Origin of the sequence: Vibrio gigantis, assembly GCF_024347515.1 — a bacterium.
GTDB lineage: Bacteria > Pseudomonadota > Gammaproteobacteria > Enterobacterales > Vibrionaceae > Vibrio > Vibrio gigantis.
Genome location: NZ_AP025493.1, coordinates 1,441,783 through 1,672,468, shown reverse-complemented (window position 1 = coordinate 1,672,468; position 230,686 = coordinate 1,441,783). Strand labels below are relative to the sequence as shown.

192 protein-coding genes (1 of these 192 cut by a window edge) are annotated in these 230,686 nt (G+C 44.3%); 96 read left to right on the top strand and 96 right to left on the bottom strand.

Features of this window, described 5'->3' with window-relative positions; all coding sequences use genetic code 11:
* Positions 1-1,152, top strand: the 3' end of a protein-coding gene (gene luxN, locus OCV56_RS23435) for a quorum-sensing autoinducer 1 sensor kinase/phosphatase LuxN (RefSeq protein ID WP_086712799.1). The gene continues 1,461 nt to the left of window position 1, outside the view; only the last 1,152 of its 2,613 coding nucleotides appear in the window; its start codon lies off the left edge, out of view; its stop codon occupies positions 1,150-1,152.
* A gap of 88 nt (positions 1,153-1,240) precedes the next feature.
* On the opposite strand, the gene OCV56_RS23430 is transcribed toward luxN, so the two are convergent.
* A complete protein-coding gene (locus OCV56_RS23430) occupies positions 1,241-2,542 on the bottom strand; it encodes a serine hydrolase domain-containing protein (RefSeq protein ID WP_086712798.1) in 1,302 nt (433 codons plus the stop codon).
* 104 nt (positions 2,543-2,646) lie between these two features.
* Between OCV56_RS23430 and OCV56_RS23425 the strand changes: the two genes are divergently transcribed.
* The 8 genes from OCV56_RS23425 to OCV56_RS23390 all read left to right on the top strand — a co-directional run bounded on the left by OCV56_RS23425 (position 2,647) and on the right by OCV56_RS23390 (position 10,353).
* Positions 2,647-3,555, top strand: coding sequence for a LysR family transcriptional regulator (locus tag OCV56_RS23425; RefSeq protein ID WP_086712797.1), 909 nt, complete (start codon positions 2,647-2,649; stop codon positions 3,553-3,555).
* Between the two features lie 257 nt (positions 3,556-3,812).
* Positions 3,813-5,144 (top strand): MFS transporter, encoded by a 1,332-nt coding sequence (locus OCV56_RS23420; protein ID WP_086712796.1) that lies wholly within the window; start codon positions 3,813-3,815, stop codon positions 5,142-5,144.
* A gap of 123 nt (positions 5,145-5,267) precedes the next feature.
* The gene (locus OCV56_RS23415) at positions 5,268-6,149 is read left to right on the top strand and encodes a DMT family transporter (protein WP_086712795.1); all 882 of its coding nucleotides are present in this window, start codon (positions 5,268-5,270) and stop codon (positions 6,147-6,149) included.
* Positions 6,150-6,364: 215 nt separating this feature from the next.
* Positions 6,365-6,610: a hypothetical protein gene (locus tag OCV56_RS23410; protein WP_086712794.1), complete on the top strand. Its 246-nt coding sequence runs from the start codon at positions 6,365-6,367 to the stop codon at positions 6,608-6,610.
* Between the two features lie 261 nt (positions 6,611-6,871).
* Positions 6,872-7,180: a DUF3302 domain-containing protein gene (locus OCV56_RS23405; protein ID WP_086712793.1), complete on the top strand. Its 309-nt coding sequence runs from the start codon at positions 6,872-6,874 to the stop codon at positions 7,178-7,180.
* Positions 7,180-8,298 (top strand): HlyD family secretion protein, encoded by a 1,119-nt coding sequence (locus OCV56_RS23400; protein WP_086712792.1) that lies wholly within the window; start codon positions 7,180-7,182, stop codon positions 8,296-8,298. Before OCV56_RS23405 ends, OCV56_RS23400 begins: the two co-directional genes overlap by 1 nt.
* Positions 8,299-8,554: 256 nt before the next feature.
* Positions 8,555-9,343 carry a phytanoyl-CoA dioxygenase family protein gene (locus tag OCV56_RS23395; protein ID WP_086712791.1) on the top strand — a complete coding sequence of 263 codons (789 nt, stop codon included), beginning with the start codon at positions 8,555-8,557 and terminating at the stop codon, positions 9,341-9,343.
* A 20-nt stretch (positions 9,344-9,363) separates the two neighbouring features.
* Positions 9,364-10,353, top strand: a complete 990-nt coding sequence (locus tag OCV56_RS23390; protein ID WP_086712790.1) for a zinc-dependent alcohol dehydrogenase family protein — start codon at positions 9,364-9,366, stop codon at positions 10,351-10,353.
* 315 nt (positions 10,354-10,668) lie between these two features.
* Here the strand turns inward: OCV56_RS23390 and OCV56_RS23385 are convergent, their stop codons facing one another.
* Entirely contained in the window at positions 10,669-12,285 is a 1,617-nt protein-coding gene (locus tag OCV56_RS23385; RefSeq protein ID WP_086712789.1) for an endonuclease, read from the bottom strand.
* A 478-nt stretch (positions 12,286-12,763) separates the two neighbouring features.
* Here OCV56_RS23385 and OCV56_RS23380 point away from each other — a divergent pair, with 478 nt between their 5' ends.
* From OCV56_RS23380 to OCV56_RS23365, 4 genes are all read left to right on the top strand, one after another.
* Positions 12,764-13,474 carry an ABC transporter ATP-binding protein gene (locus tag OCV56_RS23380; protein WP_086712788.1) on the top strand — a complete coding sequence of 237 codons (711 nt, stop codon included), beginning with the start codon at positions 12,764-12,766 and terminating at the stop codon, positions 13,472-13,474.
* Positions 13,461-15,971 carry an ABC transporter permease gene (locus OCV56_RS23375; protein ID WP_086712787.1) on the top strand — a complete coding sequence of 837 codons (2,511 nt, stop codon included), beginning with the start codon at positions 13,461-13,463 and terminating at the stop codon, positions 15,969-15,971. Before OCV56_RS23380 ends, OCV56_RS23375 begins: the two co-directional genes overlap by 14 nt.
* Complete coding sequence (locus OCV56_RS23370) at positions 15,971-17,116, top strand: lipocalin-like domain-containing protein (RefSeq protein WP_086712786.1); 1,146 nt, start codon at positions 15,971-15,973, stop codon at positions 17,114-17,116. Before OCV56_RS23375 ends, OCV56_RS23370 begins: the two co-directional genes overlap by 1 nt.
* A gap of 176 nt (positions 17,117-17,292) precedes the next feature.
* The gene (locus OCV56_RS23365; RefSeq protein ID WP_086712785.1) at positions 17,293-17,502 is read left to right on the top strand and encodes a hypothetical protein; all 210 of its coding nucleotides are present in this window, start codon (positions 17,293-17,295) and stop codon (positions 17,500-17,502) included.
* A 279-nt stretch (positions 17,503-17,781) separates the two neighbouring features.
* Here the strand turns inward: OCV56_RS23365 and OCV56_RS23360 are convergent, their stop codons facing one another.
* Positions 17,782-18,570 carry an AraC family transcriptional regulator gene (locus OCV56_RS23360; RefSeq protein WP_086712783.1) on the bottom strand — a complete coding sequence of 263 codons (789 nt, stop codon included), beginning with the start codon at positions 18,568-18,570 and terminating at the stop codon, positions 17,782-17,784.
* A 98-nt stretch (positions 18,571-18,668) separates the two neighbouring features.
* Between OCV56_RS23360 and OCV56_RS23355 the strand changes: the two genes are divergently transcribed.
* The 4 genes from OCV56_RS23355 to OCV56_RS23340 all read left to right on the top strand — a co-directional run bounded on the left by OCV56_RS23355 (position 18,669) and on the right by OCV56_RS23340 (position 22,775).
* A complete protein-coding gene (locus tag OCV56_RS23355) occupies positions 18,669-19,562 on the top strand; it encodes a DMT family transporter (RefSeq protein ID WP_086712782.1) in 894 nt (297 codons plus the stop codon).
* A 185-nt stretch (positions 19,563-19,747) separates the two neighbouring features.
* Positions 19,748-21,370 carry a peptide ABC transporter substrate-binding protein gene (locus tag OCV56_RS23350; protein WP_086712781.1) on the top strand — a complete coding sequence of 541 codons (1,623 nt, stop codon included), beginning with the start codon at positions 19,748-19,750 and terminating at the stop codon, positions 21,368-21,370.
* 398 nt (positions 21,371-21,768) lie between these two features.
* The gene (locus OCV56_RS23345; protein ID WP_004737700.1) at positions 21,769-22,272 is read left to right on the top strand and encodes an acyl-CoA thioesterase; all 504 of its coding nucleotides are present in this window, start codon (positions 21,769-21,771) and stop codon (positions 22,270-22,272) included.
* Between the two features lie 230 nt (positions 22,273-22,502).
* Complete coding sequence (locus tag OCV56_RS23340) at positions 22,503-22,775, top strand: hypothetical protein (RefSeq protein WP_373960268.1); 273 nt, start codon at positions 22,503-22,505, stop codon at positions 22,773-22,775.
* 586 nt (positions 22,776-23,361) lie between these two features.
* On the opposite strand, the gene malG is transcribed toward OCV56_RS23340, so the two are convergent.
* The 3 genes from malG to malE all read right to left on the bottom strand — a co-directional run bounded on the left by malG (position 23,362) and on the right by malE (position 27,099).
* Positions 23,362-24,252, bottom strand: a complete 891-nt coding sequence (gene malG / locus OCV56_RS23335; protein WP_017633186.1) for a maltose ABC transporter permease MalG — start codon at positions 24,250-24,252, stop codon at positions 23,362-23,364.
* An 11-nt stretch (positions 24,253-24,263) separates the two neighbouring features.
* The gene (gene malF / locus OCV56_RS23330) at positions 24,264-25,835 is read right to left on the bottom strand and encodes a maltose ABC transporter permease MalF (RefSeq protein ID WP_086712780.1); all 1,572 of its coding nucleotides are present in this window, start codon (positions 25,833-25,835) and stop codon (positions 24,264-24,266) included.
* Between the two features lie 79 nt (positions 25,836-25,914).
* Positions 25,915-27,099: a maltose/maltodextrin ABC transporter substrate-binding protein MalE gene (malE, locus tag OCV56_RS23325; protein WP_086712779.1), complete on the bottom strand. Its 1,185-nt coding sequence runs from the start codon at positions 27,097-27,099 to the stop codon at positions 25,915-25,917.
* 664 nt (positions 27,100-27,763) lie between these two features.
* Here malE and malK point away from each other — a divergent pair.
* The gene (gene malK, locus OCV56_RS23320) at positions 27,764-28,876 is read left to right on the top strand and encodes a maltose/maltodextrin ABC transporter ATP-binding protein MalK (RefSeq protein WP_086712778.1); all 1,113 of its coding nucleotides are present in this window, start codon (positions 27,764-27,766) and stop codon (positions 28,874-28,876) included.
* A gap of 195 nt (positions 28,877-29,071) precedes the next feature.
* On the opposite strand, the gene OCV56_RS23315 is transcribed toward malK, so the two are convergent.
* Together OCV56_RS23315 and OCV56_RS23310 are read right to left on the bottom strand one after the other, a co-directional pair.
* Positions 29,072-29,272, bottom strand: a complete 201-nt coding sequence (locus tag OCV56_RS23315; RefSeq protein WP_086712777.1) for a chromosome partitioning protein ParA — start codon at positions 29,270-29,272, stop codon at positions 29,072-29,074.
* Between the two features lie 208 nt (positions 29,273-29,480).
* Entirely contained in the window at positions 29,481-31,397 is a 1,917-nt protein-coding gene (locus OCV56_RS23310) for a methyl-accepting chemotaxis protein (RefSeq protein ID WP_086712776.1), read from the bottom strand.
* A 439-nt stretch (positions 31,398-31,836) separates the two neighbouring features.
* Between OCV56_RS23310 and OCV56_RS23305 the strand changes: the two genes are divergently transcribed.
* The 6 genes from OCV56_RS23305 to OCV56_RS23280 are packed head-to-tail and all read left to right on the top strand — an operon-like array spanning position 31,837 to position 38,890.
* Entirely contained in the window at positions 31,837-32,793 is a 957-nt protein-coding gene (locus OCV56_RS23305) for an AAA family ATPase (RefSeq protein WP_017633181.1), read from the top strand.
* Between the two features lie 10 nt (positions 32,794-32,803).
* Positions 32,804-33,730 carry a DUF58 domain-containing protein gene (locus tag OCV56_RS23300; RefSeq protein WP_086712775.1) on the top strand — a complete coding sequence of 309 codons (927 nt, stop codon included), beginning with the start codon at positions 32,804-32,806 and terminating at the stop codon, positions 33,728-33,730.
* A complete protein-coding gene (locus OCV56_RS23295) occupies positions 33,727-34,212 on the top strand; it encodes a DUF4381 domain-containing protein (protein WP_086712774.1) in 486 nt (161 codons plus the stop codon). Before OCV56_RS23300 ends, OCV56_RS23295 begins: the two co-directional genes overlap by 4 nt.
* Positions 34,205-35,197: a vWA domain-containing protein gene (locus tag OCV56_RS23290; RefSeq protein ID WP_086712773.1), complete on the top strand. Its 993-nt coding sequence runs from the start codon at positions 34,205-34,207 to the stop codon at positions 35,195-35,197. The genes OCV56_RS23295 and OCV56_RS23290 overlap by 8 nt, the downstream gene beginning before the upstream one ends.
* Positions 35,190-37,208 (top strand): vWA domain-containing protein, encoded by a 2,019-nt coding sequence (locus OCV56_RS23285; RefSeq protein WP_150330726.1) that lies wholly within the window; start codon positions 35,190-35,192, stop codon positions 37,206-37,208. The genes OCV56_RS23290 and OCV56_RS23285 overlap by 8 nt, the downstream gene beginning before the upstream one ends.
* A 2-nt stretch (positions 37,209-37,210) precedes the next feature.
* A complete protein-coding gene (locus OCV56_RS23280; RefSeq protein ID WP_086714886.1) occupies positions 37,211-38,890 on the top strand; it encodes a BatD family protein in 1,680 nt (559 codons plus the stop codon).
* Between the two features lie 69 nt (positions 38,891-38,959).
* On the opposite strand, the gene OCV56_RS23275 is transcribed toward OCV56_RS23280, so the two are convergent.
* From OCV56_RS23275 to OCV56_RS23255, 5 genes are all read right to left on the bottom strand, one after another.
* Positions 38,960-41,104 carry a sensor domain-containing diguanylate cyclase gene (locus OCV56_RS23275; protein ID WP_086714885.1) on the bottom strand — a complete coding sequence of 715 codons (2,145 nt, stop codon included), beginning with the start codon at positions 41,102-41,104 and terminating at the stop codon, positions 38,960-38,962.
* Between the two features lie 335 nt (positions 41,105-41,439).
* Complete coding sequence (pstB, locus tag OCV56_RS23270) at positions 41,440-42,189, bottom strand: phosphate ABC transporter ATP-binding protein PstB (protein WP_065111481.1); 750 nt, start codon at positions 42,187-42,189, stop codon at positions 41,440-41,442.
* Positions 42,190-42,279: 90 nt separating this feature from the next.
* Entirely contained in the window at positions 42,280-43,143 is an 864-nt protein-coding gene (gene pstA / locus OCV56_RS23265) for a phosphate ABC transporter permease PstA (RefSeq protein WP_086714884.1), read from the bottom strand.
* Positions 43,144-43,158: 15 nt separating this feature from the next.
* Positions 43,159-44,088: a phosphate ABC transporter permease subunit PstC gene (gene pstC / locus OCV56_RS23260; RefSeq protein WP_086714883.1), complete on the bottom strand. Its 930-nt coding sequence runs from the start codon at positions 44,086-44,088 to the stop codon at positions 43,159-43,161.
* Between the two features lie 111 nt (positions 44,089-44,199).
* On the bottom strand, positions 44,200-45,021 hold the full coding sequence (locus OCV56_RS23255) for a phosphate ABC transporter substrate-binding protein (protein ID WP_086714882.1): 822 nt from the start codon (positions 45,019-45,021) through the stop codon (positions 44,200-44,202).
* Between the two features lie 461 nt (positions 45,022-45,482).
* Here OCV56_RS23255 and OCV56_RS23250 point away from each other — a divergent pair, with 461 nt between their 5' ends.
* Positions 45,483-47,126, top strand: coding sequence for a methyl-accepting chemotaxis protein (locus tag OCV56_RS23250; RefSeq protein WP_086714881.1), 1,644 nt, complete (start codon positions 45,483-45,485; stop codon positions 47,124-47,126).
* 82 nt (positions 47,127-47,208) lie between these two features.
* On the opposite strand, the gene OCV56_RS23245 is transcribed toward OCV56_RS23250, so the two are convergent.
* The 7 genes from OCV56_RS23245 to OCV56_RS23215 form a co-directional block, all read right to left on the bottom strand.
* The gene (locus OCV56_RS23245; protein ID WP_086714880.1) at positions 47,209-47,766 is read right to left on the bottom strand and encodes an Lcl C-terminal domain-containing protein; all 558 of its coding nucleotides are present in this window, start codon (positions 47,764-47,766) and stop codon (positions 47,209-47,211) included.
* Between the two features lie 2 nt (positions 47,767-47,768).
* Complete coding sequence (locus OCV56_RS23240) at positions 47,769-49,241, bottom strand: Lcl domain-containing protein (protein WP_086714879.1); 1,473 nt, start codon at positions 49,239-49,241, stop codon at positions 47,769-47,771.
* Between the two features lie 4 nt (positions 49,242-49,245).
* Complete coding sequence (locus tag OCV56_RS23235; RefSeq protein WP_086714878.1) at positions 49,246-51,615, bottom strand: proprotein convertase P-domain-containing protein; 2,370 nt, start codon at positions 51,613-51,615, stop codon at positions 49,246-49,248.
* A 9-nt stretch (positions 51,616-51,624) separates the two neighbouring features.
* On the bottom strand, positions 51,625-53,766 hold the full coding sequence (locus OCV56_RS23230; protein WP_086714877.1) for a TonB-dependent hemoglobin/transferrin/lactoferrin family receptor: 2,142 nt from the start codon (positions 53,764-53,766) through the stop codon (positions 51,625-51,627).
* The gene (locus OCV56_RS23225) at positions 53,767-55,788 is read right to left on the bottom strand and encodes a prolyl oligopeptidase family serine peptidase (protein WP_086714876.1); all 2,022 of its coding nucleotides are present in this window, start codon (positions 55,786-55,788) and stop codon (positions 53,767-53,769) included. It abuts the gene before it with no gap.
* A 257-nt stretch (positions 55,789-56,045) separates the two neighbouring features.
* Positions 56,046-56,939 (bottom strand): lipase secretion chaperone, encoded by an 894-nt coding sequence (locus tag OCV56_RS23220; RefSeq protein WP_086714875.1) that lies wholly within the window; start codon positions 56,937-56,939, stop codon positions 56,046-56,048.
* 38 nt (positions 56,940-56,977) lie between these two features.
* Positions 56,978-57,919, bottom strand: coding sequence for a lipase family alpha/beta hydrolase (locus OCV56_RS23215; protein ID WP_086714874.1), 942 nt, complete (start codon positions 57,917-57,919; stop codon positions 56,978-56,980).
* Positions 57,920-58,402: 483 nt separating this feature from the next.
* Between OCV56_RS23215 and OCV56_RS23210 the strand changes: the two genes are divergently transcribed.
* The gene (locus tag OCV56_RS23210; protein WP_086714873.1) at positions 58,403-59,650 is read left to right on the top strand and encodes an SGNH/GDSL hydrolase family protein; all 1,248 of its coding nucleotides are present in this window, start codon (positions 58,403-58,405) and stop codon (positions 59,648-59,650) included.
* A 151-nt stretch (positions 59,651-59,801) separates the two neighbouring features.
* Here OCV56_RS23210 and OCV56_RS23205 read toward each other — a convergent pair whose 3' ends face one another.
* On the bottom strand, positions 59,802-61,133 hold the full coding sequence (locus OCV56_RS23205) for a DEAD/DEAH box helicase (RefSeq protein ID WP_086714872.1): 1,332 nt from the start codon (positions 61,131-61,133) through the stop codon (positions 59,802-59,804).
* A gap of 361 nt (positions 61,134-61,494) precedes the next feature.
* Between OCV56_RS23205 and OCV56_RS23200 the strand changes: the two genes are divergently transcribed.
* A complete protein-coding gene (locus tag OCV56_RS23200; protein WP_086714871.1) occupies positions 61,495-61,761 on the top strand; it encodes an Lpp/OprI family alanine-zipper lipoprotein in 267 nt (88 codons plus the stop codon).
* Between the two features lie 156 nt (positions 61,762-61,917).
* Here OCV56_RS23200 and OCV56_RS23195 read toward each other — a convergent pair whose 3' ends face one another.
* Positions 61,918-62,892: a L,D-transpeptidase family protein gene (locus OCV56_RS23195; RefSeq protein ID WP_086714870.1), complete on the bottom strand. Its 975-nt coding sequence runs from the start codon at positions 62,890-62,892 to the stop codon at positions 61,918-61,920.
* A gap of 347 nt (positions 62,893-63,239) precedes the next feature.
* Here OCV56_RS23195 and deoD point away from each other — a divergent pair, with 347 nt between their 5' ends.
* The 4 genes from deoD to OCV56_RS23175 all read left to right on the top strand — a co-directional run bounded on the left by deoD (position 63,240) and on the right by OCV56_RS23175 (position 68,738).
* A complete protein-coding gene (gene deoD / locus OCV56_RS23190; RefSeq protein WP_048661021.1) occupies positions 63,240-63,950 on the top strand; it encodes a purine-nucleoside phosphorylase in 711 nt (236 codons plus the stop codon).
* 82 nt (positions 63,951-64,032) lie between these two features.
* The gene (locus OCV56_RS23185) at positions 64,033-65,502 is read left to right on the top strand and encodes a lactate dehydrogenase (protein ID WP_086714869.1); all 1,470 of its coding nucleotides are present in this window, start codon (positions 64,033-64,035) and stop codon (positions 65,500-65,502) included.
* A gap of 186 nt (positions 65,503-65,688) precedes the next feature.
* Positions 65,689-67,158, top strand: a complete 1,470-nt coding sequence (locus OCV56_RS23180) for a hypothetical protein (protein WP_086714868.1) — start codon at positions 65,689-65,691, stop codon at positions 67,156-67,158.
* The gene (locus tag OCV56_RS23175; protein WP_086714867.1) at positions 67,158-68,738 is read left to right on the top strand and encodes a GGDEF domain-containing protein; all 1,581 of its coding nucleotides are present in this window, start codon (positions 67,158-67,160) and stop codon (positions 68,736-68,738) included. Before OCV56_RS23180 ends, OCV56_RS23175 begins: the two co-directional genes overlap by 1 nt.
* Before the next feature lie 100 nt (positions 68,739-68,838).
* Here OCV56_RS23175 and OCV56_RS23170 read toward each other — a convergent pair whose 3' ends face one another.
* Positions 68,839-69,741: a DMT family transporter gene (locus tag OCV56_RS23170; protein ID WP_086714866.1), complete on the bottom strand. Its 903-nt coding sequence runs from the start codon at positions 69,739-69,741 to the stop codon at positions 68,839-68,841.
* 250 nt (positions 69,742-69,991) lie between these two features.
* Between OCV56_RS23170 and OCV56_RS23165 the strand changes: the two genes are divergently transcribed.
* From OCV56_RS23165 to OCV56_RS23140, 6 genes are all read left to right on the top strand, one after another.
* Positions 69,992-70,387, top strand: a complete 396-nt coding sequence (locus OCV56_RS23165) for a DUF3302 domain-containing protein (RefSeq protein WP_086714865.1) — start codon at positions 69,992-69,994, stop codon at positions 70,385-70,387.
* Positions 70,387-71,517 carry an HlyD family secretion protein gene (locus OCV56_RS23160; RefSeq protein WP_086714864.1) on the top strand — a complete coding sequence of 377 codons (1,131 nt, stop codon included), beginning with the start codon at positions 70,387-70,389 and terminating at the stop codon, positions 71,515-71,517. Before OCV56_RS23165 ends, OCV56_RS23160 begins: the two co-directional genes overlap by 1 nt.
* Positions 71,518-71,818: 301 nt before the next feature.
* Positions 71,819-72,367 (top strand): ECF-type riboflavin transporter substrate-binding protein, encoded by a 549-nt coding sequence (locus tag OCV56_RS23155; protein ID WP_086714863.1) that lies wholly within the window; start codon positions 71,819-71,821, stop codon positions 72,365-72,367.
* A 6-nt stretch (positions 72,368-72,373) separates the two neighbouring features.
* Positions 72,374-74,068, top strand: a complete 1,695-nt coding sequence (locus tag OCV56_RS23150) for an ABC transporter ATP-binding protein (RefSeq protein WP_086714862.1) — start codon at positions 72,374-72,376, stop codon at positions 74,066-74,068.
* Positions 74,065-74,904: an energy-coupling factor transporter transmembrane component T family protein gene (locus OCV56_RS23145; RefSeq protein WP_086714861.1), complete on the top strand. Its 840-nt coding sequence runs from the start codon at positions 74,065-74,067 to the stop codon at positions 74,902-74,904. The genes OCV56_RS23150 and OCV56_RS23145 overlap by 4 nt, the downstream gene beginning before the upstream one ends.
* Before the next feature lie 221 nt (positions 74,905-75,125).
* Positions 75,126-75,596: a hypothetical protein gene (locus OCV56_RS23140; protein WP_086714860.1), complete on the top strand. Its 471-nt coding sequence runs from the start codon at positions 75,126-75,128 to the stop codon at positions 75,594-75,596.
* A gap of 82 nt (positions 75,597-75,678) precedes the next feature.
* Here OCV56_RS23140 and glgB read toward each other — a convergent pair whose 3' ends face one another.
* From glgB to OCV56_RS23125, 3 genes are all read right to left on the bottom strand, one after another.
* Positions 75,679-77,862, bottom strand: a complete 2,184-nt coding sequence (gene glgB, locus OCV56_RS23135) for a 1,4-alpha-glucan branching protein GlgB (protein ID WP_086714859.1) — start codon at positions 77,860-77,862, stop codon at positions 75,679-75,681.
* 175 nt (positions 77,863-78,037) lie between these two features.
* Positions 78,038-80,218: a 4-alpha-glucanotransferase gene (gene malQ / locus OCV56_RS23130; protein WP_086714858.1), complete on the bottom strand. Its 2,181-nt coding sequence runs from the start codon at positions 80,216-80,218 to the stop codon at positions 78,038-78,040.
* Positions 80,219-80,395: 177 nt separating this feature from the next.
* Positions 80,396-82,849: a glycogen/starch/alpha-glucan phosphorylase gene (locus OCV56_RS23125; RefSeq protein ID WP_086714857.1), complete on the bottom strand. Its 2,454-nt coding sequence runs from the start codon at positions 82,847-82,849 to the stop codon at positions 80,396-80,398.
* A 567-nt stretch (positions 82,850-83,416) separates the two neighbouring features.
* Between OCV56_RS23125 and malT the strand changes: the two genes are divergently transcribed.
* The 7 genes from malT (at position 83,417) to sstT (ending at position 92,564) form a co-directional block, all read left to right on the top strand.
* Positions 83,417-86,125, top strand: a complete 2,709-nt coding sequence (gene malT / locus OCV56_RS23120) for an HTH-type transcriptional regulator MalT (RefSeq protein WP_086714856.1) — start codon at positions 83,417-83,419, stop codon at positions 86,123-86,125.
* A gap of 549 nt (positions 86,126-86,674) precedes the next feature.
* Complete coding sequence (locus tag OCV56_RS23115; RefSeq protein ID WP_017630202.1) at positions 86,675-87,595, top strand: DUF368 domain-containing protein; 921 nt, start codon at positions 86,675-86,677, stop codon at positions 87,593-87,595.
* A 197-nt stretch (positions 87,596-87,792) separates the two neighbouring features.
* The gene (locus OCV56_RS23110; RefSeq protein WP_086714855.1) at positions 87,793-88,233 is read left to right on the top strand and encodes a hypothetical protein; all 441 of its coding nucleotides are present in this window, start codon (positions 87,793-87,795) and stop codon (positions 88,231-88,233) included.
* Positions 88,230-88,826, top strand: coding sequence for an SCO family protein (locus OCV56_RS23105; protein WP_086714854.1), 597 nt, complete (start codon positions 88,230-88,232; stop codon positions 88,824-88,826). Before OCV56_RS23110 ends, OCV56_RS23105 begins: the two co-directional genes overlap by 4 nt.
* An 86-nt stretch (positions 88,827-88,912) precedes the next feature.
* On the top strand, positions 88,913-89,371 hold the full coding sequence (locus OCV56_RS23100; RefSeq protein WP_086714853.1) for a copper chaperone PCu(A)C: 459 nt from the start codon (positions 88,913-88,915) through the stop codon (positions 89,369-89,371).
* A gap of 521 nt (positions 89,372-89,892) precedes the next feature.
* A complete protein-coding gene (gene rsgA / locus OCV56_RS23095) occupies positions 89,893-90,957 on the top strand; it encodes a ribosome small subunit-dependent GTPase A (protein ID WP_086714852.1) in 1,065 nt (354 codons plus the stop codon).
* A 389-nt stretch (positions 90,958-91,346) separates the two neighbouring features.
* Entirely contained in the window at positions 91,347-92,564 is a 1,218-nt protein-coding gene (gene sstT / locus OCV56_RS23090; RefSeq protein ID WP_086714851.1) for a serine/threonine transporter SstT, read from the top strand.
* 156 nt (positions 92,565-92,720) lie between these two features.
* Here sstT and OCV56_RS23085 read toward each other — a convergent pair whose 3' ends face one another.
* From OCV56_RS23085 to OCV56_RS23075, 3 genes are all read right to left on the bottom strand, one after another.
* The gene (locus tag OCV56_RS23085; RefSeq protein ID WP_086714850.1) at positions 92,721-93,932 is read right to left on the bottom strand and encodes a tetratricopeptide repeat protein; all 1,212 of its coding nucleotides are present in this window, start codon (positions 93,930-93,932) and stop codon (positions 92,721-92,723) included.
* 303 nt (positions 93,933-94,235) lie between these two features.
* Positions 94,236-94,838 carry a response regulator transcription factor gene (locus tag OCV56_RS23080; protein ID WP_086714849.1) on the bottom strand — a complete coding sequence of 201 codons (603 nt, stop codon included), beginning with the start codon at positions 94,836-94,838 and terminating at the stop codon, positions 94,236-94,238.
* A gap of 11 nt (positions 94,839-94,849) precedes the next feature.
* Entirely contained in the window at positions 94,850-96,715 is a 1,866-nt protein-coding gene (locus OCV56_RS23075; RefSeq protein WP_086714848.1) for a sensor histidine kinase, read from the bottom strand.
* A 209-nt stretch (positions 96,716-96,924) separates the two neighbouring features.
* On the opposite strand from OCV56_RS23075, the gene dsrO reads away from it, so the two are divergent.
* The 5 genes from dsrO (at position 96,925) to OCV56_RS23050 (ending at position 103,904) form a co-directional block, all read left to right on the top strand.
* Positions 96,925-97,731: a sulfate reduction electron transfer complex DsrMKJOP subunit DsrO gene (gene dsrO / locus OCV56_RS23070; RefSeq protein WP_086714847.1), complete on the top strand. Its 807-nt coding sequence runs from the start codon at positions 96,925-96,927 to the stop codon at positions 97,729-97,731.
* Positions 97,728-98,822, top strand: coding sequence for an NrfD/PsrC family molybdoenzyme membrane anchor subunit (gene nrfD / locus OCV56_RS23065; protein ID WP_086714846.1), 1,095 nt, complete (start codon positions 97,728-97,730; stop codon positions 98,820-98,822). Before dsrO ends, nrfD begins: the two co-directional genes overlap by 4 nt.
* A 14-nt stretch (positions 98,823-98,836) precedes the next feature.
* Positions 98,837-101,929: a tetrathionate reductase subunit A gene (locus OCV56_RS23060; protein WP_086714845.1), complete on the top strand. Its 3,093-nt coding sequence runs from the start codon at positions 98,837-98,839 to the stop codon at positions 101,927-101,929.
* A gap of 262 nt (positions 101,930-102,191) precedes the next feature.
* On the top strand, positions 102,192-102,833 hold the full coding sequence (locus OCV56_RS23055; RefSeq protein ID WP_086714844.1) for a c-type cytochrome: 642 nt from the start codon (positions 102,192-102,194) through the stop codon (positions 102,831-102,833).
* Positions 102,834-102,842: 9 nt separating this feature from the next.
* A complete protein-coding gene (locus OCV56_RS23050; protein ID WP_086714843.1) occupies positions 102,843-103,904 on the top strand; it encodes a c-type cytochrome in 1,062 nt (353 codons plus the stop codon).
* A gap of 156 nt (positions 103,905-104,060) precedes the next feature.
* Here OCV56_RS23050 and OCV56_RS23045 read toward each other — a convergent pair whose 3' ends face one another.
* Positions 104,061-104,990, bottom strand: a complete 930-nt coding sequence (locus OCV56_RS23045) for a LysR family transcriptional regulator (protein ID WP_086714842.1) — start codon at positions 104,988-104,990, stop codon at positions 104,061-104,063.
* 26 nt (positions 104,991-105,016) lie between these two features.
* Positions 105,017-105,457: an Lrp/AsnC family transcriptional regulator gene (locus tag OCV56_RS23040; protein WP_060980634.1), complete on the bottom strand. Its 441-nt coding sequence runs from the start codon at positions 105,455-105,457 to the stop codon at positions 105,017-105,019.
* Positions 105,458-105,598: 141 nt separating this feature from the next.
* Between OCV56_RS23040 and OCV56_RS23035 the strand changes: the two genes are divergently transcribed.
* Positions 105,599-106,183 carry a LysE family translocator gene (locus tag OCV56_RS23035; RefSeq protein WP_086714841.1) on the top strand — a complete coding sequence of 195 codons (585 nt, stop codon included), beginning with the start codon at positions 105,599-105,601 and terminating at the stop codon, positions 106,181-106,183.
* Positions 106,184-106,238: 55 nt separating this feature from the next.
* Here the strand turns inward: OCV56_RS23035 and OCV56_RS23030 are convergent, their stop codons facing one another.
* Positions 106,239-106,628, bottom strand: a complete 390-nt coding sequence (locus OCV56_RS23030; RefSeq protein WP_086714840.1) for a DUF1294 domain-containing protein — start codon at positions 106,626-106,628, stop codon at positions 106,239-106,241.
* Positions 106,629-107,167: 539 nt separating this feature from the next.
* Between OCV56_RS23030 and pulA the strand changes: the two genes are divergently transcribed.
* Positions 107,168-110,809, top strand: a complete 3,642-nt coding sequence (pulA, locus tag OCV56_RS23025) for a pullulanase-type alpha-1,6-glucosidase (protein WP_086714902.1) — start codon at positions 107,168-107,170, stop codon at positions 110,807-110,809.
* A gap of 566 nt (positions 110,810-111,375) precedes the next feature.
* On the opposite strand, the gene OCV56_RS23020 is transcribed toward pulA, so the two are convergent.
* Together OCV56_RS23020 and lamB are read right to left on the bottom strand one after the other, a co-directional pair.
* Entirely contained in the window at positions 111,376-112,206 is an 831-nt protein-coding gene (locus OCV56_RS23020; protein ID WP_086714839.1) for a MalM family protein, read from the bottom strand.
* A 165-nt stretch (positions 112,207-112,371) separates the two neighbouring features.
* A complete protein-coding gene (gene lamB, locus OCV56_RS23015) occupies positions 112,372-113,562 on the bottom strand; it encodes a maltoporin LamB (protein ID WP_086714838.1) in 1,191 nt (396 codons plus the stop codon).
* 434 nt (positions 113,563-113,996) lie between these two features.
* Here lamB and glgX point away from each other — a divergent pair, with 434 nt between their 5' ends.
* From glgX to OCV56_RS23000, 3 genes are all read left to right on the top strand, one after another.
* The gene (gene glgX, locus OCV56_RS23010; protein WP_086714837.1) at positions 113,997-115,973 is read left to right on the top strand and encodes a glycogen debranching protein GlgX; all 1,977 of its coding nucleotides are present in this window, start codon (positions 113,997-113,999) and stop codon (positions 115,971-115,973) included.
* 245 nt (positions 115,974-116,218) lie between these two features.
* Entirely contained in the window at positions 116,219-117,961 is a 1,743-nt protein-coding gene (locus OCV56_RS23005) for a sensor domain-containing diguanylate cyclase (protein WP_086714836.1), read from the top strand.
* Positions 117,962-118,100: 139 nt separating this feature from the next.
* Positions 118,101-118,823: a tRNA (adenine(22)-N(1))-methyltransferase gene (locus OCV56_RS23000; RefSeq protein ID WP_086714901.1), complete on the top strand. Its 723-nt coding sequence runs from the start codon at positions 118,101-118,103 to the stop codon at positions 118,821-118,823.
* A 154-nt stretch (positions 118,824-118,977) separates the two neighbouring features.
* Here OCV56_RS23000 and OCV56_RS22995 read toward each other — a convergent pair whose 3' ends face one another.
* A complete protein-coding gene (locus OCV56_RS22995; protein WP_086714835.1) occupies positions 118,978-119,904 on the bottom strand; it encodes an acyltransferase in 927 nt (308 codons plus the stop codon).
* A gap of 336 nt (positions 119,905-120,240) precedes the next feature.
* On the opposite strand from OCV56_RS22995, the gene OCV56_RS22990 reads away from it, so the two are divergent.
* The 3 genes from OCV56_RS22990 (at position 120,241) to OCV56_RS22980 (ending at position 122,663) form a co-directional block, all read left to right on the top strand.
* Entirely contained in the window at positions 120,241-121,044 is an 804-nt protein-coding gene (locus OCV56_RS22990) for a ferredoxin--NADP reductase (RefSeq protein ID WP_086714834.1), read from the top strand.
* Between the two features lie 68 nt (positions 121,045-121,112).
* Positions 121,113-121,445 carry a DUF1971 domain-containing protein gene (locus tag OCV56_RS22985; RefSeq protein ID WP_004740404.1) on the top strand — a complete coding sequence of 111 codons (333 nt, stop codon included), beginning with the start codon at positions 121,113-121,115 and terminating at the stop codon, positions 121,443-121,445.
* A 225-nt stretch (positions 121,446-121,670) separates the two neighbouring features.
* Positions 121,671-122,663 (top strand): 2-hydroxyacid dehydrogenase, encoded by a 993-nt coding sequence (locus tag OCV56_RS22980; protein WP_086714833.1) that lies wholly within the window; start codon positions 121,671-121,673, stop codon positions 122,661-122,663.
* Positions 122,664-122,762: 99 nt separating this feature from the next.
* Here OCV56_RS22980 and OCV56_RS22975 read toward each other — a convergent pair whose 3' ends face one another.
* The 8 genes from OCV56_RS22975 to ltnD all read right to left on the bottom strand — a co-directional run bounded on the left by OCV56_RS22975 (position 122,763) and on the right by ltnD (position 132,067).
* On the bottom strand, positions 122,763-123,635 hold the full coding sequence (locus OCV56_RS22975) for a patatin-like phospholipase family protein (protein WP_086714832.1): 873 nt from the start codon (positions 123,633-123,635) through the stop codon (positions 122,763-122,765).
* A gap of 259 nt (positions 123,636-123,894) precedes the next feature.
* Complete coding sequence (locus tag OCV56_RS22970; RefSeq protein WP_086714831.1) at positions 123,895-125,346, bottom strand: catalase; 1,452 nt, start codon at positions 125,344-125,346, stop codon at positions 123,895-123,897.
* Between the two features lie 199 nt (positions 125,347-125,545).
* Complete coding sequence (locus tag OCV56_RS22965; RefSeq protein ID WP_086714830.1) at positions 125,546-126,730, bottom strand: glycerate kinase; 1,185 nt, start codon at positions 126,728-126,730, stop codon at positions 125,546-125,548.
* Positions 126,731-126,843: 113 nt separating this feature from the next.
* Positions 126,844-128,298, bottom strand: coding sequence for a GntP family permease (locus tag OCV56_RS22960; RefSeq protein WP_061016288.1), 1,455 nt, complete (start codon positions 128,296-128,298; stop codon positions 126,844-126,846).
* Positions 128,299-128,458: 160 nt separating this feature from the next.
* Positions 128,459-129,235 carry a 2-oxo-tetronate isomerase gene (gene otnI / locus OCV56_RS22955; RefSeq protein WP_086714829.1) on the bottom strand — a complete coding sequence of 259 codons (777 nt, stop codon included), beginning with the start codon at positions 129,233-129,235 and terminating at the stop codon, positions 128,459-128,461.
* The gene (gene otnC / locus OCV56_RS22950; protein ID WP_190960441.1) at positions 129,235-129,882 is read right to left on the bottom strand and encodes a 3-oxo-tetronate 4-phosphate decarboxylase; all 648 of its coding nucleotides are present in this window, start codon (positions 129,880-129,882) and stop codon (positions 129,235-129,237) included. The genes otnI and otnC overlap by 1 nt, the downstream gene beginning before the upstream one ends.
* A gap of 11 nt (positions 129,883-129,893) precedes the next feature.
* On the bottom strand, positions 129,894-131,150 hold the full coding sequence (gene otnK, locus OCV56_RS22945; RefSeq protein ID WP_086714828.1) for a 3-oxo-tetronate kinase: 1,257 nt from the start codon (positions 131,148-131,150) through the stop codon (positions 129,894-129,896).
* A gap of 2 nt (positions 131,151-131,152) precedes the next feature.
* Positions 131,153-132,067, bottom strand: a complete 915-nt coding sequence (ltnD, locus tag OCV56_RS22940) for an L-threonate dehydrogenase (protein ID WP_086714827.1) — start codon at positions 132,065-132,067, stop codon at positions 131,153-131,155.
* Positions 132,068-132,347: 280 nt separating this feature from the next.
* Here ltnD and OCV56_RS22935 point away from each other — a divergent pair, with 280 nt between their 5' ends.
* Both OCV56_RS22935 and OCV56_RS22930 read left to right on the top strand, forming a co-directional pair.
* Positions 132,348-133,106 carry a DeoR/GlpR family DNA-binding transcription regulator gene (locus OCV56_RS22935; RefSeq protein WP_086714826.1) on the top strand — a complete coding sequence of 253 codons (759 nt, stop codon included), beginning with the start codon at positions 132,348-132,350 and terminating at the stop codon, positions 133,104-133,106.
* A 180-nt stretch (positions 133,107-133,286) separates the two neighbouring features.
* Entirely contained in the window at positions 133,287-133,748 is a 462-nt protein-coding gene (locus OCV56_RS22930; protein ID WP_086714825.1) for a hypothetical protein, read from the top strand.
* A gap of 43 nt (positions 133,749-133,791) precedes the next feature.
* On the opposite strand, the gene OCV56_RS22925 is transcribed toward OCV56_RS22930, so the two are convergent.
* Entirely contained in the window at positions 133,792-136,023 is a 2,232-nt protein-coding gene (locus tag OCV56_RS22925; protein WP_086714824.1) for a hypothetical protein, read from the bottom strand.
* A gap of 499 nt (positions 136,024-136,522) precedes the next feature.
* On the opposite strand from OCV56_RS22925, the gene OCV56_RS22920 reads away from it, so the two are divergent.
* Entirely contained in the window at positions 136,523-137,422 is a 900-nt protein-coding gene (locus OCV56_RS22920) for an AraC family transcriptional regulator (protein WP_086714823.1), read from the top strand.
* Positions 137,423-137,508: 86 nt separating this feature from the next.
* Here OCV56_RS22920 and OCV56_RS22915 read toward each other — a convergent pair whose 3' ends face one another.
* The 3 genes from OCV56_RS22915 to OCV56_RS22905 form a co-directional block, all read right to left on the bottom strand.
* Positions 137,509-137,847: a Fis family transcriptional regulator gene (locus OCV56_RS22915; protein WP_086714822.1), complete on the bottom strand. Its 339-nt coding sequence runs from the start codon at positions 137,845-137,847 to the stop codon at positions 137,509-137,511.
* Positions 137,848-138,045: 198 nt separating this feature from the next.
* Complete coding sequence (locus OCV56_RS22910) at positions 138,046-139,020, bottom strand: Gfo/Idh/MocA family protein (protein ID WP_086714821.1); 975 nt, start codon at positions 139,018-139,020, stop codon at positions 138,046-138,048.
* Between the two features lie 3 nt (positions 139,021-139,023).
* A complete protein-coding gene (locus OCV56_RS22905) occupies positions 139,024-139,347 on the bottom strand; it encodes a putative quinol monooxygenase (RefSeq protein WP_086714820.1) in 324 nt (107 codons plus the stop codon).
* 106 nt (positions 139,348-139,453) lie between these two features.
* Here OCV56_RS22905 and OCV56_RS22900 point away from each other — a divergent pair, with 106 nt between their 5' ends.
* A complete protein-coding gene (locus OCV56_RS22900) occupies positions 139,454-140,392 on the top strand; it encodes a LysR substrate-binding domain-containing protein (protein ID WP_086714819.1) in 939 nt (312 codons plus the stop codon).
* Between the two features lie 63 nt (positions 140,393-140,455).
* On the opposite strand, the gene OCV56_RS22895 is transcribed toward OCV56_RS22900, so the two are convergent.
* Together OCV56_RS22895 and OCV56_RS22890 are read right to left on the bottom strand one after the other, a co-directional pair.
* Positions 140,456-141,655 (bottom strand): winged helix-turn-helix domain-containing protein, encoded by a 1,200-nt coding sequence (locus tag OCV56_RS22895; RefSeq protein ID WP_086714818.1) that lies wholly within the window; start codon positions 141,653-141,655, stop codon positions 140,456-140,458.
* Positions 141,656-141,689: 34 nt separating this feature from the next.
* Complete coding sequence (locus OCV56_RS22890; RefSeq protein WP_086714817.1) at positions 141,690-142,337, bottom strand: DsbA family oxidoreductase; 648 nt, start codon at positions 142,335-142,337, stop codon at positions 141,690-141,692.
* Between the two features lie 190 nt (positions 142,338-142,527).
* On the opposite strand from OCV56_RS22890, the gene OCV56_RS22885 reads away from it, so the two are divergent.
* A complete protein-coding gene (locus tag OCV56_RS22885; RefSeq protein WP_086714816.1) occupies positions 142,528-143,727 on the top strand; it encodes an MFS transporter in 1,200 nt (399 codons plus the stop codon).
* Between the two features lie 90 nt (positions 143,728-143,817).
* Here OCV56_RS22885 and OCV56_RS22880 read toward each other — a convergent pair whose 3' ends face one another.
* Positions 143,818-144,615, bottom strand: a complete 798-nt coding sequence (locus tag OCV56_RS22880) for a Cof-type HAD-IIB family hydrolase (RefSeq protein WP_086714815.1) — start codon at positions 144,613-144,615, stop codon at positions 143,818-143,820.
* 293 nt (positions 144,616-144,908) lie between these two features.
* On the opposite strand from OCV56_RS22880, the gene OCV56_RS22875 reads away from it, so the two are divergent.
* From OCV56_RS22875 to OCV56_RS22865, 3 genes are read left to right on the top strand one after another with little or no spacing between them, the layout of a single operon-like run.
* A complete protein-coding gene (locus OCV56_RS22875) occupies positions 144,909-146,315 on the top strand; it encodes a CHASE2 domain-containing protein (protein ID WP_086714814.1) in 1,407 nt (468 codons plus the stop codon).
* A 31-nt stretch (positions 146,316-146,346) separates the two neighbouring features.
* Positions 146,347-146,724 carry a hypothetical protein gene (locus OCV56_RS22870; protein ID WP_086714813.1) on the top strand — a complete coding sequence of 126 codons (378 nt, stop codon included), beginning with the start codon at positions 146,347-146,349 and terminating at the stop codon, positions 146,722-146,724.
* Positions 146,724-148,337, top strand: coding sequence for a M48 family metallopeptidase (locus OCV56_RS22865; protein WP_086714812.1), 1,614 nt, complete (start codon positions 146,724-146,726; stop codon positions 148,335-148,337). The genes OCV56_RS22870 and OCV56_RS22865 overlap by 1 nt, the downstream gene beginning before the upstream one ends.
* 47 nt (positions 148,338-148,384) lie before the next feature.
* Here the strand turns inward: OCV56_RS22865 and OCV56_RS22860 are convergent, their stop codons facing one another.
* Entirely contained in the window at positions 148,385-148,930 is a 546-nt protein-coding gene (locus tag OCV56_RS22860) for a TetR/AcrR family transcriptional regulator (RefSeq protein ID WP_086714811.1), read from the bottom strand.
* A 128-nt stretch (positions 148,931-149,058) separates the two neighbouring features.
* On the opposite strand from OCV56_RS22860, the gene OCV56_RS22855 reads away from it, so the two are divergent.
* The 3 genes from OCV56_RS22855 (at position 149,059) to arsB (ending at position 151,239) form a co-directional block, all read left to right on the top strand.
* Positions 149,059-149,595 carry an HPP family protein gene (locus OCV56_RS22855; RefSeq protein WP_086714810.1) on the top strand — a complete coding sequence of 179 codons (537 nt, stop codon included), beginning with the start codon at positions 149,059-149,061 and terminating at the stop codon, positions 149,593-149,595.
* A 144-nt stretch (positions 149,596-149,739) separates the two neighbouring features.
* A complete protein-coding gene (locus OCV56_RS22850) occupies positions 149,740-150,075 on the top strand; it encodes an ArsR/SmtB family transcription factor (protein ID WP_086714809.1) in 336 nt (111 codons plus the stop codon).
* 108 nt (positions 150,076-150,183) lie between these two features.
* Positions 150,184-151,239, top strand: a complete 1,056-nt coding sequence (gene arsB / locus OCV56_RS22845; protein ID WP_086714808.1) for an ACR3 family arsenite efflux transporter — start codon at positions 150,184-150,186, stop codon at positions 151,237-151,239.
* 92 nt (positions 151,240-151,331) lie between these two features.
* Here arsB and OCV56_RS22840 read toward each other — a convergent pair whose 3' ends face one another.
* A complete protein-coding gene (locus OCV56_RS22840) occupies positions 151,332-152,219 on the bottom strand; it encodes a LysR family transcriptional regulator (protein WP_086714807.1) in 888 nt (295 codons plus the stop codon).
* 111 nt (positions 152,220-152,330) lie between these two features.
* On the opposite strand from OCV56_RS22840, the gene OCV56_RS22835 reads away from it, so the two are divergent.
* The 5 genes from OCV56_RS22835 (at position 152,331) to glpD (ending at position 158,552) form a co-directional block, all read left to right on the top strand.
* Positions 152,331-152,762 carry a PACE efflux transporter gene (locus OCV56_RS22835; RefSeq protein ID WP_086714806.1) on the top strand — a complete coding sequence of 144 codons (432 nt, stop codon included), beginning with the start codon at positions 152,331-152,333 and terminating at the stop codon, positions 152,760-152,762.
* A gap of 450 nt (positions 152,763-153,212) precedes the next feature.
* Positions 153,213-154,067 carry an MIP/aquaporin family protein gene (locus tag OCV56_RS22830; protein WP_086714805.1) on the top strand — a complete coding sequence of 285 codons (855 nt, stop codon included), beginning with the start codon at positions 153,213-153,215 and terminating at the stop codon, positions 154,065-154,067.
* 58 nt (positions 154,068-154,125) lie between these two features.
* Complete coding sequence (gene glpK / locus OCV56_RS22825) at positions 154,126-155,646, top strand: glycerol kinase GlpK (protein ID WP_017069710.1); 1,521 nt, start codon at positions 154,126-154,128, stop codon at positions 155,644-155,646.
* A gap of 292 nt (positions 155,647-155,938) precedes the next feature.
* On the top strand, positions 155,939-156,724 hold the full coding sequence (locus tag OCV56_RS22820; protein WP_086714804.1) for a DeoR/GlpR family transcriptional regulator: 786 nt from the start codon (positions 155,939-155,941) through the stop codon (positions 156,722-156,724).
* Between the two features lie 268 nt (positions 156,725-156,992).
* The gene (gene glpD, locus OCV56_RS22815) at positions 156,993-158,552 is read left to right on the top strand and encodes a glycerol-3-phosphate dehydrogenase (protein WP_086714803.1); all 1,560 of its coding nucleotides are present in this window, start codon (positions 156,993-156,995) and stop codon (positions 158,550-158,552) included.
* A gap of 205 nt (positions 158,553-158,757) precedes the next feature.
* Here the strand turns inward: glpD and OCV56_RS22810 are convergent, their stop codons facing one another.
* From OCV56_RS22810 to OCV56_RS22760, 11 genes are all read right to left on the bottom strand, one after another.
* Positions 158,758-158,994 carry a YdcH family protein gene (locus tag OCV56_RS22810; protein ID WP_086714802.1) on the bottom strand — a complete coding sequence of 79 codons (237 nt, stop codon included), beginning with the start codon at positions 158,992-158,994 and terminating at the stop codon, positions 158,758-158,760.
* A gap of 567 nt (positions 158,995-159,561) precedes the next feature.
* The gene (locus OCV56_RS22805) at positions 159,562-160,980 is read right to left on the bottom strand and encodes an alginate export family protein (protein WP_086714801.1); all 1,419 of its coding nucleotides are present in this window, start codon (positions 160,978-160,980) and stop codon (positions 159,562-159,564) included.
* A gap of 124 nt (positions 160,981-161,104) precedes the next feature.
* Positions 161,105-162,688, bottom strand: a complete 1,584-nt coding sequence (locus OCV56_RS22800; RefSeq protein ID WP_086714800.1) for a PTS transporter subunit EIIC — start codon at positions 162,686-162,688, stop codon at positions 161,105-161,107.
* 9 nt (positions 162,689-162,697) lie between these two features.
* On the bottom strand, positions 162,698-164,128 hold the full coding sequence (locus tag OCV56_RS22795; RefSeq protein WP_086714799.1) for a Sapep family Mn(2+)-dependent dipeptidase: 1,431 nt from the start codon (positions 164,126-164,128) through the stop codon (positions 162,698-162,700).
* A gap of 58 nt (positions 164,129-164,186) precedes the next feature.
* Positions 164,187-164,891, bottom strand: coding sequence for a ribose-5-phosphate isomerase RpiA (gene rpiA, locus OCV56_RS22790; protein ID WP_086714798.1), 705 nt, complete (start codon positions 164,889-164,891; stop codon positions 164,187-164,189).
* Position 164,892: 1 nt separating this feature from the next.
* The gene (gene tkt, locus OCV56_RS22785) at positions 164,893-166,887 is read right to left on the bottom strand and encodes a transketolase (RefSeq protein WP_086714797.1); all 1,995 of its coding nucleotides are present in this window, start codon (positions 166,885-166,887) and stop codon (positions 164,893-164,895) included.
* Positions 166,888-166,897: 10 nt separating this feature from the next.
* On the bottom strand, positions 166,898-167,851 hold the full coding sequence (gene tal, locus OCV56_RS22780; protein WP_086714796.1) for a transaldolase: 954 nt from the start codon (positions 167,849-167,851) through the stop codon (positions 166,898-166,900).
* Positions 167,844-168,590 (bottom strand): HAD family hydrolase, encoded by a 747-nt coding sequence (locus OCV56_RS22775; RefSeq protein ID WP_086714795.1) that lies wholly within the window; start codon positions 168,588-168,590, stop codon positions 167,844-167,846. The genes tal and OCV56_RS22775 overlap by 8 nt, the downstream gene beginning before the upstream one ends.
* A gap of 48 nt (positions 168,591-168,638) precedes the next feature.
* Entirely contained in the window at positions 168,639-169,796 is a 1,158-nt protein-coding gene (locus tag OCV56_RS22770) for an iron-containing alcohol dehydrogenase (RefSeq protein ID WP_086714794.1), read from the bottom strand.
* A gap of 115 nt (positions 169,797-169,911) precedes the next feature.
* Positions 169,912-170,643 (bottom strand): ribulose-phosphate 3-epimerase, encoded by a 732-nt coding sequence (locus tag OCV56_RS22765; RefSeq protein ID WP_086714793.1) that lies wholly within the window; start codon positions 170,641-170,643, stop codon positions 169,912-169,914.
* Positions 170,644-170,652: 9 nt separating this feature from the next.
* Entirely contained in the window at positions 170,653-171,495 is an 843-nt protein-coding gene (locus OCV56_RS22760; RefSeq protein ID WP_086714792.1) for a Cof-type HAD-IIB family hydrolase, read from the bottom strand.
* 211 nt (positions 171,496-171,706) lie between these two features.
* Here OCV56_RS22760 and ulaR point away from each other — a divergent pair, with 211 nt between their 5' ends.
* Positions 171,707-172,483, top strand: a complete 777-nt coding sequence (ulaR, locus tag OCV56_RS22755; RefSeq protein ID WP_086714791.1) for an HTH-type transcriptional regulator UlaR — start codon at positions 171,707-171,709, stop codon at positions 172,481-172,483.
* Between the two features lie 114 nt (positions 172,484-172,597).
* Here ulaR and OCV56_RS22750 read toward each other — a convergent pair whose 3' ends face one another.
* The 5 genes from OCV56_RS22750 to OCV56_RS22730 form a co-directional block, all read right to left on the bottom strand.
* The gene (locus OCV56_RS22750; RefSeq protein ID WP_086714790.1) at positions 172,598-173,293 is read right to left on the bottom strand and encodes an aspartate/glutamate racemase family protein; all 696 of its coding nucleotides are present in this window, start codon (positions 173,291-173,293) and stop codon (positions 172,598-172,600) included.
* Positions 173,294-173,548: 255 nt separating this feature from the next.
* Positions 173,549-174,817, bottom strand: a complete 1,269-nt coding sequence (locus tag OCV56_RS22745; RefSeq protein WP_086714789.1) for a RidA family protein — start codon at positions 174,815-174,817, stop codon at positions 173,549-173,551.
* A gap of 175 nt (positions 174,818-174,992) precedes the next feature.
* Positions 174,993-176,039: an ornithine carbamoyltransferase gene (argF, locus tag OCV56_RS22740; protein ID WP_086714788.1), complete on the bottom strand. Its 1,047-nt coding sequence runs from the start codon at positions 176,037-176,039 to the stop codon at positions 174,993-174,995.
* A 131-nt stretch (positions 176,040-176,170) separates the two neighbouring features.
* Positions 176,171-177,262, bottom strand: a complete 1,092-nt coding sequence (gene aguA, locus OCV56_RS22735) for an agmatine deiminase (RefSeq protein WP_086714787.1) — start codon at positions 177,260-177,262, stop codon at positions 176,171-176,173.
* A 16-nt stretch (positions 177,263-177,278) separates the two neighbouring features.
* Positions 177,279-178,715 (bottom strand): APC family permease, encoded by a 1,437-nt coding sequence (locus tag OCV56_RS22730; RefSeq protein ID WP_060980676.1) that lies wholly within the window; start codon positions 178,713-178,715, stop codon positions 177,279-177,281.
* Positions 178,716-179,111: 396 nt separating this feature from the next.
* Here OCV56_RS22730 and arcC point away from each other — a divergent pair, with 396 nt between their 5' ends.
* The 3 genes from arcC to nfsA all read left to right on the top strand — a co-directional run bounded on the left by arcC (position 179,112) and on the right by nfsA (position 181,574).
* The gene (gene arcC, locus OCV56_RS22725; protein ID WP_086714786.1) at positions 179,112-180,020 is read left to right on the top strand and encodes a carbamate kinase; all 909 of its coding nucleotides are present in this window, start codon (positions 179,112-179,114) and stop codon (positions 180,018-180,020) included.
* A gap of 122 nt (positions 180,021-180,142) precedes the next feature.
* A complete protein-coding gene (locus tag OCV56_RS22720; protein WP_086714785.1) occupies positions 180,143-180,757 on the top strand; it encodes a TetR/AcrR family transcriptional regulator in 615 nt (204 codons plus the stop codon).
* Between the two features lie 94 nt (positions 180,758-180,851).
* Positions 180,852-181,574: an oxygen-insensitive NADPH nitroreductase gene (gene nfsA / locus OCV56_RS22715; RefSeq protein WP_086714784.1), complete on the top strand. Its 723-nt coding sequence runs from the start codon at positions 180,852-180,854 to the stop codon at positions 181,572-181,574.
* Between the two features lie 121 nt (positions 181,575-181,695).
* Here nfsA and OCV56_RS22710 read toward each other — a convergent pair whose 3' ends face one another.
* Together OCV56_RS22710 and OCV56_RS22705 are read right to left on the bottom strand one after the other, a co-directional pair.
* Positions 181,696-183,225 carry a phospholipase D family protein gene (locus OCV56_RS22710; protein WP_086714783.1) on the bottom strand — a complete coding sequence of 510 codons (1,530 nt, stop codon included), beginning with the start codon at positions 183,223-183,225 and terminating at the stop codon, positions 181,696-181,698.
* Positions 183,226-183,431: 206 nt separating this feature from the next.
* Positions 183,432-184,001, bottom strand: coding sequence for a TetR/AcrR family transcriptional regulator (locus tag OCV56_RS22705; protein ID WP_086714782.1), 570 nt, complete (start codon positions 183,999-184,001; stop codon positions 183,432-183,434).
* A 60-nt stretch (positions 184,002-184,061) separates the two neighbouring features.
* Between OCV56_RS22705 and OCV56_RS22700 the strand changes: the two genes are divergently transcribed.
* From OCV56_RS22700 to OCV56_RS22690, 3 genes are all read left to right on the top strand, one after another.
* The gene (locus OCV56_RS22700; protein ID WP_086714781.1) at positions 184,062-184,628 is read left to right on the top strand and encodes a dihydrofolate reductase family protein; all 567 of its coding nucleotides are present in this window, start codon (positions 184,062-184,064) and stop codon (positions 184,626-184,628) included.
* A 227-nt stretch (positions 184,629-184,855) separates the two neighbouring features.
* Positions 184,856-185,647, top strand: coding sequence for an oxalate:formate antiporter (locus OCV56_RS22695; RefSeq protein WP_086714780.1), 792 nt, complete (start codon positions 184,856-184,858; stop codon positions 185,645-185,647).
* 209 nt (positions 185,648-185,856) lie between these two features.
* The gene (locus OCV56_RS22690) at positions 185,857-186,354 is read left to right on the top strand and encodes a hypothetical protein (RefSeq protein WP_086714779.1); all 498 of its coding nucleotides are present in this window, start codon (positions 185,857-185,859) and stop codon (positions 186,352-186,354) included.
* Positions 186,355-186,396: 42 nt separating this feature from the next.
* Here the strand turns inward: OCV56_RS22690 and OCV56_RS22685 are convergent, their stop codons facing one another.
* The 5 genes from OCV56_RS22685 to OCV56_RS22665 all read right to left on the bottom strand — a co-directional run bounded on the left by OCV56_RS22685 (position 186,397) and on the right by OCV56_RS22665 (position 192,557).
* Positions 186,397-187,680 carry a dicarboxylate/amino acid:cation symporter gene (locus OCV56_RS22685; RefSeq protein ID WP_086714778.1) on the bottom strand — a complete coding sequence of 428 codons (1,284 nt, stop codon included), beginning with the start codon at positions 187,678-187,680 and terminating at the stop codon, positions 186,397-186,399.
* Positions 187,681-187,844: 164 nt separating this feature from the next.
* Positions 187,845-188,993 (bottom strand): S-(hydroxymethyl)glutathione dehydrogenase/class III alcohol dehydrogenase, encoded by a 1,149-nt coding sequence (locus OCV56_RS22680; protein WP_086714777.1) that lies wholly within the window; start codon positions 188,991-188,993, stop codon positions 187,845-187,847.
* Positions 188,994-189,207: 214 nt separating this feature from the next.
* Positions 189,208-189,768 (bottom strand): sugar O-acetyltransferase, encoded by a 561-nt coding sequence (locus OCV56_RS22675; RefSeq protein ID WP_086714776.1) that lies wholly within the window; start codon positions 189,766-189,768, stop codon positions 189,208-189,210.
* Positions 189,769-190,022: 254 nt separating this feature from the next.
* Positions 190,023-191,021, bottom strand: a complete 999-nt coding sequence (locus OCV56_RS22670; RefSeq protein ID WP_086714775.1) for a LacI family DNA-binding transcriptional regulator — start codon at positions 191,019-191,021, stop codon at positions 190,023-190,025.
* Between the two features lie 96 nt (positions 191,022-191,117).
* The gene (locus OCV56_RS22665; RefSeq protein WP_086714774.1) at positions 191,118-192,557 is read right to left on the bottom strand and encodes a 6-phospho-beta-glucosidase; all 1,440 of its coding nucleotides are present in this window, start codon (positions 192,555-192,557) and stop codon (positions 191,118-191,120) included.
* 250 nt (positions 192,558-192,807) lie between these two features.
* Here OCV56_RS22665 and OCV56_RS22660 point away from each other — a divergent pair, with 250 nt between their 5' ends.
* Positions 192,808-193,722 carry a DMT family transporter gene (locus tag OCV56_RS22660; protein WP_086714772.1) on the top strand — a complete coding sequence of 305 codons (915 nt, stop codon included), beginning with the start codon at positions 192,808-192,810 and terminating at the stop codon, positions 193,720-193,722.
* A gap of 106 nt (positions 193,723-193,828) precedes the next feature.
* On the opposite strand, the gene OCV56_RS22655 is transcribed toward OCV56_RS22660, so the two are convergent.
* The 5 genes from OCV56_RS22655 to OCV56_RS22635 form a co-directional block, all read right to left on the bottom strand.
* Positions 193,829-194,095, bottom strand: a complete 267-nt coding sequence (locus OCV56_RS22655; RefSeq protein ID WP_143691580.1) for a hypothetical protein — start codon at positions 194,093-194,095, stop codon at positions 193,829-193,831.
* A gap of 667 nt (positions 194,096-194,762) precedes the next feature.
* On the bottom strand, positions 194,763-195,515 hold the full coding sequence (locus OCV56_RS22650) for an EAL domain-containing protein (protein ID WP_086714770.1): 753 nt from the start codon (positions 195,513-195,515) through the stop codon (positions 194,763-194,765).
* Positions 195,516-195,768: 253 nt separating this feature from the next.
* Positions 195,769-196,314 (bottom strand): EAL domain-containing protein, encoded by a 546-nt coding sequence (locus OCV56_RS22645; protein ID WP_086714769.1) that lies wholly within the window; start codon positions 196,312-196,314, stop codon positions 195,769-195,771.
* Positions 196,315-196,542: 228 nt separating this feature from the next.
* Positions 196,543-197,067: a hypothetical protein gene (locus OCV56_RS22640; RefSeq protein WP_086714768.1), complete on the bottom strand. Its 525-nt coding sequence runs from the start codon at positions 197,065-197,067 to the stop codon at positions 196,543-196,545.
* A 51-nt stretch (positions 197,068-197,118) separates the two neighbouring features.
* Complete coding sequence (locus OCV56_RS22635) at positions 197,119-197,508, bottom strand: VOC family protein (RefSeq protein ID WP_086714767.1); 390 nt, start codon at positions 197,506-197,508, stop codon at positions 197,119-197,121.
* A 196-nt stretch (positions 197,509-197,704) separates the two neighbouring features.
* On the opposite strand from OCV56_RS22635, the gene OCV56_RS22630 reads away from it, so the two are divergent.
* Positions 197,705-198,601: a DMT family transporter gene (locus OCV56_RS22630; RefSeq protein WP_086714766.1), complete on the top strand. Its 897-nt coding sequence runs from the start codon at positions 197,705-197,707 to the stop codon at positions 198,599-198,601.
* A 55-nt stretch (positions 198,602-198,656) separates the two neighbouring features.
* Here OCV56_RS22630 and OCV56_RS22625 read toward each other — a convergent pair whose 3' ends face one another.
* Positions 198,657-199,571: a LysR family transcriptional regulator gene (locus OCV56_RS22625; protein WP_086714765.1), complete on the bottom strand. Its 915-nt coding sequence runs from the start codon at positions 199,569-199,571 to the stop codon at positions 198,657-198,659.
* Between the two features lie 189 nt (positions 199,572-199,760).
* Here OCV56_RS22625 and OCV56_RS22620 point away from each other — a divergent pair, with 189 nt between their 5' ends.
* A complete protein-coding gene (locus OCV56_RS22620) occupies positions 199,761-201,833 on the top strand; it encodes an alkyl/aryl-sulfatase (protein ID WP_086714764.1) in 2,073 nt (690 codons plus the stop codon).
* 268 nt (positions 201,834-202,101) lie between these two features.
* Positions 202,102-202,416: a hypothetical protein gene (locus OCV56_RS22615; RefSeq protein WP_086714763.1), complete on the top strand. Its 315-nt coding sequence runs from the start codon at positions 202,102-202,104 to the stop codon at positions 202,414-202,416.
* A gap of 498 nt (positions 202,417-202,914) precedes the next feature.
* On the opposite strand, the gene OCV56_RS22610 is transcribed toward OCV56_RS22615, so the two are convergent.
* Positions 202,915-203,586 (bottom strand): glutathione S-transferase family protein, encoded by a 672-nt coding sequence (locus tag OCV56_RS22610; protein WP_086714762.1) that lies wholly within the window; start codon positions 203,584-203,586, stop codon positions 202,915-202,917.
* Positions 203,587-203,820: 234 nt separating this feature from the next.
* A complete protein-coding gene (locus OCV56_RS22605) occupies positions 203,821-204,252 on the bottom strand; it encodes a MarR family winged helix-turn-helix transcriptional regulator (protein ID WP_086714761.1) in 432 nt (143 codons plus the stop codon).
* Between the two features lie 179 nt (positions 204,253-204,431).
* Here OCV56_RS22605 and OCV56_RS22600 point away from each other — a divergent pair, with 179 nt between their 5' ends.
* Complete coding sequence (locus OCV56_RS22600) at positions 204,432-205,358, top strand: glutathione S-transferase family protein (protein WP_086714760.1); 927 nt, start codon at positions 204,432-204,434, stop codon at positions 205,356-205,358.
* A gap of 123 nt (positions 205,359-205,481) precedes the next feature.
* Positions 205,482-206,192: a glutathione S-transferase family protein gene (locus tag OCV56_RS22595; RefSeq protein WP_228761161.1), complete on the top strand. Its 711-nt coding sequence runs from the start codon at positions 205,482-205,484 to the stop codon at positions 206,190-206,192.
* Positions 206,193-206,339: 147 nt separating this feature from the next.
* Here OCV56_RS22595 and OCV56_RS22590 read toward each other — a convergent pair whose 3' ends face one another.
* The gene (locus OCV56_RS22590) at positions 206,340-206,741 is read right to left on the bottom strand and encodes a nuclear transport factor 2 family protein (RefSeq protein ID WP_086714758.1); all 402 of its coding nucleotides are present in this window, start codon (positions 206,739-206,741) and stop codon (positions 206,340-206,342) included.
* A gap of 131 nt (positions 206,742-206,872) precedes the next feature.
* Here OCV56_RS22590 and OCV56_RS22585 point away from each other — a divergent pair, with 131 nt between their 5' ends.
* Both OCV56_RS22585 and OCV56_RS22580 read left to right on the top strand, forming a co-directional pair.
* Positions 206,873-207,748 (top strand): LysR family transcriptional regulator, encoded by an 876-nt coding sequence (locus OCV56_RS22585; protein WP_315973290.1) that lies wholly within the window; start codon positions 206,873-206,875, stop codon positions 207,746-207,748.
* A 248-nt stretch (positions 207,749-207,996) separates the two neighbouring features.
* Positions 207,997-208,554, top strand: coding sequence for a cytochrome b (locus OCV56_RS22580; RefSeq protein WP_086714756.1), 558 nt, complete (start codon positions 207,997-207,999; stop codon positions 208,552-208,554).
* Between the two features lie 182 nt (positions 208,555-208,736).
* Here OCV56_RS22580 and OCV56_RS22575 read toward each other — a convergent pair whose 3' ends face one another.
* Both OCV56_RS22575 and OCV56_RS22570 read right to left on the bottom strand, forming a co-directional pair.
* A complete protein-coding gene (locus tag OCV56_RS22575; RefSeq protein WP_086714755.1) occupies positions 208,737-208,928 on the bottom strand; it encodes a carbon storage regulator in 192 nt (63 codons plus the stop codon).
* 9 nt (positions 208,929-208,937) lie between these two features.
* On the bottom strand, positions 208,938-209,624 hold the full coding sequence (locus tag OCV56_RS22570; RefSeq protein ID WP_086714754.1) for a hypothetical protein: 687 nt from the start codon (positions 209,622-209,624) through the stop codon (positions 208,938-208,940).
* An 82-nt stretch (positions 209,625-209,706) separates the two neighbouring features.
* On the opposite strand from OCV56_RS22570, the gene OCV56_RS22565 reads away from it, so the two are divergent.
* On the top strand, positions 209,707-210,039 hold the full coding sequence (locus tag OCV56_RS22565) for a hypothetical protein (RefSeq protein ID WP_086714753.1): 333 nt from the start codon (positions 209,707-209,709) through the stop codon (positions 210,037-210,039).
* 358 nt (positions 210,040-210,397) lie between these two features.
* On the top strand, positions 210,398-211,222 hold the full coding sequence (locus tag OCV56_RS22560) for an SDR family NAD(P)-dependent oxidoreductase (protein WP_086714752.1): 825 nt from the start codon (positions 210,398-210,400) through the stop codon (positions 211,220-211,222).
* A gap of 19 nt (positions 211,223-211,241) precedes the next feature.
* Here OCV56_RS22560 and OCV56_RS22555 read toward each other — a convergent pair whose 3' ends face one another.
* Complete coding sequence (locus OCV56_RS22555; RefSeq protein ID WP_086714751.1) at positions 211,242-211,943, bottom strand: lipoate--protein ligase family protein; 702 nt, start codon at positions 211,941-211,943, stop codon at positions 211,242-211,244.
* A gap of 230 nt (positions 211,944-212,173) precedes the next feature.
* Between OCV56_RS22555 and OCV56_RS22550 the strand changes: the two genes are divergently transcribed.
* From OCV56_RS22550 to OCV56_RS22535, 4 genes are all read left to right on the top strand, one after another.
* A complete protein-coding gene (locus OCV56_RS22550) occupies positions 212,174-213,073 on the top strand; it encodes a homocysteine S-methyltransferase family protein (RefSeq protein WP_086714750.1) in 900 nt (299 codons plus the stop codon).
* Positions 213,074-213,186: 113 nt separating this feature from the next.
* Entirely contained in the window at positions 213,187-214,197 is a 1,011-nt protein-coding gene (locus OCV56_RS22545; RefSeq protein WP_086714749.1) for a Gfo/Idh/MocA family protein, read from the top strand.
* 9 nt (positions 214,198-214,206) lie between these two features.
* Positions 214,207-215,715: an SgrR family transcriptional regulator gene (locus OCV56_RS22540; RefSeq protein ID WP_086714748.1), complete on the top strand. Its 1,509-nt coding sequence runs from the start codon at positions 214,207-214,209 to the stop codon at positions 215,713-215,715.
* 151 nt (positions 215,716-215,866) lie between these two features.
* Complete coding sequence (locus OCV56_RS22535) at positions 215,867-216,265, top strand: DUF1090 domain-containing protein (RefSeq protein WP_086714747.1); 399 nt, start codon at positions 215,867-215,869, stop codon at positions 216,263-216,265.
* A 176-nt stretch (positions 216,266-216,441) separates the two neighbouring features.
* Here OCV56_RS22535 and OCV56_RS22530 read toward each other — a convergent pair whose 3' ends face one another.
* The 4 genes from OCV56_RS22530 to OCV56_RS22515 form a co-directional block, all read right to left on the bottom strand.
* The gene (locus OCV56_RS22530) at positions 216,442-217,554 is read right to left on the bottom strand and encodes an HDOD domain-containing protein (protein ID WP_086714746.1); all 1,113 of its coding nucleotides are present in this window, start codon (positions 217,552-217,554) and stop codon (positions 216,442-216,444) included.
* 233 nt (positions 217,555-217,787) lie between these two features.
* Entirely contained in the window at positions 217,788-218,843 is a 1,056-nt protein-coding gene (locus OCV56_RS22525; RefSeq protein WP_086714745.1) for an alcohol dehydrogenase family protein, read from the bottom strand.
* Positions 218,840-219,358, bottom strand: a complete 519-nt coding sequence (locus tag OCV56_RS22520) for a TetR/AcrR family transcriptional regulator (RefSeq protein WP_086714744.1) — start codon at positions 219,356-219,358, stop codon at positions 218,840-218,842. The genes OCV56_RS22525 and OCV56_RS22520 overlap by 4 nt, the downstream gene beginning before the upstream one ends.
* A gap of 167 nt (positions 219,359-219,525) precedes the next feature.
* On the bottom strand, positions 219,526-220,647 hold the full coding sequence (locus tag OCV56_RS22515) for a multidrug effflux MFS transporter (RefSeq protein ID WP_086714743.1): 1,122 nt from the start codon (positions 220,645-220,647) through the stop codon (positions 219,526-219,528).
* A gap of 96 nt (positions 220,648-220,743) precedes the next feature.
* On the opposite strand from OCV56_RS22515, the gene OCV56_RS22510 reads away from it, so the two are divergent.
* Positions 220,744-221,517, top strand: coding sequence for an AraC family transcriptional regulator (locus tag OCV56_RS22510; RefSeq protein ID WP_086714742.1), 774 nt, complete (start codon positions 220,744-220,746; stop codon positions 221,515-221,517).
* Positions 221,518-221,605: 88 nt separating this feature from the next.
* Here the strand turns inward: OCV56_RS22510 and OCV56_RS22505 are convergent, their stop codons facing one another.
* From OCV56_RS22505 to OCV56_RS22485, 5 genes are all read right to left on the bottom strand, one after another.
* Positions 221,606-223,066 carry a glutathione synthase gene (locus OCV56_RS22505; RefSeq protein ID WP_086714899.1) on the bottom strand — a complete coding sequence of 487 codons (1,461 nt, stop codon included), beginning with the start codon at positions 223,064-223,066 and terminating at the stop codon, positions 221,606-221,608.
* Positions 223,067-223,086: 20 nt separating this feature from the next.
* The gene (locus OCV56_RS22500) at positions 223,087-224,958 is read right to left on the bottom strand and encodes an ABC transporter ATP-binding protein (protein ID WP_190960442.1); all 1,872 of its coding nucleotides are present in this window, start codon (positions 224,956-224,958) and stop codon (positions 223,087-223,089) included.
* Positions 224,951-226,759, bottom strand: coding sequence for an ABC transporter ATP-binding protein (locus tag OCV56_RS22495; protein WP_086714741.1), 1,809 nt, complete (start codon positions 226,757-226,759; stop codon positions 224,951-224,953). Before OCV56_RS22495 ends, OCV56_RS22500 begins: the two co-directional genes overlap by 8 nt.
* Positions 226,760-226,765: 6 nt before the next feature.
* A complete protein-coding gene (gene gshA, locus OCV56_RS22490; RefSeq protein ID WP_086714740.1) occupies positions 226,766-228,382 on the bottom strand; it encodes a glutamate--cysteine ligase in 1,617 nt (538 codons plus the stop codon).
* 151 nt (positions 228,383-228,533) lie between these two features.
* On the bottom strand, positions 228,534-229,469 hold the full coding sequence (locus OCV56_RS22485) for a LysR family transcriptional regulator (protein ID WP_086714739.1): 936 nt from the start codon (positions 229,467-229,469) through the stop codon (positions 228,534-228,536).
* Positions 229,470-229,589: 120 nt separating this feature from the next.
* Between OCV56_RS22485 and add the strand changes: the two genes are divergently transcribed.
* Positions 229,590-230,588 carry an adenosine deaminase gene (gene add / locus OCV56_RS22480; protein ID WP_086714738.1) on the top strand — a complete coding sequence of 333 codons (999 nt, stop codon included), beginning with the start codon at positions 229,590-229,592 and terminating at the stop codon, positions 230,586-230,588.
* The last annotated feature ends 98 nt before the right edge of the window (positions 230,589-230,686 follow it).

Genomic DNA, 230,686 nt, shown 5'->3' with positions numbered 1-230,686 from the left:
AAACAGCACATTGACAATCAAGTACCTGCTAAGCAAATCTTGCTTGAAATTGAAAATGGTCAAGCAGCGATTCAACGCGGACGACAGCTGATTGATATCATTCTGCGCGAAGTCAGTGACAGTACGCCTGAGCATGGTCCAGTTACGATGACCTCTATCCATAAAGCCGTGGATCAAGCCGTAAGCCACTATGGTTTCGAGAATGAAAAGATTATTGAACGCATTCGTTTACCACAACACGCTGATTTTGTAGCAAAGCTGAATGAAACCTTATTCAACTTCGTCATTTTCAACCTGATACGCAATGCAATCTATTACTTTGATTCTTACCCAGAAAGCCAAATTGAGATCAGCTCCAATGCAGGGTCTTACGAGAACGTTCTAATATTCCGAGATACCGGCCCCGGCATAGACGAAGCCATTACGCATAAGATCTTTGATGACTTTTTCTCTTACCAAAAAAGCGGTGGTAGCGGCCTTGGGCTCGGCTATTGCCAACGTGTGATGCGTTCATTTGGCGGCCGAGTAGAATGCCACTCTAAAGTTGGGGAGTTTACCGAGTTCCACCTGTACTTCCCTGTGGTACCAAATGCCCCAAAAGCAGACGCACTTCGTACGCCTTACTTCAATGATTGGAAACACAACCAAACCGCAACTGAAAACAAAACCAACCCAGCAGCTAAGCCAGATAACCAAGCGGAAACACAAAGTTCAGAACCGATAAGTACGCTAGCTCCAGAGAACCACTTGGCTCCAACTGTACTCATCGTCGACGATAAAGAAGTGCAACGTACACTTGTTCAGATGTACTTAAGTCGACTTGGCGTCAATAGCTTACAAGCTAAAAATGGTGAGAATGCTGTCGAGCTGTTCAAAACACACAAGGTCGATTTGATCTTAATGGACGTACAAATGCCGATAATGAACGGTTTTGACGCCAGCCAAATTATCAAAGCACGCTCTCCTAAAACGCCAATCATTGCTCTGTCTGGCGAATCAGGACAACACGAGTTAGATATGATCAGCAAGTTGATGGATGGTCGTCTAGAAAAACCAACCTCTTTGAATGCACTGCAACATGTACTCGATAACTGGCTTGAAAAAGGCTGCGGTACGTCGAACGTTACCAAAGAAGCCGAAAGTGAAGAGTAGATGGCTAATGGCTAACACGTTAATCAACGACTGATAAAAAATCCCCTCAAGAAAGGTTCTTGAGGGGATTTTCATTTAGACCTTATCACTATAACGACTTAGCCAACGACTCAAAAGCTTCCACTCTCACTTTTGATTCTTCTCGCGCTGCATTCGAAGCGCTTTCTGCTGAAGAGAAGGTTGCGATAACGACATTCTTGTCTTGGTTGATATACAAGAACTGACCAAACACCCCACGATATGTCGCAATATTTTTGTCTGAATCGTGCACCCAAAGGAAGTTTTTGTAACCTTCTAAGTGCGAGTCAAAAACTTGAGCCTCAGTATCTTTGTAGATACTGTTCATCATGTGTCGATTTTCTTCTGGCGTAATATTGAAGCTATCTTTGACCCACTTTTCAGAGAAGACTTGTTGCCCGTTGTACTCACCATTGTTGACCATCGCCAACCCAACACGAGCAAAATCTCTTAGCGTAGTATTGAAACCGCCGGTTGCGACTGGGTTATAGTTCATGTCCGTTATGAAGAAGGCATCATGCTCTGTACCCAGTTTGCTCCAGATATTATCTGCAATGAACTGGTCAAGTGTTTGACCTGATACACGAGCGATAACCCACCCTACCACATCAACGTTTGGGCTATGGTACTCAAACTTATCGTTCACCTCTAAGTTGTCGTTATGTTCAAACATCGCTGAGAAGCTCAGTAAATCACGCGGCTTATCTGTCTTTGTTGGATCCAATGCCAGCAAGTCATACGCTGGAATAAACCCTAATCGGCGGAAGTACTCAAAATGCACATCACCCGGAGCCATGTTTACATAGTCTTCGCTGTAATCAATCGCCGAAGTCATGTTCAGTAAAGTTCGTAGAGTCTGCTCACCAAAGTGTGTCCCTTTAAGCTCTTCAATGTATGTGCTGACCTTTTTCTCAACATCAACCTTACCTTGCTCAACCAACAAACCTAAAGCTTGTCCAACCAAAGACTTGGTACTTGAAGCCCACAGGTGGTGATCTCTCGCAGTGAAGTCACCAAAGTACTCTTCATGCAGTATCTTTCCGTCTTGAATAATAATGTATCCATCGGTGTGATCATTAATCATGGCATCACGAAATGTCAGTTCTTCTCCAGCATAAGTAAATTTGTGTTGAGCGACTTCCGCATTCAATGCTTGTGGGATCTCGTTGATTGCACCATTTCTAGGAACCATGGCCGTTGGATGGATTCCCATGTTCTGGAAAGCCCATTTATTAAATGGTGCATGCGTCCAGTTTTCCAGTGTGACTTGCGCATTCGCTTTTGCTGGCACTGTAGACATAGGCTTGATATCCGCCAAAGCGGTTGACGAAAATAGGCCCGCAGTGACCAATGAAATAATCGACTTTCTCATCTGAAATCTCCGTTAACAATCTTGTGTATACGGATGTAGAGTACTTTGCTAAGTTCAAACATATAAATCCAGAATGTACGCTCAAACAGTACAAAGGTAATCAAATGATGATTTCGAATGAACAGGTGGCATGCTTCACCAGTGTCTATGAGCTTCAAAGCTACAGTGCTGCGAGCAAAAGATTGAATAAGGCTCGTTCTACCGTGCGAGAGAGAATCAACGCGTTAGAAGATTTGATGGGAATGGAGCTGTTTTGTATTGAAGGAAAAAAGGCGATTGCTACAGACATCGCTCATCGTTTGTACCCAAGAGCACGGTTACTGGCGAGACAATCATTAGAGTTCGAAAACATAGCCTTATCTGCTTACAAAGGCGAGCTCAACAACATTACCGTTTATCACGACAGCTCGATCCCTTGTCAGCTGTTACTTAGCATTGAGTCTGAGATCAAGTCTCTTCACCCTCACATGCTTATCAACTGGCTGCAAAGAGATAGAAACCACTGTTTACAGCAGATAGAAGACGGAGATGCACTGTTTGCCATTATGCCGGGGATGGGTAACTTACACCCGAATGCGGGTATCGGTAATATCAACCTCGGATCTTTTCAGCTGAGCCTCTTTACTTCCGTACACTCTAGTATTCCCAACCGATCGATTTCGATCGCTGAACTGGCCACCTTTCGTCAATTAATCACAGAGAATGACATTGCTAACGAGCTTAGACACACCAAGATCAGTAGCGAGTTTGAAGTGGTCACATCACAAAGCCTACTCATTGAAAAGTTAAAGCAAGACGGGTGGGTTGTGTGTCCTCGGGAAAACCTAACCCAATACATAAAAAGTGGTGAGGTACGTGAAATCGAGCTCCAAGAAGCGCCAAATATGATTCAGCAAGATTGCATTATGTTTTACAACTTATCGTCTAAAGCGTCCGAACAAGAATCGAAAATCATCGAAGCGGTCGCTAATGTGGTTAAAAACCAAGCACTCCATAAAACGCAATCATTCTAATAGCTGTTCGACAAGCCAAGCTCAAAACGACACGTTGAGCAACTCAGCATTAGAGCACCTCTTTATGATCTCGTTTAACCATTGTTTAAGCAGGTGTCGCCAAGCTTGGTTTGAATTCGAAAAGGAAAATGTTAGACCCCGCGCCAGTTCAATGCACTCTTACTACGTCAGACATTGATCATTTTTCAACAATTTCATGATTTAAAAGGAGAAAAGAGTTATACATAATAATGTGTTATTAAATCGACTAATTCATCATGACGCTCAAAGAAATCCTTAAAATTCCCAATGTCCGCTACTTCCTAATGTTTCGAAGCTGCTACTTTGCGCGTTTTTATTACCCAGTATTCACTCTACTCTACTTAGATTACGGCCTAACCCTTTCGCAATTTGCCATGCTTAACGTAGTGTGGGCAGCAACCATCGTACTTGCCGAAGTCCCATCTGGAGCATTTGCCGACACCTTGGGCCGTAAGAAGCTAGTGGTACTATCTTCCCTTGTGATGTTTGTTGAAATCGCCATGATCGCTTTAGTGCCGACCGAAAACCCGAACTTAGTGTTCATGGTCTTTTTGGTCAACCGGATACTCAGCGGGTTAGCCATGGCATTAGCAAGCGGTGCTGATGAAGCACTGGCATACGATACCTTAAAAGAACAAGGCAATGAGGACCTGTGGCCTCGTGTGTTGCAGATCCAGCTTCGTATCGCCTCAAGCGTCGGCATCTTTGTCACCTTAATTGGTGCTGCAATGTACGACGTAAACTTCATGACAAACATTTTCCATGCGCTAGGGTTAACCGCGCCAGAAAGCACCAAAGACCTGATGCGTATTCCTGTATTCGCCACTTTATTGGTTGCACTACTCGCGATTTATGCTGCGGTAAACATGCGTGAAGAAAAGAAAGTGATGCCAACTGGTCAAACTAAATTAGCCACAACCATGGCCAGCCTTAAGCTCACTGCTGACACAGGTAAGTGGGTACTCGCTACGCCCTACGTGCTTTTCATACTGCTCTACTACAGCCTATTTGAACACACCTCTCGCATGTTCCTCACCATGAACAGCCAATACTATCTTGCCATCGATATTCCGATTATTTACTTCGGTTTTATTGGTGCAGGAATCAGTCTATTAAAAATCATTTTAGCGGGCCAAAGCCGTAGACTGGCAGAAAGTATCGAGCCGAAAACCTTTATTATCGTCATGGGCTTAACAAGTATCGCTACCTATTATTGGATCAGTTTGGGCTGGTCAATCTATGGGGTAATTCCTGCATTGGTACTGATCTTTATCATTATGACGATGAACATTTTCATAAGCTACCACTTAAACAAAAAAACCGAGTCTCACAACCGAGCCACGGTTCTTAGCTTCAAAGGTTTGATGTTTAACCTCGGATATGGGCTGATCGGTATTTTGTATGCTTACTACTACAAATTGGTTTCTAACAATTACTCCGAGCAAGAGATAGAGCAAAACCTCGCTTTCTTGGCGTCGCTATCTTCGTTCTGCTATTACTTCGCCTTTCTGTTCGTATTAATCAGCGGGTGGTTCTACTTCAATAACAAAAAAACACCAATCTTTTAAATTTCAGTGCCATATCAAATCAGGGCAAAGGTGAAGTTCTGTTCATAAAAAGACCGCTTCCACTGCTCAGCAGGTAATTTTTTGTTAACATAATCATTAAATTACCTCACACACGGAAGCGTCATGTCTTTTAGTTGGATCGCCTTTACCCTGCTTGCTGCCTTCAGCCAATCTTGGCGTAATGCCTTTCAAAGCAAATTGAGTGGCACCATGAGCGTGGCTGGTGTGACGCTGGCAAGATTTATCTGGGCAGGTCCGATCGCCCTGCTCTACCTCTACGCTTTGTATCAATGGCAGCCAGTATCCGCGCCGAACTTTTCCGGTGAGTTTGTTTTCTATGTCGTTGCAGCCGCAATCATGCAGATCCTCGCGACCGGCTTGATGGTGATACTATTCAAGCTTGAAAACTACGCCATAGGTGCAGGGCTTGCCAAATGTGAAGCTCCTGTTTCTGCTGTGCTTTCCGTGTTGTTTTTTGGCACAGTGTTGACCGTTACAGGCTGGATCGGCGTATTAATCGGCACATTGGGCGTGCTCATCATGAGTAGCGCTTCGGGCTGGCGAAGCGTCTCTCCTAAAGTGTTTTGCTTGGGCATGGCGTGTAGCACCGCCTTTGCACTAACCTCGCTTTGGGTACGTGAAGCGAGCTTAAGTATTGGACTTCCTTTCCCTCATAGCGCTGCTTGGGTGTTATTTTTGGTCATCAGCCTGCAGACATTAATTATCTGCACTTTTCTCCTGATTAAGGAGCCCGATACATTGCGCCTGATATTCAAAAAATCAAAACTGGTTGTGATGACAAGTTTAGCGAGTGTAATTGGTTCTCTTGGCTGGTTTAGCGCGATGTCTCTTCAAGCCGTGCCATACGTGAAAACATTAGGGCAAGTCGAAGTGGTCTTTATGGTATTAATCTCTTACTTCTGGTTAGGGCAGAGCATTGCGCGCAAAGACATTCTTGCACTGATATTACTTTCCGTCGCTGCAGTCCTAGTTATGTGGCAATAAAGGGGTATGTGGCAATAAAAGGCCATGTAGTAATACCGTGCAACGTGGTAAAAAATAGCAACGTACCAGTAACCAGCTCAGTTACCCTCTCAAAATTTTCACACCGTCTAAAAATTAGACGGTGGCGTAAAATGATAAGAACCACTTCCACATAGTTTCTATAGTGCACGTATCAGCTATTTGTAATCTCCACTTACCCGATAGGATACAGCCAAATGAAAACACTCGCTCAAATCGCACTAACAACAATCGTACTTACAACCTCACTAATGGCATTCGCTGAACCCGCGACGACGAACGAAGCCCAATCAGAAGCGTCGACCATAACAGTGAAGCATAAAGCAATGACCGTGACGCTAACAGATAAGCATTTTACGTCTGCAGACGAAGCTGAAACTGCCGATAATCAAAAGCTCACACAAAATCACGATGCTGACTCAGAATCACAGCCTGCGATATAGCAATAGCACCAGTAGAGACTAATCACGGGTTTGGTCATCATTGACAACGGACATAAGTGGTTTTGCGATGCGTTGATTTCCGCTACCCAACCCCTCATTTAAGCAAAGCCCCCTCTCCAATTAAGCCAAACCTCACTCTCGATTAAGTAATACTTAAATGTCATTTAACCTTTACCCTATCGATTGGGTAAGGGTTAGCTTTTATGCTCTCTGATACTGCTGAAATTAATGGTCGATTTCATCCGTAATAGAGAGAACATTATGAACCTTACTTTAGATTACTTATCTTTGGGTATTCTGATCCTCGTACTACTGATCCTAGTGTACGGACTCATTGTTATTCACGATATTCCTTATGAAATTGCTGTAAAACGCAATCACCCCCATCAAGATGCCATCCACGTAGCCGGCTGGGTCAGCCTCTTTTTCTTACACGTAATGTGGCCACTACTTTGGGTGTGGGCCATGTTGAGTGAGCCTTTGAGAGCAACGACTACAGAACAATCAAAGCTCGATGAGCTAGAAAAACGTATCGATGCGCTGCAAGCAAAAAGCGAGGGGGAACAGTAATGGAAACGTTGATAATTTTAAGCTACGTAGCGCTGTGTGTGATTGTATTTCGTGTATTTAAGCTGCCTAAAAACAAATGGACAATTACAACCGCGACTGTCATCGGGGCTTTCTTAGTAGGTTGGATATTCTTGTACATGGCGATGTATCAGCCAGTAGCAAGAGTCGCTGGTGTATATAGTGTTACCACCCCAATCACATCAGAAGTTTCGGGTGAAGTCACCGATGTTTTTGTGCAAGGCAATGCTGCTTTGAAGAAAGGTACCCCTTTATACCAAATCGATCCGGCCCCATTCCAAGCAAGTGTAGACAGAGCCAAAGCGGAAGTGACCGCGACAAAGGCCGCCATTGATGAACTGCTTCTATCAAAACAAAACATCCGCGAATCAATCAAGAAAACACAAGCTCAACTTGTCTTCAATGAAAAGGAATTGAGTCGTTTTATCGAGCTGTCAAAAAGTGATTTCGCCTCTCAAACAAAAGTAGACAAATTTACTGACTCCATAGCTGAGCTCAAAGCCGTTCAGGCACAAAACCACATTCAATTAAATGTCGCTGACTCAAAGATTGCACAGCAATTGGCCGCAAAAAAGGTTCACCTTGCCGAGCTCGAGAAAGCTCAGTTCAACCTCAATAAAACACTGGTTGTTGCACCGACAGATGGCTATGTCACACAGGTAGCGTTGCACCCAGGTATGAAAAGCCGTGTCGTCCCTTTCCAAGGAAACCTAACCTTTGTGCATGACGAATCTAAAACCATCGTCGCAGCATTCAAACAAAACCCAGCGCGTTATATCAAACCCGGCTACGAAGCAGAAGTGACCTTCAAAACCATTCCCGGCCATGCTTACCGAGCAAAAGTCATCGATGTATTGGACATCTTCAAACAAGGTGCCGTCACACCATCGGGTAATTTAAATGATCCTCTTCAGAGAGTCGGTGGTCGCGTATTAGTGAAAGTGGAGCTTGTTCAGCCTGAACTATTGGACGGCCAACCTATCCCTGCAGGTACAGACGCGCATGTCGCCGTGTATTCACCGAAATGGGAAATGTTCTCTATCGTACGCAAAGTGATTCTACGCATGCAAAGTTGGCAAAACTGGGTTTTTGAAGGTTAACAATTAGCGTCAAAGCAATAACCGCGAATTTAATGCTATTGAATTCAAGCCAGTAAAGATAACTAGAATGAACTCAACGCATATCACAAATACAACCATAAAGAGCGTGCTTGTCGCGCTCGTATTGTTTGATGTAAACATAGAGGTCAGTGTAAAAAGGAAAGCTTAAGTTACTTGGTTGAATGACGACTGTCTGGCATTATGCGCCCAAGAAATCTGTGGTTATTACACGGTAAAGAATGAACGAAGGTAGTCAGTGGTAGAAAACAGCCAACAATTAAGCAGCCAATACGACGAGCATGGTTACTTTGTTATCAGAAATTATTTCGATGAAGCTCAGATTGCATCACTTAGAGAAGTCGTGCTGAAATTCCATGAATCATGGAAAGCAGACAACGAAGAGTTCTATCAAGAAGAGGCATTTAACTCATCTTTGATTACCGGAAGCGAGTATCTACCCGCCGACGATAGAACCGTACTCTTTGACTTCATCAGCTCAAAAAAAGTGATGGAAGTGGTCGATGCGGTAATACCGAACAAACCTGCATTCATGAACACGCAGCTGTTCTTCAACCCTGTGAACCCGCAACAAAAAGACTTCTGGCATCGCGACTGTCAATACGACTATGACATTGATGATCAAATGAAGGTCATCATGGAAACCCAAGTATTGCACCTCCGTGTACCTATCTTTGATGAGCCAGGGATGGAGCTTATCCCCGGAACACACAAACGCTGGGACAACGAAGAAGAATACAATGTTCGCCAAGAAGAGAATGGTAAAGTGAGCAGCGATGATATCTCTGGCGGTAAGCAGATACCGTTAGCTGCAGGCGACTTATTGGTATTTTCAGCAGATATGATCCACCGAGGTCGGTACGGGTTGGATCGTTTAGCATTGGATATTTTGATCTTTGATTCGGCGGCAGACTATGTCGACTACGTTGATGACGACTGCTTGCCAACGCCAACAATGCTAAACAATATCGCTGATCCAAGACTGTTTATGAACACGCTACACTTAAAGTCAATGCAGTGCTCATAAACCACAAAGGTGCCCGAACCATGACTGACACTAAGCAAAATACCCGAATTAGCCAGTTCCGTTTCGGGCAGCCGAAAGAGTCTCTCAAGTTAGAACATGTCGCTTTAGGCGCGCTTGATAAAGATAAGGTGCGAGTACGAGTTGAAGCGACCAACATCAATCCTAGTGACCTATTGTCGATTTACGGTGTTGGGCAATACAAACACAGCCACCAGCCGCCGAGAGTGCCGGGGTTTGAAGCTGTTGGAAGGATTGTAGAGTCTGGCCACTCTGAATTTTCTCTGAACCAGCGAGTGTTAGTGGCAACAAGTGGGACATGGCAGAGCTATGTCGATGTGTCACCAGACAACCTTTTCCACCTTCCCCAACACCTAGAAAATGGCTACGCCTGTCAGTTGTACATTAATGCACTCACCGCTTGGGTGTTGACGACAAAAGTGGCGAAGTTGACCCAAGAAGATGTATTAATCATCAATGCAGGTAGCTCAGCCATTGGTAAGATTTTCTCCCAGTTATCGGCATCTCTCGGGTTCAAAATCATTGTCGTAACATCACAGCCCAAACGATATTCAACCACTTCAAATTGGGTGTTAGATGCTAACAATGATTTGGTATCTCAAATTAAGGCATTAGGCTTACCTCAACCAACTGTCGCCTTTGATGCGATTGGCGGGAAACCTGGAACCGAATTGATTCATACCCTAGGTAACAAAGGGCGCTTTATCAACTACGGAACGCTTTCTCTGGATTTTTACGAGCCACGCTTCTTCGAATACGCAAAAAACCTAGCTATCGATTTCAGTACCTTTTTCTTACGTTATTGGGAAGACGCTGAAGGTAAAGATGTTCGCCGTGAAAAGTTCATGGCCATGCTAGAGCACTTCATCGCAAACGACATACAACTCGACGTCGACCGCTGTCTTCCATTAGATGAATTCCAAACCGCGATTGATCTTATCGAATCGAAAACCACGCCTTTGAATGGGAAGATCATATTGCTTCCGGTGTAGATGAAGGTGAAGGGGTACTTTTATGTCAGAAATGTGGTCGGATAAAGGTTAGGTGTAACGTTTCTGGACATCAATGAGCTACAGCTTCCCCTAGATTAGCAATTCATAGATAACTAAAGGTATGGAAAGTCGCTTAACGTAGCGTCCAGTATTGATGGTGCAGATCACTGACAAGTATACGTGACCTTCATGACAATATGCTTTTTCAAATATTTAAAATCATGCTCTCTAATGCCTCTAAATAAAAAAGCCCAAACAAAGGATTGGGCTCAATTCAATAATCATGAAGCCACTGTCTTAGTGGTTATATTCCGATTAATTTCCCCAGATTTGGCTTACAAACTCTGGATGGTCAATAAACGGATTACGATTCCCTTGAAAATCATGTACCGCCTTATTTCGGTCGATTTCTTTTTGGCTTACTGGATCTTCAGAATGCCAACGCTTTAGCATAGTAAGTAGCCAAGGTTCAAAAACGGTTGTATTGGTTCCATCCAGAATGGCATCAGAGCTTGTAGAGTTCCCTTCCCAATTAGCGATTTCATTTTCATAGCGTGTTGCCATGTAGAAATATGCTCTTGCGAAATCACCTTTAAACTCATCAATTGGCTCAAACACAGTCCCCACATAACCAAGAGAGCTCGCTGCACTGCCTAGTTTTGAACCATTACTTGATGTGTATGTTGCACTGCTCACCTCACCAAATGGCCAATTACTGCGTTTCGAGTTAACGTAGCCGTCGGTGGCAAATAGATGATGGCCGTCAGAGTTCATAGGCTCAACTTTCCCACCAAACCAGCTTTTCGGGAAAGAGTGCTCGCGGTTGTAACAATCACCTTCTTTGCTGTATTGACCACATTGATCGACCACCTTAGTAAATTGGATTGAATCTGAGCCTGAAGGTTTCTCCGAATACATATCGAGAATCGACCCATCAGTATCATAGTATGTGTCTAGGTCAGCCTCAGACACCAACGTCCAAATAGCGGTATAACCCTGACTACTATGGTTATCAATAATTTGATATAAGGCTGTTTTTAACGCAAAGCCCACTTTGCCTTCAGCGTCTTTGTAATACTCACCTAAAACTGGTGGTTCAGTTGGTGGTGTAGTTGAGCCACCAATCGTAAATTCTGTACTCTGACTTGCTTGGAAATCACCACCAGATGCCACAACGGTCCCGTTTACCGACAAACTGTATGAACCATTCCCCACACTGCAGCACATTCCATCTCCATAAGAGTCTGAGACTTCTAGGGTGTAGATACCATCCGCTAAACACATTTCCACTTCATTGATGGTGTTACTTTGATAGTCTGAACCAGAATAAAGAGTTTGAGAAACTGAGTTTTTGAGAGACCAACTGGTTTCAGAACCATAGTTATCCGTCACTAGCGTGAGTGCGGCACTTGTGTCATTGCAGCTTTGTGTTGGTGGAGTCTCCGTAGGCTGAAAGTTATCTAAATACACCACTTCCGAGCCATCAAAACCTGCATCATCATAAAATCGTACGCCCACAACGATATCTTTAGTGCTCGTAGCGCTGTACGAGTGAGTTAATGCTTGCCACTGATTCGTTAAACCATTATTCGAGTAGCCTAAATAGCCATCAACAAAAAGGCGAGCTTTCACGTTACCTTCAGTGTGATAAACATCGACAGAGAAATCATAAGTTTTTCCTTGTTCAACACTTATCGTTTGAAGAAAATCGGTATTACTTTGAGTACTTGTATTCACGGTTACTTGTGCAGAGAAACTGCCGTTATTTACAGGATCGGTAGAGAGCGAAAGTGCAATGCCGGAGTCAATCACACTCCATCCAGATGGTACGTTTCCTTCCCAGTTTTCGAAACTTCCATTTTGCATTTGCGCATGCGCACTCGCTGAACAAAGTAATGCAACTCCACTTAGTGTTATTATTCTATTTATCATATAACCTTCTGTTTAATTAGATAAAAACCAACTAAGCTTAGAAAGTAATCAAAAGATGAATGGAGATATAAATCACATTTATAAATGTAAGCATTATCAGTTTTATTAATATATGTGATGTAAAGCATTTACATACATTATTGAAACTCTAGACATGAGGAAAAGTAAGGCAAGTTGCAGAGTTTGAAACTGAGTTCCATTTCCACACACAAGCCCCTTCAACACCTACCAACTCCTTCTAATCTGGTGCACTTAAACCCGAACACAAACCCTCAAACAGTGATTCAAAGCTCCTGTTAACATCTATATTTTTCCTCTAATTAATCTATTTCCAGCCATTCGAAGTACAAGTTATTAATAATTCGATGTAAATCGCTATCTTTTTGAAATTGTTGTCTAAAGTTCTATAGAGCTTATTGAGACGGTAATTGCCACTAAGCGACACCTTTGATGGTTTGTTTAGTTATAAGGAGAGGGAATGGAAAACCCAATTGTCACACTTAAACAGGCCAGCAAAAGCTTTGTTGATGGTAAAGACACCCATAGCGTGTTGGACAGTGTCGATTTCACTTTAGCGACGGGCGCTAGTGTGGCTTTGACTGGTGCGAGTGGCAGTGGAAAGAGTACTTTGCTCAATCTCATCGCAGGCTTTGATCCACTTTCAGGTGGTGAGTTGTGGCTCGATGGTGACAACACGTCGGTTTGGAAAGACCCACAATGGAACCGCTTCCGCCATCAAAAGCTGGGCGTTATCTTTCAGCAATTTAACTTGCTAACCCCACTCAACGTAAAACAAAACATCGCGTTCCCGTTGCATTTGAATCAACAAAAATGGGGCGACTGGTGTGATTACTTAGTGGAAACATTAGGCATCAGCGACCTGCTCAATAGGCATGTATCAGCGCTCTCTGGTGGGCAACAACAAAGAGTAGCGATCGCTCGAGCATTGGCTCACAAACCTAAACTTCTGCTTGCTGATGAGCCCACAGGAAACCTAGATAATAAAGCAGGGTTGGAGGTGATGAAATTACTTAGTGAAATCACTACACAAGGCAACACCGCTGTATTATTGGTGACACACAGCCTTGAATGCGCTGACTTTATGCAGAGACAACTGGTCTTGGACAATGGAAATCTTAAGCCTGTAGACCAAAATCAAGCCAGTGAGATGACTCATGCCAAAGGCTAATTCTACTAATACGGCTGCTCGCTTAGAGATCACGCACACCAAACTTACGCTGAACCTATTCGCCGCACACTATCGCCAGTCTCCTTTGCAAGCTGCGGCGATCTTGATTGGTATTGTGCTAGCGGTCACCTTGTTTGTCGCTGTACAAGCCATCAACTTGAATGCCAAACGCAGCTATGCAGAATCCACCGAACAACTGAGCGCCCAGGCTCAGAACCTAATCATTCCACCAGCAGGACAAAACTACTTACCTGAATCCCTCTACTTCAAGCTAAGACAAAACGGACTCAGCGCAGTACTACCTGTGATTGAAGGGCGTGTGAGAGACAATCAAGGACGTCGTTGGTCAATCCAAGGCAGTGAGCTGATCGCCGCACTCACCTCAAGAGCTCGCTACTCCGAAGAGAACGAACACAACATATCTCTTTTTGATAATGCACTTCCCCTACCTCAGCTCTTAGCTGGCGACCCCATAGTGATGATGAGTCAGTCGCAACATCAAAGCTTGGGAGAAGTAAACACGCTCACTCTAGATGACATCGTTACCCAAGTGGTCGTGCTGCCTGATGAATGGCAGCTGGGTAGCCGAATGCTGATAGATATTGGATTCGCTCAGCAGTTACTCAACAAACAAGGTCAACTGAGCTACATCGCCGTTTTTGATATCAAGAACCAACCACAATATAACTGGCAGAATCTCATCGCAGAACAAGGTCAATGGATCACCAATAATCAAAGTACCGATCTCGGATCTATTACCGACAGCTTTCACCTCAACCTCACTGCCATGAGCTTACTGGCATTCTTGGTTGGTTTGTTCATCGCTTACAACGGCGTGAAGTACAGCTTGCTCAAACGCAATCGACTGTTAGTGCAAATTCAACAAGCCGGGATTGCGCCAAGCATCGTATTTTCAGCTCTGTTAGTCGAGCTGACTCTTTTAGTCACATTGGGCGCGTCGCTTGGTTTCATTCTCGGCATGCAACTCAGCCATTGGCTGCATCCAACCGTCGCGATAACGCTTGAACAACTTTATGGTGCAACACTGCTTCCCGGCACATGGCAGTGGCAATGGTTAGTGCAGGCACTGCTGCTTACGCTGGCCGCAACGCTTGTCGCGTGTTGGCAGCACTTTAAACAGCGAGTGCGACAACCACTCTCTTCCCATGGCGGTTTCTATCAAGCGCCGGAAACGTCAAACGAAAATCAGCTGTTTGTTATCGGGGCAGTATTAACCACTCTCGCGTTAGCAGGGTTATGGTTAAGCGAACATCACCGCTTCACCATGGCGTGGCTAGGCATTTTAGTCGTGTCGATTCCCTTGTATCTACCCAAAACGCTCAGCGTGTTAGCAAATTGGAGCGAGCAGCGCACCAAGTCGGGATTAATACAGTATCTGTTTGCTGAGCTGCGTGAACTGATCTCCCCTCTCTCCCTTGCCATGATGGCATTACTTCTCGCCGTCACCGCCAATATAGGGATGAATACTTTAGTCGGCAGCTTTGAATCCACGTTAAAGCAATGGCTTGAACAACGATTGCATGCTGATATTTACGTTAGCCCAGCCCAAGGTGAAATCGCGAATGTGGAGCGTGCGTTAGAGCAGTCGGAGAACGTTGAAACCGTCTACAAACAATACTACGTCGATGATAACTTGCAGGGCTTACCGACTTTGCTCGGCACCAAAGACAAAGACACACTTGAGCAAACCATGGTGTTCCAATCCCACGTTGATGAATTCTGGACGCGCTTTTACCAAGGTGAATTAGTGGCGATCAGCGAGCCCACAGCGGTGAAGCTCGGCTTGTCACTAGAAAGCTCACTCAAGCTTGATGGGCTCCAAGACAAAACACTCGTTGTCGGGGCGATTTTTCATGATTACGGTTCACCGAATGGCGAAGTATTGCTTGCACCTAATTTATGGCTCGAAAGCGGCTTTACTGACTTACCCACCAGCTTAGGAATCAAAGTCTCTGGCGATCCACAAGTGGTGCACGAACAACTGCGCCAACAGCTGAATCTTCACCCTAGCCAGCTTTACGATCAAGCACAGATCAAATCCCTCGCTTTAGATATCTTTTCACAAACCTTCGCCATTACACGCGCACTGAATGGTGTCACCTTGATGGTCGCCGTCATCGGGTTGTTCTGTGCGTGCTTCATGTTGCTCGATGCACGCAAAGCCGCCATTGCAAGGTTGTATGCGCTCGGTGTTAGTCAACGAAAGTTGATGACGATGGTGGTCGGGCAGATTGTCGTATTAGTTACCTTTACCTTAATTGTCGCCATACCGCTCGGCGCTATGATCGGTTATGTGTTGACGGACATCGTTACCCTGCGCGCCTTTGGTTGGAGCTTAAACTACCTATGGAGTTGGAGTGATGCACTCAGCATCGCAGCCATCACCATTTTAGTCGCTGTGATCGCAACTCTAATCCCACTCTGGCGCTTAGTCAGTAAACCAGTGGTATCTAGCTTGCAGAGCGAGGTGTTGTGATGAATCGACCAATCAGAGTTTTCTTTCTCACACTTAGCATCTTGTTCCTTTTAGGATGTGAAGAGTCTGGACACGACTCTAAACAACAAACAACTCAAAATATGGGCTCAATACTCGGTACTGAAACACAAACTGACGATGAAACAGCAATCGAGAAAGGGCAGTTTTCACCGGTAGTAAAAGGTGTCGACATCACCTTCCCAATCGATCATCAGGCTCATCCTGATTTTCGTCATGAATGGTGGTACTTAACCGGAAACTTAATTGATGAAGAAGGCAATGCGTTGGGCGTGCAGTGGACACAATTTCGCTTCGCGACTGCTCCACAGGAAAACGGCAATAGCACGAAGGAAACTGCATGGCAAAGTCAGCAAATCTACATGGCACACAGCGCTGTCACGACCAAAGACAAACACTACGCCGATGAAAAGTGGTCTCGCGGCCAAACCGAACTTGCGGGTGTTGGCTCGTCACCATTTCGGGTCTATCTCGATGACTGGCAATGGACATCGACTACCGATGACCTCTTCCCTGCGACATTGAATGCCAATTCAGAACAATTTAGTTACTCACTAATACTCACCAGTAACTCGTCATATCAGAAACAAGGCGAGCAAGGCTACAGCACCAAAAGCAGCGACGGAAAAGTGGCTTCTTATTATTACAGCCAACCATTCATTAATGTATCGGGGGAGGTAGTCATTGATGGCGTAACACATCAGGTTTTCGGTAAAGGATGGATAGACAGAGAATGGAGCTCGCAGTTTTTGCTCGACTCGCAACAAGGGTGGGACTGGTTTGCGCTAAGACTGAGTGGTGAAACCAGCTTGGTGGTGTTTCAACTTCGAAACTCAACAACAGGCAAGGCTAATTATTCCCACGCAAGGTTGATGAATCAAGATGGTTCCGGCATTACGATTAAGCAACAAGACATAAGCTTAACCGCTATCAGGCAAACTAAAATCGATGGCCGTGAGTATCCAACAGAGTGGCAAATTTCAATTCCAACTCAACAAATAGAATTGACCGCCTCAGCACTCAATCCAAGTGCCAAAATGCCACTGTCGGTTCCCTATTGGGAAGGGCCAATAATAATTAGAGGCTCCCATTCCGGCTCTGGCTATATGGAATTAACTGGGTACTAAGTCGGGTCGTAACAATGTAGGCACAGACTGAGCTCTTACAGCATAGAGCCTCCACAACAGAGGCTTTTAGTTATTCACCATGTTCTATTTATCTAAACGCTTGTTATAAAATATCTGATTTAATCAAACATAGAGCTACTCTAAAATGTCAACCAAATGGTTAGAGGAAATAGAACATGATTAGCTCGATACATAATGATGAACTCAATAGATACATCGAGAAGCTAGACTTAAATCTTACAAAAGCTCAGATCCGTGAACTTGGCTGGCAGCAAAGTAATGAAGAGGTAAGAAAAGAGAAAACAATCTTGGGCTCGTGGTTTTTCTTTTCTTTCTTTGGCTTATGTGCGTCGGCATGTCTTGCGATACTGATGTATATCTCATGAAGATAAGCAAAACAATGACCACGCATAACCAGCACGGCACGTTCAATTGGTTCGAGGTCGACGGAGAAACATACATATTGTTCAAGGTAGGTAATACAAGCGCTCTATTGAATAGACACTATGACGATGTCACTGAACAACAGAACACAATATACAGACTATTAGACACGCCCCCATAAGATCATACAGCACGTATTTACTGACGGTATGTCTATTCACTTATGCTCTATCTACTCACTAGCTAGCGAAAACATCCGTTCTTTTGGGAATCCGATCGAATTACAACAAACGGTTCTTATACTGTTCTGGCGTTTGGTTCGCGTAACGTTTGAACATAGTGATAAAAGGGCTTGCTTGGTTATAACCTAATGTAAGAGCGACCTCTTTGACCGATTGACCGTTTCTCAACAAGTCCATTGAATATAGGTAGCGCACTCGCAATCGCCACTCTGTAAAACTCATTCCAAGCTCCGTCTGGCAGTGGCGAGAAAGAGTTCTTTCCGTGGTATGGACACGCTCAGCCCAATCTTTCAACGTCACCTCATCGGTTGGATTTTCTTCAACAGAAGCCAATATTGGTGCTAGGTACTTATTGTCGGTTGAAGGCAAAAAGTGATGCTCAACCTCACGCTGCGCAAGCTGGTCAAGCAGTACCTGAACGAGTCTTTGATCTTGCTCTGTTTCCGCAACATTTATTCCACGCTCGCGAAAGTCATCGATGATCGAAGACACAATAGGCGTGATCTTTATAAGACTGGTTTTTTCTGGCAGGTGCTGCGTCAGATCTGGTGCGATGTTTAGCGAACAGTAATCCAAAGGTTTACGGTTATAACTACAGTGCCTTACTCCAGCAGGCACCCAAATAGCAAGATGTGGCGGCGCCAAAAAGCGAGTTCCCTCAGCCTCCATTTCAAGAATTCCACCACTGATCAATTGAACCTGTCCCCATGGGTGACTATGAACTCGAGTTTCAGTGTTCGAAAGAAACGCTTCGAAATTCATAAATACGTTGGATGGTGCCTTGTCAATTGATAAGGATGGGTGAAGGTTTCTTGAGTGTTTTTTCAAACTTGTCTTCCTATCGCGCCTGATGTCTTTCTAAAGATACTTGTAAGTATAACGACCTGTCAAACTAGCCGCATCAACTCATTTGCGACGGAATTCACATGCATTATCTCTTACCATTTTTTACAGTCTGTATTTGGGGCGCCAATGCAATCGTCAACAAGCTTGCTGCAAGTACCATAGAACCTAGCGCGATGAGTTTTTACCGCTGGTTTTTTGCGATGTTAATTCTCACACCTTTCTGCATTCGTCCAGTGATAAAACAATGGGCTGTCATTAAACCAAACCTATCTAAGTTAGCGTTCCTAGGCTTTTTGGGTATGGTGCTGAACCAATCTCTAGGTTACTACGCAGGCTTAACCACAACCGCTTCCAACATGGCATTGATCACATCTTTGGTCCCGTTGATCAGTGTATTCCTAAGCGTTCCTTTGTTGCACAAGTCAATTTCTAGTTTGAGTATTGTTGGTGGTGTGTTGTCACTATCAGGCTTAGCTCTGATGTTAGGTAAAGGCGATCCTTTGTTCTTCATGCATCAGGAGTTAACTCAAGGCGATGGCTACATGCTAATTGCAGCCTTTGTTTATGCTTCTTACTGTGTGTTATTGAAACGCTGGAAAATGCCAATCAGTAGCTGGGTTGTGATTTACATGCAGGGCCTATTTGCCGTCGCGATGCTCATGCCACTTTGGCTTACTAGCGAACAGCTTTTACCACCTCAACAAGCAATTCCATTGATAGCTTACGCCGCGGTCGCCGCTTCGATATTAGCACCTTGGATGTGGGTGAAAGCGATTGACACCATCGGTGCTGATTCCAGTGCGATGTTCATGAATTTACTTCCGGTTGTTGCGATTGTATTGGCCGCGACATGGCTTGGCGAAGAGATTAACCAGTTCCACATCATTGGTGGTGTGATGGTAATTTCAGGCGTGATCCTTGCACAAATCAAAAGAAAACCAAGGCTGGAAGCGCCGCTACCTCAACAAAGTTAGGTCAGTCCCTACATTAAGCTGCCTACATACAAGTTCCATTTAAGAATGCCTGCGTTACTCCGCAGGCATTTTCGTTTTGTTCACATCGCTTTCAAATTCCGTTAATGCACAATTGCTGTGTTGCAACCTGTGACCGACTCATGTTTAATGCATTAAGTACTGTTTAAGTTGTAAAAGGAATTACAATGACTCAACCAAAGCTACCTCTGCTTATCTCATCGCTGATCGCTATCTCTTCAACTTCAGCGATTGCCGCTTCTGTGCCCTCTGGCACTTCACTCGCTGAAGAACAACATTTTGTGCGTGGCAACGGCGCAGAGCCCAACACACTAGATCCTAGTTTCGTCAATTCAGGCATGCCCGGAGACATCATCGTCAATGACATGTTTGAAGGCTTCGTGATCGAGAACAGCGATGGACAAATCATTCCAGGACAAGCTGAAAGTTGGACATTCAGCAACGGTGGCAAAACGGTTACATTCGTTTTAAAAGACGGTCTAAAGTGGTCAAATGGTGATCCGATGACAGCAGCAGACTTCGTGTTTGGTTGGCAGCGCGCTGTATCTCCCAAAACGGGCAACAACACCGGATTTGTGTTCTCAACTGCAAATATCGTCAACGCCAGCGAGATTCTTGCTGGGGACAAAGTTCCTTCGGAGCTTGGAATCAAAGCAATCGACGAGCGCACTGTTGAAATTTCACTTTCAAAGCCAACTCCCTACTTCATGAGTTTAATGAGCATCAAAACCTTCTTCCCTCTCCCAACTAAATTGGTTGAAGAAAAAGGGGAACAATGGACTCGCGCGGAAAACATTGCGACCAACGGTGCTTACACTCTAAGTAAATGGGTTCCCAATGAATACGTCGAAGTGAAGAGAAACCCAAACTATTGGGATAACGATTCAACGGTTATCAATAAGGTAACCTACCTAGGTTTATCGTCTCAAAACGCTGAGCTTATTCGTTATCAGTCTGGTGAGATTGATATGACCAATCGCGTACAGCTTGAGTACTACCAAAAACTTGTCAAAGAGAGCCCTGAGCAAATTAAAGCACAAGCTTTGCTAGGTTCGTATGTCTACTCGTTCAACACTCGTCAGGCACCATTTGATGATGTCAGAGTACGTCAAGCACTAAGCATGGCCGTTGACCGTGGGATACTTGTAGATAAGGTAACAGGGCAAGGTGAACCAGAAGCCTACAGCGTGACACCGAATAATATTCCTGACTACACAGCGCCTTTATCCGAATTTAGTGCTTTGGACAGCGCTCAGCGTTTAACAAAAGCCAAAACGCTACTTGAAGATGCAGGGTACAACGAAGATAATCCACTCAAATTTACACTGACATACAACACCAGTGAGAATCATAAAAAAATAGCTATTGCGATTGCCTCGATGTGGAAGCCACTTGGCGTAAAAGTTGAGTTGCAAAACATGGAATGGAAAGCGTATGTCGCAGCGAAAGGAACCGGAGACTATCAACTTGCTCGTTCATGGGCATTCGGCGATTACCCGGAACCCTCTGCTCTTCTAGAAGCATTCACTTGCGATCACACAGCAAACGAAAGCGGTTTCTGTAATCCAGACTACGATGAGCTTTTACAGCAAGCAAGTAAGACGGAAGATCAGACTAATCGCTTTGCTTTATACCAGCATGCTGAGTCTATTTTAAATGAATCTGCAGCAGTTATGCCTATACATCACTACAATCACACTCGATTAGTGCGAAATACTCTCAAAGGCTTCCCAAACAACAATCCGAAAGGAAATATCTACGCGAAGGATCTATACTTCATACAACAGTAAAAGTGAGCTCAGCAATAAAGACTTTTAACTACCACTTTGGTGGTAATAAAGATAGAATCACTTTAACGAGACCAGATAAAACAACGGTTAGTTGGCTAACATTATAAAGGTACCGCGATGAGTACCTAACGGCTTAGAAACACCTAGCACTATGCTAGGTGTTTTTTTTCCAATCGACCTTTCTAGAGACTGTCACAATATTTCGAATCTCTTGCTTGATATAACTTCATTTACTTTGCTATACACCTTTAAACACCAATATTCATCAACTTCTCATTTGTTTGAAAAAAATAATCTTAACCGTGAGATTATCCGCTTTAACTTATGTCATCTTAAGTATATTGTTATTAGCAAGTAACAAGCATGTTATGCAGCAAAATAATAATGAAGGAAGATAGATGAGCAGTAACAATAGCCGACAAGATGGAAAACGAGACGTTACTCTGCGTTTTTTAGCTGAACCTGGGGATGTGAACTTTGGTGGTAAAGTTCATGGTGGTGCAGCAATGAAGTGGATCGATTTAGCAGCCTACGCTTGTTCTGCAGGTTGGAGTGGTAAATACTGTATAACAGCCTATGCTGGTGGAATTCGATTCGTTGCCCCAATTCACGTAGGCAACCTTGTAGAGGTAAGTGCAAAAGTCATCTATACCGGCTCATCTTCAATGCATATAGCTATCGACGTGCAAGCAAGTGACCCTAAAGAGCTCAATAACCGCCTAACAACTCACTGTATCGTTATTATGGTTGCGGTCGATGAAAATGGTAACCCAACGAAAGTGCCAGAGTGGATACCAGAAACTCCAGAAGACATCGAATTGCGAGATTCGGCTATTCGCCTAATGAATATGCGAAAACAGATTGGTGAAGAGATGGAAGCTCACGTGAAGTACCTCAAGTAAGGCCCACCAACGACTGCCCCCTACAAACCTTATTACAATGCCAAGCACCTGCTTGGCATTGATTTATTTGATACCTTAGCGCTCTACACAGCCAAACCAGTTGCCCCATGCGGCAATAAGAGCGTGATACTCAGCCAAAGGTTGAAATGAATCAACACGAGTTCAAAGAATTATTTTGACTGTCATAAAGTCGTCATTTAGCTCTGATTAAATACCGCCAATCATAATGGATGTATTTGAATTTCCCGGAGCCACACTTGAGCGTTACACGCCCCACTCTTAGCGAAGCTACACTGAACAATTTGAAGGCTGTTGAGTATCAATGGGTTAGAACCTTGTACGTCGAGGGCTACGACAGTAATGAAATTAATCACTACATCCAGACGTGCTTCGGTGGTGACTCGACGTTTGCGGACTTGTTTCGTCGCGTGGCACTGGATCAAGAAAGTATCTATGTACTACTGCAACACCTTGGATGTGCTCCTTCAAGTAAAGAGTTCTAACTCAATATTCAACCAAACACTTCACAAAATACATACCCCAGATAACTTATATAAACACAATAAATAACGAGAAAAACTCTAAAATACACAATTGTGTCTATATCCATTTTTTATGCAATTTCAGTAGTTGTTGCATACAAATCATTGAAGTATCACGCAATGGAATATTAGCAATATATCAATAGACCAATAGCCCCTTATACTGAATGTCTGATTTGTAAGACTAGTTCATTTCCTCAAGTAACCGGGATGATGTGGTCGATATTTAGGAGAGAAGTGACTCGAAACTTTGAATGCTCAAGCCGTTATAAACACAAAATTTACGCTGGGCACACTGTTGACGAGTAAAGCTGACACAAAAGTAAGATTAAAAACAGCAGGCATAAAAAAACCCAAGTAAATACCTGGGTTAGAGTTACAAAAACCACTAATCATTAATAGCGTAAGGAACCTGATTAGTAGCCAGCTATGCGTAACCTGAGGGTTATTTTTATTACTGATCGGCGGCCAAACCAAATGATGTAATAAAAATGCCAATATAGAGCGACCTAAAAGGTCGCTCTTTGTCTTTCTTATAGGGTATAGCTTATCCTTTTACACCACCTGCCGTCAAACCGCCAACTAACCAACGTTGAGCAAGTAAGAACACGATAGTAATCGGAAGTGCTGATAGTACAGCCGCCGCCGCAAAGTCACCCCATAGGTAGTTCTGAGGGTATAGGTACTGCTGCATACCTACTGCTAGCGTATAAGAGTTCACATCAGTTAACAGAATAGAAGCTACTGGAACTTCACCAACTGTCGCAATGAAAGATAGGATAAACACAACTGCTAGAATTGGCACAGACAGCGGTAATAGAACCAGTCTGAATGCTTGCCAAGGCGTTGCACCATCCAACGCCGCAGCTTCTTCCAGTGAGTTATCAATCGTCTCAAAGTAACCCTTAATAGTCCAAACGTGCAGCGCAATACCACCAAGGTAAGAGAAGATTAGACCGCCATGTGTGTTCAAGCCTAAGAACGGGATGTACTGACCAAGCTTGTCAAACAACGCGTAGATAGCGACTAGAGCCAGTACTGCTGGGAACATCTGGAAAATCATCATCGCTTTCAAGATTGTTTCTTTACCCTTGAAGCGCATACGCGCAAATGCGTAAGCCGATGTCGTAGACAATGCCACAATCAAAATAGACGTAACACCCGCTACTTTAACCGAGTTCCATAACCAAGTTAGAACAGGAAATGGAGGTGGCGTTACCGAGCCATCTGCGTTCGTTACTGAAATTCCCAATGCTAGCTTCCAGTGCTCCAAAGATGGATTATCCGGAATCAAGCTACCCGTTGCGAAGTTACCTTCACGGAATGAGATTGCGATAATCATCAGTAGTGGGAAGATAATCATTGCCAAGAAGCACCACAACACTGCATGCGTTGCCCATACTCGGTATTTAAGGCCTTTACCTTGTACCATAGCCATTGTCGTGCTCCTTAATCTTGAGACAGTTTAGTGAAACGAAGGTTTAGTAACGCTAGTGCACCAACCAATAGGAAGATAAGCGTTGCGATAGCACTTGCTAGACCGAAGTCTTGACCGCCGCCGCCTTCGAATGCAATTCGGTAGGTGTAGCTTACAAGCAAGTCTGTGTAACCCGCTGGCTCAGAAGTACCAATCATGTTCGGGCCACCGTTCGTCAATAGTTGAATCATTACAAAGTTGTTGAAGTTAAAGGCAAACGCTGCAATCAATAGCGGTGTAAGCGGTTTAATCATCAATGGGAACGTAATGCGCTTGAAGTTATCAAGGAAGTTCGCACCATCGATCGCTGACGCTTCGTATAAATCATCAGGAATCGCTTTAAGTAGACCCATACATAGAATCATCATGTAAGGGAAGCCTAGCCATGTGTTAACAATCAACACCATGGTTTTCGCAAGAATCGGATCTGAGAACCAGTTCGGGCTCAAGCCGAAGATATTCTCAAGCACCATGTTGATCTCACCAAAGCTCTGGTTGAATAGACCCTTAAAGATAAGAATCGAGATGAACGCTGGTACGGCGTAAGGCAGAATCAGTAGAACACGATAGATAGAACGACCTTTCAGCTCTTCCCACTGTACGATGTTTGCAAGCACAAGGCCGATAACCAGTGTGAACGCCACAGTACATACCGAGAAAATAACCGTCCATATAAAGATACTGATGAAAGGTTCTTTGATGCCATCATCTTTCCATACACGTTCAAAGTTGTGCGTGCCAATGCTAACCACAAAACCTGGAGAGATGGTATTACCCGTAAACTCACCGTTTGCATCAACAGGTTGGTAGAAACCCACATCCATATTTGGCTTGAGAACTTCACCCGTTTCATTGTTGATTAACGTTTCTTCATCGTCTTGTAGTGTGTAAAGCGGAGCAACAGAAGCAAACTTACGTAAGCCACTCATGCGGATGTCATCACCATTTGGTAGATTAAAATCAACACCACTGATCGCTGCTCGGTTTTGGATGATCGCTTTAATCTTCTCTTTTTCACCTTGCGCAGACTCGATCGCAGACAGGTCCATTTCTGTCACTATCATATTGTCTAGAGAAAATACGTCAGTTGCTAACAGTTGGTCGCCATCTTTAACCACGATCTGGTGGCCGTCGTCTGTCTTGTACAAAGTGAATGGGTAGCTATCACCACTTTGGAAGGTGCGATCTAAAAGAACGGTTTGAGTTCGTTCTAAAGAAAGCTGGTTTTTTGCGCTGTAGTTTGTAAACGCAAGCCCTACGGTGTATGCCAATGGGAAAAGAATGAACAAGATCATTCCGGCAATACCTGGGTAAATATAACGGTGGGCGTAAGTTTTCTTACTACCAAAAATGTAAAGTGCCAAAGCCGTTAAGATCACTGTAAGCAGCGCAAAAGCGAGCTCACCGCGAGAATACATTAGAATTGTAGCGTAGCCGTTAATTAAGCCAACGCTACCAAGCAACCCCCATTTGATGAAGACGCTTTTACTGCCTGGAAGGCTTGATGGTGCTGGGATAGCATCTGTACCTTGAACTGACTGCATAGAGGAACCTGCTAGCGATATAGATAAAAATAGAAAAGTAAGGAGAGGTTGCCCCCTCCTTAAAGGTAGTGCTTGGTTGTTACTTAGTCATACGACCTTCAGCAGCTTTTAATGCTTGGTCAACAGTTTGGCGACCATCAACTACGTTGCCGATAGCTTCTTCCATGCTGTACCAGAATGTAGTGAACTGAGGGATGTTAGGCATGATTTCGCCGTTCATCGCGTTGTCCATTGTTGCTGCAATACGAGTATCGCTGTCTAGTTGACGTTGGAAAGAGTTAAGAGCAACAGCGCCAAGTGGCTTGTCGTCATTTAGGCTCTTCATACCTTCATCAGTTAGTAGGTAGTTTTCCATGAACTCAACCGCTAGGTCGCGGTTTGGAGAAGCAGTGCTGATACCACCAGCCCATACACCAACGAAAGGTTTAGACGCTTTACCGTTGAATTTAGGTAGCGTTGTTACACCGTAGTCTACGCCTGCTTTCTCGATGTTTGCCCAGCCCCAAGGGCCGTTGATTGTCATTGCAACGTTACCCGCAACGAATTCAGACTCAGCAACTGAGTAATCCATGTCTGCAGAGATAACTTTGTCTTGAACCATCTTCTCGATGAAACCTAGTGACTTCTGAACACCGTCAGACGCTACACCCGCATCTTTAATGTCGTAGCCTTCAGCCGTTTGTTTGAATGCGTAACCGCCGTCAGCTGCAAGTAGAGGCCATGTGAAGTAAGCGCCGCCACGTAGAGGCCACATGATCGCTTTCTTGCCATCTTTTTGAAGCTCAGCGTTAAGTGCTGGGATCTCTTCCCAAGACTTAGGTGGGTTAGGAACAAGCGCTTTGTTATAAATTAGAGAAACTGACTCAACAGCAACAGGGTATGCGATTGTTTTACCTTCGTATGAAACAGCGTCCCATGCAAAGTCTACGATACCTTCTTTAGTTTCTTTAGAAGGTTTGATATCAACAAGAAGACCCGCTTCCGCAAAACCACCAAAACGGTCGTGTGCGTAGAAAATCATGTCTGGGCCGTCACCAGCCGCTGCAACTTGAGAGAATTTCTCTTCTAGTTTGTCAGGGAAAGCGACTGTTACTTTAACGCCAGTATCTTCTTCAAAGCGTTTACCTACTTCAGCCATGCCTTCGTAAGCTTTATCACCACCTACCCAGATTGTTAGTTGTCCTTCTTCGATAGCAGCGTTTGCACCAAAAGAACCCAGAGCAACTAATGTACCTAGAGCTACAGCGCTTAGAGCGTTTTTCATGTGAATATCCTTTTTATATTTATACGTAGGGCACATCTACCAAGACGAGCCAGTTTTCGGAGGTTATGATCTGAGAAAACAGACCCTAGCTCATCATCCTAGCCACTACGCCCTAGCTATTATGGCTTAAATTCGTGATCGCCATCCGGTCAGATTAGAGACTGAAATCACAAAACACATACTCATCGTGATCAACATCACCGTTATGTGGTGGATTTATTTGAACTGGATCGCCAATTATTAATAACCCCATTTATCTACTCCTCCCCTCCTACTCCCCCTTGTTAATTTTCCATTAGGAGGATGTACCCTTACGCCAATTCACCGAAACTGCATTCATCCAAGAGTGGATAGTAAGAACCCTTTACCGGCAAGTGTTATGCGTTGACGCATTATTCATTTAGTTGGCTTCACTGCCCGCTGGTGCCTGATATTAGCATCGAGCTAAATCTGTGATGGAATCACGGGGGAGGTTTAGCTGGATGTGGGGGAAATGGGCATCAGTTTGGCTATGATGGGTGGGCTTGGTTAAAGAAACCAAGTCTCACCCACTTTTTTCTTACTCACTCAATACTTACCAATTCCTACAGTTACTGCTGAACCAAAAATTTCTTATAATGATAAGCAGTAAAACTTAAAATTTGATCGATCGAGGACAAGCTAGATGGCGAGTGTCACGTTAAAAAACGTTTATAAATCATATGGTGATGTACAGATTTCTAAGGACGTAACCTTAGACATCAACGAAGGTGAATTCGTAGTATTCGTTGGACCATCAGGTTGTGGTAAATCGACGCTATTACGTTGTATCGCAGGTCTAGAAGACATTACGTCTGGTGATTTGTACATTGGTGACCAACGCATGAACGACGTTGAGCCATCAAAGCGTGGCGTAGGTATGGTATTCCAATCTTACGCGCTTTACCCTCACCTTAACCTTTACGACAACATGTCTTTTGGTCTTAAGCTAGCGAACGCTGATAAAGCTGAGATTGATAAACGTGTTGAGCATGCCGCTGAAATCCTTCAGCTTGGTCACCTATTAGAGCGTCAACCTAAAGCGCTTTCTGGTGGTCAACGTCAACGTGTTGCAATTGGTCGTACTCTGGTTTCTCAACCAAACGTATTTCTGCTTGATGAGCCGCTATCTAACCTAGATGCTGCACTTCGTGTTCAAATGCGTTCACAAATCACGAAACTACAACGCCAGCTTGGTTGCACCATGATCTACGTTACCCACGACCAAGTGGAAGCGATGACAATGGCGGATAAGATCGTTGTTCTTGATGGTGGTTATGTATCTCAAGTCGGTAAGCCGCTTGACCTTTACCACTACCCTCAAAACCGTTTCGTTGCTGGTTTTATTGGTTCACCGAAGATGAACTTTATGTCTGTACATATTGAGCAAGCTGAAGCAGAACGCGTATTAGTACAACTTTCTAACGGCATGACTTTCTGGATTCCTGTTGACGGAACGACAGTCAATGCAGGTGACCGCATGTCTCTGGGTGTTCGTCCTGAGCACTTGATGTCTGCTGAAGCGGGTGATGCAACGATTGAAGGTGAAGTGATGATCGTTGAGAAGCTAGGTAACGAAACTCAAGTTTACCTAAACCTTGAAAGCGCGGATGCTGACGTCATATACCGTCAACCAGACACGCTAACGGTTGAACCTGGTGACAAGCTAGCAATTGGTATTCCAGCGCACCGTTGCCACTTGTTCCACAGCGATGGTCGCGCATGTCGTCGTTTATACAAAGAGTACGGCACAGACTAATCACCAAGCCTTTAAGATATAACTTGCCCAATTAAAATCCCTCTTACGTTGTAAGGGGGATTTTTCTTTAGAGCAGACCTGCAATCAACAAGCAATAAAAAAGGCCTAGCGCGTGCTAGACCTTTATCTGTTAGTCAGGCTATAAACCCAACCGCATTATCACTTCTTTCAGACATGAAACCTGTCTAAGTCAACTTAGTGGATTGGCGTATCATTCTTCTTGTTGAACTGACCAAAGTGCGCTTCTAATATTTCTGGGGTCAGTTTGCCTTCAGCTTCTAGTCGCTTAAATTCAGCAACGATCGCTTTCTGCTCTTCAATTGATGGCAGTTTTACCTCTGGCTCATCACCCATCTCTTGAGTCATCTGCTCTAGTTCTTTTTCAAAATCGCTCATGATACTTACCTAAATATTAAACCTAACAAGATTTTACTCATTTCCGCTCTGTGATGCTAGGTTGATTGAAAGTAAAGCCTGAAACCAGATCAAGCTAAAGTCAGTTAGAAGAAAATAAGCCCATAAATAAAAAGAGCCGGATTCACGATGAAATGAATCCAGCTCTTAGTCTATGCCCCTAACCTAAGCCATTTTCGGATCTAAGGAATTAAAGCTTAAACGAACCAACCATCTTATCCAGACGAGAAGAAAGATCTCGAAGCTCTTGGCTCGCTTCAGCAAGTTGCTCAGCAGTGCCAGTTGTCACTTCGTTAATTGCGTTGATCTCTTCAATGTTCTGGTTGATGGTATGAACTACGGTTGATTGCTCTTCCGTTGCCGTTGCCACTTGAGTGTTACGGTCGGTAATGTCAACGATACGGTCAGAAATACCACCCAATACATCAACCGCTTCATCCGATGCCGATACACCTTCAAGCGTAATCACTTTACCTGCACTCATCGCCGTTACTGCATCTTTAGCATCGCTTTGCAGTTGGTTGATCATCTTCTGAATCTCTTCCGTTGAGTCTGCTGTGCGACTTGCTAAGTTACGTACTTCATCTGCTACTACGGCAAAGCCACGGCCTTGTTCACCGGCACGTGCGGCTTCAATCGCTGCGTTCAATGCGAGTAAATTAGTTTGCTCTGAAATATCACGAATAACACCCAGAATAGAACCGATATCCTGTGTTGTAGAAGCGAGCTGCTCTACTACCTGCCCCGTACTTTCGATATCTTGCGCTAAACGGCTGATTGCGTCTTTTGCTTTGTTTACCACAGAGCGACCAACTTCAGTGTTACCCGAAGCTTGTGTTGCCGTTTCTGCTGCGGTTGCCGCGTTCGATGCAATCTCGCTGATGGTCATGCCCATCTGATTAATGGCTGCAACGACTTGAAGGGTTTGATCTCGTTGCTCTTGGCTGTTGTCGTGGGTGATGTGTGCTTTATTAGAAACGCTCTCTGCCGCCACTTGAAGCGCTTGGCTTGTAGAGCATACCTCTTTCATCGACTCATGAATCTTCTCAATGAAACCGTTGAAGCCTTTTGAAAGCTGAGCGATTTCATCATTGCCTTTCACTTCGATGCGCTGCGCAAGGTCACCGTCACCTTCACCAAGGTCACTGAAACGCTTAGCCAGTAGCTTAATTGGCTGGGTAATGCTGTTCGCTAGTACTACGCCCATCAAGATAAATGCTAATGCCACAACCGCCGTCATGATCAGCATCTTTTGTGCTGTCTCATCGAGCTCAGCAAACACTTCACCTGTTGGAACCACACCAATAACAAACCAATCCATTGATGACACATACAAACTTGCGACAAACAGTTCTTGGCCTTGGCTTTCCGTAGTGATCAGGTTAAAGCCTGACTTATTCAGAAGTTGGCTCGCTTGAGAACCGTAAAGTTGTTGAAGAGAAGAGTCACTGCGAGAACGCTCACGGTGAATCTGCACGTCACCTTGGCTGTCGGTTAAGAACACAAAACCAGTATTCTCAATTTTGAAGCCATTAAGAAGGCTCACCATGTCGTCCATCGATTTTGATAGACCAGACATCGCTAGACCAGAAGGCTGCTGGTAGTTAGCGAACATCTTCACTTCACCATTAGCTTCTTGGAACATGCTTACCATGGTTGGCTGCCCAGATTGAGTAAAGCCAAAAAACCAACCATCTTGTTGTTGGTTAAGCTGGCGTAGGAAGCCATTTTGGTTCCAGTAATACGCCGTTTGACGATTCGCTACTGAAGCATCATTTAAGTTGTATTGGTTACGCACATTATTCAGTTGTTTAACCAACTTACTCTCTAACGCTGGATCGCGGTCTGTAGACTCGATTGCATCAGAAATAAATTCATTTGAAGCAATTTGCTCAGCGGCCAACAATAACTGAGAAACTTCCCTGTCAATTTCACCATTGATTCGCTCTAACATTCCCGGAAGTTCAATATCGATCAATCGATGACTTAATACATCTCTTGCTTGCTGCTGCGCCATCGCGCCCACAATGACCGTAGATGCAAGAACCGCAAAAGTAATACCTAGTACTACCTTTTGCTTAATACTCAGAGAGTTAGTTTTAAACATATTTGGACCTTTAGAAAGAATCGCTCTTAATTCGTATCCCCAAAACAGGGCTTATTCGTGCACTCTCTAGCTGAAATGCACAGTCTGAGTTATGTATCGGCAAGGATTGATAAAACTAGAGACTTTTCTCGCAAAAAACTGCAAAAACAATGCAACAGGAATAACTATTCAAAATACACATAAAACAAAACAGGCATACACCGTTCAAATTTAAAATTAATTATAAATATCAAGATATTAGATTCGCACCAAGTACAAGTTTTATTATATAAATGTCGATTGATATGGTAAAAATCATGATCCACTGTGTTTAAAACTAACCGATTGTGAGTCATTCCATTTTTGAAACAATAAATTACGTAGATGAACCGGAACTTTTTGCTATCGAAAAGTGACCAATACACAAAATAAGATCAAATGGATACCCAGAGAGTCCAAAATGCACAAAACAAATTTCGAAGTCCTTCAAAACTATTTAGAGTCTCAAATCATTGGTCAGCAAGAGCTCGTAAAGCAACTGATGATCGCACTACTTGCTGATGGTCATATTCTGGTTGAAGGTCCTCCGGGGTTAGCGAAGACCCGTGCAGTCAAATCACTGGCTGATTGTGTTGAAGGGGATTTCCACCGCATTCAATTTACCCCAGACTTACTGCCTGCCGACTTAACGGGAACCGATATATTCCGACCAGAGACAGGGGAATTTACGTTCCAATCTGGGCCGATCTTTAACTCACTTATCCTAGCGGATGAGATCAACCGTGCTCCGGCCAAAGTTCAAGCCGCGATGTTGGAAGCGATGGCCGAGAAACAAGTTACTGCAGGCCGAAAAACTTATGCACTGCCTGAACTGTTTTTGGTCATGGCGACACAAAACCCGATTGAGCAAGAAGGCACATACCCACTTCCAGAAGCTCAGTTAGACCGCTTCCTACTGCACCTAGAAGTTGAATACCCAGATATGGAGAGTGAGCTTGAGATCCTGCGACTCAACCGCGGTGAAGCTCAAGGCAACGAGTCGGTACAGCCACAGGAAATCTCTCAGCAGACTATCTTTGAAGCGCGCCAAGAAGTACTCAATATCCACATGGCAGATACCATTGAGCAGTACATCATCAGATTGGTAATGGCAACTCGCCAACCTAAGCAATACAGCGACCAACTGGATCAGTGGTTAGATATGGGCGTGAGTCCGCGTGCAACGATTGCTCTCGACCGCTGCGCTCGTGCACATGCTTGGCTTGCAGGCCGCGACTATGTCACACCACAAGATGTTCAAGCGATGGCATTTCCTGTCTTGCGTCACCGCCTGCTTCGTAGCTACCACGCACAAGCTGAAGGTGTCACTGCAAACCAAGTGATCGCACACCTTATTTCACTGGTTGGTAGCGCATAGGGATACGCGCATGAATAATTTATTACCGAACCACAGTGACGGCGTGATGCTGAACCTGGACGAACTGCTGCAATACAAATCGCAGTCTGTTCGATGGTTGCCTCCAGCGAAAAGCCTCTGGTCACAGCTCAATGGTCAACACGAAAGCAACCGCAAAGGTCGCGGGATGAATTTCTCAGAAGTTCGTCAATACCAAGCGGGCGATGACATACGCAGTATTGACTGGCGAGTAACGGCAAGAACAGGCAAAGCGCATACTAAGCTGTTCTCTGAAGAGAGAGAGCAACCTGTCATCTTGTACTTAGATTTAACAAGCAGCATGATTTTCGGCTCAACCTTATTGCTGAAATCGGTTCAACTTGCGCACTTTGCTAGTCAGCTGTGCTGGTTAACCGTCGCTCAAAAAGACCGAATTGGCGCAGTCATCGATACCGGTAAAGAGATCATAGAAATCAAACCAAGTGGCAGTAACCATGCTCCTTTGCGTATTTTGCAAAAAGTCATAGAAATCAATAATGCAGCGCTAACCAACGACGATAATCGTTGCGATACTACCTTAGAGCATGGATTGAAGTCTCTTCATCAACTTTGCCCAAAAGGAAGCGATATTATCCTCCTCAGTGACTTTGTACGTTACCAAGAAAGTGATTACTCACTTATCAGTCAAATACGCCGACACAACAGAGTACGTCTGGTACATTTTTATGACCCGCTAGAGCAAGGTCAAACGGCCTATAAAGGCTCGAAACAAGTCACCGATGGCAGTAAAACGCAGTGGTTTAACTTCTCCTCCAACAAAGAGAAGCAAAAACTCAACCACGCGTTCTCACTAAAAAAGCAGCAGCTACAAGAGTTGAGTTTATCTCTCGCGATCCCCTATAGCTCGTTGTCGAGTGCACAGCCATTGATGAGCCAGATATCAGGAGCTCAGTCATGAAGCAGCCCTTAGATTTAAGCCCTGTGATTACACCAGATGCGCCAACATGGTGGCCTCTGGCGTGGGGTTGGTGGGCATTGATTGTCACAGCCATTATCCTGATTGCCTTGGTGTTTTTTATTATAAATCGAAGAAAAAACAACCAACAGCCAAAGCAAGAAGCGCTGTCTTACTTCACGACTAGTCAGTCTTCAGATCGTTTATCTCCTAGCGAAGCACAACGCATTCTTCGCCAGGCAGCATTAAGCTACTTCCCGCGAGAAAAAGTAGCAGGCCTAGCCGGCGATGATTGGTTGAAGTTCTTAGACGCGCAACTGAAAAAGCCGTTGTTTGTAGAGAAACAAGCTCAGTGGCAACAGTCGCTCTATCAAGATACAACTTCGATGAATGACGAACAGCGTCAAAGCCAACAGCAATTGGTTGACGACTGCGAAACGTGGCTTCGTAAAGCCCTGCCCCCAAAGCGAGGTAGTCATGACTAATCTTATAAGCACTAACTTGTTAAACATCGAGTTCGTTTGGTGGTGGATGTTTTTCCTCGCACCACTGCCGTTTCTCATTTACTTATTCTCACCTAAAGTAGAATCAAGCAGCGCTCTTAAGCTTCCATTTTTGCCAGAGGACAGTAATACCAAAACACCGAGTGCTCGCTTACCAAAGGCGTTATCAGTCATTATTTGGCTTCTGCTAGTAACGGCGAGCGCTCGTCCGGTCTGGTATGGCGAACCCGTTGAGTTTCAGCCGAAGCACCGCGATTTGATGTTGGTAGTTGACCTCTCTTATTCAATGAGCCAAGAGGACATGCAATTCAATGGCGAGTACATCGACCGCTTATCAGCAGTGAAACATGTCTTGAGTGACTTCATTGAACGCCGCAAAGGCGACCGAGTTGGTTTGGTACTCTTTGCTGATCATGCCTACCTACAAACACCTTTGACTTTGGATAGATACACGCTGTCACAACAACTCAATCAAGCCGTCCTAAGGCTGATTGGTAATCAAACCGCGATTGGTGACGGCATTGGGTTGGCGACCAAGACCTTTGTTGATAGTGATGCGCCTCAACGTGTGATGGTACTACTCAGCGACGGCAGTAATACCGCAGGGGTGTTAGACCCACTAGAGGCCGCAGATATTGCCAAGAAGTACAACGCAACCATCTACACCGTCGGTGTTGGCGCAGGCGAAATGATGGTTAAAGAGTTCTTCATGACTCGTAAAGTAAACACCGCTCAAGATTTGGATGAACGCACGCTAATGGAAATTGCCAAACGCACTGGCGGTCAATACTTCCGAGCGCGTGACAGCAAAGAGCTGGCAACGATTTACGATACTATCAACCAGTTAGAACCCGTGACAAATGCCACCAAAATATGGCGACCACAACAAGAGTGGTTTGTATGGCCTTTATCAGCTGCCATGTTCTTCGCATTTATGCTGTTAGCCATTAGGAGAAACAATGTCTAACTTTACTTTTATCTACCCATATTGGTTGTTTGCACTTGTTGCCCTGCCCGCTATTTGGTGGCTCAGCAAGAGACAATCGAAACAAGGGTTATTTGCTTCTCATATCGCGCGATATTTAGCCCCAGAATCAAGCAAGCCGTCTAAAAACCGCAGTACTTACTTTGGTATCTGGTGGTTGGTCGGTGTCATTGCATTAGCTGGGCCAAGCTTTCAAAACAATGAGCAGCCAAGCTTTGAAAAAACGCAGGCGCGAGTTGTGATGATGGATATGTCAATGTCGCTCTACGCTACCGACATAAAACCAAACCGTTTAACGCAAGTGCGATATAAAGCGCTCGATCTACTCTCATTGTGGAAAGAGGGCTTAACCGGAATGGTCGCTTACGCTGGCGATGCTTATACCATTAGTCCGCTAACGTCAGACATCAACACCATTAAGAGCCAAGTACCGAACTTGTCTCCAGATATCATGCCTTATCAAGGCAGCAACGCCCCCGCTGCGGTTAAGCTTGCGATTGAGATGATGACTCGTGCGAAGATCTACCAAGGTGATTTGGTACTCATTGCCGATGACATCGATGACCAAGAGAAGAAAGAGATCGACTCGCTACTATCTGGTGGCAATTGGACGCTATCTATCTTAACGGTAGGCAGTGAAAGTGGCGCACCAATCTCGTTGCCAACTGGCTCGATGATGCAAACCGACTCTGGACAGACGGTAGTAGCAAGAACCAACTTAAAGAACATGCGCGATCTTACACGCAGCTATGGTGGCACCTTTACTGAAGTGCAGTTTGATAATTCAGATGTTGAACACATTGCGAACTATCTCGACCGCGTTGCAACAACGACAGAAGTGACCAAAACCAATAACTCACTCAACACCAGAGTCAACAATGGCTTCTGGCTACTGCCATTCCTATTGCTACCTGCGGTTGGGCTTTTTCGAAAAGGCGTTATTTGGTGCGGATTGGCTGTAATTTTATCATTTAGCCAACCAAATGCTGCGTTTGCAAGCCCATGGAAAACCGACAATCAAGTAGGTTATCAGCTTTATCAAGATGAAGATTTCCAGCAGGCTGCGGAACAATTCAAACAGCAAGAGTGGAAAGGCATTTCACAATACAAAGCGGGAGACTTCGAAGCCGCAGAGCAGACACTACAAGGTTTGACTGACGAAAGTGCTCGTTACAACCTTGCGAATGCTCAAGCACAACAAGGCAAGTACGATCAAGCGATCGAAGAGTATCAAAGCATTCTTGAAAACAACCCTGATCATGAGTATGCGAAAAACAACCTAGAAGTCGTCAAACAAGCCCAGAAGAAGCAACAGCAACAGCAACAGCAACAGCAACAGCAACAGCAACAGCAACAGCAACAGCAAGATAATTCTGAATCCAAAGACCAAAAAGACCAAGACCAACAAAATCAGCAAGGTCAGCAAGGTCAGCAAGGTCAGCAAGGTCAGCAAGGTCAGCAAGGTCAGCAAGGTCAGCAAGGTCAGCAAGGTCAGCAAGGTCAGCAAGGTCAGCAAGGTCAGCAAGGTCAGCAAAGTCAGCAAGGTCAGCAAGGTCAGCAAAATGATTCTTCACAAGGCTCGCAGGATCAACAGCAAAACTCTGCAGACGCTGAAAATTCACAGATCAAAGCTGATAGCCAATCTCAAAACGCAAACCAAGAGCAAGCCAAAGACCAATCGAGTGCAAACGCAGGCGACCAAGAGGGCGAGCAATCTAAGCAGCCAAGTACAGCAAACCAGTCTGAGGAAAAAGAGCAGGACAAGTCACAGCCTCAAAGTGCACGCGCACAGCAAGCTTCAGACGAGAAAGGTGATAAAGATGGTCAACAAGCTTTAGCACAAGCCTCAGAGAAGCCGCTATCAAATGACCCGGATATGCGAAAGCTTGAGCAGGTAGAGAGCGTCCGAGATCCAAGCCAGCTGCTTAAAGCGCAAATGATTTTACAAGCACAACAAAAAAGTGCCCCTAACAACCAGAACAAAAAGTGGTAACCATGCGATTTCTAAATAAGCCATTTTTATCCATAGCCCTAACACTGCTGTTGGGCGCTTTCTCGTCATTTTCAGCATTGGCGGCTAATGCCGTGGCGAGTGTTTCACAGAACAGTGTCACTAAAGATGAAGTCTTCCTACTTAGAGTTGCGACCGATGAAAAAGTCTCTTCTGATGCTCTAGATCTCACCGAGCTTCAGCAAGACTTCTATGTCGGTACACCAAGCTTTGGTTCATCAATGCGAATCATTAATGGTAGCCGTTCGGTGTCAAGCGAGTGGAACATCACCCTTGCTCCACTGCGATTAGGTCAAATACAGATCCCGAGCTTTGATATTGAAGGGGCTAAAACCAAGCCTATCACCATCAATGTTGCCGTTAATAAAGCCGCGCCAACTCAACATGATATGGCTGAGTTTCAACTTACTCTAAGTAAGAGCTCACTATACCCACAAGAAACCGCAGAGCTTGATGTAAAGCTGATCATTAAAGCGGATCCGAGAAGGCTACAAGATCCGAAAATAGCACCACCGAGCTCTTCAGGCTTAGATGTGGAACCGATTGGGGAATCGAAGCAGTTTCAAGACGTTCTCAATGGAAAGGAGGTGACGGTAGTTCAACAGTCGTTCCGTATCTCGTCACAAAAAGCTGGTCAATTTACGCTGAACGGGCCGAAGTTAACAGGAGCCGTTGTCTACTCAACCAACAACTCTAGTACAACACGTTTATTCCAACTCGACACACCTATTGAAACCTTAGATGTCACCGTGAAGGATGTACCAAAGGGCTACAAAGGTGAGTGGTTACCAACTTCTAACTTCAAATTGATTCAGCAATGGTCGGATAGCCAAGGTAACGAATTAACCAATAACAAAGGATTAGAAGGTGGCAATCAAGCCATCGAAATGGAAGCAGGTGATTCGCTAACTCGTACTATTACCATGACGGCGAGTAACTTAACGCAGCACCAACTACCAAAACTGAATATCACCTACCCTAAATCGGTTCGTGTATATGAAGAAAAGCCGCAATTTGGTACCACACAGTCCGGCGATGCGGTTGTGGTGTACAAACAGGTTCTAATCCCAAAAGAAGCAGGAAAGATCTCGCTTCCTGATGTTTCCCAAGCTTGGTTCAATACTGATGCTCAATCAGAACAAACCAGTAAAGCTCTGGGCCTAGAGCTAGCAGTAACAGCAAGTGATCGTGTTGTATCAAGCGCACCTCCAGTTGCTAGCGCGCCGCTCCAACAAACAGCACCAACGGTAATTAATGTCGATAACCCTGGTTTCTGGCCTTATCTCACCGCCCTATTCGCTGCTTTGTGGCTAATCAGCTCAGCAATGGCATTCTACTTCTGGTCACGCCGTGGAAAAATCACACAATCGAAACGCCCAGAACAAAGAACTTCCAATACCGAAGAGGCGCTAGTCAACGCTCTAAAGGCGCACGATGGTGTGATGTTCAGAACCTTGTTTGAGCGATGGAAATCTGAAAATGCAGATCTAAGTGATGAGGCGTTGCAAACCGTTGAAACCGAATTTACTAAGCTAAACCAAAGCCTTTACGGTGAAGCCGGTGCATCAGCCCAAACATGGAGTCCTGAGCTGGCAATCAAAACGGTGAAAAATCCCAAGAGAGTCGCTAGTAAAAAGGATAGAAGCTCGCTAGAAAAGCTGTAGTCGACACTGCTCATCAAGAACAGTAAAGCACAAAGGCCGTTAATCATATGGAGATCAGCGGCCTTTATTTTAAGAAAGAGAGGCTGTAACTTTTTTGCGTTTTAATGCAGAAACAATTCGATTTCGCCCTGAGTCTTTGGCTTGATATAAGGCTTTATCTGCCTTGCCATACAACAGATCAAAATCGAATTGGTGCTGGTCAGAAGTTATCGAGGCATAACCCACGGATGCGGTTAAATAAGGGCTGGTACTACTTTCACAATGGAGGATTTTTGCCTCTTCAATGCATTTTCTAATCGACTCTGCGCGTTGCTTTGTCTCTGAATGATTCGTGCCAATCATCAACAACATAAACTCCTCTCCACCAATCCGACAGAAGGTTTCTTTGTCATTGTGAACATGAGCATTCAGTATCTCGCCGACCGTCCTCAACGCTGCATCCCCTTCAGTATGACCATAGACACTGTTATACAAACCAAAGTGATCAAGGTCGACGAGAATCAACCCAAATGTGATTTCGTGTTGTGAGGCAAACGCACCTTGGTCGTCGCAATTCAAGTCTTCTAAAACCTGCGACAACATACGGCGGTTTCCAAGGCGTGTCAGTGGATCCAGCTTAGAAATGATATCTAACTGTTCATTGGCTCGTTCGAGCTCTTGAGTACGCTTGCTGACTTCTTGCTCCAGAGTTTCATTAAGTTTTTTAAGCTCCTCTTGAGCCATGGTTCTTTGCAGTACCTCAGCAAGGCTTGAAGCAAAGATACGTATTACCTCACGAAGCTGTGAGGTTAGTGGGCTACGAGTTAGCAAGTTATCGGCAGCGATAAACGCAATCGGCTCACCCGTGTTTGTGGTGAGCATGGTCATGGCCGTCCAACCAACACCGACAATATTGAAATCGTGGTAAATAGGGACCGACTCTTCAAACGCGACTTGATTCGGGCAAGCACGTGCTGCCGCGACAATGTCACGTTCCACCAGCTCCGAGCGATAATAAGACTCATCGACAATATCGCCTTTGATGTCAGTACCCCAAGTACCTTGCATGTAACTGCACTTTTTGTCTGTTAGGAAAACTGCCAGTCGATCGATACCTAGATGTTGAATCGCAAAACTAACGGCGGACTTACATACTTCACTGACGCTATCGCATCGAGACAGCTCAACCATACTCGAATGCAGCATGCGTATATTCTGCTCTTGACGTTTACGAATATATATCTGAGAGAGTAGAGAGCCGAAGGACTCAAGCATCTGCTTTTGATAATTGGTGATTGGAGAGCGGTGAATATAGTTATCCATCGCAATCCAGCCGACAGGTTTGTCCCCTTCACGCAAGATTAGCATTCCATTCCAGCCCTGCCCGACCACCTTGCCTTCGGTGTAGAGTGGCGCTTGTTCAATAATGACTAAGTTGGTGTGATTGTCAGACAGCGCCTCAATGTATTCGGCCTCAAGTTGATGTAAATCATATTGAGTATGATGTTCGCTGTTGGTCTTACCCGTTTCATCAGTGCCGTAAGTTCCGCTAAAGCAGCGCTTTTTCATATCAAGCAACATGAAGATCGCACGATCAAAGCCTAGACGATCACGCACCGCTTCTACTGATGCTTTATAGAGTGCATCTAAGGTGTCGGGATTCGAGAGATCCAACGCTACCTGATGAACCAGCTTCATATTATCTACGAACAATTCACGAAGCTTAATTTCATCAAGGTATTGAGCTTCACGAGTGTCTCTATGTTTGATCTCAAGTGCTGCGTTTTTTTCAGCACGAATACACTGCCAACGAGCGGCTGCAAGTTGAAGAGCATCTAGATCCTGATCGAAGGTTTGATTGATCTTTTCGACATTGCAATTTTGAACAATTAAATAAGTTCTACAGGCAGGCGCATTGTCGAGCATCATGATGAATGACTCACCGCCAAGTACCTTCATGTGTTCCCACTTACAGGTGTTGATAGCCATAGGCAAAACCCCGTCCGCGGTATCGAACTGAGCAACCCAAGGCCAAAATGTAGAGGGGTAATTCTCAAGAGAGGTTAACTCACCGTAACAAAACAACGGCAACGAATCGCTTTCCGGTATCGGCTCAGAAAATATCCCAATCCCTTTTGGAGCAAGCATCTTAGCCAAGTAGTCAAAAAGAGACTCTGCCAATAAACGGTGATCACGCGTAGCAGATATTTGTTTTGCAAAGGCTTTTACAGGCACAGCTTCCGTCCATTGGCGATTAAGAATACAGCAAAAATACAGAAGCCTTGATATGCAATCAATATAACTAAAAATGAGATGTTAAGCGGGTCGCAATTTCACTTTTTACATTATCACAAGCATGAGAAGGACGACAAAAATGGGATTTCCTGCCCAAAATTTCATCGACATTGAGACTTTTTTAGAGGCATAAAAAAGCCCCACCTAAAGTGGGGCAAAACTTCCATCGCTTATAGTTATAGTGATAATTCTGTCGATCTATTCGATTATCTAACCTGCGTATCAGTTAGCGTGCTGGTTTTGCTAAAAGCAGAACACTGCACGTCAATAATCGATTAACCAAAGTCACCGTTTACGTAACCTTTAGTACGATCATCTTTTGGTTCGCTGAAGATAACACTCGTTTCGTTGTGCTCTACAAGCTCTCCCATTAGGAAGAAAGCAGTACGGTCTGAAATACGGCGCGCTTGCTGCATTGAGTGCGTTACGATAACGATAGTGAAGTCTTTCTTCAGGTCTTCCATCAATTCTTCAATCTTGTGTGTCGCGATAGGGTCTAGAGCCGATGTAGGTTCATCCATCAGGATTACATCCGGTTCCATTGCAATCGTACGAGCGATACATAGACGCTGTTGCTGACCACCAGATAAGCCAAATGCGTGTGCTTTAAGACGGTCTTTTACTTCGTCCCAAAGGGCAGCACTGCGCAGTGAGCTTTCTACAACTTCATCAATATGCTTCTTGTCCTTGATGCCTTGAGCACGTAAGCCGTAAGCCACGTTCTCGTAAATGCTCATTGGGAATGGGTTTGGCTTTTGGAATACCATGCCTACACGAATGCGTAGGTCAGCCACATCAATATTGCCGTAGATGTTTGTGCCATCCATATCCAGCTTACCTTTGATAGTAACGCCTTCAATTAGGTCATTCATGCGGTTCAAGCAACGCAGTAGCGTTGACTTACCACAACCAGATGGACCAATCAGAGCTGTTACCTGACGCGTTGGAATTGGCAGGTTGATAGATTTAAGCGCTTGGTTTTCGCCGTAAAACAGATCTAGGTTCTCAATATCAAATTTGTTCATGTTCGTAATCTCTAAATTCTTAAATTCGTGTCTAGCTTAATGCTTTCTTTATCACGGGGGCTCTCTCTATTGTTGAGCCAGCTAATGAGCTTAGTAAGTTGCCGTGTTGAAGCGTCTCGCAATCAGTTTTGTAACCATGTTGATCAAGAGAACCAATACGATTAGGACTGTCGCCGTGCCGTAGGCTTGGTTCCACTCATCGATAGTAAATAGCTCTGTTGTCAGCTTATATAGGTGAACCGTTAGTGTACGGCCAGAATCGAATACCGACTCAGGAACACGTGCCACCATACCTGCTGTTAAGAACACAGGCGCTGATTCACCAATTACACGACCAATACTAAGAATGACCGAAGTTAAGATACCTGGCATTGCGCTTGGTAATATCAAACGCCAGATAGTGTAGATTTTTGAAGCGCCAAGGCCGTATGAACCTTCACGGTAAGTTTGTGGTACTGCCATCAATGCTTCTTCTGTAGTACGGATAATTACAGGAAGAATCAAGATACTTAGCGTTAGTGCGCCCGACAGAATCGAGAAGCCAAGACCAAGAATCGAAACAAAGAAGGTCATACCGAACAGACCAAAGATGATCGATGGAATACCAGCTAACGACTCAGTACAGAATCGAATCACTTTCACCAATCGGCTACCTACTTTCGCATATTCAGTTAGGTAAATCGCCGTCATGATACCTAGTGGCGCAGCGACCGCAATCGATGCAATAACCATGTAGATCGTGGCGATGATCATTGGGAAAATACCACGCTCTTCACCAGTACGAGTGTAATCGTCAGTGATGAAGTTCCAATCTACGTATTGCAGACCGTTCGATAAGATGTACCAAATAATCCAGAATAAGAAGCCGACGGTGACGGCTGCAGCTGCCCAGATAAAACCTTTCAAGATATTATCTTTCATTTGGCGTGCTTGTTTTAGTTTTACGCGATCCATATTACTCATCCTCGCCTACTTCGCTTTTTCACGGTTAAGATAAAGTAGAGCACCATTTAACATCATGATGAACACTAGAAGTACAACACCTGTTGCGTACAGTGCATTAGCGTGAATGCCACTTGCGTAAGACATTTCAATCGCAATGTTCGCTGTTAGCGTACGAGCCGAGTCCAAAATACCTTCTGGCATTGCAGGAGCGTTACCCATCACCATGATGATTGCCATCGTTTCGCCAAGTGCACGACCGATACCCAAAATCACACCAGTCATAATGCCTGAACGTGCAGCAGGAACGAGTAGCTTAAAAATCGTGTAGATTTTCGAAGCACCCAGTGCAAGTGAACCTTCTTTGTATGTACGAGGTACAGCACGAATCGAAGTTTCAGAAACCGTGATAACGGTAGGAAGAATCATGATACCCAGAACAATGATACCGGCTAGGATGGTGTTACCCGCTGGTACTTGAAAAATGTTCTGAATCATTGGAACGATAATTACTAGACCGAAGAAGCCGTATACAACCGACGGGATACCCGCTAGAAGCTCGACTGCAGGTCGAATAATATCTGCAAGACGCTTAGGAGCAATCTCAGCAATAAAAATAGCGGTTAGTACACCTACTGGTACACCAACAACTACAGCTCCAAGTGTCGAAACAATCGATGCAACAATCATGGTTGCAACACCGAATAGAGCTGGAGGTAACCAGTCAACACCCAGAACAATGCCAGAAACGCCGGCCTCTTGGAATGCAGGGATACTCTCTGCAACGATAAAGTAAGCGATAACGGCTAGTGATACGATGCCGATTACAGCACTCGATAAGAACAAGCCGTGAAAGATTCTTTCTCTCCAGTCGATGCGCTTCTTAGCACGTAGACTTGGCTTGTTGATTTGAGTCGCTTCAGTATTCATAAGCTTTTCACTATTTGCGATGGTCATATATAAAATCTCAAACTTTGTGGCTCAATAAGAGCTCGAAATAAACAAAGTTGAAAGAAAAGGCTCAGCCTAAAGCAGGCTGAGCAATAATTAAGATTGAGTCAGTTAAGATTAGTTAACTGTGATGTAGCCTTTCTTACCAGCGATAGCTTGAGCTTCGTCTGCAACCATCCAGTCTAGGAATTGTTGAGTTTCAGCTGTTGGAGCGTTTGCTTTGTAAAGAACTAGGAATGGACGAGCAACTTTGTAAGAACCGTTCTTAACGTTGTCTACAGTTGCAGCAGCGCCGTCGATAGTTAGAGCTTGAACAGATTCGTCAACTGTACCTAGAGAGATAAAGCCTATAGCGTATGGGTTGCTTGCTACAGAAACTTTAAGTGCGCCGTTACCGTTTGCAACTTGTGCACGTTGAGAGATAGCCGATACTTTCTTATCGCCGATCTTCTTCTTAAGCTTCATGATGTCTTCGAATGCACCACGTGTACCAGATGCAGTATCACGAGTGATTGCTACGATTGGCTTGTCAGCACCACCAACATCTTTCCAGTTAGTGATGTCGCCTTTGTAGATTGAAGTGATTTGCTCAGCAGTAAGAGCAGATACTTCGTTGTTCGGGTTAACAACAACTGCGATACCGTCACGAGCGATAACTAGCTCTTTCAGGTCAGCTGTTTTCTCTTCTTCTTTAAGGTCACGAGAGGAGATACCAAGGTCAGCACTTCCATTTTTTGCTGCTTTGATGCCTGCAGAAGAACCTGGTGCTTGAATTTCGATGAACACTGGTTCGCCTTTATTCATGTAGGTTTCTGCAAAAACTTCAACCAGTGGAGAAGCACTGTTAGAGCCAACTACAGAGATAGTTTCTTTAGCTGAAGCTGTATTCACTGTTAGAGCGCCTAGTAGTGCGATTGCACCGATAACTGTCTTTTTCATCACAAATTTCCTTTAGTGGCGTTATTGCCGTAATGTTTTGCTTGAACGAGGCTTACTTTAGAATCCGAATGTGACAGTTGTGTTTCACTTAATTGAAGCCTATATGACAACTACAATTTATTTTCTTGTTCCCCCTACCAAATAGCCTTGAAGTAATCAATTGGCCTCACTCATAGGCACCGAATATTCATTCCAACCTATTTAAGCCAAACCATTCAATATCGCACCATCCCTTTTATTACCTAATACCACACAAGGTTCTGTGCCAAATAACCCTACCTTAAAAATGGCTAAAGCCTTGTTTGTACAATAAATATTCAAAAATTATCAAATATCTATCTCATATATCAAAATCGAATCCATTACTGATTGAATTGTCATTCTCAGAAGTTAGAATCACCTGCTAATTACAATAATAACAATTGCTTCTGCTCATTTATTTATTCAAAGAGGGACATTACATGCGCCAACTTCTCAGTGGCTTATCTATAAAAATACAAATTCTCATTCCAGTACTCTTTTCTGTCGTATTACTTTTGACGGGTGTCATTATCGGTGGTGACAAACTGGAAAGCGCTTTTAAAGATGTATCAACAGCAACCGATCAACTTATCCTACATAAAGAAGAACTCAGCGAAATCGTCGACAACAGCTATGGCATGCGTATCAAAGCAATTTACAGTCTATTCAAGGCTGACGACGTAAAAACACTGGTTGAAACACTAAACCAAAAACGCGACCAAAATACTCGCCTACTGAATTCATTGAACACAGTGCCAGGCATGCAAGATGAAGTAGCAGCGATGACCAAAGCGATGAATCATTATGTCGACTTCTCTCGAACTACCATGCTTCCTCTATTAAGAGCGAAGCACGGCGATGCATCACTCTCTTCAGATTTTGAAAACCGCTACCAGACTGCAATTGACCAATACCGTCACGCGGGTAATGAAATGGTGCAAGCGATCAACACTCTGTCTAAGAAGCTGAACTTGCTTGCGACTCAAGAAGTCGACATCAACGGACAGCAACACACCAGCACACTGGATACGGCGACCATTGCCCTGCTAGCGATTCTTTCTATCGCATTAGTTATCAGCTGGACGCTTGCAGGTATCATTGTTAAGCCACTTAGCAATATTCAGGAAACCATGCGTGAAGTAGCGAAAGGCAACCTGCTCGTTAAAGCTGAAGAGTATGGCGATAACGAGATCTCGCGCCTTGCCCAAGACGTAAACAAATCCGTTGAGCAATTGCGTGACACGGTAAGTTCACTCTCTCGAATCAGTATTGAAGTTGCGTCTGCGTCTACAGAACTAGCTGCAGTGATGACGCAATCAAGTGCTAACTCAGATCAAGAGAAGCAAGAAGTAGAACAAGTTGCTTCCGCCGTGAACCAACTTGAGAGCACAGCATCACACGTCAACGAGAATGCAGTACAAGCTGATTCAGCGTCTAAGCAAGCTGATGAAATGGCGACACACAGCATGAGCTTGTTTAGTGAAAGCAACAAAGCCAATGAGCAAATGGCAATTCAACTAAGCGAAGCTGCAAATGTTGTGGGGACGCTAAAAGAACACTCTGAGCAGATTGGCAAAGTGATTGAGGTGATCCAAAGCATCTCTGAACAAACCAACTTGCTTGCACTTAACGCAGCAATCGAAGCCGCTCGTGCAGGTGAAAGTGGTCGCGGTTTCGCGGTTGTTGCTGATGAAGTACGAATGCTAGCGGCACGCACTCAAGATTCAACCAAAGAGATCCAAACCATTATCGAAGGTTTGCAGGTTCAATCTGGTAATGCAAACGAAAGCATGAGCAGCTCACTGGCTATGTTAGAACACAACCAAACACTTGCTGGTGAAGTAAGTGCAGCGCTGTCGGGGATTGCTAACTCAGTAACGGATATGACGGAAATTAATACTCAGGTAGCTTCGGCAGCGGAAGAGCAGAGCCAAGTAACCTCAGACATCAACCGTAATATCTCAAACATCTACAGCTTGGTAAGCCAAAACGTAACGGGCATTACTCAAGCAGCAGCAGCAAGCCACGAATTATCGAACCTTGCCGAGCAGCAAAAACAGCAGTTGGATTACTTCAAGGTTTAAGGTTTAAAGTAAGACCTATGCACCAAAACTCAAAAGGCCGTGGAAGAACCACGGCCTTTTTATTTACAGATTAAGAACTAAATCATTCTGCAACTAATAAGACACTAAACTTGTATTGTGCTGCGTTGTATTGGTAAACCTCGCCATTAATGGAATCAAGCGTCATTACGCTCTGTCCATTACCTGCAGGAGTCGAACTCCATACATAAGCGGCTAAGTTACCGGTCTCAAAATTAAATGTATCGCCGAACACCTTAGTACTCATTGCTGGAGAATGGCATGCGACTTCTTTCAAAGAAACCAGCTCTTTGATGTTTGGCATACGCCATTGATCAACACCACCAAATTTGTGTAACTGGTGATTACCATTAGCGTCATTAATTGACTCAACCATGGTCAATGCACTCTGCCATAAGAAAGTTTCCCCATCACCGGTACAAGATAACGATGACTTATCCCACGTCTTACCGAGCTGACAACGCATCCAAGTCAAGCCAGTGAGCTGATCAGTAAAAGTACCGTTATCATTGGTAACATAGCGAGTGTTAGATGCAGTTCTCCCTAGGTCTAAGCTACATTCTTGAGCAAAGGCACCTACAGAAAATAAACTAATTAAAGCGACGGTTAGTATGTTTTTCATTGCTATTTTCCTTGTAGCGAAACCAAACGAGCAGGGAATTGGTAAGAATCGTAATTATCTGAAGAATCAACATCACCAGAGTAAATCTCTAGCGCACTAATATAACCTCTGTTGTCACCAAGAGTGCCGATTTCGTTATAGTAGAAACCGCCATCTACGGTAGATTTTGAGTAAATGTTGTAGATAACTGACTGGTTCCACACAGAGCCGATTTTCGTATATTCCCCACCAATGCTTTGATGAGGGAAGTACTTGTATGTAAGGCCGTAAGCTTGACCATTCGCATGAGTTTCTGTCTCACCAAAATCAAGCAAGTTATAGAGTTCGTGGAAAGTAGGTAAGCGCCAATCGGACTTGCCACAAAGGTTGATTGAGTTGATATGCTCAACATAATCTTGGGTCGTACAAACTGTATCGCCCTTAGTCTTACATGTTGCTAAATCAACGTCTTGGTCATAGGGCGTCACTTTTCCTGGAATTTCTAGGGCAAATTGACGATCTTTATGCTGCATTGAGTTTTCATCGTCAGTTTTAGATTCCCAAATTAAGCCACTTCGCTCATCAAGAACACAAGACCACTGAGCCGCTTCATCAGCCAGTGTTTGACCACTTTCATCCAACTTAATGAACTTAAACCCATTACCCGATTGTGTATTTTTGTCTGTTGTATCAAAACCAAATTCAGCATCTTGACCAGGAAAACTCTCTGGGCGGTCTGCAACATCCTGGGTATCATCAGTATCGGAGAAGTATAGAGTTGCACCCGTATCATTTAGTGCCGTCGCTGCCTTCATATCGCCAGCAATAACGTTTGAAAACTCCGTAATTTCGTCATTCGTTAATACACCGCCAACAAAATCAGTGGTGCTTTTATCAAACTTATCACTAAGCTGTGCCAACATATAAGCACGGTATGTTTTATCAAAAACTTTAACCGAAGAAACCACATTTTGCTCTAAGCTCGCCAACTCAGAGTCAGATAGGTGATCTTGAATATCACCTGCAATAGTAATGCCTTTAGCCGCCAGTTGCGCTTTGAGTTTACTGTTCGCATTCTTTACGGTGTAGCCATCTAAAACATACCCTGCAAGCAATGTACTAATACCATTAATTTCATTGCCTGATGTTTTTTGTAGGCCTGGAGCTGCGATGTAAGAGAAAGAAGTCTGTACACCATCTGCGTTGCTAACGGCTACACCCGTATCCAACTCCACTAATAGCGGTAGTGAAAGCATCGCTTTTTGAGTGCTCGTTAAACTAAATTCACCATTTGCATTTGCCGTGGTGGTTGGTTCACCGCTGTCACACGTCAAACTTTCATTCAAGTCAGAACAAACTTTGTTTTCTAGTGCAACATTCTGAGCAGTAATTTTACCTGCAACGGTATAAGTTGGAGCTGAAGTTTCGGAACTGCCCGAACCTCCACAGCCCGCAAGAGCCAAAGACATGGCCAAAATAGTCAATTGTGGTTTCATAGAGTTATCTTCTTGTTGTGTTTTTAAAGAACATTTTGTTTGTAAGGAGCGTTTTACTAATTAGCGGCTTTGCGCTTTCTAAAAGATTCGTCAGACATAACGAACTTTTTGAATTAAGGGAGCGGCAAAGTGCCAGCAGCAACATAAAAGCAATAGCAAACGGAGAGCTTCCACCGCCAGAACTGCTGCTAGAGGAAGCCTTTGCACCGGCATCACCACAGTCGTATTCCGAAATAGTGCCAACAGCCCAACGGTTTAGCTGCCCTGATTCCCCCATAACATAATCACCAATCTCTAAACGCCAAGTGCCATTACTCGGTTCATCAGCAAACGCGTTAAGTACAGCGTCATGTTTGAAGGTAAAGAAGCTATTAAAGCCATTAGAACGGGTAGCTTGGTGCTTCAGTAAATCAACACGAGTGCCTCGTGGAGAAATTAATGTCACGGTTAAATCTGCAAGCCTTGGGTGCTCAATATCAAGATAGACACCAAATTGGTTATCAACCGATTGAACGGCATCATTCAAAGTGAAGTTAAATGTTTTGAAACCTATTATTGCTTGGTTAGAAGCACTCAACTTACTGTCAGGTAAAGGGCTGTTCACTTCTTTTAATGAAGCACTCAGATTAGGAAGCCCATAAATGAGGTCTATTTGATGTTGCCAATTCAACTTTTTTAAAGCCGTGTCATATTGGTAATCTAACAATGTCGTCATGCTGATTGCTGAACCACAAACTTGACCACTTGGTAAAGCCGTTTCGATAGAAAGCTGATTGGTAGGCTGACTTGCAAAGGATTTTGTTACCCCCCCTACTTCAATGTCACCTTCAATGTCCGCTTGCCTTGAGGTTGGGTACAAGTCGACATTCAATAATTTTTCTGGATGAACATATCGGGAAGCAATTTCAACGCTAAATGGCTCAATAATTAAATTATGAACGGCAAATTTTTCTTTCAATATCTCGGCGTAACGGCGTTCTGGGTACAGTTCTTTGGCAACAAAAATGGCATTTTCAGCTAAATCATGCATTTTCAAGCCGCGTCCCAATCCATACATAGACTCTAGAACTATGGTGTCAAATTCTTGGAAGCCAACTTGGCCGTATAACTCAACAGAGCTTTTTAATGCTTGGAATAAGGGTGTAGACCAGAGTTCATCACCCAGTTCTCCAGCCACACTTTCGTGAGGTCTATATTCAGCATGTTGAAAATATCGCGCTCTTTGGTTCCATAAGCTACGAGTAGTGTTACGGACACCAAAATACCCATCCCAGTTAAAGACGGTATCGATTTCAAACTCTTGCCCTTGAGTTTGTGCATTTTCAAACTGAGTACGGAAACTAAAGCTGCCAGCCCAATAGTCACCAAAACCTTCGCCTATTGCGCCAGTGTGTCCATAAGCCCAATCCTTAACGATTTGGTAATGAATCCCATGACCAAGCTCATGAATAATGACATCAGCATCTAAGGCATCAGGGGATCCACCAGCAATGCCAAACAATGCCGCTTTGGGGCCGTAATAGTAAGTAGAGTTATCCGCCGATAAACCTCTGCCATCAAACTCTAAAGGTTCATCAAATAGAGAAAAACCTAATTGGTTCAGGTAACTTAATGACTGATCAAGATGTGCAAACGCCATCACTTGAGCGAATCTATTATCTTGCCAATCAACCTGTTTCAGCTCAGCCAGACTTGCGAATGTCGTCACTCCTTCTGCAGGAAGAAAGCTCTGGCTATCTCGGTTGATTGTCTCTCCCGTCTCGTGATTCACCGTCACTAAAGCTACAGCATCCACTTGAGACACTCGACTATTGGTCAGATAAATACCATCGCTGTGGCTAAGCACCTCAACATCCTTTGAAATATATTGAGGGGGATGTGGGTATTCACTGATATCTGTTAGCAAGGTTGCTGGTGGCGCACTTCTGTCCATTGTTCTTAAGTCAGGACTGAAGATACTTAGCTCTGCTTGCACAACCTGTCCAGAAACTAGGGCTGGCGGTCTTTGTGCTTCCAACTGACGAGGAGCTTCAAGCTCAGCGGCAGTTGTTGGCTGCCCATTTCTAATCAGAGTGTCTTCAAGACTTTTGAAAACACGTGATACTTGATGGTCATTGTTAGTTGTTAGTACTACTGTTCTTTGTTGTTGATAGACACCATTTTCAAATACATCAAAGTTGTAATGGTGACCGAGTTTCGACTGGTTTGAATAACGAAATTGCAAGCTATCCACACTAGGATAGGCTTGTTCTAAGTAAGTTTGAGCTTCCTGTTGATTGGTAACTAACGTATTACCTTGAGGGTAATCCCACTGCGCCGCAACACTCGGTAGTGAGGCCAATAATATGGCTAAACATAAAGGTGATTTGATCATACTGAGCCCTTAAAACACATACTTAGCGTTAACAGTGAAATAACGACCCGGTTCTGTTGAGTAGCCTTTATTTGAGTCCATAACCCCTGCAACATCTTGGTATCGAATGTATTCTTTATCGAATAGGTTAATGACGTTCGCACTAAGATTTAAACCAAAGTCCCACGCATAACTCATTCCCATATCAACACTAGCCCAGCCAGCAGTCGTCGCACATTCGGTTGAAAGACCTATATCGGTCTCGCATTCTGGTACCTTGTCCATCGCTTGTGCCCAACTCACCATCGTATAAGCCGAGAATGCTTGGTTATCATAGGTCACTTCAGCGTTACCTTCCCATGGGGTTAAACTTCTGATTTTATCTCCGTTGCCATCTTCACCATCCACAAAACCTAATTGAGTACTGACCCCCCAATTGTCTGTAACTTGGTGCGCAATCGAAGCTTCAATGCCATATGTCTCGACTCCATTAACATTCTGAAACTGCTTAAAGTAGTTACCTGTATTAGGGTCAGGATTGAACGTCACTTGTTTTACATCGATAAAGTTTTCAAACTTTTGGTAAAACACTGCAGTGTAGAATTGAGTACGACCGTTGTCGTATTTGCTACCTATTTCAAATGAATCACTGGTTTCCGCTTCTAAGTCCATATTCGGAATAATTTCGAACGGTGTGATTGGCACAAAATCATGGTTCTGATAGCCATAAACCTTATCGTACGCGGGTGCTCGGAAACCGTGGTTATACGAAATATATGAGTTCAAAGAATCGGTAATTTGATAACCGATAGACAAACTAGGTGAAAACTCTGCGCTATTTTTATCTTCGACGGTATAACCATTCATAGTATTTCCTGACTCAGGAGTCAGACGATGTAAATCGACACGAGCCCCAGCAGTCACGGTCCAACGATCAATTTCAATCACATCACGTACATAACCAGCAAATACATAAGCTCGTGCAGAGGCGAACGGTTTTGCGTCTTTATTGTTCAACCCATTCCAATCTAAGGTTGTAGCACTACTTGGACGTTCGTAAAACGTTGTGTCAAAACTCACACCATATGAGAGATTATGATTCATACTTTTTTGCGTAAAAGTACTAATAAAATCCGCATCAGCGCCGATCACTTCATCGGTAAAATGGCGGTCGTCGATCAAGCGACGCTGTACCGTAATATTGTTTTGTTCTTGTGATACCAATGCATTAACATTTTCATCAGCAACGGTACTACGCAAATAAACTTTGGTGTCTAGCTCTTCAAACCATGAATCGATAGGGAAATATTCTGCCCCAACAGAAACAGTAAATGACTCCGTGTACGCTTGCTGATCGAAATCTTCTGTTTTCCACTCACCATCTTTCTGAATCTTAGCAAGGCCTTCTTTTCGACTTAGATTCTCTTTGTAGTACTCAACATGCCCTTTGAGCATCAAGGCATCACTTGACCAGTAGTTCAAAGTGTAACCACCACCGACGCCATCTATGTCTCGGTTATAGAGGTCCTCATTAAAGTTACGTGTTTCTTCACCTTCCCAATAAGAAAGATTGACTAAGCTTTCGAACTTTCCTGAACGGAAAGCAAGGTTTGTCGCACCTTTGTATTTATTACTGATACCGGTATAGGTTGCAGACACATCGCTATAAAAGTCTTTGTCGTCGAGATAATCCCCCGGCTTTTTCGTCGTAACCACCACCACGCCACCAATAGCGCCTGAACCGTATACGGATGAACTCGCCCCTTTTATAACCTCAATACTTTCCAAGTTGGACATATCAAACGAGTTACGCCCTACCTTGTCATTGATATCGTTGGCACCAAAGCCATCAGCAGACTTTATTCCGTCTTTCACAATCACAATCCGGTTGCCTGTCATCCCACGGATTGTAATGTTTTGAGATCGACCAGCTCCCCCTGAAACACTGACTCCAGGCTCGCTCTTTATTGCGTCATAAAGCTCAGTTGCACCTTTGCTTTCTAGATCTTCACCAGAAATCACTGCAACTGAACCAGCTACTTCTGATAGCGGCTGTTCAATTTTATTGGCTGTTACTATCACTTCTTCAAAGTGATAAACGTCAGATTCAGCGTGCACGAGATTGGCAGCAAGTACACTAAGTACTGCCGCTGATAGGGGGGAAAGCTTCATTTACTGCTCCGCTTTAATGTCTTTTTGGATAAGTGATAAAAGAAATGCGTACTCAAACGCTTGTTGCGATAATGATCGTCGCCTGTCTGTCGAATGTCCTTGAGTAAAGCTTGTCGACAATAGATAAGGTCCGTGGCCAGTCGTTACCTCATTTAGCTTCGCGTAATACTTAGCACCTTCCCAATAAGGAACGCGACGGTCATTAAGGCCAATCTGGATCAATATTGATGGGTAGTTCTGTTCACTAAGATTCAAGTATGGGTCGTATTGCTTCATTGCCTTCAATTCATCAGCAATATTTGGATTGCCCCACTCACCGTACTGTTGAGCTGTTAGAGGTAATGAAGAATCGGACATGCTATTCACGACATCGACAAACGGCACTTTAAGCACCGCACCGTCAAACAAATCTGGATCTCGGTTTAAAGCGGCAGCAACGAGTGTCCCACCAGCACTTCCACCCATAGCATATATAGACCGTGTACCTTGGCGGTACGCTCTCAATGCCTGTGCCGCAGCAATGAAATCAGAAATGCCATTTTCTTTATTGATACCTTTTCCAGCTTGATACCAAGCGTCACCATAGAAGCCTCCACCACGGACATGTGCAATCGCATAAATTACACCTTCATCAAGTAGGCTAATGATTTGCGGCATAAAGTAAGGCTTCATCGTCATCCCATAGGCCCCGTATCCGTACAAAAGCACAGGTGTATCCTTCGTAAGCTTATCCTTGCGATACGCCAAAGTGACGGGGATCATTACACCGCCAGAGTTGACCATGACTTGCTCTGTGTAATAGTTAGATTTTTGATATTCAGGGTAATAATCTTGAGAGAATAGCTCTCGTTTTAGAGTATCTGTATTTAACCGCTCCCACTTCGCAGGCTGAGTTAAAGACATGCTTCGGATATGCAGTTTGTTACTTTGGTAGTCACCCACTCTGCTCACCCAAGCAACTTGACCCGACTCTGCTACCATCAGGCTTGAACGATGGCGGTTGTCGTTATCGAAGAAGTGTAAAGATTGAGACGCACCAGTCTGGGTGATGATCACAGGCCCAGACTCAAACAAATGAAAATTACTAATTCTAGATTCATCACTCGGTTCAAAAACAGCACTCCAGCGATCTATTTTTGATACTTGATTAAGTGCTACCGAGTAAAAAGTAAACCCCTTGCCAGCATGGTTACTATTCGAGAATAAACGAGAGCCGACAACATCAACGTAGTACTCGATACCAGTTCTACGAGGTAAAAGTGGTTCGGAGATCTCGCCGGTATCAAGATTTACTAAACGTTGCTCACTTGAGTTCTCATTGTTTGCCTGAACGATAGCAAATTGTGCGTCACTTGAAAGGTAGTACGACAGTAACCACGCAGAGTCGGGCTCTTCAGTCAATTGAGTTGGTTCTGACTGATCTAAGAAGTATTGCGTTAACGCATAAGGTCTCGACGTTTGTTGGTCAAGTTCAACCAAATACAGAGATTGATCGTCTTTCGACCACGCAAGCGTACTGTCTACATTCTGCGCGATTGGAGTGACTTGATGAGTTTGAAGATCAACAACACTCACTCGGTACTGTTCTGATCCACTTACATCTTCCGCGATCGCAAGCTTTGTTCTGGTTGAATTCAACTCCCAACTAGCCAACTGGTAATAATCAAAATCGCCAGATCGAGCGTCAATGTTAAGTAACTCGGTTGATTCTTCCCTCCCAACAGGTCGGGATAGTAAGGTTCTCTCACCATTGTGATTGAGGATCGCATACTCGTACCCGCTAATTTCCTGCCATGGTTTGTCAGCGAGTACAGGGCGATTGTCTTGCCAGTTTTTTTGTAAGGATTCGCTTAGGGGTTGAATACGTTCTTGATACTGCTGAGTTTTATTATTTTGTTGATTAAGATAGTTTAGTACGTTGCTCGCGCTACGGGAGTCATCTCTAAGCCAAGAGAACTGATCAGAAGCACTAACCATCCCCGTCGGTAAAAGAGCAAAAGCTAACAACACAAACACTTTCATAAATACAACAAATCCATGCGTTAATTTAATAAATTTCGCGTATACTGCACCTAAACGATAATGAGATCAATTATCATTTGCATGAATGCGTGATGTTAATCACAAGAAATGCGTCAGTTAATTATGAATTGGTATTATATTGCTTGAGATATTTATATTCAGACAGGAGCAATAAGTTAGTTAATAGTTTCAATTTCCACCTATAATTGTTCTAATTACAGAACAAGCAATCGTTTGCTAAGTTGAGGAGAATGGCTTTATTGTTTAGCTTCATTAGCACGAATTCTTTCAATCGCTTCAACTCTTCTAAGCTGCTTTGGCAGGAAATGTTCAGTCCTAAGTTTCGCGATCGTCTCTTGTTGTTCGATTTTCGAGAGAGCTGAATCGTTCAAAACATCACTTCGTTCTGAGAAGTAAATCTCTAAAGCGTCTTCAAATACCGCTCTTTGTTTGTCAAGATCTTCGAGTCTTTGCGTTGCTTCTTCGCCAACAAGTTCGCTTCTCTTTAAATATTTACCCTGCTCATCGAGACCTTCCGATCTAGAGAGTTGTTGGAGTAACACCTGATTCTGGTGACTCGACTGAACATAACCTGGTTGTTCAGATAGATAGGATTCGAGTCTTTGTTGGTATTCTTCACCCTCTAATCCCTCTTGTTTCAAAAGTAGCTTTTCTAATGCTATTTCTCTCATTCTGTTGTCATGCGTAAACAGAATACTTACCTCACTCTCACTAAAAAACTGAGCTTGCAGCTCAAGGAGCGCTTGATTAAGTGCGCGTAGGTCCTCAGCGGATATTGATGTGGTGTCAAATTGCACATCTAGTGATGTCAGTGCCGACTTATACTCAAGATATTTTGCAAATAACACTTCATCAACCACCGCACCTTGTGATTGCTCATGGTGTTTTGCCACGTTGTCACGAATATCTTCGAGGGTTAGCTCTGTATTGCCTGACACGAAATACTCCATCATGTCTTTGGCTGACGCATTGTCAATTTCGGTATCTTGTTGAGAGGCGACTTTAAATGAGGAAGCGGTCTGTTCGTTGTCATTATGTGAATTTGTATCTTTGTTATTTAGATAAAAAAAGACCGCCGCTGTGCTCATCAGGGCTATCGTGGTTATCGACAAAATGGCGGTCTTTTTCATCTTACTTTCCTTGTTTTCTTATTAAACGGTTGTTTAGCCTACAAACCAGCCAACTTCAATCGATTAGCGTGCTGACGATATAACGTCACAGGATCGGTCTCAAACAAGTGATGGATGCCCAGCAACCCATTGATCTCATCCAAGTGATTCATTTTGTAATCGTCGCCAATCACTTTGCCCAAATGCGCGCTACATGCTCCTACTAACCCGTCATTAGGTTCGTTAAAGGCTAAGCCTAGGATTGTCATTGCTCCATCGGTAGGGTCTAGAAGGTTGGTAAAAGTGGAAGACCCCGTCCATGAATAGTAATAAACGCCGTTACTTGCTTGCCACTCACCATCACCACACTCAGACGTAGGAACACCCTCCGGGTAAAATTGGTTGAATGCTAGAGAACCTTCTGTGGTCAATGCTTCAAGAGAAGCGAGGCCATCTTGTTCGAGATCAGAACCACCCGACAGTAGATTGATAAGTGTCGTCAAACCACCAGCCAATTTAACCGCAATACCTTCTGTAACTGAGCCCTCAGATACATTCCCTCGAACAAGGTCCGCAACCTTGGAGCCTTTATGTACGCCACCAATACTGGTCACCGAAGCCACAAGATCCGGTCGAACCGACGCGACATAACGTGCCGTTGGCCCACCATGGCTGTGACCAACCAAATTCACCTTACTTGCTCCTGTTGCGGCTAGGAGTGTTTCAACTTGACTTAGCAACTGTTCACCACGGACTTCAGAACTGTTGGTCGCAGAGACCTGAGCGACGTACACGTTCGCACCATCTTTGGTGAGGGATTCAGGCACGCCATAGAAATAGTCGACGCCCGCTAATGTATCGAAACCAAACAGACCATGTACCAACATAATGGGGTATTTCGTTTCAGTATATCCGCGGGCTTCTAATACTGATGTGCTCGTTCCGGCATATACACCAAAACTAGATAGGCAGGCTATCGTCCAAATTAATATCTTTTTCAATGCTCTTTCCTTAAACAGATTAGACCTCTGATGAGTAAAGAAAACGTAGACAATGATTTTATAAAACTGAAAGTGGTGACTCGATATTTGTGACAGTGAACTTGAATTAAACAGTTGCGATTAACATTAAGCAAACAGTGTGATGAGAGAAGTTAAATTCATAAACAATTGATTTAGTTATAATTTATTAAGAATCATTGGAACTGTTTTTTCAAAAAACTGACTCAAACATCAATTCGACATTCGCAATAAACAAAAACTTCACGATAGATCCCTGTTTAGAAATCGGTATTTTTCAACCATAAACTCGTTGAAAACTTGATACTTATGCCACTAATAACACCAAAGAAATATTAATACATTGACGAAAAATATTTATTTTATGTATAGGTCGTACCAGTTAGTTATTTATCCAGCTATCCACTTATCAATAAGCAACAACGTTTTTGTTTGGCTCATCTAAATATAAAAGAGAATACAGTGATGAAAAATACGGCTTTAATACTCGCGTTAACCATACCATTTGGGGCTTATGCTGCAGAAGACTCAATACCGACACCCGAATCGATTACATCAGCACAAGTGCTCAGCACACAAGGTTCAGAAACCTATTCTTATGTTCGATGTTGGTACCGAACTGACGCATCACATGATTCCCCTGCTACCGACTGGCAATGGGCAAAAAAGGAAAATGGTGATTACTACACAATCAACGGATATTGGTGGTCTTCCGTTTCTTTCAAAAACATGTTCTACAGTGATGCCCCGCAATCTGAAATCAAACAGCGTTGTGAACAAACCCTCGGCATCCAACATGACGTTGCAGACATCACCTACTTTGCGGCAGACAACCGCTTCTCCTACAATCACTCTATTTGGACAAATGACAACGCTGTCCAAGCAAACACCATTAATCGTATCGTCACCTTTGGTGATAGCCTGTCCGATACCGGCAACCTATTTAATGGCTCTCAATGGGTTTTTCCGAACGCTGATTCATGGTTTTTAGGGCACTTTTCGAATGGTTTGGTTTGGACTGAGTACTTAGCAAAGGCGAAAGATGTTCCTCTTTATAACTGGGCTGTGGGTGGCGCAGCAGGCACCAATCAATACGTCGCGTTAACGGGTGTTTATGATCAAGTCACCTCTTATCTAACCTACATGAAAGTGGCTAAAAACTATCGTCCGGAAAACTCACTGTTTACCTTAGAGTTTGGTCTCAATGACTTTATGAACTACAATCGAGAAGTCGCCGATGTAAAAGCTGACTTTAGTAGCGCACTGATCCGCTTAACAGAATCTGGTGCGAACAATATACTGCTTTTCACATTGCCCGATGCGACCAAAGCCCCTCAATTCAAATACTCAACCGAACAAGAGATCATAAAAGTTCGTGGCAAGATTTTAGAATTCAACCAATTCATCAAAGATCAAGCCGAGCATTATCAAGAGATGGGGAAAAATGTGGTGCTGTTTGATGCAAGTGCATTGTTCGCAAGCATCACCGACAATCCACAACAGCATGGCTTTCGAAACGCGAGTGACGCATGTCTAGATATCAATAGAAGCTCGGCTGCTGACTATTTAAAAAGTCACAGCTTAACCAATGATTGCGCAACCTATGGCTCAGACAGCTATGTCTTCTGGGGCGTGACACATCCAACGACCGCTACGCATAAATACATTGCCGACCATATCTTAGCTTTTTCATTCTCAACCTTTGATTTCTAAAGCCATCAGCGTAACTCCATATCTTGAGGTCGCCCGTCTCAGGTACAGAAGCTAGGTACAAAAAAACCGCCATCATAGGCGGTTTTTATTTACGTTAGCTTTTATAAAGATCTGTTTTTATAAACATCAGATTTTAGCTCACGCGAGTTAGTTACTCATCGTCAGTTTTTGGCGCAACTTTCTTCTTAGGGATAAACACGCTATCACCCACAGCCACATTTTGGTGGAAACTCTTATCGCGTTTAACTGGCTTCTTCGCTGTCTTCTTCGCTTGAGGTTTACCCGATTTCTTAGCTGGACCGCCCTTCTTGAAGGCTGGTTTGCGAGGCTTAATGCCTTTGAACTTACCTTTTAGGCCTTCAAGTACAGAGAAAGTTAGGTCTTGTTGAAGGTAAAGCTCAACACGCTTAAAACTATCCCAATCTTTTGGACCAACCAAAGAGATTGCATCGCCTTTGTTACCTGCACGGCCAGTACGACCAACACGGTGCACGTACTCTTCGGTATGCTTCGGCATATCAAAGTTAATAACGTGGCTTACGTTTGGAATATCGATACCACGAGAAGCAACATCAGTGGTTACCAAAATCTTATAAACCGCACGCTCAAACTGACTCATGATCGCATTACGCTGCGTTTGATTTAAGTTTCCGCTCAGTGCAACTGCTTTAAGCTTCTTCTCGTTAAGCTTATCCGTTAGGCGATCAGTATCAGCACGAGTTGCGGTGAAGATCATTACCTGACGGTATTCAGCTTCTTCCAAAACACGGTCTAAAAGCGCTTCTTTATGATCTAGGTGATCACACAGGTAGAATTTCTGAGTGATATCAAGGTGCTGCTCGTTAGAAACACCAACCGAAATGCGCTTAGGTGCGTCTAGCATCTCATTAGCAATATCGTTCACTTCAGCGTGATCCAGCGTTGCAGAGAACATCAAGGTTTGACGACGACGGTGCTTAGCTGCATTTGCAATGCGACGCAGTTCTGGAGCAAAACCAAGATCAAGCATACGGTCAGCTTCATCAAGGATCAGTGTTTCAACACCGTCAAGGAACAATGAACGGTGCTCTAGGTGGTCAGCAAGACGACCAGGAGTCGCTACGATAAAGCGAGGGTATTTACGCAGTGCTTTAACTTGGTCGTTAAAGTTTTCACCACCCAAGATAAGTGTTGCTTCGTAAGACAAACCACCAAGCATGCTACGCAATTCGCCATATACCTGCTTAGCCAACTCACGAGTAGGAGCCAAAATTACACCACGAGGATCTTTAGCAGAAAACGCCTTTGTTTTTAACGCTTTATGTATCATTGGCAACACAAACGCCAATGTCTTTCCTGATCCCGTTTTTGATGAAGCCAATAGATCCTTACCAGCAATAGCAACAGGGATCGCTTTTGATTGGATCTCTGTCGCCTTCTTGAAGTCGTAATGTTTTAAGTTCTTCAGTAAGCGGTTATCTAAGCCTAAATCTTTAAAGTGCAAAGGACTCTCCAGTCATGATGGTATTGAATAAAATTAATTTAACGTGACATGATACCGCGAAAGTACTTTATAAGGATAGAGATCACAGTAAATTTATCCCTTTATATGATACTAAATAGAGGATTATAGTCCTTGCCCATGTAGACACTGCCCCATAACTCCATTCCTTTCTGACCGCCCATTCATTCATCTCAAAACTGAGACTGACTGTGATACCTAGCTAATTACCTCAAAAATTTAGCAATTTCTAGCATCATACTTTTTGCGCTTAAAAAATTAGTCGCTACAATCATTAATGAAGCGACTATATGATAAAGAATGTATAGCGCATCTTTTGATGATAAATAAGCAAGGAGTTCTTATGAATAAGACGTTAATCGCAGCCGCAGCCTCTGTGTTCATTCTAGCAGGTTGCTCTTCTGAACCAGAAGAAGCTGCAGTGTCTGAAATTGATCAACTAACTAACCAAGTGGCTCAACTTACAAGCGAAGTCGAAGCACTTAAGAGTGACAAAGCAGCTGCAGAAATGAAGGCTCAAGAAGCAGAAGCAGCCGCTATGGCAGCCAAGGAAGAAGCGGATCGTGCTAACGAACGTATCGACAACATCGCAGAGTCTTACACTAAGTAGTTTGAGATCTAAGCACGATTAAGCTGTAAGATTAAATAGGTCGCAAAAAGCAGTAAATTGATAGCACCACCTCTTAACGGATGTGGTGCTTTTGTTTGGGAAGAGCCGAACAGGTAATCTAATAGAGCAAATTGCCTCTCAATAAAGAGAATTGAGTTAGAACTCAATCGCAGGGGGTGCGATTTCAACGGGTACACCATTTTGCGCAAAGATAACCGCTTTCGCCTTTGAATTGGGCAGTTCTGCGTCTTCAAGCCACCATTTAAGTTCCACTGGAATCTGTAATGATTTCTTTGAACCATCACTTCGAGTTAGTGGTTCGTGCGCTTCAACAAATACACTTCTATCTGGTTCTAATGACACCTTAATCGGTTCATTGATAATTGTGACCTGTTCACCACGATTCACTTGCTCAAAAAGCCACTCAATATCTTTAGGTTCCATTCGGATACAACCAGAGCTGACTCGTAGACCTATTCCGAAGTCTTTATTAGTACCATGTATCAAATAGTCGCCAGCACCATAAGCAAGTCTCAAAGCATACTCACCCAATGGATTTTCCGGACCTGCGGGAACCACTCTCGGTAGTTCAATTCCCTTTTCAAGATACTCTTTGCGAATTGATTGAGGTGGTGTCCATGTTGGATTCGGTCTTTTTTGGCTTATCTTGGTGATCATCTCGGGAGTATCGCGCCCCACTCGACCGATGCCGACAGGGAAGACATGCACCTGGTTTTTCTCGGGCTCAAAATAGTACAACCTTAATTCAGCAAGATTGATGACAATCCCCTTTCTTGGGGTATCAGGCAGGATCAAACGGCTTGGAATGCTTAATACATAGCCTTCCGGTGGAAGAAAAGGATCCACGCCTTTATTGGCCGCCATTAAAGAAAGAAAGCCAATATCGTATTGCTTGGCGATGATAGCCAAGGTTTCGCCTGCCGCCACTTCATGTTGCTGTATTCTGCCCACAATACGGCTCTCTTTCGGAGGAAGCTCAAAGGTTGCAGCAGACACCCACGATGAAGTGAGTCCTACAACGATCAAACTGGTTTTCACAGAAAGCAACGCGGCCCTTCGTAGTCGTGTTTTCATTAACTGTAAAGGCGTCGAATTAGCGCAATACGACATACAAATCCTTGGTTTGTCTTTATATCAAAGTTTAGATTATCGCTGATCAAACGTCTCTACAACGTATTGTTGTCTCGAAACCGATAAGCAACAAGTCTATCTGTAGGCCTTTTCCTTTCATCAGCTTGCAATTCACCCATACAAAATCGATTGCCTTTACGCTTTCAACATATTTGGTTATCAATATTAATAAAACTATAATGACAGGCCTGTTTTGTGACTAAAGTCTCATGGGGCCACGTTTTAACTCGCTAATATTGCCTCAACAAAACGAATTCAATTCAACAGAATCGGTAATTGATTAAATCCTGTTCCTTTAATTACCGTTTAAACTTTGGAGAACGACCATGGCTACACCTCATATTAATGCTCAAGCTGGTGATTTCGCTGAAACAGTACTTATGCCGGGCGACCCGCTTCGCGCAAAATACATTGCAGAAACATTCCTTGATGACGTGAAGCAAGTTTGTGACGTTCGCAACATGTTTGGCTACACAGGCACTTACAAAGGTAAGAAAGTTTCTGTAATGGGCCACGGTATGGGTATCCCATCATGCTGCATCTACGTACACGAGCTAATCGCTGAGTACGGTGTGAAAAACGTTATTCGTGTAGGTAGCTGTGGCGCAGTACGTGACGACGTTAAACTAATGGACGTTGTTATCGGTATGGGTGCATCTACTGACTCAAAAGTAAACCGTATTCGTTTCAACAACCATGACTTCGCTGCTATCGCTGATTTCGGTCTTCTAGAAGAAGCAGTAAACCAAGCACGTGCACAAGAAGTTCCAGTTAAAGTTGGTAACGTATTCTCTGCAGACCTTTTCTACACTCCAGAAGCTGACCTTTTCGAAAAAATGGAAAAGCTAGGCATCCTAGGTGTTGATATGGAAGCGGCTGGTATCTACGGTGTTGCTGCGGATCTTGGTGCTAAAGCACTAACTATCTTAACAGTATCAGATCACATCATCCGTGGTGAGAAACTAAGCTCTGAAGAGCGTCAGAAGTCTTTCAACGACATGATGAAAGTTGCTCTAGAGACAGCAATCAACATCTAACGATTTGATAAAAGATACATTGAAAAGCGTTACCCCGCAGCCAGGCTCGCTTGGCTGCTCAAATAATCCCGAGGGGGAGATCGTGTCTAACGACAAGCTGCCAAAAGATGCGGATGGTTTGCAACTCAACTTTTGTAAAACATTGGCGTGTGACAACTTTGGCTTGAGCGATGCAAAACGGTATGTTTTGCAACACGCGAACCCTAAGCGTCCAGCGATGGTTTGTCGTGAATGTGGAGCTTTCCCCCCCTTACTTAACAATCGTGAAGTGTTAAGCGAACTTCATCGCCTAAGACAACTTCACAGCGACGGGCTCCCTGCTTGTCGTAATGATGATTGCGATAACTTCGGCTTATCAGTTCATACCCACAAACATCTTTATCATGCCTTCGGCTACAGTGGCGACAGGCAGCGCTATAGATGCAAAGACTGCCAATCAACCTTCGTTGATAAATGGTCTGGCTCCAATAAAAAACTTCAGTTTCAAGAGAACCTCATGGGCTTACTGTTCATGGGTTATTCCGTACGCGAAATCTGTAGAAAACTCGAGATCAACCCAAAGACTTTCTATGATCATGTTGACCATATTGCTAGCCGCTGTCGTCGTAAATTAGCGATGATCGATGCACGATGGGTTAACCATGCGAAAGATTACGAATTCGCATCTCATTACCAGCGTCTACAGCCACAAAGTAACAACGGTGTGGTCTGGATCGCTACGGGCGAGGCGCATTCTGGCTATATCCTTTGCCAGCACGTTAACTACTCTCAAAATGAAGAACCATCAGGGAACGTTGACCACAACCCTTATGATGATGTTGCACGCTTTGTATCTAAAGATCACTCTTCAGAAGCGAATCTCGAGCTGCCTCAGCCGTCTGACAAACTAAAAGAGCGCATTGAACAGCAGTACCAAGTGATTCTGGCGAGAGGTAACGTTGAAGATCCGATGGGGAATCTCACCACATTTAGCTACCCTTCAAAAGGCGCACTCATTCGACCACCTTATACCTCTTATGCTCACTTCCTACATGTGCTGGATATGTGTAATGAAGACAAGCACGTCGCTATCTATATGCCACAAGATCCATTACTAAGATCTGCCGCTTTAAGCGTATGTTTGCCTCGCATTCAGAGTCAAAATATTGACCTAATGTATGTAGAGGAAGATTCCGGATGGCAAGACGACCAAAGTTTTGAAAAGATCGACATCGTTCACATGAGTTGGTGGCGAGATCGCTGGGCAATTGCGAATCAAGGTGATAACCAGAAAGGTATCTGCTACCTGACCGGTAACAATCCAGAACCAAAACAGTGGTTTAACACGGCCTCAATTCAACAAACTAAGTTCTATCAACAACGCTTCCAACTGTTATTTGATAGCTTTATTAATGAGCCCAGACGTAAGCTTCGTCCTGGGGGCATTCTTCCATTGCTCGACATATTTAGAGCTTGGCACAATCTGTGCTACCAAGATAAGCAAGGGCTCACGGCAGCGCAACGCTTAGGCGTAGCAGAGCAGCCGCTAACTCTAAAGCAACTACTTTCATAGCAACAAAGCCTCTAGCTAATTATTCGGGAACTCATTGATTTTAAAGTAACAACATGAGGTAACACCCATAATTAGAAAAGATTGATGTTCCTTTGACGCCCTAAGAAAGATAATTGGTGCTTATCTCAAATTACACTCTTATAATGATTGTGTTATCAATATGTTCGATAATCATGGATCTAAGTCTTGGACAAAAATCAGTACCTTCTTGAAACAGAATTAGAAAAACTCAAAACTCGTGTCGACTCTGAGCCATCAGTGATCCTAGAGATTGCGCAACAGTGCCTAGTCAGATCAGAGCAAGTTCTGTTTGAAGAAGGCGCTATCCAGTCATTGATGTTAATGGCAAGATGCTGTTGGAACCTGATGGATTACCAAAAAGGTTTGAAATACATCAAGGAAGCCTACAAGCGCCAAAGCCGTTTAGATACCGACCTATTTCTTCCCGAGATTCTCCACTTACACGCGCTCCAGTTCTGGGGACAAGCCAAGTATTACTCCGCCCAACAGTTCTGGATCAATGCCTTAGAGCAATCTGCACTGGTTGATGAAGTCGAGATTCAAATTGAATGTCTCATTGGCCTTGGCAACATTTGGCGAATGACTCACGAATATAAGCTGGCTCGTTCCACCCACCAGCTAGCAGTCAAAGTGGCCAATAACAGCCGCATTGGCTGGCTGGAAGGCAAAGCAAGAATCCTTCTTGCCTGGGATTACTATCTACTCAACAACTATGTTGAAATGTTGTCGGTGCTCGACGGTGCGGAAGAAGCGTTAAAAGAACATAAAGATAACACTTGGCATGCAGAAGTGTGGGACTTCCGAGGCCTTGCACTACTTGGTCTTGAGCGTTTAGATGATGCTGAGCGCGCCACAGCCAAAGCGCACAATCTAGCCGTAGAACATAACCTTGTCTGGATGAAAGCGCACTCTTACATCAGTCGAGCACGATTAGAACTCCTGAGAAAAAGGCCAGAACAAGCAGCAGAGTTACTGAGGCTCGCTGAACAATCGGCAAATGAATTCGATAACGGTGAGTTACTTAGTCAGATTTGTTACCAGCAATCTTTGGTTGCAGAAGAAAACCAAGATTTCAAAGCTGCGTTAGTCGCCTTTAAAAAGTACCGTCAATATTCTACCGGTATGCTTAAAGAGCAAACTAATCGTGTCGGTTTGGACAAAGCACGTAGTTCAAAACGCCAGCTTGAACAGAGAGCACGAAAGCTGATTAACCGTATTCGTGGTCAACATGAGTACGATCCAGAAAAGCATCTCTCTTATGTTGTCTCTGAAACCTTTTGGTGGGAGAAACTGGTACTCTTTAAAACAGAACTTAAGCGTTCAAATCACAGCATCATTATGTTCCATCATGTCGACACTGATTACTTAGATGTCTGTACTGAGATTGCCCATACCCTATGTAATCAAAACGACTTCATCGCAAGACTAAGTTCTGAACGTGTAGCTCTCATGCTCTCTGAAAAAGGCGAAGCCGCAGAGCAAACCTTCCAAATTCTTAGCACCATGCTTGATATCTATCCATGGCATAGAAAAGGATTAAAGGGTTCGAGGCCGACCGTCAGCCTCAATGATATTTTAACGTTCCCGTTCACGCTTGAACAACTAGAAGAAGACGATGCTGAGGTAATAGAATGATGGAAACTCTATTAAGCAAGATCACAGACGCCGGTTTAGATCCTTCATCGGTATCCGGTGAAGAAGCGATCATCTTCTGGAACCACATTCGTCAGCACGTTTCGACGACGCAAACAGAACAAGCACACTGCTATATCATCAGTTCTGAATACCGTGCCGAGTTACAACAAAATCAAACCAGTATCGAAGAGTTGAGACTAGCACTCGACCTACTCCACCTTCCTGCCGATATCGAAGACATTCTGACAGTCAAAACCAGCCTAAGTGACCGCTTAGTTGAAATTGGCGATTACACGTCAGCACTCAATGAATTCGTCAGTTCATCGACAATCGCGGTTGAACACGGCCATATCGATGAGTATGTATTGGCAATCTTAGGCATGGGTAACCTGTGTGATGCCTATGGTGATCACAACCGAGCACTTCGCTACTATCAAAAAATTAGCAGCATTGACCATGCAATAAGCAGTCGTTCACTTCGTCTCAAGTTCAAGCTCCATATGGTAGCAAGCCTACTGCTACTCAACCGTATTACTGCGGCTAGCGACTTACTAAATGAGTGCGAAGAACTGAGTATTCTGGTGAGTGACAAGCTGCTCACAGCTCAGATATTGCTTTACCAAGCGAAGGTGCTTCGCGCTAAGAAAAAATACCATGAAGCGCTACGCTGTCTGTCTAAGGTTCAATACCCAGCCAACAGCACTCAAGCAAGCTGGCTTGCTACCATGACTCGTCTAGAGCTAGCACATTGCCTAAGTGCAACCGGCAAGCAAGACTACGCGAGCATGATCTTGTCGAGCACAAATAAACGTGTCAAATCCTACTCCTCGCCAGTGCTTGCAAAGCGATTCTACGACTCTCTAAGTGATGTATGTATGAATCAGGGGCGTTTTAAAGAAGCGCTGAGCTATGAGAAAAAAGGCTATCGAATTGAAACCGATCTGATGAAGCAGATCCCGATCAGTGAACTGGGTGCGAGTCAATTACGCCGCCTGTCACGTTTTGAATTGCAGCTTAAGCTCATTCTATCTGAACAAGAAAACCGAGAGTTGAAAGAAACAACCGAACAGCACAAAAACGCAGTGGCGCAACTACAACAGGATGTCTTCACCGACCCATTAACGGGGTTACACAATCGCCGATGGCTAGATGTAAAACTCAAAGACATGCTGTTACATGACACCTCTTTTGCGCTAATGGTTGTCGATATTGATCACTTTAAATCCATCAATGATGAGCTGAGCCACTTAGTGGGTGATAAAGCGATCGTCAGCGTCTCTCAAGAGCTTAGGTCGTACTTCAAGTTCAGAGGCGCTTCATGTGTCAGATTTGGTGGAGAAGAGTTCTTGGTCATTCTAGAGAACACCGATCTTGCGAAGGCAGAAATGCACTCTGAAAATTATCGAGAGCGCATCTTCCAATTCAGATGGCATGAAATACTTGGAGAACGCGGTTTAACCGTGAGTATTGGTATCACTATGCACCGCGAAGGAGAGAACACACAACGCACCTTCTACCGAGCAGACAAAGCCCTATATCGTGCGAAAGCGAACGGTCGAAACCAAGTATGCACTGAGTAGTTAAGTGAAATTAAAGTAAGTGCTGAACCACGCATGCTCTGCGCTTACCCAATATCAAATCACAAACTTGATTCGAGCTTAACCTATTGATGAAATGACGTTATTGATAGAAGAACAAAGATATTCCCCCTAGCGCGGCAAGCGTACCAATAAGGCTATGCTTTGAGATCTTTTCCCCTTTTAAGGCATAGATCACCAGAATAAAGACCGGGCTGGTCGCTATCAAGGTTTGTGCAATCGCAGGGTTAGCATTTTTCAACGCCACCTGTTGAAGCCACAGAGCGAGAAACGTCCCAACAAAGATTGCCCCTAACAGCCAAAGTTTATCGAGCTTGGTCATTTCCCATAGATCTCTTTTTATCGAGGAGTACGGCTTCTTTTCAACGAAAGGGATCATCATCATCACGGCAAACACACCAATCGCAAGGCGAATCAAAGCACCTAGCAGTGGTGGAATATCACCCGCCACTAAAGCGTAATGAGAAATAACCACACCGGATGCCTGACAAACACTCGCTACAAGTCCAAAACTAATGCCCTCCCATTGTGCTTTGCCTTTAGAGTCGCCGCTCTCCGATTTTGATGGCTGGAAAACGACGAAAGTCACCGCAAGTGTTGTAATCACGACACCGAGCCAGCTTTGCAATGTCAATACAGCGCCAAGGAACATTAATGCCAACACACCAGAAAGAGGCGGAGCTAAAGATTCCAGTAACAGAGTCTTATTAGCACCGATTCTTTTCAATGCCGCAAAGTACGCGCTATCTCCAATCGCAATTCCAATCACACCTGAAATCGCCAATATTAGAAAATGGTTAGTACTCAGTTCAAATTCAGGCATAGGAATAAGAGGCATCACAAGCAACATCATCCCAGACGCTACAACACCCTTAACAATGTTCAATTGCATCGCAGAGAAACGATGTCCAAATTGTCCATAAATCCATGTCGCACATGCCCACACAATCGCAGCACCAATGGCCGCCAATTCACCTATATACATCCGTATTTATCCCTTGTGGTTATGCACGTCATTTAGAATCATAGCTGTCATGATTTCAGCTGGAATACAAAAAAGAAAGCCGAAATAGTCTCTTCAAATGCGATCAAATTTTATAAGCTTCATCAATGCTTTTATTTGCATTAGAAGCGACAACACATTATTTTCAACTCAGTAAATCATTTTTATAACAATTACTTGGATGATAGCGTAGTATATTTATAACTAATATCTAACATTACAAGGATCTGTTATGTTTTTAGACTACTTTGCGCTCGGTCTACTGATTTTCGTAGCATTAGTCATCTTTTACGGCATCATCGTTATTCACGATATTCCCTACGAAATTGCGAAAGAACGCAACCACCCTCATCAAGATGCTATTCATGTCTCAGGCTGGGTTAGCCTTTTCACTCTACACACTATCTGGCCGTTTCTTTGGATTTGGGCGACGCTATGGCGCAAAGATCGCGGCTGGGGCTTTGCCAAACTAGAAGAAGAACAACACGATATTCACCACCGTGTTGATTCGTTAATCGATCAAGTGAGCGCGCTTCAGGAAGAAATCGCACAACTAAAACAAGTTGATTCCGTTAAAGCGGAACAAAGTAACGATCAGAATAACGCTCAAGATCAGGAGGCTAAGTAATGGATTTACTGCTGATAATGACCTATGCGGCACTTTGCATCACCATTTTCAAGGTGTTTAATATCCCACTAAACAAGTGGACTGTACCCACCGCCGTTCTTGGTGGGGTAATCATCATCGGTACTTTAATCCTACTGATGAATTACAACCACCCTTTCACTCAGATTGGTAACCAAGTTTATTCAACAACCCCTGTCGTTTCAGGAGTTCGAGGTAAAGTGATTGAAGTACCGGTAGAAGCGAATAAACCTCTTAAAAAGGGCGATATCCTTTTCAAGATAGATCCTATTCCATTTGAAGCTGAAGTCGCGAGATTAGAAGCTAAAGTGAAAGAAGCGAGCCAAGGTGCGCTAGGAATGGAATCTGATGTTGCTGAAGCAGAAGCAGCGAGAATCAAAGCCATTGCTGAAAGAGACAAAGCTCAACGTGAATTCTCTCGTTACAAGCGCGGTTATGATAGTGGTGCCTTTACCGAACAACAATTAGACACTCGCAGACAAGCTTATAAAGCATCAGAAGCCGCGGTAAAAGTTGCAGATGCTAGCCTAGAAAAAGCAAAAATCGCCTTGGACTCAGAGATAGGCGGCGAGAACACAGCAGTGTTAAGCCTATTAGCCGAATTGCGTAAAGCTCAGTTTAAATTAGAGCAGACTGTGGTTCGGGCACCTACGGATGGGTACGTTACACAACTAGCATTACGCCCAGGTGTAATGGCAGTACCACTTCCTTTGGCTCCCGTAATGACATTTGTTCACACTGAAGAACAGTTCTATACCGCCGCGTTTAGACAGAACTCCTTACAACGCCTACAGCCTGGTTACGAAGCTGAGTTTCTGTTCAGAGCATTACCAGGAAAGGTATTTAAAGGGCGCATCGAAGAGGTGATCCCAGCCATTGGTGAAAGTCAGTTCCAAGCCAGAGGTGCGCTACTGGGCACTGAGGCACTGCGTACTAGCGGTCGTGTGTTTGTTAAACTGACCATTACTGATGATCTGTCTGACTTCCACTTACCTATGGGTACAGCGGTAGAAGTTGCCGTTTACTCTGATAGCTTCACTCACGTGTCTATCATGCGTAAAGTACTTATTCGCATGAAAAGCTGGCAAAACTATCTATACCTAGACCACTAAACGGTCGTAGATATGCGAGAACCCGCTTAACATATTGTTAAGACGAATGAAAAAGCCAGACCCGTTCTGGCTTTTTTGTTGCTTGATTAACCGTAAAATTGCGCATTCCACACGATATTTAAGTGTTCAGATGGAATTTTAGACATCTAGACACTTACCTTCCCTTATGGAAGGGTTCTACTGTATAATGCGCGCCTTATTTTTTATATTTGCCCAAAAAACGTTCTCATTGAGACGCATATTAATAATGGCGAATATTCGTTCTTTATTGTGCTTTATCTTTCAGTATTCGAGGTTATCTATGAACTTTTCAGCTAAAACAGTCGTCGTTATTGCCATTGGCGCGGCACTGTACGGCATTGGTGGTTTACCTATGTTTGGTGTCCCAGTGTTTGCGAACACGACATTGAAACCAGCAATGGCAGTCCTAGCACTGTTTTCTGTTTTGTTCGGCCCAATTGTTGGTTTCTTAGTTGGCTTCATTGGCCACTGGGTAACAGACTTATTCGCAGGTTGGGGCGTGTGGCTAACTTGGGTATTAGGCTCAGGTATCGTAGGCATGGTTATTGGTCTATTCCCTATGATGACTAAAAACCGTCTTCAACAAGGCGAACTGCCAATGAAAGATTTTGCGCTATTTGTCGTACTTGCCCTTGCTGGTAACGTCGTGGGTTACGGCTGCTCTGCATTCCTAGATACCATCCTATACGCAGAACCGTTTACTAAAGTCTTCACTCAACTGTCAATCATCGCAGCAGGTAACACTATTCTGATCGCTGTTGTGGGCTTCCTGATCCTAAAATCAGTCGCGAAACGCAATAAACAAAGCCGCAACCTGACTGAGGCATAAGCGCTGATGACTATAGCATTTTCGAACTTCTCTTTTAGATATGAGTCGCTGGATAAACCGACGCTAAAAAATATCAATCTAAGGATAGAGAAAGGAGAGAAAATCGTCATTATTGGACCTAGTGGCAGTGGTAAATCTACCCTAGGTCAATGTCTTAACGGTCTAATCCCTCACGCGATTAAAGGTGAGGTCTCCGGTTCTTTAGAGATCAACGGCAAGAACATCTCTAAGTTTTCAATGCACGATTATACCGAGCAAGTCGGCACGGTATTGCAAGATACTGACAGCCAGTTTGTGGGGTTGAGTATCGGTGAAGACATCGCCTTCGCATTAGAAAACCAGTTGATGTCGAACATTGACATGTACCCATTAGTTAAGTCGACAGCAAAAATGGTCGACCTAGCGGGTATGCTTGATCGTTCTCCACACGACCTTTCTGGTGGTCAAAAACAACGCGTATCGTTGGCGGGTATCTTAGTTGATGACGTTGATATTTTGCTGTTTGATGAGCCTTTAGCAAGCCTTGACCCTAAGACAGGCAAGGCAACGATTGAGATCATCGACCAACTGCATAAAGAAACCAATAAGACTATCGTGATCATCGAGCATCGCTTAGAGGATGTTCTACATCGCGATATCGACCGCGTGATCTTAATGGAACGCGGTGAAATCGTTGCAGACATGACACCCGATGAAATATTGGCTTCTGAACTGCTTGAGGCACACGGTATTCGTGAACCACTTTACCTATCAGCACTTAAAGCAGCCAAAGCACCTCTAACAAGCGAAGACAAGCTATCCAACCTCAAAGCTTTAGATTACAAAAGGTTTCGCCCTGCGGTTCAAGCTTGGTTTGCTGAACGTCCAGCTCCGATAGCAGAGAAGCAATACATACCCTTACTCGAAGTGCATGGACTCACTTATTCTTACGACGGCGAGAAGAACGCACTCGAAGATGTAAGCTTCAAGATTGGCAAAGGTGAGTTTGTTTCGATTCTGGGCAAAAACGGTTCGGGCAAATCCACCATCACCAAGCTCATCATGGGCGTTTTAGATGCTGACTCAGGCTCTTCATACCTGAATGGTGAAGACCTATCTGAACTTTCTATCTTTGAAAGAAGTCAGAAAGTCGGTGTCGTAATGCAAAACCCAAATCATATGATCTCCCATCATATGATTTTTGACGAGATCGCTTTTGGCCTTCGTAACCGAAATATTGCAGAAGAACTTATCACAGAAAAAGTAGAGCATGTTCTTGAGCTGTGTGGGCTGAGCAAGTTCCGCCACTGGCCAATCGAAGCACTGAGCTACGGTCAGAAAAAACGCGTAACAATTGCTTCTATCCTGGTATTGGAACCAGAGCTTCTTATCTTAGATGAGCCAACAGCAGGTCAAGATTACCGTAACTACACCTCAATGCTGGCGTTTATCCAAAAGCTTAACCGCGAGTTAGGTATCACGGTCGTGATCATTTCACACGACATGCACCTGGTTCTAGAGTACACCACACGCTCAATTGTAATTGCTGACAGCAAGCTGATTGCTAACGCAGACATGACTGAGGTGTTCAGCCAACCATCGCTGCTAGAGCGCGCAAACCTTTGTACCACCAGCATTTATGAACTCGCGACTATGATGAAAATTGACAACACCAATGCATTTATGCAGTACTTCATCGACTACGAGAGAAGTTCGCTATGAATGCATCAAAAGTAAAATTCGGCATCAACTACATTGATACAAAGTCACCGCTGCACGCTCTCAATGGCATCACCAAGTTTGCGCTGTTTTTGGCTTGGGTAACCGTTGTCCTTACAACGTTCGATCTTAGACTCATCGTTGTTTTGATCCTGACTGGCTTATATCTATTAAAGCTGACTCAAGTTCCTGTACGTGTTTACAAGCCGCTATTGATTGGTACTGCAAGTGTTCTAAGCCTAAATGCCTTATTTATGTATTTACTGGCTCCACAACAAGGTCCTGAACTCATCGGCAGTGAAACGTTATTATTGACACTTCCTGGCGATTACTCATTGAGTCAAGAGACACTGTTTTACTTAGTGACCGTGACGCTTAAGTACATGAGTATGTTCCCGATAGCGCTAATATTTGTATTCACAACGCATCCAACTGAGTTTGCAGCGAGCCTCAACCGTATCGGTGTCCCATACAAGATTGCCTATGCTGTTAGCCTAACATTACGTTATTTACCTGAAGTAAAAAAAGACTTCATTAATATCATGCACGCTCAGCAAGCTCGTGGCGTAGAACTATCGAAGAAAGCACCACTTATTACGCGCATCAAAAACGTTGCTAAGGTTCTAGGTCCACTCATTTTCTCTAGCTTGGACCGTGCAGACGAGATCTCAAACGCAATGACACTGCGAGGCTTTGGCCGACACAAAGCGCGTACTTGGTATAGCTATGCACCTTTGAAACGTATCGACTTTGTTTGTTTGAGCATCATCATTTTTATCGTTGTGTTAGCTATCGCGAAACGCGTTCTGGAGCCGCAGCTATTTTGGTATCCGCTCTAGCTATCGCAATTAGAAAATACAAACAACAACTTTAAAAAACACACCGCTCATTAGGGCGGTGTTTTTTATCAGCCTCAGATCTGTTCAAAATTCAAGCAAACAGTCGCCGTTATCGTTTTTTAACGATAAATTGACCATTTATTTGTCTCAAGGTTTGAGGTTTCTTTCAGAAACTCTTAATATGCTTATTTACAGAATGTTACACTCAATAGAGATTTGTAATGGCTCGAATTACTCAAGTACAGAAATTAGAAAATCAAAAAAGCTACGATAACATCGTACTAAACCTTTTTCTGGCTGAAGGACATGAGGCACTAACTTATGCAAGGATTGCTCAAGAAATTGGCATTAGTTTAACGACGCTTCAGGGCTATTATCCATCGACTCGTGCTATCCGATCTGTGTTACATCGGCACATGTTATCGATCATCTTAGAGAATCTTGACTTCTCATCAGAGGAAATGTTTCTGCAATCATGGCAAAACGCTCTCGATGATGAACAGTTCCGATATGTGATCAAATTGATGTTCTTTCATGCTTCACAAGTGAAAAATCCTGAAGAGTTCAATATCAGCTCTGATGGTGAGTTTCGAGATAAAATGCTTGAGAGCTTTGGAACTGACTCCATTAGGATTATTGAGACCGTGGTAGGCCGCTCTATGCTCTACCTTACAAACTTCAAGCAGCACTAAACGAGATGTTCTGAAGTAGAAAAAGGGAACCATAAGGTTCCCTTTTTTTGTACTATCTACGCTCGCATTGTGCCAGATTACATTACGGGTTCAACTTGTAAAAAATAGTCGACAATGGCGGTAGGCGTAGCTCAATCGAAGTATCCAGTCCTTCACTCTGAACAGCTTCGACTTCGACAACCTCTTTCACGTCATAACCACTGCCGTTGTATTTAGCATCATCCGTATTAAGTAATAGGCTGTACTTACCTTGCGCCGGAACACCTAGGCGAAAGTGCTCGTGTGGTACTGGCGTAAAGTTCGATACTACCAGCACACGCTCACCAGATTCGCTGATACGCTCGTGAGCTAGGATGCTCGCTTCTGCTGAATCCTGAAGACGCCATTCAAACCCTTTGGGGTCGAAGTCAAGATCGTGCATCGCGGCTTCATTACGGTAAAGATGGTTCAGATCTTTCGTTAGATTTTGGACACCTTGGTGGCGTTCATAGTCTAATAAGAACCATTGCAGTTGGTCGTCATGGTTCCATTCAGCCGTTTGACCAAATTCAGCCCCCATAAAGTTAAGTTTCTTACCCGGTTGTGCGTACATGTAACCCATGTATGCGCGTAGGTTAGCCGTTTGCTGCCACTCATCGCCCGGCATCTTGTTATGGATAGAACCTTTACCATAAACCACCTCATCGTGAGACAGTGACAATACGTAGTTTTCGCTGTGTGCGTAAACCAGCGGGAAAGTAATCGTATCGTGATGATATTTACGGTTGATTGGATCTTCTTGGATGTAAGACAGGCTATCGTGCATCCACCCCATGTTCCACTTAAAGCCGAAACCTAAGCCGCCCATAAATGTCGGAGCTGAAACACCAGGGAAAGCCGTCGATTCTTCCGCAATGGTCATCGCATTCGGGAAGTGTTTGTACACCTCTTCGTTCATCCATTTCAATGTCGCGATTGCGTCGTAATTCTCATTGCCGCCATCAACATTTGGAATCCATTGATCGTGGCTGCGCGAGTAATCGAGATACAACATCGAAGCAACTGCATCTACGCGGATACCATCAATATGGAATTGTTCGAACCAGTACAGCGCGTTTGCCACCAAGAAACGGCGCACATGTTCACGACCTAAGTCATAGATGTACGAGTTCCAGTCTTGATGCCAACCACGACGTGGATCTGGATCGTGGAACAACGGCGTACCATCGAAATTAGCTAAACCGTGGTCATCACTTGGGAAGTGCGCTGGAACCCAGTCAAGCACAACGCCTAGGCCAGCTTGGTGACATTGATCTACGAAATATTTGAAGTCATCTGGTGAACCGAAACGGCTGGTTGGTGCGAAAAGACCAACAGGCTGATAACCCCAAGATCCATAGAATGGGTGCTCTGAAACAGGCATCAATTCGACGTGTGTGTAGCCAAGATCCGTTAGGTATGGAATCAACTCTGCAGCTAGTTCACGGTAATTTAGGAATTCACCTTCAGCGTTACGCTTCCAAGAGCCCGCATGCAGCTCATAAAACGAAAGCGCTTCTTTCCGCTTCTGCGTTACTGGGCGATTCTGCCACTTAGCATCTTGCCACTCGTAACGAGCGTGATCGTAAGTCACAGAAGAAAATGATGGGTATTGCTCGGAGTAGAAACCCCATGGGTCAGCTTTATGCGGTAAGCCTTCGCCATCAGGTCCTTTTAATTCAAACTTGTATTGAGCACCCTCTTCCAGTTCAGGAATAAATAGGCCCCACATACCGTAGTCTAGACGCTGCATTGGGTGGCGACGACCATCCCAAGAGTTGAAGTTACCTACCAAGCTTGCCGCTGTTGCGTGCGGTGCATACACCAAGAAACGAGTACCTGAAATCGTCTGTCCATCACGCTCTAGCGTAATAAACTGAGCCCCCATGTGATGGTACATATCTTTAGGTGTGTGAAGATCTTCATAACTCGCATACAAATCATGGTACTGGTAAGGATCATCGATGATCTGCTCTACGCCAGCCCAATCAACAGCAAGCTTATAGTGAGTGAAACGTAAGTCTCTCTCTTGCTCAAGAATGAAACCACTTTCACCCTCTCGCGCTAACTCTATACGAGGTTCCTTTCCAACAATCAACTCGACTTTATCTGCTCCAGGAATCCATACACGTAATGCACCTTGATCAGAAGGTAGGTATGGACCTAAAAACGCAAATGGGTCTGTGAAGCAAGCCTGTGATAGTTGGGTATATATTTGTTTTTGCTTTGAAATCGAACTTAGTTCCAAAACGTTTCTCCCTAACCAAACATCCAAAAAACATAATACAAAAATGCCCGCTATTAGTGCGGGCAATATAACGACGGTTTATTCTACCAGATGAGCATTCATTATTGAGTGACCGAGGTTGTAGTTTCGTACGGCGTAAGCAAAAAACCACCTGATTTCAAGTCACTCAACGTCATTACTCACCTGCTTTTTCTCGAACATCTGTCAACTTAGAAGCGATACGATTGACGCCTTCATGAGCAAAGATTTCGTCTAAGTTCATTGATAGTTTACGACGCCAGTTAGGGTACTCATCTACCGTGCCAGGAATGTTTACTGGCTGATCCATCTCAAGCCAATCTTCCAATTGAACACTTAGCAATGTTGAACCACCCGCTGCAACGTGCAGTTGAAGTGCCTCTGCAAGGTAAGAGTCCATCGGCACTTGGCTCGCATCACGGCCAACACCCTCTGGTAGGAAACCATGCCATGCCACTGAGTCTAAGATGCCTTGTTTGCATTCTAGACGGTCATCGAACAAGGTTTCCAACTGCGCTGCATCTGGGTATAAACCAATCTCTTGGCCCATTTTTAAGTCATCACAGTGCCAGAAACCACGAAGCGTTGGCATGTCGTGAGTACACAGTGCCGCCATCGATTGAGATGCGTAATGTTTCGGTGAAATGAAACCGCCGTCTTCTTCTGATGTTTCGAAGAAGAAGACTTTGTAAGAATGAACGCCAGCATCAGCCAAGATGTCTACGATCTCATCTGGTACTGTGCCTAAATCTTCCCCGATAACGCTACATTGGTAACGGTGAGATTCAAGTGCCAAAATCGACAGCATATCTTGTACTGGGTAGTAGATGTATGCGCCTTTGGTTGCGTTTTCGCCTTTTGGAATCCACCACAAACGCAGTAGACCTAACACGTGGTCAATACGCAGTGCACCACAGTGTTTCATGTTCGCACGAAGCAACTTGATATAAGCATCGTAGCTTGTTTCTAGAAGCACTTCAGGGTTCAGTGGTGGTAAGCCCCAGTTTTGGCCTAGAGGACCAAGGATATCAGGTGGAGCACCGATGCTCGCATCCATTACTAGGTTGCCTTCATCAGCCCAAGTCTCGCTGCCTGAATCTGCAACACCTACCGCTAGATCTCGATACAGACCAACCGCCATGCCTTTCTCTTCAGCAAGCGATTGAGCATCATTGATTTGGCAATCTGCCAACCATTGCAGGTACATGTAAAGATGCACTTGCTCTAGGTTTTCTTTGATGTATTTCTGTGTCGCCGGGCTGTCGAATGTACGGTACTTCTCAGGGAATACCGGCCATCCCCACATGCTTGAATCTTCAGCATGCAGTTCACCGTGCAGTGCATCGAACGTCGCTTGATGCATCAGGCTGTCGCCGCCCTCTTCCACAAACGCTAGGAAGGCTTGTGCACGATCGCTGTTCTTGTCTAGGTGACGAGTCTTAAACTCTGCGAATAGCAGAGGCAAGATGGTCATCTTCAACTCAGACACTTCGGTGTAGTTCACCCAGTGTGCATCACGCGCTTTCTGTAGGCGTTGTTGGAACTCTGCGCTGCCTACGGTTTGTTGCGCTTCTGCACTTAATGCGAATTCAGGTACTGAGCTCACATCAATATATAAGATGTTCAACCAGCGACGTGAAGACGGGCTGTATGGGCTCGCACCTTCAGGGTTTGCAGGGAACAATGAGTGAATCGGGTTTAGACCAACGAAGTCACCGCCGCGAGACGCGATATCAGCAACCAACTGTTTTAGGTCGCCGAAGTCACCAATACCCCAGTTGTGCTGAGTTCTTAGTGTATAAAGCTGAACACTTGGTCCCCAAAGCTTTTTGCCTTGCTCAATTGGAGACTGCTTGAAACATGCTTTTGGCGTAATGATCAGTGTCATCTCATAAGGCTTCTTACGGCGCTTACGGCTCACAATTAACTTGTGATAACCCCATGCCAAATCACTTGGCAATGCAAACACTAAAGGGCCACCCTCGGCACGCTCATCACGAACGACTTGAGATTGAAGATAGCCTTCGAGTACCTCTCCTTGCTCGGTTTCTAAGCGCCAGCTGAACTCGCTTTCACGAGCACTAACACCTAAATTCAGCGCCACTTCTACTGGCTCACCATCACGCAAGACAAGAACTGGGTCTAGTACATCTTTTTTGTGTTTTCTTTCTGCTGACTTTAATAGTGCATCATCGCTGCTTGTATCGTAGCCCAATGAAGCCAATAGAGACGTAATAGTTTCGTCTGATACCTGTGCTTCATCGCCCCACGCACTAACGTAACTGTCGGCAATGTTTGCCATTTCTGCGACTTGTTTTAATACGGTCTGTTCTTTCATCGCTCTCTCCGAAAACGTTCTGACGCTTTCAATTTTTGTAGGGTTGTTTATTTAATTTTTTACTAATCAATTAGCTTGTGACAATCAGTTTGTAAGCATTGCTATCAGAATAAGCCATCTGTTTGCTCACAAGCTAATTGAGCCAAGGCAGAGGCTGCCTTGGCTACTTGGGAACTATTAACGGTTAACCGCTTCTAGTTTCCAGATGTTGTTCACGTAGTCGCGAATAGAGCGGTCTGATGTGAACTTACCAACCAATGCTGTATTAAGAATCGCTTTCTTAGCCCAACCTGCTTGGTCTTTGTATTGCGTGCCCATGTCTTCGTGCGCTTTCACGTAAGATGCGAAGTCAGCAAGACATAGGTATGGATCACCACCGTCTAGCAGGCTATCAAACGTCGCACGTAGAAGACCTGGTTGACCTGGAGTGAACTCATCGCCAGTCAATAGGTCTAGGGATGCTTTCAGTAGTGGGTCTGCATTGTAGTAGTCATATGGGTTGTAGCCCTGAGCTTTCAGTGCTTGTACGCCATCAACTTCTAGACCAAAGATGTAGATGTTCTCATCGCCGACTTCTTCACGAATCTCAACGTTCGCGCCATCCATCGTACCGATAGTTAGAGCGCCGTTTAGAGCCATCTTCATGTTGCCCGTACCAGATGCTTCTTTACCAGCCAGTGAGATTTGCTGAGAAACGTCTGCTGCAGGGATGATGATTTCAGCCATACTTACACGGTAGTCAGGGATGAATACCACTTTAAGCTTGTTGCCGATGCGAGGATCGTTGTTGATCTTCTCTGCAATCTTGTTAACTGCGAAGATGATCTCTTTCGCTAGGTGGTAACCCGGTGCTGCTTTCGCTGCGAAGAAACATACGCGTGGCTCACACTCAAAACCCGGTTCATTAAGAATACGGTGGTACAGAGATAGAATGTGTAGCAGGTCTAGGTGCTGACGCTTGTACTCGTGTAGACGCTTGATTTGCACGTCGAAGATAGCGTTAGTGTCTAGCTCGATACCCATGTTCTCTTGAACCCAATCAGCAAGGCGCTGTTTGTTTTCTTTCTTAACCGCCATGAATTCTTTTTGGAATTTCGCGTCTGTTGCAAACTTAGCAATGCCTTCAAGTTGCTCAAGTTTTGCAGGCCATTCTGAACCGATCTTATCTGTGATTAGCGCAGATAGACCTGGGTTACAGAACTTCAACCAACGACGTGGCGTGATGCCGTTCGTTACGTTAGTCAGTTTACCTGGGAAGATTTCGTTGAACTCAGGGAACAAGTCTTTCTTAACCAGTTGTGAGTGAAGCGCAGCTACACCGTTTACTTTGTAAGAGCCAATAACACATAGGTTTGCCATGCGAACCATACGGTGGAAACCTTCTTGGATGATAGAAAGCTTCGCTTGCTTCTCACCGTCACCAGGCCACATCTTGCGAACTTCTTGCATGAAACGGTGGTTGATTTCAAAAATGATTTCCATGTGACGTGGAAGAAGACGGTTGATCAGTGATTCAGACCAAGTCTCTAGCGCTTCAGGAAGTAGTGTGTGGTTCGTGTATGCGAACGTATGAGCACTGATTTCCCATGCTTGGTCCCAAGATAGACCTTTCTCGTCAATCAAGATGCGCATTAGCTCAGGAATCGCAATAGTTGGGTGCGTATCGTTTAGCTGAATTGTTTCTTGCTTAGGAAGATCTTCTAGAGAGAAACCTGCTGCTTCGTGACGACGTAGAATATCGCGAACCGAGGCTGCTGAGTGGAAGTACTGCTGCATTAGACGCAGAGTCTTACCTTTCTCGTGGTTGTCGTTCGGGTAAAGAACTTTCGTGATGTTACCTGCATCGATTAGCGAGTGTTGCGCTTCGAAGTAATCACCGTTGTTAAAGCTTGCTAGTGAGAATGGTGCAATTGCCTGACATTCCCAAAGACGCAGCGGGTAAACCGTGTTTGACTCGTAACCTACGATAGGTAGATCCCAAGGCATTGCTTTTACTTCCATACCTGGAACCCAAGTACGTACTTCTTTACCGTCGATGAATTCAACTTCTACATGACCGTAAAAACCAATGTGTTGTGCTAGTTCTGGACGAGCTACTTCCCATGGGTAACCTTCAACACCGCGCCACGCGTCAGGTGCTTCTTGTTGACGACCGTCTTGGAAAGACTGTTTGAATAGACCGTACTCGTAGTGAAGACCGTAGCCTACTGTTGGGTATTCTTGAGCGGCACAAGAATCCATGAAACAAGCAGCTAGACGACCAAGACCACCATTACCTAGTGATGGGTCGCGTTCTTCTTCTAAAAGGTCTGTTAGGTTTTGACCTAGCTCTTCCATTGCATGCGTGATTTGCTCATACAGGCCCATGCTGATTAGGTTGTTACCTGTCAGACGGCCAATCAAGAATTCTAGCGAAAGGTAGTTAACACTCTTCGCGTTTTTGATTTTTTCATCGTTTTCAGTTTCTAGCAGGTCGAATGTTGTGAGTTCTGCTAATGCGCGACCCATTGCTAGGTACCATGCGCGGCTATCCGCGTTTTCAATCGTTGTTGCGTAGGTTGCAGATAAATGCTTCTTAACGCTTTCTTGGAACGACACTTTATCGAAAGTTTTTTGCTGAGTTGGTTTCATTTCAGAAATCTCGCTTTTAATAGTTCTAATTCATCTGTGACATATCGTGCATGGTCACCATAAACTAAACATCCTCCCGCTAACGCAACTGACTAGGAGTAGATGGGAGGGCGTAGGGGGCGTACCGACATAGGGTTAGTGATCTGACTCTCATGTTCTGACTTCGAACAAAAACTTGGAGTGACTAAGATCACAAGCTCCCGTTCGATAACTTAACTTCAATTGATGTGACTTTTATTTAACCAAACTGAACTCATTGCCAAATCTGAGTTTGAGATCACGAAATTTTTTTCCTACTCTCATCTTTTGCATGAATCTCCGTGTAGAAACGAACTAAGTCACATTCAAAAACCAACCCACAACGTGAGCAAAGTCTCAAATAAAGGGCGTAGAAGCCTAAAAACATGCAGGAGTGCAAGGTTTCTGCGGAGGATCATAGTCGGTGTCGTTTTGCTTCACGTAATATGAGTAAAGACTTAAGTAATTAGGCTAGTGTCATTGGACTGCACTCAATGAGTGCTTGAAATATTCAAGACCATAGCCACGGAATAGGTGTAAAACTTCGACATGTGGATCCCATCGAAACTGACTCGTCCCGGCCGCTTACATAATGCAATCCTAAGACCTAGGGTTCTCGATCTGCTTCAGAATGCAGATTGCTATAAACTTGTATTGTTCCGCTCCCCAGCTGGCTACGGCAAAACCACCATGGCTGCACAATGGTTGGTAGATAAACCCAATGTGGGTTGGTACAGCATTGATGATAGTGACAACGATGCCTTCCGATTTATCAACTACCTACTTCAATCACTTAATAAAGCGACTCAAAATGCCTGTCCGAATGCCCAAAAGCTGGCAGAAAAGCGACAGTTTTCATCGCTGCATTCTTTATTGAGTGAAGTATTTGCCGAGATGTCGGAATTCCATCACGAGTGTTTTCTGGTGTTGGATGATTATCACTTGGTCAACAATGACGACATCCACGAAGCAATGCGCTTCTTCCTCAAACACATGCCCGACAATCTAACGCTTGTTGTGACTAGCCGTGGGACACCACCACTTGGTACAGCAAACCTGCGTGTTCGTGACTTGATGATCGAATTAGGCAATGACTCGCTAGCATTTGATACCGAAGAGACGACACGCTTTTTCAACCAACGTGTTGCCGACGGTATTGATGACACCACCGCAGACAGTATTTGCAGCTATGTAGAGGGTTGGCCTTCTGCTCTGCAACTTATCGCGCTGCAAGCACAGCACCAAAAACGCACCCTTGCACAGTCCGCAGAGTCGTTTTCTCACTTTAACCACGCCCATCTTTGGGACTACTTGGTTGAAGAGGTATTCGACCTGCTAGACAAAGAAACCCGCCAGTTCCTGATGCAGTGCTCTGTACTGGATCACTTTAACGATGAATTGGTGTGCGCGCTAACTCAGCGTGAAGATGCGCTCGGTATGATTGAGTCTCTCAACCGATTTGGTCTGTTCATTTACCCTCTTGAAGGTGAGAAGAACTGGTACCGATTCCACAATCTATTCGGCGAATTTCTTGCCCACGAGCGTCAAGCTCGAATTCCTCAACAGGAAGCGGAATTGCATCGCAGTGCAGCAAAGGCTTGGATAAAACAGAACACACCACACCAAGCTCTGCGACACGCACAACGCGCTGAAGATGCAGAACTGATCATTCAAATCCTTACTGAGCACGGGTGGCCGATGTTCAACCAAGGTGAGCTTTCGTCACTAGAGATGGCGATTAAGCAGCTCACTACCGATCAACTTTACAGTGAGCCTAAACTTTCCATGTTGCGTGCGTGGCTTGCACAGAGCCAGCACCGCTATGACCAAGTAGGTACTTTATTGGAAGAGGCTGAAACTCAATATCAAGCTCGAAATATTGAACTCGATACTCAGCAGCAAGGCCAATACAACGCACTACGCGCACAAGTTGCCATTAACAGTAATGAACCTGAAAAAGCATTAGAACTGGCAGAGCTTTCACTGAGCCAGCTGAACACGACCGTTTATCGTAGTCGAATCGTAGCGACATCGGTTGTAGGTGAAGTAAATCACGTAATGGGTAACCTAAGCCGTGCGCTACCGATGATGCAACAAACAGAAAAGCTGGCACGTCAGTATCAAGTTTATCATCAGGCACTGTGGGCGATTCTGCAACAAAGCGAAATTCTGATTGCTCAAGGTTACGTTCAAGCTGCATTTGAATTGCAAGACAGCGCCTTCAAGTTGATTGAAGAGCATCAACTTCAATACGTTCCACTACATGAGTTCTTGTTACGCGTGCGAGCTCAGATCTTCTGGTGTTGGAACCGTTTAGATGAAGCAGAAGAGTGTTGCTACAAAGGCTTAGATATTCTTGGTCACCATTCACCAAGTAAGCACCTACACAGCTACTCGATGCTGGCTCGTATTTCACTGAGCCGTGGCGAAATTGATAAAGCGTCGAAGTTTATTGACCAGATTCAGCACTTATTGCGCCAATCAACTTACCACGTGGATTGGACAGCGAATGCGTCACTTTCTCTGATCTTATTCTGGCAAGTGAAAGGCGATAAAGACGCAATCCACGACTGGTTGAGCGTTGCTGTACGCCCTGAATCCGCGAGCAACCACTTCTGCCAACTTCAATGGCGTAACATCGTGCGTGCCCACATCATCCTAGAGCAGTATGAAGACGCAGAAGAAGCATTAGCGTTCTTAAAGAGTGAAGCTCAGCGTTCGCATCTGATTACCGATACTAATAGAAACTTGATCGTCGAGGCTGTGTTACGCACCCAAATCAATGATGAAGACAGTGCGCGCGTACTACTTGAAGAAGCCCTACACATGACTAACCAAACCGGTATGGTTGGTAACTTCTTGGTAGACGGTGGCACTATCGGGCATATCTTAGATAAGTTGAGTAGCAAGCCGGGCTTGGGTGATTTAGAGCGCCATCGCGCTCAACAGATCATGAAAGATATCTCAACGACTCAACGTAGCCGTTCCGTTCACTTCGACGAAGACTTTGTTGAGAACTTGGTTAATCACCCGAACATTCCTGAGCTGGTGCGCACGAGCCCACTTACGCAGCGTGAATGGCAAGTACTTGGTCTGATCTATTCTGGATTCAGTAATGAGCAGATCGCTCAAGAGCTCGATGTCGCAGGTACTACGATCAAAACTCACATTCGCAACCTTTACCAAAAGCTCAACATTGCGAACCGTAAAGAAGCGATAAGTACAGCAGAGAACTTATTGCAGTTGATGGGATACTAAACGGATTCGAGTAAAGCATAAGCTAGTCACCTATGGTGGCTAGCTTTTTTTTCGTCTGCAGTTTAGCGCCTAAAGAAGCTGGGGAAAGAAACAAGATCACCAGATGACAGGCAAAAAAATAGCCAACCGCAATAATCGCGATTGGCTCTATATATTTGTGAACAAATCATAGGTTCACTAACAACGTCAGTTGGCTAGGTGACCCTCGGCTTAAGAAGGGTCAATTTATTTAATGCAGTTAACGTGCCAACTTTAATTCAGCGTTTTATAAGCCCTACATCGCATAAAAACCATGATTTCCACATGCGAATTGCAAAGTGCATTTGCATAATGCAACCAAGATGCAATATCGATAAGAGACCAGTTTCATCGATACTCTTAATGACAAATCACTAAGTGGTTGTATTTTAAATATTAGGCCAAAGTTCACTTCAACTTATTGCCTTACAATTAAAGAGGTAATAAAAGCATCGACCCAGTAGCATATTCATACTTTTTTTACACTAAAGTTTGTATACTGCACAAAATTACCCTCAACTCTATGAAGCAATGAACTACTTAAGTACTTTTTTCAAAGGCATGGCAATGGGCGCAGCCGACGTTGTCCCAGGCGTGTCGGGCGGAACCATCGCATTCATCACTGGTATCTACGATACGCTGCTAGAAAGCATTCGCAGAATTAACCCTAGCGTACTTGGCTTATGGAAACGTGAAGGCTTCAAAGCTGCGTTTAACCACATCAACGGTTTCTTCCTGATTTCACTGTTCGCGGGCGTGTTCACCAGTATTGCAACATTCGCAAAACTGATTTCTTGGTTATTGGTCACGCACCCTGTTCCACTGTGGTCTTTCTTCTTTGGTCTGATCTTGGTGTCGGTTTTCCATATTCTTAAGCAAGTAGAAAAGCGAGATATGATTCGATTCGTCTTTTTACTGCTTGGTGTTGCCTTCGCTTATAGCATTACTGTGCTTAAGCCATTGCAAATGGAGCCAACCAGCATCAACGTCTTGATTGCGGGTGCGATTGCGATCTGCGCGATGATTCTACCGGGAATTTCAGGCAGCTTTATTCTGCTTCTAATTGGTATGTATGGCCCAGTGCTTGGCGCCGTTAAATCATTTCAAATCGATGTACTTGCTCTATTCCTTGGCGGCTGTGTGATTGGTCTACTGACTTTCTCACACGTACTCTCTTGGCTGCTACGCTCATTCCGCGATTTCACATTGGTGTTCTTAACGGGTTTGATGATCGGTACGCTACCTAAGATCTGGCCTTGGAAAGAGACCATTAGCTGGCGCATCAACTCGAAAGGTGAGCAAGTACCACTTATTCAAGAGAACCTATCTCCGTTCAATTTCGAAGCGGTAACCTCTCAACCTTCTCAGCTCACTTTATCGGTGATCATGATGTTGGTGGCTATTGCACTAGTGCTGGGTTTAGAAAAGTTTGCTGAGCGCAATGCTGACTAATCCCTAACAATCATGCTTAAGTTAGCATGTAGGGTGCCGAGCTTAGGTAGCGATGCACCTTGTGAATTGAATCAAAGCGAAGCTTATGGCTTCGCTTTTTTATATCTACCATACGCACAAAATTGCTTTTTGATACAAGCACGTATTGAGGGGTATGATAACATCGCCGCTCTTATAAAATTAGATGAGAACACGACATGCACCCAGCATTAAAGGTTGCAGCTCTTGGAATCGCTCTCGTGGCAGGCTTTTATGGGCCACAAGCAATTCAGCATTTTAAATCAGCGATAGAGCAAACTCCCGCTGACGTTAATTTAGATGATTACTGCATGCTTTCAACAGAATCGTGTGAGCAAAATGCCGTTGCGATGACGCTTGAACATGAGACGGCACAGCCTCTTGTGCCGACCAAAATCAAAGTCGTTTGGGAAGGCGCAGCATCTGAAACATTAATGCTGTCACTCACAGGCTTAGAAATGGAAATGGGATCGGCACGTTTTCAATTAAAGAATATTGGTAACAATACCTACGAAGGTGATGTGATTTTACCTGTGTGTACCATGGATAAAATGACTTGGCTTGGCAAACTCACCGATGGTGTTGAAACCGTAAACCCTGCAATAAGGATGGCAAGATGAGTAAGAATTGGTCGTTAGCATTAGTGGTAGCGTTTGTACTTGGCTTTGGTGTCAAAAGTTACCTTGATGGACAAAACGAAGCTCAAGAGCAACATGCTGCAAAGCAAGAATTCTCTGCAACAACCCTTTTTGGTAAAGATAACCAGCCAACGGAAATCTTTGACCAAACCGACGACAGAATTCGTATCGTTTACTTCGGTTTCACACGCTGCCCAGATGTCTGCCCTACCTCTCTAGCGATGTTAGCAGGAGCACTTAACCAGGTTTCTGATGAATCAAAAGCCAAGATTCGCCCGATGTTTGTCTCTCTCGACCCTGAGCGTGATGCAGCAGAAGCGTCGTACGAATATGCGCAATACTTCCACCCAATGATGGAAGGGTTAAGTGGCCCGTTAGATGTGACAACAACGCTTGCACATAACTACGGTGTTATTTTCAGAAAGACCAAGCTTGAAGGTTCTGAGCTGGAATACACCCTTGACCACAGCTCATATTTCTATTTTTTAAAGCCCGACGGTACCTTGATTACTAAAGTGCCGCATACGTTAACGCCAGCGCCAATTGTTGAAGCTATCAACAAGCTGACGCAGTAAAACGTAAAAACAAAGAACTTAATAAATAAAGTTCGAACAATAAAAGTCAGGTCCCAGACCAAAACATAAAAATTAAGGACAACAACATGAAGTTAAAAGCACTTGCTCTAGCAGGCTTATTGCTCACTCCCTTTGCTCACGCGAATAGCGACATTATGGTTCACGACGCGTACGCTCGTGCAACACCGCCTTCAGCAGTGAACAGCGCAGTATTTACAACGTTGATGAACCACAGTGACAAAGATCGCGCTATTGTTTCTGCGACTACACCCGCAGCAGGCAAGGTAGAGCTTCATGATGTTATCGTTGATGGCGACGTAATGAAGATGCGTCAAGTTCAACAAATTACAATCCCTGCGAATGGTGAAGCGGTACTTAAGCCTGGCAGCCTGCACATAATGTTGTTCGACCTAAAAGATGGTCTAAAAGAAGGTGAGCAGATCGAGATGACTCTGACTTTCGCTAACGGTGAAACGCAAACCTTTGATGCACCGGTTAAGAAAGTAATGAGCGGCATGAAAAAGATGAATCACGATCATCACTAATCGGATTCACAATCAATGAAATAAATTAAGCCACGATGACTTCTCGCCATCGTGGCTTTTTGTTAAACTGAGCTCGCTTTTTATTCACAGCATGACCACATTAATAACCAAGGAGAAGAGAAGATGATTGTAATGAAAACACTAAAACTGGCAGTAAAAGTAACGCGTTAATTTGTTTGGTTAAGCAAACTTTAATCTCGAACGACCAACATTAAGCCATCGACTGGCTACCGCACACTTTTACCCGGTTTACTATTGATCTGTAAGTGATCAATACCTCCATGCCCAACAGCGCATGACTAAATCCGGGGTCCTATCTATTTGAATTCGACCCAAGCTCAAAACATTTTTGACGTCTCGATGCTTTTATCTCATCAACGCGTTTTGGTCTCATAAACACTTTTTGATCTCGTCAATAACCTGAGATCTCACAAGATGTTAATGCTCTCATAAGACTTTAATGCACTGATAAGACTTTACTCTCACAAGAAAAGAAAGCTCGCACGTCTGGGTAAATAAACATGAATTCACAAAACGCATTTTCTCATCCAATGTCACTTCAACAACTTGGATGGCAACCTGTATTCCAACAACAACTGACACTTGAAGATTACGACCATTCAGTGATCGCCCGTATCACCGCGCACCATCGCAGTGGCTACACATTGGCGTCTGAAAAAGGCGAAATCACTCTACCCATTCATCACAACCAACCCGCAATGACGGTTGGCGACTGGGTAATATTGAACTCTGAGCTGCAATTCGACCGCTTGCTCGAACGTCAATCGCTCTTCAGCCGTAAGGCTGCAGGCAGTCGTGTTGCTGAACAATATATCTTAGCCAACATCGACACGGTTTTTATCGTGGTTTCGTTAAACAATGACTTTAATCTAAGCCGTATCGAACGCTACCTAGCGCTCGCCAATGAAGCACAGGTTGAAGCGGTTATCGTACTCACCAAGAAAGACTTATGTGACGACTACGAAGACAAAGTACAACAAGTGCAAAGCTTAGATTCGATGCTAATGATCGAAGCGGTCAACAGCCTAGACCAAGACTCAACTCAAGTCTTGTCACCTTGGTGTAAAACGGGCAAAACTGTTGCTTTGATGGGTTCGTCTGGCGTCGGAAAATCTACGCTCGTCAATTCATTGCTCGGTGAAACTCAGCAAGCAACCGGTGGTATTCGTGAAGACGACAGTAAAGGCCGACACACAACGACATCACGCTCGCTCCACTTGCTAACATCGGGTGGTTTACTGCTCGATACTCCAGGAATGCGAGAGCTACAACTTGCAGACTGCGCTGAAGGCGTGAGTGAAACCTTTTCTGATGTCGAAGAGTTAGCCATGCATTGCCGATTCTCTGATTGTCATCATGAATCAGAGCCGGGGTGTAAGATACGCAAAGCCATTGAGGGTGGGGATTTGTCTGAAAGACGATTTACTAACTATCAAAAGTTATTGAGAGAGCAAGCCAGAAATGGCGCCTCATTGGCAGAGCAACGCGCGAACAGCAAACAGCTTTCCAAGATGTACAAAACCGTGCAATCAGAAAGCCGCAACATTAAAAAAGCTTCTGACTAAACCCTTGAGGTAATCACAATAAGCTTTATTTAAACAACTAAGCCCCACCTTGTTAAAGACGTGGGGCTTTTTGTTTCAACTTGGTCGTAGTGTGATTATTTATGCACACAATGTTCTTATTAGTAGTGATTTACATTTCGATGTTTTCACTATAATGAGTCAACCAAATGCCACATTGCAGATTTATAGCTCATTAAGAATACATTTATTTAACATTTAGCTCTAAAAACACCACGTAGCGCAAACAATCACCCTAAAAGTAAACTATTCCTAGACACCCTCTTAGATCCCGCTAATATGACCGCCCATTCCACTAGTGTATAGTCGGATTTGGTACAACTTTATAAAAAGATACATCACTATAATAAATTAACAATTGCAGGTATTTTATGCAAAATCACAACATGCTCGCCCGCATCGCTCGTGGAAATCTCGTTCTACAGATCCTTGCTGGTATTGTTTTCGGTGTCGTTCTCGCCATGGTTTCTCCTTCAGCAGCTCAAGACGCAGGCCTTTTAGGTAGTCTGTTTGTTGGTGCTCTGAAAGCTGTTGCCCCAATTTTAGTATTCATTCTTGTTGCAGCTTCTATCGCAAACCAAAAGAAAGGTCAGCATACCCACATGCGTCCAATCATTGTGCTTTACCTGATTGGTACGTTCTCTGCTGCACTGACCGCTGTAGTACTGAGCTTCATGTTCCCGACCACTTTGACATTGGTTGCTGGCGCTGAAGGTGCTAACCCACCTCAAGGTATTGCGGAAGTTCTTCATACCCTATTATTCAAACTTGTAGATAATCCAGTTAGCGCGCTAATGAACGCGAACTACATCGGTATTCTTGCTTGGGCAATCGGCCTTGGTCTTGCACTGCACCACGCATCTGCAACAACAAAAGCAGTTTTTGAAGACCTTAGCCACAGTGTTTCACACATTGTTCGCTTCATTATTCGTCTTGCGCCATTCGGTATCTTCGGTCTGGTTTCGACAACATTCGCAACAACAGGCTTCGATGCACTAGCAAGCTACGGTCAACTTCTAGCGGTTCTACTAAGCTCAATGTTGATCATTGCACTTGTGGTTAACCCACTGCTTGTCTTTGTAAAGACAAAACAGAATCCATACCCACTTGTACTGCAATGTATTCGTGAATCTGGTGTAACGGCATTCTTCACTCGTTCAAGTGCTGCAAACATCCCAGTGAACATGAACCTTTGTAAGAAGCTAAACCTAGACGAAGATACTTACTCTGTATCTATCCCACTAGGCGCAACAATCAACATGGCGGGTGCTGCAATCACTATCACTGTGTTGACACTTGCAGCTGTACACACAATGGGTATTGAGATTGATATCTTCACAGCGATTCTACTAAGCCTTGTTGCTGCAGTATCGGCATGTGGCGCATCGGGTGTTGCTGGCGGTTCACTACTGCTTATCCCACTAGCATGTGGCCTATTTGGTATTTCTAACGATGTAGCGATGCAGGTTGTAGCGGTTGGTTTCATTATCGGTGTGATTCAAGATTCTGCTGAAACAGCGCTTAACAGCTCAACTGACGTAGTGTTCACTGCTGCTGTATGTAAAGCTGAGCAAAACAAAGCGTCATAAGCTTTTAGGTATTAGGCTTTAGCTCTTAGCTCTTAGCTCTAGAAGCAGATAGCACGCAAATAAAAAGGGAAGCACTAGCTTCCCTTTTTTGTTGTCTTGAGTTTCTCGATTAGAGCTAAAACTATCTGTTAACCGTACACAACCAATGAACACCACTTACTGGTTTCTGTTCCAGCTAGAGTCAACCGCAGACTGACTAAAGTCTAGAGAACCACTATTCTGACTAGCTTGTTTATCTGTTGGTACCTGCTCGGTATTCACCTGTTGGCTATAATCAACGTTAGTCTCTTGCTCACTAGGCACTTGGGTCTCTATGCGGCTCGTGTCTACATTCAACTCGTTGCCTTCTTCATCGAGCGCTTCTTTCACTCTCTTAGGAACAGGTACATTGCGTTTGTAGAGCTTATTGAGCGCTTTAATGATTGAGTGCTTAGTGATTGCTTCTTGTGTCAGCTTAGTCATTATCGGCTTAGTCAGAGACTGCAAGCCCACGACGGCATCCACACCAAGCTCACCGCCGACCTTATCCCTTAAATGCTTTGCTTCTGAGTAACCAAAATGGGCTGAGAGGAATAACCAGATATAAGCGATGGCATTACCGTGTTCACCATGGTCGATCCATGCTTCGCCCGCTCTAAACATCGCTTCTGCACTGTTCTTTTCTGCAGCGGTCTCAAACCAGTAAACAGCTTCTCCATGGTTAGGCTCAACACCCACACCGTTCAAATAGCTCATACCCAGTTTGATCTTGCCGTCTAGGTTATTTTTTTCGGCGGCTTTTTGGTACCACTCAACAGAGCTCTCAGCAGAGTAATCTGGATTGTCTTTATCTAGACACCAATCACCGATAAACAGCATCGCTTCGGTATTACCACCAGCCGCAGACTCTTCGATATAGGTGTAACCTTTAGGGATGTTTTTATCAGTTCCGCGACCAAAGACGAGTGCTTTTCCCATCTCGAATTTTGCAGATACGTCATTATCTAGGGCAGAGATTGCGAGCTGCCAAAAGTTGGCTTTTTCTCTTAAAATCAGGTCTTCTTTACGCTTCATACTGAGGCGTACAATACCGTACATTCCATTGATATTATCGAGTTGCGCCGCTTTATCGTACCAATACAGAGCTTCCTTAATATTGTTACGCTCAGCTTCTTTCGCCAAATACAGAATCGACGGTGCATGCCCAGTTTCGGCTTTGAAGTGGCGCTCTTTTTGCTCTTGGATGCGCGCTTTTTCAATCGCTTTTCGGTAAGCGACAGCACGAGCCTTACGTTCTTGTTCCAAGCGCTGCTTTCTTAGCGATAAAGAGATCAGCCACACGGCGACAAGTATTAACGAAAGAGCCGTCGCACCAATTGCGATTCCCATTGTACTCATAAAATATTTTAACCTAACTCGGCTGATATCAACCTCGGTGTCAGAAGTTATCAACCTATAGTGGATGTGTCGAATTACAGGGAAAAGCGCCGTTATTGAAACGTTCCGCCCTAAAATGAACTTAGTTCAGTATCTCAGGAATACATAGCGATAAAAAGTCTACTTAGACCTATCCTTATGCACTCCGTAAATGGTGTGATCTTGCTTCAATACTGGCTACTCATGAAGACCACTTTTCATCAGAAAATAGTGGTAAGGTAATGATTTCCCACCCTCAATCTCTTGCATTTATGGTTAGGTAATCTGCCCATAAATATAAGCCAACTCTGCAACTGTTTTTGCAGAAAACTTCTTCATCAAACTAGCTCGGTGAACTTCAACCGTTCTTACTGCGATGCATAGCTCATCGGCAATTTTCTGATTGCGCTTGCCGTCAATAATCTGTTTAAGAATATCGATTTCGCGCTCAGTTAACGACGCGTATGCTTGGCGGTAGACATTCATGTACAAATGCTTTTCTGAGGCCGCTAAACCTTGCTTAATCGCCTCAGCCAACTCACCGCCTTTGACTGGCTTCTGGAAGAAATTTACCGCGCCAGCCTGCAGCGCTTCTACTGCCATAGGTACATCACCATGACCAGTGAGATAGATAACCGAAAGCGGGCTCTGTGCTTTCAACATCAGTTCATGCACTTGCTGGCCTCTCATCTCCGGCATTCTACTATCTAGCACCACACACCCAGCCGCACTTAAATCAACGGCATCGAGAAAACTCGGACCATCTTGATAAGCTGACACCGTGAAATCATGCTCTTCCAGTAAGAACACCAATGAATCGCGCATTGATTCATCGTCATCAACCACATAGACCGGCAACGTTTGATGAAGTTCAGACATAACAAGATTCCTCATGAATCATTTGAAAGAGAGAAAGGTAATGTCACCACGACGTGACAACCATGTGGGGTGAGAGACGTAATGCTCATTTGACCGCTGTGGTCTTCAATTACGTCTTGGCATATCGCAAGCCCTAGACCCAAACCGTTTTCTTTGCTGCTCACAAAGGCTTGAGTCACTTGATGCTCGGCAAAATCTAATCCGGTGCCATTATCGATAACCGACAACATCATTTTATCGGCTTGATACTCGGTAATCACTTTAATTGTCGCTGGCTCGTCGTTTTTGTTATCAATATCAGACATCGCGCGCTGCTGCTGCTGGGCATTACACGCATCGGTCGCATTGTTGATAAGGTTGACTATCACTTGTTGGAGGCCCACAGGGTCAATATAGACCTCAATAGGTCGACCAACGACGTAGCGCTCAATGGTAATTTGGTGCTGTTCAAGGCGGAATTGCAGTAGCTCAATAGTGTCCGTTAGCAACTGCTCTATATCGGCCTTTGACTTTTCTGCTGAGCGTTTCTTTATCATGTTTCTTAGGCGCTGAATGATCGCGTCTGCACGATCCACTTGTGATTGGATCTTCTCAAAGACCGGCTCAATATCGGTGATTGGTTTGTTTTTGGAAATACGTAGCAGACCACCTTCACTGTAGTTTCGAATAGCCGCCAAAGGTTGATTGATCTCATGTGCAAGGCTGCTCCCCAGTTCGCCCACGACGGCAATGCGTTGAGAATGTTCTAACTGTTCACTCTTACTCTTTAGCTTGTTAAGTGTCGCTTCTAACTGCTTTTTGCTACGGCTGAACTTGTACTCAAGCCAAAAGTGGTAAGCATTCAAAAACACCACTAACAAGAAAAACGCCCATGCCCATTGCTGATTGTACTTAAGCCAGATTAACGCTTCTTTCCACCATGGCTGTTGCAATGGGTGCATGTCGAGTTGCTGATAGAGCTTGTCGATAGGCAGCAAACTGGTTGGTGATGTCCAGCCCGAGGCGTTCGCTGCAATGGCAGGCGCACTGCTTTTTGGCATCGCAAATAGCACCTGACTCATTTGCTTAGCCAGTGCAGAAGAGGCTCGCTCCGTTTTGGCAAATGACCAGTTGGAATACAAAGGTGTAGAAACTTGGCACCGGAACCCTTCGGGCGCTTGGTTGCCGATGACACGATATTGATCAGCCACCAACAATCCTTCGCTGATCATGTTTTCAACCAAACAGGCAGGAACCACTGCCGCTTCAATATGGCCTTCTCGAAGTTGATACAGACTCGCATCAATCGGGAAGCCCAAGAAATGAGTATTAGAGAAAAAATGGTTAGGGTTCAGCTCTTCCTGCATCACTTGATAGCGCATGGTGAGATAACCACCAAACGCGTTTTCAGAAACCGCGGCAATCGGCTTTCCGCTCAGTTGTTCAAATGAGATATACGGTGACATTCTTCTGACCACCAAGGCCGATCCGATACTGCGCGTGCTGCTCACACTTTGGTCGTCGTAATTGTGGCTAGTCATAGTCGCCATCCAAGAGAGGTCATACTGACGCCCTAAACGAACCGCCTGGCCGGGATTAGTGATAACAAAATCGACCTCGACCTTCTTTACCGCTTCCGCCATCTCTTCCAAATTAAAAGGCTTGAGAACAAAGTGTTTTCCTAGGATACGCTCAGACAACCAGTCCATCGTTGGTTGCCAGCGTTGTTGCGCTGCAAGTTTGCCCCTGATGGCTAAAACACCCACTTCAATCGTCTGGTCTGATTCAATCGTATTTGTCGCTACCGAAACCGGTTCCGTTTGAGCAGCGACACAAATACCTGCACTCAAGCTCAGCCAGCACGTACTGATGAATGTGATGAGGTTGCGATCGGTCATGGACATCTCTTTATTCAATCGGGTTACCTATTCAATGATTTCTCAATGCGTTAAAGCGCTTTTAAATAAAGCATAACAGCTAGATAGCGAAAACCACATTTGTTCTAGATCAACTTTGACCTGGGAATGTGGAAATCCACAATACCCCGTATAGGGTCAAAATCTGACAATGAGCTCAACAGAACCAATACCCATTTATAGGTACCAATATGGACTCATTGAAAAGACGGTTTCTCAGCCAGTTCGGCAAAGTTTCCGCTGGTGCTGCGCTCATTCCCATTACAGGAATCAACACCGCAGTTGCCAGTACAGCCATTCGCAACAACAACCAACCAGACCGTAAAGGCGAAATGGGTAAACGCTACGCCATGGCGATTGATTTGCGTAAATGCGTAGGCTGTCAGGCATGCACTGTTGGCTGTAGCATTGAAAACCAAGCACCAATTGGCCAGTTCAGAACCACTGTAAAACAGTATGAAGTATCCCTTGATGATGGTTCAACAACTCAACAAGAGGTGAAGTCATTCATGCTGCCTCGCCTGTGTAATCACTGCGACAACGCACCGTGCATTAAAGTCTGCCCCGTTCAAGCTACCTTCCAACGTGAAGATGGCATTGTGATGGTCGATAACGAACGCTGCGTAGCTTGTGCCTACTGTGTTCAAGCCTGCCCTTACGATGCTCGCTTCATTAACCACGACACACTGACCGCCGACAAATGCACCTTCTGTGCACATCGCCTTGAAGATGGCTTGCTACCCGCTTGTGTCGAAACCTGTGTCGGCGGCGCTCGTGTCATCGGTGACCTGAAAGATCCAAACAGCGAAATCAACCGCCTGCTCAATGAGAACCAAGACGACATCAAAGTGCTCAAGCCAGAGCAGAATACCAACCCACATGTTTTCTATATCGGCATGAACGAGCGATTCGTTAGTCACATTGAAGGGCAACCTGCGATTTATGATCCTGCCGCCATTGATAACTCATCTTCTAGCAAACAAGGAGAGACAGCATGAATATCACCGAGGTGTTAGTTCCCGCTCAAGAGATTGCTTGGCTACCGTGGGCGGTTCAATATTTCTTCTACATTGGTTCAGCCTACGCGGCGGCTATTCTGTTTTTGATAGCCCTGATCTTCAAAAACTCGACCAGTCATCAATTCCGCTCAGCTCTTGTACTAGTGATGGCCATTGGCGCCATTGTTGGACCATTAGCCCTTACTGGTGACTTACACCAACCTGGACGTGCGTGGCACTTCTACGCACACATCACGCCTTGGTCATGGATGTCACTGGGTTCTCTGTTTCTTCCTTTGTTCTCTGGTCTGGCTGTCGCGACGGCTTGGGTTTACTTGCGTGATGACATCGCACAACTTAAAGAAAGTGAAAACCCGCTTCTAAAGCGCTTGTCTTGGTTAACCCTAGGCCAATGGCAGGTTTCAGCAAAACTAATGATTGTACTCGCTGCTGTGACGGCCATTTCGGGCCTAAGCATCGCGCTCTATACAGGTGCCGAGATTGCAATTTTGGCGAGCCGACCGCTTTGGCATCAACCGGCTTCTCCACTGCTTTGGTTTACGACTGCATTTTTTGCTGCAACGGGCTTAACGCTGTTGATTTGGGCTTTGCTGCCTTCAAGCAAGCCTAGCTTAAAACCGACAGACCTCGCTCTGGTCCAAAGAACCATTACGTTAACGGGCGGCCTTGCCATCATTCTTACGTCGATTTGGGCTTCTAACCATGGTCACTTCGACCTGTATGAGGACAACGCTTGGGGCATTAATTTGGGCATCATGACCACCAGCATTTTGTTGTGCATGATCTTGGTTCTACCTCTACAACGCTTATCTCAAAGCAAGTTAGGAATTATCTGTGTAGCACTTGCGACCATAGTTTCGGCATGGGCAGTACGCTGGGTAACCATGATGGAAGTTCAAACCATTCCACGTTTTGATGTAGGTGCATTCCCTTATGAACTGCCAATGGGTAGCTCAGGTTTACTTGGCATTGTCGGTATGTGTGGTCTCTGGTTAGCACTTGCGTTGTTCGCTTCTGAAGTCGTATCGACAAAAACATCGTCACCACTTACCCACTCACATAGCTTGTAGTCTGAGGAATCATCATGGATAACAAACGTCGTCAATTTTTAAAAGCAGGCCTTGCTGCCGGTGGTGTTGGAGCTTTTGCTGCAGGTTATGCGACAACCACAAAACACATGGTTCACGGTGCTATCGATGGCACTGCGGGTAAGAAAACTAAACACATCCATCACGGTAACTCGTTAGAGACGGAATACAGTGTCGATGAACAAGGTAAGATCTCGCCAAACCCAAACCAACGCGTGGCTCCATCAATGTGTTTTGGCTGCTGGACACTATGTGGCTTGCGTGTGCGTATCGATAACCGCAACGATGAGATCTTACGTATCTCAGGTAACCCATATCACCCGCTATCAAGTGATCAGCAAATCCCGTTCAAAACACCGGTGAAAGATGCCTACATTGGCTTGTCTGGTGAATCAGGCATAAATAATCGCTCGACAGCCTGCGCCCGTGGTAACGGCATGTTAGAGATTCAAAACAGCCCATACCGAATCACTCAACCGCTAAAACGTGTTGGTAAGCGTGGTGAAGGCAAGTGGGAACCAATCAGCTACGAACAGCTAATCTCTGAGATCACCGAAGGGGGTGACTTGTTCGGTGAAGGCGAAGTGGAAGGCTTACGCTCGATTCGCGACATCGAAACACCGCTAGATCCAAACAACCCTGAATACGGCCCAAAAGCCAACCAGTTATTGGTAACCAATGCCGGCAATGAAGGCCGTGATGATATCTTGAAACGCTTTGCGTTTAACAGCTATGGTACTCGTAACTTCGGCCACCACGGCTCTTACTGTGGCTATGCATTCCGAGCAGGCTCTGGCGCGATCATGAATGACTTAGACAAGTTCTCGCACTTAAAACCCGACTTTAACAACGCAGAATTCATTCTGTTTATTGGAATGTCTCCGGCTCAAGCAGGCAACCCGTTTAAGCGCCAAGCACGACAACTAGCAGAGGCTCGTACAAACGGAAAACTGAGCTACACCATTGTGACACCAAGCCTTCCTGCAGGATCGTCAAGCCTTGCAGCGGGTGATCGCAACAACTGGCTTCCGATCAAACCAGGCACCGATTCAGCATTAGTTCTGGGGATGATCCAGTGGATCATCGAAAATCAGCGCTACAATCATAATTTCTTGTCTCGCCCGAGCGCACAAGCGATGAAGAAAGCAGGTACTACACACTGGTGTAATGCATCTCACCTAGTGATCAGCGACGAAACGCACCCACAAAACGGACGCATGCTTCGCGCATCTGATATTGGCTTGCTAGAAACAGGCGAACCGATGTCTGATGATGATGCATTTATCGCACTAGATGTGACAACGTCACTATTAACATCAAATGTTCAGGTCGAAGAGGCGGCGTTATTTGTCGATCAAGACGCAGAAATCGATGGTCAGAGCGTTCGTGTGAAGTCTTCTCTACAAAGATTGAAAGAAGAAGCCTTCAAGTATGACCTTGCTTATTACAGCGAGCAGTGTGAAATCCCACAAGATCAGATTATTGCACTGGCGAAACGCTTCACCAGTTACGGGACAAAAGCCGTCGTCGATACTCACGGTGGCAACATGCACACTAATGGCTTCTACAATTCGTTCTCTATCCTAATGCTGAACGCGCTGATCGGTAACATCAACGCGAAAGGTGGTGCGATGGCAAAAGCGGGTGGCTACCCAACTTCTGTTGCAGGCCCTCGTTATGACTTTACCAAGTTCAAGGGTAAGACAAAGCCGCAAGGTGTGTTCTTGTCTCGTAGTAAATTCCCGTATCACAAAACCAGCGAATACAAACGCCGTGTTGCTGCCGGTGAATCTCCATATCCAACGCGCGCGCCTTGGTACCCGATCTCTGCACCGTTGTTAACCGAGCATTTATCAGCGGCCATTGATGGCTACCCTTACCGTGCAAAAGCGTGGATCAACCACATGGCGAATCCACTTTATGGCGTACCGGGTTTAGATAACCTGCTAGGCGAAAAGCTTAAAGATCCAAAGCAACTGGGTTTGATCGTCTCTATCGATGCTTTCATCAATGAAACCACAGCGCTATCGGATTATCTCGTGCCTGACACCGTAACCTACGAAAGCTGGGGCATGGCAACACCTTGGCATGGCGTTGCAACTAAAGCGATCACCGCTCGTTGGCCGATTGTTGAGCCTAAAACCTCACGCACGCAAGACGGACGCGCCATCAACCTAGAGAACTTCTTTATTGATGTTGCGAAAGCGCTCGATCTAGGCGGCTTTGGTGATAATGCAATCAAAGACAACCAAGGCAATTGGCACGGTATCCACGGTGCAGAAGACTTCTACCTGCGCTCTGCGGCGAACCTAGCATTTGCCAAAGGCGGCGTGCCGAATGTTGAGGTTGAAGACATTGTTTGGTCTGGCCTAGAGCGCCTAATACCTGTGATGAACAAAACGCTCAAGCCAGAAGAGATGCTCAAGGTAGCGTACATTTTTGCACGTGGCGGTCGTTTTGAGGACGCCACCAATGCCTACACCAACGAAACCATGAAGTACAAATGGACCAAACCACTAGCTATCTGGAACGAAAAGCTCGGTACTTCTCGCAATACCATCAGTGGCGAGCAGTACATGGGTTGCCCTACGTGGCATCCGCAAAAGCTTGCAGACGGCACACCTTTAGCTGAGCAGTTCCCAACAAAAGAGTGGCCATTCACCCTGACTAACTTTAAATCCAATATTCATAGTGCGGTGTCTAACTTGTCACCACGCTTAGAATCTATCAAGGGTGTGAATCCGGTGTACATTCACCCGCAAGATGCCTCTTCAGCGGGCATCAAAACCGGTGACGTATTTGCCATTGAAACGCCGAGCGCAACGACAAAAGCACTGGCGATGGTGATTGATGGCATCAAACCGGGAACACTAGGCTTTGAACATGGCTTTGGTCACAAAGAGCTCGGGGAACGTGCACACTGGATTGGCGATACACAACAACCAGTGAAGATGAAATCCAACGATGGCGTTAACATTAATGATATTGGCTTAATTGACCCGACAAGAGAAGGCAAAGGAGTCATGCTTGATTGGGTAGTCGGCGCAGCAGCAAGACAGGCACTTCCGGCGAAGATCTACAAGGTCTAATTCTCTGTAATTTTCGTCCAACAATAAAATAAACAGAGCAACTTCATCATTCAGAGTTGCTCTTTTTTTCACCAGCTCCCTTTAAGTTTTAGCCCCACCTCCCTCAAACAACTATGCTTATCTCTAGGGTCAAAACAGGCTGATTGAGCCTATTTACGTGAGACTCTCCTCAAGTTCCCAGTGAATTAATGTGGAAATCCACAATAGCGCGAGCAATCAATTATGTCGAAAATGCGTGCATTACAACCAATAGCGACGCCTCATGATTAAGCTGAATATAAAAACTCAAACTCTCACGCTTTGCATCGCTGCTTTAGGAAGCCTTTCTTTATCCGGCTTTGCACAAGCAGCGCCTAACCCTATGCCCGAAGCCGCAGAAACCTGTAGCGGGTGCCATCAAGCTGACGGGAAAGGTATGCCTAACATCGCCCCTATGCTTGCTGGGCTGAATGCTGACTACCTAGAACATCAATTGATTTTATTCTCTAGTGGAGAGCGTCAAAGCGCGATTATGAAAGGCATGGCCGATGGCGTGTCTGCTCCTGCTATTCGTCGTGAGGTTGCCGAATACTTTGCCTCTCTCCCTTCATACGAATTCACGGACTTAGAACAGCGTGGCTCACAAGCGGATATCGAGAACCCATATCGCAAGCTTGTATTTCAAGGTGATTGGGACCGAAACATTCCAGCATGTGCTACCTGTCACGGACCAAGCGGAATGGGCGTAGACAAGTTTCCACGCCTTGCGAGCCAACATGCCGACTACATTCAATCTCAGCTTAACGCATGGAAAAACGGCACTCGCAAGGGTGATGATTTGAACATGATGGGCAACATCGCAGGCAAATTGACCGACGATGAGATCAAAAACCTGTCTTACTACTTCGCATCTTTTCGATACTAAAGGGCTAGCATGAAAACACTACTTTTAATCACCGCAACCCTTGCCTCTGGACTCGCTTATGCCGACGGTGAATTACCCGATAGCCAAACCGAACTGCCAGCCGTCGAAAAAGTGAAAGACAACAAGTACCTAGTGCCACGCGACTTAGTGGATATCCCAGCAGGAGAATTTGGCGACAAAGTAAAATTAGGTTACTCACTGTTTGTTGACTCGCAACAGATGCGCGGCGAATACGTCGGCAACGAGCAAAACTGTGTTAACTGCCACATGCAAGCAGGCATGAAGCCCAATGCAGCGCCACTTTGGGGCGCGTACATGGCCTACCCGGCTTATCGTAAGAAAAACGACAAGGTCAACAGCTACGCTGAGCGTATTCAAGGCTGTTTCACCTATTCAATGAACGGAATCGCACCAGCCTTAGACTCAAAAGAACTGGTCGCACTCAGCGCTTACTCCTACTGGTTGGCGATGGGTGGCATGTTAGATAAGAACGGCATGCAAGACACACCCGTTCCCGAGCTCAGCGATGCAGATTTACAAGTCGGCGGTAAAGCAGAAAGCTTCCCTCTTCCTCAAGAGCTGTTAAGCAAATACCCAATCGATGATCGCAGTAAATTAGCAGGTCGTGGCTACCCTAAGATCGCTAACCCAGAACAAGAACCTTCTATCGCACGTGGCGAGAAGGTTTACCAAACCAGCTGTCAAACGTGTCATGGTCAAAATGGCGAAGGCATTAAAGGGGCCGATGGTCGCTCTTACTTCCCACCGCTGTGGGGCGAGAACGCGTTTAACTGGGGCGCGGGAATGCACCGCATAAACACAGCGGCTTATTTCATTTACGAAAACATGCCACTTGGTAAGAGTCAGCAACTTTCAGTTCAAGAGGCATGGGATGTGGCCGCGTTTGTAAATAGCCATGAGCGCCCACAAGATCCGAGGTACAAAGGCGATGTGGCTGCGAATGCAGAGCGTTACCACAACCATCAAGGCTACTATGGTAAAGAAGTAGACGGTCATGTACTGGGTTCAAAAGCTTACCCAAGTGGTAAAGAGGTGATTCACGAGCACTAACTTCGATTGAAGACGTACTCTTTGTGGAAAAAGAGCCGCTCACACTAGCTATAGCTGAACTTTACATTGTAAATTAGTGAGCGCTAAAAAAGTAAAAAGAAGCCAGTTCGTGCGACGTTCTGGCTTCTTTTTTGATTTGATATGGCAGAGAACTCGTTAATCTTGCTGCATCTTCTCCCAAATCGTTGGTGACCCAATATAATCTTGCACTGAGGTGATGAACTCTTTTACTAGCTTGGTCTGCTTACGGTGTGGGTAGACGGCGTAAATAGCAGTATCCGCTGTTGAGATAGCGTAATCAGGAAGCAGTGTCACTAAGCCCAACTCTTTCATGGAGGCGTACAGATTTGATTGATCAAGGAAACCATAACCTAAGCCATCTTTCACACAAGACACCATAGTACGAACATCACTCACCTTGTAGTTACCACGAATCGTCAGGCTCTGGAAAGTGTTGCCATACGGCTCTTCACTAATACGCAGGTGATCAACGGTCATGTCACCATTGGTATAAATCACCGCAGGCAGAGACAGCAGATCTTGTGGCGTTTTCGGCTCACCATGCTGCTTCACAAAGTCATTCGAGGCGACCAGCATGAAGTTACTGTCGGCTATCTTCTTCGCAATCAGATTCGATTCCACCAGCTTACTGAAACGAAAGGCAATATCAAACTGCCCTGCAATGATGTTGGCGATCTTATCGTCTAGTGAAAGTACGATCTGAACATCCGGGTACTTTCTCATAAACTGAGTGATGATAGGTTGCAGGTATTGCTGACCAAAATAGATCGGCGAAGTAATGCGCAGCACGCCTTTTGGCTCTGACTGGTACGAATCAGCAATGCCTTGAATCTGATTGATGGTGTCTTTCAACACGTAGGTTTGCGCGAGGATATCCTCCCCTGCCGACGTCAAAGAAAACGAACGAGTAGAACGGTTGAGTAGCTGAACACCCAAGTCTTGCTCAAGCTTCTTGATTTGTTTAGAGAGTGAGGAATTGTCCATGTCATGTAAGGTTGCCGCTTTGGTAAACGACCCTTGTTGAACCACATCTAAGAACAATAACAACTGATTGGTATTGGGCACTGTGCCGCTCCTAATATTAAGCTCGATTAACGTTCATCTTTTGGGGTGTCCATCACCACCATAGTTGTGATGGATTGAACCTGAGCACACTCCCCTAGCACATCGGCATGAAACTTCTTATAGCTCGGTAAGTCTTTAGTCTCGACTCGCAACAAGTACTCATTGGCACCGGTGATGTTGTGACACTCGACCACCTCTTTCTCCATAGCAACGTGCTCTTCAAACTCCAATTGAGCAGATTTTTTGTGGCTTGATAAACCGATCGAAACGTAGGCGATAAAACCCACGCCCATTAAACTGTTATCTAGAACCGCACGATAACCTTGAATGATGCCTTTGCGTTCAAGATCTTGTACACGTCTTAACGTCGCTGAAGCCGATAAACCAATTCGCTCTGAGAGCTCAATATTGGAGATTCTGCCGTCCAACTTAAGCTCTTGCAATATCCTTTCGTCAAATCTATCCATAAGTACTTATTATTGTGCATTTAGTGATAATAGAGGAAATAAAAGCACATAATTGCCTCACTTTCCACCTACTATGTTTCTCAACACGTGAAAGTCATGACCGGTCAGTCACTTCGTTCATTTTATTGCTGGAGAACCATTATGCCTTTAGAACAACTTAGCGCACTTGCCTTGTTTGCGTTTGTCTCGACCTTCACGCCGGGTCCAAATAACATCATGCTTATGACATCAGGTGCGAATGTTGGCTTTGCCCGCACCATTCCACACATGCTGGGTATTGCTCTAGGTTTTGCGGCTATGTTGCTGTTGGTTGGCTTTGGGTTAATGGGGATTTTCAACGCCTATCCGGTGACTCACCAAGTATTGAAATACCTGAGCCTTGCGTACTTGGTGTACCTCGCAATTAAAATAGCCAAGAGTGGAAAAGCGAAAAGCACTGAAGCTTATAAACCGATGACCTTCATTGGCGCGGCAAGTTTTCAATGGGTTAACCCAAAAGGTTGGTCAATGGCACTGACAGCCATTTCTGTTTATAGCAGCGGCAGTTCATGGTGGGAGCTTGCAATCATCGCAGCCATTTTTACGCTAGCTAACCTGCCATCGGTGACGTTCTGGACAGCAGCAGGCAAGCAGTTACAACACTGGCTAACAACACCAGTCCGCATCAAAAGCTTCAACTATGGTATGGCAGGCTTGCTATTGGCGTCGACCATTCCGATGCTCTAATCAAATAACTTCTATATTTTAACGGTTAGTACTCCGGTGCTAACCGTTTTTCTCGTTAAAAGTACCCCACCAGCTCAGTAAGCCAGCGACCAAACATCGCCTGCCCGCTCGGCGTTAACGTCCAGACAAACGCCGCTACATTGATAACCACTGTTAACCAATAAATCGCTCTGAAAGGCTGTTTTTGTGTTTTATGACGTAGCTTATCTTGAGCGATCAAAGCCCCTAACCAACCACCAGCTACCGAAAAGATGTGCAGGGTTTTCTCTGGCACACGCCAATTACCATTAATTGCGGCTCGCTTGTCCTTTGCGTACACAAAAAACGTCACGACACCGATAACTAAATACCACACCAATAGCGCTTTTGAGCTTTCCGCAAACAACACAGACACCGCCACCAGAACCAGATAAGTGGTAGCGATTTGAATAGATGAAGACAACATCAACTCCTTTTGGGTAACAGCTCACATACTGCAGCAATTACGCCCTGTAAATTTTGATGACAAGAAGTAAGTCGCGTGGGTTAACCCCCGCTAAATACACATGGAATTTATAGCAATTTCAGATATCTGCAAATAAAAACAACGGGGTTGTTATTGGCAATATTAATAATAGAACTTGAAAATGTATGTTACTTTATTATTATTGAAAAATAAGAGCTTCGCAAAATGGTATTCACCTCACATTAATAAGGATGAGCTCTCATCCTTATTCTCTACTCCTAGCTTCTACGCCTTAGGTTATTAGTAACGAACATATGAGTTATTGATCCAATTAATTTAACTTAAACCAAATACAAAGCGTGATATTGACACTAGGTTTCCTATTTTTACGTATTAAAAATAACTTTATACATAGCCATCACAAATAGTTGACCATTGTTAAGACTAGGATATTCATCTTCATAAAAAGTGAAATATGGATATCAAACGTGAACAACATAAATATGAATAAGAGCATCACTCTACAACGCACCTTTAACATTACTAAAAAGAGAAGTTTTAAACGCTCTACTTTGGCGAAGGCGATTCTACCTCTCTTTACCGCAACCCTTATCGCAGGCTGTGGTAGTGATAACGACAGCGACACGGATACTGGCAACAGTGGCTTATACAAAGCAGGCGAAAACGAAGTCGTTGTTTACTACAAACGTGATGTTGCCGCTGCAAGCACATCTAGCTCGACTTATGAAGGCTGGGGTCTGCATTTATGGAATGGCGAAGGCTGTACTAGCACAGACTTAGTCAGTATGGGGTTGAGTGAAACCGGAACCGATTGGAACAGCCCTTACGAATACGATGGTATCAGTGATACTTACGGTGCCTACTATGTATTAAAAGTAGACCCAGATGCCTCTGACCCACATAAATGCATGAACTTCATCTTGCACAATGGTGATGAGAAGGCATTTGGCAGTGCGAATTCAAAAGTCGAGTTAACTAAGCTTGGTGATTCGCAAGGTGTATTCGGGTTCCATGGCAGCAGCGAGTTGTACTACGACCCGATCTCAGAGCGCCCAGTGAATATTGATGGCCAAAAAGCACACTGGTTAGACGCCGAGACTATCGCTTGGGAAGCGGCAAGCAACGCTGACTCTCTGAAACTGTTCTATGCGCTAGATAACAGCATCACTATGAACGACAGAGAGATCGTGGGAGGCACTGCCGTTGAATTAACCAAAGATGGCGAGCTATCCTCTGAATTAAAAGAGCGTTTCCGTCATCTAGCAAGCCTACCTGCTTTATCGATCGATGTTGACGATAATACGTTACGCACCATCTTAAAATCTCAGATAATTCTTGTTGCCTACAATGCTAATGGTGACGTCACCTCTTCAACTGAGGTTCAAAAGCCTGGTGTGCTTGATGCGGTATTTGCTAGCAAAGATGCTGGTAATGCGATGGGTGAAGAACTAGGCGCGATTGTTGAAGGCGGTGCGGCTACCTTCAAACTTTGGGCTCCTACTGCGCAAGATGTTGAACTCGTCCTGTACAGCGAAGATCTCCAGAGCTCACAAGTCATCCCGATGACGGAGAGTGCGGAAACGGGAATTTGGGCAACAGACGCAGTATCGAACGCAGTGAACAGTTATTACCGTTACCAAGTGAAGGTCTACCACCCAACTACAGGCAATATCGAAACTCGACTTGTCACAGACCCGTACTCTCTCAGCTTGTCAAAGAACTCAGCATACTCTCAAGTGATTGACCTGAATGATTCAACTTTGAAACCAGCGAGCTGGGACGACTACGAACGACCAACCGTAGAGAAAGACGAAGACCATGTACTTTACGAGTCACACCTCCGTGATTTTAGTTTCAGCGACAAGTTAGGCACTGCAAGCTTGAACGGAAAATACCTTGCGCTTACGGAAGCGGATCGTGAATCGGTCAAACACCTCCAAGCTCTGAAAGATGCCGGTTTGACAACTCTGCATATCCTGCCAGCTTTCGATATCGCTACCGTTGATGAAGATGAAGCAAGCCGTGTCGATATTACTGACACCGTAGGTAAGCTATGTGATGTAAAACCTGAGGCTACTTTATGTGGTAACGAAGACGAAAATAAAGTCATCGAAGATGTACTCGATGGTTATGACCCTTCAACAGGCGATGCACAAGCGTTGATGAATGACCTACGCATGTTGGACAGCTTCAACTGGGGCTACGACCCATTCCATTACACGGTTCCAGAGGGGAGTTACGCGACAGATCCTAATGGTTCGAAGCGTATTCTAGAGTTCCGTCAAATGGTGAAAGCCACGCACGACATGGATCTCAAGCTGATCATGGACGTGGTATACAACCACACCAATGCGTCTGGTGTGAACGATAAGTCGGTACTGGATAAGATTGTCCCTGGGTACTACCACCGTCTTAATGTAAACACTGGTGGCGTCGAAAACTCAACCTGTTGTGACAACACTGCGACTGAAAACCTAATGATGGGTAAATTAATGGTCGACTCACTTAAGGTATGGGCTGACGATTATAAAGTGGATGGTTTCCGTTTTGACTTAATGGGCCACCAACCAAAAGATGTGATGGTAGAAGCTCTTGCTGAAGTACGTAAAATCGACGCTAACACACTGTTCTACGGTGAGGGTTGGGATTTCGGCGAAGTAGCCGATAATGCACGCTTCGATCAAGCGAACCAAATCAACATGGCTGGCACTGAGATAGGTACATTCTCAGATCGTTTGCGTGACGCTGTCCGTGGCGGTAGCCCATTCGATGGTGGCGTAGATTCAGAAGGCAAACACCCACTTCGCTTTAACCAAGGCTTCGGTAACGCCGCGATCGCCAATGAAGAAACCAAAGTAGATCAAGATTCGATCAACGGTCGTTTACACAACCAAGATCTTGTTCGTTTAGGGATGGCAGGTAACCTCGCTGAATACGTGTTGATTGATTACAAAGGCGACACCAAACTGGGTAAAAACGTTGATTACAACGGCGCGCCCGCTGGCTACACCAAGATGCCTTCAGAGAACATCTCTTACGTTTCTAAACACGATAACCAAACACTTTGGGATAACAACGCTTACAAGATCGCCACTGGCACTAGCTCAGCTGAGCGTGCGCGTATGCAGTCTGTGTCGCTTTCTACCGTGATGTTAGGCCAAGGTATACCATTCATCCATATGGGCTCTGAACTGCTACGTTCAAAGTCTATGCAGCGTGATTCTTACGATTCAGGTGACTGGTACAACCGAGTAATGTTTGATGGTACTGACAACAACTGGAATGTTGGCTTACCACGTCAAGATAAAGATGGTGCTAACTGGGATTTGATCAAAACTATCATTGCTGACAGCACGGCTAAACCCGACGCACACGACATTGAGCTGACTAAGCAACAATTCCTAGAACTACTAAAAATCCGTAGCTCAAGTGAACTATTCCGCTTAGACACAGCAGACGAAGTCATGAAGCGTGTCGATTTCCGAAATGTTGGCGAAGATCAAGTCGAAGGCCTGATTGTAATGTCTATTGATGATGGTGTGTCTGCGGGGGAAAATCTTGACCCTACCAATGATGCGATTGTAGCAGTTGTAAACTCAACCAATGAATCTCAGTCGTTCAAAATCACCGGAGCTACTGGCTTTACACTTCACGATGTTCAACAAAACTCGGCTGACGATACAGTGAAAGGCGCAAACTTTGCCGCTGAAACCTTCACAGTGCCTGCATTAACAACAGCCGTGTTCGTACAAGCCCAAAATGGCGATGTACAAGGAGCTGGCCTTCCGGTTGATAACTCAGATAAAGATGTGTCGAGCATCCCGCCATACGGCCAAACCACGGTTTACGTTCGAGGCGACATGAATGGATGGGGTTCAACTGATGATTGGGCGATGAGTTTTGTTGCCAATGGGGTTTATTCTGTAACAAGCAACTTGGAAGCTGGCGATTATGGCTTCAAGTTTGCGGATGCAGATTGGAAAACACCTAACTTTGGTTGTGACTCAGTTGAGCTTGCTGATGGGTCTATCGACCTAGGCACTGGTGGTAACTGCCAATTGAGCGTAACTGAAGCAGGCAACTACACATTCACTCTGAATGCGATTCATGAGTTAGATGACAATGTAGAAAAAGCGGTCGTTTCAGTAACCAAGAATTAAGCCTTAAAGCTTAGAATTCTAATAAACCGATAATAAAACCAGCGCAAGCTAGCCTTTTGGGAGACGTCAGTCTCCCTTTTTTGTCCTCAACAAACACCAATCTCAGTGAACCACACATTCCCTCGCCTTCATTAACTAACCATCAGTGCTAAGAGGTAACGAACCGCCTTAGTTCTTAGTTCTTAGTTCTTAGTTCTTAGTTCTTAGTTCTTAGTACAAAGCATAACGACTCCGTGTGAGCTTCTAATTTAAGTGTATATGAAATTCAGAAAGCCGAGTTTGGGACGGTAAATGAAATTGCGATTCGTCAATAGAGTTCGTATTCAGATGTTCGAGAAGCGTAAAATAGACAAGAGTATTTTAATTAACAGTTAGTCAATCAACACCATCAATAGTCAAGAGCGCCCATTTATATTAGCCATTGATTATTATGTGTAAGTCAGTGGTTATTTAAACCTAAGTATTCAGTGAATATAAATATTCCTTTTCACTTATTGCAGGCAATAAAAAGGCTCCTAACTAGGAGCCCTTCTTTTCATATCAATCAGTATTTACAAACCATTTGATTATTTTTTATTAACAGCTTTTACAAATACTTCTTGCGCGCCTTCGATACCAAGTGCTTTTGCTTCATCTAATAGGCTCAGAGCTTTTGGAATATTGTCTGCGTCTACTGCTGCTTGAATGGCATTATGATAGTAAGTTTGTGTTTCTGGTTGAATCGTATCGATCTTAGTCGCAGCGGCTGGTTTAGCGTTAGATTCGCTGCTTGATGAACCAAACGAGAAGAAGCTCGCTTTATCAATAGTAACTTCTATCTTACCTACATTAGCATTTGGAACTGGAATATCTTCCATTTCAGGCAAATAATTACCACGACCTTCTGCATCTAAACGAGCAGGGTGAATCACATCAGTAAAGCCATCTAGATCTTGCTGTTCAGTATAGATAACCAAATAAACCGATTCAGACGTCGTTGGCGGATAAAAATCCTTCTCAACAACCAAACGGTTCCCCAAGTGCAACCTTGGTTTCGCGTATTTGAAACTACCTTTGCCATACCGCTCTAACTCACGACCGTTTTTGTCGTAAATTACCGCATTAGGCACGAACGCCGTTTCGCCAATCATGCTTGTGATCTTAATAGAATACTCACCGCGATTTGCAGGAAGCTCAATCGCGACTACTGGGCTATTTATACCTTGGTAGTTTAATATTTGGCTATTTGGTGTTACATCAAAAATTGCCGAGCTTGGAAGCTTCATTGAAGCAAATTGAAGACCAGCAATTGAGTTAACTTGTTCAGCCTGTGCAATTTGCACTTGCTCGACTACTTGCGCAGATTGACAACCGGCCAACGCAACACAGCCACTCAACATCAGAGCTTTAAAATACATAACTCTTCCTTCTTGTTATTTTTTTAAGAAATTTACTAACTTTAATTACCACAAAGAAAACTATTCACCTAGGGAACGATCTACTTAATCGTACATTCCTTAAAAAAATAGCCGACGCGAGCCGGCTATGAATTAGGACAGTTTAGGATTGGTTAAGCTAAGTGTTTACCACCAAGCTTCAGCTTGGATACCAACGACGAAGTCAGAGTCGCCTTTGTCACCAAATGTTGTTCCTTCATCATCAGTGATGTAAGAACCGTAAACACGGATTTCAGGACGAGCCCAGAAGCTATCACCCATAGCCCACGCTTGAGCTACTGTAAACTTACTGCCACCTTGCTTAACTTTAGTTGCTCCAGGTACATCGACTTCCCCCGCAGAAATACCACCTTCGAACACAGTTCTCATTGTGTCGTCCCACTTGTACATAGGACGTACTACAGCTGTGTACAAATCAGAGTCACCTTTACCCGAAACTAAGTCCATACCGTGGTGGTAAGATAGCTGATGACCAAGCTCCCAATCTTCACCAAGGTTAATTACACCCCAGTTGATAACACGGAAAGCACTGGCATCGTTGTAAGTGCTTGTACCACGATCGTACCAAGCGCCAGAACCGAACTCTGCAACTTGTTTACCGTAACCACTAGTACCATATTGAAGAATCGTCTGGTTAAAACCGTTGCTTAAACCTTGGTGCAATATACCAGTTACCATTAAACCATCATCAGCATCCTGAGTTTTATCATCTTTCTCAGTAGCAAAATTGTATGCTAATGCAACTTCCAATGAAGTATCTTGAGCTAGCTTTATATTTGCTAAACGGACATCTGCAATATAGCCAGTACTATCTGCAGTCTCACCATCTTGAAGAACAGCCACAGATAGTTTCTGATCGCCTAATGAAATGTTTTCAATACCACCACCAGTGCCTGATGTATTCAAAAAGTAGAAATCGGTAATATGAATATCTTTACGTTGGTAATATGTTTTACCAGCCCATAGTGTCGCATCACGGTCAAACGCTAATACACCCTTTGCTTTTACTGCAAACTGTGCCACGTTGAAATCTCCGTCTTCCCAGCCAGCTGCGCCATCATTGCCTTGAGCAATCATAGACTCAACACGCCAAGTTTGCTCACCTGACTCAAGCTCTTCAGAAAGGCCAAACTCATAGTAATTGTCGTTTTCGTTACCTAGACGACCAATACCGTTCTTCATAAACGATACATCACCTTCACCATTACCACTAATACCAATACCAGCACGCATGTAACCATTAAAATCTACAGCGAACGCAGAGCCAGCAGCTAATGTAGTTGCCACTGCAGCAGCAATCAAACTTACTTTTTTCATTCTTAACTCCATTAAGGACGATTTATTTTAGGTTTTTATATTTTTGCTCTCTTGCGACAACCAAAGGCAGTAATGGCGGACGTAAGATAGAGAGGTTTAGGGTTTCCCCTGATTCGTTTCAACGGGGTCAATATTAAGAGGGGATGACAAGTTTGACTTCCTCCACCCCTCACTTAATTAAGGGGGACTAGAGGGGAGTAGAAAATATACAGAACGGTGTTTTAAAGAGGTGGATCACTTAATCTAGGAGGAGTAGACAGCACTCAGATCTAATTATTCAGCATAAGTGAGATCTACTTCAAATATATAATTTGAACCTAATCGGTAAATTATTTTTTTAACAATAATTATTCTGTGAAGTTGCTTGACCTTACTGGGACAAAGCTTTTTACTTATAGTTCACTGATGTTGATAAACGAACAAGAAATCAAGCAATGACTAGAACGCTCGCTCGCCCGTATCCGCTAGGCGCAACGCTAGGTAACACTGGCTGCAACTTCTCAATTTATTCTCCTGACTGTAAATCTCTCTCTCTCGCTCTTTTTGATGAGAACGATGAATTCACTACTTATAAATTGGAAAATGAATACGCTGATATCAGATATGTATTTATTGAAGGTATTAAAGCAGGACAAAAATACGGTTTCATTGCTGAGACAGACAATGGCTCTATCCTACTTTCAGACCCTTACGCCAAAGCAATCAGTGAACCGCTCGATTACATCACGCCATATACCAATGAAAAAAGCTTTGCTATGGCGAAATGTGTTGTTGTCGATGATACCTTCGATTGGCAAGATGTGGAAAAGCCGCGAATCAACCGTGAAGAGACCGTTCTTTTTGAAACCCATGTAAAAGGCTTATCTCAACTTCATCCAGAAGTAGAGACCAACACTAAAGGCCGTTACTTGGGATTAGTCAGCCCTGAAATGCTTGCGTTCTACAAACAACAAAACATCAACTCTCTACAACTTTTACCTATTGCGGCATGTATGCACGAACCTCATCTATTGGATATGGGGAAAGTGAACTATTGGGGATACAACCCATATTTGTTCATGGTGCCAGACCCTCGCTATGCAGAGAAAGACGCGGTTACTGAACTTAAGACTGCGATTCGTGAGCTGCACCGCAATGGTATCGAGGTCATTCTCGACGTTGTCTACAACCACACAGCAGAAGGTGGTGAAGGCGGCACAACCTTCAACCTAAAAGCGCTAGATAGCCGCTACTACATCAAACATGGCTGTCATTACGCGAACTTTACTGGTTGTGGTAACACTGTTGACCTCACTCACCAACCTGCACTCAACTTAGTGATGGATACGCTTCGGTACTGGGTGAGTGAATTCCAAGTCGACGGCTTCCGTTTTGATTTGGCAGCAACACTGGGGCGCGAAGGTGACAACTACAATCCTGAAGCCGCTTTTTTCAAAGCCGTTGCTCAAGACCCGGTACTGAAAGAAACCAAACTCATCGCAGAACCGTGGGATATTGGCCCTAATGGTTACCAAGTCGGTAATTTCCCGCTAGGTTGGAATGAGTGTAACGACAAACTACGAGATATCACTCGTAGCTTCTGGCGCGGTGATCAAGGCTACCTGAAAGAGTTTGCGACTCGCTTAATGGGCTCTCGCGATATCTACAGTGCGGCGCACTGGCCGTACAAACTCACCGTAAACTACATCACTTACCATGATGGTTTCACTATGCAAGACCTTGTGTCGTACAAGCATAAGCACAATGAAGAAAATGGTGAGAACAACCGCGATGGTCACGGTGATAACCGTTCTGAAAACTACGGTGTAGAGGGCGAAACCGAAAACCTATTGGTTATCGCAACGCGTGAAAAGCAGAAACGCAACTTCATGGCGAGCTTGCTGTTTGCTTTTGGTATTCCACATATTTTGACGGCTGATGTGTTATCTCATACTCAAAAAGGTAACAACAACGCTTACTGTCAAGACGGTGTGACAAGTTGGCTTAACTGGGAAGATTCAGAGCGCAAGACTTACTTCAAGACTTGGTTATCTGAAATGATTTCTGCGCGTCAGCAATACATGGTGCCATTTATTAAGGCATTCAGTGGTGAAAAGCGTAACTCTAACCGCATCTTCTGGAGCCGTGTCGATGGCACATTAATGGAGCATGACGATTGGAACCGTTTAAGCTCGGTGGCACTGCACCTGGGAATTGGTAAAGACGGTGACGAGTTGATTTACTTAATCAACCAAACCAATGCACCTGCACGTTTTTCGTTACCTAAGGATCGCGATCAAAACTGGGTGACCATATGTGATACCAACCTGAGAGATGTAAAACCAGGTCATGCGGAAGGTGAGATGTTGTTGTCTCCAACTTCGATGGCAATTTTGCACTATTCGCCAGACAAAGCTAGAGCTGAATTATAGTTAAGTCAGCCTAATAAAACAGCAGAAACCATAGAGGCCGGTTATATTTATAGCTGGCTTTTTTGTTAGCTGAATATCACAAAACTCATTCTTTTATATGGAATCATTTGCATTGATGTGATTAGGAAAACTGTTTAATATGGCCGTACTATAAAAATGAATCTATTACGTCTTTGGATATCATGGCTTTACCTAAAACACTTATTCGGCTTTTCAAACCATACATACTCTTATTAACCGGAGGAATGCTTTACCTCGCAGCAGCTCAATTAGAAAAAGTAGAGACAACAGCAACTAACCAATCATCATCAAATATCCGCATCGCTAGCTCCACTATTCGTTCCAACATCGAAGCAGTATTCGGCAAACTCTATTTCTTAGAAACGAGTCTAGGCTTACCTCAAGCCACTAACTTTGATGACAAAAAATTTCGCGAACTCAGCGATAATATTCTAAAAAGAACACCGAACTTCTCTGACATCATCAGATACCAACCTCAGTATCAAAACTACATTTCCACTCGCGGTTTGCCTCTATCAAATGAAGAGATCTCATCAATACAGTGGCATTCAATAGACAGTGTCGTTGAAGACTTCTACATATCTTCTGTTTACCAAAAGGCAGATGGTCGCTGGGTATTCGCGGTTAAACATACAGCGGAAAAATTAAACGAAGAAATATGGATTGAGTTTGACCTTCTACATACCACACAAGGGCTCAGAGACTTAAAAACGCTTAATCGCGGCTATGTGTTTGTGGTTGATCGAGCAACAGAACGCCTTGTCTTCCACCCAGATCCAAAACGTATCGGTTCTAAATCGGTCAGCTATCACGCTGGAATCAGCCATCAACTCTCACAAGGTGAAACCGTCGGTAAGCACGAATACTACTATCAAGATAACTTCAAAATATCGGTATTTGACGCTGATAACAGTTTGAATTGGGTATTCATTGCTGGCACTGATCGCCACGATATCTTAACTAGCTCGCACCAATTTACATTAACTGGCTTAGTGCTGGGTTCACTGCTTCTGTTATGGATTGGCGCAAACTATTTGGCTTATCGTTTGAACGTGTCCTTATCTCAATTGAATAAAGTCAACGACCTTGTAAGCTTTAAGCAAGAGTTAAAATCGATACTGGATAGCTTTACCTACCAAAAAGGTATTCAATTCTGCCTCTACCAGCCTGAGAACCACTCATTCAGTACCATCGACTATCACGGAAACAAATCAACGGTACATTGTGATAGTACTTTAGCGGAGCGCTTTACCCCGGACACCATGGCTTACAGAAATGGAAAGTACGCTGACCCATTGGCGTGTAAACTAAAAATACACCAACGTCATTATTGCATTCCTTTGCACTCTCGTGAGCAGTTGATCGCAGTGCTCTATGTAAACGCAAGCTTGCCGATCAGCAAGAGTATTTTACGAATGATCCGCGATTACACAGAGGTCTCTTTGTCTAACTTACTGCTTCAACATCAATTGAGTAGCAAAGATCTGACGACACAGTTAGACAATAAAAGCAGTTTCAGTATCGCCATCGAAAACTACGTGAGTGATCCCGACACCTATGTCGCTCTACTTGATATCGATAACTTTGACCACGTAAACCGAGCTTATGGTGAGGCGGTTGGTGACAAGATGATCAAGCTGACAGCAGAAGCACTGCGCTCGTATTTTCCGAAGCCTAAAGGGCTATGCCTTGCTCGTGTTGGAGGTAAAGAGTTCGCCGTATTGTTCAAAGCGAATGATGCCAAGGATGCTAAATCTCAGTTGGATCAGTGTCGAGTCGGTATCTCTGAGAAAACCATCGTCACTCCAGATATCACCTTATCGCTAGGGGTTAGTGTGGGGTACTCACAAGTAGAAGGCGAAACAGACTCTGCTTTAGCACTCGCGGAACAGGCTAAACTTATCGCGCAACAGCTTGGCAAGAACCGAGTAGAAGGTCATATCAGAGCCGTTGCCAAAGCATCGTAAACGCATTCCAACAAGCCCGTAGGCCATCACACACAACAAAGCACCTAGGATTCATAACCTAGGTGCTTTTGTTTTTATGGAAAGTCATTACAATGCGCCTTCGACACGACAATATTCCCTTTCTAACGACACGAACCTTATGAAGCTAAGTAACCGACTGCAAACTCTCCACTCCCTTGTCAGCAATGACTACCAGCATATTTGGGACTGTTGCTGTGATCATGGCTTTTTAGGTGTTCAACTGCTGTCAGATAATAAAGCGCCTCAGATTCACTTTGTCGATATTGTCCCGTCTCTCATAAGCGAACTTCAAGGAAAGCTAGCGCGTTACTTTCCAGAAAATAATAAAGCTGAACAAACGGTTACCAGCCACTGGCAAACCTACTGCATGGATGTCGCCGCTATTCCGCTTGAGAAACATACTGGCAAACACCTGGTTATTATTGCGGGCGTCGGTGGCGATCTCACTCAGAAGCTCGTCGATGATATTCATCGCCAACACCCAGACAAAGCGATCGATTTCTTGCTTTGCCCTGTGCATCAGCAGTTCGAGTTAAGAAGTCATTTAAAGGCGCTCAATTTTGGTCTTATTGATGAACTATTGATTGAAGAGAACCGCCGTTATTACGAGATTTTATTGGTCAGCAATAACTCAGGCGAAGCTGAAAAGAACCAAGCTATTAGTGAGATATCAAACGTGGGTGACAAGATCTGGACGCCGAGTTGTGATGAACAAGTGAAGGTATCTCAGCAGTACAAAGCCAAAACACTACAGCACTACTTACGTATTCATCAAGGCCAAGAGAAGCAAGGTAAGCCTAGTGAGGTTAAACACATCATCGATGCGTACCAAGCGATTTAGCCCTCACCGATTCTGCATATAGCATTGCTTATAATGCGACTAGATTATAGTAAGCACTAACTTTATCGCTGACCTACGATAAATCCGATTCAATAAAAAAGCCGACAGTTCAATGAACTATCGGCTTTTTTGATGCTATCTGTTTGATTTGAAATTACTGATCTTGTTTCTTATGAACCGCATCAGGCTGGTCAATCGTTTCAACCCCGTAAACCGTATCAAGATAGGCATCTTTCTCTTTCCACGTATTGTTCAACCAACTGTGGAAGCGACGTTTAAACGCTTTATCTTCAAAGTAATTACCGTTTACGTTCTCGTCCATTGGGTGCAATTTAATACGCACCACAACCTTGGTCATTTTTCCTTTAAGCATATCTTCAAATGGAGAAACTTGGTTTTCAGGGTAGGCCAGCGTGACATCCACAATACCATCTAAGATTGGGCCCATTGCCGATAGTGCAAATGCTACACCACCGGTTTTTGGCTTCAATAGGTGTCGGTAAGGGGTTTTCGCTGTCGCTAGTTTCTCGTGGTTAGCACGAGTCCCTTCAACAAAATTCACCAAGGTTGTCGGCGCTAGTTTGAACTTAGTACACGCTTTGTTGATTGCATCGAAATCATCATTACGACGCTCTGGGTTACGTAGCAAAAACTCACGTGAGTGACGTCGCATGAATGGCATATCCAAGCCCCAACAGGCCAAGCCAACAAAAGGCACGTACAACAATTCGTGCTTAAGGAAGAATTTCGTCATCGGCATCTTGTCTTTCAAGATAGAAGACAGAATTACAATATCCGCCCAGCTAAGGTGGTTCGACATCATCAAATACCACTGCTTAGTCGAGATATCCTCCCCGCCTTCCACTTGCCACTCGATGTCATTATTCACGTTCAACATCCAGAGGTTAAGCGAAGCCCAACACCAGAATGTGAAGTTAGCTAAACGAGTACACGACTTTTGCACAACAGAGATTGGCAGGATCAGTTTGATGAGGCCAAAGAAGCTCACGGTAAACGCAGTCATTGCGGTATTGATGGTCACGAACAACACGTTCAAGGCCATACGAAGATTATCAAGCATAAAACACGGCTATATTGAGATCGAAAGCCGCCATTATACGCATCTGCAAATTATTCTCTTTAGTTATTAGTGTAATACTTCAGGGGTCAAACCACTCTGCAGACTTAGATAAATCTCAGCTCAAGCTCCCCCTGAACAAAACGCACAAGAATCAAATACACACACGAGTCATTTAGACCAAATAAACAAAATGTCTTTTTGACACAAAAGCAGTTAATTTTATCCGAAAAGTCAGTATTGATAAGCATTCTCATTATTGGCATGCTACATGCAACTCCAAAGTGTAAATAGTTGAGTATCCTTAATGAGATAACCTCTCTTCTTAAAGGTGATGATATGACAGATATTCCTCATGGTTTGGTAACCGGAAAAGTCCTACACAAGACAGAATGGACAGATCAATTGTTCTCACTCCAAGTTAGTGCTCCTGTCTCTCCTTATCAGGCGGGTCAGTTTACTAAGCTCGGTTTGCTCAATAGTGACGATGAGTTCGTGAGACGTGCTTATTCCATGGTCAATGCGCCGGAACATGAGCAAGGTCATCAGCATCTAGAGTTTTTAATTATTAAGGTTCAAAACGGTCAGCTCTCGCCCCAGCTTCATGAATTGAAGGTAGGCGATGGCATCTTTGTCGGCAAAGACCCAAGCGGCTTTATGACATTGGATGAGATCCCAGAGATCGCCGACGATCTATGGATGCTTTCAACCGGAACCGCTGTGGGCCCGTTTATCTCAATGCTCGAAAGCATGCAGATACAGCAACAAAATGGATCTGATTCGGGAAAAGCCGCCTCATTCAAAAACCTTATACTGGTTCATGCCGTAAGAACAGAACAAGACCTGACTTATCGAGACCGTATCACTCAACTCGTCGATCACTTTCAAGGGAAACTCAAATATGTGCCAATTATTTCTAGAGAATCAGTCACCGGAACTTTGCGCGGACGAATCCCAAGCTTGTTACTTGGAGGCGACCTTGAGCAAGCCGCGTCTGTCGCTTTCAATCAAACCCGCAGTTTCTTCTACCTTTGCGGCAATCCGCAAATGGTTCGCGACACAAGTGAAGCGCTAACCAACTTAGGTTTCGAAAAGCACCTACGTCGAAAGCCAGGTCAATTCAGCAGCGAGAACTACTGGTAAAAATAGATCACTTAAGACAGCGAAGTACTAATTTCAAAGAACAGTTAAAGTTAAATAAGAGGTTTTATATGAGTCATTTACGTATTCCGTCACACTGGAAAATTCAACGTTCAACGCCATTTTTCACCAAAGACAATATACCGGCAGCACTCCTTAACCATCACAATACGGCTGAAGGCGTGTTTGGTCAGATCTGCGTAATGGAAGGCACAGTGACCTTCTATGGTTTTGCTGATGCAGAAGCAACGGAACCAGAAACTGTTATTACTATTGAAGCAGGGCAATTTGCCACAAGTCCACCTCAATATTGGCATCGAGTGGAACTGAGTGACGATGCGCAGTTCAACATTAACTTCTGGTCGGAAAAAGAGACAAAGAAGATGTTCAACACCCGAAAGTAAGATCCATTCAATATTGATGAACTTATAAGCAAGCTACTTCGTAATGTGATTTTTAATGTTCAAGAAGTGATGGTAGAAGACCAAATAACCATAGTAATTACAATGACTAATGTTGATAGACAAGAGAAAAAAACTCTAGCACACTGAACAAAGTTATTAGTTTTAGCCCGATTTTAGATTAATAAAACAGACGGGTTATTTATATTTTAGGTAAGAGAGGAAGCCATGCTCAACATTGCTTTTTTTAGCTCAAAATCATACGACGAAAAATCATTTGAACTTGCGAAAGGTGAACTCAACGCTGAGTTTCACTTCCATGATTTTCGCCTCACCACAACCACAGCGAAAATGGCGCACGACAACGAAGTCGTTTGTGCGTTTGTAAACGATGACCTATCGCGAGATGTGCTAGAGATTCTAGCAAAAGGCGGCACTAAGCTGATTGCGATGCGCTGTGCGGGCTTTGACAAAGTCGACCTAGACGCAGCCAAAGAGTTTGGCCTGCAGGTGGTTCGCGTTCCTGCTTATTCACCAGAATCGGTAGCAGAACATACGGTCGGCATGATGATGTGTTTGAACCGCAAACTACACAAGGCATACCAACGTACTCGTGATGCAAACTTCTCCCTTGAAGGTTTAGTTGGCTTCAACTTCCATGGTAAAACCGTTGGTGTGATCGGCTCTGGCAAAATTGGCCTAGCAACCATGCGTATTCTGAAAGGTTTAGGCATGAACATCTTGTGCTACGACCCATACCCAAACCCACTAGCCGTTGAGCTAGGTGCTAAATATGTAGAGCTAGACGAACTTTACAAAGAGTCGGATGTGATTTCTCTGCACTGTCCGATGAGTAAAGAGAACTACCACCTGTTGGATGCGACTGCATTTGGGAAAATGAAAGATGGCGTGATGATCGTCAACACCAGTCGCGGTGAGTTGCTTGATTCAACAGCTGCAATTGAAGCGCTCAAACAGAGCAAGATTGGTGCGCTTGGCCTTGATGTCTACGACAACGAGAAAGAGCTGTTCTTCCAAGACAAATCTAACGACGTGATTGTAGATGACGTATTCCGTCGCCTATCAGCTTGTCACAACGTTTTGTTCACAGGTCACCAAGCCTTCTTAACTAAAGATGCTTTGTTCAACATTGCGAACACAACGCTCACCAGCGTCGATGCCTTTTTCACAGGCAACACCAGCGGTAACGAACTGGTTTAATAACAGACTGACAACAAACTAGCTCCGCAAATACAAAGCCACGCTATTCCTAAGTGAACAGCGTGGCTTTTTCGTTTATCTAGTACTCAAAAACAGTTCCTAGACGCAGAAATGACAATCCTCGGTATCCAAACCATAAATGCCTTTACGAATGGCCAGATGCTCTGCACCAGCTTTCACACCCATCTGATAACCTGCATCCAAAATACTTTGGTCCATGGTTAATCGCTTGACCGCGAACGCTTCTGGCGGGGCTATCACCTTGATGGTCGCATCTTTTGGTGGGTTACGAATGAACTCCAAAGACTGGTTATAGTTTTCGGCACGCACCGCCATCGACTCTGCAATATTAGGGAATTTCTTTAGCAGCTTTTTCAGCATCCACTGATACTTCTGCGGTTTCATTCGGTAGCTTAATGGATGAGAAAGAATCACCGTAATGTCTCGCGCACCACGACGATAGGCTTCGCGAACCGGAATCGAATCGGCCACACCACCATCTGTATAGCAACCACCTGAAAAGCACGGTGTCTCACGGTAAGCGATAGGTAAAGCCGTTGTAGCCTCAACCACGTTCGAGAGGTTTTCTGGCTTGATGTGATAGTAGTCTGCACTGCCTGTGTCGACGTTTGTAACCGCAGCAATCAGTGGAATGCTCGAAAATAGCTCACTACAATCCAGTGGGTAACGTTGGTTCGATTCATTCCATAACCACTTCACGTCAACCAAGTTGCCACCTTTAGCAAAGCGAGCTGGGTTAAAGAACGTCTTGTCGGTCGCCATCGTGGTGATCACGTTATAGCTGCGTTTTGGCGCTTGAGATAAGTAACCAACCAGATTCGACACACCAGCAGACACACCAATGGCGAAATCATAGGGACGGAAATCGTCTTGCATAAAGGCGTCCAATACTCCGGCAGCGAAGATACCTCTCATTGCCCCACCCTCAACGATTAATGCGCTTTTACTCATCTCAAACTCTATTACTTTATAAACTGATAGCCGTAGGATAATCCCCTCCATCTTATAAAGATAATGGGATGTATTTATCAATTCGATAGGTAAAAACTATCAATGGAAATGGTGCTGAATTTTGAGAAATTGGCGCTACTTGCATGACTCACCTAATAGATTATCAACCAATACACCTCACCTAATACACAACATGATCAAAAAAGGCCGCTGAGTGATTAACTCAGCGGCCTTTCGATTAACGAATAAAGCTTATTGATTACGACTTAAATTCACTCACATCGATTTCAAGCAGTTTACCAATGCCTTCGCCATATGCTGGGTCGGCTTTGTAACAGTGTCTTAGATGACGCAATTGAATCTCTTTAGGAACACCGCCTAGGTTACGAGCCGTGTTATCAAACAGAATCGCTTGCTTCTCTGGCGTCATTAGGCGGAACAGGTCACCCGGTTGCGAGAAGTAATCTTCATCTTCGCGGTGATCCCAGTGTGCTGCTGCACCATCAAGGTTCAATGCTGGTTCTGCAAAATCAGGTTGCTCTGCCCATTGGCCTTCGTTGTTTGGCTCATAGCCTAATGTGCTACCAAAGTTACCATCGACACGCATCGCACCATCACGGTGGTAGCTGTGTACAGGACAACGAGGAGCGTTCACTGGGATGTGCTGATGGTTAACACCCAAACGGTAACGCTGTGCATCACCGTAAGCAAACAGACGGCCTTGTAGCATCTTGTCTGGTGAGAAGCTGATACCCGGAACCACGTTTGCTGGGTTGAATGCCGACTGCTCTACTTCAGCGAAGAAGTTTTGCGGATTACGGTTCAATTCAAACTCACCCACTTCAATCAATGGGTAATCTGCGTGTGGCCAGATCTTAGTCAAATCGAACGGGTTGTATGGCACTTTCGCCGCGTCCGCTTCTGGCATCACTTGTACTTTCAACGTCCATTTAGGGAAGTCTTGATTATCGATGCTGTCTAGCAGGTCACGTTGGTGACTTTCGCGGTCATCACCGATCAGCTTCGCTGCTTCTGCATCAGAAAGATTCTTAATGCCTTGTTGAGATTTGAAGTGGAATTTAACCCAGAAACGTTCGTTATCAGCGTTGATGAAGCTGAACGTGTGGCTACCAAAACCGTGCATGTGACGGTAAGTAGCAGGAATACCACGATCACTCATCACGATAGTAATTTGGTGAAGCGCTTCAGGTAGAGAGGTCCAGAAATCCCAGTTGTTTTTCGCGCTACGCATGTTAGTGCGCGGATCACGTTTAACCGCATGATTCAGATCTGGGAATTTAAGTGGGTCACGAAGGAAGAATACTGGCGTGTTGTTACCCACCATATCCCAGTTGCCTTCTTCAGTATAAAACTTCAATGCAAAGCCACGGATATCACGCTCAGCATCGGCAGCACCACGCTCACCCGCCACTGTTGTGAAACGTGCAAACAAGTCGGTTTTTTTACCTACTTCAGAGAACAATTTTGCCTTAGTGTATTTGGTGATGTCGTGTGTAACGGTAAAAGTACCGTAAGCACCAGAACCTTTAGCGTGCATACGACGCTCTGGAATCACTTCGCGATCGAAGTGTGCCAATTTCTCTAAAAACCAAACATCTTGAAGAAGTTGAGGGCCACGCTTGCCCGCAGTTTGAACATTCTGGTTATGAGCGACAGGACAACCCGCAGCTGTGGTCAGTTTTTTACTCATGGTCTATTCCTTAAGGTTAAAGATGTCACATCGTTGCCACATCTTAGGTTCAAGTGGGTTTATTATTTAAAAACCACTAAATTAGTATGGGTTAAGAATAGACCTGAGTTGAAAAAAAATATAATCGTTTATATTTATCGTTGCTATCTATAAAACCTATCAAACTGCATCATTAAGTAAGCGTCTGTTTGATATTGGTTTATTGTAAAATAGAAGCCCCTAATTTAAGCGTCGCAGCAATGTTTCTCGCCGTTCTTGTTAGGTTCACTTCTGCTTCTTTTAACACCTGATTGAGTGGCTGAGGAGAGCGTACTGTTCCAAACAAACTACTCATTTCACCATACAAAGCCTCGACTTCAGTACCCAGTGACCCGGCAATACCTATGGTTGGAATACCTTGTAAACTTGCACGCTTGGCAATGCCATAAGGTGTTTTGCCTTGCAGGGTTTGGTTGTCCATTTGTCCTTCGCCCGTAATCACAAGGTCAGCACCTTTCAGTATCTCATCGGCTTGTAATGCATCGAGCACCATCTCAATACCGGGTTTAATCTGCATATTGAATAGCAAGCTAAGCCCCATCGGCGTACCACCAGCCGCACCGTAACCAGTTCGCTTGTGAACGGGGTCACCGCCACTAGCACAACCCTGCGTTTCAGCGATTCGAGCAAAATTCGTAAGCGCCTTATCAAGCATCAATACTTGTTCTGGTGTCGCTCCCTTTTGAGGGCCGAAGATATGGCTGGCACCATTATCACCACACAATGGATTATCAACATCGCACGCCACAATCAACTCGACATCAGCGCAGCGCGAATCTAAACCTGTAAGATCTATTGATGCGAGTTCCGAAAGTGCATCACCACCTCGGCTAAGATCTTGTCCATTATCATCTTGCCCTTTATTATCTAACAAGCGCCCACCTAGAGCTTGAACAATACCCGCGCCACCGTCATTAGTCGCACTGCCACCCAATCCAAGAATGATCGTTTGAGCACCCTGCTCTATCGCTTCCAAAATCAATTGCCCAGTGCCGAATGAAGAAGCAAGCAATGGATTACGCAGCTCTGGCGAGATCAAGTCCAAACCTGATGCCGCAGCAATTTCAATCAATGCCGTCTTTTTTGGGTTGCTATCTGACGGTTCAAGCATCGCCCATTCAGCATTAATCAATTCCCCTAAAGGGCCTTCCACTTGATGTGTCCGCTTTTGCCCCGTTAAGCCTTGCAGTAAGACATCGACTGTACCCTCGCCGCCATCGGCCAAGGGCAGCGTTACGCACTCAGCGTCAGGGAAGATTTCACGAAAGCCTTTTTCAATACACGCCGCCACCGATACAGCCGATAAAGATTCTTTAAACGAGTCTGGTGCAATAACAATTTTCATACTGAGAGATCCAAAAGATGAGTAATTTTGATGAGTGCCCGATCCAAAAATGCCCCTATTGAAGATCAGCAAGCTAATCACTTAATAGGGGCAGTATATAAAGGTAAGCAGTATTAGTTAGTAATGGCTGTCTTTACTTGTGATTTCTCTTTGCTTTTTAGCCACACAAATACAGCACCTAGAACCGCAATTGGAATCAGTGGGTCGATCAACGTGCCGCCTTTACCAAACACTAGGTTAAGAATCATGATGATGCTTGCACCAATCGCCCATGCGATAGTTGAAGACACAGACCAGATCTTAATTTGGTCAGCCAGTTCAGTAATGCCTAACGTACGGTTGATGATGTGGAAGTATGAATCATTCAAATGAGAGAAGCCGACTGGGCCTACCGCACAAGCAAGCGCTACGAATACAGGATCTAAGCCTAGTGTCTCAACCAACGGTAGCGTCATTGTCGCTGCAACCATCATAGAAGCTGTTGCTGAACCTTGGATTAAACGAAGCATTGAAGCAATTGCTAGTGGTACAAGTAGAGGTGGAATACCGCTGCTCGCGATAGCTTCGGCTACTTGAGGACCAGCACCTGATGCTTTAAGCACGGCACCCATTGCGCCACCACAGCCAGTTACCACAAGAATTAGACCTGTAGTAGACAGAGCATCATCCATAGAGCTAACCATGTCTTTACGCTCAATGTGGCGAGTAAGACCGTATAGCGCCATAAGAACACCGATACCAACCGCAACCACAGGGTTACCAATTAATGAGATCACAGTGTGCATTACGCTATCACCCTGACCAACAAGCGTGTTGATTAGGATAAATGCGATTGGTAGTAGAATTGGACCGAATGATAAAAAGTTACTTGGTAGCTCTTTGTCATCTGTTTCTTTTACTTTCTCTAGGTTCGCCCAGTCAGCTTGGTTTGTGATCCAGTTTTCACCATTTGGTACGCGGTAGTATTCATTGCCTACGCGGCGGATGTAAATCATAGAAAGCAACATCATAGGGATAGATACCATCAAGCCCCACAGCATGTATTCACCTAGATCGACACCTAGAATACCTGCAACCGCAACCGGACCCGGTGTTGGTGGCACAAGCGCATGAGTGATCAGTAGGCCAAGCGCCAGAGTCACACCTAAACCAACCGCTGATTTACCTGTGTCACGTGAAATTGCGCGAACAAGAGAGTGTAAAATAATGTACGCAGAGTCACAGAAAACTGGGATAGCGACAAGTACACCTGTAAAACCTAGTGCTAAGTCTTCACGACCTTTACCACACAGCTTTACAAACGTTTTTGCCATTCTAACAGCCGCACCAGAACGCTCGAAACACGCGCCCATGATAACGCCGAACGCGATAATCAAACCAATACCACCAAGCACGCCACCAAAGCCGGCTTTAATTGCGTTGATCAGCTCTGTTGGTGCCATACCAGCGAATAGCCCCATGATGATACTTGCAATAATCATAGCAAGCGCTACTGGGATTCTTGTTTTAATGATCATGCCCATCATGGCTAAAATGCCAATTACGATGCCTATCAGTGCTCCATCCATTGTGTATTCCTTTCTGTATTATTTTTGTTGTGTAGGGTTTGCAAGCGGGAGACATACGTTCATCTCCCACTGCACTTTGTATGCTGCGATTTTTATTTTGACCGCTTTATCGTATTTTTAAGTGTTCAAGAATCAGTCTTAGTGCTCAAAAAGGCTGCCTTTATAAATAAGGTTTAACCCACCCCAAGCCTGCTTCAGTTGAGGCTCTCGGGTTGTATTCGCAGCCAATCCAACCTTGGTAACCTGAATCATCCAAAACATTAAATAGATGTGGGTAGTTCAGTTCTCCTTCAGAAGGCTCATGTCTTTCAGGTACCGAAGCAATTTGAATATGACCGGTATAAGCGGCAACTTCGCGAATCAAAGTACTTAAGTCACCATCCATGATTTGCGCGTGATACAGGTCGAGTTGCAGTTTCACATTTGGTCTATCAACCAACTTAATCAGTTCGACAGCTTCACGTTGATGCGCCACAAAATAGTTCGGAACATCACGGCTATTAAGAGGTTCAATCATCAATTCAATGCCTTGCTCAGCAAACTTATCAGCCGCAAAACGAATGTTTGAGATGAAGGTTTCAACGTGTTGTTGCTTAGTAAAGTTCTCATTCAATATGCCCGACATTGCATGGACTTTTTTACAGCCCAGAGCTGTCGCGTACATAAGCGCCGTATCAACACTGGCTTTAAATTCCTCTTCACGACCTGGAATAGCGGCAAAACCACGCTCACCCGCATCCCAATCACCTGGAGGCATGTTAAAAAGCGCCTGCTCAAAACCGTATCTGTCCATTTTCTCTGCTAGTTCTTCTGCTTCAAACGCATAAGGGAATAGATATTCCACCGCTTTGAAGCCCGCTTGGTGCGCTTTTTCAAAACGATCTAGAAACGGCACTTCAGTGAATAACATGGTTAGATTTGCTGCGAACTTAGCCATTATTTACCTCTCCCTTTTAGGTCCATGACTTCTTCGTCTGTCAGGTAACGGATATCTTTATCTTTCAGAAGAAATGCCAATTTAGCGGTCTCTTCTAATTCTTCGGCGTTATCTACGGCATCCACAAAATCAGTGCCAGTGACGACAGGTCCGTGGTTTGCCAATAAAAAGGCTCGATAGTCGCCAGCTCGTTTTGCCAACTCTTCTGCGATTTGCGGATCCCCCGGACGTAGGTAAGGAATCACAGGTAACTCACCAATTCGCATCACAAAGTACGGCGTAAACGCCTTAATCGCATTGTTGCGATCCAACCCTTCAAGGCATGACAGCGCCGTAAGATACGTAGAATGCAAGTGAACAATGGCATTGCATAGAGGATTATTACGGTAAATCGCTAGGTGGAACGCCGCTTCTTTCGAAGGTTTCTTACCTGAAATGTGGTTGCCGTCGATATCAACAACAGACAATTCCTCAGCGACAAGGCGGCCAAATGAAGAGCCTGTTGGTGTTGCCAAGAAGTGTCCATTTGGCAATTTGATCGACAAATTGCCCGCCCCACCTGTCGCATAGCCTCGTTCGAACATTGAACGAGCGAGCGTCACCATTTGCTCTCTTAACTGTTGCTCGTTCATCAAAATTTCACTCATCTGAATCTCGCTTATGAAAAGAATGATTGCGCTTTAGCGAAGAAGTTTTCATCTCCGAAATTGCCCGATTTAAGCGCCAGTGAAAGCTCACCTTCAACCGATTTCACCCAAGGCACACCCGGTGCAATTTGAGGACCGATATGAAAACCTTTCACCACTAAGCTCTGTGTCACTACGCCTGATGTTTCACCACCAGCAACGATGAAGTTTTTCACTCCATGTTGTTGTAGTTTGATCGCCAGTTGGCTAAAGAACTGTTCAACGGCGTGACTTGAAGCTTGCGCGCCATACTCTTCTTGAATCGCTTTAAGCACGATAGCATCTGCGGTTGCGTAAACTAAAGGTGCAAACTCGCCTCGGTTATTGGTCATCACCCAATCGAAGACTTCATCGGCATATTGGTCATTGGTTAAGCAGGCCTTTACATCGATAGCAAAGTGAGGGGCAAGTTGCTTATATACCGCAACTTGTTGGTTAGTCATCACTGAACAAGAACCTGAGAACACAACCGTTGGTGCTTTTACTGGGCTGCCTGCGTGTTTTGCATCGCTTTGGTCAGCAAGATGTTCTGTCCAATTTTTAGCGATACCTGCGGCTAGGCCTGAGCCACCTGTGATTAGCTTCAGAGATTTCGCGGCTTGACCTAGCGTCACCAAGTGCTCTGCATTGAATGCATCAACTACCGCGTAGCGATTGCCTTGAGCTTTTAATTCGTCAAAACGGGTAGTAATAGCATCAGAACCTTGTTCAATAGTCTGGAAGTTAACTAAGCCAGAAACGCCCTCTGATTGTGCATCCATCATTCGAACAACACTTGAATCTGTCATTGGTGTAACAGGGTGATTACGCATACCTGAATCACTCAATAACTCACCAAAAACAAACAAGTGACCGTTGTAAACCGTGCGACCGTTTACAGGCAATGCAGGGCAAACGATAGTGAAAGATTCTCCAAGCTCAGCCAAAAGCGCATCTGTTACAGGACCGATGTTGCCCTCAGCGGTACTGTCGAACGTTGAGCAATATTTAAAATAAAACTGTTGGCAACCTTGAGATTGAAGCCATTTAAGCGCAGCAACAGAATCAGTTACCGCTTCGTCAACTGGGCAAGAGCGAGATTTAAGGCTGATCACCACAGCATCTGCTGATGCGTCAAAGTCTCCCGTTGGAATCCCGTTCAATTGAACAGTACGCATACCGTTTTCAACCAAGAAACCAGCAATGTCTGTTGCACCTGTAAAGTCGTCTGCAATAACACCTAATAACATGATTATTTCTCCCCTTTTGACGAGTCAACGCCAGGAAGGTCAATACCTTGGAATACTTTAATCACAGCACTATCATCTTCTTGGCCAAAGCCAGCATTACTCGCACTAACGAACATGTTCAATGCTGCACTTGATAATGGGAGTGGGAATTTTAGGTCTTGAGCGGTATCCGATACCAAGTTCAAATCTTTTACGAAGATATCGACCATAGATTTTGGAGAGTAATCACCATCAACAACGTGCTTCATACGATTCTCGAACATCCAAGAGTTACCCGCTGCGTTAGTCACTACGTCATACATCAGGTCTAGAGGGATATTCGCACGAGCAGCTAGTGCCATTGCTTCTGCACCCGCCGCAATATGAACACCTGCAAGTAATTGGTGAATGATTTTCACTGTCGCACCAAGGCCAATCGCTTCACCGATGTTGTAAACTTTTGCCGCTGTCGCATTGAGTACAGGAGCCAGTGCTTCGAATGTACTTACGGCGCCTGAGGCCATGATAGTCATTTCACCGGCTTCTGCTTTTACTGCACCGCCGGAAACTGGCGCATCAAGCATCACAAGATCATGTTCAGCTAGCTGAGTTTCGATTTGTTTAGCGTCTTCTGCTGAGATCGTTGCCGAAACCATAACTGGTGTGTTCGGTCTAAGTGCTGCCGCAAGGCCAGTCTTAAACAGTACCGTGTTAACTTGAGCTGCATTCACAACCAATACCAAAACAGAATCCAGTTTGTCTGCAAACTCAACGGCATTCGTCGATACCGCTTTCGCACCATATTCACCCAGAGTTTCAAGCGCTTGCGGATTCAAATCGAAACCATATACATCAAGCCCTGCACGCACGCATGACTTAGCTGCGCCCATACCCATAGAACCTAAACCGATAACACCAACAGATTGAACTTCATTCATAGCAAGATGCCTTTCACGTAATTATTGAATTCTAGATTTGTTAATTCTTGTTTATGTTTGTGATTATATGTGAAGCAACCGAGTGCGACTTAGTGATAAGTCACACTTTTAACAATAATTAACACGTATGGGTGATTTACCCCTTTTGAGGCATTAGATAATGGTAATTTCCGCAACAATCACAGTTCTTATTGCTATATCACAACAGATATTCACAGATATTCACAAAACAACGAAAGGTTGATAGGATGATGAAAAATAAGAACATAGAAGAAGAATCATGATTCCAGCAGAACGTCAGAGAACCATTTTGTCACTATTATCACACCAAGAAGTGATCAGTATTTCTGAGCTTGTTGATCACCTAGAGGTGTCTCATATGACTATTCGTCGAGATATCGTAAAGCTAGAGACATCAGGAAAAGTGATTTCAGTTTCGGGCGGTGTTCAGCTGACCAAAGCACTTCACAGCGAGTTGTCACACGACATAAAGGTAGAGCAACAAGCAAGTGAAAAGGCTCAGATAGGTCAACTAGCTGCTCAGTTGGTTCCTGAGTATTCAACTATCTACTTAGATGCCGGAACAACCTCTTTGGAGATCGCCCACCAACTTGCAGGGCGAGATGATCTGCTTATCATCACCAACGACTTCGCAATTGCCGCCTACCTAATGAACAACACACAATCTGAGATTTACCATACTGGTGGCAAGATTGACCGTGAAAATCAATCGAGTATTGGGGGAAAAGTGGCAGAGTTCTTGGCAGGGATGAATATTGATATTGCATTTATCTCTTCTTCATCTTGGAATCTAAAAGGGCTCTCAACACCTTGTGAAAATAAGGTATTGGTCAAACAAGCCATTGTACAAGCAGCCCATACTAACTATCTGATTTCAGACTCAACCAAATACGGGCGTATCGCGACCTTCCACGCCTTAGATTTAGGTGCGCTTGATGGCGTAATCACCGACATTGATCTTTCGGGCAGTGTGATTGATGAGCTTCAAGATAAAGGCATTAAGGTCATTAATTCGTAACTGATCACCCCATCAAGCTTCAGGCTCACCAACCAAATATTCAGAGTCTGAATACTCCCAATCAAAAGCATCTATTTATCCAGTCGATAAAAATAATTCTTACAATTAAGTGTTTATATTCATTAATAATATTGGCTGCGGGCGGCATAATAGCCACGAATCCTATTAACGAGTTTGATTATGTTCTATAAGCGCCTTTTGGTATTGGCTTTACCACTTACTTTTGTGTTTCCCATCCATGCTGAAACGTTTGGTGAGCGAATGGAGCGCATCGAACAAGAGAATGCGCTAGCGAAAACCATGAGTGAAGAACAAGTTGAATTGATACAAAAAGTCGTACAGAGCAACCACTGCGCTAAAGTGGCGTTAACCCATCACCAACGTATTTTAGGCCAATATAAGGTTGAGACATCTTCTTCTGAGCTATTCATAAAATGGCGTCAACTCGGAAAACAGTTAGACGACCAATACGAGACGGATTACCCCGGCTACCCTAAGCATGTTTTTCAGGAGTATCCAGCGGCTTCAAGTAAAGTCGATGGTTACCTATTTGCACTGATCGACAACGGTTTAAACGAACAATCTTGGATCGCCAAAGAGTTCAAGCACTGCAAAAAAAATAAGTTAATTTCCCAAACCTAAGCTATAGTTTGTCCTGATTCGAGACTGCTCATTCACATTAGCACTAATAAAGTAAGAACAGCCCTTCATAACCACCTATTTCTATTTGAGTGACATACTCTCCGATGTTGCCGTTTTCATCGACAGGCTTCATCGGCACGTCTAATACAATCGCTAGCTTCTCTGTCTCATAAAAGCTCGCATTCTTACCGTGGAAATCCGTACGGTACAACACTCGCCCTTTATCGAACTCTCTCGCCAACACCATATCTTCAGGGCCACCAGCCACAACTTTTTGCTCTGACTGGTGTAAGAAATAGGTATACGTGGGCAATACATGTGTCATTCCATCGGGTAAGTCTGCATGTACCATTTCATTCATCGATGAGTCGCCCACAATGGTGTAATCCGCAGGTACAGGCGTACTTGTCGAAAGCATCAGGGGAATTGCTTCGAAGCCTTCGGGAATAAGATTGCTCGGCTCGCCCAAATCGACCACCAATAGCGCACTTGGTTGATAGGCGACGTTTTTGGGTACCCCACTCTTCCAGAAGTTGTCTTGAGTGGTGTTGTCACTCCCATAGACATAGCCATTGTTCCATTGATTAAAATAGCTGTGTTGCGCGTGATGACTAAGGTAGTAAATAGCCAACGCTGAATATTGGTCCTGTTTCCAGTTCTGTTCACTGCTCCCAAAAAAATGAATCCTACCGAAACGGGTCGTAGCTTGGAAAATCACACTTTGATCGGCATACGCTAATGCGGAGTTATCCCAAAACTTCGAGATACCTGAATAGCCACTAAAACCAGTCGACGGGAACAAATAATGCTCTCTAAAATACAAAGAGCCTGCCTCAACTAGATGAGATTGACCATTGCGTCCAAGTAAGTTGGCCGTCCCAATATTCAAACCTATCAAGGCATCATGGTTAAGATCTGCGAGGCTTTTTAAGAAAGTTGAGAATTGCGCTTTATACAGACCATCAGCCTCAGCAGAACCAACCATCAATCCAAGCTCTTGCACCGTGCCCCCAGAATGAACATAGAACTGATTTTCACCAAGCAGTTTATTGGTGTCATCGTTATAAGCACCATTTAGCCCCTGCTCTGCCCAGTTTTTCTGATAGTAAGCGTGAACCGCCGATAGGTAATTGAGATTGGCGACATTAGCTAGCGCCCATGAGGAACTCTGGCTCCACATTCGCCCAAATGGCACCACGCGCGACTCCCAACGAAATCGAGCGGTGGCATTTTTATTGGTGCGATTTTTATATTCATTTTGCGACAAGTAATTGTCTTGATTAAGATCAGCCGAGACATCAAAACCACGGATCTTACGCCATTGGCTGATAGTATTCCCGCCTGGCGTTGTGGTTGGAGCATCGGTCAATTTAACGGTTGGAAAACTGTTTTTAAGTTTCACTTCCTTTAAGCGCGGCCTGTCATCTGCGTTATCACCTTGCCAGCGGATTCTAATCACATACAGATGCCCGCCGTCGCGTACAAACGTCGAGCCAAAATACTGGCCGCCGCCATAACTCGCACCACTACCATCATGGGTTGTCGCCCTTACCCAATCAGGTGGAAGGTTCCATAGCACTGACTGGTTCTTGGTCATATTGAGGGTTTTGTCTTTCTTTAAATCCAACACAGACCACTGTGATACCTTCCCATGGGCATCCACTTCGATTGGGTATTCAAGCCAAAACTGACCACCAGATGCAAACTGAGAGAACTTCAGCGTCAATCTATCGAACTGCTCTGCGTGATACACATAAAGCGCACCGCCTTGCTCGAAACTCTCAAACACATCCGCATCCCAAGGCGGTTGTTGATAGAGCCAGAACCCTGCGTGGTCTTCACTTGCGGTATAACCGACGATCATAGGTTTTCGATTAAGAAGGGTGTTTTCACCGTGGCTTTTATCGACTTCAGCAATCACCGTATCTTCAGAGAAATGCAGAAAGAAGTCTTCATAATTGGCATCGTTTAGCGCTGCGTTATTGCGAAGATCGTTTTCTAACCAGCCAGAGTTCATCTCCAACTTTTGGTTGTACATGTAACCAATCGCAATAATTCGTTCATTGTCGGATTTGTCTGCATAAGAGCCAAACACGATGTCGTTATTGGTAATTTCCCAATCAATAACGTCACGTTCAGACATTGGAGAGTTGTCTAAATCTACAGCCTGCTGATGTGATCCGGGTAAAACAATCGCAGTGCCTGCAGCAAAAGAGTCACTAGCGGTTAGGTATGAAAGAATGAGAGCTAGTAACCATAAAATGTAGATTTTCATTATTAAATTGTCCTAATCGATACAGCCGTTACTCGAAATACGAGACGAAAAGTCAGCCAACTTACGTGTCAATTTAGGAATCAAAATACGCAAAAAGTATCGGTTAGAAATGTGCATTGTTCAAGCGTCAAGGTGCCTTGTTAACTCGCTATCCCAAAGCGACTTGGAATACCCGAATTAAGTCAGCATGTTAGAAAGAAAGCTAAAAACTTATAATCTTAATTTTGCTGACAAGCCAAGTATTCGAGTGTCACAATTCTCTGCTTCACTTTTTCTCATTATGAGAATTAAGTCGAACAAGCAGTGAACGCACGATAGCCAAAAAGGCAACTCAGTTTGGGAGAAGTTAACCTTGTTGAACGAAGGGAAACGGAACGTAGGGATTGGATTTTCTGCATCTAATCTCAGTTTCAATGCCACTCTATTGAAACTCAATTGGGATAGGTTAGTCTCGGAGTCTATATAAGAACAATGGCAATAGAGGGGGGTAAATAAAGCAATGTACGTTGACTATCATAAGCGGCTGATTCCCGTTATACGCTATCTAGAGAAGCACTTTAACGAACCACTCAACCTAATCGAAGTCGCGGCGTTAGCCAACTTTTCACCCTACCACTTTCATCGCACTTTTAAGGCCGTTCAAGGCGAAACGCTTGCTGATTTCATTCGCCGATTGAGACTGGAAGCGGCAGCTAATGATCTCTTCAAATCCAAGCAGCCCATTATTAATATCGCATTGGACTATGGGTTCTCATCGTCTCAAAGTTTTGCAAAGGCATTCAAACAGCACTTTGGTGTCACACCGAGTGCATTCCGTGATTGTGAAGATTACCAAGCGTTCAGCGAGTTAACTCGAAATAGCAAGATTGGACACACGTTGCGCAAGAATGGAAACGATGCTGGTGCTGGCAATTCATATACTGACTCCGAACGAACAACATGGAGTATGACAATGAAAACGCAACAATTCGAACCATCAAAACTAGCGTATGTACGAGTGACTGGCCCTTACGGACAAGGTTATGAAGAGCCAAGCGGTCGTCTTTATCAATGGGCCGAAATGAAAGGGTTAGCAGGGAACAGCTGCATCTTTATCTATCATGACAATCCGGAAATAACACCGAATGATAAATGCCGTACTGACATCTGCTTGATGGTTTCAGACGACACTGAAGTACCAAGTGGGATCGAATTGAAAGATTTCCCCGGTGGACAATATGCAGTGATGCGCCAAACAATCACCGAGCCAAGTCAATACGCTAAAGCGTGGGACGATCTCATGCGTAAGGTAATAGAATCCGGCCTAGAAACCGAAGATCGACCTTGCTTTGAGCTTTATCACAGCTACGATCCGCAAACTCAACATTCAGACGTTAGCTTCTGTACTGCAATTAAATAATAAGAGTAAATACCGTTACAAAGCCTACCTCGTGTAGGCTTTCGTCTCTTCAGTTCGCTTTCCAACTAGCGCTGTGATAAAGCTCCTTAAAGCCTCTGGTTCCACTTCCCTTGATGGTCACGGTCGCAATTTTCTTGTGTATCGTAGCTGATGTGCTTGTCAGTATTCTTCAGTTGAATCCCAACTTGATTGAACGCTTTTTGGATAACCCCTGAGACATCCTGCTGACCGTCACCATTCAAAAAATTCGTTCTATCCTGATTGGTATCGAATACACAGACGATTTTCAAACTTTGCGGAAATGAAGAGAAGTTGACCGAGTGAGTCACCCACAAAAAACCATCGAAGCCTTTTAGCGTGTCTTCACAAACGTCAGTTAGCACATCTCTGATTTGGTTTTCGATCTTCTTATCTGATTTACGCATAAAGCAAACTTCCTATTTAACACCTTAAAAAATAAGGTTTTTCGGTCAATGTAGTCTCAACCGATATTGGACACTGCGACTGTTTCAAATGCAAAGTATTTGTTGGGAATTATTGGCTAGAGGGTTTAGAGAAACGCCCCATACTTGATAACGTACGAGGCATCAAACATGAGGCAGATACAGGGTTTGGTTAAGGCACTAGCCCGCCGCTTGTTCCCAGTCAGTCAGTAACTTCATGATTACGCGAGAGTCTTGATGAGTTGCCATTGGTGCTGTGAGTTGTGTGTCACCTTGCTCAACCGCTTGGCGGATATTGCGCACTTGATAATGGAAGCCGTCACCTTGCGCTTCGACTTTCACTTCGCGTTTCGACGTTTCATAAATCTCAACCGTGAATGTGTTTTCTTCGGTCGGTAACCATGGGTTAGTGTCGAGAATGATACAGCCTTTACTGCCTAAAATCGTAAAACCATGCTTTAAGCCGTGGTCTTCTGCAGTATGGATTTGCGCAGTGAATTGGCCATTGAATCGCATCATTGCTGACGACTCGCAGATATTGCCATCTTGACCACGTCGACCAATTGCTGATATCTGCACATCATCAAACACACTCTCACCAAATTGCTGCTGCGCGACAGAGTGGATCAGCGACATTGGGTAACAACCTAGGTTATACAACGCGCCTTTGCTCGCAGGATTCACGAACTGGTCAATCGCAGCAACATAAGACCCTTGAATTGAGCGCACCTCACCAATTTCTCCGGTTGCCAGCTCTTGATGAAGCTTGGCGATCAGTGGATGGTTTAGATACATCAAACCTTCTGCGAAAAACACACCCGCTTCTTTTACCGATTGCAGAGCTTGTTCGGTTTTTTCCATATCAACCGATAACGATTTTTCACACAGAATCGCTTTGCCTTTTTGAGCGGCTTTAATCACGTATTCATGGTGAACGTGGTTTGGTAGAGCAATGTAGATGATGTCGACTGACTCATCTTCAATCAAAGCTTCATAGCTGTTGAAGGTTCGTGTTGGTTGGTACTGCGCAGCAAACTCATTAAGCGTTTTTTCTGTGCGCCCAGCGACGGCATACAACTCACTTTGAGCATCACCTTTGATCGCATCCGCCATGACACCCGAGATAAAGCTGGTTCCTAGGATTCCCCACTTCATTGCTTATTTCTCCTGCTCTTGTGTTTTGATAGGTCCACATTGAGTTTCAAATACTTGTACTAATTCTGTTATATCACGCTCGATAAACGCTTGCGTATGAGGCATACCAAAGTGCTGATTAATTGCTTCACGGTTTGCGTATTGCTCAAGCAGAATCACGCGATCGCTTTGGTTTGGGTCATAGGTTGCTAATGCTTGTAGGCAACCCGGTTCACTCTGCATGTCTCGACAAAACTGTTCGATGGCTTCAATCGCAATCTCACGATCAATGTTGGTTTTAATCTTAAGTTCGGCAGTAACAAAGATGGTTTCGTTTGTTTGAGGCATTTCACGCTCTTATTTTAGTTAATTATCGGTTTGCCATTAATATAATTAACCCCTAATAATTGATAAACTCACCTTTTGTTTATTATTTATCAACCAAGAGTGTTTAATGGATAAGTTAACTAGCATGAAAGTCTTCGTTTACGTAGTGGAGCAAGGCAGCTTTCGCAGTGCTGCCAACCACTTCAACCTGTCGGCGACCATGATCAGTAAACATGTCCATCATCTTGAATCGAGCCTCAACTCTCAGCTGATTCATCGCACTACGCGTAAGCAATCTTTAACCGATTCAGGGCAGCTTTACTATAGAGAATGTAAACGGATTCTTGAAGACATCAGCAATGCTGAAAACCTGATTCAGACCTTGGAAAACCAGCCACAAGGCACGGTAAAAATAAACTGCCCAGTCACCTATGGGAACAAAGTGCTTGCCCCGATAGTGGCGAGGTTCCTTGCTAATCACCCAACGATTAATGTCGAACTCGTGCTGAACAACGATCTTGTTGATCCCTACTCTTCGGATATTGATTTGATTGTGCGAATTGGTGACTTGTCTGACTCCAGTTTAGTCGCCAGATACTTAGGGGATTACGAGATGTGTTACTGCGCTGCTCCTGAGTACCTAAACCAACATACAGAGATTCGTGTATTAGAAGATCTCGCACAACACCCATCGCTTGGGTTCAGTTATAGCAGTCGTCGTGATGTGAATGGTCGTGATACCCAACTACGCAATACCCAAAACAGTGAGTCGCAACTCCTAGCCCCTAAGAACCACCAAGCAACGCATAACACGGGGAATAAAGGGCAGGTGCGTTTGATGTCTAACAATGGGGATGTGTTGCGATATGCCGCCCTACAAGGCGTGGGCGTGCTGTTACAGCCGACTATCTTAGTTGCCGAAGAGATTAAGCGTGGAATGCTATTGGAGATCTTGCTCGGCATGGCACCGTTGCCAAAGCCGATTCACCTACTCTATAAAACCAAGCAACTGTCTCTGAAGAACAGAACCTTTGTCGAGTTCTTGTTAGCCGAGCTTTCTAAATAACTAGGGTGATTAAAGTAACTAAGGTGGGCTGCGTTACTAATGGCTTTGAAGCAACGATGAAGGTTAAAGCGTTTGCCAATGACTCATCAAGTAACTGCCAAGGCCAGAAGGCGTAGTATTGTGAACGACCATCTCATCACATTGGTTGAACACCATGAAGTGTTTAAGCTCATCAGATAAGGCATGAATCAACGACTCATGGTTTTTGATTCTATCTTCCACAACCAAGTTACGAATATTGAGTAAACGACTCTTTCTGTCGACCTTGCAATCCATTCGCGCCACCAGCTCTCCTTGCCATAGAATCGGCAAACTGAAATAACCAAACTGGCGCTTGGCTTCAGGAACATAGCACTCAAGAAGGTAGTCAAAGTTAAACAGTGATTGCATTCGCTTACGTTGAATCAACAGATTATCGAACGGAGAAAGTATCTTTAACTTGGTTCGTGATAGTGGCTGATTCAGTAACTCAAACGCATTAGGCAACACGTAGTAATCAGCACCTTGAACATCAGCTTTCACCATTCGCTTGTCTTCAAGCATATGTTGGAGTGTCTTCTGTATCAGTGGCTTGGTGTTCTTGAGTAGATAGCTTATTTCCGATGCGATTCCCACACCGTTCGCTTCCAAATAACGAGTAATCAGATGCCCAATGTACTCCTGCTCCGTCGGTTCAGAGGTATCAATGCCACTCGGCACAACTCGCTCGGTTAGGTCATACACCTTATGAAAGTTCACTCGGCTTGGCACCATGAGGTCGCCTTGCATAAACAAAGTCTCTAGCGCCTGTTTGGCTGGTTTACCGCCCCATCCGCCGGGGTTTGGTCTATCGCCTTCAAAATCTTTCGCCATTAATGGCCCTTCGTTCTCAATGCGTTTGAGAACATATGCCATGAGGGTCTCATCTTTTTTATACCAATGCTTCAGCTTACCGCTTGCGAACGCGTTCTTTCGATGCAAACTGAAACGGTAATCTCGCATTGGTAAATACGCAGCAGCATGCGACCAATACTCAAATACCTCTCGACGCTCTAACAACTTATCAAGATGGCTAAGTTGGTAATCTGGATTACGATTCCACAGCGTATGATGGTGGGCTCGCTGTATCACCGAAATAGTATCAATTTGCACATAACCAAGATTTTCAATCGCAGACAGCGTGTTCGCCAAAGCTCCGCCATTACGTTTCTTTTTAGGCGGTAGCTTTTGCGATAGCAGTACAATTTTTTTCGCTTGTGCGAGTGAAAGTGAAAGTGATTCCATGAACTCCAGACTTTAATTGATAGCAATGACCAGCTTATGATTCAACAATAAGCTCTTGAAGAATCTGCTTGTACGTTTCAACCGTCTGCGCGCCAGTGACTGCACTCTTGCGGTTAAATACCACGGTAGGAACCGCAGAGATCCCCATGCGTTGCCATTCGAACTCTTGCGCTTCTATTTGCTTTAAGTTGTCGATGTTCTTTAAGCGTTTCAGTGCCTTCGTTGCATCTAAGCCAACCGCTTTAAGCTCTTGCGCAATAACATCCAGATCTGACAGGTCTTTCTGCTCTGAAAAATGCGCTGTGAAGAAGCGTAGCTTCAAATCAGTCTGTTTTCCGTAAGCTAGAGCAAAATCAAGCAGCACATGTAAGTGGCGTGAATTCACCATTCTCATGCTGTCATAAAAATTGAAATCGAACCCTACCGCTTTGCCACGAGCCGCCAGTTGCTCGCGTGAACGCTGACTTTCTTCTGCACTAGAACCGTATTTTCTCATGATATGCTCACGCAGGTTTTCACCCTCTTGCGGCATATCTGGATTCAACTCAAACGGCTGCCATTCAAGTTCAATCTGTTGCTCTAGCCCAAGCTCTGAAACGGCTTGCTCTAAGTTTTTGTAACCGACGACGCACCATGGGCACATTACGTCAGAAATAATATCGAGTTGAAGTTTCTTACTCATCGTCATTCCAAATATCGTTAATAAGGCAGATCCAATACAAGGTGGATATCCGTGTTGCCATTAAGACTACAACAATCTGAACACTCGTTCAAATACCAGCATATTCGCTCTCAAATTTCTCTCAATTAACCTTGACTTAAAGTTAGCTTTAAGTTGTAGAGTGATACAAAACAGAGACGATGAGAGAGATATGAAAAGAAAAACACCACCCTACCTTACCGGACGCTTCTTTGATGGCATTAGCTCGGGGCTATTTATGTTGGCACTTCCTTGGTTAATGCTAGCAACGCCCAATATGGGCACTTTTGTTGCGCTCACGGCTCTGGTTTGTACGATCACCACTTTTCTTGCTACGCCCTATTTTTCAGCCTTGATCGACCGCCATTCTCGTAAAAATATTTTGATCATCGCGCAGGTAATCCAGGCTTCAACCGCATTTATTGTCGCTGCAATTTACTGGTTTGGCGTCGGTTCTATTGTCGTCTTGGGTGCCGCTCAACTCATTTTTTGGGTTTCAAGTAGCCTCGCCTGGCACACCAACAATGCCTTTACGCAAGAGAATTACGACCACCATGAATATGCCAAGATTTCGAGTCACCAAGAGATTATTTTGCAGTCAACAACCTTGGGTGCTGGCGCTCTTGGCGTTGTGTTACTCGAGCAGTGGAGCATTATTGAATTTGCGATTTTTGCAGGTATTGCCTCGAGCATTTCAGCGGTAAGTTACCTGGTGACACCTTACAGAAGACAAATCACGGAGAGTGTGAATACACCATTCAAACAGCAATTGGTCGAAATTAAAGATGTGTTCTCTCAATCGCCTCAATTTTATGGTTTCCTGATCGTTTCTTGTCTCTCATATCCGATGGTGACCTTTTTAAGCCGCTTAATTCCGATTTGGTTTTCAGAACTGGATATCACCGGAGACTGGCTTGCACTTTACAATATCTCTCTCGGCATGGGGGCACTGATTATTGGGGTATCTTTACCACTGATTCTGAAGTCTGCATCTCACAAAACAATCATCCAAATAGCGATGTACATCATCGGACTCTCTTTATTGTTGATGAGCCAAGCAGAGAATCCTGCGTATCTTATTGTTCTTACTTTTATTTTCGGTGCATTCAACGCACTCAATAGAATTGCCCGAACCAATTGGATGCACCATGCGGTAGCAATAAAACAAAGAGGAAGAGTAGATGGAGGGCTAGCGCTGTTCGCCACCTTAACCCAGAGCTTAAGTTATGTGTTGATTGCCGTATTGGCGCAAGCCGATGCGATTATTTATAGTTTTACCATTGCTGGAACCGTGGTTCTGGCTGCCACATTTTGGATGGGTAAACTTGGCAGACAAATCAAGCCAGAATGTACCTTAGCGAATCAATGTTAAGGCGAGTTTTCAAATTCAAGATTTCCAATAAAAAAGCCGGCTCATGTTAGTGAGCCGGCTTCAATATAAATCTAAAAAGGATTTCGAACGTTACGCGAGAAGCTTCTCCAACACTTGGAATACGCCTGCATCAACATTACTTGGCGCACCAAAACGAGCAATCTCTTTCAGTTTTGGATGTGCATTTTCCATCGCATATGAGTGGTAACTTTCTTTAAGCATCTCGTAATCATTTAGGTAGTCGCCAAAGCTCATGGTCTGTTCGTAAGTGAAACCTAATGTGTTCTGGAGATGCTTAATTGCCGCCCCTTTTGAAGCCTCAGCATTCATCACATCCAACCAAATTTTTGCGCTTACAACCACTTGGTAATTCTCACCAAACTTAGCGTCGATACTTGGGTTTACTTTCTCTTGTGAGCCGTCAAAGTGGCAAATAGCAACCTTGATAAATTCATCTTCAACCGCCAACAGGTCTTCTACTTGCTCACGGCGATGGTAGTACTTAGAGATTTCTTCTAGAGCACGCTCGTCTTTGGTTTCGATGTATGCCGACTTCTTACCACACAGCACAACATGAGCCCCTTCGATAGCACGCGCTTCTTTGATGATATCTTTGATGGCATCTGTATCTAGCAAGCAGCTGTAGAGTTCTTCGCCTTTATGCATCACTAATGTGCCGTTTTCAGCAACAAACATCATGCGATCTTTAATAGGAGCAAAAGTTTCCATTAAACTGTAATACTGGCGACCCGATGCCGCAGCAAAAATGATGTCTTGAGCCTCTAGTCGCTCGTAGAGGTTAAAAAATTCTGGGTCTAATTTTCCGTGTTCATTAAGCAGAGTGCCGTCCATATCAGCAGCGATAAATTTGATGTTCTGTTGTGGCATTTCAGATACTTACCTTAAAATTGTAATGAGTCCACAATGTCGTGGGCAAGTCGTTGATTATATCTCAATCTAACCTAATTGCTCCCCTCTAACACGATTAAATAACTAACATAAAAATCAATAAAAAGTGAGAAAACTGGGACTCATCATTAACTTATTGTTCCCTTTATAAATACGCCATACTTTTGTGATATTACTCCCATAAAAACACCACTGGCAGTGTTATTTTGCACAACTTTGCAATGAGTTGTTCACCTATATATTGCTTATTTATAATTTATGGTTGTTGATTAATGTTTTTTAGCTTCGAAATATTCCTTAAAGCCCTAATCACAACGAGCCTGATATTAGTCGTCTTCATTGTTGACCCACTTGGAATCAGAAACTCCGCCGAAGACCACTATGAAGATCATATTCTAAGATTATGGTCTCCATTCTTTAGTGAAACAGTTTCTGAAGACATCGTAGTTGTATTAATTGATGACCAATATATAGAAGAAACCAACACTTACCCGGTTAGCTACCGAAATCTTGCCCGGCTACTTAAAACTATCTCACGTTACGAACCACAATCCATGTTCTACGATATTCTTCAACATCATGAGCATTCCGATAATCTAAAGCGTTGGTTGCGCATGCTGGATAACCAGAAGTTCCCCATTTTCATGGCCAGCAACACCAATTATGACACTGAACAAAGACTTAATGATCCGGAATCACTAAGACACAAAATAGCAAATGTCGCACAACTGGCAGCAGTATCTTGGAGTGGTGAAGGACGATACTACCCGTTGTCTGTCCCATGGAATGATAAGACAATGAACACCGTTGCGGCTGCGATGTATCAAGATTGGTGCGCACGAGACAAACAGTGCGATACCACATCCATCGGCAATATGGATGACGCGGTCATTGTCCAATGGAGCAACAAACACGCTAGTAACCAGGAGTCATTTTTTCCACTTGGGTTTGACTGTGGAGAACACACCAGCCAGTTTCAACAGTTAAAAGAGTTACTTGTCGTAAGCCTTACTCAAGGCATACAAGACCAAAATGATGTCGATGCCACGCTCAGAAAACGCTGTCCGCCCTTTCTTACCATTGCAGCTTCCAAGCTCAGTGCTCCTGGTGCAGCTGGTTCACCTGAACTAAAACAAGCCATTAAGGGAAAAATGGTACTCGTTGGTTACCATGTTACTGGTGGTGTCGATCTAGTTGTTTCACCCGTTCACGGCACGCTTCCTGGGGTCTACTTTCATGCTATGGCACTCGATAACCTAGTCACACTTAAAGATGACTACTGGCGTTCCCCTGACGACACTGGGTTATTTAACCTAAGTATTGCAGATATGGTTGAGATTTCAGTGCAAACCATCGTTCTATTTTTAGTCATTTGGTTTCGCTTTAACTTTCTAGAACAACAAGAAAGTCTGCAATTCAATGAAAGGCAAAAACTTTGGGGCGCTTTCGTTCCGATGATAATCATCATTGCTGTCATCGCCATTTCAGTTGCCATATCTCACTTTGTACTTAACGTCGGTGCACCTAATTGGTATGGATTGGTTCTGATCATTTTTATCGATTTGCCGGTGTTTTTCTTCTTCATATTTGAAGCTTTCAGACCAAAACTCGAAATATATCGAGAGAAAGCCTGTGTATTCGCAAAAACAGCCAAGCATAAATTAAGAAAAATACAATAAACACATAATATTCAGTAAATAAGGAACATTTATGAAACTATTATCAACGCTAGTTCTAGGCTTATCATTAGGTTTTTCGACATCAGCAGCCATGGCGGAAGACCACGTCAAGATTATTGACTTTTTAGTCGATAATGTTTGGGTGTGTGACAAGAATAATGAATGCGCAGACGTATCAACGAAGACTTTACCTGACCCAACCCAAAGTGGGCTCATTGTTGAAAACTATGACCGCAAAGAACAGATGGTAATGGTCAAAATTGATGGCCAAGAAAAATGGTTTGACCAAATCGAAGTGCAGCTCAATAAAACTGCGGTGGCCAGTGTCGTATGTAGCACACAAGTCATTAGTGCCAAAAGTGACAGTGGTACTTACGCAACCCTAGGTTTAGGTGAGGGGTGTAACTAATGAAGAAACTACTTTGGCTAGCTGCGCCTTTATTAATATCAGGATGTGCCGTCGACAGCCTCAATAATCTTGTAGGCAGCAAATACGAATCTTTCGATGGTAAATACATCGACCAACACCTTGGTGAAACAAATTCTCCAAAGAAAAACACCGAGGCGAGCGCTGAGTTTGCGAATATAGTCAACACGCGTGCCGCTGCCGATAAAGACCTGATCGCAAACCCATACGTTAATAAATACCTAGAAGGTATCTTAGCTAAAATTCTTAAGCAGTGGGACCAACCTGTCGATAACGACATTGCCATTATGGTCTCATCTGACCGCAGCTACTCTGCTTACGCAACACCTAATACCATCGTCATCACTCAAGGCGTATTAGCCGATGCGGAATCTGAAGATGAGGTAGCGTTCATTATTGCACATGAGCTTTCCCATATTTTACTTAAGCATAACGACACCAATGAATACTTTGCTAAGCAAAGCGCTTTAGTCAGTAAAACAGCAAACATAGCAATGAGTACCGCACTCATCACTGATATGAAAACGGAAAAAACAAACAATGGTTACAAAATAACTAACCAAAATAAAAGCTCGACCAAAAACCTAATTAAAGACTCCTACCGTGCGGGTTTAACCATTAACCGCTTAAGTCGAGACGTTATTAGCTCTTCAATGAGCCGTAATGCTGAAGATGAAGCAGATCTACTCGGCATGGATCTCTTAGTAAAAGCGGGGTACAGCCCAAGAGCCTTCTCACCAGTACTTGAACGACTAGACAGTAGTCAGAAGTTTACAACAGCTCAGCTCAAGGAAAAAAAACAAGACTTTCAAAGCTTTGTTAGCCTAGCGAGTGATGCGGGTAAGCACTTATCCAGTGAAAACAAATGGAGTAACTTAGGCTATTTAGCTGCAAATGAAGCTGGCACTCAGCTTTTGCAGAGCTTTTCTGCCAGACATGCCTCTCCAATAGATCGCAAGAAAGACCTATCAGCTTACGTTAAACGTGAATATAGAAAAGAGCGTAAAAGATACGTGTCATCGACTGAATTCGAAAGGGTGGTAAAAAACGGTAAAGGCAAGCAGATCCAACAGAACTATTGGTATGCATCCGAGGCTTTTAAAGCCTTAGAGTTTGGCGATATAAAAACGGCAGAAACGCTCGCAAGAAAAGCAGTATCTGGTCCAACTAAAAATCATGCTTACCCGCGTTTAGCTTTCTATGGAGTACGAAAAGCACAAAACTTAGACTCGAAAGCACTGCAGAATCTAGCCCTGATCAAGAACTGGGACTACGCCTCAATTCAAACTTTCACGTTAGCTGCACAATCTTATCGCGAACAGAAAAAGCCAACCAACTCGCTCAAACTTCTCGCAAAAGGTGAACAAGTTATCGGAACCCAAGTCCCGTTCTTCCCCGAGTACATTGCAGCACACAAAGCATTAGGAAATGACACCCAAGTGGCGGAGCTTCTTACACAATGTAAGGGACTAAGTGAAAGTAATATCGTTGCTCAATGCCATAACAGTGCAGGAGTTGCGATTCCACAAAGCGCAGAATCAAGTAGCAGCCTAATGGATTCTTTTAATTCTTTAACCTCGTTGGTAGAACTTTAATCACAATAGGCACCGGTAAAAGATTTTATTATTGGTGCCTTCATTTGCTAAGGGGTCACTCCTGCCAACTTCAACCAAACTTCACGGTAGTCTTGCCTATTAGCCTCGCTTCCCTGAAACTCACTTCGAACAATCAGCCCCTCTAGAAAGACCATCATCATTTCAGGTCGCACGTCATGAGGTTTCTTTTCCGGAAGCAACGACACAATAAATTCTTTCAACCATGATTTGTGCTGTTGTGAAAGCATCGCAATGTCATCTTCCGATTCTTTAAATTCGGCGAGTGCGTGCATGAACATGCAACCTTTAAAGTCAGGCTGTTCAAACCAAGCAAAGTGCCAATCTAACAGTGCATTCAGTTGGTTTTTCAATCCGGAGGTGGATGACAGTGCCGCTTCTAAACTCGATTCGAAGCGCCGGTGACGCCTAGCCAGAACGGCTTCAATCAGTTTAGCTTTTGAACCAAAGTGACGGTACATAGACGTCTTAGAAACTGCCGCTTCATCTCGAATCATATCCACTCCAACAGCAGTATAGCCAAGACGATTAAACAAAGATTCAGCCACATCTAAGATCAGTTCTTTCTTACTCATCCAATCCACTCTATCAATTAAGGTCGCAAAGTTTTTCGTTGTAATGAGTGTACAGATCTGTATCATCCAAATCAAACGGTACAGATCTGTACACTCTTAAATATTACTCTTAAACGAGGAGCTACGTGATGATCAGAAAACTAACTGGTGGCGGAGAACTACCTCCCAAAGCAACACTAAGCCAACTACTAAAAGGCTTTGTCGGTGGTACGGTAGGCATATTGATCTTGTGTTTACTTGCTGAGCAATCACAAGTGCCATGGTTAATGGCTCCATTCGGCGCGACGTGTGTTTTACTGTTTGCAGTGCCAGCGTCACCACTTGCTCAACCACGGAACATCATTGCTGGCCATTTCATATCAGCTGCTGTCGGCTTATTAGCACTGTATGGCTTTGGTGACTCTTATCTCGTGATGTCTTTTGCAGTGGGTAGCGCGATCTTTTTGATGCAATACTTTCGCGCGGTTCATCCACCTGCAGGCGCTAACCCGATTGTTATCGCGTTAGCAGGCACATCTCTTGTAGATTGGACTTTCCTGTTTACGCCCGTTTTACTGGGCAGTATCGCGCTCGTTTTGGTTGGTACTATGCTCAATAACACTTCGACTCAACAGAGGTGGCCACTCTATTGGATCGGGAAGTCGAACGCAGGCAATAATCGCTAGCTTACTCATGGGTAAGGTAGCTAGTGGGATTTAAGGTAGCTCGTGAAATTTACTCTGACTTTTAAAATTCGCGTTGACCGCTAAAACAAATAGGCTTACTATTAATCGTCTTTTAACGATTGGTAGTAAGCGAGCCCACTAAATATGACTACAACATGCCAAGCAACAGATAGCCGTTCTCTGCCTCCAAGTAACGCCGAAGCAGAAAAAGAAATGGCGGCGTTGGCAAAAGCACTCGCTCACCCAGCGAGAATTCGCATACTTAGTATCTTGTCCGCGTTAGAAAAGTCAGGCGGCTGCTTGAACAGTGATCTGGTTAGTGAGTTGGGCTTAGCTCAATCAACAGTATCAGAGCACTTAAGAATATTGAAAAACTCAGGTTTCATTACTGCTGAGTCAATTCCGCCTAAGATGTGTTACCGCATCGACCGCAACAATATTCAACGCTTCGAATCGGTTTTTAACAGCATTTTGAAATAGAAGTTCACGCTTAAACGATTGGCTTAATGGCCTTTACTTTTAAGCGTGTTTTTTTGCAACCATTAATCGTTTTTCGACGATTTACGATATCAATAAAGAGAGATTACCATGAAACCAAAGTTAGGTTTTCTAGATCGCTACTTAACACTATGGATCTTCATCGCTATGGGCCTTGGTGTACTACTGGGTATCCTATTCCCACAGATCGAGCAGTGGAACGATTCTATGTCTGTTGGCACCACCAACATTCCACTTGCCATTGGCCTTATCTTAATGATGTACCCACCTCTGGCTAAGGTTAACTACAACCTGCTCGGCACAGTGGTAAAAGATAAGAAAGCCATCAAGCTATCTTTGATCATGAACTGGTTTGTTGGCCCAATCCTCATGTTTGTACTGGCACTGACTTTCTTAGGTGATCACCCAGGTTACATGGTGGGTGTAATTCTGATTGGTCTTGCTCGTTGTGTGGCAATGGTTCTGGTTTGGAACGACATCGGCGGCGGTAACAAAGAGTACGGCGCGGCATTGGTTGCTCTAAACAGTGCATTCCAAGTGGTGAGCTACAGCTTTATGGCGTGGCTATTCATCAGCGTTCTTCCACCAGTATTTGGTTACGAAGGCATGATGGTTGATATCTCGATGATCGATATTGCACACAGTGTTCTTATCTACCTAGGTATCCCATTCCTAGCGGGCTTCTTAAGCCGTAAGATCCTAGTGTCGATGAAAGGCGAACAGTGGTACAACGACGTGTTTATTCCACGCATCTCACCAATCACACTGATTGCTCTACTGGCAACTATCGTTCTAATGTTCAGCCTAAAAGGCGAGATGATTGTTGAACTGCCAATGGACGTATTGTTGATTGCTGTCCCACTGACTATCTACTTCACAGCGATGTTCTTCATCAGCTTCTTCATCGGTAAGAAGATGGGCATTGAGTACGACAAGAATGCATCAATTGCCTTCACAGCAACGGGTAACAACTTTGAGTTGGCTATTGCCGTAGCAATCTCTGTATTCGGTATCAACTCAGACCAAGCATTTGCAGGCGTTATTGGGCCGCTGATTGAAGTACCTGTGCTGATTTACCTAGTGAACGTTGCACTTAAGATGAAAGACAAGTACTACAACGGTCTAACAGTGAAATCTGCGAACTAGAAAATCGCGTATCGCTTTAAACAGAAAGGCTCACAAATTTCTTTGTGAGCCTTTTCTTTATTCCGGTTCATCCAATTTAAGTCTCATCCAGCTTATGTTTCGTCTAATAGGCCTTTCAATGCTTGTTCAAGCCAAAGCAATGCAGGCCCTTTCGAGCGTGTTTTGGATAAAACCAGATCAACCGGAGGCGACCATGTTTTGTGATCAAACGAGACATTAATCTCCACTAAACGCTGCTTATTCAGCTCCTCTTCGACAAGGTGTTTGGGTAAGTATGCCCACCCAATATCACTGCCGAGTACCACCTCTTTAATAACAATAAAGCTATTTGACCACCACACCTTACCGGCAATCAGCGGAAACTGATCCATCACCTTCCCCTTGTCTCCCCTCAGCATTAACTGACGATGTGGGAGTAAGTCAGACAATTTCGCCACACCTGTTTTTGCGAGCGAATGACTAGGGTGACACACGGCAATAAACGGCAAGTGGCCAATAAAGCAAGGCTCAGAGCCGACATCAAAAGCCAAGTTGGTAAACATCAACCCAATCTCGGCTCTCTCTTCGATAATCAACGAATTGACCTCTGTCGTGGTACACGCAACCAGTTCAACTTCGGTAGCCGGGAAATGCTGGCTGAATTCACTAAGAATCTTAGATAGATTCGGGACCAACAAGGAGTCATCCAATGCAATTTTGATAAGTCCTTCTTCGCCGCTCCCCATAGCATTAACCGTAACGTTCAGATCTTCAACCTGAAGCACGATCGCTTTCACCTGTTTAAATAACTGCTCGCCGGCTTTGGTGAGTGTAGGCTTTCGAGTCGAACGATCAAAAAGCTCAACATTGAAATCTATTTCAAGATTACTGATGCCTTGGCTCACCGCTGATTGCACCTTACCCAACTGACGAGCACTTGCTGAGAAAGAGCCTAGCTCTACTGCGTAAACGAACATCTTAAGTTGTTCAATGTTATACATACCACCAACCTATTATCACCATTAGTGATAGTTACTATCTTTCTATAATCATAATTAAAGATAATATACCTTTCAAACGACAAATATAGATTCGACAGAAAGAGAAAGTACATGTCACATAAAGAACGAGTTTTACACATGGTGCTATTTGAAGTGTTCGCACTGATCATTATGGCGGGGCTTGCGACCTACATTACCGGTAACGGTGCAGGAAAAATGGCGGGGTTAGCGCTTGCGATGTCGCTAATAGCAATGGGTTGGAACTATATCTATAACTACGGCTACGACAAAATTTTCGGGGCAGACCGAAGCAAAAGAACCAAGAAAACACGTGTTCTACATGGATTGGGATTTGAGCTTGGTTTAATGACAGTGACGCTGCCAGTCTTGATGTGGGTGCTAAAGCTCGATTTCCTAACCGTGTTGATTATGGACATAGGCCTAGTCATTTTCTTCGTACTTTACGCTATCGGATTTAACTGGGCGTATGACTCAGTTAGAGACTACTTTGTTGCACAAGGAAAAGTTAGCGCTCTCAATTAACTCACCGATTCGCTCAGATATCATCACTGAGCGATAGACAGAGCAAATTGCCAGATTCAGTATGGATCTGGCATTTTTTTTCATAGTTGAAGTACATCCTTGTTTGTTAACGCTTTTCCAACATTTCGGTCCTCTGATAATTCCCCAAGATCCAAGTTTAATAAACCACCACTCGCGAATCAGCATCACAAATCCAGCCACCAACTCCTCGTACCAGTTGTGCATCCGCTTACATACAGGTAGTTTTAGCAACTTCGTAAGATATACATTCGCGCAATAGCGTTCATGCAAGCTTCTTTTTCGAGCAAAAGTGTTCTGTTTAACATTTCAAGTCAGTTTAATTAACAATTTTATGCTCAAACGCTCATTTTTGATGCTCGTTTATTTTCGAGTTCGCAAATTTATGCACAATACGCGTGCTAGATAAGCAAAAATAACAAGGACTCGAACATGACAACAAACAAACAACCTTCTTTATTTGGGCAATGCCTCGCCGAATTTATCGGTACAGGCCTGCTCATATTCTTTGGCGTTGGCTGTGTGGCTGCACTGGTATTAACAGGTGCAACATTCGGACAATGGGAAGTTAGTATCATCTGGGGCTTCGGCGTATCTATCGCAATTTACTGTACGGCCGGCGTTTCTGGCGCACATATTAACCCTGCAGTAACCATTGCATTAGCTATGTTCCATGGATTTGATAAGGCGAAAGTTGTGCCTTATATCATCTCTCAATTACTTGGTGCCTTCTGCTCTGCAGCTTTGGTTTACAGTCTATACAGCAACCTGTTTACTGATTACGAAATTGCACATAACTTTGTTCGTAGCAGCCAAGACGCACTATCAACTGCTGGTATCTTCTCGACTTACCCACATGCTTCACTCTCTTTCTTCGGCGCTTTTGCTGTGGAATTCGTGATTACTGCAGTATTGATGTTTGCCATTCTGGCACTAGGTGACGAGAACAACGGCGCATCACGCGGCGCAATGAACCCTCTGCTTATCGGTATTCTTATCGCGGTAATTGGTGGTTCTTTAGGTCCACTAACTGGCTTTGCAATGAACCCAGCACGTGACTTCGGACCAAAACTGTTCGCTTACTTTGCAGGTTGGGATTTCGCATTAAGCGGTGCTCGTGATATTCCTTACTTCATCGTTCCAATTCTTGCTCCGATTGCAGGTGCGTGTTTTGGTGGTTGGTTGTACCCACGTGTTATCGGTGCTCACCTACCGGTGGAAGGCCATGGCTGCACAATTCCAAACCAATGTGAAACAGAAGAAGAAGCTGAACAAGCTCAAGCTTAACCCCAAGCGACCTTACATTTACTAAAATATAAATAACGGAACAAAAAGGATTCTTACCATGACCGAGCAAAAATACATTGTTGCCCTAGACCAAGGCACCACAAGTTCTCGCGCTGTAATCCTCGATCACGATGCAAACATCGTTAGCTCTTCTCAAAGAGAATTCACTCAGATTTACCCTAAAGCGGGCTGGGTTGAGCATGATCCAATGGAAATCTGGGCGACTCAAAGCTCTACATTGGTTGAAGCGCTTGCTAAAGCAGGCATCCGCAGCGATGAACTAGCAGGCATTGGTATCACTAACCAACGTGAAACCACCATTGTTTGGAACAAAGAGACAGGCAAACCGGTATACAACGCCATCGTATGGCAATGTCGTCGTACTGCAGAAATTTGTGAAGAACTTAAAGAGCGTGGCCTAGAAGACTACGTGCGTGACAATACAGGTTTAGTCCTTGACCCGTATTTCTCAGGTACAAAAGTAAAATGGATTCTAGACAACGTTGAAGGCGCTCGCGAAGACGCTGAAGCAGGTAAGCTACTGTTCGGTACGGTTGATACTTGGTTGGTTTGGAAGATGACTCAAGGCCGTGTACACGTTACGGATTACACTAACGCATCACGTACTATGTTGTTTAACATCAACGACCTATGCTGGGACAGCAAGCTACTAGACGAGATGGGTATCCCAGCATCAATGATGCCTGAAGTGAAACGTTCTTCTGAAGTTTACGGCCAAACGAACCTTGGTGGTAAAGGTGGTACTCGTATTCCAATCGCGGGTATTGCGGGTGACCAACAAGCAGCGCTTTACGGTCAAATGTGTGTTGAAGCGGGTCAAGCGAAAAACACATACGGCACAGGCTGTTTCCTACTGATGAACACAGGCCAAGAGAAAGTAACATCGAAGAACGGTCTATTAACAACATTAGCGTGTGGTCCTAAAGGCGAACCAGCTTACGCACTGGAAGGTGCGGTATTCATGGGTGGCGCATCTATCCAATGGCTACGTGATGAGATGAAGCTACTGGCTGGCGCAGAAGACTCTGAGTACTTCGCAACTAAAGTAGATTCTTCAAACGGCGTTTACGTGGTTCCTGCATTCACAGGCTTAGGCGCACCATACTGGGATGCTTACGCTCGCGGTACGATCGTTGGTCTAACTCGTGGTGTTAACTCCAACCACATCATCCGTGCAACCTTGGAAGGCATTGCTTACCAAACGCGTGACGTACTAGACGCGATGCAAGCGGACTCTGGCATCAAACTAGCAAACCTACGTGTTGATGGTGGTGCAGTAGCGAATAACTTCCTAATGCAATTCCAATCAGATGTACTGGATACCGAAGTTCACCGCCCTGAAGTAACAGAAGTTACCGCTCTGGGTGCTGCTTACCTTGCTGGTCTAGCGGTCGGTTTCTGGGACAGCATTGATGAACTTCAAGACAAAGCGGTTCTTAACCGCACGTTCATGCCACACCACGACGAAGAGAAGCGTAACCGTCGCTATAAAGGTTGGAAGCGTGCTATCAAGTGTGCGCAGGTTTGGTCTGAACTGCACGATGACGACGAAGAGTAATACTGAGTATTCAGCTCATCGTTAATCATTAGCCGTTGACCTAGGAATTCGAGCAATCAGATCGATTAGATTGCTCGAACCTCAGCAAACGAAACTAAAAAGAGCACTATTTGGTGCTCTTTTTTGCGTTTCAGGCTCAAATTCCACGTTTTGAGCACCGTTTTTGCGGTTTAGACATGATTCCTTACCATCATTACTTCTCTCTTTTCATCAATTCGAGCACAATAGCGTGAGTTTATATTTTCGATTTTGACGCGCTAGAGCCCTTTGCGCGCAGGGAGTGGTAAGTTAAGTGAAACAGATACCAAGACACCAGCAGATTGTAGATCTGGTAAAAACACAAGGATATGTAAGTACCGAAGAGCTCGTTGAAAAGTTCGATGTCAGCCCACAAACCATCAGACGAGACCTAAACGAACTGGCCGATAGCAACAAAATTCGTCGCTATCATGGTGGTGCAACCATTCCTCTTAGCTCAGAAAACACCTCGTATAACACGCGTAAAGCGCTTAATTTCAACGAAAAAGACGTGATCGCCGACGAACTGGTTAAGCATATCCCAGACGGTGCAACTCTATTCGTAGATATTGGTACCACACCAGAATCGGTCGCACGCGCGCTCAATAAAAATCACAAACAGCTAAGAGTCGTCACTAACAACATTAACGTTGCCAGCATTCTTCTGCCTAACCCTGAGATAAAGGTTATCTTGGCCGGTGGCGAAGTGAGAAACCGTGATGGCGGTATCGTAGGTGAAGCAACACTGGATTTCGTGAAGCAGTTCCGCCTTGATTTTGGCATCTTAGGCATCAGTGGCATCGACTTCGATGGCTCACTGCTCGATTTTGATTATCACGAAGTTCGCGTGAAACAAGCCATCATCGAGAACAGCCGCAGTATCTTCTTAGCTGTCGACCACACTAAGTTTGGCCGTAATGCAATGGTTAAGCTGGGTAATATCTCTCAGGCACACATGGTGTTTACTAATAAGCAGCCGCCGGAAGAGATTATGAACATCCTTAAGGATTCAGACATTCCGTTAGAAATTATCGATACAACTCGCCCTGTGAGCGAATAACTCACCCAGTGCTCGATGAGGCCACTTTCTTAAATGAATCACGATTCTTTATAGAAAAGTTAAAAAAGTAAAACTTGCTCACGACCACTGTCGCTTCTATGCTCGAATTAGACTTATTTTAACCTCTGCTTTCATAAGCAGAGGTTTTTTTATGCGCAAATCACATAAAACGCGCATAAACGAAAATAATAAATGACCGCAAACGAAAGTTCATATAGGATTCAATTATGTTCTAAAATGCTCGTTCGCTCAGAAAGAGGTCAAAACCATGAGTGCTCAACAAAATAATTCAAACAACAGTTCATCTTCCACTTTAGACTTGATCGTGATTGGCGGCGGCATCAATGGTGCAGGCATCGCAGCAGATGCAGCAGGTCGTGGTCTAAACGTTGGCTTATACGAAGCAAATGATTTCGCATCGGCGACGTCTTCTGCTAGCTCAAAGCTTATCCACGGTGGCTTACGCTACCTTGAACATTACGAGTTTCGTTTAGTTTCTGAAGCGCTCGCTGAACGTGAAGTGTTGCTGAGAAAAGCTCCTCATGTCGCTCAACCAATGCGTTTCCGTTTACCTCATCGACCATTTTTACGCCCGGCTTGGATGATTCGCTGTGGCCTATTCCTTTACGATAACTTGGGTAAGCGCACGACTCTTCCTGGCAGTAAAACAGTGAACTTGGCTAAATCAGGTTTACTGAAGCCAGAAATGAAGACAGGCTTCGAATACTCAGATTGCTGGGTTGATGATGCGCGTATGGTATTGCTCAACGTGTTGGCAGCAAAAGAAAACAACGCAGAAGTACGTAACTACTGCCGTGTTGAAAAAGCGCACCGTGAAGGTGGTGTTTGGCATGTAACAATCCTTGATGTGATGACAAATCAGCGTTTTGAACGCAAAGCAAAAGCACTCGTTAACGCAGCTGGCCCATGGGTTAAGCAGTTCTTCGATGATGGATTAGAGCAGGCTTCGCCTCGTAATATTCGTCTGATCAAAGGCTCACACATTGTTGTGCCACGCATTCATGACGAACCACAAGCGTATATTCTACAAAACAAAGACAATCGCATTGTGTTCATGATCCCTTACCTAGATAAGTTCTCGATCATCGGTACCACCGACCTTGAATACAAAGGCGATCCACGTGAAGTGGCAATCGATGATGTAGAAGTTGATTACTTGATCGATATCGTTAACCAGCACTTTGTTAAACAGCTTGGCCGTGAAGATGTGGTTTGGACATACAGTGGCGTAAGACCGCTTTGTGACGATGAATCCGATTCTCCACAAGCGATCACTCGTGACTACACATTAGAATTAGATGCAGAGCTGGATCAAGCACCACTGCTTTCGATCTTCGGTGGTAAACTAACCACTTACCGCAAGCTAGGCGAAGCAGCACTTAAGAAGCTTGAACCACACCTAACCAACATGGGTGCACCATGGACAGCCAACGACACGCTTCCTGGTGGTAACTTTAGCTGTAGCAGAGAGCAACTTGCGAAGATGATCCATACTAAATACCCTTGGGCATCTGAAGCGTTGTTACTTCGTTATGTGACTCAATTTGGTACTTACACATGGAAGCTATTAGAAGGTGCGAACAGTGAAGCTGACCTTGGCATCCAATTCTCAAAAGAAGCACATGGCGTTTATCAAGTTGAAATCGATTACTTGATCAATGAAGAGATGGCGATGACTGACGAAGACATCTTATGGCGCAGAACCAAACTTGGCCTGTACATGAGCAAATCAGAGCAGCAAGCGGTGACGGATTACTTGAAACAGAAACTACAAAGCAAGGTAGTGAGCTTTTCTCAAGTAGGCTAACCCCACCAGCCCAAACATGGTTCAAGAACATGATGAACAACGAAGCTTAGCGTCCCCCGCGCTAAGCTTTTTTATATCCAAAGAAGCCCAAGCTTATCGATTCAGAAGAAAATGGGTAAGCCAAAACGAAAAAAACTCCCGAAGGAGTTTTTAGTATCTAAATCTGCTATTCGCCATTTAGCTAATCAGCCAAATTGCCAACTGACTAAGCCATTAAGCGAGCGTGCAGTGCGTCTTTAAGTACAGAACGATCATGTTTCAGTTGGTGCATCGAGCCATCATCAATGGGTGAATCTTTCAGCTCTAGTTTACGAATCTCTTTATCAAGGTTGTCGTATGTCTTCATATCTTCTGCAAAGCCATCATCAGTTTTAGCAAGCTCAGCAATTTTGTCTTTCATTTCAGGAAATTCGTGAACAAGAGAGTGATTTTCACCTAGCATAGAAACCTCTTAAGTTGAGTAAAGTGATTGGGTTAGTCTTAAACACATTCACTATTAACCTTAGCAAGTGCTCGCACGAACAAATGAGATCTACCACACAACATAGTGCATACTTTGACCAACAATACACACCCAGTTCAATATCGTGATAACACTTTGAATTAACATGTTCAGTAACAAAAACAAAAGCCCCATAAACAACATAGGGCTTTTAGCAGAGATAAGGAGCCGAACAGATTAGCTGCTGCAGCCACCAGAATGAATTCGGTTCGTCTCTTCGCTTGGCGATGTTGATGCCGTAGACTGGCATCCTGCAACAAATAAAAGTGCTAATGACAACATAAGCCATTTCATAACCATTTCTCCTTCCATGATAAGTAGAGCTTAGTGTTTCTAAGCAACTTCACCTAGTGATAGCTCAAAGTTTTCGCTAAAGGGTAAAAGCATCACCTCATCATTTAACGACCGAGTTTTTGAAGAAAAACTTTCAGATTGCTGAATAAAAATCAGCCCAACCGACAGGCTGGGCTAAAATACATCACTATTTTTGTAGTAGAGACTACCGGATTAGAAGTTGTAAATTAGCGCAATTTCAACTCGTGAAATATCATCACTCGAGCTACCTACGACATCACGGGTATAGTCACTGTCTAGGGCGTAGTACATATTAACCTCAGACTTTAAGTTACCTGTGATGTAGTTATGGAACTGCAAATAAAATTGGCTATAAGCGTATTTTTCATCCGATTCTGCACCAAACAAGACATCTTGATTTAACGTATAAATCGCATCATCGGTGTTTGCTCGCCATGTCGACATGAAACCTGCAATGATTGACTGCTTCGGCTGATATTCAATGACAGTGTACGAACCAACCTGCATGGCATTACCATATGCCCCATCATGCGCGAAACCTAATGGGTCACCAGTCCATAGCGGGTTAAAGGTATTAACCTTATCGCTGTCTTTATCCGAACCTGAGGCATAGTGTAGGTTCAAACCTAAACGGTAGTTCCAATCGGCTTTCCAGTTGTAGTTCAAGTCTGCATATGCCATATACGCAGAAATGTCTTTACCTGCATGGTCACCAAATTGGTACACACCATCAAGCATGTAACCAAAGCCTTCACTCACGAAATCATGCGCATGTATACCCAGAACTTGAATATCAACATCACCATCAGGAGCATTAACAAAGCTTTCGTTTGTTAGCTGATTACTCATTACATAAGCTTGCATCGTACCGAAATCGGTTTGCCAATTAGCGAACAGGCCTGTTGATTTCTTACCGTTAGTTTTGTCATCCCAGTTGCCACTAAAGCTACCATCACTATATAGCGGGAAGACTTCTTCACCATAATACACATCAAAATTAATACCAGAAACGCTGTACTTCGCACTTGCCGCATTCCAACTAGACTGTACCGGTGTTGGCTCACGGTTCATCATTTGCCATTCATTCAAGTAAATTTCTTGACGCCCAAGTCGTGTACTTAAATATTGCTGGCCATCGTCAAGGAGCTTGAATTCTGCGAACAATTGATGGAAATCCGTACCTGCATCATCCACCGGGCCAGGATTATCTAGGTTAGTGTAGTTGGTACGAATCTCACCGAATAGGCGCATCCAATCTTGATACGTCACATCTGTCGCGAACTGCATACGAGTCCGAAGCTCATTCTTTTTGCGATTTTCGCCGTCGTACATATGGTTCCAACGGTTATCGAGAGCCGCTTTTACATTACCGCTAAAAGAAACTTTCCAGTCACCGCTTTCATCGATGTCCAAACGTTTTAGTTTCTCAGAGAAGCTTTTTTGGCTCTCTTTCAAATCGTCGACATAGCTCCAATCTTCATTGGCTCTGTCTCCCCAGAACACCATAGGGCTTCTTTCTGGCCAATCCGCCACTGTATTCTCACTTGCATGTAGAACGCCGGAAACGCATAGGGCAAGTAAGGTAACTGCATGTTTTGTCATTGTTTTCATTTTTATAATATCCATATTTCAGGTACACGAATCCCTTCCTGTGACGCGAGGTCACAGGAGGAATCATGAGTTATTGGGATTCTATTAAGCTTGTAACTGTAGGGTTACATAAGGGAATACGTTGCTAGGAATCGACACCTAAGGCTTCTTTAATACCAGAGGCTATCGTTATGACATTAGCACCGTATATCACCTGAATGCCTTTATTCATCCTTACTACTCCGATAGCGTTAAGTTCTTGTTTCCAAACTTTATCGCTTGCTGCTAAGGATTCATCATGCAATGAGACACGCAGTCGAGTGGCACAGTTAGCTACGTTTTCAATATTGTCGGCACCACCTAGCGCTTCAATAATTTCTGCTGGTAGGCCTTTTGAGGTTTGCTCTTTTTTCTTTTTAAAGTCTTCTTTGGAATACAGCGCTATATCGCCATCATCTTCCTCACGGCCCGGTGTTTTCGAGTCAAACTTCAAGATAAAGAACTTGAAGGTGTAGAAGTAAATGACGAAGTACAGAGGGACTATCCATAACAGAGCCCATGCATGCACTTTTTCAGGTTGAAGCAAGTTAGGCACCATGAACAACAGCTGGTTACCATGAATGGATACACCCATCATTTCAGTGATCACATAAGCCAATCCATTTAGAGGCACGTGAACAGCAAAGAATAAGAAAGGCTGGACAAATAAGAAGGTGTACTCCAGAGGCTCAGTGATACCGATCACTGCCGCTGTGAACACGGCTGGTACCATGATAGCTGCAACCTTCTTGCGATTTTGTGTTTTCGCCGTCACATACATCGCATAAGCTGCGCCAGTTAAACCGCCAATTTGAATTGGAATTCGTCCGCTAGTGAAGTTATGGGTAATGTAGCCCGTTGCCTCTGGTGAGCTCATTTGGCCGTTCATAATATTACGAACGCCTTCATAAACCACACCATCAATCTCCATAACACCACCGACTCGAGTGTACTCGATAGGGAATGCGATCAAATGGTGCAAACCAAACGGTAATAGGCCTTTGTCAAACACACCGAAAAGGAACGAACCAAAGATACCAGAGCTGGTAATAAGCGTTGTTAGCGACTGCAAAGCACCTGCAATTGGTGGCCAAGCATAGTAAACGAAAAGGGCAATTGGCATGATAGCGAAGTAAGCAAAAATCACTACCGCGCGAGGGCCAGAGAAAAAGCTAAGTAACGTAGGCATTTCAAATTTGTAAAAACGGTTGTGGATCCAAGCCGTAATACAGCCCACAAGAATACCGCTGAAGATACCCATGTTGTAAGCGAAAATACCTAAAGATTCTCCCCATAGAGAGTTGAAGTTTTGTGCAGCGACTTTGTCGTAACCAGCATCATTCATCAAAGATGCAACACTGGTAGTTTCAGCAGTCCAACCGTGAAATGCAGCAATCGAACCGATAGCGACATTGAAACACATGAACATGGTAAAACCGGTAAAGGCTGCCCATCCTTTCTCAGATTTAGCGAGTGCAAAAGCCAAACCAATCGCAAAGAATGGAGGTAGGTTGCGCATCACCATCAAACCTAGATCTAACATCAGTTTGAAAAATGCCCAAATAACAGAGTCAGTTGCAGACATTTGGTTTACAACGCCCGCACCTATACCAATAAATATACCTGCGATGACCAGTACGATGATAGATACCATCATACCTCCAGCAAGTGCTTGAACCTTATCTCTCATAATTTACTCCTAAAGTGATATGAGAACTTTCACGTATATTGTTATTGCTCTTTTTAATGACTTGAGGCTGAGCCTTTCGTTGGGCTCATGAACACAAGTCACATCACCAGGAAAAGTAGGTCCGAATGCAACACCATTGTTTAACGCACGCGCATACGAAGCCGCGCCTTTGCTAAAGCATTGAGCGTCCGTTCTTGTAACTTCGGAATAAGCTTTTCCCATCGCTTGGATAAGATCACTTTCGGGTGAGAGGTAAGATAGAGGTAAGTACTGCTGTTCAATCATTCTCACTCCATATTGTTGGGACAAGTATTGGAGTTGGGTACGAGTTTGATCGATAGTCAGGCCTTTAGGAAACCGAAAATCAAAATCCAAGTTGTAACTATGTTGATCGAGGTTAATAGACGAAACACAACAAGTTGTTGCTCCCATTTCAGCATCTTGATACGCAAGTCCTAATTTGGAAGCATCGCTTGCTTGCGCAAAGCATCCATCCAATAGTTCAATCAAGCTTTGAGAATGAGCATCTAAACCTTCAACATTTCGCATTTGGATAACAAGCTGTTCCATACAGTTGTCAACTTTATGCGGGTTGCGGGACTTCTCCCACGGCGTTGATAGTTCAACGCAATACAGCTCCTTCTGTGAGTTATCAATGCCCGCTTTATTTTCCACGAGCGTTACTTTGGCAAAAGTGGCAAACCTCGCCGCAACTTCAGCCGCTTTTTCGCCAGTTAGGTACACAGTTAATTGATAGCAGGTGGATGTTCTGTCACGTTCACTTTCAATACTGACTATCTGGCAACTTCCTACGTCATTGAGAGTTGGGAGTTCTCGTTGAAATGACGCATATAGGATTCCTTTTTCTCCATTGACGATTGGGAAGTCGCCATCAGGAGAAAAGCCATATTCTGGCTGAGGATTGTGCTTAAAATAATGTTCTACACATTCCCAAGTTGTCTCTTCTGCACCACCGATAATGACTCGAATCGTTTTATCGAGCTTCATATCCAGTGCTTTAAACATCTTGAGGATGTACAGACTTGCCATCAAAGGGCCTTTGTTGTCTGTAACGCCTCGACCGTATAATTCATCACCTTGTTTATGCATTTCAAATGGCGGTGTGTTCCATTCATTCAAATCACCAGCTTCAACAACATCAACATGGTGCAAAATAGCTATTTCTTGCTCGCCTTGACCAAAGCAAATGTCCAGCGCATAACCCTGGTGATCTCTTACTTCAAAACCTTCACGCTGTGCGAATTCAATTAAGTAGTCGAACGCCTGTCTAATTGAACGACCAAATGGTGCGCTCTCTTCACTTGTGGTCAAGTCTCGCACAGACGGAATAGCAATTAACCCCGACAAATCATCCAAGAACGCTTGGTGATGTAGGTCAAGATAGCCCAGAGATCGGGGTAAAAAATTGCTTTCCGTCATGTTTAGTCCCTAATTATCTGTTACTGAGTAAGTTATAAATAGACTTGTTAGCGAGGTCTCATTTTCTCGATAACCAGTGCGTTCCTTCGCTATTTGAGAACGCCATGAAATCTGCTGAACGCTGCGCAAAGATGCCGTTTTCAACCACCCCAGCAATTGCATTCAACTCTCTTTCTCGGCTTTTAGGCTCGGTAAGATCTAGGCCAGAAACATCGAGAATTATGTTGCCGTTGTCGGTCAAGCAGCCTTCTCTTAGTACAGGTTCTCCGCCTAAACTTCGCAAAGCGTTGAAAACCGCTTTCTGTGCTGCTGGTAACACCTCCACTGGTAACGGAAATTGCCCAAGTTGAGTGACTAAACGACCGCTATCGGCAATAGTGATAAAACTCATGGCTAATGTCGCGAGCACCTTTTCACGCGCTAGCGCCGCTCCTCCACCTTTCACTGTGATGCCGTCGGTCATCCCCTCATCAATGCCATCAATATAGAAATCGACACGGTCGCACTCTGCAATTGCCAACTCTTTCAAGCCGACCTCTGCAATCGCCTTACTCGAACGTTCAGAGCTCGATACACAGTGAGAAAACTCCGCTCCACTGTGCTTCAATAACTGAATAAATACTTCGACGGTTGCACCTGTACCAATTCCAATGACACTTGACGGCGTTAGCGTATCAATCACATGCTCTAAGGCTACTTTCGCAGCCTTAGTACGCAGGCAATCTTGGCTAAGGTTTTCAATAAAACGCGTTGCCATTGCCATACTATCTCTCCAGAACCGCTTTAGATTTCTCTACGATGTTTTCAACCGTAAACCCAAACATTTCAAATAGCTCTTCTGCAGGCGCTGACTCGCCAAAGCTCGTCATACCCACGATGTCACCTTGTAGCCCTACATATTTGAACCAGTAGTCACGAATACCAGCTTCTATCGCAACACGTGCAGTGACATGGCTAGGCAGCACTTGCTCTTGATATTCAGTTGATTGAGCATCAAACACATCAGTTGCTGGCATCGAAACCACTCGACAGCGTACGCCTGCTAATTGCGCTTTTGCCTCCATCGCTAGCGCCACCTCAGATCCTGTCGCAATCAAAATCAACTCCAGTTCACCTTCACAATCAGAAAGGATATATCCGCCTTTTGCTACATTGGCTAACATCGATTCATCACGTTCAAATTGCACAAGGTTTTGGCGAGAGAAAATCAACGATGTTGGACCATCAAAGCGTTCGATTGCTGACTTCCAAGCCACAGCCGTTTCTACTTGGTCACAAGGGCGCCACGTACTCATGTTTGGCGTCAGGCGCAATGATGCGATCTGCTCCACAGGCTGATGCGTTGGGCCGTCTTCGCCTAAACCAATTGAGTCATGGGTATAAACGAAAATACTGCGTTGCTTCATCAGTGCTGCCATACGCAGCGCGTTTCGAGCGTATTCCATGAACATCAAGAAAGTGCCGCCATAAGGAATGAAACCGCCATGAAGTGCGACACCATTCATCATTGCCGACATCGCAAACTCACGTACGCCGTAACTTAAGTAATTACCGGAAGCATCTTGAGCCGAGATCGATTTTGAACCCGACCAGTTCGTCAGGTTCGACGGTGTTAAATCGGCAGAACCGCCCAAGAACTCTGGAAGTAACGGACCAAACGCTTCAATGGTATTTTGCGATGCTTTTCTGGTTGCAATCGTTTGCGGGTTAGCTTGTAAGGTCTGAATCCAGTCTTGTGTATACTGCTCCCAGCCTTCTGGTAACAAGCTTTGGCTACGACGTGCAAACTCAGCAGCTAGCTCAGGGTAAGCTTGTCGGTAAGCATCAAAACGAGCTTGCCAATCAAGCTCATCGGCTTTGCCTTGTTCTTTTCTATCCCACTCATTATAAATATCTTGTGGCATTTCAAACTCTGGGTGTTCCCACCCCAAATTTGAGCGAACAAGTGCCACTTCTTCGGCACCTAGGGGAGCACCGTGGCAGTCATGGCTTGCCGATTTATTTGGAGAACCAAAACCAATGATTGTTTTGCAACAAATCAAACTAGGTTTATCTGATACCGACTTCGCTTCAGCAATCGCTTTATGGATACTTTCAGAATCGTGACCATCAACATCGGCAATCACATGCCAGCCATAAGCCTCAAAGCGTTTTGGCGTATCATCAGAGAACCAACCATCAACATCGCCATCAATTGAAATGCCGTTGTCATCCCAGAATGCGACTAACTTTCCAAGCCCTAGTGTTCCCGCTAGTGAACAAGCTTCATGCGAAATCCCTTCCATCATGCAGCCATCGCCCATAAACACATAAGTATGGTGATCTACGATGTCATGACCATCTCGGTTAAATTGTTCGCCCAAGACTTTCTCAGCCAACGCCATGCCCACGCCGTTAGTGATGCCTTGCCCTAGTGGGCCAGTTGTTGTCTCAATGCCCGGCGCGTAACCATATTCAGGGTGACCTGCCGTTTTACTGTGTAATTGGCGGAAAGATTTAATATCGTCCATCGACAGCTCGTACCCAGATAGATGCAGCAAGCTGTAGATCAACATCGAGCCATGACCATTCGACAGAATGAATCTGTCTCGGTCTGCCCAATTCGGATTGGTTGGGTTGTGTTTTAGAAAGTCTCGCCATAGCACCTCAGCGATATCAGCCATTCCCATTGGAGCCCCAGGGTGGCCTGAGCCTGCTTTCTGCACAGCATCCATGCTTAATACACGAATCGCATCAGCAAGTCTTGAACGTGAAATCATCATGCTTCTCCTACAAACGCGCTTCGATCATGGTTTCCAATTTGCCTTGGTCGACGGCAAAATTGCGAATACCTTCCGACAACTTTTCCGTTGCCATAGAGTCTTGATTCATTTCCCATCGGAATTCAGCTTCTGTCATCGATGCTGGTGCAGTTTTAATCGCGTCACGCGCTGAAAACAGCTGGCATTGCACATCGTCTTCTTGAGCGGCTAGTTGGTCTAAAATTGCTGGACCAATCGTCAGGCGGTCACACCCTGCTAACGCTAAAACTTCTTCTGCGTTGCGGAAGCTGGCACCCATGACGACTGTCTCGTAGCCGTGATCTTTGTAGTAGTTGTAGACATCTGATACTGAAACCACACCTGGGTCTTCATGAGGTAAGTACTCTTTTTTCTCTGTATTGGTTTTGTACCAATCAAGAATTCGCCCTACAAAAGGAGAAATTAAGAAAGCACCAGCTTCTGCACACGCTTTTGCTTGAGCGAAGTTAAACAACAAGGTCAAATTACAGTTGATGCCTTCTTTCTCTAACACTTCAGCAGCTTTAATGCCTTCCCAAGTAGAAGCCAGTTTGATTAAAATGCGCTCGTTACTAATACCGGCCTCGTTATACATCGCAATCAATTTGCGTGCTTTTGCTAGGCTTGCTTCTTTGTCAAATGACATACGAGCATCCACTTCTGTAGAGATGCGTCCCGGTACCGTTTTTAAAATCTCTAGGCCAATATTGACGGCCAACTTGTCTCCAGCATCAATTAATTGCTGAGACTTATCATCGCTTTTAGATTTTGCCCACGTCACGGCATCAGCAATCAAGTGATCGTATTGAGGCATCTCAGCTGCTTTTAGCACCAAAGAAGGGTTAGTGGTGGCATCTTGAGGTTGAAAAGCCGCAATCGCATCAATGTCACCGGTATCCGCAACAACGGTAGTGTACTTTTTCAATTGTTCTAATTTATTCATCTTCATTTCTCATAAGTTGATTAAGCAATTGCGGTAAGGTTTGGTCATTCATCGAACTCAGCACCACGTTGGCTAGCGAGACATCGAGGTGACGAGTGAGCAAGTTAGTTACCGCTACTGTTGGTATTCCTGCCGATCGAGCCGCCTGAACACCCGGAGGAGAGTCTTCAAATGCGATGGCTTGATGGGCAGAGACACCTAACTGATTTAGGGCGGCTAAATACACATCGGGTTGAGGCTTACGTTTTGCTGGAGCAATGTCTTCTGCACCGACAAAACAATCAAAGAAGTGAGTGAGATTTAATCGAGATAAAATTGGATGGTAATGCTCAAATTCAGAGCTTGTTGCAAGTGCAATTTTCCAATTTTTTGACTTTGCAAACTCAAGGTATTGGCGAACGCCTTCACGCTCAGAAATGCTTTCAATCAACCGGTACGCTTTCTCCTCAACAAGTTGGCGAATGTCATCATTCGACAACGCCTGATGAGATGCTTGATTAAATAATTGATAAAGAGAGGTTGCTGGTGCTGAGCTCCCAACTAGACCAGCAACCTGAAGAGGTGATACTTCAACATCATAGGTTTTTAACAAAGCTTCCCAGGCTCTAAACATACAAGTCTCGGTATCCACGAGAAGTCCATCGAAATCAAAAATCAACGCTTGAACATCACTGGCAATGAATTCCTCTCTTTCCAATTTCAGTGCTGTGTTATTCGAAGTGATGATGCTTTTTTCCATGGTCTCGTCTCCATTTTCTTTATTAATTTATTTTTAAACCCTGTGGCACTACGCCAAACTGGCGTGTAACACTTTTTTCATTTCATCACCGCTAGTCAGCGGTAAATCAAAGCAGAAAGCAGGCTCTAGCTTAAGAACATCTTCTTGAGTTACCCCGACTTGAGTTAAATTCGACTCAAGGCCAATTCGCTCAAGAAACTTCACAAGAAGTGCCGCCAATGATTGAGCTTTTTCTTCAGTGCTTCCCACGGCACCAAAGAGCTCAGCCACTTGCGCAAATCGCTCCGGCTGTTTTCGCCACTGAAGTTGCACATACGCCGGATAAACAACAGCGAGTGTTAAACCATGTGGTAAGTTCGTTTTACTACTGCCCAAAATCTCCCCAAGAGGGTGCGGCGCTCCAGCCCCACCATTTGCTAGTGAAATTCCGCCTAACGTGTCGGCTTTCGCCAACTCACAACGGCCAGCTAAATCTGCTCCGTTGTCTACAACATTTGGCAAGTTTTCAACCACCAGCTTCATGGCTTGTAACGCCATTGCATCCACAAAAGGAGATGGACGCGTGCCAGTAAATGATTCAAACGCATGAGAAAAAGCATCGAAACCCGTCATTGCAGTCATACGAGGCGGCAGTGTTAACATTAACTCTGGATCAATCAACGCTTCGCAAGGAAAGAACTCCGGATGAAACAAAGTCAGTTTTGCGTGCTGTTCCATGTCTGTAATCACCGCAGCTTGCGTTACCTGTGACCCTGTACCAGAGGTTGTCGGTACTGCGATCAAAGGAACAACTTGAGCGGGTAAATCTTGGATTTCTCCAAACGGTGAGTCATAGGTTGCGAACCAATGTGCCCAGTCCAAAGACTCTGCTTTGATAGCAGCAGAAATGATTTTTGCTGTATCAATCGAAGAGCCACCACCAATCGCTAACACCACATCACAATTTGCCGAAACCGCGACTTGACGGCCAAGATCTACAACAGTGGTTGGTGGGTTTGGTACCACGCCATCAAAATGTGTCACTTCAATTCCTTGCTCTGCTAGCAGGGCAAAAATACGGTCATAAGCAGGTTTCACGGCATCAAAAATTGGCTCACTGACCACGAGGCATCGTTTGCCATATTGAGCAACAAGCTGCCCAACCTTTTGAATTTCTCCTGCACCAAATGTCAATTTTGTCGGCTGATAATATTGAAACTGTGTCATGAATTAATCCTTGGTAGTGGTGCCAAGCTCGAGCATATATAGGGGGTAAGCTCGGCACCGTTATTAGATTGAGCGCGACAGCTATATGAATCACTGTTACGCCAAAGTGAAAAAGTTAAGCTGTTTCAGCTTCTTCTTGTTTCACTACTGCTTTGTCTTCGAGTTGGTCAATCGCAGCGCGGAAATCACGAACACCAGCAGTGATGCCATCTTTGTGACCAAAGATATTGGTAGAGGCAACCATCACGTCGATGTCTTCATTAAGCAGCTCTTCGATATTGTGGTTACGGATACCACCATCAACACATAGCTCACAGTTAGGGTTACGTTCGTTGATGAGTTCACGAGCTTCACGGATCATTGCAATCGCTGATTTGCGCCATAACCACTCATCATCGCCATCAGTAATTCCGTGAATAACAATGTGTAGACGATCTAAGTAGTAGATAGATTCTTTAACAAATGACACTGGTGTTAATGCGCCAACTGTTAAGCCAAATTTCATTCCGTGGTTTTGGCAGTATTTAATGATGTAACACAGAGGAGCACCGATAAAATGCTCTGCCGGTAGAATCAACATGTTTGCACCTGCAGCTGCGATTTTATCGATAAATAATTTGTCGCAGTCTTTGAAGTAAGCATGAACTTCAATTGGCTTTTCAGTGTAAGGACGAATACCTTCAACGATTTGATGTCCACCCATCAATTGCAGGTTTTTTAGGTCATGCATATCTGCAGCATCACAGTGAATGTAGTCTGCACCAGCGTCAGAGACTTCTTTCACTACGTCAGCAATGTGTCCGTAATCTACGTGAGCTAGGCCTGCTGCAATTTTCACTTTTTTCATGGTATTTCCTTAATAATTAAAAGAATGTTGGTATGTTTTCTGGCCTTCTTGCACCGTGAGGCGAAGATACTGGCCAATTCCACAACCGTTGTTATTGGTGACAATAAGGTTTGCTAAACCCTTTAATGAAGGGCTAGCGTTATCCATAGCAACAGGCTCCCCGACGAGTCGGAACATAGAGGCATCGTTGTCCCCATCTCCAAAAGCTATGGTATTTTGAGCGGATATGTTTTGTTGTTTCAGCCACTGAGTTAGTGCATGGCCTTTTGTGGCTAACGTCGACGTAATGTCGAGTTTTGTTGGTGTAGATAGATCAGCTTGGCAATGAGCTTGCAAAGCATCCCTTAATTGGTTCAAAGCGACTTTGTCCGAGCTTGAAACAAGCACTTTGTATACGTCGCCAGCCTGTTCAAGCAGTTCACTGATAGCAGGAACGACTTGAATGGATATGTCTGCATTAATGACTTGCGCTTTTTTGACCAAGTCTTCTGTGTGCTGTGACGCTTTTTGAGCAAACACGCCACGGCTTGAATAAAGAGTGAAAGCAAAGTGTCCTTCATTCAGCAAGCTCACTAAATCAATGAGAAAATCACGCCCCAAAATTTGTGGGTTCATTATGTTCTGCGTGACAGGGTCAAAAAGGTATGCACCGTTACAGCAGATGATAGGTAAAGACAAACCAAGCTTTTCGACATAAGGCATCATTAACTGATGCGGTCGACCACTCGCTAGACTGACGCAATAACCGCTGTTCACAGCAAGCGTGATCGCTTCTTTATTGTTTGAGCAGATTTGCTCATCATCTCTTAACAATGTTCCATCTAAATCAATAATGACTGCTTGATACTTCATCTTGGTCTCCAATGACTCCTCATGACGCAAAATGACTATAAATGGTCAAATGCGGTCACGTAAAGTCATTTTTGATTTATTTTGACCAAAACCCAGTGATAGATCACAATAATTACGTCATTAAAAATCAAAACACGTCACAGTTAGATTTTATTTGCTCAAAAGTTCATAATACGTCAAAATAAGTCAAAACTAATTAAAGGCATGAAGAATGAATGAAGCTCAACGTCATAGAAGCTTGCTTGACCATTTAAACAGTCACACTTTTATTACGACAAATGACTACGTAAAAATGTTAGATATCTCTTTATCAACGGCTCGTAGAGACATAACTAAGCTGGCAGAAGAAGGTAAGCTAAAGAAGATTCGTAATGGTGCAGAAGTGATCAACCATGATTCGCCATTGGCTGCCACACACGTTCCAAGTAGCTTTATTCCTAAAGAAAAAGATATTGAGTGCTACGCAGCCAAACAACGGATTGCCAAAGCAGCTGCAGATATGTGTGAAGAGCACGATAGTATTATTGTTAGCGGAAGTAACACCACCTTTCTGATGGGGGAACACCTTCTTCACAGAGATGTTCAAGTTGTGACTAACTTTATGCCGCTGGCCTACCAGTTGATCAGTCAAGATCATCAGAGCATCATTATTTTGGGTGGTCAGTATCTGCCTGAACGTCAAATTACGATTTCGCCCGATGAAGAAGCCGCAGACGATCACAAGAGTCGCTTTGTGTTCTTTACCGGTACGGGTGTAACGGCTGCTGGTATCCATACATCTGATTTATTAGTGTATATGGCAGAGAAGAAGCTTCTAGAGTATGGCGATCGCATTGTTGCGCTAATTGATAGCAGTAAAGTGGGTAAGCACGGTGGAAAACTGCTCACGTGCACATCCAAATTAGACACTTTGATTACTGATGAAGGTGCCGATCAACAGACACTCGACTCATTACGCCAACAAGGGGTTAATGTTGTCGTAGTCTGATGGCGAATAACCACCTGATAAAGAAAAAGGATTGGTAGCATACCAATCCTTTTTTATTTAAGTCTCTCGTATAGGAGCGAAAAGAAACTACTCTCTTAAACATCTCGAAGATGATTAAACGTCTATCGCCAAGCGCACTGCCGCTTCAGAGTGAATTGCTGTGGTATCAAACAACGGTACATCTGTATGTTGCTGTTGAATCAGTAAGGCGATTTCAGTACAGCCTAGAATAACGGCTTCAGCGCCTTGCTGACTTAGTTTCTCGATGATTTGACGGTAGATAGCTCTAGACTCTTCTTTTACTTCGCCTCGACACAACTCATGATAAATAATGTTGTGCACTTTTTCTCTGTCACCGTCATCAGGAATAACAACATCGATACCAAATTTATCGGTCAGGCGCCCTTTGTAGAAATCTTGCTCCATAGTAAACGCCGTACCTAACAGCCCTACTTTCTGCACGCCTTGCTCAAGCAGCTTTTGCGCGGTGGTATCTGCGATATGAAGGATAGGGACAGTGATCTTTTCTTCTATCTCAGGAACAACCTTATGCATGGTATTAGTACAGATCAGAATGAAATCCGCCCCTCCTTTTTCAACAGATAGAGCCGCTTCCGATAAGATGTCTGCCGTCTCAGCCCAACGACCTTGATGCTGCAGCTTTTCTATCTCATCGAAATTCACACTGTACATACAAATCTTTGCTGAATTGAGCCCTCCGAGAGTGGCTTTAACGCCTTCATTTATAGATTTGTAGTAACTCATCGTCGACTCCCAACTCATGCCACCAAGCAATCCGATCGTTTTCATATTTCTATCCCTTTATTTTCCGACTAACCCGATTAAACAGCCATGAGTTAACAAGTTATAGTACGATCTTGCTTAAAGCGAGGAATCATAAGCAGTAAAACAAAGTGCTTCACACGTTGGTTGAATTCTAAAAATATGATAGAAAAATGTCGGAAAGAGAAGTGATCAGTGGAGGCTCAACGAGCATGTTTATGTATCCGTTGTCTGAGCTAAAAATAAGGGTTGGCACCTCTGCCAACCCTTATATCTTGCTTATCAATTAGAACTTGGTGGAGTCCCCTCACCATTAGAAGCTATTGCATCAATTTGCACCAAGGCTCCCATCGGAATGTCAGACACCCCAATGACGGTGCGCGCAGGTAATGCACCTTCAAAGTAGCCAGCACACACATCATTAAGCACATCTAAGTCGGCCATAAATCTTAATTGGATATTAAGCTTCACGATGTCGTCCATTGTATGACCAACGCCTTCAATCACTTGTTTGATGTTTTCTAGACACTGCATCGCCTGCTCTTTTGCACCATTCGCAACAATCGCTCCAATTCTTGGATCCAGCGGTAATTGAGCAGAGATATTGTTGTAGTGCGAAAAGGCCACGGTTTGCGTTGAAAGCTCGCTTATAGGTGCAGCTTTGGTATTGTTCGCTTTAATTACAATCCCATGCCGGTCTTCGACGGCTTGTGGCGGCGTGCCATCACCGTGTGACACGGTCGCATCCATTTGTACTAACGCTCCCATCGCTAAGCCTTCAACAACAGTTACTGAACGTGCTGGCATATAGCCCACAGCTCTTGCAATCGCCGAGTCAGGGAAGAAGGTGGTGTACACTTCATTGATGGCAACGAGGTCATCAAAGCTTCTCACATGGATGTTAACCTTTACGATGTCATCAAGTGGGACTTCAATGCTTTCCAGTATCGATTTGATATTTTTTAAGCATTGAATCGCGTGCTCTTTTGCTCCGCCAACAACGATATTGCCCGATTGAGGATCAATCGGTAGCTGGGCTGAAATATGGTTATAGTGAGAAAAAGCGACCGTCTGAGTCGATAAAGAACTGACTGGTGCGTTTTGGGTATTTCTCGCGATTTTTACCAGCTCACAAGCATCTTGTGGGAAAGTACCTTCACCATTAGAGATCACGGCATCCATCTGCAAATGAGCACCTTCGAGCGGTAAATCAGCAACAGCAAGTGTCGTACACGTTGGTGTGTAAGACTGGAAAAACGATGCATAAACTTCATTCACAGTGTCGAGATCGGCAATGTTTTTCAAGTATACGTTCACTCTCACAACATCGTGCATTCGGTGTCCAATGCTCTCCACTATCGCTTGAATGTTCAATAGGCATTGCTTTGTTTGATCCACTAAAGATCCAGAGGCTAAGCTACCTGTTTTAGGATCAATCGGTAATTGAGCAGACAGGTTATTGTAGTGTGAGAATGCCACCGATTGTGTTGAGAAAGGGCTCAATGGTGCATCTTCAGTATTTCTTGAAACTTTAATAATATCGGCACTCATGTCGATACATCTCCTATTCGAGTATTGATGTCAGATAGAGCCAATTAGCTGCATGTTTACCGACATTTCAAAATAAAAGGTACAAAAATAGCCGAACCAATAAATCGTGATAAATACTGGTTCAGCTTAATTCGAGCAACACAGTGGAGGTTTTTACGCCCCCATAATTAAGCCCCTACAGAGTACTTAAGAAGCTGCTGATTTTTTCTTCATGATGCTTAACAGTTTCTTGTGTTGGGATAACCGCATCTTTATGTGTGAAGTACACTAAAATCGCCATCTGCGCTGTTAGTCGGTTTTCAGCTTCATCGAATGCTACTGAGTATTCACTTTCTAGTGCGCCGCGCGTCACTTCTTCTTTGTCATTCGCAGGTAGGCAGTGCAGCAACATTGCGCCCGGACGAGCCTTAGCCATTAGCTCTTCGGTAATCACATAGTTAGGCATGAATGCCGCAAGGCGCTCTTCCTTCTCATCCATTTGCGTTACCCAGTAGAAGCTGTCTCCGTACACCACATCACAATCACTGATGCGCTCTACATCATCAGTAATTTCAATCGTGCCACCAGACTCTTCACAGAAGTTCAGCGCCATGTCGATCCACTCTTGTTCCATGTGGTATTTCTTAGGACCAATTTGCTTGAAGCCCATACCGTACTTAGCACACGTCAACATCAGCGAACGACACACATCTGTCGCATCGCCCATGAATGCCAATGTTAAATCGGACAATTTACGTCCATCTGTGATGTGCTCTCTGATCGTGTAGAGATCCGCTAGCATTTGAGTTGGGTGGAAACGAGTATCAAGGCCGTTGATCACTGGCACAGTCGACATTTCAAGTAGGCCATCTAGTGTTTCAGGGCTATTAGTACGAGCCATGATGATGTCGCACATACGAGATAGCACACGAGAGGTGTCATCAATCGACTCTTTACCACCTAAGTGAATGTCTTTGGGTGATAGGAATAGCGCATGACCACCCAGCAATGTTGCCGCCACCTCGAAAGAAACACGCGTACGCGTAGAACCCGCTTCGAAAATCATTCCTACCGATTTGCCTTTGAACAGTGGCGGGATTGCATTGTCTTTACGCGCCTGTTTCAGGTGAGTCATCAACTCCATCATGTTGTCCATCTCTTCTACAGAGAAATCTTTCATGGAAACCATGTGCTCTAGGTTTGATTTATTTAGTTCAGTTGCGCTAGAAGAAGGTAATTTCATAATAAGTTCCTATTTTTCATAATATTGTGTGCGGCTCTTTTAAGTTCACTGTGATGGCGATTTGATTTCGAATACCAGCCATCACTTTCAAGAACCGCTACGTTTGGGATTAAATTGGTTTACTGTTGTAACTAAACTCTTGGTACTTGTTGGGTGATGCAGTGGATATTGCCGCCACCTAACAAAATTTCTCGAGCTGGGACGCCGTTCACTTCGTAGCCTGGATAAATATCTTCTAAGATCCCGATAACATCGTTGTCATAGCGCTTATCCAAAAGCGGCAACACAATTTGGTTATTGGTAATCAGGTAATTGGCATACGATGCCGCTAAACGCTCACCCGCTTCACGCTCCATGCCATCAGCGATATCAATGCCTGCTGCTTCTTCTTCTGTCATGAACAGAGGGCCTGGCATTGGCAGCTTATGTACCTTTATCTGACGGCCCTTGGCATCGGTCTGACTGGTGATGTAGTCATAAGCTTCTTTGCTGATCTCATATTGAGGGTCATTCTTGTCATCACACCACGTTAGAACCACTTCACCGGGCTTCACGACATGAAGGATATTGTCCACGTGGCCATTGGTTTCATCGTTATACAAACCACGAGGCAGCCAAATCACCTTCTCAACATTGAGGTGTTCACAAAGCACTTCCGTCAGCTCTTCTTTGCTCATCTCTGGGTTGCGGCTTTCGTGCAGTAAGCACTCTTCTGTTGTGTAGAGTGTGCCCTCTCCATCAACGTGGATTGAACCACCTTCTAGAACGATTGGAGCGCGGTATCGAGAATCACGAATGGTTTCACACATCTTTTGAGCGACTTGGTTGTCACGATTCCACGGCGAATACAAACCATCGACAAAACCGCCCCAGGCATTGAATTCCCAATCCACGCCTCGGCGTTCACCGCTGTCATCGACCACATAAGTCGCGCCGATGTCGCGCATCCAGGAGTCATCCGTCGAGATTTCCAACACTCGAATGTCCTCAGGTAAACGCGATACCGCGTTATCGTATTGCTCAGAGCTAGCTAGCATGGTGACTGGTGTTGTATGGCTTATCTTGGTAGCAACGTCTGTAAACACCGCTTGTGCTGGTTTTGCTCCATTGCGCCAGTTATCCGTACGTTCAGGCCAAGCCATCCAAATTTCGCTGTGTGGCTCGTGTTCCCCTGGCATTCTGAAGCCATCATGTTTTGGAGTAGTCTCAATCAGTTTTTTCATCGTTATGTCCCCTAAATTATGCTTGAGCTTCTTTTTTATCTTGCGTATCGGCTGTGTCGTTATCGTCCGAGCCTTGCTGTTTCTTACGCTTTAGAGCGCCTAATAGAATCCACTCACCAGCAAGAACGGTAGCAATCACGCCAATCAAAACAGGTCCTGTGTATCCCCAATCAGCAACGGTTAAATCAAGCGCCTCAGGGAAGATAAATAGAATCACGGCTTGAAGGATGACGAAGAAACAAACAATGGACATGACCCATTGAGCCGCCATGCCGCCCGGTACTTTAAATGGACGTTCACGTTGACCATCAACCACACGAAGCTTTAAGTAGGCTGGGAACATGAACAGATAAGGAAGTAGGAAGATGCAGCTAGAGAAGGCAAATATCGACCAGAATAGGTCATCATTACCTTGTGCAAACAGTGCATAAGACAGGATAACGACCGTTGATACTGTACCCGTGATGTTGTTTGCACCAACTGGGGAGCCTTTCTCTGAGACTTTCGCGACTGGTGCTGGAAGCTCACCTTCTTGAGCGGCTTCAGCTGCTGCTCGGCTTGCACCCATTGTCCAACTCACCATATTGCCGATAAGCGTTAACAGAGCGAAAGTTCCGAAGATGTAGACCATGGCAGTACCAAATACGCCATCACCAAAGAGTGTTTTGAAGGTGTCGATAAGGCCAGATACTAAGCCAATGCTTTCGACAGGAAGCGCCATCAAGATGCCTACCGTACCGAAGATGTATAAGAAAGCGGTGATACCGATAGAAAGGAAGACGGCCTTAGGCATGTCGCGGACATCTTTCATTTCTTTAGTCATGGTTGCAACCAATTCAAAGCCCATTAGGTTGAACACAATCGCAGGTAAGAAAGAGACGGCAGAATCCAATGAAGGCATCATCGCGGGTAACGTAAACTCGTTAGCAACACCGTTTTTCATTGCATAGATGAAGCCACCTACGCCTAATGTGCTGATCACGATGATTTTTAATACCGCACCAATATTCGTGACCCAAACACCGATATCAGCTGACACATTACAGATCCAAACTGTTAACCATGTAAGCAATATACAGATGGCGATTTGGCCCCATAAAGACAGGCCCGGCATGAAGAGTTCGGCAAACATGCCTGCAAACATGATGTATACCGCTGGCATCCATAAACCAACGTTAATCCAGTAAAACCACGTTGTTCTCACTGCCCATTTAAAGTTGAAGGCTTGTTTTACCCAATCGTATATCCCACCTTCACCCGGGTAGGTGGTACTCAATTCGGAAGTAATTAGGCCATATGGGATTACAAAGAAGACCAGCATTAATACCCACCAACCAATGGCACTGACACCAATACTGGCTGACGCGGTTAATGTGTCGACCACCAAAACTGCACACAGTGTAAAGAGTGCAATTCCCGTAACCCCCATTTTTCCTTGCGTTTCGTTACTCATCTCTTAGCTCCTTAATCTCTAATTCGGGATTAATTAAACGGCAAAGCGATGAAGTGAACTGGGATGAAAATTGAATATCGGTTTTACATAAACGAGTTCGGGGCAAAAACAAAATAAACCCAACAAATATTAGATTTATAATACTAAAAGTCGGAATACTTGATTTTGGTCAATAACCATTCGATTAATAAATACATTTTCTATTTCAAAACCAAGATCACATATCTATTTAATCTAGAGATATTTAAGGCTTTCTGTGACATATAGGTGACTAAAAACATCAAATATTGAGCACAAATCGAATTGTGATTTTTATCCCCACGACTCCAACAGTATTTAAATACAATTCAAACCAACTTATTTGCTATGAGCGAAATATCATTTGGAGAATTAAACATGTCGAAGCCTATTATTGTTGTTGCTGTCGGTGGAAATGCTTTACTACAGCGTGGTGAAGTAATGAGTTGCGAAAACCAAAAAAAGAGCATCGCGCAAACCGCCGGTTCTTTAGCTGAACTCAGTAAAGACTACCGTTTAGTGGTGGTGCACGGAAACGGCCCTCAAGTAGGGCTGCTCTCATTACAGAACAATGCTTACAAAGACTGTCCACCTTATCCATTTGATGTACTTGGCGCTGAGACTCAAGGAATGATTGGCTACCTTATTCAGCAAGGGTTGAACGCTGCGATTAAAGACCGCTTTACAACCACCATTCTGACTCGAATTGTTATTGATGAGAATGATCCTGCTATTGCCGACCCTACCAAATTTATTGGCCCTGTATACACAGAGGATCAAGCAAAACAACTCGCAGAAGCTAACCAATGGGTTGTAAAACCCGACGGCGCGCACTGGCGTCGTGTGGTTCCATCCCCTTCGCCAAAAGAAGTGCTAGAGATAAAAGCCATCAAAGACTTGCTACAGAAAGAGCACTTAATTATCTGTGGCGGTGGCGGTGGCGCTCCAGTCGTCGAAAAAGATGGCGCGTATATTGGTTTTGAAGCGGTAATCGATAAAGACATGACCGCTGCGCTCATCGCAGAAGAAATCGGCGCAGAGCATTTGTTGATCCTCACCGACGGTTCTCATGTTTGTTTAGATTGGGGAACCCCAAAAGAAGAGAAACTTGAAAACGTATCCGTAGAACAAATGAAAAAATACTCGTTCCCGGCCGGTTCTATGGGGCCGAAGGTCGACGCATGTTGTCAGTTTGTTGAAAAAACAAAACAACACGGACACATTGGTGACCTGTCGAGCGCATTAGAGATCATAGAAGGAAAAACAGGGACACATATTAAGGCGTAACATCGTCTTATCGTGTTTTATATAAATAAAGGGTAATAGCGTCAAAGTTTCGGTATACCAATTGGAATTTTGATTAAAAACCCTTTATGTTTTTTTTGTTCCAAATAAGTGAGGGCCAATAGATGCGCAAAGTAACAACCGAAGAAAAATTAATTCGAATTCATGATGCTGTTGTGCAACTAATGGAACGCCGTGAAGCTACCGATATATCGATGTACGATGTTGCCAAAGAGTGTGGAATGGCAACATCCACGGTTTATCATCACTATCCAAATATAGAGAATTTATTTCACAACCTATTAGATGATGTATTTGTCGATTTTGACTCTTTGTTGGGTAAATGTATTGATGCTGAACATGTTAATCATTGGACTGATATCAATCGTATGATTGAAACAGCCTATGTGAATTACTATAACAATCATCCAATTGCTAAGAAGCTTATTTTAGGTCGGCATACATTTACAGAACTAGGGCATGCGGACACCGAAAATGACTTAATTCTGGGTAAAGAAGTAGAAACGATTTATCGACAGTTCTTTGATGTTCCTCAGTTACCGCAATCAATCAATGTCTTCGCTATCTCACTGCAAGTCGCTGATAAAATATACTCTTTGTCGTATCGTCAGCATGGTCACATCACCCCAGAGCTTGCTAATGAAGCCATCCGGCTAACGGAATCCTACCTACAATTGTACATTCCTCACATTTGCCCTAAAACGATACGAACCCACTAGTCTTCGGCAAAGGCAGTTTTGAGGTTTACCCCAACCACAAATGTCGTTATGGTAATTTGGAATACCATCATAAAAACAAGGACTGTCAGAGAGCATGAATAGCACGATTGAGACCATTTTGGGGCATCGCTCCATTCGCCAATATACGGATCAACCTATAGATAAGCAGCACCTCGATTTAATTGTTCAGGCAGGCCTTGCCGCATCGTCATCGAGCTTATTACAGGCTGTTTCCATCGTTAGAGTGACAGATAAAGATAAGCGTAAACTGCTAGCCGAATACGCAGGAAACCAAGCTTACGTTGAGAATGCAGCTGAGTTTTTGGTGTTCTGTATCGACTATCAACGCCACGCACAAATTAACCCTGAAGTAAAAACCGACTTTACCGAGCTGACCCTAATTGGTGCTGTCGATTCAGGTATCATGGCGCAAAACTGCATGCTGGCAGCGGAGTCGTTGGGATTAGGTGGCGTATACATTGGTGGCTTACGTAACAGCGCACAACAAGTCGATGAACTGTTGGAACTGCCACAACACACGGCCGTGCTATTTGGTATGTGCTTAGGTCACCCAGCGCAGCAACCTGAGATTAAGCCCCGCCTTCCTGCTCATGTGGTGATGCACGAAAACCAATACCAACCGTTGAGTTTAGACGAAATTGCTCGCTACGATGATTCAATGCAAAGCTACTATGCCAACCGCTCAAGTAATCAAAAGCAAAGCAGTTGGTCACAGCAGATCACTCAAAAGCTATCTGGTGAATCTCGCCCACACATTCTGCCTTATCTGAACAGTAAACAGCTGACCAAGCGATAGATCTAGAGCTGCTCTAAAGACAGAAAGAGATTCCGATGATCGAGCTCCGTTTTCGTCATCACAAACAAAAATGTCAGCGTATTATGCGCTGACATTTTTCATTTCTACGATGCTGATTCTCTTACAGATATTTCTCAATCGGCAGTAGCTGTAGGAAGCCTGACTGCATTCGTTCCCACTTACCGGTTTCTGGTTCGCTGTCCCAACTTTGGTCACCTGAATACCAATACACGTCGCCATCTTCAAGTTCCAAACGCCAGCTGTTGTCTTCACTCATCGCTTGTTCAATGGTGTCGGCCAGCATTTCAGCAATCGCTTGGTTGTCGATGATCAATACCGATTCCGTATTTAGGTAGGTCGAACGCAGGTTGAAGTTAAACGAGCCGATACTCGCAATACTGCGGTCAAATACGACTGATTTAGCGTGTAAGCCATAGGCCGTTTCAGGCGCACATTTCGACATGTCTTGAGTCGATGCTTCACACAGCTTGGAATCTGGTTTTAACTCAAACAAATCGATGCCATGTTCTAACATGTCGTAGCGTCGACCCGCGTAAGCAGAGTGATTGGTCACCAGATCATTAGAGGCCATTGAGTTAGTCAGTGCTTTTATCTCAACGCCGCTTTTGTTCAACACTTGCCACTCTTCCAACTGACCGTCATCAAACACTAGGTAAGCCGATTCAAGCAAGATCTCTTGTTGAGATTCACTGGCTAGCTGCCCTAACAGAACCGCCGTTGCTTTTGGTTCATCAGTATTGTCTGAATCAACAGGCACAGGGCGATCGTAAGCGAAACGAGCATTCACCCAAGTCATCTCATCAAGAGCCTTTTTCAGCAGGCTATCTGCCGATTCCCGATTTAATGGTAACTCAGGGTAGTTTTTGTATTGCGGAACGGTTATGTCGTCAATCTTTGAAAGATCTGGTTGCTCTTCGTCACCCAACATAGCGACAGGGTAAGACCAACGGCTGTCCCAATATTCAATAAAGCTGGTTTGGATAGTGGTAACGACGGTACCCATCACCAATACATCACGATCTCGGAAGTTGATCTCGTCAGAAAGATCGAAGTATTCATCACCAATATTACGTCCACCGACCACAGACAAGGTGCCATCTACAGTGAACGATTTATTGTGCATGCGGCGGTTTAAACGAGAGAAATCGCCAAGGAAGCTCAACCACTTACTGAAACCACGGCGCGTTGGTGTTGGGTTAAAGATTCGGATCTCGACATTTGGGTGAGCGTCGAGTGCTGATAATAGCCCTTCACGCTCATTGAGGTTGATGTCATCCAACATAACTCGAACCTTAACACCACGATCAGCGGCTGCTAATAAACGGCTAGCTAGATATCTGCCCGATTCATCTGAGTTCCAGATGTAGTATTGAATATCAATGGTGTCCTCTGCACTTTCAACCAACGCTAATCGCTGCGCTAAAGCATCCCAACCGGATTCTTGTAAACGAACGGCGGTTGTCGCCTGCTCTGATGCTGGTTGATATTCATCTGCCAAAACTGACAAAGTGCTTGGTCCATGAGAGGTGTACGGTTCTGCAGGGTGGTCGATGCCTTCTGGTAATGAAGAACAACCGCCCAGAATAGCGGCTAAAATTAAGGTTAAACTGATGCGTTGGAGCACAGGCATGTGTCTGACTTCCTTTTCACGATGACGTCTTTGAGAATAGCCTCGACAGCTTTACAACTATCAAGCTATTCGGGTTTATTCATTGATTATTACTGCTAAATCCAGAAATTTATAGGTAATTATCCAGTATAAATAAAACTTAGCGACTTCATCATGAGGAACACAGTACCAAAATCACCTTTCAGGCATCGATACTGACAACAAGGTCACGACGTTTTCAGTTGTTCAATACCCAAACAATAAAGGCCTAAAGGCTTTCTCACCATCTCAACCGTAATCTCTGTTCTATCCGGGTTACAGTTCAATGCAAGCGCATAACCATGCAAATAGTCTACTAATAAATGAAGGGCATCTTCAGATTGCTCTGATGTGAGATTCAACGGATTCACTACTGCTTCAAAGCGCTCACTAAATACCTCAACGGGCCCAAGAGATTTCATCGTCAGCAAAGTTTCTAGTAGCCCACGGTAGTCATTCAACACTGAAAGATAGCTCACGCTAAGCTGATAAAGGTTCTCTTGCCACACTTGGTTTTGCTCAGGCTGCACCACTTCTCCGACTAAAGAAACAGTGATCGATTCCAAGAGATCATTTTTGTTTTTGAAGTAATGGTATATCGCCATCGCATCCACACCGAGCTCTGTGGCTAAACCTCTGATACTCGGGACTTTACCGCCTTCGCGCATCATGCCCTTTGCCGTATCTAAGATCTTTTCGGCACTCAGTTGGCTTGATCCACTCTTTGGTCGACCTCGCTTTTGATCCTTGACAGCCATATCATCACCTCTTAAACTAAATTTCTACACTGTAGAATATTTTAATTTAATACAGCGTGAATGCCAAGTCCCAGTTCAATTTCGGAGTTAACAATGTCAAATATTGTCTTTATCGGTGCGAGTCTTGATGGTTACATTGCAGACAAAAACGGTGGTCTAGATTGGCTACAAGCAATTCCAAACCCAGAGGGTGATGACATGGGGTACAACGCCCATATCGATCGTATTGATGCTTTGGTAATGGGCCGAAACACAATGGATATGGTACTGAGCTTCGGTATTGATTGGCCTTACACAAAACCTGTTTATGTATTGAGTAATACGTTGACGGAAGTGCCTAAGGAACTCGAAGGTAAAGTGTTCTTGATAAAGGGTGAGCTCACTCAGATCGTCGAAGACCTAAACAGCAAAGGCCTTAACAATCTGTATATTGATGGCGGTGTGACCATTCAAAACTTCCTGAAAGAAGATTTGGTTGATGAACTGATTATCTCGACGATCCCTGTCGTTCTTGGTGGTGGCGCTCCGCTATTTGGTGACTTAGTCTCTCCTCTCGACTTTACGCTAAAAGATGTCACCACTTACCTTGATCAAATCGTAACCACTCATTACCTACGAAAGCGATAAACCACTTAAATGATCGATGCTGATGAGCCAAAATCAAGTTGGCTCATCATGCGTCCGTTACTTAAGAACCCAAAAGTCTGTAACCCAGCTCTCTCCTCAAAGGCACTCTCCATTCTGCTCACAAGCTAATTATTGACAAGCTAAGCCGACATTGACACTCTGTAATGCTGCGTTGATTTTGCCGCACTAGCTGCACTGCAGTTCTAACTTTTTAAGATAGGTAAAATATGAACTACCCAAGCACTCTTCCAGCACCTCACAAAGCACTTCTCATCAAAGTAGTTGATGTCTTGTCTCAAGACCCTCGTATATGTGGCATTGCCGCAAGCGGCTCCTTTGGCTCTGACTCAATGGACAAATACAGCGACTTGGATTTTGTTGTCGCGGTTGACCCAGCCGACTACGAAAGCGTAATGCAAGAACGGTTCGACATTCTTGATAGCATTGGCGGTAAAGTCGCGGCCTTCACGGGTGAACACGTTGGTGAACCACGTTTAATTGTGTCGATATTTGGACCAGAACCAGTGCACGTTGATTTCAAATTTGTTTCTCTGCCAGATGCAGCAATTCGAGTTGATAACAACCAGGTGTTATGGGAGCGAGATAGCTTATTAACCGATGTATTCAGCACCGCGGAACCACGCTACCCACAACCAGACCCGCAATGGATTGAAGATCGTTTTTGGATCTGGACGCACTATGCCGCTACCAAAATAGCTCGTGGCGAATACTTCGAAACGGTTGAGTTTCTCTCTTTCATTCGTCAAAACGTGCTGTGTCCGCTGGCGCTGAAGCAAGCTGGGTTCACGCCGTCTGGTGTGAGGAAAATTGAAGAACGACTGCCTGAATTTGCACAAGCACTCGTAAAAACCGTCGCAATGCCAGAACGTGACGCGTTAATCCCTGCACTCAAACAAGTTGTCGCACTGTACCTTGAGTTAAGAGGTAACGAGCAAGTCAACATTGATGATCACGCTCAGTCATTTTGTCTTAAATACGTTGAGGAAGAGTTAAGCTAATTCCGTATTAAGTGAACAACAGGTTTTAACTGACAATTCACAAATGCGCCGAGGGCTAGTTGCTCTCGGCGTATTCATTCTCGGCACATTCAATATAAGTACGGCAATCTTGACACGACACTTGCAATAACGGGTTGATCGCTCCTACACAACACTACCCAAAAGTAGTACCATTTATCGTATCTCATTCTTAATGGTATTTATGTCTTATGAAGCTTTTAGTCGATCGTACTGGTGAACAGTTTTTAGAAATTCTGGAAGAGTCGGGAGACAAACTGACGGTTCAATTCATTAGTAATGAAGGCAATCGAAAGGGCAAGCCGTTTCAAGATAGCTTGAGTGGATTATTCCTCACTGGTTGGAAGCCTCGCACGACCTCAACCGCCATTGGCCTAGAACGCTTTAAACAAGGCAAGCTACAAGATCCAAAAGTGAGCTTCGCGCTTCACCAGCTCTATCCACTTGGCCGAGATGTAAAACTGCCCACTGGTGATATCGCCACAGTCGCTAGTTATGCGAATACTCATAGCGATGGCTACTATATGTTTGTGCGCCTTAATGATGAATTGAAGCGCCTGAAGATGACGCCAGAATGGGAGCTACTACCTTCTGTTGTGAGATTAGCACTACCTTATTATCCAGCCCCAAGAAGCCAACAAGAGCTCGATAATATTGATGACTTCGATGCTTGGGCGGGCGGGTTTTAACCCAATCAAAGCCCGTTAACTTAACGGGCTTGTTACTGATCATTACGATGTTTGAGAACCGCTCATAGTTAAGTCTACTGAAGAGCTCTGCTTTGACTGCCATTTATCCACGACCAATGCAGCAATCATGTCACCTTCTACGTTAACCGCCGTACGGAATGTATCTAATGGGCGTTCAATAATCAGCAGAATCGCGATCGCTTCCAGTGGTATACCAGCGGCCAATAACACCAGCTGCATGCCTGACATAGATCCAGATGGCATACCCGGCGCACCCACAGAAGAGACCATCGCCATAATGAAGATCATCACCAAGCCAGAGGTCGTGAGGTCCACACCAAACAGTTGAGCCAAGAAGATTGCCGCAACGCCTTCGAAAAGTGCCGTACCATCCATGTTCATCACCGCGCCAAGTGGCAACACCATGCTACTGGTACTTTGCGATACACCGAGCTTTTCTTCCGCGCTCTGCATTGCCAGTGGCAAGGTAGCAGAACTTGATGATGTTGCGAACGCCATCGCCATCGGTGCAGAGATACCTTTGAAGAGTGTGCTAAGACGAATCCCAGTCATCACCTTCGCAATAGTCGGCAAGACAATCGCTCCGTGGATCAAAGTCAGCACAAACACGAGCAAAGCAAACAGTGCTAATTGCTCAAACAGTGACTCACCACCACGAACTGTAAAATCGAGAACAATGGCGAAAACCGCGAGCGGAGCTAAATGAATGATCCAACCAACAATGGTATTGATGCTCTTGTTCAAGCCATTCAGCACTTCAAAGATCGGGTGTTTTTCTGGCAATGAAGAAAGTAGAGCAATACCTAGCATGAATGAGAACACGACAATCGCGAGCAAGTTACCATTGGTTAATGCCGCTACCGGGTTCACTAATGCCATGCTAAACAGCTTGCTGGCAATAGCAGCTCCTCCTGCCGCATCTTCGCTTATAAGCTGAACATCGTCTCCAATCGTAGCAACGCTGGTTAAAGGCTCCCAAGCAGGCAACAGTAGTGAAGCACCCAAGCCCAAAGAAATGGCCACCAACGTCGTGAAGCTATAGAAAAGTACGGTATTGCGACCAATTTTCTTCAATCGAGTTATCGAACCAATGCTTGTTATGCCTTGCAATAGCGAGAATAAAACCACTAACCCAACGACCATTTTTAGCAAGCCTATATAGGTAGTTTTGCCAAGCATTAAGAACTGATACCAACCCGATTGGGTTACATCAGATGTTGGAGAAATAAGTTGTGCCAGAAACCAAGCAAGCAATGCAGCTAGCATCAGTTGAAGAGGTAGAGAGTGGCGAAGTTTGGTCAACATAAGGACGATTCCAGTAACCCTGTAGGACAATTCAGATACCTTTATTAAAGGGAAACGCCTTTAATAAAAATATGCCTTGGTAAAGCATGCCTAGGAAAAAATAAAGTCCGTTAGACTCAATCTAACGGACTTTATTAAAACCAGATGAGGTTTAAGATTTAAGGCTATTTATCCATGTGTAGAACAGTACGGATAGACTCACCTTTGTGCATTAGGTCGAATGCTTCGTTTACGTCTTCAAGACCCATAGTGTGAGTGATGAACTCTTGTAGTCCGAACTCACCCGCCATGTAACGGTTTACGATTTCTGGAAGCTCAGAGCGGCCTTTAACACCACCGAAAGCAGAACCACGCCATACACGACCTGTTACTAGTTGGAACGGACGAGTTGAGATCTCTTGGCCTGCACCTGCAACACCAATTACAACTGATTCACCCCAACCTTTGTGACAACACTCAAGAGCTTGACGCATCACGTTTACGTTACCGATACATTCGAATGAGTAATCAACACCACCGTCTGTCATCTCAACGATAACGTCTTGGATTGGCTTGTCGTAGTTCATTGGGTTGATGCAGTCAGTCGCGCCAAGTTGTTTTGCTAGCTCAAATTTGCTCTCGTTGATATCAACACCGATGATTTTGCTTGCACCAGCCATACGAGCACCGATGATTGCTGAAAGACCGATACCGCCTAGACCGAATACAGCAACTGTGTCGCCTTTTTCAACTTTAGCTGTGTTCAGTACCGCACCCATACCAGTGGTTACGCCACAACCTAGAAGACAAACTTCCTCAAGAGGTGCTTCTTTGTTTACTTTCGCTAGTGAAATTTCTGGAAGTACAGTGTACTCAGAGAAAGTAGAACAACCCATGTAGTGGAAGATTGGCTCACCGTTGATAGAGAAACGGCTTGTGCCATCTGGCATTAGGCCTTTACCTTGAGTTTCGCGAACCGCTTGGCAAAGGTTAGTTTTACCAGACTTACAGAATTTGCATTCGCCACACTCAGCTGTGTAAAGTGGGATAACGTGGTCGCCAACTTCAACGCTTGTTACGCCTTCGCCAACCATTTCAACGATACCGCCACCTTCGTGACCAAGGATAGAAGGGAAGATACCTTCTGGATCGTCACCTGAAAGAGTGAATGCGTCAGTGTGACAAACACCAGTAGCAACGATGCGAACAAGTACTTCGCCAGCCTTTGGCAGTTCAACGTCAACCGTTTCACGCTTTAGTGGCTCACCAGCTTTCCAAGCAACCATAGCTTTAGATTGGATATGAGTTTGACCAGGTTTGATTTCGATAGTCATGTGATATTTCCTATATTAGTCTGTCAACGTTGAGCTTGTTTGTTATCGCTCTCTCGTTTTGTTGAGGCTAGTATAGGTAGGGATACCAATTTTGATAATCCCCTATTTCTGGAAATGATTATTACGTATTGGTAATAATCAATCGAGAAAGCTAAGTTCATCACCTACACACAGAAAATGGCTCTAATGTAGATGATGAAAGTATCCAGTAAATTTAGTCGTTATCGATCGCTTTCAGCACTTTACATGGATTGCCTACGGCAACCACATTGGCTGGGATGTCTTTGGTCACCACACTTCCAGCGCCAATCACGCTGTTTTCACCGATGGTGACACCAGGGCAAATGATTACACCACCACCAAGCCAAACATTGTCGCCAATGGTAATTGGCGTACCGAACTCAACGCCGTCTTCAACTCGGCCTTTCACATCTAATGGATGGCCTGCTGTAAGGATTTGTACATTAGGGCCAAGCAGCACATTGTCACCAATGGTGACTTCAGCCACATCCAAAATCACGCAGTTAAAGTTAGCGTAGAAGTTCTTGCCCAACTTGATGTTTGAGCCGTAATCACAGCGAAATGGTGGCTCCAAATGCGCATTTTCACAGCCAGGAATGAGCTCTTGGGTTGCCGCTTTCCATTCAGACGTATCAGGAATACTGTTGTTGAGTTTTTGGAGTACCTTACGACACTCAATTCGAGCTGAATAAAGCTCTTCATCCCAAGCCTGATATGGTTCACCTGCTAGCATTTTTTGTTTTTCTGTTTTCACGTTACTTACCTACTTTCACATTACTTACCGTTAAAATGGTCAATTCATCGACCAAAGAACGCAATATCGCATATCTTTAACTCTCATAATAAGCACGGTTTTAAGAGGATTTCTGAGATGCGCTGCCAGTCACGATTTGTAGTGTTCGGCCAATTTAAATCGCTTCTAAACCAAGCAAGAAACATAGATAGTGCGAATAAAAAAGCCTTTGCTATCAAGCAAAGGCCGGTTTAATTCAGTGCGTTGCACGCGGCTTAGATACGCTGTGCTACCGAGTCGCGAGTTACCAAGCTACCAGTCGTACTCAATGCTTCTGCTTGCTTTGTCTCACCAACAATTCGAAGTATCGCCTTTTGCGTCATTTGTTCGAGTGGCACGCTCACAGAGGTCAAGCTTGGCGTTAAAAACTCGCCCACTTTGCTGTTATCAAATCCGACGATAGAGATATCTTTGGGTAATGAATATCCCAGTTCATTTAACGCCTTAATCGCACCAATCGCCATGTCATCGTTTTCAGACAGAATCGCAGTGAAACTTGCTTTGCTTTCCACCAAAGCTTGCGCGGCACGGTAACCACTCTCCATGGTCCAGTTGCCTAGAGCAACGTTAGATTGGTTTAGCTCAATATCATGCTTAGTGAGCACATCTTGATACGCTTGATAACGCTGTTCATCGGTCGACGAGCCAGCTTTACCACGGATCACCGCAATCTCTGTATGTCCCTGCTCTATGATGTGTTCAACCATCAAACAAGCACTTTGATAATGATCGGTAGTGATAGCATGCTCAGGCTTCGAAGGCATTTCTCGGTTAAGCACCAAAATCGGTGTGTCAGTACTCTCGATGATCTGCGCGATTTCAGATTCACTCAAGCATTGCGGGTAAATGATGATCCCGGCGCACTTCATATCGAGTAGAAAGTTAATGGCTTTGCGCTCGTCTTCAGCGCTGTGTTTACCATCGGTAATCACCAACTGATGATTGGATTTTTCACTGTAAGAAGCGGCGTGATACATCAAAGATGAAAAGTAAGGGCCGTTGAAAAGCTCGTTGGTAATGACAAAACCGATAAAGTTAGTCTTCTTGGTCGCCAATTGTTGAGCCAACAAGTTTGGTCGATAGCCCGTTTCTTGAATCGCATCAAATACCTTTTTCACCACATCTGGGCGTACGATATTCTTGCCGTTCAGCACGCGAGAGACCGTCGATTTCGAGACGCCAGCGCGATTCGCAACATCAAGCATTGTGACCATTCACTTACCCTTATATAAAAAATTAGCCGACCTAAGCCAGCTAATTGTATTGCTTAGTGAAACGGCAACGCTCGCTGCCGTTTAATTGCAGGCATTCTAAATAGAGGCACCGTTAGATGCAATCACGCCTTTGTACCACTCAAAAGACTTCTTGCGCTTACGCTCTAGTGTTCCTGACTGGTCATTGTGTTTGTCTACGTAAATGAAACCGTAGCGCTTTTTCATCTCACCAGTGGTGAACGATACCAAGTCGATACAGCCCCAAGGGGTGTAGCCCATCAAGTCAACGCCATCAATCGCAACGGCTTTTTTCATCTCTTTGATGTGATCGCCAAGGTAAGCAATACGATAGTCATCATTAATGCTGCCATCTTCTTCGATGGTATCAACCGCACCAAAACCATTCTCAACGATGAACAGTGGCACTTCATAGCGCTCATAAAGAGATGCTAAGCAGTAACGCAGGCCTGTTGGGTCAATCGGCCAGCCCCAATCGCTTGATTGGATAAACGGGTTATCAACCGAGTTTTCATGACCGCCATCCATTGCTTCTTCAGTCGACTGATGCGAAGAAGAATCCAAAGTATTCGACATGTAGTAGCTAAAGCCTAAGTAATCGGCCTTACCCTCTTTTAGGATCTGTTCATCTTCAGGCTGCATTTCGATATTAAAGCCTTTGATAGCCCAATCACGCTTGGCGTAGCTTGGGTAATGACCGCGAACCATCACATCTGAGAAGAAATAACGATCACGCATCGCTTGCTGAGCCACCATAATGTCTTCTGGCTTTGAAGAACGAGGGTAGAAAGGCACCATCGCACACATTGCACCAATCTGAAGATCTGGGTTGATCTCATGACCTTTCTTAACCACCAAGGCACTCGCAACAAACTGATGATGAACCGCTTGGTACATGGCTTCTTGAGGCTTTTCGCATTGTGGGAACTTCACGCCAGAACACAGCCACCCGAAGATGTCTGCTGATGTGTTCATTTGGTTATTGATCTCGTTAAAGGTCATCCAGTACTTCACTTTGTGCTGATAACGCTCCATCACCGTTGTCGAGTACTTAACGAAGAAATCGATCACTTTACGGTTCATCCAACCGCCGTATTCTTTCGCTAGATGGTAAGGCATTTCAAAGTGACTCAGCGTCACAACAGGCTGAATATCGTATTTCAGAAGCTCATCAAACAAATCATCGTAGAACGCTAAACCCGCTTCACACGGCTCGGCTTCATCACCATTCGGGAAAATACGTGTCCACGCAATACTGGTGCGGAAACACTTAAAGCCCATCTCAGCAAATAACTTAATGTCTTCTTTGTATCGGTGGTAGAAATCAACCGCCACTTGGTTAGGGTAGTTTTCGCCTTCGATCACGCCATCGGTGATTCGACGTTGAACTCCATGAGCGCCTGCCGTTAACACATCGACCACGCTCACACCTTTACCATTAGCATCCCAGCCGCCTTCTAGCTGATGCGCCGCAACTGCGCCACCCCATAAAAAATCGTTTGGAAATTCGTTATTCATACCATCACTCACTACAAGTTATTCGCCAAAAAATAGACAGGTTTAAGGTAGCAAACTTAAGAGCCGCAACTCTGAAACCGATTTCAACATAAAACTAAGATACAGATTGAAACCGGTTTCAGCAATGGCAATTTGATCTTTTTTTGATCCAAAAGATAAATTTGGCGTGTTCGAAAAAGAGAAAACCGTGTTTGACCCGTCTACTAGTGTAGGCTTTATGCTCAGCACCCATTCAACAACGAGGTGTGTCATGTCTATCAACCGTTCCTTTTCAGTGCCTCTGCCACTGCTGTCATTTTTTAACTCTCTATCAGACCCAGCAAAAGGAATTGCACTCGCGCTTATCTCAAATGCTCTGTTTATTTTAGTAGGCGTTATTGTCCGCGAGTTGAGCCAGACTATCGATATTTTCCAAATATTGCTGTTTCGTCAGCTGGTTTTTGTCACCTTATTAATGCCATCGATCGTCAGTAACATCGATGCGATGCTCAACCCTAAAATGGTGTCGATACATGTATGGCGTGTCACCGGAGCGTTCATCGCACTTTACTTCAGCTTCTTAACCGTGAGTAATATTCCGTTTGCCGACGCGACTGCGTTAGGGTTTATGAAGGTGTTATTTGTGGCGGTCATTTCCCGCATGTTTCTACAAGAAAACGTAGGTTGGGCGCGCATGACGACGATCTTGGTCGGCTTTGCTGGAGTTATGTTAGTCGTGCAACCGACCCTAGAAAGCGAGTCTCTGTTCTATATTGGGACAGGCTTAGTTGCTGCATTGGGCGCAGCAATTGCTGTTATATGTGTGAGAAAAATGGCCAATATCGAGTCAAAGGTAGTTGTTCTCGCTTACCAAGCCATCTTTGTCGGTGCTGTTGCGTTAATTCCAGCGATCATTGAATGGCAATGGCCAACATGGACTGAACTGGCTCTGCTGATGTTGGTAGGTGTGATCTCGTCCATCGGACAATGGTTTGGCGTGACAGCCTACAAATGGGGAGAAGCTAACGTGGTATCTAATGTTGAATATTCACAGATGATCTACTCAATGATTCTTGGTTACTTGTTATTCGCTGAATTGCCAAATTCACTCGCAATTATTGGCGCTACAGTCATCATTTTGAGCGCAGTGATGCCTTTTATTCTCAAAATAAAAAGTAGAGGCTAATCAGTTAGAAACCGGTTACGACAAAACTCAAAGCTTATAGTTATAAAATTTGTAACTATAAGCTTTGTACGGCTATAAAAAGAAGGTAACAAGAACAGATCGAGCCTTACGCATGCTCTAACTGAATCAAGCGCGAGTAGACATCATCACTCTTCTTCAGCAATTCAGCGTAGCGCAGAAACTTAAAATCGGTATAACCTTGATAAAATGCCAAGATCATTGGGTTTGAGAGCAGTTCGAACAAATTACACGTCGTATAGATGCGCTTATTTTTAACGAATAGTACCCCCGTATTAGAGTCATCGATAAATTGGGCGAATGAGTGGTCCAATACAGGCAGTGTAATCTCAATACCACAGTAGTCGTGAGACATATATCTAATAATGTCATACCTTACTTTTTGGTTTTGAGAACCAATACTAATGATATATTCAGTATTTCTAACAATGTGACCAACTAACAAGTTAGCAGAGAAATACAGTATAAACTCTACTTTCCCACCTGCGACATCATAGTAACAAGCTGATTCTAACTTTTCTTTATACACTCTTTGGTGATAGTCGAATATCTTTTCACGCTCTCGACTCTCCAAGGTATCTATTGATTTCCTAGCAATATGATCAATTGTTAACCTATATCCATTATCATTGTGAATGAGTGGGTTCTTATAATTATCTATTTTTTTTATTTTTAGAATTTCATCAGGGCTATAGCTATAGTCACACAAGAAAAAATTTGCAATACATACTCTTTTTAACAAACTCGGAGATCTCTTCTGAGATTCCCATAAACTGATCATTGATTGCGTCACATCTTGAAATGAGATGTGTGACAAGGAAAGTACGTCGACCAAATCTTTCTGTGAATAGTTATTTTTTACTCTATGATATTTTAGTGCCTTTCCGAATTCATTTTTACTGAACAATGGTTAATCCTTGGCTATTTTCAAGAAAAACAAATTTATCGTTGTTCATTTTAAACATAGTGTATTATATCAATAAACTCCTATCACCGATAAATCGCGGTTATTCCAGATACACTCAATGACATACCAACAGCCGACTGGAGCAAAATTCTTTTAACTGTTCTATGTTAATCGCCTGACTAAAAATAAAGCCCTGAACACATTTAAAATTCATATTCTCGGCCATCATCAAGGTATTATCATCTTCGACACCTTCCGCGACCGTATATATTCCATGAGCATTAAAGGCAGAAACCAACAACATGACAATTTTTCTTACAATAGAATAGTTAGAATTTAATATAGAACGATCAAATTTCACTTCATCTATGTAGAAATCAAGGAGCTTATCTAAGTTTGAATGCTCGATTCCAAAATCATCTAACGATATCTTAGATCCAATCAGCCTGATTTCATTTATTTTACAAATAAATAAAGCATTATTTTCCCTTCTGTCTTTCTCACTAAGTTCTATAATTATTTTTGCATAAGGGAATGAGTGTTTGTTACAGATTTCTTTTATTTCTTGGGCGATATCATTGCTTAAAATATCTGAGCATTTTAAGTTAATAGATATTGTCATGTTCCCATCAACCCTCAGCACGTCACTAATCGATTGATTTATAATGAACTTAAACAATATATTATTCATACCCATCGAGTAGACCACGTCCATAAACTCTTGAGGGTAAAGAACATCGCCATTGACTAGCTTTAATCTAGCTAGGCATTCTACTCCAACAACGTCACCAGTTTTTATATCGATTTTAGGTTGATAATGCAATTCGTAATTAGAATTAACAATTGCATCCTTAATTAAAGCATTCATAGATTTACCTCATTGCTGGCTCTATACATTAGGCTTAATCCTCTTCATTTTACATTTCACTTTTTATAAAAATAAATGCGAATGAAATAAACGCCTGAAATCTATAAATTCTCGACTAAAAATAAGTAGCTAAAAAGTCATCTATTGGATAATTACTACTGGAGTATAGGGTGTTTAATTTCAATTCTATCAATAGAAAGCAGGGGGATGTTAAGAGCGGGATTGATGATAATCGTCAAATACTTTATCTGATTTATATAGCCGTTATTTCTAATAGTTTTGATTTAAATAGCAATAGGTTATATTTTAATTTTCTTACGATTTTTGAATAGTAGTTTACATAGCGTTTATCATAGCTATATTGATTCTGACCAATAAAAATATTAACACCAGCATCTTTAAGCTCATTGAGTTTAAGAAACAAAACATTATCACTTTCATTTATTGGTGAACTGTCCAATTGAAGCGTAATAGAGCTCGTTGAAAAACCATAATTATCACAGTGTACTCGAATAGGTGTTGCAAGATCATACGATAATATATCTTGCCTTTTCACCGATATGAAAATACATAATGATGTATTTATATCTCTTAAGTGCTTGGTTGACTCCTGTAGAGTAAACAAGAACATTTCGTAGTTTCTATGTGTCGAATAAATATTTTCTATGAAAAAATTGGAGCTGAGCGTAATACCATTCTCTACCTTGAACCTTGGTTGGCATTCAATACCGATCACCTTTCCAGTTTTATTTTCTAACTTTGGCTTATAATAAAGTTCATAACTTTCACTAAAAATCATAACAACAGAAATAATCCTTATTTATTAAGCTTCCATGTAAAGCCTATTAAATACTTATTCTATTGGTGGTTACGTTGAGATGCGATGTCATCTTCAACAAGAAGTTGTGAATATGACATATTTTTATAAATTTATTTTTTAGGGGGTGTTAGAAAGGGAGAATAGCCCGATACGTAAACCACGTTCCTTAGGCTAGATATAAAAACGTCATGGTATCTCAGCGAAATCTCAATGCTGTTCAAAATACTGATCATGTTGTGATTTGCCAGAATGGTCTTGGCTTCCGGGATAAAACTGTACGAGCGTCTGGTCGGCGAGTGTAAGGTGAATCCACCCTTCTTTGACTCTCAGCCAATTAGTGCCGTTTGTCTCATAGACGCTAGGAAATTTACCCCAGCCAGACTCCGTAATCTGTAGCTCTTGGAAGCGGTCAATCGGTGTAAGTTTGTTGCTGTTGAAATCAGCATTGGAGTAAACCAACAGAGGCTCGATAGCATCGTTTGGCTTAAACGTATAACAGCTCACAGACTCTGAAGTACGATCAAACCATTGGTAGGGCTGTGCGCCAGTTAAATCATAAACGGTGCAGTCATTGAACTTAATGGCCCACTCTTGGTGAGCTTTAAAGCCGAGGTAGCCTATTGGCAGTGATGGTTCTGACTTAGAGTCACTCTCTGGCTCATAAACCGGTTCAGAGGTAACACATCCCATAAGCCCAAGACTAAAAAGGAAAGTCACAGCACGCTTCATCATAGTAATACCTCAGTTCCGTTGGTAGATGAGTAACTCAATTAAGTCCCTACATTAAACGGTAAGTTCCAATCGATTACCATCAGGATCGAGTACACAGCTCTCATAATAACCATCGCCCGTTCTTCTTGGGCCATCTAAGCGTTCATAACCATCTTCAACCAAACGGTTGGTGAGTTCATCCACCGCTTGTTCTGATCCTAGCGAAATCGCCATATGAATGAAGCCGGTAAATTGATCATAGAGGTCATCTTTCGATTCAGGAACCGAGTCCATTTCCATGATCTCTAGACGACTTCCTGTTTCGAAAGAGAGGAAATATGAAGAGAAACCTTTAGTTGGGTTATGGTATTTTGAGTTCGATGTCGCGCCGAAATAGTCTTCATAAAATCGTTTCAACACTTCGAGTTGTTTAGTCCAAATTGCGATGTGTTCAATCTTCATTTTGTTCACCTAAGTTTGATGTCTAACGCTAAATTACTCATCAAATCAGGATCAATAAACAGAACGAAATCAATCAAATCTATTCCTATTTAAGAGCTCAAACCTATACCCACAGTTACCAATGTTAAGATCTAAGTTTGTGTAATACTTAGCTTTGATTCATAGTCGGTGTTTTACATCTTCAGAGGTTCATGCTGTGAGCTTTATAAAACTAATTATCCTCGCTGCAATATGGGGCGGTTCATTTCTTTTCATGAGAATCGCAGCGAATCCTTTAGGCCCTGCGGTCCTAATTGAAGCCCGAGTTCTGTGCGCAGCAGTCACCCTACTCTTGGTTTCTTTTTATCTGAAAAAGAAGCTCTCTTTTAATACTCATTCGAAACACTTTTTCATTCTTGGATTGTTTAACACCGCGCTTCCTTTTTTGTGTTTCGCTTATGCTGCCCAAACTTTGAATGCTTCAACCCTTGCGATTTTAAACTCCACCGCACCGATATGGGCGGCAATCATTGGAGCGATATGGACCAAAACTGCACTTGAGAGCAAAGTGTTGCTTGGACTAGGCATTGGGGTTACAGGCGTAACCGTGTTAGTCGGATGGGATGCATTCAATATTGGCCAAGAAGCTATTCTGCCTATATTTGCAGCCGTTATGGCAGCATTTAGCTACGGTATCGCGTCTAACTACACCAAAACAGCACCCAAGGTTGAAGCCTTCAATAACGCGCACGGCAGCATGTGGGCAGCGGTGTTAATCGTATTGCCATTTGTGTTTTTCATGCCAATACGAGAAGCCCCCGATCTCACTATCACCACATCGGTCATCTTATTAGGTGCAGTATGTACAGGGTTAGCGTATCTACTTTACTTTAATCTCATCAATGAGCTTGGTGCGCCTTCAGCCCTTTCGGTCACCTTTCTAATTCCTGTTTTTGGCATCCTTTGGGGTAACTTGTTCTTAGATGAGGCCATTGGCATCAATACCATTGTCGGATCTATTCTTGTTATCACTGGCACCATGCTAGTCACTGGCTTATCCCCTGTTCAAATGATTAAGAATGCGCGCCAAAAGCGAAAACAAAAAGCGGAATAACCGGATATAAAAACGGCCTCATTTTGAGGCCGTTTTTATTTGTTCCACTTGTAACTCAGCCGATCTCAGACTTCTTCATGTATTGTTGGATCTTGTCTCTTAACCACTGGTGAGCCGCATTCAAATCGGTTCTTTTATGCCAGATCATGTATTGCTGCATAGGCAAAACTTCGAATGGCTGATCTAGCACCTGAAGCTGGAAGGGTTTTGCAAACTGATTGGCAAAATCACGCGACGTACTGCCCACACAGTCCGAGCCCGATACCAACACACACATCGTCATTAACGAATCACATTCCGCACTGACCTTTCTTTGCTTAAGCGGCGATTTAGTAAAGTAGTCAGCGGTGTATAAACGCGTACGGCGCATTCGAAAAGTAATGTGCTTTTCATTGTAATACTGCTCTTCTGTCACCGAGCCATTAATTCTAGGGTGACCCTTTCTTGCAATGAGCACCAGTTCATCTTCAATCACAGGTTGTTTCATATATCCATTGACTTGCGGATAATGGATATCGATCGCTAAGTCCGCTTGCTGCATACTCAAACTTTGCAGTAAGTCTTCTTCATTATTCGGCACCATATTGAACTCGATTGAGATGTTTCCCAAAGTCTCATCTTGCTCAACAAGGGGTTGAAGTTTGGTTAGGCCGATCTCGTTAACCAGAACTCGAAACACGTGATGCTGCTGATTATCAAACTGCTTTAAGGTGCTGACTGCACTTGTAATTCCTTCTAACGCGGGCTCTACTCGGCTTGCCAGTTGCACGGCAGCATTGGTTGGAGTGATCCCTCGCCCTTCGCGAATAAAGAGGTCTGTATCAAGTTGAGATTGCAATCGCTTCAATGCTCCGCTGACCCCTGGTTGAGTCATACCAAGAGATTCTGATGCTAAGGTGATCGACTTTAATCGATACACTTCCAAAAACACACTCAGTAAATTCAGGTCTAACTTTTCAACATCACTCACAGCTGCTCTCCATGTTCGCTTGTGGCCGTATTCAGCATACGACAAGGTTTAATCTTGAACCTTCACTTTAATACAACTTCAACACATAACTGTTCGTGATGTGTTAAATAAAGCTTACTTTATTTTTTGCTATATGTGTAAGTCATACACTTTCTTCATCGAAACGAAAACCGAACTGAAGAGGCTCATATGACAACTTCACGCACTTTCAAAAATGCAACACTGTTCCTTGCAATCTCTCTTGCATTCCCTTCAATTGCAGCGAACCACGACCACGCTCACTTTAGCGAGATTGGTGACCAAGGTGGCAAAGACGCGACAGAGATGACGGCACAAGCAAACCGAGAGTTCGCAAAAACACTTAACTTTGCCGACACTCGCGCCTTCGACAATAACAACAAAGGACTTATCGCAAGCTTCGACCAAGAAACAGGCGACATCATCCGTAACAGCTTCAACTTCATCGAACCTAGTGTTTCAAATGCAGACAAAGCACCAGATTCAGTCAACCCATCGTTATGGCGACAAGCAGTATTGAACCAAGCTGCAGAAGGTTTATATGAAGTTGTTCCGGGTAAGGTTTATCAGGTCCGCGGCGCCGATTTAGCTTCGATTTCTTTCATCCGTACTGACAATGGCTGGATCGCTTATGACGTTCTACTAACCAAAGAAGCAGCAGAGAAGTCACTGAAGTTCTTCCAAGGTAATGTTCCTGATGGTGGCGAGTTACCAATCGTTGCGATGATCTATTCGCACTCACACGCCGATCACTTCGGTGGTGCCCGCGCAATTAAAGACGCGTACCCAGATGTAAAAGTGTATGGCTCAAAGAACATCACTAAAGAAATCGTAGATGAAAACGTGCTGACTGGTAATGCAATGTCTCGCCGTACCGCTTATCAATATGGTGCAACACTGAATCGCCATGAACACGGTATTGTCGATGCTGCGCTGGCAAAAGGCTTATCGACGGGTAGCATTACCTACGTATTGCCAGACTACGAACTGAATCACAACGAAGAAATTGAAACTCTGGTTATCGACGGTTTAGAGTTGCAATTTATGGATGCATCGGGCACTGAAGCAGCCTCTGAGATGGTGACTTATATCCCGAGCATGAAAGCACTATGGACGGGTGAACTGACTTACCAAGGTATGCACAACCTGTACACCCTACGCGGCGCGAAGGTTCGTGATGGTTTGAAGTGGTCTAAGAAAATCAACGAAATGCTAGTGACTTGGGGTGAAGAAACCGAAGTGTTGTTTGCTTCTCACTCATCGCCAATTTGGGGTGAACAAGAGATCTCTGATTACCTAAAAATGCAGCGTGACGCTTACGGCTTTACTCATAACCAAACCCTTCGCTTAGCTAACAACGGTGTGGTTCTGCAAGACATAGGTGATGAGATCTACAAAGTAATGCCAGACAGCATTCAACAATCTTGGCACACCAATGGTTACCACGGTACTTACTCGCACAATGCCCGCGCTGTGTACAACATGTACCTTGGCTACTTTGATATGAACCCTGCAAACCTTAACCCACTGCAAGTGAAGCCAGAATCGGTCAAGTTTGTGGAATACATGGGCGGCAGCGATGCCGTAATTGAAAAAGCGCAGCAAGACTATCAAGAAGGTGAATACCGCTTCGTTGCGACAGCACTGAATAAGGTGATTCAAGCTGAACCAGACAACAAAGTTGCACGTGGCCTCTTGGCAGATACTTACGAACAGTTAGGTTATCAATCAGAAGGGGCAGGTTGGAGAAACATCTACCTAACGGGTGCTCAAGAGCTTCGCATTGGCACACAACCGGGCGCACCAAAAACCGCGTCACCGGACGTACTAGCGAACATGACCATCGAAAACCTACTTGATTACTTAGCAGTAAAAGTGGATTCGCTAAAAGCGCAAGAAACACCATTTACCATGAATATTCAGCTACCTGACGTAAAAGAGTTCTACTACGTAGAGATGTCGAACGGCAACCTGAACAACATTCAAGTTTCAGAGCTGCAAGATGCGGATACGACACTGATCATCAATAAGTCTGACGTGTCTGACATCGTGCTGAAGAAAACCACACTCAATAAACTGTTAGAAGATGGCCAAGCAGGCGTGAAAGGTGACAAATCATCTCTGAACAAACTGTTGTCTTCACTGACTGAAGCTGACACCTCGTTTGAGATTGTACCTCGCCCAAGTAAAGGCGAAGAGGTGGATGCCGAGCTATACCAAGATTCATCGGTACACGCTCATTAAGCGATAAAGCGATAACAGCGTCAAACAAAGCCTAAAAAAACAAGATGGCTATTAACGATAAAGCCTCACCGATTCGATTGGTTGAGGCTTCTTTGGTTATTCAAAGTGACCAACCACTCTTCCAACAGCATTAATTACAACATGGCACAAAATGGTAAAACCTCCGTTCTCATACTTTTATAGTACGTACACCAGGCACTTACCACAAAGCGGGACATAACCGCTTAAATATGGTCAAAAGCCGATTAATACAATGGAAGACTGAACAATGAAAAAACTGGCACTAACAGCATTAATCACAACAACATCATTCACTGCCTCAGCAGGCTGGTTTAGCAACGAACAGGATGACATATCAGAGATGATGGGAGTAATGCAGGCATGCGTATTGTTCGAGCAAGTAGAAAGCACGCCAGCCTCTTACGCTGACCTTTCCACATTGGTTGAAAGCCGGTATGACCATGAACAGGTATTTAAAAGGGTAAGTGCTGAGACTTTAATCAAGCTAAAACACGGCACGATGGCCACTAGCGAATGCAGGGCTAATGAGCAGCGCGCGCTAGAATTTTTAACGTCAATATAAAAGCCTATCGCCAATGAGAAGTTATCACTAACAATACTAGTTACAGCAGCAGTAATAGTAACTCCAGCTGCAACGGCTTGGGGTGCTCGCATAGGTTTAGGCACCAAGAAATCGACCGTTTGGGTGATACCTAAACCGTAATTGAGGCGGGATATAACTTCCCCCCGAATTCTCGGTGTCTCTGCTGCGTAATAACTAGCTGATGGTAAACACCCGGACGAGCTAGAGTTAATATCGTGAGGAAATCTAAGAGCGACTTTGCTTACGCAAGTTCTCAACAATTGCCATAAAATCTCAAATAGATGTTTTTCCCTCCATCTTTCCTAGAGCTTAACAGTTTCGCTTGCCCAATATACCTACTACCCTACGGGCAATGGGGTTGTTTTGGCTAGAAATCCGGAATAAATAACCGCTTGTCATAACGACAAGCGACATTTAAATTCACTCGCTGATAATCACGACTAGGTCATTCGTCAAACGAATAGCATCGCAAATACTTCATTCTACTAAAGGAGTAAACCTCCCTCCTTTTTCTATAGCCCGTTGGTATGCTGGACGCTGTCGCATTCTATTCAGAAACTCATGCACATTAGAATACTCTTTTCCAATACCTACCCTGATTTCGGCGACTTCTAGGCAGTACCCCATCACTATATCAGCTGCGGTGAGCTCCTCACCCGATAACCAAGTCGATTGAGATAACTCTTGATCCATATAACGCAAATGACGGTGATATCGAACCCAAAGGTAGCCATCTCTTACTTTATTCACAACCAGACTCATGATGGGTTTTAAAAAGAATGGGACTTTTGAAACCATACGTTTAAAGATTAAAGCATCCAACATTAGTGGCATGAAGCTAGCTTGTGTGGCATGCATCCAATACAAATAACGCACTCTCTGGCTAGAATTTGGCTCGGGGCGTAATGTTGAGCTTGGGTACTTATCCAAGATGTAGTCCATGATTGCTCCAGTCTCAGCTAGCACCAAATCTTGATCCGTAATGGTGGGAGACGTCCCTATCACATGCAGATTTTTGTATTTCTCTGGAGCCAAAGTTTGGGGACCAACTCGTTTATAGTGTTGTAGCTGATAGTCCACACCTAACTCCTCCAGAAGCCAAAGGATCCGTATGGATTGTGAGTTCTCTAAATGATGAACAGTGATCATGATTTTCTCCTACTCTCTAATTCGTCGGTACAACATTCACTAATGATTACTTTGCGTACATAACAGCTAATTCACAGCAAGGTGTGTATTCTCTTTTTTAAGATATATTCCATGGATTATACTTACAAGGACTTTATGTTGAATTTGGTAAGAAAAGTTATGTTCAGAATTGCGTTAGGGATAAAAAAGCCGACCTAGAATTAGGTCGGCTTTCGAGTTTAATCGGCGGCTTAATTAGAGTTTTTTCAATAACTCGTAAAGCTTTTCAGCATCCCCAGGGGAAAAATCTAAACTAACGCTGAGGAGCTGTTGGTCAGCATCTATGTGTGCTTGCTCTCCAACCTCGGTAATATGAATGTACACAACACGCTGATCTTGACTATCGCGTCGCTTTTCAATGAGTGCAGCGTCCATCAATTTATTCAGAGCACGCGATACGTTCGGACTCTCATCTGTCATTAGCTTTTTTATTTGATTTACGGTCAGATACTTTTCTGGAGCTTTTGACAATACATGGAGTATCTCAAGCTGTATCAAAGACAATCCCGTCGGCTTGAGCTTACGAGTCATTTCAGACTTCATTTCTTGACCAATACAGGCGATCAGCCCTATTACCTTTTGGGAAACGTCCAAATCAGAATTAATAATCGCTTGTTTATTAGCCATTTAATAAAATCTTTTTCTCAATCATGTTGAAGGTAAGAATAACCAATTGGTGAAAATGGAGCAAACAACTAGGCACCTATTTACTAAATCGTTTGACAGTGAAGAATTTTCAGATCTAATATATTCCGCGGAATATAAGTCCAAGACTTTAAACTCATGCTCGTTTAGTAAGGTTTCCTATGAATACCCCAATACTTCATCGTTCGCTTAAATCCCCCTACGCACAAAAAGTCATGTTGTTGATGGGGTATTTAGAACAACCCTACCTCTCTTTCATCGCGCCGAAAGGAATGCCTAGACCCATTGAGGAAATTTTGGTGGGTGAGTACAGCAGACGTATACCTATCCTACAAATCGGTGCAGACATGTATTGTGACTCTGAACTTATCCTTCGGGTGATGACTGAACGGAACAACGCATACTCACTAAACCACTACCCTTCTCTCGAAGAAGCGAAACAATGGATAAAAAGAATAGAGACAGAGGGTAACAACGCCATCATCGAATCAGTAAAACCTTTAGAGATGCTGATCGCCTACTTCAAAAACATGCCACCTAACCATGCGTTGCGCTTTATTACAGACCGAATCAAGCTTGCAAAAACACTCAAAAGACCCGACGCAGAGCTGCCACATAAAGAAAAAACTGCCATTGCGCGCCGCTATTTAGAGCAGCTTAACCAACAGCTCCTTAATCGAGACTTTTTACTAACGGAAAATAAACCGACATCCGTTGATTTCACTGCTTTCACAATGATCTACTTTTTAGACATGGTAAATGGGATGAAGGCAGCGCAAGGGCTCGATCATCTTCAGAAGTGGTATAAAACAATGTCTCAATTTGGTACAGGAAGATATACAGAAATTGACGGGAACAAATGTCTCGACAGTGCCTGTCTTGCAACACCGTCATCGATAACGCAGCAATACCTCAACTCACCACGTATTGGTCAGAGCATCACGTTTCGTAATGGGGGGTTCATGGCGAATATGAATCAGGGCGTAAAAGGAGTCATAGTCGGAGAAGATGAAAACACGATCATCATACGCAGAGAACACGAGCGAGTAGGCACTGTGCATGTCCATTTCCCCAAGTTGGATTATTAAGTAGCCAATTCATTCCGTCATCTAAAAACATCAAGGACATATTAAATGTTACCCGACGACTTTACTTCGTTAGCTGGACTTCACCTCTTTTGCAATCCGTACTCTAATTGTGCAGGTCGCGTCATGCTTGCTGTTGCGGAAAAGGGTATTGAGACGCAAATCCACATTGTCGATCTACTCAAAGGTGAGCAATTGAGTTCAAAATACTACACAATTAACCCAACTTGCGACGTACCAGCAATAGTACATGATGGTGAAGCAATGGGAGACAGCATCACTATTCTCCGCTATTTAGAAGCAATGTTTCCTGAACAATCACTTACACCAAACAATAAAGCTCATGCAGTCAAGATGGAGGAGCTTCTCGATCTCGCTTCACACTCTCACATGGATTATATCGTCCCTTGGATATACGCCAAAGGTTTTGGACGCCTACCAACACCTAAGCAAAAAGCATTTTATGACCAATACGTTCCTCATCGCTCTCAGTTTCACAATCATCGTATAACGGTAGCACCTGATGTTGTACTCAAAGAGTCTGAAGTCAAAATAGCGAATACTTTATCAATACTGGAACAGAAACTATCCCAACAGCGCTACTTAGTCGGAAGCACTTACTCTATGGCTGATATCGCGTGGTTTCCAACGCTGTATTTATTGGGGAAAGTGTTCGCGTACCCACTAAATGACTACCCTAATTTGGTTCGGTGGATGAAAGATATTGAAAATCGTCCTGCATTCATCAATGGGGTCAAAACGTACATGTCACCCATTCCTAGTTGGTTACTTCGCTTAATTTTAAAAATTGTGCGTCTCACCGGCGGCAGAAAATAGTTAAACTTGAGTGTGCTCCAAAAAAGAGGCAGTGCTACGCCATAGGCAATTCCGTTTACCTACAACTTGCCTCTGTTTGATTAGGCAATCAGTTTTGCTAGGTTATCAGTATATCGACATTGCAATAACCAAACTGCAATGCAGTCATTAACCTTCCGAAAGCGGGCGTAGGAAGATCTGCTCACGTAGGACTTGCCAGCGCTCATCTTCAAAGCGCAATTCGATATTACACAGCAGCTTCATTTCTTCCCCATTCATCCCACTGTGCTTACGGCTTAATACACATACCGCTGAATCTCCTAAAATGTGGAAATCATGCCATTCCGCCCATGTATTGAGTTGGTGTTTGCCTTCTTCAGCTTGCTTCGAAAAATGCGCTTTAAACTCCACTTTATTGAATGTTTGCACTGTACTGTCGGGCATGATCAAGGTGGTATGAAAATCTTGGTGGTAGATCGTCTCTAAAGCTTCAATATCAAAGTTCGTTGCACGGTCAATCAGGTGATCCATAGCTTCACGAATGGCTTGTTTGGTATGAGTTGGTTTCATCTTCTATCTCTCTCTATCGATAATTTGGTTGACGAAGAAGATAGTAACCACTGTGGATTTGTTATAGAACCAAGCTAAAATGAACACCATCTATTCCAATATCAAATACAATCATGGACAAGCTAGGCGCAATGCGCGTATTTCTACGCGTTATACAAACAGGCAGCTTTTCAGCCGCAGCCAGGGAGCAAAATACTTCCCAAGCGACGGTCAGTAAAAAAGTGGCCGCATTAGAAGATAATCTAGGTGTAAAGCTGATCACGCGCACCAGTCGCGAACTGTCACTGACTCAGGCCGGTCAAGAGTATTACGAACACTGCACAACCATTATTCAAGAGATTGAAGAGGTCGAAGCCAGTGTTCGCTCGCAAGTAAGTTCACCTAAGGGAACATTGCGTATTGCTGCACCTGCGCCTCTTGCGCGGATCTTACTCGCTCCGTTGATTGCCGAGTTTTTATCTGAATACCCTGAGATTGAGATAGATATGGTGATCGATGAGCGTCATATCGATCTCGTGGCTGAAGGTATCGACGTCGCGATTCGCGCAAGAAACCTGGAAGATTCCTCCCTGATTGCAAGACCATTATTTAGCAATCCATTACTACTCGTAGCTTCACCCAGCTACATAGAAAAGCATGGGGTGCCTAAACATCCACTCGACCTCAAAGGTCACGATTGCATTGTCTATACCTTCAATCGTTCACTCAACAACTGGCACTTTAGTAACCACAGCCAACAGATATCAGTGCCCGTTCGCGGTGTCTTTCGCAGTAATAGTGGTGAAACCAATTTAGAAATGGCACTCGCAGGGCTAGGCATTACTCAATTACCAATATGGATGATCGATGAATATCTAAAAACAGGTGCGCTTGTTACGGTACTCGAAGGATTCCCAAGTGATTCGATTCCAATCAACGCTATCTACCCTCAAAGTCGGCATATCCCGTTGAAAGTGCGTTGCTTCGTGAACTATCTCCAAGACAAACTTCGTGGCAAGTACCCTTAGTCTATTAACTCACCAAGGAACACCACAGCGTGAAAGACAAGCTAACAAGCGCATAAATTATAATGATAGAAGTCGAAATAAGGCGAAGAGTCATAATGTATTTCCAGAGTGTTTGCTGATGTCATTAAGAGGCTTCTATTCATTACAAGCTCCAAAATTTATAAATTTACCTATAAATACATTCATTTCACAAATAATCGACAACAAGCGTGTGAGGCTCGAAAGAAATCTAAAAATGAGTAAAGAACATGCCGAGTTACAATACCTATTCGCTATCCAGAGCATCCATCACACTTCACTGGCTTACTGGCAGCATGATGATCTACATGCTCTTATCTGGATTATTGATGGAGAGTCTGGAGGTAGAGTGGTTTTTTGACTCTCATACATCACTAGGCGTCGCCATCATCGCTGTATTAATCCCACGGATTGCATGGCGTATTATTGAAGGCTGGCCAGAACCTGTAGGGGGTTATAGCCGCACAGAGAAATATTTGGGTAAAGCCGTACATTGGTTACTAATGTTGTGCATGATTATGATGCCATTATCTGGTGTCGTTATGTCTGTAGCAGGAGGGCATGGCCTTCACATCTTTGCATTGGAAGTATGGCCGGAAACTGTCGACCTAAATACTCCTGGTGAAGTGTTAATACTGTCCCCTACTCTCCAAGAACAGTCTGAAACAGTTCACCACATCATTGGCCAGTACCTTCTACCCATTACTTTGGTATTACATGTAGCAGGAGCGGTAAAACATCACATCATCGATAAAGACCGAACCCTATTGAGAATGCTCGGGCGATAGTCTGTAAAGACGATCCAAATCGATTATTGAGGGCACGTGTCCCATGACCTCTTGCCCTCAGAACTCAAAATCCCAAACAACGCTTCCCCTAACCCGTCAGAAATCTCTGGGGACAATGGGGGTTGTTTTGGGTAAGAACAAGGAAATCTATAGAGGATAAATTAAGACCCTTATCTACATAACTAAGAGGTAGTTTGATACGCAGGGTTATTATACGTTTCTGCACGCCTTACCTTTAGTTTAGTATCAAACTCTAAACCCAAGTTAACGCGGCCAGCTCGGCGTTGAGGTTGAATTTTTATCGTAGCAATGACGTTGTCTTCTTCATCAAGAAGCAATACGGACTCATCAACTTTTCGTGAAATTGAAAGCATAAGTGACCTCTAGTTCGTAGTAAATTTTTGGTAATCCATACCGCGCGTTGGTACAAACTTACGCTTCCTAAATAACCGATTCCTTGCTTCTTCAATCGGGATAATTGATTGGTTCCCTTCTTTCATTACAGGCAGCGGATTCTTTTTGTTGCTGATTTCATTACGCACAGCACCAACATGGCTAAAGCCAGCAAGTAGTGCATACTCCAGAGTCGTTAGGTCGGTAGGATGAGATAAAGGGAATAGATGGCTAGCCGATAGTTCGTCATCAATATCAATATCTAGGTCAAGTTTCAGCCTCGCTAAAACTTTGTAAGCCACTTGCTTTCCTACTTGCTGTATTGCAAGGTCTTCAGTACCAAATGTACCAGCGTGTAATAAGAAGGCATCGCAAAGAGCTGTCCATCTAAATACTTGCATTAGAGGATCATGAAACTGTCCTGCTTTCATATCTTCATAATGAAGGCCGAACTCTGCGTATTCCCATAGGAAAAACATCGCCTGACCTAAGTACGAAGACTTTAAGGCGTTTACCTCATCAGGGGTGTTACTCCAGCTCATTAAAAAATCATCAGGCCAATCACCTGTATTAGCCAGATCCGCGGTTTGATTAATACACGTTAGTGTGTAGTGGCAGTACTCGTTGAGTTCATCAAGGCTTATAGCACTGAGTAGAGTTTCATTTTTTGTAGACATTCTTTCTTCTCAAAATGATTACGTTGACAACATAATAAACTCGATATTATTATACTGTCAACGTAATAAACTAGAGTTAACCATGAAACAGAACAGAGCTAATAGAATCCCAGTATCAACAAAACGCACTGGTTGTACCCCATTCAACATTAAACAAAAATCAGCGCAAGGATATAAAATCGGAGAGAACCCTGTTAAATCTAATGGTGAGTTCGAAGCTTCATATGCATCAGCTTTGGATAAGATGAGAAATATGGATTGTGCCGGCTGGCGAAATTATGGTGCCGGTAATAGCCAAAGTGCCCACAAAGCAATTGGTTGGGTATTAGAATCTGATGCTCAAAGATTGTTAAAAGAGAAAGATGACGAAAAGAGAGTAGAGCTATTCATGTCTCTCACCGATGTTGTGTATTAGAAATGTATTGACCAGCTAGGTGTATCATTCAACACCTAGTTGAGAGATACCTTTGTAAATCCAGCTTATCATCAGCGACATGTCGGGAGGCCTTTCTTTCCTGGAGCAAACAACGTACCAGCTGGTCATCAGCCTCTTTTTAATTGGTCTAGCAAGCTTTGGGACATTAATGAGTTAGGTCGACCTAATTAAACTCTAAATTGAAAAGTGACAGATAACACACCAACAAGACAGCCTGTTTATTTCAAATTTATCAATAATGAGTGCACTTCTTGCGTTGATCCTGTGAACCACTAGAAACTTTGCGCAGTGAAACTTTGTTATAAAAGTGGCTAGGATTCTGTTTTAAGGAAGGGATATGCAAAAAATAATTCTGATCACAGGAGCCACAGATGGCATTGGTTTGGAGACCGCAAAAGCGCTGACTCAACAAGGACACCACCTTCTAATTCATGGCCGAAACCCAGCCAAGGTGAGTAAAGTCGTAACCGCTTTGTCTCGCCTATCTAAGAGTGCAATCATCGAAAGCTACATAGCAGATCTATCAACGCTCTCTGAAGTCGATGCGCTCGCAACTCAAATCAAAAACAATCACAAGCGGCTCGATGTATTGATCAACAATGCTGGCGTATACAAGGTTTCAGACGTCACCACCTCAGACAACCTTGATGTACGCTTTGTTGTGAACACCATTGCGCCTTATCTACTGACACAAAAGCTGCTCCCTCTTTTTGATACGACAGGTCGTATCGTCAACCTATCTTCAGCAGCCCAATCAACCGTAGATTTAGAAGCGCTTATCAGTTCGAGCGCCGGCAAATTAGATGGCCCAGTTTACGCGCAAAGTAAGCTCGCGCTGACGATGTGGTCTATCGAATTGGCCAACACTCTATTAGATAATGGACCTTCGGTGATCCCGGTGAACCCTGCTTCTTTCCTCGGCAGTAAATTGGTCAAAGAAGCTTATGGCGTGGACGGCAACGATCTGGCGATTGGCGCCGATATCCTTTGTCGCGCAGCACTCAGTGACGAGTTTTCCGACGCTTCCGGTCAATACTTCGATAACGATTCAGGGTTATTCAAAGCCCCTCATGCCGATGCATTGAACCCCGCTAAAAACCGTAAATTAGTGGAAGCGCTTGACCAGTTGCTAGAAGAAAAGTTGTGCGTCGCACCCAGTTGATTCTGGTAGACACATAGCATCAAGCATACTTGATAAAAGCTTGGCTTAACTGCTGAAAAAGTGAATCTACGTTGAGTAGGGATGTTACATGCTGAGACAGCAGGGTATGTACATGTGCATCCACCACGGTTGGATTGCCACAAACTTGATTATAAAAGTTCACGGGGGCAACGATGTGCTCTAAGTCAGCGTCTAACAAGATACAGGCTTGTGAAAGCACGATTTGACCGCCCCCGCGTTTAAGCAAAACACGCTGAGCCGTACCCACTATTTTTTGTTTATTGATGTTGAGGTTGTAATCGCCATCGCAATAAGAACCTGGGGTTGCATGGACATCCACATCGACGCCCAGCTCTTTAAAAAATTGCGTCAATACATTGCATAAATGTAGATACGCTTTTTGAATATTGTACGCTTCATCACGAGGCCAATGATAAATGTGCGATAGGTTAATGACACCCGGCAGTTGGGGAACGGGAGCGCCACCCGTTTTACGTGAAGATAGTCGCCAACCTTGCGACTCGAGTTGTTTTCTAGACTCTAACGTCACTGGCCACTTTTTACCTGCAGGCAAAACCAGTGTCGGCATTTTGGCTTGCCACAACATTAAGGCTTGTCCAATCTCACCAGCCTGAATTTGCTGTAATAGCTCGTCTTCTTTTTCAAACGCACGATCAACATCAATGTGCGGGTAACGCACGAGTTTATTCGTTAACTTCAATGCACTTTTCCTCTACAACTTGTTGTGTTCGAATTATTCACAGGCCCCAGTGATTAATAATATATCCCCCAAATCCAATACAGCATAGCGCCAGAGGCACAATATCTTATTATTCCTATTTATGCGGGATCGACTTAGTTAAAACCCTTCCGTTTGGATAGCTTTAGTCAAGCAAGGTTGTCTGATATGGTGGCGGCAGAACTTCAGCAATTGTTTAGATAGTATTGAATATGAAAACACTCACCATACTTGATGGCGGCATGGGCCGAGAACTCAAAGAAATTGGCGCGCCGTTCTCGCAACCTCTTTGGAGCGCTCAAGCTCTGATTGAAGCCCCCGGTTTTGTTAGCCAAGCACACCAAAACTTTGTCGATGCAGGCGCTGAAATCATAATTACCAACAGCTATGCGTGTGTGCCTTTTCACTTGGGTGAAGAACTGTTCGCACAAAGAGGCTTTGAGCTAGCGGCGCTTTCTGGCGAATTGGCTAAGGCTGTTGCCAATAGTGCTCCTCACACCGTGAAAGTAGCGGGTGCAATTCCACCGCCATTTGGTAGCTACCGACCAGACTTGTTCAAGGTAGAAGCAGCAGCGCCAATTATTCAAACCCTTTACGATGCCCAAGACCCAAACATCGATCTTTGGATAGCGGAAACCATTTGTAGTCTGCAAGAGTTCGAGTCCATTCATGCGGTACTCAAGCAATCAACCAAACCGTGTTATTACGCATTCAGCTTGGAAGATACCAAGGGCGATTCCGCTTCTATTCGTTCTGGTGAGAGCGTAACAGACGCCATCAAACTGGCCTGCAAATCAAACGCAAAAGGCATTATGTTTAACTGCTCAGTGCCTGAAGTGATGGATCAAGCCATTATTGATGCTAAGAAAGTGATCAATGAGCTAGGTATCAGCTTAGAAATCGGTGTCTATGCGAACAACTTTGCGCCTATCAGCAGCGAACATGAAGCGAATGACATGCTTCAAGAAATGCGCGAGTCGGATGGCCAAGGTTACTTAGCTTACGCCAAACGCTGGCACGCATTGGGCGCGAATATCATCGGTGGTTGTTGTGGCATCGGGCCCAAACACATTAAAGCCCTAGCCGATTGGAAGCTCTCCATACAGAGCTAAGCCAGAGCTTCAACTAGAATAAAATAAATAGAGAACAGGTTGAGAAATCTGTTCTCTATTTGTATGTGACGTCTCTGAGTACACTGATACAAAACAACGATTTGGAGCAACGGATGAGCAACACGCAACGCAAGATTAAATGGGGCATAGCCGGGCTAGGTAATATCGCCAATAGATTCGCAACCGCAGTCACAGACCACTCTCTGCATGGTGAGTTGTATGCTGTTGCAGCAAGAGCTCACTCTCGCGCAGCCACGTTCGCCAATAAGTTTGATTGCGATAAAGCTTATGGATCTTATGAAGCCTTGGCTCAAGATCCCGATGTTGAAGTGGTGTACATTGCCACGGTCCACCCTTATCACAAACCTCTAACCAAACTATTTCTGAGCCACAACAAGCACGTATTGGTAGAGAAACCTGCCTTTACCAACCTAGGTGATTGGTTAGAAATGAAAGCCCTAGCTGAGCAAAATGGTGTGATGTTGCTAGAGGCAATGAAGACTGTCGTGTTCCCAGCTTATCGCGAGCTTACATCGTTTTTAATCAGCAAACAGATTAAGCTTGATTCGATAGAAGCCAGCTTTGGCAACGAGCACGACTACGATCCTAACCTGTTTATCTTCAATCCGGATTTAGCCGGTGGAGCAACACTTGATGTTGGAGTGTATGGTCTGTGGTTCTTCTACGATTTATGTCGCACTCTTGGGGTTAGGCCTTCTATCCCTCAAGTAGAGATGTCGAGCCTCTATGAAGAATCAAATGTTGATACCGATTCATGCTTCCAGTTCTCTGGAGAAATCAGCGCGACCATATCGGCTTCAACGGTACGCAATCTGCCACGCGCTGCGCGATTAACTGGCCCAGACATCACTATCACAATTCAAGAGAAGTGGTGGAACCCTGCTCACATCGAGATCGAATACCAAAATAAAACCTTAACTATCCAACACCCGATTCAGGGTAATGGGTTCGAATATCAAATCGAGCACTTCTCGCAACTTGTATTAGAGGGCAAACTTGAGTCTGATATCCTAAGCTCAAAGATAAGTGCACAGGTTCTTGAAACCATGGAAAAAGCACTCGCTGATGCTGGCTACCAACACTTAACTCAACCTAACATTTAGGAATGCGAATTGGGCAACCTTAAGCGCAAGCTTGAACTGTACGAAAAGATATTTCAGACTTTTGGGCCTGGAGTATCACGCTGCCAAGTCAGCCAATTAGCAGCCTTGCTGCATGTGAGTGAGCGTCACGTTCAAACTCTACTCAAAGCAATGACAGCGCAAGGCTGGATTGAATGGCAAGCCAGTTCTGGGCGTAACAAAAAGGCACAACTCACCTGTCTGATTGAACCGATAGAAGCGTGCTACCAATATGCGAAAAACCAAGCAGATTCAGGCAACGTCGAGCGGGTATTTAGCACCTTAAGCTTTAATGGACGCAACGCTGGCGCGGAACTGCAAGCTTTTCTAAGCAGCGCCAATCAATCTGCACAGAGCGTCGCGTACATTCCCTTTCACCGTGAGCTTGAGACTCTTCATCCTCAGCGAGTACTTAGGCGCACCGAACGCTTCTTAGTGATGCAGGTTTGCCAACGCCTCACCTCCGTTCAGCACGGTAAGCTCAGCGGCGATTTAGCCTGCCATTGGCAACCCAATGAAGATGCAACTGTCTGGCACTTCCAAATTCGTAATGGCGTTCAATTCCACAGCGGTCGAACACTTGAAGCTCAAGACATAGCACGCAACCTTAACTCACTCAGCCAAGACAAAATATGGCGTCGCTGCTATCAGCATATTGATGAGGCCTCTGTCTCGACTGGTAATGTGGTTGTCGTGAAATTGAATCAACCTGATTGGCATTTACCGCGCTTACTTGCCAGAGTTGAAGCCTCCATTTTTGATCTCTCATCTTCGACCGATAGGCTGATTGGTTCTGGCGCATTCTCGTTAGACATTTTCTCGAGCAAGATGTTGAGATTGAGCCGCAATAGCGCGTATGTACACAGTACGCCCATTCTTAATCGAGTTGAGTTGTGGGTCTATCCTGAATGGGCACAGAGCAAAGCTTGCGCTCAAAATCAGGTGTGTGTGAAGCTGCCCGAAAAGACGATCACAATGAGTGGAGATAACTCTGCTGATCAACAGAATTTCGGCTCAACGTTTTTCAAGATTCAGAACCCAACATTGTCTAAACCATTTCGCGAATTCACCGTTGAAGACACCTCTGAATGCCAAGTGCTATTCAAACAGTTATCGGTTTCTGGTGAGAGTTCGATTGGCGTTGAATATGGACACTACCGAACCATCAAAGACATCGCGCTATGCAGCATTATTGATGAAAACGACACCTTTGCTTCGTGGCTAAGCTTCTTCAGTCGGTTCCCGTTTGGGGAGTTAACACTACCTGCTGAGATGCTAGAGACAATCGAACAAGGTTTAGCCTCAATAAGAAACCAGCCAAACTTTGAGTTAGCAATGAATGCACTGTTGATACTTCGGCTTTGGTTGAACGACTCTGGGATTGTGGTTGAGCTCAAGCAAGAGACGTTCAACTTAGAGGTGTCTGAAAAGATACACGGCGCACAAGTGAATGGTTTCGGTTGGTGCGAACTCGACAAGTTATGGATTAGCCATTTGTAAGTCTAACCATGTTCAAAATAAGTCATTATGCACAGCGACTTATCTTTAACACTCCCCTGCCAATAGCAAAGTAATCAAGTGCTAATGTACTCTGGAAGTGATACTCAACAAAAATAGCACAAGCTAAACAGCCCCAATAAGAAGGTAAACCATGACTCGACACTTAAAAGGCTCATTATTGTTTCTTTGCGCACTCTCTTTTAACAGCATGGCGAGCACCCAATGCGACGCTCTCGCGGGTTGCGAGAAGAAGTTCTGTGAGATCGAATATCAAATTAAGAAAGCAGAACAATACGACAACCAGTACAAAGTAGAGCGATTAACAAAAGCGTTGAAAGCCGCGAAAGAAAACTGCACCAATGAGGGTTTGAAAGAAGACCTCCGTGACAAAATCGAATCCAATGAAGAAGATTTGGCCGAATACAGAGCTGACTTAGAAGAAGCAAAAAGAGACGATAAAGCGGATAAGATTCAAAAATACCAACATAAGATCGAAAAAGAACTGCATAAAATCGATCGCTTAAAGCAAGAGTTAGCAGAGATCCCTTAAACAGCACTTGTTTTCAGCTAAGCCCCTTGCTCTAAGCTACCCCTAGTTTCGATACATCATTTAGCTACCAATGATGTATCAAAACTAGAAACAAAAATGGTCTTACATATCAATAAGGCCATTTAAAGCATGCTGATTTAAACAACATCCACAATTAACAAAGCAAATTCGACAGCTTATCCCACCAACGCCAATTCAGACTCTTTGTAGATGCGGTTAGCTACCTTGTACGCTTCCGGTGACGTCAGCCTCTCTTTGCATCGACTCTTAAACTGCTCGATATCTATCATCTGCTCTTCTAATAAGCACGTCAGCTCACTCAATGAGTTAGCCTCAAACACAGCTTGGCCAAGTGGAGTGCATGCGTATCTGCTCGATTCTTGATAACCAATAGCTGTCAGTACCGATTCAGGCAACTCCCAGAACTTAGCAATCGTGTAAGTCAGGCGAATAGAATAACTATTAATCAAACGCTTCAACGCCAATGAGTTAGACGGAACAGAAGGGTCAACATGCTTGAAAGCTTCTACCATCATTTGGAAAATGATCATCTTGCCTAAATTACGGATCAACCCAACAAAATATGCGGAAGCTTGGTCTTCTTGAGATGACGACTCTTTCATTAACTCCTTAGAAAAAGAAGCCGTTTGGATACTGTGATTCCAAATTTTTTCGCCGAAATGACGCCAGTAAATATTATTACCCGGCGTAAAGTTCTTCATGTAAGAATTCACCACTCCCTCAACAAGGCCTTGAGAGCCCATATTTAAGAATGCAGTTTTTAGGTCCGTCACCTGCTTTTCATTGCGTTTGTAGAACGCACTGTTAGCCAGTTTAACCACATCGGCCGCCATACTTGGCTCTCGCTCAATCACCTTTAGCAGGGCACCGACATCAAACTCATCACTCTGCAGTTCACTCATTAATGTCGTGACAGAAGCAGGCATCACGGGTAATTCATTAAGCAGAGCTTTAGGAGAACGAATCAAGCGTTCAACTTGGCACGCCACAAAGTCGCTAAATGGGTCTGATTCTGTTCGTAGACGTGACTCTCCAAACAGATAATCAAGAAACTCACCATCGTGAAAGCTCATCGCTTTGTCGACGATCAATGATGATGGTTGATTTGACGAAGGCGGTACAAAGATTGAAGGCTTAACAGCCGTTTGCCCTTGAGAGCAGACCTCATCTGAGGCAGTTTTCTGAGAGGCACTTTGTGAGGAATTTAGCTGCTTACCTTGCTTGGAAGCGAAAGGGGAAAATAGTGCCTGTAATACCCTTTTAAACATCAATACGGCTCCTAGATGAATACAAAACAGAACGGGATATATAACAGCGGCGATTATTACACAGCAGACTCATAAACCATACAATGATAAATAAATCATTAATTTTTCAGCTGTATAAGTTCTGTTACTCATCAAGTTGTTGAACCTAACAGGCGTATCTCCCTGAAACAAAAAGAGCGAGCTAATAACGCTTGCTCGCTCTCCTATGCATTGGAACTGTGATGCTAATTAAACTAGCGCTCCACGACTTTCAATACGATCTTACCGACGTGCTTTTTCTTCAAGAATTCGTCTTGTGCGGTATGGATGTCAGCCAATGGGAAAGACTGCGCGACAATTGCGCCGATCTGCTGTTTCTCAATGCGGTTAACCAAGTTTTGGAATACTTGCGGTTCCAAAACCGTGCAACCAAAAAAGCTCAGGTCTTTCAGGTACAGAGTACGAACATCTAGCTCGACCATCGCACCACCAATCGCACCAGACACGGCATAACGACCGTGCGGCTTTAGGACGTCAAGAAACTCTGGCCACTTATCACCCGCCACTAAATCAATCACAACGTTCACGCTGCTTTCGCCCAACGTTTCGACTAAATCAGCATCGCGAGCAATGACCTCATCGGCACCAAGCTCAAGTAACTGTTGGTTTTTGCTTGGGCTAGTAATCGCAATCACGTAAGCACCGCGTGCTTTCGCCAATTGAATCGCCGCTGACCCCACACCGCCCGATGCGCCAGAAATCAGCACGCGATCACCTTCAACCACACTTGCGCGAGTCAGCATGTTCTCTGCTGTCGAGTAAGAACATGGAAAAGACGCCAGTTCAACATCCGACATAGAACTGTTCACTGCATAAGCGTGCTTTGCTGCGACTTTAGTGTATTCAGCAAAACCGCCATCACACTCAGAACCAAAATACCATGGTTGTGGCAGATCTCGCCCATACACCTCCGTTAAACAAGGTTCGATAAGAACACGCTCACCAATACGATCTTCAGAGACTTCATTACCGACTGCTACAATGAAACCGCACACATCAGCACCTTGGATACGAGGAAACTTTAGCGCTTCACCCGACCAACTGGCATCGTCTGAATCATCGCTTTTTGAGTACCAGCCGATTCGTGTGTTGATATCGGTATTGTTAACGCCTGCTGCCATCACTTTAATCAGCACTTCATTAGGTTCGATTTGAGGTACAGCGATATCTTCGCGGTAGCCAAGCATTTCTGCTCCGCCGTGACCCAACATCTCTACGCCTTTCATCATTTTCGGTATTTCGAATTTCATCGTGTTTCCTTGAGTAATTTTGTCACCATATTCTGTGCTGATGCCACCGCTTCCTCGCCTAATACTGGCCACGCGCTTGATACGCCTTCATGAAGTAAAAACAGGGGCGTTGCGAGATCATCTCGCAGGCTCTGCTCGCCTATAAGCAAACGAACTTGTTCTTTATGTTGCGTAACTGCTTGGTTGATAAGCTCATTATCTGGGAACGCAGCAATGGCATTCATCGACATGCAGCCGTGCGGCGCATACTCTTCTAGCCATTGTTGAAGTTTGTTGAAAATATGAACGACAGCTTCCAAACCAGCCTCAGGAGATGCTTCTAACAGGAAGTTAAGGTAGCGCTGATGTCGGTATTCCAATGCACCAACAATCATCGCTTCTTTTGAAGGGAAGTGTTTATACAGGGTTCTTAGGCTGACATTGCACGCCGTTTTCAGTTGTGCAACGCTCGGTTCCGCAAAGCCCTGTTGGCTAAATGCCACTTCAAGGCTTGCTGCAATCTGTTCTCTCAACATGGTGCTCTCTTACATACCCTTTAGGTAGAATGATTGTTCTACCTAAAGGGTAGAACGATCACTCTACCCATGTCAATATCCCTATTTACGAATCAATGAAATGAAAAATTCCGCTCCAAAATAGGGTGCGGAATTTATCGATATAGATGAGAGACTTACCGTTTAGGCTAGAGTCGACTGCGTATCGCCACCAACACAGATAATGCGCCACAAAGTACTAGCACCACACCTAGATCTTGAATCATTCCCGCTAGAGCGAGCCCAGACCCAATCAAGGTGTAATACATCAAACCAAGCAATGCCCCTGCACTTCCGGCTTGAGATTGGTAAAGTACCAAGGCTCGGCTCAGTACATTAGGAATCGCAATTCCAAACGCCATCACCACCAGCACCATCGGTAGTAAGAACCAAATCGTGTCCTGTGAAAAGTACACACCCACCGCACCTAGCGTTTGAAGACCAGCGGCTAGTCCAATCAAAGAGGTAGAGGAAACTTGCCGCTTTAATAACGACTTATTAACCAAACTTCCTAGCAAGGTTCCGAACCCAAGAACGACACCGCTATAACCAAACTGCTCGATACTAAATCCAAGCTGTAAGAAGGTGAATGAACCTAGTTGGTAATACGAAAACAGCGCAATATTGAACGATGCGACAAGCAGTGCTGAAATCCAAATGCTGCCGTCTTTGACCATGCGAATACCGAGCGATTTTAGATGCAACGGCTGCTTAGATTGCTGTGTTTCCGGCAAAGACCACAAACTGTGTGCTATTAGTGCCAACACCATAATAAGTAAGGCAGTAAATACGTATTGGTGTCCACCAGCCTCACTTAATTGAGCGCCAAGCAACAACCCAATGATTGGGCTAATCGACAGCCCCATCCCCATATAACCAAATACCTTAGCCAACTCTGGGCCACTAAAAGCATCTCGCAACATGGTCTGAGTAACAACCGAGCCAACGGCAAGCCCGAATGCCCCCATCACTCTTGCTATCATCAACCAAGTAAAGCTATTGGTTTGCATGGCAATGACTGCCGAACTGGCAAATAACCCCAACCCCAATAACATAGTTGGTCGACGCCCCCACTTATCTGCCAACACCCCCCAAACCACCACACCTAATGCAAATACAGAGAAATAGACCGAGAGAGTTTGTGCTGCTTGTGTGTAACTAACATCAAAGGATTTAGATATTGAATCCAGAGTCGGACTATAGATGGTTTCTGCAATTTGCGGGAACATCGCTAGCAGCACCATTTGCCATAAAGAAGGTTTTGTTTTCATCATTTTTCCAAACCAGTGAACTTGACGAGAAGTCTAGGGGAAACTAACCTTGACTCGTTAACAACATTAAAACCAAAAACAACAAGATTGGGACAAATGGCATTAATTAGCGAAGCGAGTGAGTTTGATGCAGACGGCTTACCCGCACCTGTAATCGGTGTTGCTGCAGATATAGGTCAGCACGACTCAGGCATCCACTACCACAAGAAAGGTCAGCTACTGTACGCTCCGCAAGGCTGCATCACTTTGACCTTAGAAGACGCTCTTTGCATTTTGCCGCCGACCAAAGCGGTATGGATCCCGCCTTATACCAAACATAGAGCGCAGATGACTAACGTCGTGGCCTATCGTTCGCTCTATTTCGACAGTAGTATTTACACATGCCCGGAAGAGATAGAAATCATAGAGGTAAATGAGCTACTAAAGGCTTTAATCAACAAAATGTCGTTTTGGGACTGGGACATTGCATCCGAGCAAACCACCAATACTGCCAACCTATTTTGGGAGGAATTCTACTGCGCTAATAAGCACTCATTCATTTTGCCACTCCCCACAGATCGCCGATTCAAACGCTTTTGTGAACAAGTTAGAAGCGATTCGTTCTTAGCCCCCGGGTTATCGACATTAGCGGATTCAGTTGGGGCAAGCACTAAAACCATCACTCGATTGTTCAAGGCAGAAACAGGCATGACTTATCAAGATTGGCGACAACAGTGGCGCTTATTTAAAGCCATCGAACTGCTCTCAGAAAATCGACAGGTCGGCGATGTCGCAGAGCTATTGGAGTTCTCATCCAATAGTGCGTTTATTACCTTTTTCAAGCAACAAACTGGACAAACACCACTCGCCTTCACCAAGTTGAGAGCGTGACGGATGCGTTTCCATGAGTTCAGTTCAACGTCTCCTACATACAAAAAAACCAGAACATGAGTTCTGGTTTTTATTGAGAGCTAATAAATTAATCAATCAACACCAACGAGTCTAGAATCCCTTTGCCACTGTGGATCCCACCTTCGTTTTCACTGGCAGGTTTACTGCGAATCAAGTATCCCGCATAACCATCAAGCTGAGTGACTGGCTCACCTTGGTAATAGGCGGTGAACAGCCCAACCTCACTCACAAGATCATCAACTAACGTTTGTTGAGTATCTCGCACAGCAATGGTTGGAACATCACGTTCATGTGGATACAAACGTTGCATCAGAGCCCAGGCGTCGTACTCTTCCGGTTTGAGCTGGTTCAATTGTTCACTAATGTCATCACCAAATACGCAGTGACCGCCACCTTCACCTTGGTTTTTTAACACCCACTCTTGTTTAATCGCATCGCTATTGAACCACTCGATAGTATTGGTATTAATTGGCTTCATATCAGCCAGCACACTCTTAACTAGCTCTGCTTCTTCAAGCGTTAAACCCCAGCGCGCGTATTCCGATGCAGGCATCATGGTCAGCATCATTTGCATGGTTTTACTGGTGGCGAGTTGTTGGCTAATCGTGGCATTCATCGCCACATAGTGCTGCTCCATAAATAGACGAGTTTGACTCAGTGTTTGGCAACAAACAGACTCATTCAGATCCGGCGCCCAGTAATCAGAATACTGATAGCCAGCACGCAGATACACGACATCAATTGCGCCAATACCCTCAAGGAGTAAGCGTTGGTTCTCTCCGCTTGAAAGCTGCTTACTCAGCTGTTCAAAGGTACGACGAACCGTGCGAATGCCCTGTTTTTGTAGTTCGACCTCAAGTAGATGTTGGTCGTATACATTATCTTCGTTCTTCTGCACCACCATCAAAAATGTAGGTTTAGCTGAATCATCAAAGTGCTCTCTTACCTTTCTTGCCGAGGTCGCAATACCGAAAGCCATTTGCTCAAGCCCTTGGTTTTCTGCTGGAGTCGCTGATTTATCTTCTAACCAATTTTGATAAGTCTCTGGCCATTGGTTGTGCATAAAAGCATGGAACTCTGTCGCTTTTTGTCCAAACGGTGCCATACCTGCGGCAATGCCATTAAACTCAATGACTTTGGCTCCGTGTTTACGATCATCCATAAAGTCGGTTCGCATCAGCAATAACGGCTGTCGAGCAGGGTGTAGTCTTTGAGATTCACTGCCATGAGCCTGTTGATGCAATTCCATCAAACGGCCAAAAAACGGGTCCGCTTTCGCCATATCACTCAGAGATGACTGCAAGAAGTCGTGATCTTCTGAAACGTTGCTCACCAGTTTAGTCACCAAAGGCGTGACTTTAAGAAGATGCTCATAAACTCTACGTTCCATCGTCATCGGCGCGATACTAAAAGGACAATGCCTTGCCGTGTTATCAGATTGACGGAACGCGACGCCATGCATAATTGCCCACTCAGCAGCATCTTCGATGGTTTGTTGTGAAATCACTGGTTGTTTCTCTGTATTCATTACCATTACTCTCAAAATATTTATGCTGTAACAGCTGACAATCCTAGCTTGCTGCTCAAGTGTTCTTTTTCTTCTTGCTCCTTCTGAGCAAGATATAAATCACGATAGTCACCATTTTGATGGACTAATTCATCGTGGGTTCCGCTCTGTACGATCTGCCCTTTATTCATGACTAATATCTGGTCGGCATGTTTAATCGTCGATAATCGGTGAGCTACAGTAATCACGGTTCTGCCGTCTTGAATTTCCTCTAATGCCATTTTCACCGCTTCTTCAGTATCACTATCAATATTGGCTGTGGCTTCATCGAGTAGAAAGATCTTAGGATCGTGTGAAATAGCTCGCGCCAACGCCAAGAGTTGCTTTTCTCCAACAGAGAATGAAGCACCACCTTGGCCGGGGTGATGGTCGTAACCATCCGTCAAACGGGAAATAAACGAGTGTGCTTTCACTTGCTTAGCCGCCGTTACTGCCTTTAATTTTCGGGCTCTCTTTTGAGAATGAGAGCCTTCAGCTAAATGACTGCCTGTAAGATCGATATTTTCAAGAACAGAGCCACTGAATATAGTGGGGTCTTGCGAAACCAAACCAAACATTTGACGTAACTGCTCTTCAGGAAAATCAGACAGTGGCTTCCCTCCAATAAGCACCTCACCGCGTTGGTAATCATAAAAACGCATCAGTAGATTAATAACCGAGCTTTTGCCACTACCTGTGTGGCCTACAATCGCAGTAAATTGCCCCCCCTTAGCGACAAAGCTGACATCATTCAATACAGGGTTACCTTCTTCATAGCTTAGCTGCACGTTTTTAAATTCAATGTCATAAGGTTCAGAAACCTGTACCTTCTCGCGTGAATAGCGGTCGTGTTCAGACTCATCATCAAGTAGTTCAAAAACACGCTTTGAAGAGACCGTCGCCACCTGTAACTTTCTTAACTCCATTGATAACTGACGGAACGGGTCAAAGAATCGTTCAATATAATTAAGAAACGCATACAAGGTTCCCACTTCAACCACAGTGCTAAATGAAGCCCCTGCAAACCACGCCACTATACCCGCCGCTGTTAATGTCGAAACTAAGCGCGTTAATGGGATCAGCATAAAGCTGTCGATCGCAATCGATTTCGTTCTAAATTCAAACCAACTTTGGTTCTCTTGCTCGAATTTTTCTTTGAATGACTGCTGCTGACGAAACGCTTGGATCAGCGCCATACCTTGCAAAGATTCATTCAATCGACCGTTGATATTGCTCACTTGAATTCGAATACCATCGAATACTGGCATCGAGATCTTGCGGTACATGTGCATTGTCATCAGCAATACAGGAATCAGAACCAAGCTCAACAGCATCAAGCGCCAATCGAGCAGGGCTATCGCGATAAAAATCACCACGATACGTAGGGCACCTTGGATAATTGTTGGAAATGTTGAAACGAACATATTCCGCATCGCTTCCGTATCATTGGTGATATACGACACCAACTTACCCGCTGCCAACTTATCGAAGGTATTGATCGGGAAGTTAAGTACATGACGAAACAACTCTCGACGAATATCATTTACCACCAACAGAGCACTGTGACGGAAGGTCACCGCTTGCAAATAAGTAAACAGCGCTGCAATGATATAAAACGCTATCACTCCACCCGTGAGTATAACTAGGTGTTGAAGCTCGAATTTCTGCGGAACAATCACATCATCTAAGATGATTTTCGCTAGCCATGGGATCGCCATTTCCGCTCCGACGGCAATCGCTAACATTCCCAAAGCCAGTAAGAATCGAGCTTTATGAGGCAGTGAGTAAGCCAATAGGCGACGGTACATTGAGCTTGCTTCTGGCTTGCTCTCACGTAACTGTTCATCTTGAGCAGCGTGTTGTGACTTAGGCATAACTTGCTCCTGTTTCATTGATTTTTTGACTTGAGCTGTCTGCACTATTGAGGGGGATGACCTCATCTTTACCAAGTTGGCTTTGACGTTGATAAACCATGGAATACCAGCCTTCTTTTGCCACCAACTGATGGTGAGAGCCCTGCTCTTCAATTTGCCCTTGGTTCAACACTAAAATGTGGTCAGCTTCTATCAAGTTGGTTAAACGCTGTGTCACTAACAACATCGTTTTATGCGCATAATGCGCTTTTAGATTTCGGCGCACGACGACTTCGGTCTTCATATCCAATGCGCTGAACGGGTCATCCAGCAATAAGATATCAGCATCAGAAAGCAATGCTCTTGCTAAAGTCAGCCTCTGTTTCTGCCCTCCAGAAAGGTTGGATGCACCTTCTCTTAACTGAGTTTCAAATGCCTCTGGCATCGCTTCAATCTCTGCTTTTATCCCGGCCATTTCTGCGACATGCTTAATTTCATCGAGCGTTGCATCAGGTTTAGCCAGCGCTATGTTTTCCATAATCGATCCCGAGAAAAGGAATGGCTTCTGTGGAACCCACGCGACCTTATTTCTTAGAGAGTCAAAGGTGAGCTCGTCAATAGAGTATCCACCTAGCTTTATGTTAGAGCGCCCATTTAAAGGAAACTGCCTCATTAACAGTTGGAGTAATGTACTTTTACCGCCACCGGTTGGGCCTGTGATCCCAACTAGCCCGCCCTCAGCAACGCTGAAGCGAATCGCTTCTAGAGTGCGATTGTTGGCTTTGCCATGAGAAAATGAAACGATATTGATGTCCAATGTTGACTCAGTATCCGTAGGAAGGGTTTTACTTCCTTCAACGACCTCTTCAACTTCTGACAACAAGCTGTCTAAACGATCCCACGATTTACTACCACGCTGGAAAACATTGAACTGCCAACCAAATTGGAGGAAAGGGCCTAACAGTTGACCCAGATATAAAGTGAAGGTGGTAAACAAACCAACGGTAATGCTGCCCTGCTCAATCAACCATGCTCCGTAACCAAGTGAGATAACAAATGACAGGCCATACACTAACTGGATGGTTGGCCCAAACGCTGAGTCCACTTTCGCCACTTCAAGGTTCGCATCTAGCGTGTCATCAAGCGTTTTTGCAAAGCGTTGCTCTTGTCGTTGGCCGATACCATGTGAACGGACAGCGCGGATTCCCGATACCGTTTCTCGGGTTTCTTCACTCAATTCAGAAAAGCTTGATTGCGCTTTACCAAACGCGGTGTGTAAGCGCGTTCCATAACGGCGAGTCAAATAAACCAACAGTGGAAAAGGTAATAGAGCCACCGCAGTCAAATAACCACTAACGACGAAGATCATGCCAAAGATCACCGTAAACCCAGCAATCAATGAGTCAACAAGGGTCATAATACCCATGCCCGTTGCCTCTTCGACCGCATTCAAATCGTTAGTTGCATGCGCCATGAGGTCGCCAGTACTACGGCGAGAATAAAATGATGGTGATAGACGCGAGAACTTATGAAATAGCTCGCGACGCATCACTCGCGTAATACCAATAGCTGCACCGTACAATTTGCTTTGCCATACATAACGCAACCCATACATAGCGAATGCAGAGCCCACAATGCCTCCAACATAAAGCAACAAGAGTGACAATGTCAGTTCACCCTCGCTGATGCTGTCAACAATGCGCCCAATCAGCCACGAAGGGATAAGGTTTAATGCCGCCACTATTTGCAGCACCGCAAACGCCATCAAATATTGTCGGCTGAACATTTTAAGATAGCCGCGTAATTTCCAAAGAATATCCATAACTCGCTACTTTATTGCCTCTTGAAATTGGCAGTCTCGCTGCAATTGATTGTGCTGCTCCAAAAATGAATCAAAGCTAATCTCCTGGTGCTGTTCCATCAGGTGTTGTTTGAACAGTGACTGATTAACCAATGCGTGCAAATTCGCCATTTCTTTTTCAGCAACACGATGTCGACGATGGGTTGCCAAGTGTTCGTCTGAAAGGCGATGTATTAAGGCCTTGTGACTAACACCTTGCTCTTTCATATCTGCAAGTATCTGAGCGGATGGTGTTAAGTCACTGTTGTGCAACTTTTTACGCTCATGGTGAAGGCTCGAGGTAAATGAATCAGTCTCAAACGTCGCGTCAAAATCTTTGGCTATCTGATGAAGAGAATCCATCAAGTCAGAGCCAAGATCCTCAAGAGAAACATCGCCAGATAATGTTGGTAACATCAGCCCTGGCTTACGACCTTGAGTCGCCACGAGCTCTTGGCGTTGAGTCACAATTCGGCGCTCTTCCTCAGTCAACTCCGGGCTTGGTGCGAGCGCGCTGTAGACTAATAACATGTCTAAGAAGTAGCTTTGCTCAGCACTGATGCCTAATGGCAAGTAAGGGTTGTTATCCATACTGCGGAGCTCAACATACTGCACACCGTAGTGACACATGGCATATAAAGGACGTAAATGATCATTAACGATTTTAGGGCGAACAGAGCCATAGAGCTCATTCTCTAGTTGTAGTACCGAACCATTCATTTGTTGAGATGAACTAAGGTTTTGATAGCGCTCGCTTGGCCGAGTGAGGGCGTTATACAAATCGGCTAAATATTGCTGTCGATTGTTAAAGCTGACGGGATAAGAAGACTGTTCATCACTGCTATACCCTAAATTACTAATCCGCAGTGAGGTCGCCCAAGGCAAGAAATACGTATCTTCGTCAAACACTTCAAGGCTATGTTTTTGCCCTAATAGATAGCTTTTGTCGGCCGCAGGAGATGCGCCAAATAGATAAGGAACAAGCCAGCCATGACGTAATATATTGCGGATCATGTGAAAGTAGCGCTCTGATACAAACTCTTCTAGGGTCTGTTCACTGACGCTTCCATCTATACGCTGTTGATGATCGTATAGCGCAGTCCAGAAAGCTTCTGGCAGCGAAAAATTGTAGTGAATACCAGAGATAACCTGCATTCGTTTGCCATAGCGATTTGCTAGTCCTTCGCGGTAGCGCTTTTTCAGCATCCCAGCATTAGAATTGCCATAATCTGCAATACGAATAGCTTCATCAACCGGGAGCTTGGGCGGCATGCTGGCTCCCCATAAGCTTTCGCCTTTTGGTAAGTGCATAGCGACAAAGTGATGTAGAGACGCTAGGGAGTGAAAGGTGGCACTGCGATCGTTCATTGCAGGAGTTACTAACTCAAGCTGTGCTTCCGCGAAGTCGGTTGTGATATATGGGTGTGTCAGTGCCGAGCCAAGAGCGCTCGGATGAGCATGATGAGACATATCACCCGTAGACTGAGTACGGATCAGCTCTCGCTCAATGCCACGACGGATATCAACCAATGAAGCACGTACTTGTTCATTTTTGAGGATGGAAGCCCAATACGCTTCCGTCGGTCTTATTTCGTTTGTTTTCATTATTTCGTCTTAAAAAAGCCATAACAACGTAGTTAAGACGTGGCCAACTTTGAAAAGACGAAATAAACGCGAAAAAAATAGAAAATATTTAGATTACTTTTTTGTCCGCTATGAATTCACACAAGCAAGGAGACATGAGCCCATAGCCTTATTAACGGGTTTGCTCAACAATCAATTCTCTCAGCCAACGGTGGCTCGGCTCTGAATCGAAGTATTTATGCCAAAGCAAGAACAAGCCTCCTGGCACCAAATCGACCGGGACGGGCTTCATCACTAACTCTCCACTATCAATGTAATCACGTACCGAGTTGTACGGATAACACATCAACAAATCACTCTGCTTACACAGCTTAATTGCACTAGTGATGTCTGAAACATTAGCGGCTTTGTTGATTTCAAGCTGCTTGGAATTTAGCACTTCCATCAATAGCCAATCACCCGCTCCCCCTGTAACCAACTGGATATGGCGATATTTCAGGAACGTTTGTAGATCCCACTCCTCTTCAAGTGCAGGGTGATCATTACGCATCAAACAAACCGAATAATCTTGCAGTAATTCAACGTAATTTAATTCCGAAGGGATGTTTTGAATGTGCGTACTAGCACGCTCATCAAGCTCAAAAATGCCGATACCAAAATCAACCTCTCGCTTTAACAAACGCTTGAAGGTTTCGCTGCTCCAAGTTTTGCTATTTACCGTAATGTTCGGCGCATCTGACAGCGCGTTAGGCATAAATTTAGGATAAATTGCGGTATAAGCGGTTTCAACAAGATCAATATTAAACGTTCTCTCACTGCCCTTGGCATCGAAAACATCAGGGACAGTTAACTGCTCGACTTGAAGAAGGATTTGATGAATTTTAGGTGCTAACGAAGAGGCCTTAGGAGTAGGAAAAAGCCCTTTCGATTCGCGCTCAAATAGAGGGTCATCAAACAAAGCTCGTAGTTTAGTTAATTGCTTACTGACCGCAGATTGGCTAAGGAACAACCTCTCGGCAGTTTTGCTCACACTGCGTTCTTCCAATAAAACGTGTAAACAAAGCAGTAAGTTCATGTCGCACTTGAGTAAGCTCTTAACATCTACCATGATATTCCTAAGATTCAGATTAATGATGATTATTAGTCACTTTTAATCATATCATGTTCTTGATAAATTGAGAGCATGTGAGTTAACACGCTCAAATAATAATAGAACTAAGGAATACTCATGGATTTTCTAGCACTGCCAAAGATTGATTTACACTGCCACTTAGACGGAAGCGTTCGTCCAGACACGATCATTGAATTAGCAAAACAATACGATATCGAGCTACCAGAAGACCGCGATGCGGTTGTTAAATCTCTTACTGTGCCTGAAGATTGTAAAGACCTAGACGAGTACCTAGCTTGTTTCGCGCTACCATTAAAAGTAATGCAAACTGAAGAAGCGATTGAACGTATCTCTTTTGAGCTTTACGAAGATGCGGCACTAGAAAACGTTAAGTACCTAGAAGTTCGCTTTGCCCCAATCCTGCACGTAAACAAGGGCTTGTCTCTTGATGCGATCATTGCAAGTGCTGTGAAAGGCATGAAGCGTGCAGAAGAGAAATACGACATCAAGGGCAACTACATCATGTCTGTGCTGCGTATGTTCCCTAAAGACTCTATCAAAGACGTGATTGACGCAGGCAAACCATACCTTGGTAAAGGCGTGGTAGCATTTGATATTGCAGGCGGTGAAAAGCCAGGTTTCTGTGCTGAATTCCCTGAGTACACGCAGTACGCAATCGAACAAGGCTACCATGTAACAGTACACGCTGGCGAGCAATGGCATGGTCAGAACGTTTACGATGCAGTAACTATGCTAGACGCTGAACGTATCGGCCACGGTGTTCACATCCAAGGCAACGAAGACGCATACAACATCGTGAAAGAGAAGCAAGTCGCACTTGAAACTTGCCCAACAAGTAACGTGCAAACAAAGTGTATCCATAAGTTTGGTGACCACCCAATTGCTAAATTCCAAAAAGATGGCATCGTTGTAACCATCAACACAGACAACCGTACTGTGTCGAACACAACCATGACTAACGAAGTTAAGCGTGTATGTGAAACTTTTAGCCTAACTAAAGAAGATTACGTAGAAATCTACAAGTACTCTGTCGACAGCGCTTTTGCTTCAGACGAAGTGAAACAGCACCTAATGGGTTTCGTAGAGCAAATCTAATTAGTTCGGCAAGCTAAGCTAACTTGAAGTTACAAAATAGGAAGAGAAAGGCTGAGGCTTTTCTCTTTTTTTATGTCCGTTTATCCGTATTCTAATAT

What these genes read in the sequence shown, in the direction of transcription:
- OCV56_RS22795 (WP_086714799.1), bottom strand. Translation starts at nt 164,128, where the DNA reads ATGACGGAAAGCAATTTTTTACCCCGATCTCTGGGCTATCTTGACCTA.
- OCV56_RS22700 (WP_086714781.1), top strand. Translation starts at nt 184,062, where the DNA reads ATGCCAAGTCCCAGTTCAATTTCGGAGTTAACAATGTCAAATATTGTC.
- OCV56_RS23340 (WP_373960268.1), top strand. Translation starts at nt 22,503, where the DNA reads ATGTATTTGAATTTCCCGGAGCCACACTTGAGCGTTACACGCCCCACT.
- OCV56_RS23425 (WP_086712797.1), top strand. Translation starts at nt 2,647, where the DNA reads ATGATGATTTCGAATGAACAGGTGGCATGCTTCACCAGTGTCTATGAG.
- OCV56_RS22670 (WP_086714775.1), bottom strand. Translation starts at nt 191,021, where the DNA reads ATGGTCACAATGCTTGATGTTGCGAATCGCGCTGGCGTCTCGAAATCG.
- OCV56_RS22695 (WP_086714780.1), top strand. Translation starts at nt 184,856, where the DNA reads ATGAACTACCCAAGCACTCTTCCAGCACCTCACAAAGCACTTCTCATC.
- OCV56_RS22570 (WP_086714754.1), bottom strand. Translation starts at nt 209,624, where the DNA reads ATGTCTACAAAAAATGAAACTCTACTCAGTGCTATAAGCCTTGATGAA.
- OCV56_RS22970 (WP_086714831.1), bottom strand. Translation starts at nt 125,346, where the DNA reads ATGAGTAAAAAACTGACCACAGCTGCGGGTTGTCCTGTCGCTCATAAC.
- nfsA (WP_086714784.1), top strand. Translation starts at nt 180,852, where the DNA reads ATGAATAGCACGATTGAGACCATTTTGGGGCATCGCTCCATTCGCCAA.
- OCV56_RS23315 (WP_086712777.1), bottom strand. Translation starts at nt 29,272, where the DNA reads ATGAGCGATTTTGAAAAAGAACTAGAGCAGATGACTCAAGAGATGGGT.
- pstB (WP_065111481.1), bottom strand. Translation starts at nt 42,189, where the DNA reads ATGAACAAATTTGATATTGAGAACCTAGATCTGTTTTACGGCGAAAAC.
- OCV56_RS22510 (WP_086714742.1), top strand. Translation starts at nt 220,744, where the DNA reads ATGGCATTAATTAGCGAAGCGAGTGAGTTTGATGCAGACGGCTTACCC.
- OCV56_RS22535 (WP_086714747.1), top strand. Translation starts at nt 215,867, where the DNA reads ATGACTCGACACTTAAAAGGCTCATTATTGTTTCTTTGCGCACTCTCT.
- OCV56_RS22860 (WP_086714811.1), bottom strand. Translation starts at nt 148,930, where the DNA reads ATGAGTAAGAAAGAACTGATCTTAGATGTGGCTGAATCTTTGTTTAAT.
- OCV56_RS23345 (WP_004737700.1), top strand. Translation starts at nt 21,769, where the DNA reads ATGAGCAGTAACAATAGCCGACAAGATGGAAAACGAGACGTTACTCTG.
- rpiA (WP_086714798.1), bottom strand. Translation starts at nt 164,891, where the DNA reads ATGGCAATGGCAACGCGTTTTATTGAAAACCTTAGCCAAGATTGCCTG.
- OCV56_RS22605 (WP_086714761.1), bottom strand. Translation starts at nt 204,252, where the DNA reads ATGGCTAATAAACAAGCGATTATTAATTCTGATTTGGACGTTTCCCAA.
- ulaR (WP_086714791.1), top strand. Translation starts at nt 171,707, where the DNA reads ATGAATGAAGCTCAACGTCATAGAAGCTTGCTTGACCATTTAAACAGT.
- OCV56_RS23230 (WP_086714877.1), bottom strand. Translation starts at nt 53,766, where the DNA reads ATGAAGCTTTCCCCCCTATCAGCGGCAGTACTTAGTGTACTTGCTGCC.
- OCV56_RS22645 (WP_086714769.1), bottom strand. Translation starts at nt 196,314, where the DNA reads ATGATTTTTAGTGAAAGTTATGAACTTTATTATAAGCCAAAGTTAGAA.
- OCV56_RS22835 (WP_086714806.1), top strand. Translation starts at nt 152,331, where the DNA reads ATGTCACATAAAGAACGAGTTTTACACATGGTGCTATTTGAAGTGTTC.
- OCV56_RS22855 (WP_086714810.1), top strand. Translation starts at nt 149,059, where the DNA reads ATGATCAGAAAACTAACTGGTGGCGGAGAACTACCTCCCAAAGCAACA.
- OCV56_RS22905 (WP_086714820.1), bottom strand. Translation starts at nt 139,347, where the DNA reads ATGCCTCAAACAAACGAAACCATCTTTGTTACTGCCGAACTTAAGATT.
- OCV56_RS22595 (WP_228761161.1), top strand. Translation starts at nt 205,482, where the DNA reads ATGCTTGCTGTTGCGGAAAAGGGTATTGAGACGCAAATCCACATTGTC.
- OCV56_RS23235 (WP_086714878.1), bottom strand. Translation starts at nt 51,615, where the DNA reads ATGATCAAATCACCTTTATGTTTAGCCATATTATTGGCCTCACTACCG.
- OCV56_RS23415 (WP_086712795.1), top strand. Translation starts at nt 5,268, where the DNA reads ATGTCTTTTAGTTGGATCGCCTTTACCCTGCTTGCTGCCTTCAGCCAA.
- OCV56_RS23375 (WP_086712787.1), top strand. Translation starts at nt 13,461, where the DNA reads ATGCCAAAGGCTAATTCTACTAATACGGCTGCTCGCTTAGAGATCACG.
- OCV56_RS23225 (WP_086714876.1), bottom strand. Translation starts at nt 55,788, where the DNA reads ATGAAAGTGTTTGTGTTGTTAGCTTTTGCTCTTTTACCGACGGGGATG.
- OCV56_RS22575 (WP_086714755.1), bottom strand. Translation starts at nt 208,928, where the DNA reads ATGCTTTCAATTTCACGAAAAGTTGATGAGTCCGTATTGCTTCTTGAT.
- OCV56_RS22665 (WP_086714774.1), bottom strand. Translation starts at nt 192,557, where the DNA reads ATGAATAACGAATTTCCAAACGATTTTTTATGGGGTGGCGCAGTTGCG.
- pstC (WP_086714883.1), bottom strand. Translation starts at nt 44,088, where the DNA reads ATGACCATCGCAAATAGTGAAAAGCTTATGAATACTGAAGCGACTCAA.
- OCV56_RS23245 (WP_086714880.1), bottom strand. Translation starts at nt 47,766, where the DNA reads ATGAAAAACATACTAACCGTCGCTTTAATTAGTTTATTTTCTGTAGGT.
- OCV56_RS23040 (WP_060980634.1), bottom strand. Translation starts at nt 105,457, where the DNA reads ATGGATAGATTTGACGAAAGGATATTGCAAGAGCTTAAGTTGGACGGC.
- OCV56_RS22650 (WP_086714770.1), bottom strand. Translation starts at nt 195,515, where the DNA reads ATGAATGCTTTAATTAAGGATGCAATTGTTAATTCTAATTACGAATTG.
- OCV56_RS23240 (WP_086714879.1), bottom strand. Translation starts at nt 49,241, where the DNA reads ATGAAACCACAATTGACTATTTTGGCCATGTCTTTGGCTCTTGCGGGC.
- OCV56_RS22690 (WP_086714779.1), top strand. Translation starts at nt 185,857, where the DNA reads ATGAAGCTTTTAGTCGATCGTACTGGTGAACAGTTTTTAGAAATTCTG.
- OCV56_RS23145 (WP_086714861.1), top strand. Translation starts at nt 74,065, where the DNA reads ATGAATGCATCAAAAGTAAAATTCGGCATCAACTACATTGATACAAAG.
- OCV56_RS22885 (WP_086714816.1), top strand. Translation starts at nt 142,528, where the DNA reads ATGAAAAGAAAAACACCACCCTACCTTACCGGACGCTTCTTTGATGGC.
- OCV56_RS22620 (WP_086714764.1), top strand. Translation starts at nt 199,761, where the DNA reads ATGACAACTTCACGCACTTTCAAAAATGCAACACTGTTCCTTGCAATC.
- OCV56_RS23170 (WP_086714866.1), bottom strand. Translation starts at nt 69,741, where the DNA reads ATGTATATAGGTGAATTGGCGGCCATTGGTGCTGCGATTGTGTGGGCA.
- otnC (WP_190960441.1), bottom strand. Translation starts at nt 129,882, where the DNA reads ATGAGTGAAATTTTGATGAACGAGCAACAGTTAAGAGAGCAAATGGTG.
- glgX (WP_086714837.1), top strand. Translation starts at nt 113,997, where the DNA reads ATGACTAGAACGCTCGCTCGCCCGTATCCGCTAGGCGCAACGCTAGGT.
- OCV56_RS22895 (WP_086714818.1), bottom strand. Translation starts at nt 141,655, where the DNA reads ATGGAATCACTTTCACTTTCACTCGCACAAGCGAAAAAAATTGTACTG.
- OCV56_RS23350 (WP_086712781.1), top strand. Translation starts at nt 19,748, where the DNA reads ATGACTCAACCAAAGCTACCTCTGCTTATCTCATCGCTGATCGCTATC.
- OCV56_RS23290 (WP_086712773.1), top strand. Translation starts at nt 34,205, where the DNA reads ATGACTAATCTTATAAGCACTAACTTGTTAAACATCGAGTTCGTTTGG.
- OCV56_RS22580 (WP_086714756.1), top strand. Translation starts at nt 207,997, where the DNA reads ATGCCGAGTTACAATACCTATTCGCTATCCAGAGCATCCATCACACTT.
- OCV56_RS22830 (WP_086714805.1), top strand. Translation starts at nt 153,213, where the DNA reads ATGACAACAAACAAACAACCTTCTTTATTTGGGCAATGCCTCGCCGAA.
- OCV56_RS22990 (WP_086714834.1), top strand. Translation starts at nt 120,241, where the DNA reads ATGACAGATATTCCTCATGGTTTGGTAACCGGAAAAGTCCTACACAAG.
- malT (WP_086714856.1), top strand. Translation starts at nt 83,417, where the DNA reads ATGTGGATCCCATCGAAACTGACTCGTCCCGGCCGCTTACATAATGCA.
- OCV56_RS22730 (WP_060980676.1), bottom strand. Translation starts at nt 178,715, where the DNA reads ATGAGTAACGAAACGCAAGGAAAAATGGGGGTTACGGGAATTGCACTC.
- OCV56_RS23100 (WP_086714853.1), top strand. Translation starts at nt 88,913, where the DNA reads ATGAAGTTAAAAGCACTTGCTCTAGCAGGCTTATTGCTCACTCCCTTT.
- OCV56_RS22705 (WP_086714782.1), bottom strand. Translation starts at nt 184,001, where the DNA reads ATGGCTGTCAAGGATCAAAAGCGAGGTCGACCAAAGAGTGGATCAAGC.
- OCV56_RS23410 (WP_086712794.1), top strand. Translation starts at nt 6,365, where the DNA reads ATGAAAACACTCGCTCAAATCGCACTAACAACAATCGTACTTACAACC.
- OCV56_RS22485 (WP_086714739.1), bottom strand. Translation starts at nt 229,469, where the DNA reads ATGGTAGATGTTAAGAGCTTACTCAAGTGCGACATGAACTTACTGCTT.
- OCV56_RS23430 (WP_086712798.1), bottom strand. Translation starts at nt 2,542, where the DNA reads ATGAGAAAGTCGATTATTTCATTGGTCACTGCGGGCCTATTTTCGTCA.
- OCV56_RS23355 (WP_086712782.1), top strand. Translation starts at nt 18,669, where the DNA reads ATGCATTATCTCTTACCATTTTTTACAGTCTGTATTTGGGGCGCCAAT.
- lamB (WP_086714838.1), bottom strand. Translation starts at nt 113,562, where the DNA reads ATGAAAAAAGTAAGTTTGATTGCTGCTGCAGTGGCAACTACATTAGCT.
- OCV56_RS22560 (WP_086714752.1), top strand. Translation starts at nt 210,398, where the DNA reads ATGCAAAAAATAATTCTGATCACAGGAGCCACAGATGGCATTGGTTTG.
- OCV56_RS22680 (WP_086714777.1), bottom strand. Translation starts at nt 188,993, where the DNA reads ATGACTATCGAAATCAAACCTGGTCAAACTCATATCCAATCTAAAGCT.
- OCV56_RS22980 (WP_086714833.1), top strand. Translation starts at nt 121,671, where the DNA reads ATGCTCAACATTGCTTTTTTTAGCTCAAAATCATACGACGAAAAATCA.
- malF (WP_086712780.1), bottom strand. Translation starts at nt 25,835, where the DNA reads ATGCAGTCAGTTCAAGGTACAGATGCTATCCCAGCACCATCAAGCCTT.
- OCV56_RS22805 (WP_086714801.1), bottom strand. Translation starts at nt 160,980, where the DNA reads ATGAAAACAATGACAAAACATGCAGTTACCTTACTTGCCCTATGCGTT.
- OCV56_RS22920 (WP_086714823.1), top strand. Translation starts at nt 136,523, where the DNA reads ATGTACGTTGACTATCATAAGCGGCTGATTCCCGTTATACGCTATCTA.
- OCV56_RS22495 (WP_086714741.1), bottom strand. Translation starts at nt 226,759, where the DNA reads ATGGATATTCTTTGGAAATTACGCGGCTATCTTAAAATGTTCAGCCGA.
- OCV56_RS23000 (WP_086714901.1), top strand. Translation starts at nt 118,101, where the DNA reads ATGAAGCTAAGTAACCGACTGCAAACTCTCCACTCCCTTGTCAGCAAT.
- OCV56_RS22585 (WP_315973290.1), top strand. Translation starts at nt 206,873, where the DNA reads ATGCGCGTATTTCTACGCGTTATACAAACAGGCAGCTTTTCAGCCGCA.
- OCV56_RS23400 (WP_086712792.1), top strand. Translation starts at nt 7,180, where the DNA reads ATGGAAACGTTGATAATTTTAAGCTACGTAGCGCTGTGTGTGATTGTA.
- OCV56_RS22880 (WP_086714815.1), bottom strand. Translation starts at nt 144,615, where the DNA reads ATGCCACAACAGAACATCAAATTTATCGCTGCTGATATGGACGGCACT.
- OCV56_RS22550 (WP_086714750.1), top strand. Translation starts at nt 212,174, where the DNA reads ATGAAAACACTCACCATACTTGATGGCGGCATGGGCCGAGAACTCAAA.
- OCV56_RS23420 (WP_086712796.1), top strand. Translation starts at nt 3,813, where the DNA reads ATGACGCTCAAAGAAATCCTTAAAATTCCCAATGTCCGCTACTTCCTA.
- OCV56_RS22915 (WP_086714822.1), bottom strand. Translation starts at nt 137,847, where the DNA reads ATGCGTAAATCAGATAAGAAGATCGAAAACCAAATCAGAGATGTGCTA.
- OCV56_RS22870 (WP_086714813.1), top strand. Translation starts at nt 146,347, where the DNA reads ATGAAACTATTATCAACGCTAGTTCTAGGCTTATCATTAGGTTTTTCG.
- OCV56_RS22995 (WP_086714835.1), bottom strand. Translation starts at nt 119,904, where the DNA reads ATGCTTGATAATCTTCGTATGGCCTTGAACGTGTTGTTCGTGACCATC.
- OCV56_RS22660 (WP_086714772.1), top strand. Translation starts at nt 192,808, where the DNA reads ATGTCTATCAACCGTTCCTTTTCAGTGCCTCTGCCACTGCTGTCATTT.
- OCV56_RS22515 (WP_086714743.1), bottom strand. Translation starts at nt 220,647, where the DNA reads ATGAAAACAAAACCTTCTTTATGGCAAATGGTGCTGCTAGCGATGTTC.
- OCV56_RS23005 (WP_086714836.1), top strand. Translation starts at nt 116,219, where the DNA reads ATGCTTTACCTCGCAGCAGCTCAATTAGAAAAAGTAGAGACAACAGCA.
- OCV56_RS22565 (WP_086714753.1), top strand. Translation starts at nt 209,707, where the DNA reads ATGAAACAGAACAGAGCTAATAGAATCCCAGTATCAACAAAACGCACT.
- dsrO (WP_086714847.1), top strand. Translation starts at nt 96,925, where the DNA reads ATGGACTCATTGAAAAGACGGTTTCTCAGCCAGTTCGGCAAAGTTTCC.
- malK (WP_086712778.1), top strand. Translation starts at nt 27,764, where the DNA reads ATGGCGAGTGTCACGTTAAAAAACGTTTATAAATCATATGGTGATGTA.
- OCV56_RS23405 (WP_086712793.1), top strand. Translation starts at nt 6,872, where the DNA reads ATGAACCTTACTTTAGATTACTTATCTTTGGGTATTCTGATCCTCGTA.
- OCV56_RS22590 (WP_086714758.1), bottom strand. Translation starts at nt 206,741, where the DNA reads ATGAAACCAACTCATACCAAACAAGCCATTCGTGAAGCTATGGATCAC.
- OCV56_RS22975 (WP_086714832.1), bottom strand. Translation starts at nt 123,635, where the DNA reads ATGAGTAAAAGCGCATTAATCGTTGAGGGTGGGGCAATGAGAGGTATC.
- OCV56_RS22710 (WP_086714783.1), bottom strand. Translation starts at nt 183,225, where the DNA reads ATGCCTGTGCTCCAACGCATCAGTTTAACCTTAATTTTAGCCGCTATT.
- OCV56_RS22505 (WP_086714899.1), bottom strand. Translation starts at nt 223,066, where the DNA reads ATGAATACAGAGAAACAACCAGTGATTTCACAACAAACCATCGAAGAT.
- OCV56_RS22900 (WP_086714819.1), top strand. Translation starts at nt 139,454, where the DNA reads ATGGATAAGTTAACTAGCATGAAAGTCTTCGTTTACGTAGTGGAGCAA.
- OCV56_RS22500 (WP_190960442.1), bottom strand. Translation starts at nt 224,958, where the DNA reads ATGCCTAAGTCACAACACGCTGCTCAAGATGAACAGTTACGTGAGAGC.
- OCV56_RS23365 (WP_086712785.1), top strand. Translation starts at nt 17,293, where the DNA reads ATGATTAGCTCGATACATAATGATGAACTCAATAGATACATCGAGAAG.
- OCV56_RS23220 (WP_086714875.1), bottom strand. Translation starts at nt 56,939, where the DNA reads ATGAAAAAGACCGCCATTTTGTCGATAACCACGATAGCCCTGATGAGC.
- OCV56_RS22840 (WP_086714807.1), bottom strand. Translation starts at nt 152,219, where the DNA reads ATGTATAACATTGAACAACTTAAGATGTTCGTTTACGCAGTAGAGCTA.
- OCV56_RS22925 (WP_086714824.1), bottom strand. Translation starts at nt 136,023, where the DNA reads ATGAAAATCTACATTTTATGGTTACTAGCTCTCATTCTTTCATACCTA.
- OCV56_RS23300 (WP_086712775.1), top strand. Translation starts at nt 32,804, where the DNA reads ATGAATAATTTATTACCGAACCACAGTGACGGCGTGATGCTGAACCTG.
- OCV56_RS23250 (WP_086714881.1), top strand. Translation starts at nt 45,483, where the DNA reads ATGCGCCAACTTCTCAGTGGCTTATCTATAAAAATACAAATTCTCATT.
- OCV56_RS22890 (WP_086714817.1), bottom strand. Translation starts at nt 142,337, where the DNA reads ATGAGTAAGAAACTTCAACTCGATATTATTTCTGACGTAATGTGCCCA.
- OCV56_RS23150 (WP_086714862.1), top strand. Translation starts at nt 72,374, where the DNA reads ATGACTATAGCATTTTCGAACTTCTCTTTTAGATATGAGTCGCTGGAT.
- OCV56_RS22800 (WP_086714800.1), bottom strand. Translation starts at nt 162,688, where the DNA reads ATGAGAGATAAGGTTCAAGCACTTGCTGGAGGTATGATGGTATCTATC.
- OCV56_RS23200 (WP_086714871.1), top strand. Translation starts at nt 61,495, where the DNA reads ATGAATAAGACGTTAATCGCAGCCGCAGCCTCTGTGTTCATTCTAGCA.
- rsgA (WP_086714852.1), top strand. Translation starts at nt 89,893, where the DNA reads ATGAATTCACAAAACGCATTTTCTCATCCAATGTCACTTCAACAACTT.
- OCV56_RS23155 (WP_086714863.1), top strand. Translation starts at nt 71,819, where the DNA reads ATGAACTTTTCAGCTAAAACAGTCGTCGTTATTGCCATTGGCGCGGCA.
- OCV56_RS22965 (WP_086714830.1), bottom strand. Translation starts at nt 126,730, where the DNA reads ATGAAAATTGTTATTGCACCAGACTCGTTTAAAGAATCTTTATCGGCT.
- OCV56_RS22720 (WP_086714785.1), top strand. Translation starts at nt 180,143, where the DNA reads ATGCGCAAAGTAACAACCGAAGAAAAATTAATTCGAATTCATGATGCT.
- OCV56_RS23110 (WP_086714855.1), top strand. Translation starts at nt 87,793, where the DNA reads ATGCACCCAGCATTAAAGGTTGCAGCTCTTGGAATCGCTCTCGTGGCA.
- otnI (WP_086714829.1), bottom strand. Translation starts at nt 129,235, where the DNA reads ATGGCTAAGTTCGCAGCAAATCTAACCATGTTATTCACTGAAGTGCCG.
- OCV56_RS23175 (WP_086714867.1), top strand. Translation starts at nt 67,158, where the DNA reads ATGGAAACTCTATTAAGCAAGATCACAGACGCCGGTTTAGATCCTTCA.
- OCV56_RS22600 (WP_086714760.1), top strand. Translation starts at nt 204,432, where the DNA reads ATGAATACCCCAATACTTCATCGTTCGCTTAAATCCCCCTACGCACAA.
- OCV56_RS23080 (WP_086714849.1), bottom strand. Translation starts at nt 94,838, where the DNA reads ATGTCTGAACTTCATCAAACGTTGCCGGTCTATGTGGTTGATGACGAT.
- malE (WP_086712779.1), bottom strand. Translation starts at nt 27,099, where the DNA reads ATGAAAAACGCTCTAAGCGCTGTAGCTCTAGGTACATTAGTTGCTCTG.
- malG (WP_017633186.1), bottom strand. Translation starts at nt 24,252, where the DNA reads ATGGCTATGGTACAAGGTAAAGGCCTTAAATACCGAGTATGGGCAACG.
- OCV56_RS22850 (WP_086714809.1), top strand. Translation starts at nt 149,740, where the DNA reads ATGACTACAACATGCCAAGCAACAGATAGCCGTTCTCTGCCTCCAAGT.
- OCV56_RS23295 (WP_086712774.1), top strand. Translation starts at nt 33,727, where the DNA reads ATGAAGCAGCCCTTAGATTTAAGCCCTGTGATTACACCAGATGCGCCA.
- OCV56_RS22760 (WP_086714792.1), bottom strand. Translation starts at nt 171,495, where the DNA reads ATGAAGTATCAAGCAGTCATTATTGATTTAGATGGAACATTGTTAAGA.
- OCV56_RS23075 (WP_086714848.1), bottom strand. Translation starts at nt 96,715, where the DNA reads ATGACCGATCGCAACCTCATCACATTCATCAGTACGTGCTGGCTGAGC.
- OCV56_RS23035 (WP_086714841.1), top strand. Translation starts at nt 105,599, where the DNA reads ATGCCTTTAGAACAACTTAGCGCACTTGCCTTGTTTGCGTTTGTCTCG.
- ltnD (WP_086714827.1), bottom strand. Translation starts at nt 132,067, where the DNA reads ATGAATGAAGTTCAATCTGTTGGTGTTATCGGTTTAGGTTCTATGGGT.
- OCV56_RS23055 (WP_086714844.1), top strand. Translation starts at nt 102,192, where the DNA reads ATGATTAAGCTGAATATAAAAACTCAAACTCTCACGCTTTGCATCGCT.
- OCV56_RS22655 (WP_143691580.1), bottom strand. Translation starts at nt 194,095, where the DNA reads ATGTCTCACGACTACTGTGGTATTGAGATTACACTGCCTGTATTGGAC.
- OCV56_RS23140 (WP_086714860.1), top strand. Translation starts at nt 75,126, where the DNA reads ATGGCTCGAATTACTCAAGTACAGAAATTAGAAAATCAAAAAAGCTAC.
- argF (WP_086714788.1), bottom strand. Translation starts at nt 176,039, where the DNA reads ATGAAATTACCTTCTTCTAGCGCAACTGAACTAAATAAATCAAACCTA.
- gshA (WP_086714740.1), bottom strand. Translation starts at nt 228,382, where the DNA reads ATGAAAACAAACGAAATAAGACCGACGGAAGCGTATTGGGCTTCCATC.
- glpD (WP_086714803.1), top strand. Translation starts at nt 156,993, where the DNA reads ATGAGTGCTCAACAAAATAATTCAAACAACAGTTCATCTTCCACTTTA.
- arcC (WP_086714786.1), top strand. Translation starts at nt 179,112, where the DNA reads ATGTCGAAGCCTATTATTGTTGTTGCTGTCGGTGGAAATGCTTTACTA.
- OCV56_RS23085 (WP_086714850.1), bottom strand. Translation starts at nt 93,932, where the DNA reads ATGGGAATCGCAATTGGTGCGACGGCTCTTTCGTTAATACTTGTCGCC.
- OCV56_RS22525 (WP_086714745.1), bottom strand. Translation starts at nt 218,843, where the DNA reads ATGAAATTCGAAATACCGAAAATGATGAAAGGCGTAGAGATGTTGGGT.
- sstT (WP_086714851.1), top strand. Translation starts at nt 91,347, where the DNA reads ATGCAAAATCACAACATGCTCGCCCGCATCGCTCGTGGAAATCTCGTT.
- deoD (WP_048661021.1), top strand. Translation starts at nt 63,240, where the DNA reads ATGGCTACACCTCATATTAATGCTCAAGCTGGTGATTTCGCTGAAACA.
- OCV56_RS22775 (WP_086714795.1), bottom strand. Translation starts at nt 168,590, where the DNA reads ATGGAAAAAAGCATCATCACTTCGAATAACACAGCACTGAAATTGGAA.
- OCV56_RS23105 (WP_086714854.1), top strand. Translation starts at nt 88,230, where the DNA reads ATGAGTAAGAATTGGTCGTTAGCATTAGTGGTAGCGTTTGTACTTGGC.
- tal (WP_086714796.1), bottom strand. Translation starts at nt 167,851, where the DNA reads ATGAATAAATTAGAACAATTGAAAAAGTACACTACCGTTGTTGCGGAT.
- tkt (WP_086714797.1), bottom strand. Translation starts at nt 166,887, where the DNA reads ATGATTTCACGTTCAAGACTTGCTGATGCGATTCGTGTATTAAGCATG.
- OCV56_RS23125 (WP_086714857.1), bottom strand. Translation starts at nt 82,849, where the DNA reads ATGAAACCAACTCAGCAAAAAACTTTCGATAAAGTGTCGTTCCAAGAA.
- OCV56_RS23310 (WP_086712776.1), bottom strand. Translation starts at nt 31,397, where the DNA reads ATGTTTAAAACTAACTCTCTGAGTATTAAGCAAAAGGTAGTACTAGGT.
- OCV56_RS22985 (WP_004740404.1), top strand. Translation starts at nt 121,113, where the DNA reads ATGAGTCATTTACGTATTCCGTCACACTGGAAAATTCAACGTTCAACG.
- OCV56_RS22615 (WP_086714763.1), top strand. Translation starts at nt 202,102, where the DNA reads ATGAAAAAACTGGCACTAACAGCATTAATCACAACAACATCATTCACT.
- OCV56_RS22610 (WP_086714762.1), bottom strand. Translation starts at nt 203,586, where the DNA reads ATGATCACTGTTCATCATTTAGAGAACTCACAATCCATACGGATCCTT.
- OCV56_RS23385 (WP_086712789.1), bottom strand. Translation starts at nt 12,285, where the DNA reads ATGATAAATAGAATAATAACACTAAGTGGAGTTGCATTACTTTGTTCA.
- OCV56_RS23115 (WP_017630202.1), top strand. Translation starts at nt 86,675, where the DNA reads ATGAACTACTTAAGTACTTTTTTCAAAGGCATGGCAATGGGCGCAGCC.
- glpK (WP_017069710.1), top strand. Translation starts at nt 154,126, where the DNA reads ATGACCGAGCAAAAATACATTGTTGCCCTAGACCAAGGCACCACAAGT.
- OCV56_RS23280 (WP_086714886.1), top strand. Translation starts at nt 37,211, where the DNA reads ATGCGATTTCTAAATAAGCCATTTTTATCCATAGCCCTAACACTGCTG.
- malQ (WP_086714858.1), bottom strand. Translation starts at nt 80,218, where the DNA reads ATGAAAGAACAGACCGTATTAAAACAAGTCGCAGAAATGGCAAACATT.
- OCV56_RS23380 (WP_086712788.1), top strand. Translation starts at nt 12,764, where the DNA reads ATGGAAAACCCAATTGTCACACTTAAACAGGCCAGCAAAAGCTTTGTT.
- OCV56_RS22545 (WP_086714749.1), top strand. Translation starts at nt 213,187, where the DNA reads ATGAGCAACACGCAACGCAAGATTAAATGGGGCATAGCCGGGCTAGGT.
- OCV56_RS22745 (WP_086714789.1), bottom strand. Translation starts at nt 174,817, where the DNA reads ATGAGTGCCGATATTATTAAAGTTTCAAGAAATACTGAAGATGCACCA.
- OCV56_RS22770 (WP_086714794.1), bottom strand. Translation starts at nt 169,796, where the DNA reads ATGACACAGTTTCAATATTATCAGCCGACAAAATTGACATTTGGTGCA.
- OCV56_RS22765 (WP_086714793.1), bottom strand. Translation starts at nt 170,643, where the DNA reads ATGAAAAAAGTGAAAATTGCAGCAGGCCTAGCTCACGTAGATTACGGA.
- OCV56_RS22960 (WP_061016288.1), bottom strand. Translation starts at nt 128,298, where the DNA reads ATGGATGGAGCACTGATAGGCATCGTAATTGGCATTTTAGCCATGATG.
- OCV56_RS23165 (WP_086714865.1), top strand. Translation starts at nt 69,992, where the DNA reads ATGTTTTTAGACTACTTTGCGCTCGGTCTACTGATTTTCGTAGCATTA.
- OCV56_RS23210 (WP_086714873.1), top strand. Translation starts at nt 58,403, where the DNA reads ATGAAAAATACGGCTTTAATACTCGCGTTAACCATACCATTTGGGGCT.
- OCV56_RS22750 (WP_086714790.1), bottom strand. Translation starts at nt 173,293, where the DNA reads ATGAAAACGATCGGATTGCTTGGTGGCATGAGTTGGGAGTCGACGATG.
- OCV56_RS22530 (WP_086714746.1), bottom strand. Translation starts at nt 217,554, where the DNA reads ATGTTTAAAAGGGTATTACAGGCACTATTTTCCCCTTTCGCTTCCAAG.
- OCV56_RS22520 (WP_086714744.1), bottom strand. Translation starts at nt 219,358, where the DNA reads ATGTTGAGAGAACAGATTGCAGCAAGCCTTGAAGTGGCATTTAGCCAA.
- OCV56_RS23160 (WP_086714864.1), top strand. Translation starts at nt 70,387, where the DNA reads ATGGATTTACTGCTGATAATGACCTATGCGGCACTTTGCATCACCATT.
- OCV56_RS23390 (WP_086712790.1), top strand. Translation starts at nt 9,364, where the DNA reads ATGACTGACACTAAGCAAAATACCCGAATTAGCCAGTTCCGTTTCGGG.
- OCV56_RS22935 (WP_086714826.1), top strand. Translation starts at nt 132,348, where the DNA reads ATGATTCCAGCAGAACGTCAGAGAACCATTTTGTCACTATTATCACAC.
- OCV56_RS22635 (WP_086714767.1), bottom strand. Translation starts at nt 197,508, where the DNA reads ATGAAGATTGAACACATCGCAATTTGGACTAAACAACTCGAAGTGTTG.
- OCV56_RS23305 (WP_017633181.1), top strand. Translation starts at nt 31,837, where the DNA reads ATGCACAAAACAAATTTCGAAGTCCTTCAAAACTATTTAGAGTCTCAA.
- OCV56_RS23050 (WP_086714843.1), top strand. Translation starts at nt 102,843, where the DNA reads ATGAAAACACTACTTTTAATCACCGCAACCCTTGCCTCTGGACTCGCT.
- add (WP_086714738.1), top strand. Translation starts at nt 229,590, where the DNA reads ATGGATTTTCTAGCACTGCCAAAGATTGATTTACACTGCCACTTAGAC.
- OCV56_RS23370 (WP_086712786.1), top strand. Translation starts at nt 15,971, where the DNA reads ATGAATCGACCAATCAGAGTTTTCTTTCTCACACTTAGCATCTTGTTC.
- OCV56_RS23255 (WP_086714882.1), bottom strand. Translation starts at nt 45,021, where the DNA reads ATGAAAAAGACAGTTATCGGTGCAATCGCACTACTAGGCGCTCTAACA.
- OCV56_RS23195 (WP_086714870.1), bottom strand. Translation starts at nt 62,892, where the DNA reads ATGTCGTATTGCGCTAATTCGACGCCTTTACAGTTAATGAAAACACGA.
- otnK (WP_086714828.1), bottom strand. Translation starts at nt 131,150, where the DNA reads ATGTTATTAGGTGTTATTGCAGACGACTTTACAGGTGCAACAGACATT.
- OCV56_RS22865 (WP_086714812.1), top strand. Translation starts at nt 146,724, where the DNA reads ATGAAGAAACTACTTTGGCTAGCTGCGCCTTTATTAATATCAGGATGT.
- OCV56_RS23060 (WP_086714845.1), top strand. Translation starts at nt 98,837, where the DNA reads ATGGATAACAAACGTCGTCAATTTTTAAAAGCAGGCCTTGCTGCCGGT.
- OCV56_RS22930 (WP_086714825.1), top strand. Translation starts at nt 133,287, where the DNA reads ATGTTCTATAAGCGCCTTTTGGTATTGGCTTTACCACTTACTTTTGTG.
- arsB (WP_086714808.1), top strand. Translation starts at nt 150,184, where the DNA reads ATGAAACCAAAGTTAGGTTTTCTAGATCGCTACTTAACACTATGGATC.
- pstA (WP_086714884.1), bottom strand. Translation starts at nt 43,143, where the DNA reads ATGGATCGCGTAAAACTAAAACAAGCACGCCAAATGAAAGATAATATC.
- aguA (WP_086714787.1), bottom strand. Translation starts at nt 177,262, where the DNA reads ATGAAAAAACTGATTGAGACTACTCCAAAACATGATGGCTTCAGAATG.
- nrfD (WP_086714846.1), top strand. Translation starts at nt 97,728, where the DNA reads ATGAATATCACCGAGGTGTTAGTTCCCGCTCAAGAGATTGCTTGGCTA.
- OCV56_RS22685 (WP_086714778.1), bottom strand. Translation starts at nt 187,680, where the DNA reads ATGTTGACCAAACTTCGCCACTCTCTACCTCTTCAACTGATGCTAGCT.
- OCV56_RS22640 (WP_086714768.1), bottom strand. Translation starts at nt 197,067, where the DNA reads ATGATGAAGCGTGCTGTGACTTTCCTTTTTAGTCTTGGGCTTATGGGA.
- OCV56_RS23285 (WP_150330726.1), top strand. Translation starts at nt 35,190, where the DNA reads ATGTCTAACTTTACTTTTATCTACCCATATTGGTTGTTTGCACTTGTT.
- OCV56_RS23030 (WP_086714840.1), bottom strand. Translation starts at nt 106,628, where the DNA reads ATGTTGTCTTCATCTATTCAAATCGCTACCACTTATCTGGTTCTGGTG.
- OCV56_RS22875 (WP_086714814.1), top strand. Translation starts at nt 144,909, where the DNA reads ATGTTTTTTAGCTTCGAAATATTCCTTAAAGCCCTAATCACAACGAGC.
- OCV56_RS23020 (WP_086714839.1), bottom strand. Translation starts at nt 112,206, where the DNA reads ATGTATTTTAAAGCTCTGATGTTGAGTGGCTGTGTTGCGTTGGCCGGT.
- OCV56_RS22810 (WP_086714802.1), bottom strand. Translation starts at nt 158,994, where the DNA reads ATGCTAGGTGAAAATCACTCTCTTGTTCACGAATTTCCTGAAATGAAA.
- OCV56_RS22910 (WP_086714821.1), bottom strand. Translation starts at nt 139,020, where the DNA reads ATGAAGTGGGGAATCCTAGGAACCAGCTTTATCTCGGGTGTCATGGCG.